This is a genomic window from Marichromatium bheemlicum, assembly GCF_012276755.1.
GTDB classification, from domain to species: Bacteria; Pseudomonadota; Gammaproteobacteria; order Chromatiales; family Chromatiaceae; genus Marichromatium; species Marichromatium bheemlicum.
This window is the reverse complement of sequence record NZ_JAAXKX010000006.1, coordinates 1-171956: the sequence shown is the minus strand read 5'-3', so window position 1 is coordinate 171956 and position 171956 is coordinate 1. Positions and strand designations below refer to the sequence as shown.

Genomic DNA, 171956 nt, shown 5'->3' with positions numbered 1-171956 from the left:
TCCCCCCTTTTTCAAAGGGGGGGATCTCACATCCCTCTGCAGAGGGGGGGGATCTTGCATCCCTCTTCAAAGGGGGGGATCTCACATCTCTCTTCAATGGGGGGCACGTCTCTCTTTTTGACGGGTCTCACGCTGTGGGGAGCGCCGTAGGTTGGGTTGCCAACGGCAACCCAACATTCTGCGCCAGCGCTTGATGATTGAAATGAACCGCCCTCGGGGAACCGGGGGCGGTTTTTTGGTAACGAGCCGCCTTCGAGAAACCGGGGCGGTTTTTTGGTAACGAGCCGCCTTCGGGAAACCGGGGCGGTTTTTTCGGTGTTGACGCGGCTTTTTTCAAAGGGGGGCGGCGGTGTTGGTTGGGTTGCCGAAAGGTGCTCTCGTATTTGCGGGCCATCTGGTTGGTGCGGTGCGGCGCGAGGGGGTGGCGGGGGAGCGGTGGGGTGTTGGCGGGGGGCGTCCGGGTCTGCTGGGGTGGGGCGAGGGTGGTTGGCGGGTTGGGGTTTTCGTTGCGTGTGTGGCGCGTAAGGTGATGATTGGGAAGCGATTTCTTCCGTGTCTGACCCTTCGGCAAAACGGGACTTCGTCACAGCTGGAAAAAAACTTTGGGTAACGTGCCCCTACGGATCGACAGGCGCCCGAGGAGATGTCAGAATAAGGACGAAAAACTATTTGTATGCCCTTATAAGGTAATATGGGCATCAATCGCGTTTCCGAATTAGAAGGGACGCAAAGGAAGCGGACCTCCGTGTTCCTCGTTTTCCGGCTCTGGTCATAGATGCACCGGACCGGGAGATGTGGCTCGTTGGTTGGTCGCCAGGTCGTCTTGCCAAGTGCCTCGGTACCGGATCCCTCAATAGGCCGGGGATTGGCAGGCGGTCATCTGGATGCCGCCAGCTACATATGCATATGTCTTTTGAATCGTAAGAGAGGACCTCGATGGCACTTCAAGGTTTTGACCAGGCTTTCTACCTCGGCGCAAAGCTCCAGCAGCTGCAGGCGAACAAGGCCACCGCAGAGCAGTGGGCCGACAAGACGGCTGATGACCTCCTGAGCACGCTGAAGGCTGCCGGCATGACCCCTGAGCAGCACTACAGCCAGTACGGTTACGCCGAGGGTCTTGGCCCCAACAAGTTCTTCAACCCCAACGAGTATGCCCTGTTCAAGGGGAAGCAGTTGGTGGCCAACAATCCTGACCTCTATAAGGATGCTGACGCTGCTGCCAAGGCCTTCGTAGAAAAGTGGCCGGGCAACCTCTACGACCACTACCTGCAGTACGGCGCTCAGGAAGGCATCAACCCCTCCAACGCCTTCGACAACGACGCCTACTTCGAGGCCAAGCTGGCCGCGCTGCAGGCCGCCGGTCAGAAGATCACCCTCGACGAGCTGAAGGATGCCTTCGCCGACGCGGGTCTGACCCCGGTCTCGCACTTCATGCTCTACGGCGCCAAGGAAAAGCTGCAGGCCCCGGTCGTGCCGGCTGAAGAGCAGGTCGATCCCAACGTCACCCCCGGTACCGACTTCGCGCTGACCGGTGATGTCGACATCCTGCTGCCCGTCGGCGCCGCGCTGCCCGAGGGCAAGACCGAGGAAGACGTCCAGCGCACCACCAACGCCGATGACAACATCGACGCTGTGTCCTCCGCGCTGTCCTCCGCCCGCACCCTGAACGCCGACGACAACATCGACGGTGGCGAGGGTAACGACCTGCTCAAGGTCGACATGCAGTCGAACTTCGCTGGCTTCAGCAAGGACGGCGGCGTCAAGAACATCGACACCATCGAGCTGGTCAACAAGGGTGCGATCGATCGCTCCTTCGACGCCACCGGTGTCGAGGGCGACGTGCACTATGCCGTGACCGCCGAGGACGGCACCGTCAACCTGAAGGATCTCGGCAGCCTCGCCGGTGGCATCAGCCTCTCGGGTCAGAGCGATGGCACCTTCAAGGCGGCCTTCGTCGCCGATGCCGTCAAGGGCACCGAAGACACCCTGGCCCTGGGCCTGAAGGACGTCGGCACCGTCCAGACCGACACCGTGAAGGAGGCCGCCGTGGCGGTCGACGTCAAGGGTGTCGAGAAGGCTGCGCTCTCCGTCGAGGGTGACAACGTCGTCAATCTGTCGAACGTCAGCGCCACCGAGTACACCGTCGCCGGCACCGGCAACCTCCAGGTCAACGCGCTGGCCAGCAAGCTGTCCTCCTTCGACGCCACCAACCTCCAGGGCGATGTGGACCTCACGGTTGATGCCAACAGCGCGCTGAAGAATGCTACCCTGCAGGGCGGCAGCGGCGACGACACCCTGACCCTCTCGGGCGCCGGCACCGTGCAGTATGCCGTCGGCGGTTTCGAGACCCTGGCGCTCGCCAACACCGGTAAGCTGACCTTCTCGGCGGCCGAGTCCAACGGCATCCAGAACGTCCAGGCGACTGGAGACATGGGCGCTGAGGCTAGCTTCGCTGGCCTGGGCAATGCCGATATGACCCTGGGCATCGAAGGTGGCGCAGACGCTGTCACCCTCGACAACAGCGGGTCCACCACCGTCAATGTGGCCGATGAGGCCGCAACCGCCGACAAGCCGCCGGTGCCGGTCGATGCCGGCGTGACGCTCACCAACAGCGCCGCGCTGACCCTCAACGTCGCGGAGCACGTTGTCTACGACGGCACCATCAATGCCGCCAAGGCCGAGAGCGTCAACATCGCCGCTGCGGGGGGCTTCGGTTCCGCCACTGACCAGGCCGGCATCATCCAGGCCGGCAGCGCCACCGAGCTGACCATCGGCAAGATCGGTGCAGACTCGACCCTCATCCTGCAGGCCGGCAAGGCCCAGCAGTTGACCCTGAACGCCGATGCGGATCTGGACCTTGACCAGTTCACAAATGCATCGGGCAACGCAGTCAGTTCCGACCTCAGCGGTCTGCAGGCCCTGAACGCCACCGTCAATGGCGGCAAGCTGACCATGGGCGCCCTCAAGGCCATCAACGCCATCACCCTCGAGGGCAATGGCGAGGCCAAGCTGGGTGACCTGGGCTCCGGGAGCCAGGCCGACTACGGCATCACCGTCACCGCCGGGGCGCTGTCGGATACCGATGGGAGTGGCTCCGCCCTCGAGATCGGCACCATCACCACCAAGGGCACCGACATCTCGGTCGATGCCGCCAAGGTGCTGGGTGATGTGGATCTGGGTGCCATCAATGCTAACGGTGGCGACGTGACCCTGTCCTTCGCCGGAACCAATGGCGATGTCACGCTTAACGGCGTGACCGGTGAGACCGTCGAGATCAACGCCGACGGTGCGCTGGGTAAGCTGACCACGGGGGATGTTGTGGCTACGACTGCAAACATCACCGGTGCTGGCCTCGATGTAAACGACATTACGGTGACGGCCAGCAAGGCTGCGACCGTGGTGGGTGGTATTGCAGACGATAAGATCACCGTCAAAGCCGTAGCAGATGCCAAGGCAGACGCGACGCTGACTGGTGGTGTGGGTGCGGATACCTTCACCATCAAGGCTGTGAGCGGTGGGGATGATGGCACTTTGGTTGCCACCATTACCGACTTCGAGCTTAGTACCGATAAGGTCGCTGGGGTCACTGCGGCAAACCTTGAGGCCATTGCGAGCTGGGAGGCTGCTGATGCAGCGACATTCCTGTCCGCCGCCTTCGGTGGGACCGTCGCTGCGGATGACATTACTCTGGTTAATCTTGCGAACACCGGAACCGCACAGAATGCCATCGTCTACAACGGCGACACCTATCTGGTAGCTGAGGATGGGACCACTGGGTTTGGTGGTACTGATGTCATCGTCAAGCTGGCCGGTGTCGAGGCAAGCACTGCCACAGAGGTGTTTGGCGCCTAACCCACGCACCCAGCCAACTGACCACGGCACGATGCCGAGCTGAACGGCAAGGACGCCACGCGGTCACGCGGCTGATCGATGGGTTGATCGATCTTGATGGCGCACCATCCTCTCCATGGGCAAGGGTTCGAGATGGAGGGGGTGGGGCGACTGCGGCAGTGCTGCGGGTCGCCGGCCCCGTCGCTGGACGGATGGTGTGTGCGCCGCCTTGGTCACCCCTGGGGTCGATGGGTTCGAGCCCGGGTGGGCGGGGCAAAGACGGCAGGACGCCGGCCGGTCGTGACACCCCTCGATGTTGCAAGGTCGAATGGCCAGGATCATGACACCGCGTGTTTCGCCACACGGTCGATGGGTCGCACCCAGTCTGGGTTGGCTCGTATGACCTTGCACCTCTTGCGTGAAATCACTAACGCCCTCGGGAAACCGGGGGCGTTTTTGTTTGTGTGGACAAAGACAGGGATGCGATTCGGGACGAATCAGCGGGCGGTGGCCGCCCGTCGATGGACTGAACCCGCGTGACACGCCGAGCGCGGGTCGGCACCGTTGCGAGCGCCGCGTCGGCGGCGTTGGGTGTCGGTCAGCCCTTGTCCGTCAGGCCAATGGCAGCGGCGACACCGCCCGCTGTCGTCATCAATGCAATGAGAGAGTCGTTCGATGGCAATGCAAGGTTTCGACCAGGCCTTTTACCTCAAGGCAAAGCTCCAGCAACTGCAGGCCCAAGCGGCCACTGCGGCCGACTGGGCCGACAAGACGGCTGATGACCTCATCAGCGCGCTGCAGTCGGCCGGTCTGACCCCTGAGCAGCACTACAGCCAGTTTGGTTACGCCGAGGGCCTGGCGCCCAATGCGTACTTCGACCCCAAGGAATACATCCTGGCCAAGGGCGTGCAGTTGGTTGCCACCCATCCCGACCTCTATGCCGATGCCGCTGCCGCCGCCGTGGCCTTCGAGCAGCAGTGGTCGGGCAACGTCTACGAGCACTATCTGCAGTACGGCTTCCGGGAGGGCGTGAACCCCTCCAACGCCTTCGACAACGACGCCTACCTCGCCGCCAAGCTGGCCGCGCTGCAGGCCGCCGGTCGGGAGATCACCCTCGACGAGCTGAAGGACGCCTTCGCCGACGCGGGTCTGACCCCGATTACGCACTTCATGCGCTACGGTGCCAAGGAACAGCTGCAGGCCCCGGCCGTGCCGGCTGAAGAGCAGGTCGATCCGAGCATCGATCCGACCAACCCCGGCCTTGAGTTGTCGCTGACCACCGAGGCCGACACCCTCCTCGCCGCCGCTGCCGCGCTGCCCGAGGGCAAGACCGAGGCGGACGTACAGCGCGCCTCTGATGCCAACGACATCATCGATGCCGTGGCCTCGGCGCTGTCCTCCGCCCGCACCCTGAATGCCGACGATCGCATCGACGGCGGCGCCGGTAACGACCTGCTCAAGGTCGACGTGCAGGGCGATTTTGGCGGCTTTGAGGGCAACGGCGGTGTGGTCAACGTCGAGACCATCGAGCTGACCAACACCGGCGAGATCGCGCGCACCGTCTCGGCCAAGGGCATCGAGGGCGCCGAGACCTTCGCGCTCAACGGTGCGGTGAACCTCGCCGAGCTGGGCTCGACCGAGGCCGCCGTCAACCTCTCCGGGCGCGATGCCGGTAGCGCTGAGATCCAGTACGCCGCCAAGGTCACCGACGGCAAGGCCGACGCCCTGGCCCTGGGCCTGAACGACATCGGCACCGCCGAGGTGAAGGACGCGGCCGGCGAGGTGACCACCGCCGAGGCCGCCGTGGCGCTGGTGGCCGATGGTATCGAGGTGGTCGACATCACCGCCACCGGCACCAACGTGGTGTTGCTGGAGACGGCCGATGCCGAGCAGGTGAACGTCGAGGGGACGGGCTCGGTGAAGATCGTCGCGCATCAGGGAGCGGTGAGCGGTGCGGTCAAGAGCGTCGATGCCTCGGGGTTGCAGGGTGTGCTCGATGTGAACCTGCGGGATGCCGCCGGGGTGACCTCGGTGCTCGCCGGCGCGGGTGACGACATCATCCGCGCCACCCCCGGAGACCTGGCCGTCAACGCCGAGATCAACGGCGGTGAGGGGGCCGATACCTTGTCGCTGAGCGGTCGGTTCGGTGTGAGCCAATACCAGATGGCGGGGGTCGAGACGGTTGAGCTGAATGCCGCCGGTTCGAGCGGAATGAAGGCCGCGCCCGGTGGGTTGAGTGACGTGAGCACCTTCTCCGGCGCCGAGTCCACCGGCATCGAACAGGTGGTCGTCAAGGGCGCGGGTAACGCCGTGAAGTTCGTCAACCTGGGCATGGCCGATCTGGGCGTGACCCTCGACCAGGCAGCCAGCGGTGAGGTCGCCTTCGACCACGCCGGTGCCACCACCTTGAGCGTGAGCGGCGGGACCGAGCAGGCCGAGACCATCAATACGGTCAACACCGTCTTGACCGAGAGCGCCGACGTGACGCTGGTGGTCGAGGCGTTCAACACGCTGGGTGACGGCCTTGGTGGCAAGCTCGTCGCCACCAAGGCCGAAGGCTTGACCGCCGAGATCGCCGGGGCGCTGAACAACACCATCGAGCTGGTCGCGGCGACCTCGGCCGTCTTTAACCAGACCAATACCGACCAGGCCTCGACCGTCGCGCTGGATGCCGCCAAGTTGAACGATCTGCGAATCGATGCCGATGGCGCGTTCACCCTGGCCAAGGGCAGTGATCTTTCCGCAGTCGAGAGTCTGACGATCGATGCCGGTCAGGCATTCGCTGCCGCTGGGGGCGAGAGTGAAGGCGCATGGGCCGTTGACTTCGGCAGCGTTGCCGCCGTCGACCTCTCCGGTGCTGGCGCCGAGTCCAAGATCACCCTCAGTAACCTGGGCGGTGCGGTCGACTATGACATCACCGTCAACGCCGAAGGGCTGATCGGCGGGCTGACGCTCGGTGACATCGGCACCGGTGCCGGTCACACCATCGACGTCAACATGGCGGGTGTGCTGGGCGACGTGACGATCGGCGATGTCGCTGTTACGGCGGCCGATTCGGCAGCAACCGGCGCCATCGTCATCGACGCCAATGGCACCTACGGCGACATCACCCTCGACGCCTTGAGTGCTAAGACGGTGACGGTTGATGCCTCGGGGGCGATGGGGGCGGTTAATGTTGGTTCGATCTCGGGGAACAACAAAGGATCGACCGACGGCATCTCCGGCGAGGTCGTCACCTTCACCGGCTCCGAGCTGATGGCAAACACCGTTTACGTCACCGCCTCCGAGCAGGCGACCGTTAGCGGTGGTCTCGGTAACGACACCTTCATGCTAGTCGCCAACAATGCCGCAGGCACCCTGGCTGAGTTCACGGTGTCCGGTGGTCTCGGGAACGACAACTTCCTGATTGACCACAGCGAGTCGATGTCGGGCAGTGCCATTGTGACCATCACCGACTTCAATGCGGGTGATACCACCAACATTGACAAGGGTACGCTGAGCGTCTTCACGAAAGAGAGTAGTGCTGACGCTGGTGCCGCCGCCGCTGTCCTCGAGGCCGCCGGTATCGTGGCCGATGCCGTCGCCGCAACGAGTGGCGTCGAGTTTGTGGGTGATGCAAACACCTTCTTCACCTTCGATGGCAATACCTATGCGATGGTGACTGCTAATAAGAGTGACGATGTCAAGTTTGATGACACCAACATCCTCGTCCAGCTAGTCGGCGTGCACTCCGCCGATGCCCTGGGCGGCGCCTTCAAAGAAAGCGCCGGAGGTGAGCAGCCAGAAACTTAATGTGATATTAGCCCCGTAGGTTGGGTTGCCGTTGTTTGGCAACCCAACGATGCGATGTCGCTCGATGAATAACGCGATCGCCATCGGAGCAGCCCGTAGGTTGGGTTGCCGTTGTTTGGCAACCCAACGATGCGATGTCGCTCGATGAATAACGCGATCGCCATCGGAGCAGCCCCGTAGGTTGGGTTGCCGTTGTTTGGCAACCCAACGATGCGATGCCGCTCGATGAATAACGCGATCGCCATCGGAGCAGCCCGTAGGTTGGGTTGCCGTTGTTCGGCAACCCAACAATGCGATGTCGCCAGATGAATGAACCGACCGCCGCCGGATCACCGGCGGCGGTTTTTTCATGTGTCGGCGTCAAGAGCCCCCTTTGAAAAAGGGGGTTGGGGGATTGAATCCAAACCAACCGGGCGATGCCGCGCGATGAATGAACCGACCGCCACCGGATCACCGGCGGCGGTTTTTTCATGTGTCGGCGTCAAGAGCCCCCTTTGAAAAAGGGGGTTGGGGGATTGAATCCAAACCGACCGAGCGATGCCGCGTGATGAATACGATGACCGTCAATGGGTCACCACCGCCGGATCATCGACGGCGGTGGTGTTGGGTTACCCGTCCATGGGCGGTGCCGGGTTGTCGATGAGATGGCGGAACGGGTAACCCAACGATGCGATGCCGCTCGATGAATAACGCGATCGCCATCGGAGCAGCCCCGTAGGTTGGGTTGCCGTTGTTCGGCAACCCAACGATGCGATATCGCCAGATGAATGAACCGACCGCCGCCGAATCACCGGCGGCGGTTTTTTCACGTACCGACGTCAAAAGCCCCTTTGAAAAAGGGGGTTGGGGGATTTGATCCCAACCGACCAAGCGATGCCGCGTGATGAACACGCTGACCGCCGCCGGATCATCGACGGCGGTTGTGTTGGGTTACCCGTCCATGGGCGGTGCCGGGTTTTTGATTAGATGGCGGAACGGGTAACCCAACCTACGAGCGCCGTCGGTTGGGTTGCCGTTGTTCGGCAACCCAACAATGCGATATCGCTAGATGAATGAACCGACCGCCACCGGATCACCGGCGGCGGTTTTTTCATGTGTCGGCGTCAAGAGCCCCCTTTGGAAAAGGGGGTTGGGGGATTGAATCCCAACCAACCGGGCGATGCCGCGCGATGAATACGCTGACGCCGTCGGATCACATCGCCGGATCATCGGCGGCTTGTGTTGGGTTACCCGTCCATGGACGGTGCCGGGTTGTCGATGAGATGGCGGAACGGGTAACCCAACCTACGAGCGCCGTCGATTGGGTTGCCGTTGTTCGGCAACCCAACAATGTGACATCGCCAGATGAATGAACCGACCGCCACCGGATCACCGGCGGCGGTTTTTTCACGTATCGGCGTCAAAAGCCCCCTTTGAAAAAGGGGGTTGGGGGATTGAATCCTAACCGACCGGGCGATTCCGATTGGTTAATACGCTGACCGCCGCCACATCATCGACGGCGATGGTGTTGGGTTACCCGTCCATGGGCGGTGCCGGGTTGTCGATGAGATGGCGGAACGGGTAACCCAACCTACGACCCCCGTAGGTTGGGTTGCCGTTGTTCGGCAACCCAACGATGCGATGCCGCTCGATGAATAACGCGATCGCCATCGGAGCAGCCCGTAGGTTGGGTTGCCGTTGTTCGGCAACCCAACAATGCGACATCGCCAGATGAATGAAACGACCGCCACCGGATCACCGGCGGCGGTTTTTTCATGTGTCGGCGTCAAGAGCCCCCTTTGGAAAAGGGGGTTGGGGGATTGAATCCCAACCGACCGGGCGATGCCGCGCGATGAATACGCTGACGCCGTCGGATCACATCGCCGGATCATCGGCGGCTTGTGTTGGGTTACCCGTCCATGGGCGGTGCCGGGTTGTCGATGAGATGGCGGAACGGGTAACCCAACCTACGGTGGCACTTTTTCTGTGATGGGTTACGCAAATCTGACGCGGGCACGGAAAGTTGCTGCGGGCGGCCTACGGCTGGGCTAGACTCATGCGCGTATAAGCGAATTTTTATCGCTTATAAAGAATGTTTGGTTTGTTGCTGGATGGCTGGCCGCGTGGTTCTAGGCGGTCTCTCGGCGCCCCGTGGGGCGCGTGCTGGCAGCGATGGATGGTTTGGCTCGACAGGAGATGTCGTTTCATGGATAGCACCTGGTGGCGCTGGCCGGCGCGGTCGTCATCTCGCCGGGTGCGTGGCGCACGGAGCGCCTCCCTCCTTTCTCTGACCCCACTGCGGGTCGTCTCAACCCCTGTGTGCTGCGATCTCGGTGTGGGCCTCTGCTGGTCTCGCCGGATGCGGTGGCGTGTGTCTCGTTGCGCCGCGGCGGGCGTTGGCCCGTTGCGGTGGGCGCTGGCGCGGGGTGTCTTTGGATCTTCAAGAATAAGGATCTCGCATGACTGCTCCTAACTGGTTCGATGCGTCTTACTACCTGTCCAACAAGCTCGCGCAGCTGCGGCATCACGACCCCTTCGATATCTATAAGGATTTGTCGGTGGAGTATCTGGAGGGGTTGATGGGCAGGGCGGGGATGACGCCTTATCAGCACTTCCTGCGTTACGGCATGGATGAGGAGGTGAACCCGAACGCCTACTTCAACGCCGAGGAGTACTTCGAGGCCAAGGTCGAGCAGCTCAATCGCGACGGGATCAATGGGCACACCGATTGGACGGTCGAGGCGGCCAAGGTGTACTTCACGCTGGCCGACATCTCCGCCTGGGAGCACTACACCCGCTACGGTGCCGCGGAGTCGATCAACCCGTCGAACGCCTTCGACGAGACCGCCTACCTCAAGGCCAAGGCGGAGCATCTCAACAAACATCAGGTCGGCGGTCACAGCGACTGGGACAGCGCGGCCGTGGCGGAGGCCTTCGCCAAGGTGGGGCTGAACCCCGTGGAGCACTACCTGCTCCACGGTCAGTTCGAGGGACTGAGTGTCCAACGGGTTGCCGCCAGCAGTCAGGTGGAACCGGATCCGGTGATGCCCTCGGTGCGTGAGAGCGAGGGCGCGGTGATCGATGGTCGGATCAAGGGCGCGACCGTGTTTGCCGACATCGACGGTGACGGTGTGCGCGATCCGAACGAACCGTTCGTGAAGACCGACGCCGAGGGCAACTTCTCGGCGACCTTCAGCGGCGCGGCGGCATATGCCACGCTGGTGGCCACGGGGGGGACCGATATCGCGACCAATCTGCCCTTCGCGGGTGCGTTCTCGGCACCGGCGGGGGCGACGGTGGTGACCCCGTTGACCACCTTGGTGCAGTCGCTGGTCGCCACCGGCCGCTCGGCGGCGAGTGCCGAGCAGAGCCTGAAGAAGGCGTTCGGCCTGCCCGATGACCTGGACCTGAAGACCTTCGATGCCACCAACATCGACAGCAATGCCAGCAGTGCCACGCAGGCAGCGGCGGTGAAGGTTTATGCCGCCGCAGCCCAGGTCGCGAATCTGATGGCGCAGGTCAGCAGTGCGCTCGATGGTGCGGCTGGAGTCAAACCGCAAGCGGCCTTCCAGGCCGTGGCCAATGCCATCGCCAGCCGGGCCGATGCCGCCGCCGCCAGCGGTCAGTCGCTCGACCTGGCCGCCAAGGACAACATTCAGGACATCCTGCTCGAATCCGCCGGTGCCAGTGGCAGCAAGGCCCAGGCCGCGATCGCCAAGCACGCCGCCGATGCCGCCGAGGTCATGGCCGGCACCAACGCGCGCGTGGCCGAAGTGGCCAAGGGCAATGACGCCAATGCCGTGCTCAAGGACATCGCCAAGGTTCAGCACGTCGCCCAGGGCGAGGCCGCCAAGTCTCTCAAGGACGGCGTCAGCGGCGGCGACCTCAGCGGTGCAAAGGATCGCTTCCAGGGCGACAAGCTCGACCAAGCCATCGACGATGCCGACGACGCCATCGGCGACGTCAACATCGGCGACGACGACAAACCGGACCAGCCTGCTACTGGTGGTGGCAATACCGGTGGCGATGACACACCGGAACCGACCTTCACCGCCACCGTGACTGATGGTGTGCTCAGCTTTGGGGGGACGGCGACGGGTGATATCCGCTTTTCTAAAATGCAAGGAGATAATGTCGTCTTTGTGCGCGACAGCTACAACAAACCTTACTATTCAGACCCTGTTGATATTGCTAAGGTTGAAGCGATCATTGTTTCTGATGACTTTTATTCTTATGATTTGCCGATCGCAAAAGATAAGTCTATTGATTTTAGGATGAGTGATGGGGGGGTGTACTTGGAGTTGCCCTTTAATAGTTATGAGGGGCAGGCGCTTGTTCAAGTTGGGAAAGGAAGTCAACGTATTGATCTGGGGTATCAGACTGTAGACGAGGAAGCGAAACCTCCAGTTGGTCATGTCGACGATATTACAGGGCCTGATCGTGGTTTTGTGTTCTATGGTTCTGTTGACTTTGATGGCGATAACGATGGTTTTGAGCTGGCAGAAGTCAACACGGATTTCAATGTTGATAACCTGGGCTCGGCAGAGATTGTTACGAGTTTTGGCTTAGAGGATGCGTTTGGTATCCCGTCTATTTATGACTGGTCGACTGGTGAGGCTGTTCTGAAGGGTGAGTATGGGTCGATTGATGGTCAGTACACCAAATTGATTGAAGAGCCTTTTGGCGGTGGGGATGGTGATCAAACTCAGGTTTTCACAATTTCGCTTGGTGATAATAGCACTATTGATTCAACGGCAGCATTGGTCGATGCTGGGCGGGTTTTGGGTGAACTGAAAGCTGCTGGGATTGTTGACGAGAGTGGGGAGGTAAAAGATTGTTTAGCGTCGCTCAAAAAAGGGGTTGATAGTGATGACGATGGCAAAGAATTAGACGGTGGCGCCGGTGTCTTTGAGATTGTTCACTCTGTCCATGATACTGCAATCATGCAGCGTGCTTTGTATGAGTGGCAAGATAAAGATAATTTAGGGGTTGTTGACGAAGATGAGTTGAGTTTGCTTGCTGTGGCGACAAACAGCTCTGATTTCGCTGAATTTAGTTACTCGAAAGCAGAAGGTGAAAGTGCAGCGGTTTTGACAGCTTCTCTTGGAGATCAAGGAGGATTCTTTGGTTCGCCTATTTCTAAAGGCGGTATAGAAGGTGGCGGTGTAGGTCATGAATATCAGGTGCACATCTATGTTGGTAGCGGTTTTCACCAAATAGATCTTGTAGATGAGGCGCATAAAGGAGACCCTGCTTCTGGTTATGCTCCTTATATAGAAGGCGCAAACCGTGATTTTGTCTTCTATACTCCTGAAGCCGTACCAGCTGGTGTTGATAATCTGGGCTTCGAGCTGGCCGAGGCCAATACTGATTTTGGTCCCGGTAACATTGGTTCTGCTGAAATTATCACGAACTTTGGGAGTGAGGATGCCTTTGGCGTTCGCAGTAACTATCACTTTGATGAAGGAGATTGGAAGCCGAAGAGTCAAAGTGATGACTCGCGAACCTCGATCGATGGACAGTATGCTGTTGATCTAACCAGCGCGAGCACTGATAGCCTCGAAGGTTGGCAGATTGCTAAAGCGCAGGTCTTCAAGATCAACCTTGAAGAAAGCCATATCACGAGTTCGGCAGAGTTGGTGGACACAGGCAAGGTGATCAAAGAGCTTGTCGCTGCTGGCGTGGTCGATCAGTATGGCAAGATCCTCGATAAGTGGGAGGTGCTCAAGACCGGGGCGGACGGGTCGGATGCTGACGGCGATCCCGACGGCGGTTCCGGTGTCTTCGAGATCCTGTTCGATAACGATGGAGAGGCTTGTCGAGCGCTGTACGAATGGCAGGATGGAGATGGAACCGCTTCCGATGCCGTCGGCACTATCGAGAGTGGAGAGTTGAGCCTGCTGGCTGTTGCAACCAGTGCTCAAAACCTGGAGTGGTTCTCCTGACACCAGCCAGTTGGGTCGCCATTGATTGGCAACCCACGATAGCCCCGTAGGTTGGGTTGCCGTTGTTCGGCAACCCAACGATGCGGTGCCGTTCGATGAATAACGCGATCGCCATCGGAGCAGCCCCGCAGGTTGGGTTGCCGTTGTTTGGCAACCCAACAATGCGACATCGCCAGATGAATGAACCGACCGCTGCCGGATTACCTGCGGCGGTTTTTTCATGTGTCGGCGTCAAGAGCCCCCTTTGGAAAAGGGGGTTGGGGGATTGAATCCCAACCGACCAAGCGATGCCGATTGATGAACACGCTGACCACCGCCGCATCATCGACGGCGGTTGTGTTGGGTTACCCGTCCATGGGCGGTGCCGGGTTGTCGATGAGACGGCGGAACGGGTAACCCAACCTACGAGCTGACAGCAGCCAGTTGGGTCGTCGCCATTGATTGGAAACCCACGATAGCCCCGTAGGTTGGGTTGCCGTTGTTCGGCAACCCAACAATGCGACATCGCCAGATGAATGAACCGACCGCCGCCGGATCACCGGCGGCGGTTTTTTCATGTGTCGGCGTCAAGAGCCCCCTTTGGAAAAGGGGGTTGGGGGATTTAATCCAAACCAACCGGGCGATGCCGCGCGATGAATACGCTGACCACCGCCGCATCATCGACGGTGGTTGTGTTGGGTTACCCGTCCATGGGCGGTGCCGGGTTGTCGATGAGATGGCGGAACGGGTAACCCAACCTACGAGCGCCGTAGGTTGGGTTGCCGTTGTTTGGCAACCCAACGATGCGATGTCGCTCGATGAATGAAACGACCGCCATCGGATTACCTGTGGCGGTTTTTTCATGTGTCGGCGTAAAGAGCCCCCTTTGAAAAAGGGGGTTGGGGGATTTAATCTCAACCGACCGAGCGATGCCGCGTGATGAATACGCTGACCACCGCCGCATCATCGACGGCGGTTGTGTTGGGTTACCCGTCCATCGACGGCATCGGGTTGTTGACGCGGTGGCGGACGGGTAACCCAACCTACTCGTGGCCGATGCCGTCGGGTAGTTGGATCGTGGCGCTTCCCCAGTCCGCAGGTAAGGTGCCTTGGCGGATGTATCGGTGGATGCTGCTGTATGGCCAGTCGGTTGCTCGGTGTACGTAGTGGTGATGGACCGGGTTGAAGTGAATGTAGTCGACGTGATGGCGGAAGTCTTGGTCATCCCTGATGCGATGCTCCCAGAATCGTCGCTGCCAAATCGCTTGCTCTTGTTTGTGCAGTCGGCTGGATATGGCGGTTGGTCGCTGTTCGGGGGGAATGGTTGCGGTGAACGCGCGTTTGATATTGCGCCATCGTGTTGAGTAATTTGTATCCGTGTCCGGCAAAGTCCATATCGCGTGGAGGTGGTCGGGCATGATTACTATGGCGTCGATGATGAATGGATGTCGTGCCATTTCCGCCCGTACCGCATGGCGTAATGCTTTGACCGCCGCAGCTTGAGCAAACCAGGGTGTTCGTTGAAATGTGATGACGGTGAAGAAGTAGGTCGCGCCTTGGGTGTAATCGCGTCGATAGCGCATGGGCGGTTCCGTGCGTGGTTGGGGATGCTTGGAGATGTTGGGTTGACTGCGTCAGCCCAACCTACGGGGCTGCCGGATCATCGACGGCGGTTGTGTTGGGTTACCCGTCCATGGGCGGTGCCGGGTTGTCGATGAGATGGCGGAACGGGTAACCCAACCTACGAGCTGCGTCAGCCCAACCTACGGGCGGAAGGTGGCGGGGCCTCGGGATGTTGGGTTGACTGCGTCAGCCCAACCTACGGGGCTGCCGGATCATCGGCGGCGGTTGTGTTGGGTTACCCGTCCATGGGCGGTGCCGGGTTGTCGATGAGATGGCGGAACGGGTAACCCAACCTACGAGCTGCGTCAGCCCAACCTACGGGGCGGAAGACGGCGGGGCCTCGGGGTGTTGGGTTGACTGCGTCAGCCCAACCTACGGGGCTACGGGGCGACATTCGGGGGGAACCTCAGGATCTCATGTCGTGGGGTCAGGGTGAGCCCACCCTGGGGTCAGCACGGTACGCACCCTGGGGTCAGGGTGGCCCCTAAACGGGCGAGTCGAATGGGCGAATGATCTCTCCCCTGTGGCCCCTCGGGACGAGACGCTAAACGGGCGAGGATGATGCGGTGGAGACGGGATGCGCCGGGGGGTGGCGAGGGTCTGGGCCGAGGCTCGACAAGCCGGGCGGGGCGAGGGTAGGATGGCCACCGTCGCGGGGGTGTTGGAGCACCTGACCGCGTAAAGCCCCGACTGAACCGAGTCGAGCGCACCAGTGGCCGGCGGTATTCTAGCAAAGTCCCCGAGGGGCTGGCGTGTGCCGTGCTGCCCGTTCGCGATCCCTCTCAATCCAGTCGGTGGTCTCCGTTTTCACGTGTTGGAGATTGCCGAATGTCCCTTCAGTTCGCCACCTCGCCGGTGGAGATCCTGGCCTGGCAGCGTCGTGTGCTGTCCGAGCCGAGGCTGAGCCATACCGCCAGCCGCATCGCTACCAGTCTGTCGCTCTTCATCAATTCGCGCTCCGGTGTCGCCTGGCCGTCGCTGCGCACGCTCGCGCGGGTGTCGAATACCTCCTACAGCTCGGTCAAGCGCGCCATTCGCCGTATGGTGGAGCTGCAGTTGTTGCAGGTCGAGCGGGGCAATGCCCGTCGGGTGAATCGTTATCGGGCGATCTTGCCCAGTGAGGCGTCGGGCTCGGCGCCGCGCCCCGAGGTCGAGCCCCGCCCCGAGCCCGATGCCACGCCGGCGGTGGCGCGGCCGGTTGATGATGCGACCATCGCGCGCGTTGTCGCCCATCTCAACCGCGCCGCGAGCGCCTGTTTCCCGGACGCGCCGGGGACTGCGACCTATCGCATCCTGCGCCGCGCGCTGCATCGACACAGCCCCGAGGTGTTGTGCGCGGTGGTCGATCTGAAGGCGGCGCAATGGGGCCAGACCGAACAGGCGCGCTATCTGCGCCCTGCCACCTTGTTCACCCCGGCCAAGCTCGAGGGCTATCTCTCCGAGCTGCACCAGCGCGGTCGCCCGGGTGCTCGTCCGCCAGCACTCGATCCGCCCGAGGCGTCGGTGTGTGAGGCGCATGGCCGTTCGCGTCCGGCGTCTGCCGGGATGGTGTTGCGTCATCTTGCGGCGATGCGCTCCATCCTCGAGTAATCCTGCGTTCATTCGCGCTCGTTGCATGGCGCGCTCGGGTGTCGGGAGGCGTGTCTATTACGCGAATTGCGCGTCGAGCGGTCGCGGTTGATTCGCGTGCAGCGCATCCGTTCCTCGAGTGCCCGGTGCCATGGCTGAATTGAACACGATTTGTTGAATCACGCTGCTGTTTCGGTATGGTGTGGCCCTGGCCTTATCTTGTCGCCTGGGGCGGCTCCAACAGGGATCGAGCAGCGTGATGACCGATTGGACCTCCGGCTATGTCGCCGATATCGATTACACCCATGGTTACTACCCCGAGCTGAATCCGTTGCGGATGCGGCTGGCGTTGTTGCATGCGGGGTTGCGCCCGCCCGCTGTCGATACCGCCTGTGAGCTGGGGTTCGGCCAGGGGTTGAGCGTGAATCTGCACGCGGCGGCGACGCTGACGCGGTGGTTCGGGACCGACTTCAACCCGGCGCAGGCGGCCTTTGCCCAGGAGCTGGCCGAGGGCGCCGATGCCGGGGCGCGGCTGTTCGACGAGGCCTTTGCTGAGTTCTGTCGCCGCGATGATCTGCCCGACTTCGATTTCATCGGTTTGCACGGGATCTGGAGCTGGATCTCGGACGAGAACCGCGCCTGTCTGGTCGATTTCCTGCGCCGCAAGCTGAAGGTCGGCGGGGTGCTCTATGTCAGCTATAACACTCAGCCTGGCTGGGGGGCGATGGTGCCGATGCGCGATCTGTTGGTCGATCACGCCGAGGTGCTGGGGGCCGACGGTTCGGGGATCGTCAACCGTATCGATGGTGCGCTGGCCTTTGCCGCGCGCTTGCTGGAGGCCGAGCCGGCCTATGCTCGCGCCAATCCGCAGATCGCCGATCGTTTGGCGCGAATGCGCGAACAAGACCGGCATTATCTGGCCCATGAGTATTTCAACCGTGACTGGCAGCCGATGCGTTTTGCGGCGATGGCCGAGTGGTTGAACGGGGCCAAGCTCGGCTATGCCTGTTCGGCGCACCCCTTGGATGCGATCGATGCGCTCAATCTCACCGCGACGCAACAGCAGTTGTTGGCCGAGATCCCGGACAGCGTGTTTCGGCAGACGGCGCGGGATTTCTGCGTCAATCAGCAGTTCCGGCGCGACTACTGGGTCAAGGGCGCGCGCCGGCTCGATCCGCTCGAACAGTTGGAGTTGTTGCGCGCCCAGCAGGTGGTGTTGGTGCAGCCGCGCGAGGCGGTGGCGCTGCAGGTGCGTGGCAGTCTCGGTGAGGCGCAGTTGCAGGAGGCGCTGTATGCGCCGGTGCTCGACATCCTCGGCGATCATCAACCGCGCACCCTGGGGCAGCTCGAACAGCAGTGGGGCGATGCGCGTCCGGGCTTTGCCCAGTTGCTCGAGGTGGTGATGGTGTTGGCCGGGCAGGGGGCGGTGATGGCGGCGCAGGACCCGCGTGGCAGCGGCAAGATCCGTCAGCGCACCGATCGGCTCAATACGCAGTTGCTGCGTCGGGCACGCTCGGGCAGCGCCATCAATTATCTCGCCAGCCCGGTGACCGGGGGCGGCATCCTGGTGCCGCGTTTTCAGCAATTGTTCCTGCTGGCGCGGCGTCACGGTCATCGCCAGCCGGCGCAGTGGGCGCAGTTCGCCTGGTCGCTGCTGTCGAGCCAGGGGCAGCGGATCCTCCGTGACGGGCAGGCGCTGGAGTCGGCCGAGGAGAATCTCTCCGAGCTGACGGCGCAGGCCGAGCGTTTCGCCGAGCGTCAGTTGGCCGTGTGCGAGGCGCTGCAACTGACCTGAGCGCGGGCGCCGAATCCGATGGGCGGTGCTCTCCATGGTGTTCCGAGGGTTTTGTTTGGCGCGAGATGGCTACATTCGGCTTGAGTGGGGCAGGGCGCAGGTCATCTTTCCACTCCAGCGACGAAGCCTTTATTCATGGTCAGCACAGTCACTTCCTCGACGGATTGGCGTCATCAGGCGGTCCCCGGACTGGGATACGATGGCGTGGTCAAGGTCACCGCCGGCGCCTATTACGGCACCGGCACCCTGTTGGCCGACGGGCGGGCGGTGCTCACCGCCGCGCACCTGTTCGACCCCGGTGTCGAGACGGCGCAGGTCACCTTCGAGACCAGCGCCGGGGTGCAGACGCGCGCGGCCAGCCAGGTCACCCTGCATCCGGCCTACGATGCGTTCAATGGCAATCATGATCTGGCGCTGGTCTGGCTCGACCGCCCGGCGCCGGTTGCGGCCGAGCGTTATGCCCTGTATCGCGACACCGATGAGCTGGGGCAGGCGTTCACCCTGGTCGGGTTCGGGTTGCCCGGCAGCGGGGCGACGGGGATCGTCGACGGTGGGGCGATCCGGCGCCTGGCGGTCAATACCTTCGATACCGGCGGCGAGGCGTTGACGGCGGAGCTGGGCCTGTTTCTCGGTTGGACGCCGGCGCCGGGTTCGCAGCTGTTGGCCGATTTCGACGATGGCTCGGCGCGGCGCGATGCCATCGGTCAGTTGCTCGATGTCGCCCATGCCGGGGTTGGCGAGCAGGAAGGGCTGATCTCGTTCGGGGATAGCGGTGGTCCGGCGTTCATCGATGGGCGGGTGGCCGGGGTGGCGAGCTATACGGCGAGTCTGGCCACTGGGTTCGCCCAGCCGGATGTCGACACCCTGGCCAACAGCAGTTTCGGCGAGATCGCCGCCTGGCAGCGGGTGAGCCACTACCAGCAGTGGATCGACCAGAGCCTGCGCCTGCGGTATCCGGCGGCACCGGAGACCACGGGCGCGGTACAGGAGGCGGTGGCGGAGGGCGACGACGGTACTGGGTACGCCTATTTCTTGCTGGAATTCAGTGGCTTGCGGCCATCTCCGGGGAGCTGGGTCGCGGTCGATTACGCCACCCGTGACGGCACGGCGGTCGCTGGTGAGGACTATCTGGCGGTGCGCGATACCCTGGTGCTGTATCCGGGCGAGGATCAGGCGGTGATCGCCGTTGAGGTGATCGGCGATGTGCGCCCGGAGGCCGACGAGCACTTTTTCTTGGATGTGTTCAGTCCCTCCGGAGGGGGCTTCGAGGGCGGTGTCACCCGGCTGAGCGCCTCGCGGACCATCGTCGACGACGACTGGTTGGGTTGAGCGGGTCGAGCCCGGCACTGGGCCTCGGCCTGCATGGTCGGTGCTTTCCGGGGTATGATGAGCCCTCGATTCCTGGTGCCCGTGCGCCGGGACGGAGCGCATGTCGATGACCTTCGGGGTGCGGTCTCGCCGCCCCCGCCGTGCCGCCCCCGCCCGCTCGTGCACGCCGTGCTTCAAACCCACCCCACCGTTCAGCCGAGGTCGAACCATGCCCAAGCTCGTTGCCCTGTCACGTGAGCGCCACGCTGGCCAGCGCTGGAAGCGCTATGACTCCTATGCCTTTGCCGGTGCGTCGGCGCTGGTCGACGTGGTGGCCGCAGAGCTACCGAAGGCGGTGTTGAGTCTGCCGCTGGCCTTCGTGCGTCAGGGCGACGCCTTCACCCTGAATGCGGTGCTAGGGCTGGCGCCCGGGCGTAATCTCTGCGTGACCCGTGAGGGGCGCTGGGTCGGCGGTGGTTATGTGCCGGCGGCGCTGCGTGGTTATCCCTTCCGGCTGGCGCATGTCGAGGGCGATCAGCTGGTGCTGTGCATCGATGAGGACAGCGGTCTGCTCACCGAGGGTGAGGAGGGCGAGGCGCTGTTCGACGAGGCGGGCGAACCGGCGGCGGCGATCACCAAGGTGCTCGAATTCCTGCAGCAGGTCGAGGCCAACCGTCAGGTTACCGTCCGCGCCTGTGCCGCGCTGGCCGAGGCGGGCTTGATCGTGCCCTGGGCGATCAAGCTGCAGGGCGAGGAGGGCGAGCGCGAGATCGAGGGGTTGTTCCGCGTCGACGAGGCCGCGCTCAACCAGCTCGACGCCGAGACCCTGGGCGGGCTGCGCGCCAGCGGCGCGCTGTCGATGGCCTATTGTCAGTTGTTGTCGATGCAGCATCTGCATCGCCTCGGTCAGCTCGCCAAGGCCCATGCCCAGCGTGACGAGGCCGCGGCCAAGCAGGCGCGGGCGATGCTCGACCAGCCCGAGGAGGAGGGCTTCGAGTTCGACTGGGATGCATTGACGCGCTGATCCGCCCGGGCGGGGCGCCCGACGGCCTCATCGACGCTGAATCGGCGCGCTCGCGCGAACACGGATGAGGCCCGCCCTATGCTAAAATTGCTCGCCGATCAATCGAGGAATCCCCATGGCCCAATTGCAGCCCGCAAAGACCCTCAAGGAAGCAATGGCGATCTGCCGCGGCTCCTTTTACGGCGCCGGTTTCTTCAGCCTGTTCATCAACCTGCTGATGCTGGTCCCGCCACTGTACATGCTGCAGATCTACGATCGGGTACTGGCCTCGTCGAGCGTCTCGACGCTGATGGCGCTGACCGTGTTGGTGGCCTTCCTGATGCTCACCATGGGGTTGCTCGAATGGGTACGCTCCTTGGTGTTGATCCGCGTCGGTGCCCGACTCGACGGGGTGCTCAGCCAGCGGGTGTTCGATGCCACCATGGATCTCGCCGCCCGCCAGCCCGGCCAGGGTAGCGCCCAGCCGATCAATGATCTCGGCGGCTTCCGCCAGTTCATGACCGGCAACGGGCTGTTCGGCTTCTTCGATGCCCCCTGGATCCCGGTCTACATGGTGGTCATCTTCATGTTCCACCCGCTGCTCGGCGCGATCGCGCTCGGTGGTGCGCTGATCCTCACCGCACTGGCCTTCCTCAACGAGTTCCGCACCCGCAAGCCGCTGATGGCCGCCTCCGGTCAGGCGATCCGCGAGCAGCACGTGCTCAACGCCAAGCTGCGCAACGTCGAGGTGATCGAGGCACTGGGCATGCGCCCGCAGATCCAGCAGCGCTGGCACGACCATCATGCCCAGACCATCGGCTGGCAGGCGCGCGCGAGCGAGGAGGCCGCGGTGCTGATGGCCTCGAGCAAGTCCTTCCGCATGTTCCTGCAGTCGTTGATCCTCGGCGCCGGCGCCTGGCTGGCGATCCAGCAGTCGATCACCCCCGGTGTGATGATCGCCGCCTCGATCATGATGGGCCGCGCCCTGGCCCCGGTCGATCAGATGATCGGTGCCTGGAAGGGCTTTGTGAACGCCCGTGCCAGCTATGGCCGGCTGCAGAAGCTGCTTGCCGAGATCCCGGTGGGCACGCGTCATATCAGCCTGCCGGCGCCGACCGGCGCGCTCCAGCTCGAGGGCGTGGTGGCCGCGCCTCCGGGGGCACGCAAGCCGGTGCTGCGTGGGATCTCGCTGGAGATCGCCGCCGGCGACGTGGTCGGCATGATCGGGCCCTCGGCGGCGGGTAAGTCGACCCTGGCGCGGGTGATGCTTGGCATCTGGCCGCTGGCCTCGGGTGCGGTGCGGCTCGACGGTGCCGATCTGGCGCTCTACAACCGCGACGAACTCGGCCCGCACATCGGTTATCTGCCGCAGGACGTGGAGCTGTTCGACGGCACCGTGGCCGAGAACATCGCCCGCTTCGGCGAGATCGAGGACACCGAGGTGGTGGCCGCGGCGCAACGCGCCGGGGTGCACGAGTTGATCGCGCAGTTGCCCAACGGCTACGACACCCGGCTCGGTGGCGGTGGCGTGATGCTCTCGGGCGGTCAGCGCCAGCGCGTCGGTCTTGCGCGCGCGCTCTACAAGAACCCCAAGCTGGTGATCCTCGACGAGCCCAACTCCAACCTCGATGATCGCGGCGAGGCGGCCCTGCTCGAGGCGATCGAGAACCTGCGTGCCACCCAGGCCACGGTGGTGCTGATCTCGCATCGACCGAGCATCCTCAAGGCCGTCGACAAGGTGCTGGTGATCAAGGACGGCCGCGTCGAGGCCTATGGCCCGCGTCAGGAGGTGCTCTCGCGCGTGCTCAAGCCGCGTTCGGTACAGCCCACGCCGGTGGACGCTGCCAGCAGCGCCACCGCCTGACCCCAGGGCCGGCGCCTCCGCGCCGGCCCTGTTGCGTTCCCCCTCCAATCCCTTCAATGACAGGTGACCTGACGTGTCGCAAGCATCCGATTCGACGACCCCGGCTCCCCAGGCCAGCATCCAGGACCAGCGTGTGCGCTGGTTCGGCATCGCCGTCATCCTGGTGATGTTCGGCGGTTTCGGCAGCTGGTCGGCGATGGCGATGCTCGACAGCGCCGCGGTCGCGCCCGGGGTGGTGACGGTGGAGTCCTACCGCCAGGCGGTACAGCACCTCGAGGGCGGTATCGTCAGCGAGTTGCTGGTGCGCGAGGGTGACCTGGTCGAGGCCGGTGATCTGCTGGTGCGACTCGACGACACCCAGTTCTCCTCCCAGCTCGAAGCGGTGCGCAGCGAACTCGGCGCCCTGCTCGCGCTCGAGGCGCGGTTGCAGGCCGAGCGCGATCGCAACGACGAGATCGCCTTCCCCGAGGAGCTGATCGAGCAGGCCGAACACGATCCCCGGCTACAGGGGTTCATGGAGACCCAGCATCAGGTCTTCGTTGCCCGTCGCGCCGACCTCGACGGGCGGGTCGGGGTGATGGAGCAGCGCATCGAGCAGCTGCGCGAACAGGTCAAGGGCTTTATCGAGCAGGAGGAGAAGTTCGAGAAGCGCATGGTGCTCTACGAGGACGAACTCGAGGGGCTGCGCGGGCTCTACGAGGACGGCATGGGCGACAAGGTGCGGATGCTCGCGCTCGAACGTGATCAGGCCGAGGTCGAGGGGGATCTCGCGGCGGTGCGCTCGCAGCGCGCCAGCGCCACGCTGCAGATCGACGAGACCCAGCTGCAGATCGATCAGGCGTGGCGTGAGTTCCTGCGTGATGTGGTCACCGAGCTGAGTTCGGCGCAGGAGCGGCTGTTCGACGCCCAGCAGCGCCACCGCGCGCTCGCTGACCGGGTGCGCCGCACCCAGGTGCGCGCGCCGGTCTCGGGCAAGGTGGTGGGGCTACAGGTGCACACCGTCGGCGCGGTGATCTCCCCCGGCGAGCGGGTGATGGACATCGTCCCCGACAACGACCTGCTGGTGATCGACGCCCAGGTCTCGCCACAGGACATCGACAAGGTGTTCCCGGGGCTGGAGGCGCAGGTGCGCTTTACCGCGTTCAACTTCCGCACCACCCCGACCCTCACCGGTCAGGTCGTCACCATCTCGGGTGACCGGCTGATCGACGAGCAGAACGGTCATCCCTACTTCCTTGCCCGTATCGAGATCCCCGAGGATCAGAGCCAGCGTCTCGGTGACCTCAAGCTGCTGCCGGGCATGCCCGCCGAGGCGATGATCGTCACCGGTGAGCGTACCTTCCTCGATTACTTGCTGCGCCCGCTCAAAGATGCCCTGGCGCGTTCGATGCGAGAGGAATGACCCGCCCGGCGGGGGCGAGCGCTGGCCGCGGTGCCGGTGCTCGACCCCGTCTCGAGCATCCCCGTGTCCGCGACAGGATAAGGCCCGCTCGGGCCGTTGTTCCTGCCTTTTGAGTATCGCCATCCCCTTGTGAAGGCCAGCATCACGGTGCGCTCGACTCGGGGCTGCTCGCAATCGCTGTATGGCCATGCCGACTGGTGTGGCAGTCGTTTTTTCATCCTCGCCGAGGGTGTGTGGTCAAGGTCTGGGGCCGATCGCTGGCGTCGAGGTATGACCTCGTTCGCCGGTGCTGACCACCGCCGGCATTGTGCCGCCTCGAAATCCGTGTGCTCGTTGCGTTGGACGATGCCATGACACCTGCCCGGATTCCCGCCAACAGATAAAAACGGTGGTGCCCTGACCGATAGGTTTCGATAAGATCAGAATCTCTTGCTTTAAGGGTGAAGACGATGTATCTGACATGTCCGCAGTGTCACTCCAACCATGTGACAAAAATGGATTCAATCGGCTGCACAACCTGCCAAGGGAACGATTTTTCAGGAAATCCTATCGGTCAGCGCTCTACCCGCTTCGATTCGAGCACTCAAAGAATGGATGCAGAAACGTCCGGAGCTATTTAGTAAGCGGTTTTGAAATCTCAGGAAGTTGACAAGTTAGGTGCTTTATTTGGGATGAAAATAAAATTTTATGCAGTAAAAGATGTGGGTTTTAATTTTAATTTTTTTGCGATTTTGCTGTACTTCTTGTTAAGTGCGGTGAAGATGAGGGGGTATTTGTTTGAGGGGAGGTTTTGGGCTGAGGAAGGACGCTTTTTTTACAGTGAAATTGTAAATAAAGATTGGGTTGGTGGCGTTTTTTACATCTTTAATGGTCACCTTGAAATAGTGACCAATGCTATTGTTTTTGTCTCGACTTTATTTGATTTGAAATATGCGCCTTTGGTTACAACCTATTTATCACTGCTTGTTCAGTTCATTCCTGTTTATTTGATAATTAAATATAGATCTGAGCTTTCGATTTCTCGGTTTGGGGTAATTATTGTAATTTTTGTTGCTGCAGGTTTGCCGCAAGCTGCAGAGGTTTGGGCGAATTCTATCAATTTGCACTTTCATTTTAGTTTGATTGTTGCTTTGATTGCAGCAATTGGTGTTGCCAATGGTCCGTCTAAGTGGGTTTCTAGAATTCTTTTGGGTGTGTCTGGGTTAAGTGGAATTCCGGCTAACTTTCTTTTTCCTGTATTTGCTGTTTTAGCTTTTAAAAATAAAGAAAAAGAAAGATGGGTGCAGTTTTTTATTTTGTTGTTTACGGCCGTCCTGCAGGTTTTTTTACTGGTTTTTAACGGTTATCAGAGTGAGGGTCGGGAATATTTTTCTGCGCCTCAGGTTTTTTTGTTAGCTCCGGTTGTACAACTGGTGGCTTTGCCTCTTTTTGGCTCTTATATCGGTGGTTATTTGGCTGATATTTTGCGAGAGCCATCATATTTGTCTGTTAGTTATTTTGTTTTTTTGTTTGTCCTTTCGCTGCCTTTGGTTTATTTGATTTTGAAATCGATTAGAGGTGCGCTTAGCTCGATTGGTGTTATTGTTTTTTCGGCTTTTATTTTGGTGTTTTTGAGTATTTTTACATCGCTTGGGGATAAGTCTATGTTAATATCCGGTACGTTTGGGTGGAGATATTTTTATGTGCCTAATATTTTGCTTTTGATTGCTTTCTTATCTTTGAGTAGAGCTTATGATAAGCTGGCTCTGGTTTTTGTTTTTTTTGTTTTTATTAACTCGGTCGGTAGTGTTGGGCATTTTATTGGTGGCCCTAGTTGGAGTGCTAACTTTTGTTCGTCTTGTGATGGAAATAAATCCATATATAATATATGGCCCCATGGCTTTACCATGGATTTGAGTTCTCAGTCAAAGGTTCCTGTAAACGTTTCGAGTCCAAGCGAGTTGTGAGGCTTTTTTAAATTCAAAATAAAGCGACCTTGGCGGTAAAGGTAACTATCAAGTTAAGCGAATAGTCAAATGGGTGAAAATTTTTTGGTCTTCTTTTTCCACAAATATCCTTTGTCTAAATGGTTCAAGAAAGAAATGTCGCTCTTGGTATCTCCGTATCCGAATTTTTCTACTGGAGAATACTCTTTTTGCCACTCTTTTAATCTCCTCAGTTTTTCTTCTCCATAGCAGTTTTTTCCTTGAATTTTTCCTGATGCAATGCCATTGATGTCAATGCTTAAAGAAGTGCAAATGACATCGGAAAAACCTTCTTGCTTCGCCCAGGCGTTCAGGTATGCATCTAAAGATGCACTAACCAGCACGCAGTCATGGCCCTGCTGCTGGTGCCATCGCAGGCGCTCCATACCCTCGGGACGCAGCATCTTGGGAATAACCTCTTCGCTGAAGTGTTGACCTCGTTCGAAGAGGTCAGCGATGTGGTATCCGGCCAAGTACTGCTTAAGCACGAGCTGCTTGGCGATGTCGTTACGTAGCAACTTGGAGAAGTAGGAGGCGATCACAGGACTGACCAAGGCTAGCTTGGTGTAATAGGCCGGCGTGCCCACAACGAATTTGAGAAACGGCATCAACGTATCCCCCGTCGTCAGCGTGCCGTCGAAGTCGAAGAATGCTGCGGGGCGGGTGCTGCTGGCGTGATTCTGGCTCATAGCGACATTCGCTTGAAGATGGTCTCGGGGATATACTTGATCACCAGCATGATTCCCCACCAGAACCACGGCAGGTAGACTTCACTCTTGCCGTTCTGCATAGCAGTAATAATCCCCTGGGCAATTTTCTCTGGCTTGGCCCACAGTGGTCCGCCCTTTTTGAGTTCGGCGGTCATGGGGGTATCCACGAATCCAGGTTTGATCGTCACTACGTTGACGTTGGCTTTGGCTAACCGGTTGCGCAGTCCCTGTAGGAATATGGAGACCATGCCCTTGGCAGCACCATAGACGTAATTGCTTTGCCTACCTCGGTCGCCGGCCACAGAGCTGATGACGGCGATCACGCCATACTGCTGTTGTTCGAGACGATTGGCAAGCAGGGTCAGGAGACTGATCACACTTAGGGCATTGGTCTCGATCTCTTGGCGGGTCAGGCTGAAATCCGCCTGGCAAGCCCGCTGGTCCGGCAGGGTGCCGTGAGCGATGAGTACGCCGTCGATACCGCCGAGCCGGTGTTCGGCGAGATCAATCAGGCGGTCATGTTGTTGGGTGTCGGTCAGGTCGGCGACGCTGCCGTCGATGCACTGGGTGTCGCCGGCTCGTATCTTGAGGTCATCGATCAGGGCTGTCAGTTTGTCAGGATTGCGGCCTATGCAGTAAAGCGAGGCGCCTTGAGCAACCAGCTGTCGAGCGGTCTGCTCGGCAATGGCTGAGGTTGCCCCGAAGAGGATGACACGCTTGATGGAGTTCATGAGGTTACACGCTGCCAGAATCGGGAAGAAAAACCGGGATCAATGAACTTTTTGAAGGTTTCCCATTGGGGGTAGCCGGACTGGAATAGGCTCGCCGGCATGCGAGCGTCTTTGCCTGGGTAGAGGGCGCCACCGGCCTCACGCACGATAGCATCTAACTCCTCGAAAAGGTGCCGGGTTTTATCACCTCGGTTAGGAAAATCGAGGGCTAGAGTGGTGCCTGGGCGTGGGAACGACAGCATGCCGAGCGAAGGCTTGCGCCCAAAGGTCTTAAGCACGGCGAGAAACGAGCCTTCCCCGAGTCTAGCGATAGTCTCGAGTAATGCTGCGGTGGCAGCTTCGGCTTCGCGGGGCGGAATCACACACTGGTATTGATAGAAGCCTCGCCGTCCGTAGATGCGGTTCCAGTGTTGAATGGCATCAAGCGGATAGAAGTACGGCACATAGTGGGTCAATGCGCCTTGTGGCTTCACCGGCTGTCGATAGTAGAGGGTATTGAAGGCGCGCAGACTGAAGCCGTTGACTAGAGAGAACGGAGGGGTAGCGGGGATCCGCTTGCTACGCTCCTTGAATTGTGGGAGTTCGGTCTGCGCCGCCGCATGCTGGCCGGCTAGTAGAATTCCCCGGCCTTGTGCCTTGCCTTGGGCTAGGCAGTCGATCCAGGCTACGGTGTAGGGCCAGTGTGCCTCGGCATAACGATTGAGCGACCAGAACTCATCTAAGTTGGTGAAGCGCTGCGACTCGACCCACATCCAGGGGTTCTGTATGGGCATCAGCTGTAGCTCAGCCCAGCGAATCAAGCCGGTTAAACCCAGTCCGCCGACAGTCGCTGCAAACCAACCATTGTTGTCCTCCGGGCGGCACTCAAGGATAGTACCATCGCTGCGCCACAGTTCCAGAGCACGGATATGATGCCCGAAGCTGCCCACGGCATGGTGATTCTTGCCGTGCACGTCGTTGGCAATGGCGCCACCCACGGTGGCCAGGCGTGTCCCCGGCGTACAGGGCAGGAACCAGCCCCGGGGCACGACCAAGGCGAGGATTTCGGCCAGGGTTACGCCTGCCTCACAGCGTAGTACGCCACGCAGGGGGTCGAACCCGATAAAGCGATCGAGCCCTCGGGTGAGCACTAGGGTGCCCTGCTCGGTCAGGCACACGTCACCGTAGCTGCGTCCATTGCCGTGGGCTAGTAACGGTCGCGGTAGATCATCAGGGATGCTGGCTGTGCGCTGGGTCAGTGTATGGGTCGCGTCGGCGGTCACGCGGGGAAGACGATTCCAGGAATGCGGAGTACTCATGCAGCTTCCTTTGCTGAGGTGTCTTCATGCCGACTGCTGAGCAAGGCTATCAGTCCAATGACCACGGCAAACCATAGCGTAGCCAAGCGGATAAATACCGTTGCTGCGATGGCGGAAGGCGCGTCCATGCCCTTGAGCATTAACAACGAGATCATCACCGCTTCTGCGCCGCCCAAGCCGCCCGGCAGAAAGCTCAACGCCCCAGCTAACATCGACAGTGCATAGACAAAGATGGCAAAAGACAGCGAAATGTCCGCTCCCAGCCAGCCTAGCATCCAGTAAAAGGCCATTGCCTCGGCTCCCCAGGCGATTATGCTGATGGCCGTAGCCATGACCAGCAGGCCTGGACGGTGGCAGTGTCGAGCGCATATCAGCATCTCACTCACGTGAGTCAATAACCCCATCAGCTTACCACGTCGGGTTGATGCACTGTGATGCAGTCTGTCGAGCAGCGTCTGACTCGACAGACAAACCAGCACAACTCCGATGCCTGCTACACCCGCGAGCACGAGCCCATGGGCCTCGGGGTATTGCGCGAGTCCCACGAGGGTAAGTAGTACAATGGCGGTGAGATCAGAGAGGCGTTCGCTGATGAATGCAGCGAAGGTTGTCGGGAATGGAACTCCGTGTTTTTTGAGCAAAAAGCCTCGAAAAGCCTCGCCCGCCTTCCCGGGCGTTGTGGTCAGAGCAAAACCGCTGAGATAGATCCGCAAACTCGGCGACCAAGGCACACGGCGGCCTAGCTGTAACAGATAAAGCTGCCACCGAGCAAAGCGTAGGCTGTAATTCGCCAGGGACATCGTCAACGTAATCAGAGTGCCTAGCAAACCGATTTGAACGAAGGCTGCTACGACCTCATGCCAGCCGCCCCACAGCGAAAACGCGAGATAGCTAGCAGTCGCTACGACGATCGAGAAGATCAACGCCCGCAGGCGCCAACCTTCAAGGTAGTGTGTCGTCGAAGTCATGTGAGCAGCCATAGGGTCACACCTACCCAAGCGGCTACCGTTACCAGCAGGTGACGGTCCTGCGCTAAGTCTTTCGCAGTATCGTTGCCCTTGGAGTGCCGGTGCAGCAGAAATAGATAGCGAAATATGCCGTAAACCACAAAGGGAAGCGTGAAGATGAGGTTTTCACTGCCGTGGATTGCCACCGTCTTTGGTGAGACGGTGTAAAGAGCATAGGCGATGATTGTGCAGGCTGCAGTTACCGCGATGAATTGTTCAAGCATTGCGGGGTTGTAATCGTCCAGCACGCGCCGCGTAAGGCCATTTTTAGCCTCTTCATTAACCTCTAGCATCAATAGCTCGGCACGGCGCTTGGCGAAGCCAAGGAAAAGTGTGATCATCAGTCCGCAAAGCAGCAACCAGGTGGATGGCTCGATCCCTAGGCCTACCGTTCCGGCCAGGATACGCAACATGAATCCGGCGGATATCAAGAATACGTCAAGTATGACAACCCGCTTCAGGTGTAAAGAGTAAAAAATGTTGATGACAAAATAGCTCGCCACAAACAAGCTCACCCAGCTGCTGACCAGCAAAGATAATAATAGTGATCCAGCTAAAAGGCTGGTCATTAACAATTTTGCAGTGTTAATAGAAATGGCTCCGCTAGGCAGCGGTCGGCGACATTTCACTGGGTGAGCTCGATCCGACTCAATGTCCATGATGTCGTTAAGCACATAGACTGCACTAGCCATGAAGCAGAAGGCTAGGAAAGCCACTAGCGCTTGGCTGAGGGTCGCGAGATCCCATTGGTGGGCGAACAGAGGTCCTAGGAGTACAAAACCGTTTTTAATATACTGGTGGGGCCGGGCCAGTTTTAAGACCGCAATCATATAGCAAGAGATTCCTGGGGTAGATGAAGTTTTGGCTAGATGTCACGTCCCGTGTGATCATATTCCCTGCCGAAGCTGTCCTTTGTTCCGAGCCCGCGAGGTGCTTGAGCTTTTGATTCACGAAGCCACCGCCCGCGCAACAGCCCACAGCCCGGGGGCTTGGTCGTCAATGGACATCCGTCTGCACAAGAATGCCCGCACCACCCCGGCGATTCGTCGTGAGCTGCAGGCCTCGACGTTGCCGACCAAGGTTCTGGCCGCACAGTGCACCTCTCGCCCCTAGCGGTGCGCAAGTGGCGTCGACGTCTGAGAAAGACGGCGCGGGTGTTGGGTTGCCCACCCATCAACGGCATCGCTTTGGCGCCGGGCAGTGCATCGGTGGGCAACCCAACCTACGGCGCTGCCCGTAGGTTGGGCTGCCGCATAGCGGCAACCCAACATCTGCCTCAAGGCCCCAGGGCTGACGTCGACGTCTGAGAAAGACGGTGCGGGTGTTGGGTTGCCCACCCATCAACGGCATCGCTCTGGCGCCGGGCAGCGCATCGGTGGGCAGCCCAACCGACGCCGCCGCCCGTAGGTTGGGCTGCCGCGTAGCGGCAACCCAACATCTGCCTCAAGGCCCCAGGGCTGACGTCGACGTCTGAGAAAGACGGTGCGGGTGTTGGGTTGCCCACCCATCAACGGCATCGCTCTGGCGCCGGGCAGCGCATCGGTGGGCAGCCCAACCGACGACGCTGCCCGTAGGTTGGGCTGCCGCATAGCGGCAACCCAACATCTGCCTCAAGGCCCCAGGGCTGGCGTCGACGTCTGAGAAAGACGGTGCGGGTGTTGGGTTGCCCACCCATCAACGGCATCGCTCTGGCGCCGGGCAGCGCATCGGTGGGCAACCCAACCGACGACGCTACCCGCGTAGGTTGGGCTGCCGCATAGCGGCAACCCAACATCTGCATCAAGGCCCCAGGATGGCATCTTCTCAATCGTCGAGGTCGTCGAGCCTGATCTCGATATAGGCCTCGTCGCGCAGTTGACGCAGCCATAGCTCGATCGCCTCCTCGGCCTTGCGCTGCTGCAGTGCCTCGCGGGCCTTGATGCGCATCGCGCCCTCGGCCGAGTCCTGGGTGCGACGCTCCAGGACCTGCACCAGGTGCCAGCCGAAGGGGCTCTGGAAGGGGGCGCTGAGCTGGTTCGGGCCGAGGCCGTTCATCACCTCCTCGAAGGCCGGTACGGTGTCGCCGGGATTGACCCAGCCGAGGTCGCCGCCGCGCAGCGCCGAGCCGGTGTCGTCGGAGTTGGCGCGGGCAAGCAGGGCGAAGTCGTCGCCGCCGAGGATGCGTTGGCGCAGTACCCCGAGGCGGCGCTTGGCATCGGCGTCGGAGACCAGTTCGTTGGTGCGGATGAGGATGTGGCGCACATGGGTCTGCTGCAGATTGCCCGGCTTGGCGCCCTCGATCGCGGTGAGCTTGATGATGTGATAGCCGCTGGAGCTACGGATCGGGTCGCTGATCTCGCCCTCGTTGAGGGTCAGCGCCAGGTCGGCGACCAGGGTCGGGGTGGCGCCGATCTCGAACCAGCCGAGGTCGCCGCCCTGGAGCGCGTTGCGCCCGTCGGAATCGCGTGCCGCGAGTGCCGCGAAGTCGGCGCCGCCGCGTAGCTTGACCACCAGTTGCTTGGCCTTGCGCTCGGCGCGTGCGACCTGTTCGGCGTCGGGCTGTTCGGGCAGGGCGATGAGGATGTGCTGGAGCCGGACCCGTTCACGGTCGATCAACAGGCTGGCCTCGCGTTCGAGGAAGCGATCGATCTCCTGATCGGTGATGCGGATCTTGCTCACCACCTCTTGGCGTTGCAGGCGGCTGGTGAGGATCTGGGCGCGGGTGTCCTCGCGGAAGTCGGCGAAGTCGATGCCGCCGGCCTCGAGCGTGGCCTGCAGCTCGGGCAGGGTAAGACCGTTGCGCGCGGCGATGTCGCTGAGTGCCTCGATCAGGGTGGCCTCGTCGACCTCGATACCGAGATCGCGGGCGCGCTGGCGTTGCAGCCGCTTGAGGATCAGGCGGTCGAGCACCTGTTTCTCGAGCTGCGGTCGCGGCGGGGCGGCGGTACCGGCGCGCTGCATCTGCGGCAGGATCAGCTCGATCTCGCGTTCGAGTTCGCTCTGGACGATGACGTCGTCGTTGACGACGGCGACGATGGCATCGAGTGCCTCGACGGTGGCGGTGACGGGCGTCGCGCCGAGCGCGAGCGCCAGGGCGAGCGCGAGGCCGCCGAGCAGGCCGGCCCAGGGGGCGGGCCGGTTAGTCCGTGTGGTACCCATAGATTCCTCGTTCCAGGAGCTTGTCGATCGGGTTGCCGAATGAACCGAGACCGGCAAGCTCCAGTTGCAACATGACGCTGGTGCTGCCATCGCGCTCGTAGCTGGTCTTCAGGTGTTGTCCGAGTAGGCGCAGGCGCCAGCAGCAGCGCCCGTACTCGATGCCGGCGAAGGCCTCGACGGTCTCGTCGTTGAGCATCGAGTAGAGCCAGCGCCCGACCAGCCGGGTGTGGTCGCCGAGCGGGAGCTGGAAGGAGAGGTCGGCGTCCTCGTAGCGTTCGGATCCGCTCTGGTTGCCGAGGTTGTAGCGATAGCTCAGGTTGACCAGGCGGTTGGGCTCGGGGGCGTAGCGCAGTTGCAGCACCCGCTTCTCCCACGCGTCCTCGGTCTCGTTGGGGTTCCACTGCACGCTCGCGCGCGCGCTCCAGTCGTGGCTGAGCCGGGCGGCGAATTCGCCGGCGACCGATGAGCTGATGTCGTCCTCGGCCTCGCCGCCGTCGAGCTGCACCCGGCGCGAGTCGAAGTAGTAGATCTGACCGACACTGGCGCGGAATAGCTCGCGCCCGCTGTCGTCGGCGATGGTGCGTGAGGTCAGGCCGAGGGTGAGTCGGTTCTCGTCGCCGATGCGGTCGTAGCCGGTGAAGCGGTTGGGACGGAACAGGCTGGCGAAGCTGAAGTCGAGCGCGGTGGTATCGAAGCGCGGGGTGTCGGACTGGTCCTCGTAGCCGGTGAGCACGTAGTAGAGACGCGGCTCCAGGGTCTGGAGCGCGGTGTTGCCGAACCAGTTGGTCTCGCGCTCGAAGACCAGCTTGCCGTCGAGGTCGAAGCTGGGGATGAGGTGCGAGGGGCGTTCGGGCAGGCCGTGCTGCTGGTCCTGCAGCTCGTAGCCGGTGTAGTAGACCCGGGCCTGGGGGATGAGGTGGCCGAAGCTGCGTCGCAGCGGGATGCGCGCCGAGGGGATGGCTATCAGGCGACTGCCGTGGACTGCGGTGTTGTGGTCGAAGTAGTCGTACTGGCCCTGGAAGCGGTACTCGAACAGGTTGCCCGCGCGCTGTGGGTCGAGGTTGAGGGCGATGTGCGGGAGTTGGCCGTAGGGGCGATCCTCGGGGGCAATGCTGGTGTCGACGGTCTGGAACTGCTGCAGTCGGACGAGGGTCTGCCAGCCGTCGCCGGCATAGCTGAAGTCGGCGCGCTGCGAGAGGTTGCGCAGGCTGGTGGCATCGAGCCGGTTGCCGAAGTCGGAGAGGTACTGGTCGTCGGAGACCGAGGCGTAGTCGATCGATGACGCCCAGCCGTTGTAGTAGCCGTGCTGGCGCAGGCGCAGCGCGCCGCGGACCCCCTCCTCGGGGTTCTTGCGGTCCTCGGGGAGCAGCTCGGCGTTGACCTCGAACTGTTGGCGCGCGGAGAGATAGCGGAACTCGCCGCCGAGCATCAGTCCGCGGGTACTCATGTAGCGCGGCATCAGGGTCGCGTCCATGTTGGGCGCGATGTTCCAGTAGTAGGGGAGGGTGATGTCGGTGCCGGTCTCGCTCGATGAGCCGAACAAGGGGATCAGCAGTCCGCTGCGCCGCCGATCGTCGATCGGGAAGCGCAGATAGGGGGTGTAGAGCACCGGTACGTCGGCCACCCGCAGCCGGGCGTTGCGCGCCACCCCGATGCCGCTGTCGCGGTCGAGTTCGAGGCTGGAGGCGCGGATCGACCAGTCGCGATTGCCGGGGGCGCAGGTGGTGTAGACGATGTCCTCGTAGCGGCTGCGCGCGGGGTCGAGTAGCGTGGCGTGGGTAGCGCTACCACGCAGGTTGGCACTGCCGGAGAGCCGATAGCGGGCGCGCTCGATCTCGCCGGCCTGGGTGTCGAGGTTGTAGTCGGCACGATCACCCTGGATGCGTAGCCCGCGATAGTCGATGAAGACGCTGCCGCTGGCATTGGTCTGGCCGCTGGCGCGATCGTAGGTGGCGCGGTCGGCCTCGAGGCGCTGGCCCGGACGGCTGATCTCGACGGTGCCGCGCAGCTCGATGCGCTCGCCGCTGCGATCGTAGTCGACCCGATCGGCGACGATGTCGACGGGGATGTCCGCGTTCTCGGCGCCGAGGTTGCTGGCACCGGCGCCGCTGCGCGGGCCACAGTGATCCCACGCCAGCCCCTGGTGCAGATAGTCCTCGCTGGCGCGCACGCTACCGGCCTCGGGCGCTGGTTCCTCGGGCTCGACCGGGAGGCTGTCATCGGGGGCGAGCGGGGTGAGCGCGACCAGGTCGGGGAGGCGGATGGCCGAGAGCATGGCGCGCAGCGTGGCGAAGGCGCCGCCGTCGCTGGATTCGGGCTCCGGGCAGTCCTGGGTGCAGTTCGCCGAGCCCGGCGCGGAGACGGCGAGCAGGGTCGCCAGCAGTGAGGCGCGCACGCCCTGTTTGAAGTCGACCATGGTCGCCATGCGTCTGACGGGCTGGTTGATGAGCGGGTGGACGGATCGGGTTGGAGGCTGCAACCATGTCATATCTGGGCCATACCATCAATCGCGATCGTGCCCGCGCGCCCGGCGTCGCGGGCGCTGTCGGTGTTGCGTCGGCCGGTGATGGGCTCGATCATGATGTCCCCGTTTCCATCGACACGCATCGGAGTCTCCTCTTGGTCGATCGTGATGCTGCGCTCCTGCGCTGGCTCGAACAGGTGCTTGAGGGCGCCTCCTTTCGTCTGACCCCGGCCTCGGCCGACGCCAGTTTCAGGCGCTATCTGCGGGTCCATCTCGCCGATCGCACCCTGATCGCCATGGATGCCCCGCCCGAGCACGAGGACTGTGGCCGCTTCGTGCGCCTGGCGCGGCGTCTGCGTGAGGCCGGGCTGCATGCGCCGGGGGTGCACGCCGCCGCGATCGAGCAGGGCTTCCTGTTGCTCGATGACCTCGGTACCCAGCCCTATCTGCAGGTGCTCGACGCCGCCAATGTCGCCTCGCTCTACGATGACGCCATGAGCGCGCTGCTGACGTTGCAGACGGCGGTGGCGACCGACGATCTGCCGCGTTACGACGCCGCCTTCCTCGGGCGCGAGCTGGGGCTGTTTCGCGACTGGTTCCTCGGGCGTCATCTCGGGCGTGAGCCCGATGCGGCGACCACGGCGCTGCTCGATGCCCTCGATCGGGTGCTGATCGACAGCGCGCTCGAACAGCCCCAGGTCTGCGTGCATCGCGACTATCACTCGCGCAACCTGATGTGGGTGGTCGCCGACAACCCCGGCATCCTCGATTTCCAGGACGCGGTGCTGGGGCCGCTGACCTATGACCTGGTGTCGCTGCTGCGCGATGCCTACATCAGCTGGCCGGAGGCGCGTGTCGAGGGCTGGGCGCTCGACTTCCGTCGGCGCGCGCTGGCGTGCGGCATCCTCCCGGCGCAGAGTCGCGGTGGGCGCGATCCGGCGCAGTTCCTGCGCTGGTTCGATCTGATGGGGGTGCAGCGTCACCTCAAGGTGTGCGGGATCTTCGCCCGGCTCGCGCTGCGCGATGGCAAGCGGCAGTATCTCGACGACCTGCCTCGGGTGCTCGACGCGCTGCGCACGGTGGCCGCGCGTTACCCCGAGCTGGCGGGGCTGGCGCGGTTGCTCGACGGGCTCTGAGCCGCGCCGGGCACGGGCCCGGCGCGCTGGCCGCTCAGTCGTCCGCGCGCTCGCGGGCGATGGCGCGGTGGCCGATGTCACGACGGCAGAAGCAGTCGTCCCAGCAGATCTGGTCGACCCCGGCATAGGCGGCGGCCTGGGCTGTCGAGACGTCCTTGCCGATGGCGGTGACGCAGAGCACACGCCCACCGTTGGTGAGCACCTGCTCGCCCTCGCGTTTGGTCCCGGCGTGGAAGACCTTGGCGCCGGTGGCTGCGGCGGCCTCCAGCCCGAGGATCTCCTTGCCCTTCTCGTAGCCGTCCGGGTAGCCGCCGGCGGCCATTACCACGCCGAGCGCGGGGTTGGGGTTCCAGGCGGCCTCGATCTGATCGAGTCGGCCCTCGATCGCGGCCTGGCACAGCGCGATCAGGTCGGAGTCGAGACGCATCAGCAGCGGCTGGGTCTCGGGGTCGCCGAGACGGCAGTTGAACTCCAGCACCTTGGGGGTGCCGGTCTCGTCGATCATCAGCCCGGCGTAGAGGAAGCCGGTGTAGGGCGTGCCCTCGGCGGCGAGCCCGGCGACGGTCGGCTCCATCACCTCGCGCATGACGCGGGCGTGGATCTCGGGGGTGACGATCGGCGCCGGCGAGTAGGCGCCCATGCCGCCGGTGTTGGGGCCGCGGTCGCCGTCGTCGCGTGCCTTGTGGTCCTGCGAGGTGGCGAAGGGGAGGATGTGTTCGCCGTCGACCATGGCGATGAAGCTCGCCTCCTCGCCGCGCAAGAACTCCTCGATCACCACCCGCGCCCCGGCGCGACCGAAGCGCCCGGCGTCGAGCATGTCGCGCACCGCGGCCTCGGCGGTGGCCAGGTCCTCGGCGAGGATCACGCCCTTGCCGGCGGCCAGGCCGTCGGCCTTGACCACGATCGGTGCGCCGATCTCGCGCAGATAGGCGAGCGCCGGCTCGATCTCGGTGAACACGCCGTAGGCGGCGGTGGGGATCTGGTGACGGGCGAGGAAGTCCTTGGTGAAGGCCTTGGAGCCCTCCAGTTGGGCGGCGTCGCGGCGCGGGCCGAAGCAGGCCAGCCCGGCCTCGGCGAAGGCGTCGACCACACCGGCGACCAGCGGGGCCTCGGGGCCGACGATGGTCAGGCCGATCTGCTGCTCGCGGGCGAAGGCGACCAGTGCAGCGATGTCCTCGGCATCGATCGGCACGTTCTCGAGCTTGGGCTCGAGCGCGGTGCCGCCGTTGCCGGGGGCGACATAGACGCGCTCGGCGAGCGGGGACTGGGCGGCCTTCCAGGCCAGCGCGTGTTCGCGCCCGCCGCCGCCGATGATGAGGATGTTCATGGGGTTGCTCCATGACGCGGCCGCCGGCCGCGTGATTGGCTGTGGGGTTGGGTTCGGTACGCGGTTTAGCCGATCGAGATCAGCCCGCGCCGGCTCGACTGGATGAAGCGCACGATGTGTTCGGTCTCGGCGCCGGGGTAGTCCTGCTCGGCCCGCACCAGCGCCTCGGCCAGACGCAGCCCGGAGCGGAACACCAGGCGGTAGACCGCCTTGATGCGACTGCGCTGGGACTGGTCGAAGCCGCCACGACGCAGCCCGACCACGTTGAGCCCGATGAAGTGGGCGCGGTGGCCGTCGGCGAGCGCGAACGGCGGTACGTCCTGCGACACCCCGGTGACCCCGGCGATCATCGCGTAGGCACCGATGCGGGCGAACTGGTGGACCGCCACCTGGCCGGAGATGAAGCAGTGATCCTCGACCTCGACATGACCGGCGAGGGTGGCACCGTTGGCGAGGATGTTGTGGTCGCCGACCTGGGCGTCGTGCCCGGCGTGGGAGAAGGCCATCCAGAAGTTGTGATCGCCGATGCGGGTGCCGTGCTCGGACTTGACCCCGCAGCTGATGTTGACCCCTTCCTTGAAGTGGTTGTGGTCACCGATCACCAGCGGCTTGGCCCGCTCCGGGGTGAAGCTCAGGTCCTGCGGCTCGGCGCCGAGGGTGACGCCGTGACAGACCCGGTTGTGCGCGCCCATGCGGGTGTTGCCGTAGATGCGTGCGCAGCTCTCGATGCGGCACTCGGGACCGATCACGGCGCCGGACTCGACGATCGAGTAAGGGCCGATGGTGACGCTGGGGTCGATCTCGGCCCCGTCCTCGATGATGGCGGTGGGGTGGATGCGCATGGTTCGAATCCGCTGCTCCGATGCAGATGGAACCGCAAAGGCGCAAAGGACGCCAAGGCTCTTCTCCGGGAGCGGCCTGTTGCCGCCCCCGGTGTCGGGATGCGCCCAGGGCCTCCCTCAAGATCGCTTTGCGTGCTTCGCGTCTTTGCGGTTCAGATTGATGCGCCGGCCTAGTGGCGGAAGTGGCGCATCCCGGTGAACACCATGGCCATGCCGTGCTCGTTGGCGGCGGCGATGGTCTCCTCGTCGCGCACCGAGCCGCCGGGCTGGATGACGGCGGTGATGCCGGCCTCGGCGGCCTGGTCGATGCCGTCGCGGAAGGGGAAGAAGGCATCGGAGGCCATCACCGAGCCGGCGACCTGGAGACCGGCGTGCTCGGCCTTGATCGCGGCGATGCGCGCGGAGTTGACGCGGCTCATCTGACCGGCGCCGACGCCGATGGTCATGCCGTCGCGACCGTAGACGATGGCGTTGGACTTGACGAACTTGGCCACCCGCCAGGCGAACAGCAGGTCGGTGAGTTGCTGTTCGCTGGGCTCGCGGGTGGTGACGGTGCGCAGCTCGTTGCGCAGCGCGAGGTCGGCGTCCTGCACCAGCAGCCCTCCGTTGACGCGCTTGTAGTCGAGCCGGGCGCCGGGCTGTGCCGGCCACTCACCACAGGCGAGCAGACGCACGTTCTTCTTGGCGGCGACGGCCACCGCGGCCTCGGCGTCGACGCTGGGGGCGATGATGACCTCGACGAACTGGCGCTCGACGATCAGTTTCGCGGTCTCGACGTCGAGCGCGCGGTTGAAGGCGATGATGCCGCCGAAGGCCGACTCGGGGTCGGTCGAGAAGGCGCGCTCGTAGGCCTCGCGGATGGTTGCGCCGATGGCCACGCCACAGGGGTTGGCGTGCTTGACGATGACGCAGGCCGGGGCCTCGTCGAACTGCTTGACGCACTCGAGCGCGGCGTCGGTGTCGGCGATGTTGTTGTAGGAAAGCGCCTTGCCCTGGAGCTGGTGGGCGGTGCTGATGCCGGCCTCGGGCTGCTGGTGCTCGACGTAGAAGGCGGCGTTCTGGTGCGGATTCTCGCCGTAGCGCATCGACTGGTGACGCACCAGTTGCAGCGACAGGGTGCGGGGCAGGGCCGCCGGGGCTGCCTCGCCTTCGCTCTGGGCCTCGGCACGGGCACCGAGATAGTTGGCGATGGCGCCGTCGTAGCGGGCGGTGTGCTCGAAGGCCTTGGCGGCGAGATCGAAGCGGGTGGTGTCGCTCACCCCACCGTGCTCGGTCAGCTCGCGGGTGATGCGGCTGTAGTCGCCGGCATCGACCACCACGGTGACGTTGGCGTGATTCTTGGCCGCCGCGCGCAGCAGGGTCGGGCCGCCGATATCGATGTTCTCGATCGCGGTCGGCAGGTCGCAGTCGGGACGGGCCACGGTCTGCTCGAAGGGATAGAGGTTGACCACCACCAGATCGATCGGCTTGATCCCGTTCTCGCGCATCACCCGGTCGTCGGTGCCGCGACGTCCGAGGATGCCGCCGTGGATGGTCGGGTGCAGGGTCTTGACACGCCCGGCCATCATCTCGGGGAAGCCGGTGTAGTCGGAGACCTCGGTGACGGCGATGTTCTGCTCGGTGAGCAGTCGTGCGGTGCCGCCGGTGGAGAGGATTTCGACGCCCCTGGCCGCCAGCTCCCGGGCGAAGTCGACCAGGCCGGTCTTGTCGGAAACGCTGATCAAGGCGCGATTGATGGGTTGCATCTGGTGTAGGTCCGGATCGGTTGGTTGGTACTGGATGGATGCTGATCGATTCCGCGGGTGGAATCAATCGACCGGCGCCGCGTACGGCGCCAGTGGGGTGCGCGCGATCAACGCTCGCGCTCGACCCCGTAGTCGTTCAGCCGTTTGCGCAGGGTGGTGCGGGTCATGCCGAGCATGCGCGATGCCTGGCTGAGGTTGCCGCCGGTGTGCTGGAGCACGGTCTCGAACAGAGGGCGTTCGACCTCCTCCATCACCAGGGCATAGAGGTCGTGCACGTCGTGATCGCCCATGTTGTCGAGATAGGCGCGCAGCGCGAGACGTACACACTTGCTCAGTGGATCGGTATGGCTGGCGTCCGTCACCCGAAGCCCCGTCGAGGTCGGTTCCGATGCGTTGCCTGCAGCCTCTGTCTTCATGCTGCCTGTGTCTCCGTGTCGGGGCATTGATCGAAGAACGCGAGGACCTGCGCGAGCTGTTGCGCTGGTGTCTCGGTCCGATTGATCTGGTCTCTAAAGCGAGCCGCACCGGGGAGGTGGCGGCTGTACCATGCGATGTGCTTGCGCGCGATGCGCACCCCGCCGTGGTCGCCATAGAACTGGTAGAGCTGCTCGAGGTGCTCGCGCAGGAGATCCCTGATCCAGGCACGAGGGGGCGGGGTCGGGGCGGGCGTGTCGCCCGTGGCCAGTGCGGTGGCGATGTCGCGGAAGATCCAGGGGCGCCCCTGGGCCGCGCGCCCGATCATGATAGCATCGGCGCCGGTGTAGTCCAGAACCGCCCGTGCGCTGTGCGCGTCCCGGATGTCGCCATTGGCGATCAGCGTGATCGGCACCTGCTCGCGGATGGCGCGGATGGTGTCGTACTCGGCCGGGGCGCCATAGCCGCAGGCGCGGGTGCGCCCGTGCACGGTGAGTGCGGCGATGCCGCTGTCGTGCGCGATGCGGGCGATGCGCGGTGCGTTACGCGCCTCCGGCGCCCAGCCGGTGCGGATCTTGAGCGTGACCGGTACCTCGACCGCCGCCACCACCGCCTCGAGAATGGCCGCCACCAGCGACTCGTCGCGCAGCAGCGCCGAGCCGGCGGCGACCTTGCAGACCTTCTTCGCCGGACAACCCATGTTGATGTCGATGATGTCGGCGCCGTGGGCGACGTTGATCCGTGCCGCCTCGGCCATGGCCGCGGGGTCGGCGCCGAGGATCTGCGCCGAGACCGGGCCGTGCTCGTCGCCGAAGTCGAGCCGGCACACCGACTTGCGCGTGCCCCACAGCGCGGTGTTGGCCGAGATCATCTCCGAGACCGCCAGCCCCGCGCCGAGGCGGCGACAGAGGGTGCGGAAGGGGCGGTCGGTGATGCCGGCCATGGGCGCCAGCACCAGGTTGTTCTCCAGGCGGTGGGGGCCGATCTGGAAGGGGCGGATGGTCATGGCGCGGTCGCTCGGCGGCCGCTGATCCGCACCCAGTCCTCGCGCTGACAGGTGGGATCGAGTGCGATCGCCCCGGCGTAGGCGGCGCGTACCGTCTCGGCCTGCTCGGCGAGGACGCCGGAGAGCACCAATTCGCCACCGTCGCGAACCGCTGCGATCAGCCGCGGGGCCAGCTCGACCAGCGGGCCGGCGAGGATGTTGGCGAGCACCGTATCGACCTGGCCCTCGGGCTGCTCGTCGGGCAGATAGCACTCGATGCGCTCGGCCACGCCGTTGGCCGCGGCGTTGTCGCGGGTGGCCTCGAGTGCCTGGGTGTCGTGGTCGACGGCGATGGCGCGCGCCGCGCCGAGTTTGAGTGCGGCGATGGCGAGGATGCCCGAGCCACAGCCGTAGTCGAGCACCGTCTTGCCGGCGAGGTCGGCGCCGTCGAGCCACTCCAGACAGAGCGCGGTGGTGGCGTGGTGTCCGGTGCCGAAGGCCAGTCCGGGATCGAGGGCGATGATGACTGCGTCATCGGTCTCGGGCGATTGGCCGTGGGGACAGACCCACAGCCGCTGGCCGAAGCGGGTGGGTTTGAAGGTGTCGAGCCAGACCCGTTCCCAGACCTGATCCTCGAGCCGCTCGACGCTCGGCGCATGCGCCAGGCGGGTGCCGAGGTCGCGGCAGAGTGCGGCGACCAGTGCGCTGCTGGCGGCATCGTCCTCGAACAGAGCGGTGGTGGTCACCTCCGACCACAGCGGGGTCTCGCCGGGACCGGGCTCGAGTTGGGGGTCGTCGCCGGCGTCGCCGAAGGTCACCGACAGGGCGCCGGCCTCCTCCAGCTCGATGGCGAGCCGTTCGGCCTGTTCGCGGGGGGCGTCGAATCTGAGCTGCAGCCAGGGCATGGGGCGCGCGTCCTCTGAAACAAACCTGAAATCATAGCATCCGCACGCGCCGGCGGGGTCGATTGCCTCGTCGCGTGCTGGGCCTCAGCCCGTCGTCCTGTACCGGCCCCGAGGGACGTGCGTAACCGTCGTTTGCGGTTCGTTTCTCGCCTTCACTATCATCAGCCGCCTTTCTCTTCTCCCGCGTCGCCCCGGCTGTCCGCGTTCCGTGCTCGGGCGCGTGGGTTCCCTGTCATCGAGTAACGAGTTCATGAAAGATCGATCCCCCCGTGGCAGCAGTGCTGCCGCCTGCACCCCGGCGCAGATCGCCGCCTCCACGCTGAGTCGCTATCGCGACCTCGTCGACGACTGGGATGCCTTCGTCGCTGCCCTGGGGCGCCCGTTGGCACCCTGTATCTGGGCCAACCCGACGCGGATCTCGGTCGCCGAACTGGTGGCGCTGCTCGCCGAGGAGGGGATTGCGGCCGAGCCGTTGACCGCGCTCCCGGGGGCGCTGCGTCTCGCCCCCGAGGCCCGTACCGGGCAGCACTGGTGGTACTGTGCGGGGTTGGCGCATGCCCAGGAGTTGGTCTCGCAGCTACCGGTGCGACTGCTCGATCTTGCGCCGGGGCAGCGGGTGCTCGACATGTGTGCGGCGCCAGGGGGCAAGACCGCACAGATCGCCTTCGCCCTCGGCAATCGCGGCACCCTGATCGCCAATGATCTCTCCACCCATCGGATCAAGGCGTTGCAGGGCAATCTCGATCGTCTCGGCGTGGTCAACGTCAGCACCACCTGCAAGGACGCTTCGAATTGGCCGCTGCGTGGTGGGCAGTTCGACCGCATCCTGCTCGACGCCCCTTGTTCGAGCGAGGGGACGCTCAGGCGCAACCCCTCGCTGCTCGGCAGACTCGGGCCGGAGAACGCCGCGCGGCTCGCGCCCAAGCAGCGCTTGCTGCTGGAGAAGGCGGTGCACCTGTTGCGCCCCGGCGGACGCCTGGTGTACTCGACCTGCACCTTCGCCCCGGAGGAGAATGAGTTGGTGCTCGACGCGGTGCTCGCCGCCGCGGGCGAGGGGCTGCGGCTGTTGCCGGCGGCGCTACCCGGTATCCGTTGCGCGCCTGGGCTCACCGAGTGGCAGGGGCAGGCGCTCGATCCGCGCCTCGCCGGTTGCATGCGCATCTGGCCTCACCACAACGACAGCGGTGGGTTCTTCATCGCGGTGCTGGAGAAGCCGGCCGATGTCGCCGAGCGCCATCGCGCGGCGCCGCCGGCACCGCCGGTCGATGGCGCCGAGGAGATCGCACCCTGGCTGGAGGGTGTGGCGTCGCGCTACGGCCTGCCCGAGGACATCTGGTCGCGTTATCGGGTGCACCGCCAGACCAAGCGTGGGCTGCACCTGAGCGCCGCCGATCACTGCCCGCCGCGGGCACCGCGCCCCGAGGCCAGTGGCCTCTTCTTCCACCGCACCAATGTGCGTCCGCCCAAGCCGACCACTGCCGGGGCGCTGGTGCTCGGGCGTGAGGCGAGCGCCCATCGCCTCGACCTCGACGCCGAACAGCGCGACCGTTATCTGCGTCGCGAGACCTTCACGCCACACCCCGAGCAGCTTGCCGCTGGCGCCTATGGCCAGGTGGTGGCGAGCTATCGCGGGCACGTGTTGGGGATGGCGGTGGTACATCGCTCCGGGGTGGTCGAGAGCCTGTTCCCGAGCCGCTGGAGCGGCTGTACCGCGACATCGGGCGGTCAGCCCGCAGCGGCTAGCCCTCAACCGCCAGCGGGCGCGTCATCGTCGCATCATTAGAGAGAATGAACCGCCAAGACGCGAAGGGCGCGAAGGGATTGCAGGGATGAAGGGGGCGAACGGTGCGCGCTTTTCGGCCTCTAGTTTCAGCCGCAGTCGCCTTTGAGCTGGTCGCTCTAAAGCCTTAGGACGTAGGTTGGGTTGCCGACGGCAACCCAACGCCGCGTCGTCGTCGATGTTGGGTTGCCCGTCCTGGGGTGACGTTATGTCGCCGGGGTGGAGCGGGCAACCCAACCTACGGGTTGGCCGCTGATTCGAACCACGAAGGCGCGAAGGGAGGGGAAGGGGGCGAGCGGTGCGCGCGCTTTTCGGTCTCCAGTTTCAGCTGCAGCTGCCTTTGAGCTGGTCGCCCCAAATCCTTAGCGAGCTTCGCGTCTTTGTGGTTCATGCATCGAAGCGCTGCGATCGCGCTCCGATGTTGGGTTAACCGTCGACGAGCGCCGCAGATTCTTCGGTGGCATGGTGGGCGGACGGTTAACCCAACCTACGAGGCTATGCTGGCCGCTTACATCAGGCTGTCCTTGTTCTGCGCCTTCTGTTGCGCGTCCTTGCGGGTGATCACGCCGCGCTGGACCAGTTCCTTGAGGTTCTGGTCCAGGGTCTGCATGCCGTGGGCCTGGCCGGTCTGGATCGCCGAGTACATCTGCGCGACCTTGGCCTCGCGGATGAGGTTACGGATCGCCGGGGTGCCGATCATGATCTCGTGCGCCGCCACCCGGCCGCCGCCGATCTTCTTGAGCAGGGTCTGGGCGATGACTGCGCGTAGCGACTCCGAGAGCATCGCGCGCACCATCTCCTTCTCGGCGGCGGGGAAGACGTCGATGATGCGGTCGATGGTCTTGGCCGCCGAGGTGGTGTGGAGGGTGCCGAATACTAGGTGGCCGGTCTCGGCGGCGGTGAGCGCCAGGCGAATGGTCTCGAGGTCGCGCAGCTCGCCGACAAGGATGATGTCCGGGTCCTGACGCAGCGCCGAGCGCAGCGCCTCGCTGAAGCCGAGGGTGTCGCGATGGACCTCGCGCTGGTTGAGCAGACACTTCTTGCTGGTGTGGACGAACTCGATCGGGTCCTCGATGGTGAGGATGTGGGCGTACTCGTTGTCGTTGAGATGGTCGATCATCGCCGCCAGCGTGGTCGACTTACCCGAACCGGTAGGGCCGGTCACCAGCACCAGGCCGCGCGGGACGTTGACGATCTCCTTGAAGATCGGTGGGGCGTTGAGGTCCTCGAGCGAGAGCACCTTGGAGGGGATGGTGCGGAATACCGCGCCGGCGCCGCGCTTCTGGTTGAAGGCGTTGACACGGAAGCGCGCCACGCCGGGGATCTCGAAGGAGAAGTCGGTCTCGAGGAACTCCTCGTAATCCTTGCGCTGCTTGTCGTTCATGATGTCGTAGACAAGCGAGTGCACGGCGCGGTGGTCGAGCGCCGGGACGTTGATCCGGCGCATGTCGCCATCGACCCGGATCATCGGTGGCAGACCGGCCGAGAGATGAAGGTCGGAGGCTTTGTTCTTGACGCTGAAGGCGAGGAGTTCGGCGATATCCACGGCGGCGGTCTCCGTCCGGTTGGCGGTGGTGCCCGAGGCTCGATGACGCCACCGCTATGAGCGGTGGCGCCGGCCCGGGTGGGGGTCAGTCCTGTTCGACGCGTTCGAAGACGACGCGGCCGCCGAGCAGGGTCCAGCTCACGCGTCCGTGCATCTCGGTGCCGATGAAGGGGGTGTTGCAGGCGCGTCCGACCAGCGACTCGGGGGTCAGTGTCCAGCGCGCCTCGGGATCGAGGACACAGACATCGGCGATGTCGCCGATGCCGAGTCGACCGTAGGGCTGGTCGATGATCGCGGCCGGTCCCTGGGTGAGGCGGGCGATCATCTCGGTCAGCCCGACCACGCCCTCGTCGACCAGCCGTAGCGCCAGTGGCAGCAAGGTCTCGAGCGCGGCGATGCCGGGATCGGTGTCGGGGAAGGGGGCGAGCTTGGCGTCGGCGTCGTGCGGCTGGTGATCGGAGCAGACGGCGTCGAGATCCCCCTGGGCCACGGCCCCGCGTAGCGCCTCGCGATCGGCCTGGGTGCGCAGTGGCGGCAGCAGGTGGCAGTTGGCGTCGAGTCCGGCGAGGTCGTCCTCGGTGAGGAACAGCTGGTGGATGCTGACGTCGCCGCTGGCGCGCACGCCGCGACGTCGCGCCTCGGCCAGCAGGGTCACGGCGCGCGCCGTCGACAGGCCGCGGAAGTGGATGCGCGCGCCGGTCTGCTCGGCCAGCGCCAGGCCGCGGGCGATGGCCAGGGTCTCGGCCGCCTCGGGGATCCCCGGCAGGCCGAGCCGGGCGCTGATGCGGCCCTCGTGGGCGCAGCCGCCCTCGCTGAGTTCGGGGTCGAGCGGGTGCATGAACACCGGCATCCCGAAGGAGGCGGCGTATTCGAGCGCGCGGCGCTGTACATGGGTGTTGCGGATCGGGCGCTCGGCCTCGCCGAGCGCCGGGCAGCCGGCGCGCTTGAGCGCGGCCATCTCGGCCAGGGTCTCGCCCTTGAGCCCACGGGTCAGCGCGCCGATCGGCAGCACCCGAGCATAACCGTTGCGAGTGGCCGTCTGCTGGATGAGCTGCGCCACCGCCGGGGTGTCGATCACCGGATGGGTGTCGGGCGGGCAGCACAGGGTGGTGATACCGGCGGCCGCGGCGGCGCGGGTCTCGCTGGCGATGGTCGCCTTGTGCTCGTGACCGGGTTCGCGTAGCCGCGCCGAGAGGTCGACCAGACCGGGCACCACCAGCCTGCCGCTGGCATCGAGGGTGCGGTCGGGCTGGAAGCCGGAGGGTGCGGCGCCGATGGCCGCGATCCGGCCCTCGGCGATGTGCAGGTCGCTGTGGCTGTCGATGCCGGAGGCCGGGTCGATCAGCCGGCCGTTGCGAATGGTGATCTTGGGACTACTGGCCATCGGTGGCTCCGGCGATCTGGGAATGCTGCAGGTTCTGGGTGCCGAGACACATCGACATCACCGCCATGCGCACGGCGATGCCGTTGCTGACCTGCTCGAGGATCACCGAGCGCTCGCCGTCGGCGACCTGGGAGTCCATCTCGACCCCGCGATTGATCGGGCCGGGGTGCATCACCATCGCCTCGGGGTGGGCGACGGCGAGGCGCTCCTCGGTCAGGCCGTAGAGCTGGAAGTACTCGTGCTCGCTCGGTAGCAGGGCGCTGCTCATGCGCTCGCGCTGTAGCCGCAGCATGATCACCACATCGACATCGCGTAGCCCCTCGCGCAGGTCGTAATAGACCTTGACCCCGAGCGCCTCCTCGGCCTGGGCCGGGATCAGGGTGCGCGGACCGATCACCCGCACCTCGGGGACGCCGAGGGTGTGCAGGGCGAGGATCTGCGAGCGCGCCACTCGCGAGTGCAGGATGTCGCCGATGATCGCTACCCGCAGCTGACCGAAGTCGGGCTTGTGGCGATGGATGGTGAGCATGTCGAGCATCGCCTGGGTGGGGTGCGAGTGGCGCCCGTCACCGGCGTTGACCACGCTGACGTGGGGGGCGGCATGATCGGCGATGAAGTGTGCCGCGCCGCTGGTGGCGTGCCGCACCACGAACATGTCGACGTGCATCGCCTCGAGGTTGCGCAAGGTGTCGAGCAGGGTCTCGCCCTTGGCGGTCGAGGAGGTGGAGATGTTGAGGTTGAGCACGTCGGCCGAGAGCCGCTTGGCGGCCAGCTCGAAGGTGGTGCGGGTACGGGTGCTGGTCTCGAAGAAGAGGTTGGCGATGACCTTGCCGCGACACAGCGGCACCTTCTTCACCGCCTGGTCGGAGACACCGAGGAAGCCGCTGGCGCGGTCGATGATCTCGTGCAGTAGCGTGGCGTCGAGCCCGTCGAGGGTGAGGAAGTGCTTGAGCTTGCCGTTGGCGTCGAGCTGTGGGGTCAGTGCGCTCATGCCGAGGCCCCCTGATCGTGCTTGTCGGGGGTGTGGCCGAGCAGCATCACCAGTGGCTCGGGGCCGCTGAGCTTGATCTGGGTGCCGGGGTCGAGCTGGGCGCGCAGACCGACGACGTCGGCGGCGATCGGCAGCTCACGCTCGGCCTCGCGCTCGGCGAGGGTGGCGAGGGTGACCGAGGCCGGGCGACCGTAGTCGAACAGCACGTTGAGCGCGGCGCGGATGGTGCGTCCGCTCTGCAGCACGTCGTCGACCAGGATCAGGTGACGGTCGTCGACCCCCACCGGCAGGTAGGAGGGATGGACCTGGGGGTGGAGCCCGATGCGGGTGAAGTCGTCGCGATAGAAGGAGATGTCGAGATGACCGAGCGGGGCCTCGAGTCCGAGACGGGCGTGCAGCCGGTCGGCGACCCAGACGCCGCCGGTGTGGATGCCGATCATCAGCGCATCGTCGATCGCGCGCCGTTCGAGCAGGGCCGAGAGATCGTCGGCCATGCGCGCGATGGCCTCATCGATCTGTGCGGCGTCCTTCCAGATGTTGGTGTTGCTCACAGAGCCAGGTTTCCAGGATGAGGGCCGCCGCGAATGCATCGACGGCGTCCGGCGTTGTCGATTTGGCTGTTGCGGGTCCTTCGGCGATCAGCCGTTGGGCCTCGAGCGAGGTCAGACGCTCGTCGATCAGGTGGACCTCGAGCCCGAAGCGGCCGTTGAGCTGGCGGGCGAAGCGGTGCACCCGTCCCGACCAGTCGACCTCGGTGTCGTCCATGTTGAAGGGGAGGCCGACGACCAGCGCCTCTGGCTGCCATTCACGGATCAGTGCCTCGATGCCCGGCCAGTCGGGTTTGTCCTGGCGGTTGCGCAGGGTGGTCAGTGGGTTCGCCGAGCCGGTCACCGTCTGGCCGACGGCGATGCCGATCTTGCGGGTTCCGAAGTCGAAGCCGAGCAGGGTTGCCATGCGTCGTCCAGGTGGTACGTCACGCGCTCAGGCGTGACCGGCCTCGCCACTGAGCAGGTTGAGGTCGACCCCGAGCAGTTGCGCCGCGGCCAACCAGCGTTCGCCGGTATCGAGGTGGAAGATGATGTCGTCGCTCGCCGGGCCGTTGAGCCAGGCGTTGGCGCTCATCTCCTGTTCGAGTTGGCCGCCGCCCCAGCCGGCGTAGCCGAGTGCTACCAGACTGTGCTCCGGTCCGTCACCGTGGGCGATGGCCTCAAGCACGTCACGCGAGGTGGTGAGGCTGATCTCCTCGGTGATGCCGAGGGTCGAGTCGTAGCTCGGCCCGGCGGTGTGTAGCACGAAGCCGCGATCGGTCTGCACCGGCCCGCCCTGATAGACCGGGGTCGCCTGCAGCTCGGCGTCATCGGTGGGGATCTCGAGCTGCGCGAGCAGCTCGCCGAGGGTCACCTCCAGTGGGCGGTTGATGACGATGCCCATCGCGCCCTGTTCCGTGTGCTCGCAGACATAGGTCACGGTACGCGCGAAGTTTGGGTCCTGAAGACCCGGCATCGCGATCAGGAAGTGATTGGTCAGTGAGGAGCTGTAGGCCATGGTCCCTAGTATCCGGTGCGGCGCAACCCGAGGCAAGTGCGAGGATGCGCCGCTCGGCGCTGGCTTGACCAAAGGGGTACGGTTAATGAGGTCGTTCGCTGATGTTAATCGTACCCCTTGGGTTTATACGAATACCGCCTGCTGTCCGAATCAGTGCTCCCAGCCGAGGGTGTCGCCGCGCATGAACTGCCAGTTGCGGATGATGTCGAGCACGTCGGTCTCGGCGGCGATGTCCGGCGGGAAGGGCGCGAAGGGCGCGGCCAACTCGACGATGCGTACCGCCGCTTGATCGAGCAAGTCGTAACCCGATGAGCGGACCACCCGCACCTGGGCGAGGCTGCCGTCGGCGCGGATCGAGACGTGCAGCAGGAGGCTGCCGTAGATGCGTTGTTCTTTGGCCGCCTGCGGATAATTGATGTTGCCGATGCGCTCGACCTTGCGGGTCCAGGCGGCGAGATAGCTGGCGTAGCGGATCTCGCGGGTGCTCGCGCTCACCGCGCGGCGGCGCAGATTGCTCGAGGAGTCGTCCTCCCCGGGGCTGGGCGCGGCGGCGAGGCGTGCGACGGTGTGGTCGCGGCTGGCGAGGATCTGCGCGGCATCGACGACCGGCGGCTGCGGGGTGGCCTGGACCTCGGGGCGGCGCGGCGCGTCGCCCTCCAGGGTCAAGGCGGTGAGCGGCGAGCCGGTGGGCGGCGTGGACGTCGTCGCCAGCCCCGGTGGTTGTTCGCTCGGGGCGAGGGCCAGCGGGGCGCCCGTGGCCGGGGGCGTGTCGGTCTCGCCCTCGAGGGTGTGGGCGGCATCGCCGTGGATGGTCTCACCCTGGCGGTTGTGGAGTGCCCCGGGGGCGTCGGGTGAGACCCGGTCGGTGTTCTCCGGGGCCTGTACCAGCAGGACCTCGAGCGCCGAGTCGGGGAGTGGCTGGCGCGGGTGTGGCGTCGGCCAGATGTCGAACACCACCAGCACCACCAGGTGCAGCACGGCGGCGACGGCCAGGGCGACCGTCAGCCCCCGGCCATCGCCCTTGGGCGAGGGGGGGGAGAGCAGTTCCGGTGGCAGTGGATCCAGGGTCGGGGTCGGACGGTCGATCATGGGGCGGTGGCTGCGGCCTCGGTGGTAATCGGGTTGACGCGGTGGATCCTGGCGCCGGGGTCGACCCGTTCGAGTCGGTCCCACAGCGCCTGGGTGACATGGACCTCGCCGGCGCGGTCGATCAGCAACGCCGTGGTCACCCCCATCGCGCGGGCGACCTCGAGCCAGTGCTCGGGGCCGGCGACGAATAGTGCGTGGGCGGCGACGGTGGCGCTGGCCAGGTCGGGCTGGAGCACGGTGACGGTGCGGCTGGCGCGCGCCGGTCGGCCAGTGCGCGGATCGAGCACATCATGATAGACCTCGCCCTGGTGGATGAAGTCGCGCTGGTGATCGGCCACGCTGCCCAGCGCCTCGTCGCGGCCTAGGGTGACGATGGCCAGTACCCCGGAGCCTCCGGCGCGCAGGATCGGTACCCGCCAGGGCTGGCCGCCTCGATCGCCGCTGGCGCGCCAGGTGCCGCCGCGTTGGATCAGGGCGTTGACGATGCCCAGCTCGCGCAGCCGCGCGATCGCCAGGTCGATGGCCAGCGCCGGCGCCAGGCGACCGAAGTCGAGCTGGATACTGGGGTTGGTGGCGCGGATCTCGAGTCCGTCACGGCGCAGCTGCGCCATGGTCGGTGCCTGTGTCAGCAGGGCGTCGAGCTGTGCCTGAGTCGGTGGGGTGGCGCGTGGCGGGGTGCGGTCGAAGCCCCAGCGCGCGACCAGTTCACCGAGGGCGGGATTGTAGAGTCCCTGGCTGCGCGCGGCGAGTCGCTGGCCGGTGCGCAGTAGTGGCAGGACCGAGGGCGGGATGGTGGCCGGCTCGCCGCTGGGGAGGCGCTGATTGAGTTCGGCCAGTGCGCCCGCTCTCCAGGGGTCCCAGGCGCGGGCGCGGAAGGTGATGTCCTCGCTGAGTTCGTCGCGGGCGCGGCGCGCCAGCTCGGGGTCGACCCCGACCAGGGTGAGGTCGAGCGGCTCGCCGAAAGCTTGTAGCCGAGTGGTGTTTACCGGTGTCGTCTCGCGGCAGCCAGCGAGTGCGAGCAGCGCGAGCAGCGCGAGCAGCGCGAGCAGGATGGGGCGGGTGGGCGACGGGCGGCACGGAGACGGCATGGGGGTACTCCTCGGGTTACGGCGATCCGCTGCTGCCGACCCCGAGGGCACGCGCCCGGATCAGTCGTGGGCGTCGAGTCGGGCGGCGATGCGATCCATCAGGGCACCGGCGATGTCGAGGCCGTAGGCGGCGTCGAGTTCGCGGATGCAGGTCGGGCTGGTGACATTGACCTCAGTGAGATGGTCGCCGATCACGTCCAGCCCTGCGAACAGGATGCCACGGGCGCGGAGTTCGGGGCCGACCTGTTCGGCGATCCAGCGCTCACGCGCGCGCAACGGTCGGGCCTCGGCCCTGGCGCCGGCGGCGAGGTTGCCGCGGCTCTCGCCGGGGGCGGGGATGCGTGCCAGGCAATAGGGCACCGGCTCACCGTCGATCATCAACACCCGTTTGTCGCCGTCGCGGATCTCTGGCAGATAGCGCTGTGCCATGCAATAGCGCCGACCGCGCTGGGTCAGGGTCTCGATGATGACCCCGAGGTTGGGGTCGGCGGTGGCGACCCGGAACACCGAGGCCCCGCCCATGCCATCGAGCGGCTTGAGCACGATCTCGCCGTGCTCGGCGAGGAAGGCGCGGATGTCGGCGGCGCTGGCGGTCACCAGGGTCGGTGGGGTGCACTGTGGGAAGCGTGCGGTGAACAGCTTCTCGTTGGCGTCGCGCAGGCTGCGTGGGTCGTTGACCACTAGGCAGCCGGCGGCCTGGGCGTGTTCGAGCAGATAGGTCGAGAACACGTACTCCATGTCGAACGGGGGGTCCTTGCGCATCAGCAGCGCATCGAGCGCGCCGAGTGGGCGGACCTCGGGGTCGCCTAAGGTGTACCAGTCGGCGGGGTCGTCGCGGACCTGTAGCGGTCGCATCCGTCCGAGCGCGCGATCGCCCTCGAGGGCGAGGTCGCCGAGTTCCATGTACCACAGCCGCCAACCGCGCCGCTGCGCCGCCAGCAGCATGGCGAGGCTGCTGTCTTTCTTGGTGTTGATGGACCCGATTGGGTCCATCACCATGCCGATGTCGATGCTCATGTTCGGCAGTTTACTGCAGCGACCAGCGACCAGCTACCAGCGACCAGTGGGATTGAGCCGCGAAGTCGCGACGGGCGCAAAGCAAGGGATCAAGCGGTTGGCGGGGCAGACGCTCCATCGTGGATGGATACGGTCATAAGTTTCGGTTAACCGCTCCGCCTGCCTGATGGTGATCTCAATCCGTCAGCAGGTGTTGGCGCTGGTGTTGGTTTGCTAAAAGGCGGCAATCCAATCGACGTGTCCGGAGTCGGTCGTTTGGTTCGCACCCTCGGCGTCTCTCGGGGCGACCTCCTGACCGCTGGCGACGACGCGCGCGGCACTGCTAGACTTGCCCGGTCGATGGTGGATCGCGCGCGCCATCGACAGCGTACCCGCCGGCGTGTCCCCCCGCGCCCCTGTCCGATGCCGCGAATGTGACAGTCTCCGACCCCGTCGCAGCTGCGGGGCTGAGGTGCGGGGTGTGCCCTGAGGGTATACGCTTCAATCGTGCCGACTCGAGAGGGCGTCAGCGTGACGGATCCTTCGGACCATGCCGATCTGATCGGTGCCAAGATCCTGGTGATCGATGACAGCAAGACCATCCGCAAGACCGCGGAGACCCTGCTGGCCAAGGCCGGTTGTGAGGTCATGGTCGCCGCCGACGGCTTCGAGGCGTTGGGCAAGATCGTCGCCTTCAAGCCCGACCTGGTGTTCGTCGACATCATGATGCCGCGTCTCGACGGCTATCACACCTGCGCCCTGATCAAGGGCAACGCCACGCTTCGCCACACCCCGGTGGTGATGCTCTCGAGCAAGGACGGACTGTTCGATCGCGCCAAGGGTCGCCTGGTTGGCGCCCAACTCTATCTCTCCAAGCCGTTCACCGGAGAGGAACTACTGGCAGCGGTGCGCGACAACCTCGGTCGTGCCCCAGAACGGAGCCCAGCGGGCTCGTGAGCGCAGCCATGAGACGCATCTTTCGCAAGACGGATTCGACCACGGACGACGCCACCCAGCCGCCTGTCGCCGGGGCCAGGGTGTTGGTGGTCGACGATTCCCCGACCGAGACCCGGATCTTCGTCAAGGTGCTCACCCAGGCGGGCTACCAGGTCGAGACCGCGACCAACGGCGAGGAGGCGATCGCCATCGCGCGGCGATCACACCCGGACCTGATCCTAATGGACGTGATTATGCCGGTGCTCAACGGCTTCCAGGCCACACGGATGTTGCGGCGCGATGAGGTCACCGCCGACATCCCGGTAATCATGGTGACCACCAAGGATCAGCAGACCGACCGGACCTGGGGGCTGCGTCAGGGCGCGGTCGATTATCTGGTCAAGCCGGTCGATGCCGACACCCTGCTGTCGCGGGTGCGCGCGGTACTGGAGGGCTGAGGGCATGGCAGAGACGCCGACCACCGGGGCCGAACTACAGGCCCTGATCCGTCAGCTCGACGCTAGCTGTCGGGCGCAACGTACCGCCCTCCCGCACGATGCGCCGCCGCCGGACAGCTGGGCGGCGGTCCTGTTCCGGGTGCGAGACCTGAAGTTTCTGACCCCTTTGGAGCAGATCGCCGAGGTGCTGGAGGTGCCGGTCGAGATCACCCGCGTGCCGGGGACCCATCCCTGGTTCCTCGGGGTCGCCAATAACCGTGGCACCCTGTTGCCGATCAGTGATCTGGCGGTGTTGACCCAGGGGGGGCAGTCCGGCGCGCATCATGCTCCACCGGGGCGTCGCCGGGCCCGTGACCGGGTGCTGGTGGTGCGCCAGGGTGAGTCACCCTGTGGCTTGGTGGTGTCGGAGACGCTGGGGATGCGCCACGTCCGGCACGATGCCCGCAGCCCGACCCTGCCCGAGGGACTGGGGGCGAGCGCGCGCTATGTCGAGAGGGCCTATCAGGTCGATGACGAGGCGGTGGCCGTGCTCCGCCTGGAGCGGCTGCTGGCCGACCCTTTGTTCAATGCCGCGCTCGGTTGATACCGGGCACGGTCTAACCCCTTCATCCATTCATCGCAGTGTCCGCCACGGCGTTGTGCGGGCATGATCCATATCTCCGGGAGTTCGGTAGCAGATGGCCAAACCAGAGACGCTCAACCCACGCCAGCGGCGCCAGGGTGGCTCGCGACAGATCACCCTGTTGCTGGTGTTGTTGGCACTGGTGTTTGCGGTGCTGGCGCTGCTCGGTTCCCTCCGCCTCGCGCAGGTCGACGCGGCCAACCGAGGGCAGTCCACCGCGGCGAGCACGGCGGCGACCACGGTCGCGCAGCTCGGTCGTGACGCCGCTGCGCTGTTGCAGGGCGATGCGGCCGCGGCGTCACGGTTGCGCCAGGCCCGCGACCGGCTGCGTGCCGCGCTCGGCGGTGAGGAGGGGGCGTTGCGCCCGGACGTCGCTGGCCTGGAACAGCCATGGCGCTCGGCTCGTGACGGCTGGACCGCGTTGCGGGTCGAACTCGAACACATCCTCGGTGCTGGTGAGGCCCCATTGAGCGCCCGCCAGGCGATCCGCGAGACCCGCGCGCTGGTGGTCCGCGCCGAGGCCGCGCTCGAACGCGCCGCTGAGCGTGTGGCGGTGAGTGAGGTGTCTGCGGCCGCGGCGTTGCGCCTGGGGCGCCAGGCGGCGCGGCTGGCGCGGATCGATGCCCTGCTCGATACCCTGCCCGCTGGCGAGGAGACGACACAGCGGGTGAGCGCGGCGTTAGCGGGTGAGCGCGAGGCGCTCGGCACGGCGCTCGCCGAGCTTGCCACGGAGGCCGCCGCCCCGCAGCCACGTGGCGCGCTCGAGGATGCGCTACGGGTGAGCGCGGCCCTCGACGGGGCCCTCGCCGAGGCCCTCGAGCAGGGGGCGGCGGCGAGTGCCGCCTTCGATGCCGCGACCCGCCTGAGTAGCGCCGCCGAAGGTCTCGAGAGTGCGCTCGCCGCGCTCGCTACGGCCTATCGAGCCGCGCCGCTGCGCTTCCCCCTCGGCGGTCTCGAGATCGGCCTCGTCCTGGTGTTGGCGAGCGTTGGCGCGGTGTTGCTCAGCCTGGCGCTGCTCGCCTATCTCGCGGTGCGCGAGGCACACCGGCGCGAGGAGCTGTCGAAGGCGCAGAGTGCGCGTGACGAGCAGGCGATCCAACGGCTGCTCGACGAGATCGGTAACCTGGCCGACGGTGACCTCACCGTCGAGGCCTCGGTCACCGAGGACAAGACCGGGGCCATCGCCGATGCCATCAACTACGCCGTCGAGGCGCTGCGGGGTCTGGTGACCACCATCAACGAGACCGCCAAGCGCGTGAGCACCTCGGCCCAGGACAGCCGCACCATCTCGGCGCGCCTGGCCGATGCCAGCACCGCCCAGTCGCAGCAGATCACCCAGGCCTCCAACGCAGTGCAGATGCTCACCCAACAGATTGACGAGGTGGCGGGCCATGCCGGGGAGTCGGCCGAGGTCGCCTCGCGCTCGGTCGAGGTCGCCGGTCGCGGTGCGCAGACGGTGCGCGACACCATCCAGGGGATGGACGCCATCCGCGACCAGATCCAGGAGACGGCCAAGCGCATCAAGCGTCTCGGCGAGAGCTCGCAGGAGATCGGCGAGATCGTCGAGCTGATCGACGACATCGCCGATCAGACCAACATCCTCGCGCTCAACGCCGCGATGCAGGCGGCGATGGCCGGCGAGGCCGGACGTGGTTTCGCGGTGGTGGCCGATGAGGTGCAGCGTCTGGCCGAGCGCTCGCGCAACGCCACCAAGCAGATCGAGGTGTTGGTGCGCACCATCCAGGCCGATACCAACGAGGCGGTCAGCTCGATGGAGGCGAGTACCTCGGGCGTGGTCGAGGGCGCCAACCTCGCCGAGAACGCCGGCGATGCGCTGCGCGAGATCGAGAATGTCTCGGCCTACATCGCCGACCTCACCAAGCGTATTGCCGACTCGGCCCAGCGCCAGTCGCGCCAGTCCGCAGAGATCAACGACACGGTGCAGGCGATCCGTGCGCTTACCGAGGAGAACAACGACGGGACCCGGCGGGTGGCCTCTTCGGTCGAGCAGCTGGCCAACCTCGCCATCGAGCTGCAGCGCTCGGTGGCCGGATTCCGGCTGCCCTGAGACGGGCGGTCGCGGACGAGAGACAACACCCGGGGCGGGTGCGGCGGCGCCTTCGTTCACCCCCTCGCGCAGCGGCAGGAGCGGCGCTCCCATGGCAGAGAAGACGATCATCGGTGGTTTGAACTGGGTCAAGGGTGAGATCGACACCGCCCTGCGCCCGGTCCGGGACCTGGCGATCCTCCAGGCAGCGTCGGCGACCCCGCAGGACGTCACCGAGGCCGGTGAGGCGTTGGCACAGGTGCGGGGGGTCTTGCTCGCGTTACAACTGCCCGCCCCGGCGCGCCTGACCGAGGAGCTGACACGTCTCACCGCCGGGCTCGGCGGTGGCGAGCTGGCCGAGCTGCAGCCCGGGGCGCGGGCCCTGACCACTGCGCTGGTGGCGCTCGGCGAGCATCTCGATCGGCTCGACGCCGGGTACGATGATTCTCCGCTGGCGCTGTTGCCGGCGATCAATGAGGTCCGCGCGGTGATCGATGCCGCGCCGTTAACCGAGGTCGAGCTGCTCGCGCTCACCGCGCTCAGCGGGGCCGCCGGCCAGCTGCAGCGCTCCCCCGAGGCGCTCGAGGCGCTGGCCGAGGCGTTGCGTCAGGTGCGGCCACAGTTCCACCGTCATCTGGTCGAGTGGTATCGCGGCGGCGCCGAGGGGCGGGGGCTGGTACAGCTCGGACGTCTCTTCCATCACCTCTACGGTTATCTCGGCGAGGGCCCCCTGGCCGACGTCTTCCGGCTCGCCGAGCACCTGACCGAGGCGTTGCGCCAGGGCTGGCTCGAGGCCAGTGCCGAGCAGCGCTCGCTGCTCGGTCATCTCGACTGGATCCTCAAGCCGCTGGTGCAGCGTCCGCCGCAGTGGCCGGAGGAGGCGGTGGTGGGGCTGATCGAGCGCTTGCTGACGGCGCTGGCGCCACTCGAGGCGACCTCGCTGCCGGGGTTGGACGTGGTGCGCGCGCGCTATGGCGCGCGTCCCGGTGGTGCCACTGGCGCCGCCGACGAGGCCCTGGCCACGGCCGCTCGTGAGGTCTTGGAGGCCCTGCCCGAACTCGAGGGCCGGCTCGAACGCCTGGCCCAGCCCGGGGTCGCCGATACCGGTGAGCTGGCACTGTTGGAAAGTGGGCTGCGCCGGCTCGCCGAGCGGCTCGCGGTCGCCGGAGGCACCGAGCTGGAGGCCAAGTTGCGGCGTCTCGCCGGTGAGTTGGGCGCCGCCGTCGACGGTGCCGAGGGTGGGGGGGCGCTCGAGACCCTGGCCACCGAGCTGCTCGGCCTCAAGTCGCAGTTACGCGCCTGCGCCGAGCGCCGCGCCGGGGCCGCCAGTGGCGAGCTGCCGGGGATCGATCTCGGTGAGCTGGCCAGCCTCACCCTGCGCGAGGCCGGCTACGAGTTGGTGCAGGTCAAGGAGGCGATCGGCGCCTGCCATCTCGATCGCGCCAATCTCGCCCCCTTAGCGCCGGTGCCCGGCGCGCTGGAGAACGTGGCGGGTGCACTGCGCATCCTTGATGAACAGGCCGCCGCCGATCTCGCCGGCGCGGTCGCCGTGCTGATGCGTGGCCTGGATGGCGATCAGGCGCCGATGCCGAGCGAGGGGGAATTCGAGCACCTGGCCGATACCATCGCCGCGCTCGAGCTCTACATCGCTCATCTGCAGGACGGCCAGCCGTTCGGGGCCAACCTGATCGAACAGGCCCGCGCCTCGCTCGCTGCCCTGCAGCAGGCCCGTGGGTCGTCGCTGCAGCCCGAGCCCGGTCCGGCTGCAGCGACGGCGGCGCCCTCGACGGCAGCCGCCCTCGCCCCCGAGGAAGGCACCATCGCTGCGGAATTCCTGGATATCTTTCTCGAAGAGGCCGCCGAGGAGGTGGATGCGGCGCGTGCCCAGTTCGCGCGTTGGTCGGAGGCCCCCGAGGACTGGGAGGCCTTGACCACGCTCAGGCGCAGCTTCCACACCCTCAAGGGCAGTGGCCGGCTGGTCGGGGCGCGACAGGTGGCAGAGGTCGCGCAGGCCAATGAGATCCTGCTCAATCGCGTGCTCGAACGCAGTGTGGCGGTCACGCCGCCGCTGTTGGCGCATATTGCCACGGTGCTCGAACGCCTCCCCGAGCTGGTTGCCGCCGAGGCCGAGGGGCGCGCCTTTGCGATCGCGCCGCTGATCACCCCCGCCGAGCAGTTGCTCGCGCCACCGGCGCCGGGAGCGGCCTCGGTGACCGAGACGCCCGACGCGGCGGCGCAGGATGCGGTGTCGTCGGTCTTTGCCGACGAGACATCGCTGGACCCGGAGAGCGTGCCGCTGCCGAGCCTGGGCACGGACGATGATGCGGCGGAGGCCGGGGGTGAGGCGGGCGCCGAATTTGAGCTGCCGGAGCTGGAGCTGCCCGCGCTCGACCTCGCTGAACTGGAGCTGGCGCCGCCGGCCCCGGCGGCGGTGGCCGATGAGGTCGTGGTGTCGGCCGCCGCTGCGGCGCCCCTGCCCGATCCCGCGCTTGCCACGATCGATGCCGGTAGCCTGCTCGGCGAGGATGAGGAGCTGCTCGATATCTTCCGTGCCGAGGCTGCGGAACACCTGCAGCAGATCGCTGACGCGCTGGCCGCGGCGCGCGCGGTCGACGAACCACTCCTGCGCGCGCTCCACACCCTGACCGGCAGCGCGCGCATGGCCGGGATCGATAGCATCGCGGCGCTCACACGGGTGCTCGAGCACCGTCTCACCCAGGAACAGGGCCGGTCACCCGATGCCGAGGCGCGCGGCTGGCTCGAACGGGCCTGCGACCAGATCGCCGCGCGGGTCGCCGAACTCCCTGGCGGCGGCCCGGCGGGGGCGACGCTGCAGGCACTGACCGCAGAGGTGGAGATGGCGTTGCCGCCGGTCATCACCCCGTCGTCCGCCGAGACCCGCGCGTTCGTCCCTGACCCGACCCCGTTGCCGGATCCGCTGGTCGCCTCCACGCCACTGCCCGAGGCAGGCGCGGCGGTGGGCTCGGTCCCAGGGGAGGAGGCCGCTCTCTCGTCGGCACCGTCCGGGATGGCGACAGAGGCCATGGCGGGGGCGGAGGCGTCGCGAGCCGAGCGTGATGATCTGCCGCCCCCCTCGACACCGGCCGCGGCGGCGGAGACGACCGCATCGACCACGGGTGCGCCCGTGCCCCCGCCCGCACTTGACGACGCTGCGCCGTCGGGCGCCGCCCCCACGGCCTTGACGGCACCAGGCCCTGAACCCACCCTGTTGCCAGAGCCAGAGCCAGAGCGCTCTGGTAGCAGCGGTGTGGCCGAGGCGGTCGCGGCGGATAGCGTCGCGGCGCCCGACCCCGAGCTTGCGACCCTGTTCCTGGAAGACGCGCGCGAGCTGCTCGACAAGCTCGATGCCGAGTTCCAGGCCTGGCTGCTCGCACCCCAGCAGCACGACCGGCTCGATGGCATCAACCGTCTACTCCATACCCTCAAGGGCAGCGCCCGACTCACCGGGTTGACGGTGATCGGGGATCTCAGTCATGCCCTCGAGACCCGGCTCAAGGCGGTCCACGACGACCCGCGCGTCATCACCGATGCCACCCTGGAGCTGGCGCAGCGCGCCGTCGATGCCCTTGCCGGTCAGGTCGAGGCGCTCGAGCGCGGTGCTGCGCTGCCGCGGCTGTCGGCCCTGGTGGCCGCGCTCGAGGACACCGAGGCGGAGTCGGCCACCACCACGGCCTCGGCCCCGCTCGCCGAGCTGCGCCCGCTTGCGTCCACGCCCGTGCCCGCCTCCGCGCCCCCGGCGTCTGCCCCGCCCCCGGAGGCGGCCGCTCAGGTGCGGGTGCGTGCCGACCTGCTCGATCAGCTCGTCGACGATGCCAGCGAGATCAGCATTTACCGTGCCCGGCTCAGTCAGCGCAATGCCCAGTTCGGTTTCAGTCTCGGCGAACTCGAGCAGACGGTGACCCGGTTACGTAGCCAGCTGCGCACCCTGGAGATGGAGACCCAACGTCAGCTGCTCGGTCACGGCGAGGAGCCGTCGGCAGTCGAACGCGGCGGTGAGCAGGGGTTCGACCGGCTCGAGTTCGATCGCTTCTCCAACCTGCATCAGCTCTCCGGGGGGCTGGCCGAGACCCTCGACGACCTCACCAGCGTCAAGGAGCTGCTCGGCGGTTATCAGCGCGAGGTCGCCGACCTGTTGACCCAGCAGGCGCGGCTCGCCGACGACCTCCAGCACGGTCTGTTGCGCACCCGTCTGGTGCCCTTCGTGCAGGTGGTGCCGCGGCTGCATCGGCTGGTGCGCCAGACCGCCGAGGGGTTGGGTAAGTCGGCGCGGTTGGAGGTGGTCGGCCCCGAGGTGGCGCTCGATCGCGCGGTGCTCGATCGTCTGGTGGCGCCGCTCGAACACCTGCTGCGCAACGCCGTCGATCACGGTCTGGAGGCCCCCGAGGCGCGCCTCGCGGCGGGCAAGCCGGAGATCGGCACGCTGGTGCTGGCGCTACGCCGCGAGGGTAACGACGCCCTGATCAGCCTCAGTGATGACGGCAAGGGGTTGGACCTCGCGGCGATCCGGGCCAAGGCGATCGAGCGCGAGATGCTCTCGCCCGAGGCCGAGATCCCCGACGAGGCGCTGCTGCAGTTCGTGCTCGAACCGGGCTTCACCACCCGTCGCGAGGTCACCCAGGTCTCCGGGCGCGGCGTCGGGCTCGATGTCGTCGCCTCCGAGATCAAGGCCGCCAACGGCGGTATCGATCTGCGTTCACGGCCGGGGCAGGGGGCGACCTTCATCATCCGCCTGCCGTTGACCCTGGCGATGATCGAGGCCTTCCTGGTCAAGGTCGGCGAGAACGTCTACGCGGTGCCGCACAGTAGTGTCGAGGCGGTGGCGCGAATCGATCGCGAGGCGCTGATGGCCATCCTGGACGGCCGTCGACGGACCTTCGAGCATCTCGGTCAGGATTATCAGGTGGTCTATCTCGGCGGTGTGCTCGAGCCGGGACAGGAGCCCGAACTCGGCGAGCGGCGGCGGTTGCCGTTGCTGTTGGCGCGACTCGGTGAGCAACGGGTGGCGCTGCAGGTCGACAGCCTGATCGAGAGTCAGCGCATCCTGGTTAAGCCGCTGGGAGCGCAGCTGGCCGATGTGCGCTGGTTGAGCGGTGGTACCGTGCTCCCCGATGGCCGGGTGGCGCTGATCCTCGATGCCCTGGCGTTGCTGCGTTCCAAGGCGCTGCGGGACTATCGCCCGAGTGCTGGTGGTCAGGCCCGTGGCGAGGCGCCGGTGTGTGTGATGGTGGTTGATGATTCGTTGACGGTGCGACGGGTCACCAGTCGCTTGCTGCGGCGCGAGCGGATGGAGGTGATCACCGCCAAGGACGGGGTCGAGGCGCTGACCTTGCTCGATGCGCGCCTGCCCGACCTGCTGTTGCTCGACATCGAGATGCCGCGGATGGATGGTTTCGAGTTGACCCGCCATATCCGCCGCTCGGAGCGTCTGCGCGCGCTGCCGATCATCATGATCACCTCGCGCACCGGGGAGAAGCATCGCAAGCACGCCCTCGAACTCGGTGTCGATCGTTATCTCGGCAAGCCTTACCAGGAGTCGCGGCTGCTCGAGGAGATCGCCGCGGTGCTGGCGGAGCGAGAGGCATGATCCAGCTGCACGCCGCGCTCGACCGGGAGGAGGTCCGGGTGATGTTGCTGCCGACCCGGGGGCGCGATCTGTTGGTCCCGGCCAGTGCGGTGGCCGAGATCGTCTCGGCCGATGCGGTACAGCCGCGCTCGGGTGCCCCCGAGTGGCTGCTCGGTGAGCTGCAGTGGCGTGGTCGGCGGGTGCCTGCGGTGGCCTTCACTCCGTCCCCGGCGGGGCAGGGACGGGGACGCGCGCATGCGCGGGTGGTGGTCTGCTTCATGCCCGAGGGCAACCCGGCGTTACCCTTTGTCGCCCTTTACAGCCGAGGCATGCCGCGGCTCGAGCGTGCCGCTAGCGCTAACCTGGTCGCCGAGCAGGATCCACACCCCTTTGCCCTGACCGCGCTCGCGCTCGGCGAGCGGCATGCCTGGCTGCCCGACTTCGCCGCGCTCGAACGCGCCCTGCTCGCCGTGGTTGGGCAGGGCTGAACGGCGCCGCGCCCGCGCGCCGCACCGATCCCGGCGTCGTTGCCGCCGTGCGTCTCGGTTCGGTGGTGCCGGCGCCATGTTGCGATCCAAGGAGTTGGTCCTATGTCCGCCGTTGTGCCCAGGTTCGAGCAGATGCTCGCGGCGCTCATCTCGACCCCGTCGGTGAGCTGTGTCAATCCGGTCCTCGATCAGAGCAACCGGCCCTTGGTGGCGCTGCTCGCCGAGTGGGCCGAGGCCGCGGGCTTCAGGGTGGAGGTGATGACGATCCCCGGTCATCCCGACAAGGCCAACCTGATGGCGACCCTGGGGCAGGGGGACGACGGGTTGGTGCTCGCCGGCCACACCGATACCGTCCCCTTCGATGAGTCGCACTGGAGCCACGACCCGCTGCGTTTGACCGAGGTCGACGGGCGTTACTATGGGCTCGGTATCGCCGACATGAAGGCCTTCTTCGCGTTGGCACTGGAGGCCGCCCGCGGGCTGCGTGCGGCCGAGCTGCGCGCCCCCCTGATCCTGCTGGCCACCGCCGACGAGGAGTCGGCGATGAACGGCGCGCGAGCGCTGGTCGCCGCCGGCCGCCGGCCCGGTCGCCACGCGCTGATCGGTGAGCCCACCGGGCTGCGTCCGGTACGTCTGCACAAGGGGGTGATGAACGAATCGCTGCGGCTGGTCGGGCGCAGCGGCCATGCCAGCGATCCGGCGCTCGGTAACAGTGCGCTCGAGGGGATGCACGAGGTGATCGGTGCGGTGCTCGCCTGGCGTGAGGGGTTGCGCCAGGGGCATCGTCATCCGGCCTTCGCGATCCCGTACCCCACGGTGAATCTCGGTCACATCCATGGGGGCGATAACCCCAACCGCATCTGCGGCGAGTGCGAGCTGCAGCTCGATCTGCGGTTGCTGCCGGGGATGTCGGCCGAGCGGGTGCGCGCGGCGTTGTGCGAACAGGTCGCCGAGATCGCGGACCGACGCGGGCTGAGGTGGGCGGTTGAGCCCCTGTTCGAGGCGATCCCACCGGCCGAGACCGCTGCCGAGGCGGCCATCGTGCGGGCCTGCGAGCGACTTACTGGGCGTGCGGCCGAGGCGGTCAACTTCGGCACCGAGGCGCCTTTTCTCAATCAGTTGGGGATGGAGACGGTGGTGCTGGGACCGGGCGACATCGCCCAGGCCCATCAGCCCGATGAATTCCTCGCGCTGGAACGCATCCCGCCGACCCTGGCGCTGCTGCGTGGGTTGATCGGTGAGTTCTGCGTGAAGTGAGGCCGGCCCCGTGTCGCTGGGGCACGGCGAGAGGCCCCGCGCCGTCGGCGCGGGGTGGTCGTGCTCAGTCGGTGAGGCGCTGGCGGGCGCGGGCGATGGCGGCGCGCACCTGGTTCGGCGCGGTGCCGCCGAGGTGGTCGCGGGCGGCGACTGAGCCGTCGAGGGTGAGTACTGCGTAGACGTCGTCGGTGATCGCCTCGGAGAACTGGCGCAGCGACTCGAGCGGCAGCTCGGCGAGATCGCGACCCTCGCGCACGCCGAGCGCGACGGCCTTGCCGACGATCTCGTGGGCGTCGCGGAAGGGGATGCCCTTGCGTACCAGGTAGTCGGCGAGGTCGGTGGCGGTGCTGAAGCCCTGGCGCGCGGCCTCGCGCATGCGTTGATGGTTACAGGTGACGTGCCCCATCATGTCGGCATACACTTTCAGTGAACCCTTGAGGTTGTCGACGATGTCGAATAGCGGCTCCTTGTCCTCCTGGTTGTCCTTGTTGTAGGCCAGGGGTTGGGCCTTCATCAGGGTCAGAAGGCCGATGAGGTGACCGAAGATACGACCGCTCTTGCCACGCACCAACTCGGGGACGTCCGGGTTCTTCTTCTGCGGCATGATCGAGGAGCCGGTGCAGAAGCTGTCGGAGAGTTCGACGAAGCCGAACTGTGCCGAGGACCACAGGATCAGTTCCTCGGAGAAGCGCGACAGGTGCATCATCAGGATCGCTGCGTCGGCGCTGAATTCGATGGCGAAGTCGCGATCGGAGACGGCGTCGAGCGAGTTCTCGGCGGGGCGATCGAAGTCGAGCAGCTCGGCGGTATAGGCCCGATCGATGGGGTAGGTGGTGCCGGCGAGCGCGGCGGCACCGAGCGGCATCACGTTGAGTCGACGGCGGCAGTCGAGGAGTCGGTCGTGATCGCGATCGAGCATCTCGAACCAGGCCATCATGTGATGACCGAAGGTGATCGGCTGGGCGACCTGCAGGTGGGTGAAGCCGGGCAGCACGGCGTCGGCCTCACGTTCAGCGAGGTCGAGCAGCGCTTGCTGCAGGCGGCGGATCTCGCCGGCGAGGGTGTCGATCTCCTCGCGTAGCCACAGACGCACGTCGGTGGCCACCTGGTCGTTGCGCGAGCGCCCGGTGTGGAGCTTCTTGCCGGCGTCGCCGATCGCCTGGGTGAGTGCCGACTCGACGTTCATGTGGACGTCCTCGAGCGGGATCGACCATTCGAACTCGCCGGCCTCGATGCGGGCGCGCACCTGCTCGAGTCCGTCGACGATGGCGTCGCGCTCGGCCTCGGTGAGGATGCCCTGACGGGCGAGCATGGTGGCGTGGGCGATCGAGCCCTGGATGTCGTAGCGATAGAGCCGACGGTCGAAGTCGACCGAGGCGGTGAAGGCCTCGACGAAGGCATCGGTGGGGGCGTTGAAGCGCCCGGCCCAGGGTTTGGCGGATTGATTGGTGTCGTGCATGCTCACGTAATCCGGGGGTTGAGAATCCATTGATTCTACACGTTGTCCGCGCCCTGCAGGCAGTGTGCACCGCGCCCCCTGGACACCCCGGAGCGGGGATCGGGGGCGTGTCCGGTACATGCGACTTGAGCCGGTGGCGATGACGGCACATCCTTGTAGGTGTCAGTGTGGCGGCGCGCCCGGCGGGCCGGGACCGCGCGCACAGGGAACGAGGTCGGCAAGATGGGGTTGATAGCGCCGCTTGTCAGACCTATTGGAATGCGAATGCGCACGGTGCGATGCCCGTGCTCTGGGAGGGGCGGTGATCCCTGGCCCTCCGGCAGACGCTGTAATCCATCCATGGATAGGGGTGAATCAGCATGAAGATCCTGGTCGTCGACCATGAGACCTCGGCACGCGAGCGGCTGCGGCAGTTGCTCGCCGAGACCGAAGGGGACCACGAACTGGCTGGAGAGGCCTGCAACGGGCTCGAGGCGATCGAACGCTGCCGTAGCCAGCCGATCGACCTGGTGCTGCTCGATCTGCAGATCCCCGGCATGGACGGTCTGCAAACCGCGGCGCGGTTGGCTCGCCTGGAGCGGCCGCCGCGGGTGGTGTTGATGACCCCGGAGCCGGCCCGTGGGGGCGAGTTGTTGGCCCCGCCGGCGGTCCTCGAACGGCTCGACAAGCCGGTTGAGGGCGAACGCCTGGAGGCGGTGCTGCGTCGTAGTCAGCACCTGGCCTGGGGGCGTCAGGCGGCCAACCGCCCGATCTGGCCGGGCGAGAACGGCGGGCGACGCACCGAGATCAGCGCCCCCTATCGCGGCAGCGTGGTGCGGGTGGCGGTGCGTGACGTGGTCTATCTGCAGGCCGAGCACAAGTACGTCACCGTCTATCACGCCAATGGCCAGTTGCTGGTCGACGAGTCGTTGCGCTCCTTCGAGCGCGAGTTCCCCGATCTCTTCCTGCGTATCCATCGTAACGCGCTGGTTGCGCGCAATCGACTCGAGGGGCTGGAGAAGCAGACCGATGGTTCCACCGTGGCGCGCTTGCACGGGCGCCCCGAGCGACTGACGGTCAGTCGACGTCACCTGGCGCAGATCCGCCGCTGGTTGCGTGCCGCGTCCTGATCCCTCTCCACAAGCCCGGGGCTGATCCCGGGCTTGGGTTTTGCCTTGCCACCCTCAGGCTGCGGACATGTCCAGCCTAACCGAGACCCTTGCCCTGATCGCCGCGCTCGGCATCGCCGTGCAGTGGCTCGGCTGGCGTGCGCGGGTGCCGACCATCGTCTTGCTGCTCGGCTGCGGGTTGTTGCTGGGGCCGGTGTTCGGGTTGATCCGGCCGAGCGTCTCGCTGGGGCCGGCCTACCCGGCGCTGGTCGAACTCGGGGTCGCGGCGATCCTGTTCGAGGGCGGGCTCAGCCTGCGCTGGCACGAGCTGCGTCAGACCGGTGCCGGGGTGTGGCGTCTGGCCACCCTCGGGGTCGCGCTCAGCCTCGCGCTGGGGATGCTGGCCGCGTATCTGCTCGGCGGTTTGTCGTGGCCGGTGGCGTTGGTGTTCGCCGCCATCGCCGTGGTCACCGGACCGACGGTGATCCTGCCGCTGTTGCGTCAGGCGCGATTGCGTCGTCGCCCGGCCTCGCTGCTGAAGTGGGAGGGCATCGTCAACGACCCGATCGGGGCGCTGCTGGCGGTGGTGCTGTTCGAGGCGGTGGTCTCGCCCGGTTCGCCCGAGCTTGGCCACACCCTCGCCGAGCTGTTGTTGGGGCTACTCGGTGCGGCGGCCTTCGGGGCGGTGGCCGGCTGGTCGCTGGGGCGGCTCTATCTCGCCGGTCAGGTGCCGGAGTATCTCAAGGGGGCCTTGGCGCTCGGGGTGGCGCTCGGGGTGTTTGCGCTGGCCAACCTCGTCTTCGCCGAGTCCGGGCTGGTGGCGGCGACGGTGATGGGGGTGGTGCTCGGCAACATGGGGCTGCCGAGCATCGGCGAGGTGCGTCGTTTCAAGGAATCGGTGGCGGTGTTGTTGGTCTCGGGCATCTTCCTGCTGCTCTCGGCCGACCTCGATCCCGAGATCCTGGGGGCGCTCGACTGGCGCAGCGCCCTGCTGATCATCGCCATGGTGCTGGTGGTCAGGCCGCTGGCGGTGTTGCTCGCCACCCTCGGCTCCGGGTTGGAGTGGCGCGAGCGGGTGTTGGTCGGTTGGGTCGCGCCTCGCGGGATCGTCGCCGCGGCAGTCGCTGGGGTGCTGGGGCCGGGGCTGGTGGCGCGCGGCTTTGCCGATGGTGCCCTGCTGCTGCCGCTGGTGTTCGTGTTGATCCTGGTCACCGTGGTGGTGCACGGCTTCTCGCTCGGCTGGTTGGCGCGACGGTTGGGGTTGAGTGCTGCGGCGCGCGAGGGGCTGCTGATCTGCGGCGCCAGCCCCTGGAGCACCGCACTGGCCGCGACCCTGCATGCCCAGCAGGTGCCAGTGCGGCTCGCCGATCGTTCCTGGCACCGGCTGCGTCGGGCGCGCCAGGCCGGGATACCGGTCTATTACGGTGAGCTGCTCTCCGAGCACGCCGAGGGCGAGTTGGAGTTGACCGACTTCGGCAGTCTGCTGGCGATCAGTGGTAATGATGCCTATGACTCGCTGGTCTGTGCCCAGTACGCCCCGGCCTTCGAACGGCGCCGGGTCTATCAGTTTCCGGCCGAGCCCGGGCACGCGCAGCGTCGTCCCGGCGCCAGTTGGCGGGGACAACCCTTCCTGGCCGAGGGGGTGCAGTTCGAGGATCTGCAACGCGAGTGGTATCGTGGCTGGACCTTCCAGGTGACCCGACTCGGCGAGGGCTTCGATCTCGCGGCGCTGCGCCGCAGCCTGCCCGAGGGGGCGCGTCTGATCCTGCTGATCGATGCCGCCGAGGGGGTGCGTCTGGCGAGCGCCGACACCCCCTTCAAGGCCGCCGTGGGACAGCGGGTGCTGTGGTTCGGTCCCAAGGGCGAACGGCTCCGGGGACATGACGAGCGGGGGTAGAATGCTTGCATCTAATTGAATTCTCGTGCTAGCATTCCGCTTCTTTATGTACTCAAACGCTCGACGACTTCGTAGAGATCTTCGCCATGTCCAAGGTATGCCAGGTAACCGGTAAGCGTCCCATTACCGGCAACAATGTCTCGCACGCTCACAACAAGACCAAGCGTCGCTTCCTCCCCAATCTGCACGTTCATCGTTTCTGGATCGAGAGCGAGAACCGCTGGGTGCGTTTGCGTGTCTCGGCTAAGGGCATGCGGATCATCGACAAGAAGGGCATCGACACTGTGCTCGGCGATATCCGCGCACGTGGCGAGCGCGTCTAACCGGAGAACCTATCATGGCCAAGGCAGCACGCGAAAAGATCCGCCTCAACTCGAGCGCAGGGACTGGTCACTTCTACACCACGACCAAGAACAAGCGTAACCAGCCGGGCAAGATGGAGATCAAGAAGTTCGATCCCGTCGCCCGTCAGCACGTGATGTACAAGGAAGGCAAGATCAAATAAATCGCGCCCCGCGCGCGGAGTGATCCCGCCTCCAAGTCGACCACAGACCCTGGTCGCGATCTCGGCGCCCAGCGTTCGAGCATCGAAAAAGCCCGCATGCTGCGGGCTTTTTTCGTTTGGGCGCAACCTCAATCGGCATCGATAAGATAGGACGCCGTTGCCGGGGGGCCGGGCAGCGCCGAGTCCGTGGTGGGGTGCCAGCCGAGCCAACCCTCGATCTGCTCGGCCAGGGCCAGGTCGAGCTCGGTGACTCCACCGGCCGAGTGGGTGCTGAGTCGAACTTGCAGGCGATCGTAGCCGAGTTCCAACTCGGGGTGGTGCCAGGCGCGTTCGGCGAGGTGACCGACGGCATTGGCCGCCAGCAAGGTCGCCTGCCAGCCGGCGGTGCGGTAGTCGCGGCGCAGCTCGCCGTGCTGGTGGCGCCAACGCGGCAGCGTCTCGTTCAAGCGGCGGTCGATCTCCTGCTGCGGTAGCGGGCGAGGGGTCTCCATGGTCACTCCTGCTGGGCTGCGGGTGGTTGTTCCATGTCCTGAGGGTGGGGTGGATGGGGGGAGTCGCCAAGCCGCCCCGCCGACCGGCCCCGCGAGTCCTAAACCACGAGAACCGATCCTCGATGTCTGATCGTGACCACGCCGCTGTAGTGATCCGCGAACTCCACTATGCCGAGGACAGTACGGCGCGTTTCGCGCCGCTGTTACGGCGGCATTGGCCGGTGTGGCTCGATAGCGGGCGCCCCTACAGTGATCAGGGACGCTACGACATCCTCAGCGCCGATCCGAGGCAGGTGCTGGTGACCCGGGGTGGAGAGACCGCGCTGATCGATGCCGCCGGGCGGCGGCGCTGCTCCGAGGCCGATCCCTTCGTCCTACTCGCCGAGGTGTTGGGGCCGCGTCGCCCGGCCCCGGCCGAACTCCCCTTCGCCGGTGGCGCCATCGGCTTCTTCGGCTATGATCTCGGGCGCCGGCTGCACGGGTTGCCCGAGCGCGTGCGCGAGCCGGGCGCGCCGCCTGATCTCGCCGTCGGGTTCTATGACTGGGGCGTGGTGGTCGATCATCACACCCGTCGTGCCTGGTTGTTCGCCCCCGACCAGGCCGCGCTCGAACGGCGTGCCCAGTTGCTCGAGACCCCGGCGCCGCAGCTGCCACCCTATCGCACTCACGGGGCGGTACGCCCCGACTGGTCGCATGCCACCTATGTCGAGGCGATCGCGCGCATCCATGCCTATCTGCATGCCGGCGACTGCTATCAGGTCAACCTCGCGCAGCGCTTCTCGGTGCCTGCCAGCGGTCATCCCTGGCACGCCTATCGATTGCTGCGTGCGCTCAATGCCGCGCCCTTCTCGGCCTACCTGCAGGGGCCCGACTGGCAGGTGTTGAGTTCCTCGCCGGAGCGCTTCCTGGAGGTGCGCGAGGGGTGTGTCGAGACCAAGCCGATCAAGGGCACCCGTCCGCGCGATCCCGATCCGGCGCGCGATCGTGCCCTGGCCGAGGCGCTGCGACTCAGTCCCAAGGATCGCGCCGAGAACCTGATGATCGTCGACCTGCTGCGCAACGACCTGGGGCGGGTGTGCGACTACGGCAGCGTGCACGTGCCGCAGCTGTTCGCGATCGAGCACTATGCCCGCGTGCATCATCTGGTGAGCACGGTCAGCGGTCGGCTCGCGCCCGGGCGCTCCGCCGTGGAGCTGTTGCGCGCGGCCTTCCCCGGCGGCTCGATCACCGGCGCCCCCAAGCGCCGGGCGATGGCGGTGATCGACGAGCTCGAGCCGGCGCCGCGCGGCCCCTATTGCGGTGCCATCGGCTATCTCGGCCATGATGGTGCGATGGATACCAACATCGCCATCCGCACCCTGGTGCATGCCGCGGGCCAGACGCGATTGTGGGCCGGTGGCGGCATCGTCGTCGATTCCGAGGCCGAGGCCGAGTATCGCGAGACCCTCGACAAGGCCGCCCCGCTGCTCGAGCTGCTCGAACGCTTGCGCGCCGGCACCGGGTGACGTCGCCGCCGCTGCGGTCGGTGTGATGCTGGACGTGTGCGCGCACTGCTCTATCATCGGCCCCCGATGGGGCCGTCGTCGCGGCGTCGATGGTCGATGGCGGTCCTCTCTCGCATCCACTCCCAGCACGAGGCGCACACTGATGTCCGACCGACCCGATACCCAGGCCGTGAAGTCCTATCTGCTGACCCTGCAGGATCGTATCTGCGAGGCGTTGCGTGACACCGACGGTGGTGCCGATTTCCGCGAGGACCTGTGGGAACGCCCCGCAGGCGGCGGTGGGCGTACCCGGGTGATGCAGGACGGGATGTTGTTCGAACAGGGCGGGATCAACTTCTCGCACGTGCGCGGCGAGACCCTGCCGGCGGCGGCCAGCGCCTCGCGCCCGGAACTGGCCGGGCGCAGTTACGAGGCGATGGGGGTGTCGCTGGTGGTCCATCCGCAGAATCCCTATGTGCCCTCATCGCACCTCAACGTCCGTTTCTTCCTCGCCGAGCACCCCAAGGACGAGCCGGTGTGGTGGTTCGGCGGCGGCTTCGACCTCACCCCCTATTACGGTTTCACCGAGGACGCGGTGCACTGGCACCGCAATGCCCAGGCCGCCTGTGCGCCCTTCGGCGAGGATCTCTATCCGCGCTACAAACGTTGGTGCGATGAGTACTTCTTCCTGCCGCATCGCAACGAGCCGCGCGGTATCGGCGGGATCTTCTTCGATGACTTCGACCAGGGTGGTTTCGACAACAGCTTCGCCTTTATGTGTAGCGTCGGCGATCACTATCTCAGCGGCTACCTGCCGATCGTCGAGCGGCGCTGGGCGCATGTCTACGGCGAGCGCGAACGTGATTTCCAGTGTTATCGACGGGGGCGTTACGTCGAGTTCAACCTGGTGTGCGACCGCGGCACCCTGTTCGGGTTGCAATCGGGCGGGCGCACCGAGTCGATCCTGGTCTCACTGCCGCCGGCGGTGCGCTGGCGCTACGATTTCAGCCCCGAGCCAGGCAGCCCCGAGGCCGAACTCTACAGTCGTTTTCTCGAGCCGCGCGACTGGTTGACCGAGGCCGCTTGAATCGCGCGCTTGCTGCCGTCGCCACTGGAGCCGCGCCGGCGGCTGAGCTATGTTATCGGGCTGAAGCGCCGGGATGGGCCCGGGCGCCCAAGATTCGTCCCCCCGAGGTTTGATGTCGATGTCACCCCTTGATACTTCGCGTGCCGCTTTCCCTGTCACCCGCATGCGCCGGATGCGTCGCGACGACTTCTCGCGCCGGATGATGCGTGAGACCACCCTGACCCCGGACGACCTGATCTATCCGGTGTTCGTGCTGGAGGGCAAGGGTGAGCGCGAGGCGGTCGAATCGATGCCCGGGGTCGAGCGCCTGAGCGTCGACCTGCTGGTCGAGGAGGCGCGCGAGGTCCATCGCCTGGGGATCCCGGCGATGGCCTTGTTCCCGGTCACCCCGGACTCGGTCAAGTCGCTCGACGCGCGCGAGGCCTACAACCCCGACGGTCTGGCGCAGCGTGCGGTGCGCGCGATCAAGGACGCGGTGCCCGAGCTCGGCATCATGACCGACGTCGCCCTCGATCCCTTCACCACCCACGGGCAGGACGGCCTGATCGACGACCAGGGCTACGTGATGAACGAGCCCACCGTCGAGGTGCTGGTGCGTCAAGCCGTCTCCCACGCCGCAGCCGGTGCCGACATCGTCGCCCCCTCCGACATGATGGACGGGCGCATCGGCTCGGTGCGCGCCGCGCTCGAGCAGGACGGTCACATCCACACCCGCATCATGGCCTACTCGGCGAAGTACGCCTCGAGCTACTACGGCCCCTTCCGTGACGCGGTCGGCTCCTCGGCCAACCTCGGCGCGGGCAACAAGTACACCTATCAGATGGACCCGGCCAACTCCGACGAGGCGTTACACGAGGTCGGTCTCGATCTGGCCGAAGGCGCCGACATGGTGATGGTCAAGCCCGGGATGCCCTATCTCGACATCGTGCGTCGGGTCAAGGATCAGTTCGGTGCGCCGACCTTCGTCTATCACGTCAGCGGCGAGTACGCGATGCTCAAGGCCGCGAGCATGAACGGCTGGCTCGACGAGCGCGCGGTCGTGCTCGAGGCGATGGTGTCGATGAAGCGCGCCGGTGCCGACGGCATCCTTACCTACTACTCCAAGGACATCGCCCGCTGGCTCGGGGCCTGATCCACTACGGGTGCGTGGTCGTGATCGCGCATCCGCCGTTTCCCGGTCGGCCGCAGTCGCTGCGGCCGGTCTTGATACCGCCGTCTGCAGACCCGTCCCGGGAGACCGGGGCGGGTCGCTTGCGGATGTGTCTCACCGCGCCAGCTAGGTCCTCCCGAGATGCCTCATCGTTATGCCGTCATCGGCAACCCGATCGCCCACAGCCAGTCGCCGGTCATCCATGCTGCCTTCGCCGAGCAGTGCGGCGAGGTGATCGACTATGGCCGGATCCTCGGTGATCGGCACGATTTCGCCGCTGATGTCCAACGCTTCTTCGCCCAGGGCGGGCTCGGCCTGAACGTCACCCTGCCGTTCAAGGAGCAGGCCTGGGCGTTGGTCGACGAGCGTAGCGAGCGCGCGGAGGTCGCCGGCGCGGTCAATACCCTGATCGTGCTCCCCGATGGCCGGCTGCGCGGCGACAACACCGACGGCATCGGGCTGGTGCGCGATCTCGCCGACAATCACGGTTTCACCTTCGCCGGCGCCCGGGTGCTGCTGCTCGGCGCTGGTGGCGCGGCGCGCGGGGTGCTGGTGCCGCTGCTTGGTAGCGGGCTGCGCGAGCTGGTGATCGCCAACCGCACCGCAGAGCGCGCCCATACCCTGGCGGTGCTGGGGAGCGGTTCGAGCACAGTGCCGGTTGCCGCCTGCGGGTTCGAGGGGCTGATCGGCGAGCGCTTCGACCTGGTGATCAATGCCACCTCCGCTGGGCTCTCGGGCGCGGTGCCGCCGATCCCTGCCGACCTGCTCGCCCCTGGCGGCTGGACCTACGACATGCTCTACGGCGCCGAACCGACTGCCTTCTGTCGCTGGGGGCAGGCGCACGGTGCGGCACGTAGTCTCGACGGACTGGGCATGTTGGTCGAGCAGGCCGCCGAGTCCTTCCGGCTGTGGCGCGGGGTACGCCCACGCACCGCTGAGGTCATCGCCATGCTGCGCGCGGCCGACTGAACGCATCTCGAACCCCCATCACGCAGGAGCGGGTCATGGAGTCGAACCACATCCCCGGGCGGCGCGAGCGCCAACTGTTGCGTAGCCAGGACAATCCGCTCTTCGGCTGGCCGCCGGTGCCGCTCGACCCAACCGCGCTGGAGGCGGCGCGTGCCGCCGACCGGGCGGCGCTCGAGCGCTTTCGCGAGCGCTTCGCGCAACAGCTCGAACGTGCCGTCAAGCTCGGTGAGCACGGTGAGGGGAGCGAGGTGATGGCGCTCAAGGAGACACTCGAGCAGCTCTACGAGGAGAGCTTCGGCCTGCCCGCGGCACTCGAGCGCGAGCGCGAGGCGCTCGCCGGGCTGATCGAGACGATCGCCCGCAGCCTTGCCCAGGCCACCTGCGACGACCCCGAGGCGAGTGCCGCGTTGGCCGAGTTCGAGCGTGCCCGCGCCGCCCATTTCGCGCTGCTGCGCCACCCCCTGGTCGGCGACCTACTCGATCCCGAGGGCCCGATCGGTCCGGCTGAGCTACTGCCGACCCTGCTCAGCGTGCCCGCCGAGGAGTTCAGTGCCGCGCTCACCCTGTTCGATACGCTGCAGCGCCGCACCCTAGCGCGCGACGGCGAGGCGTTGCTCGCGAGTGTCGAGGGTGAGGGCGTCGACTGTGCCGAGGCGCGTCGTCGGCTCGCCATGCTCGTTGCCACGCCCAGCTAAACGCCCCGGTCGCGGGCGAGGTCTTCCGGGCGCGTGGAATCCCTCCAGCGCCCATCTTTGCGATGACAACGACTGAGACTGCTTCATGACCAAGATCATCCCCGCTGCCGAGGCCCTGCAGCGCCTGCGTGACGGCAACCGTCGCTTTGCCGCCGAGTTGTGTGCCTCCAACAATGCCATCACCCATGCCGACTTCGCCGGCCTGATCGCCGGCCAGAACCCCTTTGCCATCGTCCTCGGTTGTTCGGACTCGCGGGTGCCGGCCGAGTTGATCTTCGATCAGGGCTTCGGCGACCTGTTCGTGATCCGGGTGGCGGGCAACATCGTCGCCCCTTCGCAGGTCGGTAGCGTCGAGTTCGCCGCCTCGCGCTACAACACCCGCCTGGTGGTAGTGCTCGGTCATTCCTGCTGCGGTGCGGTCAGCGCCACCCTGGAGACCATGCTCGACGGCGCCGACAGTGAGTCGCGCAACGTCGCCGCCATCGTCGACCGGGTCAAGCCCTCGGTCGAGAGTCTGCTCGAGACCGAGTTGCGCGACGATCGTGAGGCGCTGCGTCATGCTGCCATCCGCGCCAATGTCCGTGCCTCGGTCGATCACCTGCGTCACGGCTCGGCGATCCTCGAATCGCTGATCGAGCGCGAGGGGCTGATGGTGGTCGGTGCCGAGTACTCGCTCGAGACCGGGCTGGTCGACTTCTTCGACGGTGTGCCCGAGGACTGGGATCAGGTGTGATCCGGTCGCGCCTGGGTCCAGGCCGGGCTCAGGCGCGCGAGCGGGTGCTGGCCGTAGAAGGCGCGTAGCTGCGCGTAGACCGCCGGATAGGCCTCCATCAGCAACGCCGGAGAGTCGAAAAAGTATTCGCTCGTCACCGCGAAGAACTCCGCTGGCGACTCGCTGGCATAGGGATCGATCGCGGTCTCCTCGTCGGCGTCGACCCGGGCGCAGAGGTCTGCGTAGGCGGCGGCGAGATCACGCTGCCAGTCGCTGCTTGACATCCCCGGGTGCAGCGGTGGACAACCGTTGGGCGCACCGGCGCGCATGTCGAGCTTGTGGGCCAGCTCGTGGATGACGACGTTGTAGCCCTCGCTGTCGCCCCCGGCGGCGACATCGGCCCAGGACAGGATCACCGGACCCTGCTCCCACGACTCTCCGCTCTTGGCCTCCTGTTCGATCCATACCACGCCGTCGTCACCCATCACCTCACGCTCGGGGACGAACTCCTCGGGATAGACGATCACCGCGTACCACCCCCGATACCATTCGATCCCCAGCTCCAGCACCGGCAGCGCCGCTTGTAGCGCGATGCGGAGTCGGTCGGCTGCGCCGAGTTCGACGCCCTGGGCGCACTCGATGCGCTTGGTGCGGAGGAATTCGAGCGCCAAGGTCTCCAGCCGCGCGGCCGTCTCCGGGCTGAACCCGGCGAGCAGCGGCAGCGCCTCCCAGGCCGCCGTCCAGTCGTGTGTCGAGAACATTCGACTCACGCGCTCGATACGGCGCGTGCGCCACCACCGACTCAGCGCGCCCATGCGCACCGTCCGTCCGCTGCCTGATCCATCGAGGGGCTCCTGTGAAGGCGGGGGAAAGGGGGACATTGAAACCGATCGGGGTCGCAGGGCAAAGGGGGGCGACCAGTCGCCAGGAATTTTGAACCGCAAAGGCCCAAAGGGCGCGAAGAGGGGGGAGAGCTACCAGCTACCAGCTACCAGCGGCCAGTCGCCAGTCGCCAGTCGCCAGTCGCCAGGAATTTTGAACCGCAAAGGCTCAAAGGGCGCGAAGGGGGGAGGAGAGCTACCAGCCGCCAGCCGTGGGGCGAAGGGTGGTGCGATGACGCTCGCTGGCGGCTGAAGGCTGGCCGCTGGCGACGCTCCGGCTTGATGTCGCTCGCGACTCCACGCACTATTGGGGCATCCTGGGGTTGCAGGCCATTCGGCAGGGAGATCCATGCAACGGACGCCATCGCTCCTGGTCACCATTGCGCTCTCGCTGGTGCTGCTGGTGCCGGTCGCCTGGCTACTGGTCGAGCGCTGGCCATCATCGGTGCCTGAGTCCTCGCTGGCAGCCGCCCCGCAGGGCGGTGACTTCACCCTGAACGCCGCCGGTGGGCCTCTGAGTCTGACGCAGTTGCGCGGCAAGGTGGTGCTGATCTACTTCGGCTACACCTGGTGCCCGGACATCTGTCCGACCAATCTCGCCATCATCGCCCATGCCCTCGGCAAGCTGACCCCGGAGGTTCGCGAGCGCGTCCAGGTGCTTTTCATCAGTGTCGATCCTGAGCGCGACGACCCCGAGCGGCTGCGTCAGTACACCGCCTACTTCCATCCCGGGATCATCGGCCTGACCGGCACCCCTGAGCAGCTCGCCGAGGTCGCCGCGCGCTATGGCGCGGCCTACCGGCGGGTCGAGCAGCCGGACTCGGCGCTCGGTTACCTGATCGATCACTCGGCCTCGACCGCGCTGGTCGATCCCGAGGGGCGGTTGGTGGGGTTGCTCGCTCACGCCACCCCGGCCGAACAGATCGTCGCGCGTATTCGCGGGCTGCTCGGTCTCGCGCCGGCTGATTCCGCTCCTTCTCACCCGGAGGCGTCATCATGAGGAAGACACTGCTGGTCGTCTTGCTGCTCTGCGGTTTGGTGCCGGCCAGGGCGACACCATCCGGTGGTGTCGTGGTCGCAGACGCCTATGTGCGCGCCGTGCCGCCGGGTCAGCCCAACAGTGCCGCCTTCATGGTGTTGGACAATCGTGGCGGGGAGCCGCGCGCCCTGGTCGCGGCGACCAGTCCGGTGGCCGAGGTCGTCGAGCTACACACCCACGACGAGGCGGGGGGGATGATGCGGATGCGGCGGATCGAGCGCATCGAGCTACCCGCCGGCGAGTCGGTAAGGCTCGCGCCCGGTGGCCTTCATGTGATGCTGATCGGGTTGCGTCAACCACTCTCCGGCGAGGTGCCGGTGACGCTCGAACTCGAGCTCGACGATGGCACCCGGATCGAGGTCGAGGCCCCGGTACGTGCCCCCGCTGCGGGTGTGCGACATCACGCGCACTGAGTCACGTCATCGCCTCGTGAGCACGCCGTTCGCGGGCCGTCTCGGGATCTTTACGGCGGCCGATTTGTCTGTGCAGAGACATGTCGGGAAACGGCGTGCAATTTGACCCATCTGTCGAAATTCTGATATATATCGCGGGATTTTCTCCTCCTTCTTCTCGAGGCCCGCCGTCAGCGGACGCGACGCGGCCATGAACCACGAACACTGGGCATTTGCAATGATGAAGACTTGGCTGATTTCGGTTTCGGCGGCGGCGGTATTGATGAGCGGTGCGGCTTCGGCTGCGGGCGGATTCGAACTGGGCGACCCCAAGGCGGGTGAGGCCAAGGCTAATGCGATCTGTCAGGCGTGTCACGCCGCCGACGGTAACAGCATCGTGCCGCTGTGGCCCAAGCTCGCGGGGCAGCACCCCGAATACGCCTACAAGCAGATGATGCAGTTCAAGAACGGCGAGCGCTATAACGTGCAGATGACCCCGATGGCGATGCCCCTGACCGAGCAGGAGGTGCGCGACGTCGTCACCTATTACTCGCAGCAGGTGCAGACCGGTGGTGTCGCCGACCGTGAGCTGGCCGCCCTGGGTCAGAAGATCTATCGTGCCGGCAACCCCAAGAGCGGCGTGCCCGCCTGCAGCGGCTGTCACGGTCCGGCCGGCATGGGCCAGGCGCTCTCCAAGTTCCCGCGTCTGGCTGGTCAGCATGCCGACTACGTCAAGCAGACCCTCGAGCACTTCCGCCAGGGCGAGCGTGCCAACGATCCCAACGGCATGATGCGTGGTGTGACCGCGCGCATGACCGATCAGGAGATCGCCGCCGTGGCCCAGTACATCCAGGGGCTGCGCAACGACTGATTGCGGGCGCCTCTCCCGCGCACGCGCAAGGGCAGCCTCGGCTGCCCTTTTTCTTTTGGATCCAGGCGCTTGGCCGACTCCAGGGCCTGTGCTAGGGTCTGTCCACCGACGACACCCGAACGAGCCGAGCATGCGGCAACTGCATCTGCTGAGCTACAACGTCCAGGCGGGCATCTACTCGCGTCGGTACAGCGACTATGTCACCAACAGCTGGAAGCACCTGCTGCCGCATTCCGAACGGTTGATCAACCTCACCCGCATCGCCCAGCTGCTGCAGCGCTTCGATGTGGTCGGGTTACAGGAGGTCGATGCCGGCAGTCTGCGCAGTGCCTATGTCGACCAGATCCAGTATCTCGCTCGTCAAGGCGCCTTCCCGCACTGGTACCGACAGGTCAACCGTAATCTCGCGCCCTTTGCCCAGCACAGCAACGGCCTGCTCAGCCGGCTGCGACCGCAACAGGTGTGCGAGCACCGCCTGCCCGGACTGCCCGGGCGTGGGGTGATGGTGGCCGAATTTCCGCTCGATGACGGTGGCTGTCTGGCCGTCGGTATCGTCCATCTCGCCCTCGGCTGGCGGGCGCGGCGGCGTCAGTTCGGCTATCTGTTCGAGCTTGCCCGCGAGTATCCCTACCTGGTGCTGATGGGCGACTTCAACTGCGGTTGTACCTCCAATGGGCTGCGGGCGATGGTGGTGAGTTCGGGGATGCAGGGGCTCGACTGCGAGCGCAAGACCTTCCCGAGCTGGCGTCCGCGCCACAACCTCGATCACATCCTGGTCTCCGCCCCACTGCGGGTGATCACCGCCGAGGTGATCGACTACGCCCTCTCCGATCACCTGCCGCTGAGCACCACCATCGAGTTGCCCGAGGGGCTGAGTCTGGTCGACCCCGGCATCCCGCGCCGCGTCGCCAACCCGCTGCGCTAATGGGCCTCGGCCCCCTGCAGGTGGCGTCCGACCGCGATCCAGCTCCCTACCAGCCCCAACGCGACCCCGGTGACCACTACCGCCAGGGTGCCGCCGAGCCCTAGCCCGGCGAGACGGAACTCGCCGCCGTAGAGCGCGGCCAGGCGCGATACCGAGCCCTGTAGCGTCGTTGCCGAGAGGGTCACCAGGAGGGTGGCGCAGAGTCCGCCGAGCAATCCGTACCAGGCCCCGGCGTAGAGGAAGGGGCGGCGGATGAAGGCGGCGGTGGCGCCGACCAGCTCCATGATCTCGATCTCGCCGCGCCGGTTGAGGATCTCCAGGCGGATGGTGTTGCCGACGATCAGCAGTACCCCGAGCCCGAGCAGGGCGCCGAGCAGCAGGGTGGCGGTCTCGGCGAGGGCGAGGATTGCCTGCAGGCGCTCGATCCACAGGGTGTCCATGCGCGCGAAGTCGGCCTCGGGCAGCGCCAGCGCCTGTTGTTCGAGCGCGCGTAGCTGCTCGGGCGTGGCGTGGTCGGGGCCTGGATAGAGTGCCAGGACCGCAGGCAGCGGGTTGTCGTCGAGCGCCTCGAGCGCACCCTCGAAACCGCCGAGTTCTTTGAACTCGGCGAGCGCCTGCTCGCGCTCGATCAGCTCGACACGGGCCAGCTCGGGGCGGGCACGCAGGCGCTCGGCCAGGGCCCGCGCCGTGTCGCTGTCGACCTCATGACGGAGGAACAGCGAGATCGCCGCGGTCTGGTCCCAGCGCCCGGTCATCGTGCGCAGGTTGTCGGTGCCGACATAGAGCGTGGCCGGGAGCGCCAGCGAGATGCCGATCACCGCCACTGTCATCGTCGTCGGCAACGGCATGCCGAACAGCCGACGCAGTGATTCGCGGGCGCTGCGCAGATGGTGGGCGAGCCAGATCAGCAGCAGCTCGGAGGGGCGGGCACTGGGGCGGCGCACGCGCGACATCTTCACCATCCCCCGGAGTCGTTGACCAGCCGGCCGTCGGCCAGGGTCATGATGCGATAGGGCATACGCGCCACCAGGCTGAGGTCGTGTGTGGCGATCAACAGGGTCACGCCGACGTACTGGAAGCGCTCGAACAGTTCGAAGATCTCGCGCGAGAGCTCGGGGTCGAGGTTGCCGGTGGGCTCGTCGGCGAGTAGCAGCGGTGGCCGCGCGACCACCGCGCGGGCGATACCGACGCGCTGTTGCTCGCCGCCGGAGAGCGCCACCGGGGTGGCACGCTCGCGCTTGAGTAGGCCGACGTGATCGAGCGCGGCGCGGACCCGTCGACCGATCTCGCGATGGCCGTAGCCCATTACCTGCAGCGGCAGGGCAACGTTGTCGAACACGCTGCGATCAGCGAGCAGGCGGTGATCCTGGAAGATCATCCCGACCTGGCGGCGGTGCAGCGGGATCTGGCGCCGGGGCAGGGCGCCGAGGTCGCGCCCGTCGACCACCACGCGCCCACGGCTGGGGCGTTCGAGCAGCCCGATGAGCCGTAGCAGGGTGCTTTTGCCCGCGCCCGAGTGGCCGGTGAGGAAGGCCATCTCGCCGGCGGCGAGCGCGAAGCTGATGTCGCTGAGCGCCTCGCCGCGCTCGGGGTAGCGCTTATGGACGTGGTCGAACTCGATCATCGCGCGGGGCTCTCCGGGCACGACCCCGGTGTCGTGGCCGGGGTCACGGTTGGGCGGCTGGGGCGCGCCTCCATCGGCGCTCAGCCGAGCAGGGCGTCGACGAACTCGTCGGCGTCGAAGTAGCGCAGGTCCTCGATCGTCTCGCCGACCCCGATGAAGCGGATCGGCACTTGCAGCCGCTCGGCGATCGCGAACACGATCCCACCCTTGGCGGTGCCGTCGAGCTTGGTGAGGGTGATGCCGGTCAGCCCCACCGCGCGATGGAAGTGCTCGGCCTGGGCGAGGGCGTTCTGCCCGGTGGTGGCGTCGACCACCAGCATCACCTCGTGCGGTGCCTCGGGGTCGATCTTCTTCATCACCCGCGCCACCTTGCTGAGTTCGTCCATCAGGTTGCTCTTGGTGTGCAGCCGCCCGGCGGTGTCGGCGATCAGCACATCGGTGCCGCGCGCGGTCGCCGCCTGCAGCGCGTCGTAGATCACCGAGGCCGAGTCGGCTCCGGTGTGCTGGGCGATCACCGGGATGCGGTTGCGCTCACCCCAGGTCTGGAGTTGCTCGACGGCGGCGGCGCGGAAGGTGTCGCCGGCGGCGAGCATCACGCTGTTGCCCTCTTCCTGTAGCCGCTTGGCGAGCTTGCCGATGGTGGTGGTCTTGCCGGCGCCGTTGATGCCGACCATCAGCAACACCTGGGGTTTGCCCTCGGTGGGCTGGGCGACCGGGCCCTCGGCGCGTTCGAGGATGGCACGCAGCTCGGCCTTGAGGGCGTCGACCAGGGCCTGGGGATCGGCGAGGGCGTTGCGCCGCACCTGCTCGGTGAGATCGCCGATGATCCGGGTGGTCGCCTCGATGCCGACATCGGCGGTGATCAGCAGGGTCTCGAGTTCCTCGAGCAGCTCGTCGTCGATCCGCTTGCGCCCGAGCAGCAGCTCACCGATGCCGCCGCCGAGCTTGACCCGGGTGCGGCTGAGCCGCTCGCGCAGCCGGCCGAACAGCTTGCCGCCGTTCTCCGCCTCGGGTTCGGGAGTCTCCTCGGGGAGGTCGGGCAGCTCGAAGGCGACGGGCGCCTCAGCGCGCCGCTCGAGCGCGCGTGGCACGAAGGTGCGTTGCGGCGGCGCGGGCGGCGCCTCGGGTTCGGGCGTCGGTTCGGCGATCGGCGCGGCTGGTGCAGGGGCCGCGCGCTCGACCTCTGCGATCGGCGCCTGCTCGGACGCCTCGGTCTTGTCCTTGCCGCCGCCGAACAGACGTCCGAACAGTGGCTTGCGCGACGATTGTTCCTGCGCCTCGGTCGCGGGCGCGTCGTTGGATGCGGTCTTGTGCTTCTTTCCGAAACCAAACATATCGACGGGGGTTCTCGTGTTGATGGGGGCGGTGCGCGCAGGCGCCGAGCGGGGCGGTCGCAACCGCCTCGGGGATGGCGCAATGCTAACAGATCGGTGGCTTATAGCCGCCAGCCTTCAGCCACCAGCCACCAGCCACCAGCCACCAGCCACCAGCCACCAGCCACCAGTTGCCAGTTGCCAGTTGCCAGCCACCAGCCGCCAGCCACCAGTCGCCAGTCGCCAGCCGCCAGTCGTCAGCCGCCAGCCACCAGTCGCCAGCCGCCAGTCGTCAGTCGTCAGCCACCAGTCGCCAGTCGCCAGCCGCCAGTCGTCAGTCGTCAGTCGTCAGCCACCAGCCACCAGTCATCAGTCGCCAGTCGTCAGCCACCAGTTGCCAGTTGCCAGCCGCCAGCGGGTGCGGACTGCGGGTGGTGGCGCGGGGCCGTCAGGATTGCATGGGCGGCGAAGGGTACGTGGCGGTGAACCGCAATGGCGCAACGGTCGAGAAAGCCACCAGCCTGATCGGCTTGGCAAGGCGCAGCATGCCGGTGAGCCGGGGGCGATGGGGTGCGTGACCGGGACCGGCTCGGTGCCGATCATTGGCGTCGGCGCACGGTCACGCATCCCATCCTACGTCTCGCCCCCTGCGTGTCCTTCGCGTCTTTGTGGTTGGATCTCTCGCTGGCCGCTGGCATTGCGCTTCGATGCTGCTCGGAACTCGGAGAGGGGTTAAGGTGACCATATCTATCGCCTTTGTCTTCCCGATTGCGGAGTGTCCATGTCACGACGATTCATCGCGACCCTGGTCTGCCTGCTGCCGCTGGCGGCGGGCGCGGGCCAGACGGTTTACGAACACCAGCTCGACAACGGGTTGAAGGTTCTGGTCAAGCCCGATCATCGCGCCCCGGTGCTCACCAGCCAGGTGTGGTATCGGGTCGGGTCGAGCTACGAGTACGGTGGTATCACCGGTATCTCGCACCTGCTCGAGCACATGATGTTCAAGGGCACCGAGCGACTCGCCCCGGGCGAGTTCTCGCGCATCATCGCCGCCAACGGTGGTGAGGAGAACGCCTTCACCAGCCGCGACTACACCGCCTATTTCCAGAACCTCGCCAGCGATCGGCTGGAGATCGCCTTCGAGCTCGAGGCCGAGCGCATGCGCAACCTGGCGCTCGACCCGGAGGAGTTCGCCAAGGAGCTGGAGGTGGTGAAGGAGGAGCGGCGGATGCGCACCGACGACGACCCGCAGTCGCTCACCTACGAGCGCTTCAACGCCACCGCCTACGACGCCTCGCCCTACGGCATCCCGGTGATCGGCTGGCCGGGCGATCTGGAGGAGGTCCGGGTCGAGGACCTGCGTGACTGGTACCGGCAGTGGTATGCGCCCAACAACGCCACCCTGGTGGTCGCCGGCGATGTCGACCCCGAGCAGGTCTTCGCCCTCGCCGAGCGTCACTTCGGGCCGCTGCAGGCCGAGCCGATCGCCACCCCGAAGCGCCGTCCCGAGCCCGAACAGCTCGGCGAGAAGCGGCTGCGGGTCAAGGCCCCGGCGCAGGAGCCCTATCTGCTGATGGGCTACAAGGCCCCGGCGGTGATCGATGCCGAGACCGCGTGGGAGCCCTATGCGCTCGAGGTGCTGGCCTCGGTGCTCGACGGCGGCAAGAGCGCGCGCCTCGAGCGCGAGCTGGTGCGCGGGCGCGAGGTGGCCGCCTCGGTCGGCGCCGGTTACAGCGCCTTCGGGCGGCTGCCCGGGCTGTTCCTGTTCGAGGGTGTCCCCGCCCAGGGGCATGCCATCGATGAGCTTGAGCAGGCGCTGCGCGACGAGATCGCGCGGCTGCAGGACGCGCCGGTCGACCCCGCCGAACTCGAGCGGGTGCGCAATCAGCTCATCGCCGATAAGGTCTATGAGAAGGACTCGCTGTTCTATCAGGGCATGCTGCTCGGTCAACTCGAGACCGTCGGGCTCGGCTGGGAGCTGGCCGATCGCTATGTCGATGCGCTCGCCGCGGTGACCCCGGAGCAGATCCAGGCGGTCGCGCGCAAGTATCTGGTGGCCGACCGGCTCACCGTTGCCGTGCTCGACCCGCAACCGCTCGACCCCGCCGCCGCCCCCGCCATGTCCCATCGAGGAGCCGCCCATGTCCGCTGATCGCTTCCGCCCGCGCCTCTGGCTCGGCGCCCTGCTGCTGTGCGTCGCCGGGCTCGTCCAGGCCACCCCCGAGATCCAGACCTGGGAGACCGACAACGGCGCCCGGGTGCTGTTCGTCGCCGCCCCTGGGTTGCCGATGGTCGATCTGCGCCTGGCCTTCGATGCCGGCAGTGCGCGCGACGGTGCGCGTCCCGGGCTGGCCTCGCTGACCGCGGCGATGCTCGCCCAGGGCGCCGGTGAGTGGGACGCCGATACCATCGCCACCCGTCTCGAGGGTGTTGGTGCCGAGTTCGGTCGCGGGGTCGATCGCGACATCTTCTCGGTGTCGCTGCGCAGCCTGACCCGCGAGCCGGCGCTCGATACCGCCCTCGACACCCTCGCCACCCTGCTCGCCGCGCCGCGCTTCCCCGCGACCGCTCTCGAGCGGGTGCGTGAGAATCGTCTGGTGGCGCTGCGCCAGCAGCAGGAGTCACCGCGTACCCAGGCCAGCCGCGCCTTCTATCGGGCGATCTATGGTGATCACCCCTATGCCGAGGACCCGTCCGGCACCGCCGAGGGGGTGAGCGCGATCACCCGCGACGATCTGGTCGCCTTCCACCAGCGCTATCTGGTCGGTGCCAACGCGGTGGTGGCGATCGTCGGCGCGCTCGATCGCGCCGGCGCCGAGCAGCTCGCCGAGCGCGTGGTCGGCGCCCTGCCGCGCGGCGCGGCGGCCCCGGCGCTGCCCGAGGTGGCGGCACTCGCGCAGGGCATGCAACAGCGCATCGCCTTCCCGTCGAGTCAGACGGCGGTGCTCGCCGGTCAGCCGGGGATGCGCCGCGGTGATCCCGACTACTTCGCGCTCTACGTCGGCAACCACATCCTCGGTGGTAGCGGGCTGGTCTCGCAACTGATGCACGAGGTGCGCGAGCAGCGCGGACTGTCCTACAGCGTCTATAGCTATTTCCTGCCGCTGGCTCAGTCCGGTCCTTTCCTGATGGGGCTGCAGACCCGCAACGATCAGGCCGAGCAGGCGATCACGGTGATGCGCGAGACCCTCAAACGCTTCATCGCTGCGGGGCCGACCGAGGCCGAACTCGATGCCGCCAAGCGCAACATCACCGGCGGCTTCCCGCTGCGCATCGACAGCAACGGCGACATCGTCCAGTACTTGGCGATGATCGGCTTCTACGACCTGCCGCTCGATCATCTCGCGCGCTTTACCGAGCGTGTCGAGGCGGTCGACGCCGCGCAGATCCGCGATGCCTTCGCGCGCCGGGTCGATCCCGAGCGGATGGCGCTGGTCGAGGTCGGCGGTGGCGCCGGGCAGACGGCACGGGCCGATGAAGCCGAGTAGGTCGGGGCAGCATCAGCTGCGTATCGTCGGCGGCCGCCATCGCGGTCGCCGGCTGCCGGTGATCGATCAGCCGGGGCTGCGCCCGACCGCCGATCGGGTGCGCGAGACCCTGTTCAACTGGGTGGCGCCGACGATCGCCGGGGCACGCTGTCTCGACCTCTTCGCCGGCAGCGGCGCGCTCGGGCTCGAGGCCTGCTCGCGCGGCGCCGGCGAGGTGGTGATGATCGAGCGCGCCGCGGCGGCGGCGCGCCAGCTCCAGGCCAATGTCCGCACCCTCGGTGAGTCGTCGGTCGAGGTGATCCGTGCCGATGCGCTGGAGTGGCTCGCCGCCACCCCGGCGCGTCCCTTCGACCTGATCTTCCTCGATCCGCCCTTCGCCGAGGACTTGCTCGCCCCGGCGCTGACACGGCTGGTCGAGGACGGCTGGGTGGCGTCGGGCGGGCGCGTCTATGTCGAGCGCGGGCGTCAGGAAGGGCTGCCGGAGGCACCGCCAGGCTGGGTGTTGGTGCGCGATAAGTGTGCCGGTCAGGTCCGTTACGGGCTGCTCGCCGAGGAGGACGAGTGACGCCGTTTTCGACGCGGTCGCCAGTCGTCAGGAATTTGAACCGCAAAGGCCCAAAGGACGCGAAGGAGAGATGCGCTTTCAGCGATCAGGCTTCAGCCGCCAGCCCCCAGCAGTCAGCCGCCAATCGCCAGTCGCCAGTCGCCAGGAATTTGAACCGCAAAGATACCGTCTTGCCTGTCAATCGACGATCGTGCAACACCAGCCTCCAGCCCGTAGGTTGGGTTGCCCATACACCACCGATCGACCAATCCTCGGGACTCTAGGACGGGCAACCCAACATCGCCACTGGAGGCTGGATGCTGATCGCTGGAAGCTGATTTGAACCGCAAAGGCCCAAAGGGCGCGAAGGAAGGATGCGCTTTCAGCGATCAGGCTTCAGCTACCAGCCGCCAAGGGGCAGCTGACGGTCTCGGGTGGGGTGCGCGGGCGGGGGGCGCGTGGTATTGATGAGCGATCGTTCTTCTTCACGGTCGCCCCGTCATGTTGCCCCTCGATACCGCGCTGCTGTTCTTCGCCGCCGCCACCGCCCTGGCGCTCGCGCCGGGGCCTGACAACATCTTCGTGCTCACCCAGTCGGCCCTGCATGGTCGGCTGGCAGGGCTCTTCGTCACCTTGGGGTTGTGTACCGGGGTGCTGTTCCATACCGCTGCAGTGGCGCTCGGCGTGGCCGCGCTGTTCGCCGCCTCGGCGCTCGCCTTCACCGTGCTCAAGGTGCTCGGTGCACTCTATCTGCTCTATCTCGCCTGGCAGGCGTTGCGTGCCGGGGCCAGCGCGCTCGACGGTGGCGGCGCGATTGCGCCGCGCCCCGCGCAGCTCTATGCCCGTGGCGTGCTGATGAGCACCACCAACCCCAAGGTGGCGATCTTCTTCCTCGCCTTCCTGCCCCAGTTCGCCGATCCCGCGCGCGGCTCGCTGACCCTGCAGCTGTTGCTGCTCGGGGCGCTGTTCATGCTCTCGGCGCTGCTGGTGTTCTCGGCCATTGCTTGGTCTTCCGGCACCCTCGGCGCCCGCCTGCGTCGCTCGCCCCGCGCCCAGGTGCTGCTCAACCGGCTGGCCGGCGCTGTCTTCGCCGGCCTCGCCCTCAAACTCGCCACTGCCTCGCGCTGAGAGGGACGCTGGGGAGCTTGAACCGCAAAGGCGCGAAGGACGCGAATAAAATCAATAAGATACAGCGGTATAGGTTGCTTGGCGCGGTCTGCAATCAGCCGCCGGCGGGCAGTAGACGTCGCAACGATACCCGCTGATCAAAGTCCTTTGCGCCCTTCGCGCCTTTGCGGTTCAGTCTTCTGAGAACCGAGCATTAGAACTCCAACCCCTTGACCTTGCTGCGGAAGTCTCGGGTGACGGCCTCGAGGTCCTGGTCGCTGGTGATGACCCTGGGGGTGAGGATCACCACCAGCTCGGTGCGATTGGCCTTCTTGCGACGCTCGCCGAACAGGGCCCCGGCGATCGGCAGGTCGTAGAGCCCCGGCAGACCCTGCTTGCCGTCCTCGCGCTGGTCCTGGATCAGCCCGCCGAGTACCACCGCCTGGTTGGAGCGTACCGCCACCGAGCTGGTGATGTTACGGGTCTGGAAGGTGGGCGAATCGAGGTTCGAACTCTCGGTGGTGGCCACGGTGCTGACCTCCTGTTCGATCTCCATCTGCACCATGCCGCCGGGGGTGACGCGCGGTCTCACCGACAGCATCACCCCGGTGTCGCGATACTCGATGTTGTTGACGATACGCTCGGTGGTCGAGGTGCTCTGTTGCTGGGCGGTGGCCACCGGCACCTGCTGGCCGACCTGCATCCGTGCCGTTTGGTTGTCGAGCACCATCACCGTGGGGGAAGAGAGCACGTTGACGAGGTTGTGCCCGGCCAGTGCACTGAGGGTGGCACGGATGGTGTCGGGGCGTGAGATCACCGACCAGGTGAAGCCGGGGAAGGTCGCGCCGATACCCGAGTCCTTGGCGCCGTCGAGGGTGCCGTCGAGCCGGAAGTTGCTGCGCTGGTCGGCGGTGGCGAGACCGAAGAAGTCCCACTGCACCCCGTACTCGAGGTTGCCGGTGAGGGTGACCTCGACGATGGTCGCCTCGACCAGCACCTGCAGTGGGACGATGTCGAGCTGCTTGAGCGCATCGAGGATCTTCTGATAGTCGCGGGCACTGGCCTTGATGAGCAGTGAGTTGTTGACCGTGTCGGCGACGATGCCGACCCCGGTGTCGAGACGGTGGGCCCGGGCGCGGGGGGCACCGTCCTCGATGCTGGCGCCGGCCTCGTCGAGGCTGGCGCGTTGCAGCCCCGGCGCCACCGCGCCGAGGGCGCCTCGGCCGTCGTCCTGGTGGCGCCCGAACAGTGCCGCCAGGGTCTCGGCGAGCGCCTCGGCGTCGCCATGACGGACGCGATAGACGAACAGCCGCTCGGCCGACTCGCCCGAGGCCTCGGCCATGTCCAGGCGCTTGATCCAGTCGCGCGCGCGCTCGACGTAGCCTTGCTGTGGCGAGACCACTAGCAGCGCGTTGGCGCTCTCGATCGGGACGAAGCGGAGCACCCCGGCGAGGGCACCGCCCTCCTCGGCGTCGAGCAGGGCGGTGAGCTGTTCGACCACCGCCTCGGCCTTGGCGAACTCGAGCATGAAGAAGCCGACCGAGAGTCCGGCCATCCAGTCGACGTCGAATACCCGGATGGTGTCGAGCAGGTTGCTCATCTCCGGGCCGGTACCGGCGATCACCACCAGGTTTCGCTGGGTGTCGAGACGCAGGATGCTGCCCTCAGGGGCGAGCGGTTCGAGGATGCGCCCCATCTCCGCGGCGCCGATATAGCGCAGCGGCACCACCTGGACGCTGTAGCCGGCCGGCAGTGCGCGGCTCGATTCGCCGAGCTGGGGCACGACCTGGCCCTGCAGCGCGTTGGTCAGCGGCAGGATCTGGTAGCCGCCGCCGCGCTCGACCAGGGCCGCGCCGTTCATCCTGAGCATGGTCTCGAGGGTCGGCAGCAGGTGCTCGCGTCGCAGCGCCTGGGCCTGCAGCGAGACCTCGCCCTGTACCGCAGGGTGGAGCACGTAGTCACGTTGCAGGACCTCGCCGAGGATCACCCGTACCACCTCGCGGAGATCGGTGCGCTCGAAATTGAGGGTGACCTCGCCTGGGGCGGTGTCGACCTCGGGCCGAGCGAGCGGTTGGACCATGGTGGCGTTGCCGGGGTCGATGAAGTCGCGGGTGCGGGTGCCACGGTTGCCGAGGGCGATGGTGGTGGCGGTGGTGCCGCCGCGATCCTCGGTCGCCCCCGGGGTGTGGTCGAGGACATGTCCGCTCGGTGCCCCGAGCCTGAGCGTGGGATCCCAGTCGGCGTGCTCGCAGCCGCCGAGGACGATGAATGCCGTGAGCGTCAGCAACAGGCGGACGAGGGGGCGTGGGCTGGGGTCTGTGTCCATGTGACCTCGGGTTCGGGCTAGCCCGCGGGTGATCAGGGGCGTGGTGTCGGGTCCGGGGCAGGGGGGATGAGTGGCGTTGCCGAGGGTGCGCCGGGCCGGGTGAAGTCGCGCAATGGTAGTCGATCGATCTGGCCCTGTCGCTCGAGCAGGATGTGGTCGGGATGGATTGCCGCGACCGTCCAGTCGGCCATCTGGTCGCCGACCTCGATGCGTTGCCCGGAGCGCCCGGCCTCGGCGACCCGGACCCAGGCGACACGCTGCTCGGGGGTGATCAGAACCGAGGTCAGGGTCAGGCGTTCGAGCGCCGGGGCGGCACGCGCCGTGTTCGGGTCGGGTGTCGTTGGCGGAGGCGCCGGACGCCGGTCGGGGCGAAACAGGGGGCGTTCCAGTACGGCGTCATAGTGGGCGCGCGGTGGCGGTGGCGGTGGCGCGTCGATCGGTGGCTGCGGTGGTGCGGGGGGAGGTGCTGCCAGATCGGGAAGGGGCGTCTGCCAGTGCCGCCATTGCCAGACCTGCAGGGCGCCGAGCAGGGCCACCGTGCTGAGCGCGAACCGGCGTTTCATGTCGACTGCCCGCCGCGTACGAAGCCGAAGACATCCAGTTGCAGGACCAGCGATCCGGCGCTGTCGGGCGTGCCTGAGGCGATCTGGTGGCGTTCCGGGCGTACCGCCGAGTGCGCGGCGAGTTGTTCGACGAAGAGCAGCGGTCGCGCCTGGTCGATGCGATAGAGGATCTCGAACAGGGTCGTGGTGGTGCCCTGGATCTGGGCGCGGACATGGAGTCGCGCCGGTGCTTCGGGATCGGATTGGGTAACCGGGAGGAGTTGGATGCTGATCAGACGACCGTCGGCGGCGGCGATGATCTGCTGCAAGCGGCGCTGTAATTCGGCGCCGGCGAGCGTCTCGCTGGGGGCCTGGATATAGAGTCCGGCGACTCCAGGGGCGGTGCCGATCCGTGCGAGTTCGACCTGTATCTGCGGGTGTTCGGCGGCGATGCGCCGATAGCGCTGGAGTCGTTCCTCGGCGCTGGCGATGCGCGCATCGAGCGCGGAGAGTTCCAGCCACCAGGGCCGTAGCGTCAGCGCGAGCAGGGCGAAGAGCACGCTGGCCACGCCGCCCCACAACAGCATGCAGGCGCGGTGTCTGCTCATGGTGTCGGCTCCGTGACGTGTAACTGGAAGGCGAGGTTGAAGCGCTCGCCGCCGTCGCGGTCGATCTGCACCACCGGGGCGAGGAAGCGCACCGACTCGATCCCAGGGGTGTGTTCGAGTAGACCGATCAGTGCCGTGGCACTGGCCGACTCACCCACCAATTCGACCCGTTGGCCATCGAATTCGAGGCGCTGTATCCAGGTGTCGTCCGGGAGTCTGGTGCTGAGTTTGCGCAGTAGCTCGAGGGCCTGGGGATGACGCTGGCGCTGTGCGAGCACGGCGAGGTTGCCCTGGCGGGCCTGTTCGAGGGCCTGGCGGGCGCGGTCGGTGGCGAGCGCCTGGGTGCGGGCCTGGTCGAGCGCCTGCTGGAGGCGGGCGAGATGGTGGTGGCGTTGCCACAAGGGTGTCGCCAGTGCCGCGATCAGCAGTGTCAGCGCAAGCAGTCCGAGCCAGCCGTCGAACCCGGGCCAGGGTGGGGGCCGTCGCGTACGTCGCTGGGGTGGGAGTAGGTTGGCGCGGTGCCAGGCCCCGGCCCAGTCGATGCGCTCGACCGTCGCCCCGGCCTGCGCCAGTCGCGCGAGCCAGGCCTCGGTGGGCGCGCGCGGACAGAGCACCAGCTCGATACGGAGGCGTGGGGCGTGCTTGGGCGTCGGCTGCAGCCGGATGGCGTAGAAGAGTTGGTCGGCGGGGAAGGGCGAGAGGCGGTCGAGTTCGTGATAGAGCACTTCGGCCAGACGTGGCTTGACCTGGACCGGGAGCGAGATGCTACGACGCAGGATCGCCGCCTTCGGCAGTCGCAGGGTGGTACGGCGTCGGTACTCGGCGAGTGCCGCCGGGAGCGGGTCGTCGGCATCGAGTGCGAGCACCCCGACCGGCTCGTGGCCGTTGCCGCGCAACCGTGTCAGCCGGGCTCGGGAGTCATCGGGCTCGACCAGTAACCGGCGATCGTGATCGATGATCGCTTGGCGCAAGCGTATCGGCAGGCAGGTGGCGAAACGTGTGCGTATCGGTTGCAGGCGCGCCTCGAGGGCTTCCACCCAGGGGGCGGCGGTGCGCTGCTCGGGCGCGGGGGTGTCGGTCGCTGCCATGGTCGGTGACGGTCCTGGTCGGGCTGGCGGTCGCGGCCGGTCCAGTGTAGATCGATCGCGCTGGCGCCGACCAGTACCGCCCTAAGTCATTCTGGGGTGTTGACAATGATTGCGAAGGTGGTGTGCGCGTGATATCCTCGCGCGTTTATTGAGTTTTCCATCGCCCGAGCCGGGCCAGAAGGGTCAGCCATGAAAGAAGGAATCCACCCGGAATACGCCGAAGTCAAGGTGGTCTGCAGCTGCGGGAACGAATTCTCCACCCGCTCCACCCTGGGCAACGATGTCATGCAGGTTGAAGTCTGCTCCGCATGCCATCCTTTCTATACCGGTAAGCAGAAGGTGATCGACACCGGTGGTCGCGTCGACAAGTTCCGTCGTCGCTACGCGCGCTGAGTTCGCGCCCCCGCGTCGTCCCCGCCCCACCGCGCCGCGTCTGACCACGCTGGCGCGGCGCCTTCCTGCCCCGCCCCGGACGCCCTGCGCCTGAGGTCGCGGTGCATCCCGCACCGTTCCTCTCCTCCCCTCTCGCTACAGCCGGTCCTGCTTGCGGCGGTCCCGTGTCGTGGTCTGCATCTGCATTCGTGCCGAGCGCGTTGCGGGCGCGTGAGCGCGTGGGTGTGCGGGTTGCCCGATCTGTTTGACTCGGGGGCCGGGCGCGAACATGATTGTTCGCTACGATCGCCCGAGTGGCGCCTTGATCAACGTTGTTTGTTGGAGACCAGCAGTGACCGATCCCGAGAGTTTTGCCCATCACGACGCGGACCTGAACAAGCAGGCACTCGCCTACCATGCCGAGCCGCGGCCCGGCAAGATCGGGATCGATGTCACCAAGTCCGCGAGCACCCAGCACGAACTCTCGCTGGCCTACACCCCGGGCGTGGCCGAGCCGGTGCGTCACATCCATGCCGACCCCGAGAACGCCTACCGCTACACCAACAAGGGCAACCTGGTGGCGGTGATCACCGACGGCACCGCCGTGCTCGGCCTGGGCAAGGTCGGCGGGCTGGCCAGCAAGCCGGTGATGGAAGGTAAGTCGGTGCTGTTCAAGCGCTTTGCCGACATCGACTGCTTCGATATCGAGGTCGACGCCCGTCACCCCCAGGCCTTCATCGAGACCGTGGTGCGCATCGCCCCGACCTTCGGCGGCATCAACCTCGAGGACATCGCCGCGCCGCACTGCTTCGAGATCGAGCAGGCGCTGGTCGAGCAGCTCGACATCCCGGTGTTCCACGACGACCAGCACGGTACCGCGATCATCATCGCCGCCGGTCTGCTCAACGCCCTCGAACTGCAGGGCAAGTCGCTCGCCGAGGCACGCATCGTGGTGCTCGGCGCCGGTGCCGCCGGGATCGCGGCGATCCGTCTGCTGCTCGCCCTCGGCGCCCACCGTGACAACATCTTCGCCATCGACCGCCAGGGCGTGATCCATGTCGGTCGTCAAGACCTCAACCCCTACAAGTTCGGTATCGCCGCCGACACCGAGCGTCGCACCCTGGCCGATGCCATGAACGGTGCCGATGCCTTCATCGGTGTCTCGGGCCCGGACCTGGTCACCGCCGACATGCTCGCCTCGATGGCGCCGCGCCCGGTGGTCTTTGCGCTCTCCAACCCGGTGCCCGAGGTCCGTCCGGCACTCGCCCGCGAGGTGCGCGACGACCTGATCATGGCCACCGGTCGCTCCGACTACCCGAACCAGATCAATAACGTCCTCGGCTTCCCCTTCATCTTCCGTGGCGCGCTCGATGTGCGCGCCTCGAAGATCAACGAGAACATGCAGATCGCCGCCGTCGAGGCGTTGCGCGCCATCGCCCATGAGCCGGTGCCGGCCGAGGTGCTGGCCGCCTACGATGGTCTGGAGTCGTTGCAATTCGGTCCGGATTACATCATTCCTAAGCCCTTCGATCCGCGTCTGCGTGAGCGGGTGTCGGCCGCAGTGGCCCGCGCTGCCATCGAGAGTGGTGTCGCGCGCGCGCCCTATCCGGCGCACTATCCCGACTGACCTCGCAGCGGGCGCGATCTCCGTCCCATCCATCCACTGAGCGGCGCGCCCGCCCCGAGAGGAGGCCCGCCGCTCACCGACGGGAGACAAGCGACGTGAACAAGATCAGCATCGTTGGCGGGGCCGGCCATGTCGGCGAGACCACAGCGCAGATCCTGGCCGAACAGGAGCTGTGCCGAGAGGTGGCGTTGCTGGACGTGAACGAGGGTATGAGCGAGGGTGTGGCGCTCGACATCGTTCAGACCTCGCCCTTTTTCAAGTTCGACAGCCGGGTGATCGGTGGTGACGACCCGAGCATCATCGCCGGTTCCGATCTGGTGGTGATCACCGCCGGGCAACCCCGCAAGCCGGGGATGTCGCGTTCGGACGTGCTCGCGGCCAATGTGCGGGTGATCGACGCGGTCACCGACGAGATCATGACCCACGCCCCGGATGCGATGATCCTGGTCGTCTCCAACCCGGTCGATACCCTCACCTATCGCGTCGCCCAGCGTACCGGCTGGGGACGGCATCGGGTGTTTGGCCAGGCCGGGGTACTCGACGCGGCGCGGATGGCCGGATTCATCGCCCAGGAGACCGGCTTCTCGGTGCGCGACATCACCACCATGGTGCTCGGTGGTCACGGCGACACCATGGTGCCGGTGGCGCGCTTCTGCACCATCAACGGCATCCCCCTCTCCCAATTCCTGCCCGAGGAACGCATTGCCGCGATCATGGAGCGCACCCGCAAGGGCGGCGCCGAGATCCTGGCGCTGCGCAAGAACTCCAGCGCCTACGACGGTCCTGCCGCCGCGGTGGCGACCATGATCGATGCCATCGTCCACAATCGCCGTCGGTTGTTGCCCTGCGTGGCCATCCTCGATGGCGAATACGGTGAGCGCGACCTCTCCATGGGCGTGCCTTGCGTGCTCGGCTGGGGCGGCGTGGAGCAGGTCGTCGAACTCGACCTCGAACCGACCGAACGCGCCGACTTCGATCGCTCGGTGGCCTCGGTGCGCGCCGATATCGAGCGCCTGCGCGAGATCCGCTGACAGACCCCAGGGCCGCGCGCCGCGCGGCCCCCGTGTTTTCGACCCGACCATTTGCGGCCGTCCTGGCGGAGCGATGCCGAGGCCGGCCCGAGCGCGGGCCTGCCCTCTCGGGCGAGTCGTGAATCCACCCAACCATCCACCGGCCCCGCGACCAGGCGTCCCGGGACCGCTCAGGAGCGAGCCTATGGCGAACGATACCGTCACCATTCACAACAACGCGACCGGGGAGGAGTTCGAGTTCCCGTTGCGTCGTGGCACCGTGGGTCCGGCCGCGGCCGACATCTCCTCGCTCTACAAGGAGGCCGGCATCTTCACCTATGACCCCGGCTTCATGTCCACGGCCTCCTGCAACAGCGCCATCACCTATATCGACGGCGAGCAGGGCATCCTGCGTTATCGCGGCTATCCGATCGAGCAGCTCGCCACCAAGGCGAGCTTCCTCGAGGTCGCCTATCTGCTGCTCTATGGCGAGCTGCCCAAGGAGCAAGAGCTCGACGACTTCGAGCGGGTGATCACCCGTCACACCATGCTCAACGAGAACCTTAAGGACTTCTTCCAGGGGTTCCATCACGATGCCCATCCGATGGCCATCCTGGTCGGCGTGGTGGGCTCGCTCTCGGCCTTCTATCACGACTCGCTGAGCGTCCACGACGAGCGTCATCGCGAGATCTCCGCGCACCGGCTGATCGCCAAGGTGCCGACCATCGCCGCCGCCGCCTACAAGCACAGCATCGGCGAGCCAATCATGTATCCGCGCAATGACCTGCGCTACTGCGCCAACTTCCTGCGGATGATGTTCGCCACCCCGTGCGACGACTACGAGCCCGAGCTGATTGCGGAGAAGGCGCTCAACCTGCTGTTCATCCTCCACGCCGATCACGAGCAGAACGCCAGCACCTCGACCGTACGCCTGGCCGGCAGCTCCGGGGCCAATCCCTTCGCCTGCGTCGCCGCCGGCATCGCCTCGCTGTGGGGGCCGGCCCACGGCGGCGCCAACGAGGCGGTACTCGACATGCTAGTCGAGATCGGCGACGTCAAGGAGGTCCGGCGCTTCATGGAAAAGGCCAAGGATAAGGACGACCCCTTCCGCCTGATGGGCTTTGGCCACCGCGTCTACAAGAACTACGACCCGCGTGCCAAGATCATCCGCGAGGTCTGCCACCAGGTGCTCGAAGAGGTCGCCGACGTCAACAACCCGCTGTTCGAGTTGGCGATGGAACTCGAGGAGATCGCCCTCAACGACGATTACTTCGTCGAGCGCAAGCTCTACCCCAACGTCGACTTCTACTCCGGCATCATCTATCGCGCACTCGGCATCCCGCGCAACATGTTCACGGTGATGTTCGCGGTGGCGCGCACCGTCGGCTGGGTGTCGCACTGGATGGAGATGATGTCCGACCCCAACAACCGCATCGGTCGTCCGCGGCAGATCTACTGCGGTCCAGACCAGCGCGACTATCTGCCGATCTCGCAGCGCTGAGCCACGGTCGTGGCGCGCCCCACCCGCCGTGGGATTGGGGCGCGTGCCGATTCCGCCCTACAATACCCCCCGATCCATCAACCCGAGCCCAAGCGGCAGCAAGCACATCATGTCCGACACCGAGCGTTTCGCAGATCTCCTTCAACAGTTCGATCAGGCCAATCCCCAGTCCGTCAAGGGCGAGCCCAAGGTGGGCGACCCGGTGACCGGGACCCTGATCGCGATCGACGGCGAGTACGGTCTCGTCGACCTCGGCGCCAAGTCGGAGGGGCGTATCGAGCTGGCCGCCCATCGCGATGCCGAGGGGCAACTCAAGCTCGCGATCGGGGACCGCATCGAGAGCAAGGTCAGCGGCAAGGATCCCGAGACCGGGATGCTGCTGCTCGGTGCCCAGCACGGCCAGCGCTCCCACGGTCTCGACGAGGTCGAGCGCGCCTACCAACTGGGCCAGCCGGTGCAGGGTCAGGTCAGTGGCGCGATCAAGGGTGGACTGGAGGTGTTGGTCGCCGGGTTGCGCGGCTTCTGTCCCGCCTCCCAGGTCGATGTCCGTTTCATTGAGGACCTCTCCGAGTTCGTCGGTCAGCGTCTCGACTTCCGCGTCACCAAGCTCGAGGGCGGGCGGCGACCCAACCTGGTGCTGTCGCGGCGTGCGGTACTCGAGGAGGCGCAGCGCATCCAGGCCGAGGAGACCCGCGCCAAGCTCGTCGAGGGTGCGGTGCTCAGCGGTACCGTCACCTCGCTCAAGGACTATGGCGCCTTCGTCGATCTCGGCGGGATCGAGGGCATGATCCACGTCAGTGAGCTGGCCTACGGTCACATCAAGCACCCCAACGAGGTGCTCACCCAGGGGCAGGTGGTCGAGGTCGCGGTGCTGCGCATCGAGCCGGCCACCGAGAAGCGGCGCGAGCGCATCGCGCTGTCGATCCGCGCGCTCGCGCGTGATCCCTGGCTGGAGGTTGCCGATCGCCACCCCGCCGGCAGCCGGGTCAGCGGCAAGATCTCGCGGCTGCAGCCCTTCGGTGCCTTCGTCGCCATCGCCCCCGGGGTCGACGGCCTGATCCACATCAGCGAGCTTGGTGCCGGGCGTCGGATCAACGACCCGAGCGAGGTGGTCAAGGTCGGCGACACCGTCGAGGCGACGGTGATCGCGGTCGATCGCGAGCGCAAGCGTATCAAGCTCTCGCTCGACGCCGAGCGTGCCGCCGAGGCGGTGGTCGACGCCAGCGCCTATGCGCCCAAGGCCCGTAAGGGGCAGGGCGAGGAGAAGGCCATCGGCAGCTTCGGCGAGCTGCTCAAGGCGCAGTTGCAGAAGGACTGAGGTCCATGGGCGGGCGCCGTCTGGCGTCCGCCCGCGCACACAACACAACGAGAAGAGAGGGACCCATGCAACGTCGTGACTTCATCAAGGGGGTGGGCGTCGGTTCACTGGCGCTCGGCGCGGCCGCGGCCGGGACGGCGCACGCCAAGGCCGAGTACCGCTGGAAGATGGTCACCACCTGGCCGAAGAACTTCCCCGGGCTCGGTACCGGCGCCAACAAGCTCGCCGAGCTGATCGGCGAGATGAGCGGCGGGCGCATCGCGGTGCGCGTCTACGGCGCCGGCGAGCTGGTCCCCGCCTTCGAGGTGTTCGATGCCGTCTCGCGCGGCACCGCCGAGCTGGGGCACGGCTCGGCCTACTACTGGAAGGGTAAGAGCGAGGCCGCGCAGTTCTTCTCCACCGTCCCCTTCGGCATGACCGCACAGGAGATGAACGCCTGGATCTACTACGGCGGCGGGCTCGAGCTGTGGCGCGAACTCTATGCCCAGTTCGGTCTGGTGCCGGCGCCGGCGGGTAACTCCGGGGTGCAGATGGCCGGCTGGTTCAACAAGGAGATCAATTCGGTCGACGACCTCAAGGGGCTGAAGATGCGCATCCCCGGTCTCGGCGGCGAGGTGCTGGCGCGCGCCGGCGGCACCCCGGTCAATCTCCCCGGCGGCGAGCTGTTTACCGCACTGCAGAACGGTACCATCGACGCCACCGAGTGGGTCGGACCCTACAACGACCTCGCCTTCGGGCTCTACAAGGCCGCGCGCTACTACTACTACCCCGGCTGGCACGAGCCGGGCACCATCATGGAGGCGATGGTCAACCGCGAGGCGCTGGAGTCGCTGCCCAAGGACCTGCAGGCGATCGTGATGAATGCCTTCAAGGTGATCAACCAGGACATGCTCGCCGAATACACCGCGCGCAACCCGATCGCCCTGCAGACCTTGGTCGATGAACACGCTGTCGAGCTGCGCCGCCTGCCCGATGACGTCATCACCAGGCTGCGCGGTCTGGCCGACGAGGTGGTCGCCGAGATCGCCGAGCGCGATGCCTTCTCGGCCAAGGTCTACACCTCCTACCGCAAGTTCCTCGCCCAGGCCCGCGAGTGGAGTGCGATCTCCGAGCAGACCTACCTGCGCGCGCGCGACCAGGTGTGACCGGGCGTGCCGCCGGGGCTGGGGGCGGCGCGCCGCCCCTCGGGCTCTACATCCACCTGCCCTGGTGCGTGCGCAAGTGCCCCTACTGCGACTTCAACTCCCACCCGGTCGCCGGGGCCGCGCTCGCGGCCTATGTCGAGCACCTGCTCGCCGATCTCGACCGTGCGCTCACCCTCGCCGAGGCGCGCCGTCCGGTGGCCTCGATCTTCATCGGTGGCGGCACCCCTAGCCTGCTCCCGGGGTCGGCGGTGGCCCGCCTGCTCGACGGCGTGCGCGCGCGCCTGACGCTCGCCCCCGATGCCGAGATCAGTCTCGAGGCCAACCCCGGCACCGCCGAGGCGCGGCGCTTCGCCGCCTATCGCGAGGCCGGGGTCAACCGGCTCTCGATCGGGGTACAGAGCCTGGAGGCCGAGCGGCTCGTCGCGCTCGGGCGCATCCACTCCCCGGAGGAGGCGCGCGCGGCGGTGGCGATGGCGCGCGCGGCGGGTTTCGACAACCTCAACCTCGACCTGATGTTCGGCCTCCCCGGACAGACCCCGGCGCTCGCGCGCGCCGACCTCGAGGCGGCGCTCACGCTCGAGCCCGAGCACCTCTCCTACTACCAGCTCAGTCTCGAACCCGGTAGCGCCTTCCACGCCAACCCGCCGCCGCTTCCCGACCCCGACCTGGTGGCCGACATCGCCGCCGCCGGCCAGGCCCGGCTCGCCGCCGCCGGGCTGGCGCGCTACGAGGTCTCGGCCTATGCACGCGCGGGGCGGCGCTGTCGTCACAACCTCAACTACTGGCGCTTCGGCGACTATCTCGGCATCGGCGCCGGTGCCCACGCCAAGCTCTCGCGCTGGCGCGACGGACGGGTCGAGCGGGTGTGGCGTGAGGCGCGCCTGGCCGACCCCGGGGCCTACCTGGGGGGCGTGCCCGAGGCGCTGGTCGCGGAGCGACGGGTGCTCGATGCCGACGACCTGGTGGTCGAGTTCGCACTCAACGCGCTGCGGCTGGTCGAGGGCTTTGCGCCGGCGGATTTCGTCCGCGCCACCGGGCTGCCGGCGAGGCGGCTGGCTGCCCCGCTCGATCGCGCGCGCGCGCTGGGTCTGATCGAGTCGGACCCGGCGCGGGTGGTGCCGAGCGCGCGTGGGCGCGACTTCCTCGATGATCTGGTCGGGCTGTTCGTCTCCGACTAGGCGTGGGCTCGATCAGGGCAGTAGGGTCGAGCCCGGTAGCAGGGTCTCGAACAGCTCCACCACCTCCAGGTTGATCGCCTCGGGCATGCTGTCGAGCGCCGAGTCGACCAGTCCGAGGGCCCGCGCCTGCTCATGCAGCAGGGCCGGGTCCGGGGCGCGCTGTTCGAGCAGACAGTCGCGCAACTCGCGGCTGATGGAGGCCGCTGCGCCGAGGATGGCGGCATCGCGTGTCCGTTCGGCGGTGCTGGCCTGTTCCGGGTGGAGACGGCAGGCGATCGGCTCGCGGATCGACTCGGGGAAGTGCCAGTGCTTGAGCAGGGTGGCGCTGACGGCGTCGGCATCGAAGCCGAACTCGGCGTGCTCGGCCGCAGTCAGTGCCATGCCGGTGGTGTCGACCCGCTCGAGTACCCGCAGATAGCGCTCGGGACAACGCGCGAAGAATACCAATTGGCCCAGCCCGTGTAGCAGCCCGATGATGAACAGCCGTTCGCCGTTGTGTTGGCCGCTGCGTTGGGCGAGATAGCGGGCGGCGATCGCGCAGGCGACGGAACGGAGCCAGAAGCGTTCCATGTTGACCCGTTCCGGTGGCAGGCCCTCGAACATCTCCACCGCGCAAGTGGCGAACACCAGGTCGCGCAGTGCGCGGTAGCCGATCAGCCCGATTGCTTGCCCGACCGTCTCGATCGCTTGTACCTGGGCGCGCCCGGCGCTGTTGACTAGGCGTAGCAGCCGTGCCGAGAGCGCGGGATCGCAGCGTAGCACCTCGGCGAGATCGGCAGGGGTGGTCTCGGGATCGTTGATCAACTGGTTGAGGCGCAGTGCGACCTCGGGCATCGAGAACAGGGTGTCGATATCGCGGACCAGGGTATCAGGATGCATGTGACTCGGCTCCGGCGGCGGTGACGGATGCGCGCCACCGGCGCGGCGCCGGGTGCGCGTGCACTGCTCTGGCCCCAGGTCCTGCACAGCCCGGGGCGAGCGCTGTCGTTGCCTCGGGTGCGTGGTGGAGCCGTCGGCCCAAACATACTGGATGCGCCGGGGCTGTGGTAGGGGCGGTGGTCGGTGTCAGCCGCCGGCGAGGCGGCGGTAGAGCGCGAGATACTGGTCCATGATCACCGCGCGCCCGAACTCGCGCTCGACCCGCTCGCGCCCGCGCGCCACCAGCGCAGCGCGCAGCGTCTCGTCGCCGAGGGTCTCGCGGATGCCGGTGGCGAGCGCCGCGGCGTCGGCGCAGGGCACGCACCAGGCGTCCTCGCCGTGACGGGTCAGCTCGCGCGCGCCGCGGAACTCGGCGGTGACCAGCGGGCGCCCCCAGCTCCAGGCCTCGAGGATGACATTGCCCAGGGTCTCGGCCTCGAGCGAGGGGAAGACCACCAGATCGGCCAGTTGCAGATAGGGTCGGGGATCGCGCTGCCAGCCGGCCCAGACGATGCGTTGCTCCTCGCCGAGCTGGCGCGCCTGGGCGTGCAGCGGTTCGGCCAGCGGGCCGTCGCCGACCATCACCAGACGCAGTGGTCGTCCGGCGATGCGCTCGGGCAGTGCCGCGAGCGCTGCGAGCAGATGGGCCTGCCCCTTGACCGGGACGAAGCGCCCGAGCGTGACCAGCACCCAGGCGTCATCGGGGATGGCGTGACGCGTGCGCAGCGCCGCGACCGTGTCGGGTGCGACCGGCACCGCCGGATCGGCGAAGTTGTAGATGTGATGGACGCGGTCGGCGGGCAGCCCCTGGCGCACCATCCAGTCGCACAGCCCGCGGGTGTTGCCGATCCAGCCGTGGGCGTGGCGATAGGGCGAGAGCTTGTAGTAGCCGCCGAGCCGGGCGAGATGGATGGGGCCGCCGCGCGACGAGAGTCGCGTCAGCCGGGTGGCGCGTCCCATGTAGGTCTGCACGATCTCGGGACGGCGCTGCGCGATCAGCCGCGAGACGGCACGGCGCGAATAGGGGTCCCAGGTGGTGAGGAAGGGCAGGCGGTGACAGGCCAGGGCGCCGAGCGGGTGGCCGTCGAGCGCGCTGTCGCGGCGAATCGCCAGCTCGGCCGGCGCACCGCGCTCGGCGAGCGCCTCGGCGAAGCGGATGAACCAACGCTCGGCGCCACCGAGCGCCTTGCTGGCGACGATCTGCAGACTACTGGGGTCGGACATGCGGAATTCCTGGGGTCGAATCGGCTCGGACCGCGAGCGCAAGGCAAGGATTGAACCGCGAAAGATTGAACCGCGAAAGGTTGAACCGCAAAGGCGCGAAGGACGCGAAGGGATCGAAAGAGCGCCTTTGCTCGGTGTTCAGCACGTCTTCATGCCTGATCGCGGTCTTTGCGGGGCGGTGGTTGTTCGGTAAAGACGCCGAGCCCAGCGGCGATCCCGCCGCGTGCTCGTCGTCTCCTCTCAGCCTTCATGGCCTGCGGCACTGGCGACTGGCGACTGGAGGCTGGGGGCCGGTCGCTGTCGGCGCTCGCGCCTGCCCCTGAGCCTTGCCGTGACGCTTGATCCAGGCGCCGAGTCCATGAAGCCGCGCATCCCTTTGCGCACTTCGCGCCTTTGCGGTTGTCATCTTTGCGGTTGTCATCTTCACGGTCGCCGGGCTTTTCGGGCACGTTTGATACAGGCGCGAAGTGCACAAAGACGCTCATTCCTTTGTGTTCTTCGCGTCTTGGCGGTTGTGATTCCTCGCGCGCTCGGCGAGCAGTTCGCGGTAGACGGCGAGGTTGCCCTCGACCATGCCGTCGATGGAGAAGTCGCGGCGCATCAGCGCCTGACCGCCGGCGCCGAGCGCACGGCGACGCGCCGGGTCGGCGAGCAGGGCGCTGATCGCCGTAGCCAGCGCCTCGGCGTCGCCCGGCTCGACCAGCACCCCGTTCTCGCCGTCGCGCACCGCCTCGGGGATGCCGCCGGCGCGGCTGGCGACGATCGGCACCCCGGCGCTGGCCGCCTGCAGGAGTGACACCCCCAACCCCTCCATCAGCGCCGGGTGCACCACCAGGTCGAGACAGGGGAGGATCTCGGCGAGGTCGTCGCGGAAGCCGCACAGATGGACCCGGCCCTGCAGCCCCAGCGCGTCGATACGCTCGGCCAGCGCCGCCGCCTCCGGTCCCTGACCGAAGCAACAGAGGTGCAGCCGGGGGTGGCGCGCGATCAGCGCGGGCAGGGTCTTGAGCAGGATCGCGTGGCCCTTGCGTCGGATCAGCTGGGCGATCACCCCGACCATCAGCGCGTCGGCGGGCAACCCGAGCCGCGCGGTGATCAGCGCCCGCGCGCAGGGTCCGGCGTAGGGCGCGGGGTCGATCGCGCTGCGCACCACGCGCAGCTTGTCGGTGGCCAGCCCCTCGTCGCGCAGCACCCGGGCGATGCCCTCGGAGATGGCCACCACGCGGTCGTGCAGCCGGTACTTGAGCGCCACCAGCCAGCGCGGCTCGGGGTTGTCGACGCGACGGGTATGGATCACCGGTACCCCGCGCAGCCGCGCGGCGATGCCGCCCATGACGTCGGCGCCGATGCGGCTGTGCAGGTGCACCAGATCGGGCCGGGCGTGGGCGATCAAGCGCGCCAGCCGCGCGGCCATCAGCAGGTCGGCGTCGCCGTGCATCGGCATGTCGTGGACCTCGGCCACCGGGGCCGCGGCCCGGGCTAGGTCGCAGCCGCGCGGACAGGCGAGCAGGTTGTGATGACCGCGCGCGTGCAGCCCGTGCAGCAGGTGCAGCACCTGGAAGGCGCCGCCGTAGAGATGCCGCCCGCCCTCGACGTGGAGGATGCGCAATGTCCGCTCAGGGTTCGGCTCAGTCATCGGCGAGCAGCTCGCGAGCGGCCTCGACCACCGCCTCGACGGTGATCTCGCGCATGCAGTCGAAGCGTCCCTCACAGCTCGGGTGGCGCTTGCACGGCGAGCAGGGGCGCGGGTGATAGAGCACCCGGGCGTTGTCGCGGGTGGTGTCGAGATAGGGACAGGTCGAGCCGAACAGCAGCAGGCTCGGGGTGTTCATGGCGATGCCGATGTGGCCGAGTCCGGTGTCGACCGCCACCGCGAGCGCCGCGCGGTCGATCAGTGCGGCGGCCTCGGTGAGGCTGGTGGCGCCGGCGAGATCGAGCAGCGGTGTCTTGCAGCGCGCGACGATCCGTGCCGCGGCCTCACGGTCGCCGGGGCCGCCGAGCAGTACCGGGGTGAGCCCCAGCTCCTGGTGCAGCCGTTCGGCGAGGTCCGCCCAGCGCGACTCGATCCAGTGCTTCTGTGGTCGGGTGGTGAAGGGGCTGAGTGCGACCAGCCGCGCCCCGGCCCCGGCCGGCGCGACCAGCTCGGCGACGCGCGCGCGCTCGGCCTCGCCGTGGTGTACCGCCATCACGAAGGGCTCGACGGCGAGATCGAGGGTCCGGGCCAGGTGCAGGTACTCGGAGCCGATGCGCTTGTACGGCCCGTCGCGCGCCACGGTGCGGGTCATCAGCCACTGGCTGCCCTCGCGCGAGCCCAGACCGATGCGCTCGGGCGCGCCGCTGAACCAGGTCAGCAGCCCGCTCTTGAGTAGCCCTTGGAGGTCGATGGCGCGGTCGAAGCGGCGCGCGCGCAACTCGGCGCGCATCGTGCGTAGCTCGCGCGCGAGCGTACCCAAGCGCCGTTCGCGCGCGAGCCTGCGCCAGCGGTTGATCGGGCAGGGGATCACCTCGTCGAGGTCGGGGTGCTGGGCGAGCAGCGGCGCGCACTCGGGCTGGACCAGCCAGGCGATGTGGGCACGTGGATGGCTGCGGCGCAGCGCCGCGATCAGCGGCGAGGCGAAGACCACGTCGCCGATGGCCGAGAGGCGCACCAGCAAGATGCGCGGGGCGTTGGGATCGGGGCTTGGAGACATGTCGGTTGATCGGGTTCGGCGCAACGATGGTGTCCGGCCGGGGCGACCGGCGGGGTTGCTGATGGCCGTTATGATCCCAGAAATCGCCGGGCGCCGCGCGGCTGTCCGGACCCCACCGGTTTTCGCCATAATGATGTCCATCCCGCCGGCCTCGCGTCGGCCCACCGCCAGCCCCCGGACCCCGAGCATGACCCCAGCGACCCCCAGCCAGCCGAGCCCCCGCCCCGTGTGTCTCTTCATCCCCAGCTTCGGCGACGGCGGGGTGGAGCGGATGATGGTCAACATCGCCCGCGGGATCGCCGGGCACGGCCATCCGGTCGACTTTGTGGTCAACGACGCTGGGGCGCCCTTCGTCGACACCCTGCCACCCGAGGTGCGGGTACATGTGCTCGCGGCGAGCGGGCTGCGTGCGCGCACCGGTTTCCTCGCCGAGCTGGTCGCGCGCACCCGCCCGGCGGCGGTGCTCACCGCCAAGACCCGCGACGACCGGGTCGCACTCGCGGTCAAGCGTCGGCTCGGCGGCGACACCCGCTATGTGCTGCGTCCCGGCACCGCGATGAGCGAGCGCTGGCGCGCCCGCGGCAAGGGCTGGCTGTGGCGTTGGCGCGAGACGCGCCGGTTGCGTGCGCTCTATCATCGCGCCGACGCGGTGGTGGCGGTCTCCGACGGCGTGGCCGAGGACATCGTCGCCATCACCGGCATCCCGCGCGAGCGGGTGCGGGTGATCCGCAACCCCAACATCACCCCGGAGCTGGCGGGGCTGGCCGCGGCCGAGGTCGATCACCCGTGGTTCCTGCCCGGCGCCGAGCCGGTGATCATGGGGGTCGGTGGGCTGCGCACCCAGAAGGACTTCGAGACCCTGATCCGGGCCTTCGCCCGGGTGCGCGAGGCTCGTCCCTGTCGATTGCTGATCCTCGGCGAGGGGCGCCAGCGCGAGCGTTTGTTGCGTCTGGCCGCCGAGCTGGGGGTGGCGGAGGCGGTGGCGCTGCCCGGGTTCGAGTCCAACCCCTATCGCTTCCTCGCCCGCGCCGCGCTGTTCGCGCTGTCCTCGCGTTGGGAGGGTTCGCCCAACGTGCTCACCGAGGCGCTCGCCCTCGGCACCCCGGTGGTCGCCACCGACTGTCGCAGCGGCCCGCGCGAGATCACCCGTGGCGGCGAGTACGGCCCACTGGTCGCCGTCGGCGACGTCGCGGCCCTGGCTGCGGCGATCGGGCGCACCCTCGACCGCCCGCTGCCCGCCGAGCGGTTGCGCGAGGCGGTCGCCGAGTACCGGCTGGAGACCAGCGCCGGGCGCTACCTGGAGGTCTTCGGGCTGCGCTGAGGCGGGCTCAGTCCGTCGCTCCTCGCCAGTCGCGACCGCTGCCGACGCCGGACTCGGCATCGGCGCGCGCCGCTGTCGCGCTGGTGCCGCGACCGTGGTGGCCGCAGTGCTCGCACTCGAGCAGATGGAAGCGCTCGGCGAGCCGATAGTGGGCGAGGTGGGGCTGGCCGCACTGCGGACAGGTCTCGGTGCCGATCCGGCTGCGTGCCTTGTGCGCCTGCTCGGCGTCGCGGATGAGCTGGTGCAGCGCCGCCTTGGAGCGACGACAGGCCTGGGCCTTGGGGCCCTGGCTGAGTTGTTCGAGGATCAGCGACTCCGGGGTCGCGCAGCCGCGGATGCCGTAATCAGCGGGGGCAGGGTGGTGCGTCTGCGGGGTGTCGTCGCGTGGTTCCTTGGGGGGCGTCATGGTGGCTCCTGGCGGGTCGATGTGGGGTGGATGATCGGGGTGCGCGCGCTCGCTGGCAAGTCGCGACCGCTCGTCCCGTCGGTGTGTTCCGGCGCTCGGTCGTGCCGTTGCTGTGCTTAACTGTCCGGACATCGATGGTGTTCCGACCGCAACCGCAGGAGCCCGAGTATGAGCAAGCGCATCACGACCGTCGTCGCGGCCTGTCTGGCCGCCGGCATCGGCCTGCCCCAGGGCGGTGAGGCCTGTACCCGCACCCTCTATGTCGGCGACGACGAGACGGTGATCACCGGGCGCAACATGGACTGGATGCAGTCGATGGAGACCGCGCTCTGGGTGTTCCCGCGCGGCATGGCGCGCGATGGCCGGGCCGGGCCGGACTCGCCGAGCTGGGTGTCGAAGTACGGCAGCCTGGTGGTCTCGTCCTACGATTTGGCGAGCAGTGACGGCATGAACGAGAAGGGGCTGGTGGCCAACTTGCTCTATCTGGCCGAGTCCGACTACGGCGAGGACGCCGCGTTGCCGCCGCTCTCGATCGCGCTCTGGGCGCAGTACGTGCTCGATAACTATGCCACCGTCGCCGAGGCGGTGCAGGGGCTGACCGAGCAGCCGCTGCGGGTGGTCGCCAAGGATCTGCCCAACGGCAAGCCCGCCGCGCTCCATCTCTCGCTCTCCGACCCCAGTGGCGATTCGGCGATCCTCGAGTACCTCGACGGCGAGCTGGTTGTCCATCACGGCCCCGAGTACCGGGTGATGACCAACTCGCCGCCCTATGCCGAGCAGTTGGCGATCGATACCTATTGGCAGGGGGTCGGTGGTATGGCCTTCCTGCCCGGCACGGTGCGCGCCGCTGATCGCTATGCGCGCGCCTCCTTCCTGCTCGATGCGGTGCCCAAGGCACTCGACAACGACTATCTCGACGCCGTGCCCAATCGTACCTATGCCAACCAGGCCGTCGCCCAGGTGCTCTCGGTGCAGCGCGCCGTCTCGGTGCCGTTGGGCATCAGCGTCGCGCAGCAGCCCAACCTCGCCTCGACCCTGTGGTCGGTGGCCGCCGACCAGAAAAATCGGGTCTATTACTTCTCCTCGGCGACCACGCCCAACACCTTCTGGGTCGCGCTCGACGATCTCGACTTCTCGCCCGGGGCAGAGGTCAAGACCCTGCCGGTCGATGGCGGCTATGTCTATGCCGGCAACGCCGCCGCGCGCTTCACCGTCGCCGAGCCCTTCACCTTCATGGACGCCTCCGGCAGCGACTGAGCCGGTGCGCCGGGGCCGAGCGTGCCCCGGCGTGCGCCCTCAGTGGGTGAAGTTGGGCGCGGGCGGCGCCGGGTCGTGCGCGCGCACCCCCTCGAAGTGGGCGACGGCCTTGGCGAGATCGGCGAGCAGCTGTTCGGCGAGGTCGGTGCTGAAGCCCTCGCGTACCACCACGCGCAGCACCGCGACCGACTCGGCGTGCTCGGGCATGGTGTAGGCGGGTATCTGCCAGCCGCTCTCGCGCAGCTTGTGGGAGATGTCGAAGACGCTGTAGTCGGTGATCTCGTCGCGCAGCTTGAAGGCGAACACCGGGATGGTGCTGGCGTCGCTGACCAGTTCGAAGGGGCCGAGGTCGGCGACGCCGTGCGCCAGGGCCGTGGCCACCTCGCGCAGCGCCGTCATCACCTGGGTGTAGCCGGCGCGCCCCAGGCGCAGGAAGTTGTAGTACTGGCCCACCACCTGGTTGCCGGGGCGGGAGAAGTTGAGGGTGAAGGTCGGCATGTCGCCGCCGAGATAGTTGACCCGGAAGATCAGCGCCTCGGGTAGGTCCTCATGGCCGCGCCACACCACCCAACCGACGCCGGGGTAGACCAGGCCGTACTTGTGTCCGGAGACATTGATCGATTTGACCAGCGGCAGGCGGAAGTCCCACACCAGCTCGGGGTCGAGGAAAGGGGCGACGAAGCCGCCGCTGGCGGCGTCGACGTGCATCGGGATCTCCCAGCCGGTGGTGGCGTTCTGCGCCGCCAGCGCAGCATGGATGGCCTCGATCGGCTCGTACTCCCCGGTGAAGGTGGTGCCGAGGATGGCGACCACGCCGATGGTGCGGGCGTTGGTGCGAGCGATCACCTCCTCCGGGGTGATGACATAGCGCCCCTTCTCCATCGGGATGTAGTGTGGCTCGACGTCCCAGTAACGGCAGAACTTCTCCCACACCACCTGGACGTTGGCACCGAGGATCAGGTTGGGGCGATGGGTGTCCTCGCCGCGGGCGCGGCGTCGTGCCCGCCAGCGCCACTTCAGCGCCATCCCGGCGAGCATCACCGCCTCGCTCGAACCGATCGCCGAGGCGCCGACCCCTTGCTCGGGGGCGTGGAAGAGATCGGAGACGATGTTGACGCAACGCGCCTCGATCTCGGCGGTGCGCGGGTATTCGTCCTTGTCGATCAGGTTCTTGTCGAAGCACTCGGCCATCAGCCGGTCGGCCTGGGGCTCCATCCAGGTGGTGACGAAGGTGGCCAGATTGAGTCGGGCGTTGCCGTCGAGCATCAGCTCGTCGTGGATCAGGTCATGAGCCGTCTCGGGGGCCATCTCGTGCTCCGGCAGGCGGTATCGCGGCACCGCCTCCAGCATGCGTCGCCGCGCATAGGCCGGTGCGAGCAGTGCGTCGCGCTCCTCCGGGCTGATCGACTCGATCTTTCGCGTCACCATCGGCAATCCCTCCATCGCGACCGCCCCGGGGTTCGGGGCGCTAGGCCAAGCGTAGTCAATGGTGCGCGGGTCGACCGTCGGTGTGCGTCCGGATCGGGCAAAGGGGCCGCAGTCGACTGAATCCGTTGTGGAAAGTTTGCCTTCCGCCGCCGCCCCGGCCATACTGCCGCCGCCCCTGAGTTGCAGCGTGGCGTCAGCGACGCTCAGCGTTGCACGTCACCCTCTTCCAACCTCGAAACGAGTCCATCCGCCGTGCCCATCGAGCTATTCTGGCTGCTCCTGCCGTGGAGCCTCGCGTTCATCTTTCTCGGTCGGTTGCGCGCCTGCCCGCCGCTGACGCGCCCGGTCGGTGGGGTCAAGGTGTCGGTGATCATCCCGGCGCGCAACGAGCAGTCGCGGTTGCCGCCGCTGCTCGCCTCGCTGCGTGAACAGGACCACGACGACTACGAGGTCATCGTCGTCGACGACAACTCCACCGACGCGACCGCGGCGCTGGCACGTGCCGCCGGGGCGAGGACCTTGAGTCTCGGCGAGTTGCCGCACGGCTGGCTCGGCAAGCCGCATGCCTGCTGGGTCGGGGCGCAGGCGGCGAGCGGCGACCTGCTGGTCTTCCTTGACGCTGACACCGAACTCGAACCCGCCGGACTGCGGCGCATCGCCGCCACCCATGCCGCGCGTGGCGGGCTGGTCTCGGTGCAGCCCTATCACCGCATGGTCGCGGCCTACGAGCGGCTGTCGTCGATCTTCTTCGTCATCATGATGGCGAGCATCCGCTCCTTCACCCTGGCCGGCGACGCGCTGCGCGCCAACGGCAGCTTCGGCCCCTGCATGGTGTGCTCGCGCGCGGACTACTTCCGCACCGGCGGGCATCGTCTGGTGCGCGCCGAGATCGTCGACGACGTAGCGCTGGCGCGCGAGATGGCGCGACGCGGTGTGCCGACCTCGAACTTCATCGGCACCGGCACCATCGCCTTTCGCATGTACCCCGACGGGGTGCGCGATCTTGCTGACGGTTGGACCAAGAACCTCGCGCGCGGGGCGATGACCACCGGCCCGCTGATGCTGCTGATGACCACCTATTGGATCTATGGCGCGGTGGCCGCCGTCGACGCCTCGCTGGGCTGGGCGAGCCAGGGGCTGTCGGCCTGGGTGGTCGCGGGGCTGATCGCCTACGCCGCCTATGTCGCGCAGCTGTGGTGGCTGTTGCGCCGGCTCGGCAACTTCGGGCTGGCCACCGCGCTCACCTATCCGGTCTCACTGGCCTTCTTCGTCGCGGTCTTCTTCCGCTCGCTCTACCGCACCCTGGTGTGCAACAGCGTGCGCTGGAAGGGGCGCTCGATCGCGGTGCGCACGCCGGGCTAGGAGCGCGATCGCGCGCAGCAGCCGCGCGCGGTTGTAGCGTTGCACCAGGATGCAGGGGGCGTTGACCAGTGCGCCGTAGACCAGCATCACCACGCCGACCGGCCAGGGGGTCCAGGCGAAGAAGCTCAACGCCATCGCCCAGGTCAGCCAGTGCGAGACCTCGGCGCGCGTGGTCTCGCGCACGAAGCGGTGTAGATAGGCAAGATCCTGACCTCGCAGGTTGCGCTTGGAGAAGCCGCCGGCATAGAAGGCCCCGGCCTCGGGCAGATGATCCTTCCACGCCTGGATGCCGAGCCGCTGATAGAGCCGACCGTCCCGCTCCCAGCGATAGCTACGACCGAGCAGCGGCAGCCCGGCGAGCAGGCGCTCGGGCAGGCGGTGCGCCAGATAGCCCGCGGCGAAGTGGATCGACAGCCAGGTTAGGGCATAGAGCGCGACGGTCGTCAGCACGGCAGAGGAGTCTCGGAATGATGTGGAGGGGCGGCATCTTAGGGAGGCTGCGCCGTCGAGACCAGTCTTGAACAAAGGGGCTGTAGCCCCCACAACAGCGATCTGTTCTGGTTTCTTCCTGGTTCGGTGATGTCGGCCTCATCGTTCGCTTGACTCACCGATCCCTGTCTTTCATTCCATGAGGGGTCGAACATGAAGGGTCGCATCCTCTTCCTGACCATCATCGGCGGGCTGTGGGTATTGCCGGCCACCGCCGACTGGACCGATGCGCGCTGCGAGATCTACCCCAAGGGGGAGGATCATGCCGAGCAGACGCTCCCCTGCACCTTCAGCCAGCGCCAGGGCTATGTGACCATCACCCGCGAGGACGGCGTGGTGCACGAGCTGGCGCCGAGCGGTGAGGCGGTGGGCAACTTCCGCGATCAGGCGGGCCGCCCGGTCTATCGCCAGAGCGGGCTCGGCGATCAGGGGCTGATCTTCCGTTTCCCCGACGAGAGCCTGTATGTCTACTGGGATCGCGGCCCGACGGCGGCCGCCGCGGACAACCCGACCTGGCCCTTCTCCACCGCCGATTACGACGCCACCACGCTGCTGCGCTGTCGCGCCCTCACCGCCGAGGCGTTCGGCCAATGCCCGGCCGGCATCCTGCGTATGGACGACGGCCAGGCCTCGATCGTGGTGCAGAGTCCCGCCGGTGAGCAGTTCACCATCAACTTCATGACCGGCTACGTCAACGCCACCAACCGTAGCGCCGAGGCCTCGCGCGATGGCGATACCTGGACCGTCGTCATCGACGGCCAGGAGGTCTATGAGGTGCCACTCGCCGCGATCGAGGGAGGCTGAGGCGATGAGATATCCGACCATTCTGCTGATCGCGCTACTGTGCGGCGCCAGTCCCCTGGCGCTGGCCGAGTCCTCGCCCCTGGCGGGGACGACCTGGGCGCTGGTCGAGATCCAGTCGATGGACGATCAGGTCTATGTCCCCGAGGAGGGCGCTGAGTACAGTCTCGAGCTGCGCGATGACGGCATGGTGGCCATTCGCGCCGATTGCCAGCTCGGCACCGGCACCTGGGCGTCGGACGCGCCCGGTCAGCTGCGCTTCGGCGCCATCGCGACGACCCGGGCGCTGTGCCCGCCAGGCTCCCTGTCCGAGCGCTATCTGGCGCAGTTCCAATGGGTGCGGAGCTATGTCATCGAGGACGAACACCTCTTCCTCGCCACCATGGCCGACGGCTCCATTATCGAGCTGGCGCCGGTCGCGACCTCGGTGCCGGTCGCGACCCTCTTCGGCGAGGCGCTGCGCGACGTCGATGCCACGCAGCTCCAGGAGATCATCCTCGGGCGCCTGTTCGAGCACTATGCCGACGAGCAGGGCATCGTTGCCGAGCCCGACGAGATCGCCGCCCTGCTCGAACGGCTGCGCGCCGGTCGGGCGGCTGCGGGACTGGACGCCGAGACCGCGTTGAGTCCGGAGGAGCGTGAACAACTGGCGGTCATGCAGCGCGACATGGCCCGCGCCCTGATCCGTCACTGGAAGATCAACCGTGCACTCCACCAAGAGTACGGCGGGCGCATCATCTATCAACAGCTCGGCCCGGAACCGCTCGATGCCTATCGCGCCTTCCTCGACGCACAACAGGCCGCAGGCGCCTTCAGTATCCACGACCCCGCTCTGTCAGAGGCGTTCTGGCGCTACTTCACCGATGAGTCGATCCACGACTTCATGGCCCCGGGCAGCGACGACGAGACGCAGGCGTTCGCCGTCCCGCCCTGGGAGCGTTGATCCGGTGTGCGCTGATCGGTGAAGGCTCGGTAAGGTGTGACAGGGCGTCGTGATGTCCACCAGAACGGTGCCGAGCCCTTGTGCGGTCTCAGATACGCAGCACCTCGGGCGGGTGCTTGGCCGGCCTCAGGCCGCTAGCCCCCGCTCCGGCCCGAACAGCGCCCTGGCCCGCCCGACACCCCGCAGATAACGACACTCCCGCCGCGCGGCGAGCGCCGTCAGCCGCTCTGGCGCACCGATCGCGGCACCGAACCCCTTGAGCAGGAAACCCGCGTGCTCGACGAAGCGCTCGGGGGCGATGCCGAGTCGGGTGAGGATGTCGGGCAGCTCCGCCGGGATCGACCCGCGCTTGCGCGGATGCAGGGCGCGGCCGAGCGAGTCGACCAGGGTCAGATAGCCGTCGAAGGTGAAGGGGATCGACGCGGGGACTTCGGCGGGGTTGCCGAAGGGCAGTAGTGGGGCAGGGGGGAGGCGGTCGAGGACGGTCTCCCAGAGGTGAGTGCTGCGAGCGTCTGGTGAGCTGTCGGCGTGGTCGGTCTCGGGCGCTGCGGCGGTGCACGCCGTTGGCGGGCCCTCGACAACCTCAGGTGTCGATCGCTCTATGACAGCGAACGACCGTCCTGCCGTGTCACCTTCGTCCGCGCGCAAGTCGGCAATCCGCGCCGCAATCCCGGTATGCGCACTCTCCTCCGGCGTCTCCGCGATCCCCGCCCGAATCGGGTTGAGATCGACATAGGCCATCACCGCCAACAACGCCGTCTCATCGAGGATCGCCTGCGAACGGAACCGTCCCTCCCAGAACCGGCCGCGTACCCCGTCCTCCCGACCTTTCTTACCACGGCCGGTGGCGATCATGAACATGATCGCCACCGGCATGGACCTGTTGGTCTCCCTGTGAATAACACCTTTAACGTCTTATAAAAAGAACGATATAAATATTTAAAATCCTCTCAGAGAACGCTAGCATGGATATGGCAGAAATGAAAAACCGGTTTTCTAGCCACTGAAAACCATCCAGACACGCGCCTGAGGCTTCATCATGAAATCCATCCGTGTCGAGCGCGCCCTCAAAAAGCTGGGCGCCGACATCCGCGATGCACGACGGCGCCGGCGCATCAGCACCGAGCTGATGGCCGAGCGCATGGGCGTTTCGCGCGGAACACTCAACCGCCTCGAAGCTGGCAATCCAAACGTCGCAATCAGCGCCTGGGCCTCGGCCCTGATGATTCTCGGTAAGCTTGATGCGCTCGCGGAGCTGATCGACCGGACGAAAGACCCGCTCGGGCTGGATCTCCTCGAGGAGCAGTTGCCGCAGCGCATTCGCGGAGGCCGGGTGCGGTGAGCACGTCCCTGGTTGTCACTTTGGATTGGCTGGGTGAGCGTCGGACGGTCGGCCAGCTCGATGTCTTCACCAGCCAGCGGGGAACCGAGCGCTATCAGTTCACCTATGATCGAGACTGGTGCCGGACGGGCTTCGCCATCGATCCCGACTTGGATCTCTTGCCAGGGATGCCCTTTCAGGCGAGCAAGCTGTGGGGCGCCTTCCAGGACATCGCCCCCGATCGCTGGGGGCGACTCGTCCAGGATCGGGTTCTCGACCGCTACCTGAACGAAAGCGATTACCTCCTGGGGGTCTCCGATCACATGCGGATGGGTGCCTTGCGATTGAGTCTCGCGGAGACTCCTGGAGAATTTCTGGCCCTAACCACAGACGTTCCAAAGCTGGTCCATCTACGAGCCCTGGAAGCCGCGATCGAGCGCCTGGAGCAAGGCGTACAGACCGATACCGACCTCGCGCTCCTCGCCCAGCCGGGCTCATCCCTCGGCGGCGCCCATCCCAAGGCGGCGATCGAGGACAAGGGCAAGCTCTATATCGCCAAATTTCAATCCCGGCTCGATACCGAGCGGGTAGGGGCCTGGGAGGCGACTGTGCTGGATCTCGCGGGAGCAGCGGGCCTGCGCGTGGCGAAGCATCGATTGCTCAACGCGAACGGTGAGCGACCTGTGCTGTTGGTGGAACGGTTTGATCGACAACAAGGAGGAAGGGTTCCGTTCGCCTCGGCCATGACCCTGGCCGCGCGAGACGAGCAGAGTGCGGACGCGGCAAGCTATCTGGAGCTGGCTGATGTCATCAAGGCGACCTCGGCCCAACCCAAGCTCGATCAGGTTGAACTGTGGCGACGCATGACCTTCAACGCTCTGTGCGGCAACACCGACGATCATCTGCGTAATCACGGCTTCCTACGCGAGCCCCAAGGCTGGCGGCTCTCACCGGCTTATGACCTCAACCCCGACCGCCATGCCCTCGACCGGCGCCGCCATGCCCTATCCTTCGATGGCGAGCAACGGCGACCTTCCCTTCAGTTGTGCCTTGATCTGGCGGACTACTTCGGGGTGGACGAGACCATCCAAGCGCATGCCTTGGGTGCTCTGGGCAAGGCCCTAACGTCTTGGCAAGATCTGGCCAAACATAACGGGCTACGGGGAGAGGAGATCAAACGGATGAGCGGAGCCTTTGAGCATGCGGATACTGAGCGGCTCCAGGCACTGACGGTCGTGAGCCGCCAGAAGCGCTCACGCGGGTGCTAGTGAGGGGGTGTGGAAAGGTCCTGAGGTTCCCCTGTTTTTTCGCCCCTCAAGGGGTTGGTCTCATGCGACCGTCTGGTCGCGGCGCTGTTTTGCCTCCCACTGTTGCATGAACTCGACGGGTGAGCGATAGCCGAGCGTCGAGTGCAGTCGCTTGCGGTTGTAGAAGACCTCGATGTACTCGAAGGCCGTCGCGCGCATCGCCTCGCGGGTCGGGAAGCGCTCGCCGAAGACGCGCTCGTGCTTGAAGCTGTTGAACCAGCTCTCGGTCGGGGCGTTGTCCCAGCAGTTGCCGCGCCGGCTCATCGAGCAACGCATGGCGTAGCGACGCAGGCGTTGCTGGAAGGCGTGGCTGGCGTACTGGCTGCCTCGGTCGGAGTGGTGCAGCAGTCCCGGTGGCGGCCGGCGCCGTGCATAGGCCATGTCGAGGGCACTGATGACCAGCTCGGCATCCATGCGTGCGCGCATTGACCAGCCGACGACCTCGCACCCCATCCTCCCGGTTCGCCGCCCGCGCGATCAACTCGTTCAACACCCGCATGAACCATGAGAGATCCGCCAACCGCGCCCGATAGGTCGCAACCAACCCCGCGACCAGATCCAACTCCGCCGCCGTCATCCCCGCCCGCGTCGCAGGCAACAAGAACCGCTCCACCACCTCCGGTCCCCGAAACAGACACCGCCAGCGCCGCAACACCTCGGCATCCGACCACCCCGCTGCCCGATCCGCATCCACCCGCACCACCAGATGCACGTGATTGCTCATCACCGCATAGGCCGCGACATCGATCGCGAACACCCCCGCGAGCTGGCGCAACCGCAGCTCCACCCAGCCGCGCCGATGCTCGAAGCTCCGCCCCGTCAACCGATCGAAGCCGCACAGATACGCCCGCCGCACGCAACGCGTGACGACGTGATACCAGGGCGTATCGGACAAGGAGACGAGCGAGGCGCGGGGACGGGTCATGGGGCATCTCCGCTGGAGGTGTTGGGAGAAGCGTAGGAGAGGGCCTTGGGAGCGTCAACGGTAAGTGGGTGTCCCTTTCAACGGTAAGTGGGTGTCCCTTTAATCCTGTTCGTCTCCCAGATCGATCGTGCTCAACTCGGCGGCGGCCCAACTCATCTCACGTGTTCTGCTCTGCTGATGACGACAAGGCGCTCAGGATCGCTGGTGGCGGGAGATATGTGTAAGGATATGCCTTTAACGCGCCCGCCTAAGGAGATGGGCTATATGACTTGAACTAACTTGTCAACTATTGGTGTGAAATTTTCTATGGATTTTTTTGCTCTAGTGATGTGTTCGCCTGTTAATCCGTCTTTTGCCTTGCAGTCAAATACCGGCTTCCTGGCATTTAGAGAGTATGGTATTAAGCTGTGAAGGTTTGGTATTTTTCCAATATTCCAAAAGTCCGTACCCCAGTCATGTACTTGGCCAAGTGGTTGTAGTTTGTTTATTATGTTGTCTCTGACCGCTTTTTCGACCTGATCTCCAAATATAGACCATCCTTTAGTCATCCCTGATTCTGTTTTTCTTACATTATGCTGCTGCATGACATAACCTAAAAAAATCGGCTTTCCGTCAGGTAGTTTTATTGAATTTCCTGTGTAGGAATTCTTGCATTGTTCCCATTCTTTATTCCAAAGGACAAGTTTTGAACCTAAGTTTTGTGTGCCCCTAATTGAAAAAAGATCAGGAGACATTGGCACTATAAAGTAATTGCTTGCTGCAAGAGCTGAGCGGTTTAAAGCTCCTAGATTTGGGCCTAGGTCAAGCATTGCTATATCGGCCTTTACCTTTTCTGCTGCCCAAAGAACAAGTCTGTATATGGCCGACTGGACACGCAAATCTCCAGCGCTTCCACCTTTTGCGCTAGTCCATGAATTACCTAAGGTGTCTTCGAAGTTGCTAAGTAGAACATCCCCAGGAATTAGATAGAGGTTGGGGTAGTTGCTATTGATCAACGATGGCCGGCGTTTTTTTATGTCGCCGAGCCTTTCGTAAACCGGCTCAAGGGCATTCCATATACTGTTTCCGCGATCTTTCTTCCAGCTTTTCTCAAGGTCAGAGTCAAACATTGAATAAGCAGAGAGGTTGCACTGGCTGTCAAGGTCAACTAGGAGAACGGTTTTTTTTCTTCTCTCAAGTAAGTGGGCAATATGGTACATATAGGTGGTTTTTCCTACTCCACCCTTATTGTTAAATATAGAGACTATTTTCATTTTTCACCTTGATTTTGTGGTAGCGCTCTGACCGATAAGGATTTGATTGAGCTTTTACATATCCTCCGCGCGTCGCTCCATCCCCCCCAAATACCCCCCAACCGCCCGCTCAATCTCAAACCGCCCCGCCGCCTCCCGCAACACCGCCTTCGGCAACGGATCATCCAGCGTCGCCTTGATCGATTCGGCCAGTGCTGCATCGTCGCCGACCGGGACCAGGGGGCCGTAGCGGCCGTCCTGGAGGATCTCGCGCGGGCCGCTGGGGCAATCGGTGGAGACCACCGGGGTGCCGACGGCCAGCGCCTCGACGGGGACGAAGGGCAGGCCCTCCCAGCGCGAGGAGAAGGCGAGCAGGGCGGCGTGGGCCATGTAGGCGTAGGGCTCGGGGACGAAGCCGGGGAGGGCGAAGTCGGCGCCGACGCCGAGGTCGTCGGCGAGGCGCAGCAGGCGCTCGCGGGCGCTGCCGCGACCGAGGATCATCAGTCGGCAGGGGCGCTCGGCGCGCACCCGGGCGAAGGCGCGCAGCAGGGTGGCGAAGTCCTTGCGGCTGCACAGCTCGCCGACGCTGAGGATGAGCGGCGGGGCGTCGTCGGCGAACCAGGGGTGATCGGGACGTGGCTGTTGCTCGGTGAACAGCCGCGCCGGGACGATCGGCGAGTCGACCGGGTGGATGCGCTCACGCGGCAGGCCGGTGTAGCGGGCCATGTCGTCGGCGGCGCCGACGCTCGGCACCAGCACGCGATCGGCGAAGCGGTAGAGCCAGCCCATCGAGTGACGTTGCACCCAGCGGTCGAGCGGCCCGCGCGAGGCGAGATCGACCGAGATGGTGATCCCCGAGCGCAGCACCAATCGGGTCGGGGTGCGTGCCAGTGCGCGCGCGGCGAGTGCCAGACGGTTGACCTTGTCCTTGTCGGAGAGCAGCACGTCGGGACGCTCGCGGCGCAGATAGCGCACCAGCGCGGGCAGGGTGGCGAGGGTGTGGCGGGTGCCGAGGTCGATGATGCGCAGCCCCGGCGGCTGATCGGTGAGTTCGGGGCCGTGGCCGCGCACCTTGAGCAGGTCGACGCGGTGGCCGCGGCGGGCGATCGCCGGCAGCAGGTGACGGGCGAGCCGGTCGACGCCGCTGTGTCCCGAGGTGGAGAGGAAGCAGGCGATGTGTGCGGGCTCGGTCATGCGGCGCGGGTCTCGGTGGCCGGATGACGATCGGGCGCCATCCGTGGTGCTCGGGCGTCCGCCAGCGGCGCGCGGCGGACGCGGTCCTGTGGGGTCATTCTGCGCCAGCGCGCGCGGCTTGGCCAGCGGCGCGTGGCGCGGACTCAGTCGCTCGCGATCCAGTCGAGCGGGTCCTCGTGCGGGGCGGGCGTGAGCCCCGGCCGCTCGATGAACAGACGGTGCCAGATCGCGAACTGCAGCAGCCCGAACAGCTCGCGCCCGCCGCCGTGCCCGGCGCGGCGCGCGGCAACCAGCGCGGGCAGGGCCTCGGGGCGGAACCAGGTGCGGATGCCGTCGTTGCGCGCCAGCAGCTCGCCGACCCGGGCGGCGCGCTCGCCTCCGAGCCAGTCGCCGACCGGGACGTGGAAGCCGCGCTTGGGCGCGCTCAGGTGCCCCGGCGGCAGCAGCGGCTCGGCCCAGCGCTTGAGCAGCCACTTGCCGTTGCCGTCGCGGGTCTTGAGCGTGTCGGGTAGCGCCAGCCCGAACTCGACCAGACGGTGGTCGAGGAAGGGCACCCGGCCCTCGACGCCGAAGCCCATCAGCATGCGGTCGGTCTTCACCAGCAGGTTGTCGGGCAGCGCGGTCACCAGGTCGGTGTACTGACGTCGCTGCAGGTCGGACCAGTCGCCGGGGGTGGCCTGCCAGGCGGCGACGAAGGGGGCGCGATCGGGCGGCTCGACGGTCGCGAGCGCCGCACCGTACAGCGCCCGTTGCCAGCGTCCGGCCCACTGTCCCCGGGTGCGGAAGCCGCCGCTGCCGGGACGCAGCAGCCCCTTGCCCCAGCGCTCCAGCCGCGGCGGGCGGTAGCGGCCATAACCGCCGAACACCTCGTCGCCGCCCTCGCCGGAGAACACCACCTTGAGTTCGGCGCTGGCCTGCTCGGCGAGGATCGAGGTCGGCAGACAGGCATAGTCGCGCATCAGTTCGTCGGCGGCCCAGATGCTGTGGGGGATGCGACCGAAGACCTGATCCAGCTCCAGCTCCAGACGGTGATGCTCGAAGCCGAAGTGCGCCGCGACCCGCTCGGCGGCATCGAGTTCGTCGGCCATGCGGGTGCCGCGATAGCCGACCGAGAAGCTGTGGATGCGCCCGGCGCCGTGGCGGTGGAGCAGGGCGGCGAGCACCGCCGAGTCGACCCCGCCGGAGAGGAACAGGCCGAAGGGCACGTCGGCGCGCATGTGCTCGCGCATCGCCGCGTCGAGCCGCTCGCCGAGCTCGTAGCTGGCGTACTCGGGGCCGATGTCGCGCGGGGCGACGCGCCGCGCCGACCAGTAGCGGTGATGGGTGAGGTTGAGCTCGGGGTCGATCACCAGTGCCTCGCCCGGCGGGACGCGGCGCACGCCCTCGATCAGGGTGTCCTCGCCGGCGGCGAACTGGTGATGCAGGAACTGGCGCAGTGCCGGGGCCGAGACCCGCGGCGACTCGGGCAGCAGCGCGAGCAGCGCCTTGAGCTCGGAGGCGAACACCACCCGGTCGGGCAGCCGGGCGTAGAACAGCGGTTTGATGCCGAGCCGGTCGCGGGCGAGGATCAGCCGCTCGCGCCGACGGTCGTGTAGCGCGAAGGCGTACATGCCGCGCAGCCGTTCGAGCGCGTCGAGTCCGTGCACCGCGTAGGCGTGGAGGATGGTCTCGGAGTCCGAGCCGGTGCGCGCCACCCGCCCGGCGGCGCCGAGCGCGGCGTTGAGCTCGCGATAGTTGTAGACCTCGCCGTTGGCCACTAGCGCCAGCCCGTCGGCGGGCGCGAGCAGCGGCTGGTGCCCGGTCTCCAGCCCGATGATCGACAGCCGCGATTGCGCCAGCCCCACCGCGCCCTCGCGATAGAGCCCGCTGTCGTCCGGGCCGCGGTGTCCGAGCCGCTCGATCATGCGCTCGAGCGTGCCGGGCGCGGGCTCGATCCCGGCGCGCAGGATGAAACCGGCGATCCCGCACATCAGCGCGACCCCGTCTCGGTTGGATGCTGTCTGGCCATAGGTCCTCGCCCCCTCATGTCTCGACGCACCGCGCTGGTGCGACCGCTCCCCATGATACGAGGCGCCGGCCGGTTGTCGAGGGGTGAGGCGGGCGGTGGTCAGCCGCCAGAAGATGTGAACCGCAAAGTCGCGAAGGGCGCGAAGGGTTCGTGTGGTTGGCGTTCAGCCGTTTGATAAATGGGTGTCCCTTTTTAGAGTCATTATCGAGCGCGAGGGGCTGGGCCGCCGTAAAAATGTGCGGCTGTAGTACTAAGAAGCGGTAGGTTGGGCTGCTGCTGCGCGGCAACCCAACATCTTCGTCAAGGTCTCATGGCTGACGTCGATGCCCGCGAGAGGTCCACTACAGTGTTGGGTTGCCCACCGATCAAAGGCCACCGTGCGATTGCTGGGGCAGCGCATCGGTGGGCAGCCCAACCTACAGCGCTGGCGGTTTGAACCCGCCTCCCCGCTATCCGATCAGGCCGCAGTGGCGATGCGCGAGTGCATCAGGCTGTCGTGGTCGGGCTCGCCGGGCAGGCGGTTGCTGTCGCGCGCGTACTCGATGTGGTTAGCGAGTTGGTCGAAGACGCGCTCGAAGTGGCCGACCACCTCGGGGTCGAACTGGTCGCCGGCGTGGCGGACGATCTCCTCGGCGGCGAGGTCGGCAGGCATGCCACGACGATAGGGGCGCTCCGAGGTCATGGCGTCGAAGGCGTCGGCCACGGCGATGATGCGTGATTCGAGCGGGATCTGCTCACCGCGCAGCCGGTTGGGGTAGCCACGTCCATCGATGCGTTCGTGATGGTGGAGGACGATGCGCGCGACCTCGCGGAAGGTCGGCAGGCGCTGGAGGATGTCGAAGCCGATGCGCGGGTGGAGCTGAATCTGCAGCTTCTCGACCTCGGTGAGTCGACCGGGCTTGTTGAGGATGCCGTCGGGCACGCCGACCTTGCCGATGTCGTGCAGATGGGCGGCGATGTGCAGTCGCTGGTGGATGGTGACGGGTAGCGACATCTGCTCGGAGAGCAGTTCGGAGTAGAGCGCCACCCGGAAGGAATGCTCGGAGGTGTAGGGGTCACGGGCGTTGAGGGTGCTGATCACGACGTCGACGACGTCATGGATACGAACGAGTTCGGGGATCATCGGGGTCCTGGACGACGGTGGACGGCGGGGCGGTGGCCCCGCCGTAGGGCTTAGGCGGCAGGGCGCGCCGTGGCGGGTTGGACCTCGACGAGATCGGCGATGGCTCGGGCGAAGGCATCGACGCTGGAGCGTTCGAGCAGTACACAGGGCTTGGCCATGCGTTTGCAGAAGCGCTTGGTGCGCTGATAGGCGTCGTGGCTGCAGTTGTCGGCGGGACAGATGACCGCATCGGCCTTGGCCAGCAGGGATTCGAGGCGCTGACGATTGTCCTCCAGTCCGCCGTCGTGACGAATCAGCTCACCGTTGCAGCGTGTCACCAGCGTGCGATAGCGGCTGGCCATCGAGCTGAGGCCGCCGACACAGAGGATGCAGCGACCGTCGAGATCCGGGGCCGGGTCTCCCTCGGCGGCGCAATCACCACAGCCGTGTTGCCGTTCGAGGTGTGCGAGTCGTTGTTCGAGCTGGCGCACGCGGTGCTCGCGCTGGGTCAGCCGCTCGGCCAGGGCATCACGGTGTGCCCGCTCGCGTTCGAGCTGTGCCTCCAGGGTGGCGACCCGGGCGCTGGCCTGCTCGGCCCGGCGCCGCTCTTCGTCGAGGTTGGCAATCAGGTCCTGATCGCGCAATGCCGTGAGTTCGTCCTCGGCGCGTTCGAGGGCGCGCTCCAGCCCTTGGCGTTGTTCGAGGGTCTGTTCGAGGTGCTCGATACGGGTCTCGCGCTCGCCGAGGCTGCGGTTGAGCCGACGCTCGCGCTCGGCGGCGTCGCGCTGGGCGCGGTCGAGCTGGGCGCGGGCCTCGCGCAGCGCGCGCAGATCGGCGCCCAGTCCGGCACCGATCTGGTGCGAGAGCATGTGCACGTCCTCGTAGGCACGCACGCAGAGCATGGCGTCGGCATGGGGGTGGGTCATCAGTGCCCAGAAGGCCCCGGGGATCTCGCCCTCGGCGCGGGCCTGCTCCCAGAGCACGGCGACCTGTTCGCTGTCCTTGGCCCGGGCGAAGCGTTTGATCATCCGCGCGTGCTTGCGTTCGAGCGCCTTGTGGGTGGCCTGGGAGAGCGGTCCGCGCTGCTCGGCGGCGGCGACACAGCGCACATGGATGTCGAAGTCGCTGGCGTGTGCGTGCTGGCGCACCCCGCTCTTGCGCGCGATCTCGCGCAGCTCGTCGACGTGCAGGCAGGTGCCGATCACCGGACAGTGGAACTTGTGCGCAAGGTCCCACAGCTTACGTCGTCGGCTGGAGGCGCGTTGTCCTGACGCGGGGGGCACGATCGGTGTCGCGATGGTGGCGGAGGAGAGGGAGGGTCGAGGCTCGCACATGCCGGACTCCTTCGGCGTGAGGTGGTTCGAGATGGAGTCAATAATAATTCTCATTAACGAGAAAGCAAGGGGTTTCAGCTGACAGCGACCAGCCATCAGCCACCAGTTGCCAGCCATCAGATGCCGGAGAGGGTAAACCGCAAAGAACGCGAAAGGGGACATGCGAGCGGTTTCCAGGCGTCGTCTGGCGAGGGGGCGTCCTCCGCATTGTCCTCCCTTTCCTGGGAACGACAGGCAGCAGTAAAGCCTCTCGTGCCCTGCGCCAGTCGTTGAGGTCAACACTCACTGGTGGCTGGTCGCTGGTGACTGTCCCCTCCCATCGTTAACAGGCAGCCTCCAGTGTCGGTTTGCGGTCAACCTTGGCGATACGAGACGAGCCTGCTCCTCTCGCTGGCGGCTGACGGCAGAAAGCCTGTCTTCTCTTCGCGTTCTTCGCGGCTTTGCGGTTCACCCTCTCTGGCGACTGAAAGCTGACCGCTATCCCTGACCATTGATATCTCGCATTTGAGAATAGTTATCGTTAATTTACCTTGATCGGCCCCTTTCTAGCTAGATGCCCCGCCTAAAGGAGGCCCGATCATGTCCATCCCCAGTCCCCGGACGTTGGCGCTGTTGTGCGCGCTCGGCGTCGTCCCGGTCCAGGCACAGGAGCCGGCCCAGATGCTGGCAGACGACCACCACGCCACCATGCACGAGGTCGAACTGCTCTCGCTGCCCCACACGCAGCTGCCGGTCGCGATCCTGGAGCTGCCGCCGGCGCAGCGCGCCCGGGTCCAACAAGAGCTGTTGACGGTCTATCCGCCGCAGATCCTGCCGCGGGTCGAGCGTGCCCTGGTTCTCGAGCGGCAGTTGCGTGCGGCGGTGCTCGAAGATGGCGCGACGGTCGCGGAGCTTGCTTCTGAACTTGACGAGCTGGCGCGGCTCGAACGCGAGATCACCGAGCTGCGGATCGAGGCGCTGGTGCGATTGCGTGCACTCACCAACGCCGAGCAGTTCGCCCGCTTGGTGGGCGGCGAGGCGGCGGGGGATCGACGATGAGCCGAGTCCATGGTTCGTTGGCGCTGGGGATCTGTGGTGCCTTGGGGGCCGCCTCGGCGCTGGCCGAGCCGGTCGTCGAGCTGGGGCCGATCAGCGTCACCGCCACCCGCTCGCAGACCTCCCTCGAGCGGGTGCCGACGGCGGTGCAGGTGCTCGATCGCGACACCATCGAGCGTCACGACGCCAGTCGGCTCGGCGACGTGTTACCGCTGGCCCAGGGGGTCCATCTGCAGCGCAAGGGGACCCGCGAGACGGTCTCGATCCGCGGTTTCTCCAACGAGCAGACGCTGATCCTGATCGACGGTCGCCGGGTCGCCGCCGAGCCCTCGCAGAAACACGAACTCGATCGCATCCCCTTGGCCGATATCGAGCGCGTCGAGATCGTGCGCGGTCCGGGCAGTACCCTCTACGGCGCCGACGCGCTTGGCGGGGTGATCAACGTCATCACCCGCGACCCCACCGCGCCCCGGCTCGACTGGCGCGCCCGCTGTACCGGCTATGAACTCGACGACGGCTCGCGCTGTGAGGGTGATGTCTATGGGGTGATCACCCCGCTGCCCGGGCTAGGGGTGTCGCTCACGGGGACGACGATCGATCAGGGCGAGGTCGCCCTCGACGACGGCGAGACCCAGATCGAGCGTGAGCGCTTCAACCGCTTCGCCCTCGGTGTCGACTGGCGTCTCGCCCCGGACTGGCGGCTGGTGGCCGATCTCGCCTATCTGCAGAGCGACAGCGCCTACAGCACCCTGGCCGGCAAGGGCGGGCTGCAGCGCACCGATGAAGACGACACCCGCACCGATCTCGCGCTCGCGCTCGAGTACGACGACGGCGAGCGCGACGGGCGGCTGCGTGTCTATCGCTCCGAACTCGACAAGGATCGCGAGCTCAGTGATGAGTCCAGCGGCCGGCTGATCGACTTCGACGAGGTCGCGGTGGTGCGTACGGTGGTCGAGGGGCAGTTCGGCTGGCGTCCCTGGGACGACCACCATCTCACCCTCGGCGCCGAGTACCGCCAGGAGGCCTTCGAGGGCAACACCATCGACAGCGGCGAGGGGGTCTACGAGGTCGAGCGCGATGGCATCCTCACCCTCGGCTCGGAATCGACCATCGATGACTCGGCCTTCTATCTGCAGGACCAGTGGCAGGTCTCGTCGCGCCTGGAGCTGGTGCTCGGCGGCCGCTACGACGCCTCGGACCAGTTCGACGACCGCGCCACCGGCAGCCTCGGCGCCGTCTACAGGCTGTTCGACGGCGCTGAGCGCGGGCTGCGGCTGCGCGCCCAGCTCGGCCAGGGCTATCGGGTGCCGACGGTGCGCGATCTCTATGTCGATGTCGCCAAGCCGAGGTTCACCCGGCTCGGCAACCCCGACCTGGAGCCCGAGCAGTCGACCAGCCTGGATCTCGGGGTCGAGGGACACTGGGGCGCCTGGCAGGCGAGCCTGGGGGTCTTCCGCAACTGGGTCGACGACCTGATCGACGTGCACACCATCGCTCGTCGCGCCGACGGCAAGCCGATCTATCAGTACGCCAACATCGGTACGGCACGGCTGCAGGGCGTCGAGACCGCGCTCGACTGGCGCCCGAGCGCCGATCTCGGGGTCGGGTTGCAGTACAGCTATCTCGATGCCAACGACACCGAGGCCGATGCCCGCCTCCAGGACCGGCCGCGCCACCGTCTGGTCGCCACCCTCGACTACGACTATCGCCCCTGGGACCTGGGGGTGAGCCTGGTCGGCGACTACAGCCTCGGGGTGCTTGACTCGGTCTCCGGGCGCGAGAAGGGCACCGGGGTGTGGAACCTCGACCTGTCGCGTCCGCTGGTCGCCGGGCTCGACCTGCGCCTCGGCGTCGACAACCTGTTCGACGTGCGCGACGACGACCTGCTGCTGGTCGGACGTGCCGTCTATCTCGGGGTCGAGGGGCGGTTCTGAGCGCCGCGACTCACCGCTCGACGTGCTCGGGCTCCGGCCCGAGCAGTTCGAGCCGTCCACGTGGCGCGGCGCGCAGTCGGTAGCGGGCGCCACGATGGATGATCAGCAGCTCGCGATCGTGAGCGAGTAACTCCGCGCTGTAAACGCTCAGGGGTTGGCGCTGGCGACGCCGCTCGCCGACAGATGGTGGCTGCATGATAGGAGACTCCTGTTCTCGGGTATTGCAGTTGCTGGATTCTTGTACAATAATGATAACCGTTATCATTTAATTGTGAAGTCCGGCCATCCGCGCCCTCGCGTGTGCCCCGGGCCTCAGGAGGTCTCTGCATGCGTCTTCACCTCTCACTCCTGCCCCCGATCGCTGTCATCGCCGCCGTGCTTTGCCTGATGTTGTTACCCGAGCACGGCGCCACCGGCGCGCCGGCGGCTGGCGGCGAGGTCGTCGCCCAGGTGCAGTCATGAGCGCGTCAGCGCGCGCGACCGGGCCTGCGGCCGCCTCGCGTCAGCTTGCTAACCTGATCGGTGGCTGTTGGCGTATCCCCTGGTCGGGGGCGGCGTTCACCGTGGGGAGCGTGCGAGTGGCGCGTTCCTCGGGGTTGGACGTGACTGCGGCGATCGCCGCCGCCGGGGTCGCCGCCCCAGTCTGGGAGGAGCGCGGTCGCGGTGCCCGCGTGGCGCGGCTCGAGCGGGCCGGGGCGTTGATCGAGCAGCGGCGTTTCGAGCACGGGTTCGGTACATATCATTCGGGCGACGAGCCGCAGGCCACACTGTGGCGTGCGCCCCGTCGCCTGATCGATGCGGCCTGGCAACGGGTACAGCATGTCGATCAGCGCGCCGAATCGCGTGCTGGGGTCGCGGTCGATGCCCGGGGTGTGCGTTGGTTGGCGGTGCCGGTGAATGCCGAACCACTGCCTGAGCTGGCGCGCGCGCTGCACGTCCTGCGGCGCGGCGAGACCCTGGTGGTGGCGCTGCTGTTCGATGACCGTCATCCGCAAGGGGTCGCGGTCGCCGCGCTCTGGTGCGCGCTGGCGCGCTGTTTACCGCCCGGGGTGTTGAATGTGCTCTGTGGCCTGGGGTTGGAGCTGGGGGTGTCGCTGGTCGAGGCCAGTGGGCGGGTGGCGCGTGTGCGTCCCGCTCAGCGACCCGCGGCGCCGCTGCAGCCCTGGCCAGGGCGGTCGACTGGCCCCCTGGCCGTGGTGTCGTGATTCAGGGCGCGCGCAGCAGCCGTGAGGAGTTGGCGAGGATGCCGAGGGTGTGGGTGACGTGGATCAGCCCCCCCATCGCCGGGCTGAGGATGCCGGCGGCGCCGAGCGCGATGCCGGCGATGTCGGTGCCGACGGCGAGATAGTAGTTCTGGTCGGCGACACGCAGGGTCTGGCGACTGAGTGCGCGCAGCTCGGCGAGGTTGCCCATGGCGCTGTCGGCCAGGGCGATATCGGCGACCTCGATGGCTACCTCCGAGCCGCCGCTGCCCATGGCGATGCCGATGTCGGCCTCGGCCAGCGCCAGGGCGTCGTTGACCCCGTCGCCGACCATCACCACCGGGCCGTGCTCGGCGCGCAGCGCCCGCACCACCTCGGCCTTGTCCTCGGGCAGGCGTCCGCCATAGCAGCTGTCGAGCTCCAGTTCGTCGGCCAAGGCTGCGGCCACCTGAGGTTCGTCGCCGGAGATCAGCGCGATATGGCCGACGCCGTCGGCGCGCAGTCGCGCCAGGGTCTCGTGGACTTCGGGGCGGAGCTGATGGCGGATGCCGATCACCCCCAGCGCCTTACCGTCGAGGGCGACGTGCACGGCGGTCAGGCCGGACTCGATCAATCGCTGAGCCGCGTCCTTGTAGCGGCGTAGCGAGACCTTGCCGGTGGCCATCATCCGCGCGTTGCCGACCAACACGCGATGCTCGCCGATGTGCGCCTCCAGCCCGTGGCCGAGCAGGTGTTCGCTGATGCCGTGGGTCTCGGGTTCGATACCGAGGGTCTGGGCGTGGCGCACGATGGCATGGGCGAGTGCGTGCGGGTTGTGGTGCTCGGCCGAGGCCGCCCAATAGAGCAGGGTGTCCTCGTCCTCGCCGATCACGACGGCCACCTCCGGGGTCTCGGTGGTGAGGGTGCCGGTCTTGTCGAAGCAGACGCAGGGCGCGGTACCGACGCGTTCGAGATGGATCCCTCCCTTGATCAACATCTGTCGCCGGGTGGCGCTGTGCAGCGCCGCGCTCACCGCGGTGGCGGCGGCGAGCACGGTCGAACAGGGACAGGACATCACCAGCATCACGGTGAAGGCGCGCTCGACGCTACGGGTGAGCACCAGGGTGGCGAGGGTCGACAGGGTGCCGAGTCGCAACAGCCGCGCGGCCAGTTCGTCGGCGCGCTGTTGGACTGGTGCCTTCTGGTCGAGCGAGGCGTCGACCAGTGCGGCCATCCGGGCCAGATAGGTCGCCTCGCCGACGCGTTCGGCGCGGATGCGGATGGCGCCGCGTTCGACATAGCTGCCGGCGAAGACCTCGGCGCCGATCTGTCTGAACACCGGCTCCGAGCGGCCGCTGATGCTTGCCTCGTTGAGCTCGGCCTCGCCGTGCTCGATGACCCCGTCGATCGGGATCTTCTCGCCGGTGCGCACCACCACCCGGTCGCCCTCGCGCAGCTCGGCGACCGCGACCTGCAGCTCCTGACCCTCGACCCACACCCAGGCGTCCTTGACCGAGAGCGCGAGCATTCGGCGGATCGCGCGGCGCGATCGGTTGGCGACGAAACCCTCGAGCAGCTCGCCGCCGCGCAGCACCAGGATGATCTCGAAGGCGGTGAGTGCCTCGCCCATGAGGATGCCGAGCACCAACGAGAAGGCGAGGAACTGATGGAGGGTGAAGCGGCGCTCGACGAAGGTCTCGTGCCAGGCATCGCGCAGCAGCGGGATGGCCCCGGCCAGGGCGATCAGCCCGGTGGGGCTGAGCGGGTTCTGGGCGACCGGGCGCTTGAGCAGGTGCTCGCGGATCAGCACGTAGCCGAGATAGCCGGCGAGCAGCACCAGCGAGAGGATGCGTCCCAGCGTCGGCGTCTGGTCTTGCGCGCTGCGTTGACAGCTGCGACAGCGCCCGTCGGCAAGCTCACAGGTCAGACGGCTGGGGTCGATCGGGCGGGCGATGATCGCCTCGAGTTCGGCGCGGATCCCGGCCGCATCGAGTTGGGTGTGGCGATAGCACACCACCAGGGAGGCGCAGCCGGGGTTGCAGACAGCCTGCTCGATACCGTTGACCGCCCCGAGTTCATGCTCGATCCAGTCCGCGAGTGGACGGTTGCGGACCAGTGCGGGGACGCGTAGACGCAGGCGTCCCGGGATCTGGTGGCGGATCTGGATCATCGACAACGACTCCCGCACCGGCCTTGGTGCACTGCTGAGTAATGGCGTGAATGAGAATGGTTGCGCTTATCGATCAATGATGCATTGCGATCGCGCAAGCCATCCATTCGCGATTCTCAGACAGCGCCCAACGCGGGACGGATCTGCTCGATCCAGTGCGCCAGCCGGGCCTCGGTCAGTTCCGGCTGGTTGTCCTCGTCGAGGACCAGGCCGCAGAAGCGACCGTCGCCGAGATCGGCCTTGGACGCCTCGTAGTCGTAGCCGGTGGTCGGCCAGTAGCCGATCAGGCGCGCGCCGCGTGCCTGGAGTTCGGCATGAAACATCCCCAGGGCGTCGACGAAGACGTCCGGGTAACCCATCTGGTCGCCGAGGCCGAAGAGTGCCACTGGACGGTCGCCGAACTCGACTGCGTCGAGTTGGTCGAGGAAGCGCTCGAGCGCGTAGGGGGCATCACCGTAGCCGACCGTAGGGGTGCCGAAGATCAGGGCGTGGTGGGCATTGACCACGGTGGCGTCGGTCTCGTCGAGCGGGTGGAGTGCCAAGGTCTCGGGGGAGAAGTGATGGCGCTGGATGCGCTCGGCGATGATCTCGGTGGTGCCGGTGTCGGTGGCGAAGAAGAGTCCGATCTGCTGCATTGCAGGATCTCCGTACGAGGTGGGTGGGGTGCTCCCCGAGGCGGGTGCGGAGTGGGGACGGTCAGAGTCCCAGCACCCAGGTCACCAGGGTCTCGATGTCGGCATCACTGACGTGGGCGTTGGGTGGCATCGGCATGTCGCCCCAGACGCCCACGCCGCCCTGCTTGACCTTGGCGACGAGCTTGACCTTGGCATCGGGTTGGTCGCGGTACTTGGCGGCGACCTCGCGGTAGGCCGGGCCGATGATCTTGTTGTCGACCTGATGACAGACCATGCAACCGCTCTGTTGGGCCAGCTCCGGGCTGGCGTTGACGAGCGGGGTGATGAGGAGCAGGGCGAGCACGAGGCCGTGACGAAGTGATGGGGGCTGACTACTCATGGTGCGGTCCTTCGGGAGACGTCGATGGAGATGGACCCGGCAGGCCGTCCTGGCCGCGGAGGTCTCGGACAGGTCGGTGCCGGGCCCTGTTGCTCGATGACCGAGGATAGGCAGATCCGGTTATTTATGCAAATGCTAATCGATATCATTTGATGGTCTGCCGGGTCGGGCGAGCACGCCGTGGGTTCAGCGCAGCGCGAAGTCGATCGGGACCTGAACCTTGAGGCGATCGCGGGCGATCTCGGCAGGTGGACGAGGCATCGGACTGGCGCGCTTGAGCAGTGCGCTGACCTCGGCGTCGAGCAACGGATGTCCGGAGCTGGCGACGATGCGGTGCGAGATCAGCCGTCCTCCACGATCGATGGTGAAGGCGACCTCGACCCGACCCTGTTGGCGTAACCGGCGCGCCTGGCGTGGATAGCGCTTGTGACGGTCGAGCCAGTGGGCGAGCTTGCCGTAATAGTTGGCCTGCGCCGCGCCCGAGCCGCCACCACCACCGCCACCGCCGCCGCCCTTGCCACTGCCGCTGGCGCTGCCCTGACCGGAGCCGGTGCCGCCGGGGGCGCGATTGATCGCTTGGTCGTCGCGCACGGCCTCGGTGCGTGGCCGGGGCGGTGCGGTGTGGGGCTTGGGTTGTGGCTTGGGCTCGACCGGCTTGGGCTTGGGCTTGGGCTTGGGCTTGGGCTTCGGTTTGGGTTTGGGTTTGGGTGGCTCGAGTTCGCGCACCGGTACCAGCTCGGGCTGGGCGAGCGGAGTCAACGGGGGCGGTGCTGGTGCAGCGGCCAGCGGTGCGGCGGCGGCCGGTTCGCCGAGCGGGCCGGGGGCCGCGCCAAGGGCGATCGCGTAGGGGGTTGCGGTCACGGCAACGGGGGGACTCGGCCGGGTCAGCGCCATCAGCAAGGAGCCGTGCAGGAGTAGCGCTAGCGCCAGCGCGATCATCCAGTGTCGGGAGCGGATGTCCATCAGCGCGCCTGGGTCGCCAGTAAGGTGATGTGTTCGATGCCCAGCTCACGTAGCAGCGTCAGTGTCTCCTGGAGCTGTCCGGCGCTGAGCCGGGCGTCGGCCTTGATCCGTAGTGTTCCGGTGGGGACGGCCTCACGCCAGGCGGCGAGGCGCCGTTGCAACTGCGGCGGCGACAGTGCGTTGCCGTCGAGTGCGAGTCTGCCGTCGGTGGCGATCAACAGGGTGCGTTGCTCGGGCTGGGGGGGCTGTGCCTCGGGGGCCTCGCTGGAGCGTGGTGGCTCGATCTCGATCGGGTCGCTGGGGGCGATGTGGCCGGCGAGCATGAAGAAGATCAGCATCAGGAAGATGACGTTGATCAGCGGGATCAACTGGTCGTCACTGCTCGGGCGCGGCTGGGGGCGGGTGAATCTCATTGCAGTCGGACCTCCGGGGCGCCGGCGCTGACCAGGTGGTCGATGGTGGAGACGATGGTCTGCAGCTCGACCTCGGGGGCGGACTGGATCACCACTACCAGTTCGGGGTCGCGCTCGAGCGCGCGCTCGACGCGCTGTTCGAGCTGCGCCGGGGTGAGCGACTCCCCGCTGAGGTCGATCCGGGCATCGGCGTGCAGACGCAGCAACATCGCCGCACGGGCCTCGCCCGATACCGCCGCGCCGACCTTGGCGCCGCGCGCGTCGAGCGCGAGCGCGCGCCATTGATCGAAGTGCGAGGCGAGCATGAAGAACAGCAGCAGGATGAATACCACGTCGATCAGTGGGGTCAATGAGATCGGGTGGCGCCGGCCCCGGCGAGCGACATCAAGACGCATAGCCGACCTGGGCGGTGACCAGTGCCGGGGGCGCGCTAGGGGCCGCGGGCTCGTCGGGGGTGCGGGCCGTGGCCTGCTCGGGGATCACCGCCTCGTCTGCGGTGCCGGTGAGATCGCGGGTGAACACCCGGGTGACCGCGTCCTCCATGCGGTGGCCGCAGCGCTCGACGCGGCGTTCCAGCCAGCTGTGCGCGAGCACGACCGGGATCGCCAGGCTGAGACCGGCGGCGGTGGTCAACAACGCCTGCCAGATCCCACCGGAAAGGATCGCGGGATCGACCTGACTGCCGGCCTGCTCGAGCTGTCGGAAGGCCTCGATCATACCGAGTACGGTGCCGAGCAGACCGAGCAGCGGGCTGAGTGCGGCGATGATCTCGAGCGCGCGCAGATGGCTGCGCAGCTGTTCGAGCTGGAGGGTGGCGACACGGGCGATTTCCTCGCGCAGCAGCGCCAGGTCGAGATTGGGGTGGCGCAGCCCGACCAGCGCTAGGTGGACCACTCGCGAGACCGGTTGGGGACGCTCCTCGAGTCGGCGCAGCGCGCCATGGATGTCACGCTGGTGCCACAGCAGCAGTGCCTCGTCGATCGGGGCGTGGCCGTCGATGTGTAGTCGTGCGAACTGCCACAGCTTGACCAGCACGATGGCGGCGGCCACCACCGAGAGCAGGGCGAGGAGCGCGAGTACCGGGCCGCCGACATCGGTGAAGATGCTCAGCCGTTCCTGCAGTCCTCCGAGCAGGGTCTCCCAGGGGGTGGCGATGGTGGCCGTACTGGCGGCAGGGTCGGTTGCGAGCGTGGGGTCGAGCACGCCCGTGGGATCGGCCGCAGGTGTCGCCTCGAGCAGGGGGGCGGCGCTGCCCGCCGGCTCCAGCGGCGCCGCCGTGCCGGGTTCCAAGGGGATGGGCGTCCCTGTGGTGGGGGTCGGTTGCTCGGTGGCTGGGGTGGCGGGTGAGGTCATGGTATCCAGTTCCTGCGCGCGAGGCGCTCACTTGATCAGTTGCGTGGAGAGGCGCGAGCGGGGCGCGATGCGTTGCAGACAGTCGCTGCGCGCGCCGGTGTCGTCGGCGCAGACGGTGACGTCGTTGATGAGCAGGCGCCCGAGCTGATCGCAGCGGGTGTCGGCGACTTCGAACAGCTTGACGCTGGTCTTGCCGGCGGTGAGTGGCGCGGCCTCGAGGGCGAGGCGCTGTTGGATCAGGCCCTGATCGTCGAACAGCACCAACTCCAGCTGCAGGCTGGTGAAGTCGGTGGCGGTGCGGTTGCCGAAGACCAGGTAGGTCACGCAGGCGTCGGCGCGCTGTTCGAGCTTGTTGAGCTCAACCTCCAAGGCGCCCTCGGGTGGCGTGGTCGCCTGGGTCGGGGCGCAGAATAGGGTGGCAACGAGCGCGATCGCGCTCGGGATCCGGGGGCTCTGGGTCATGATATGGACTCGGGGGCTGGCATTCCTTGCGATCAAGATTCGTTCTCATTATCACTATAAACCAGGCCTCGGGCAGGGGCAACGCATCGTCAGGCGCCTGCCGGGTGCGCCAGGGGAGGGTGAGGTGGTGTGGATGCCGGGCGCGCCGATGGCGGGATGGCTGAGGAGGGGGGTGGGGCGTGGGGCCGCAGGTCCGGTCCTGTCGGAGCGGCGTCGGGCCCACGCCCCCGTCGTCCCGAGGCCGGCGGGTTGTGTGTTCAGCCTCGGGGTTGCGTGGTCGCGGTCTTGGGGGGCGGTGCTTGTCCGTCGTGCCTAGCGGTGACGGAGCGGGGTCAGCGGGCGGAGGTCCTTCGGCCCGTCCACCACCAGTAGAGTGCGGCGAGTAGGCCGATCCAGGCCGCCGCGAGCCAGCCGATGGTGCCGTCGTAGTGACCGGCGAGGAAGGCCAGGGGGGCGTTCGGGTCGCCATCGGTGAGCTGGCGGGTCACCTGGATCACGGGTACCCAGCCGGCGTGTAGACCGATGCACCAGCCGATGTGGCCGCTGCGCTCGCGCACCAGGGCGAGGAACACCCCAACCATGAACAGCGCGACCATGGAGTCGAGGTGCTGCCATTGGAAGAGGTCGATGAAGACATGGCTGAACATGTACCACAGCCCGGCGGCATCGAGCGCCATCCCTGGCGGCAGTTCGCCTGGCTTCATGAAGTGCAGCACCGCGTAGAGCCCGGCGCTCCACAGCACTGCCGACCGCACCCCGTTGTCGCGCCGGATGGCCGAGTAGAGTGCGCCGCGGAAGAAGGCCTCCTCCAGCAGCCCGATCAGCATCCCGCCGATCAGCGCCTGCAGTGCACGTGAGGCGAGCGCCGCCCAACCCGGCGGGGTGGGGTCGGGGACACGGATGCCGAGCGCGAGCAGCGTCAGTGCCAGCGCCAGCAGGATGGCGACGCCGATGACCCAGCCCTGCCAGACGGTACGGCGGAACTGCGTCGCCGGGTAGGCGAAGCCGAGCGCGGTGCGGGTATTCAGCCGCAACGCGAGTAGCAGCGGCCACAGTCCGAGCAGGATGAACACCTGCGCCAGTCGGCCCATCACCCGCTGTGCCTCGTAGTCGATCCAGCCGGTCTGCATCAGCGGGCCGGTGAGCAGCGCGGCGAGGGCGAGACAGATGAAGAGATAGAGGAAGAACAGCGAGGTGGCGCGCATGTTAGGCTTCGATGGCTGAGACGTCGGGCCATTGTCGGCAAAACCCGACGACTCCGCAAAGTCGTGCCGACCACCGAACGGATCCAACAGATGACCCCAGATCGACCCGCCTCCCCCGAACTCGTCTTGGTCGCTGCAGTGGCCGACAACGACGTGATCGGTCGCGACAACGCGCTGCCCTGGCACCTGCCCGCGGATCTTGCCCACTTCAAGGCGCTCACCCTCGACCGTCCCATCGTCATGGGACGGCGCACCTGGGAGTCACTGCCCGGGCTGTTGCCGCGCCGTCGTCATCTGGTACTCACACACGACCGGCACTATCGCGCCGAGGGCGCCGAGCTGGTGGATTCGCTCGATGCGGCGATCATTGCCGCCGGGGCGGTCGAGCAGCTGATGATCGTCGGCGGTGCCCGGGTCTATGCCGAAGCCTTGGCGCGCGCCGGTCGTATCCAGCTCACCCGGGTGCATGCCGAGGTCGCCGGCGATGCCCGTTTCCCGGCGCTCGATCCCGCGCAGTGGCGTGAGGTGGCGCGCCACGAGCACCCGGCCGATGCGCGCAACCGCTATGCGCTGAGCTTCATCGAACTCGAGCGGGTGTCCGGCTAGGCGTCCGTCCCCGGGCGCAGGTAGCCACGACAGTCGAGTTGGATCGGCGCTGAGGGGCCTGTTGCGTCAAGCCGCACTGCGGTCAGCGCGCCACCCCACAGACAGCCGCTGTCGAGTGCCCAGGTGTTGTCGCCGGCGCGATAGCCGAGCGTCGACCAGTGACCAAAGAGGATACGGCTGGCGGCGCTGCGCCGTCCCGGTACCTGGAACCAGGGCAACAGCCCCGGCGACTGGGCGCCGAGTGCGCCCTTTTCCTTGAGCGCCAGGGTGCCGTCGGTGCTGCAGTAGCGCAGCCGGGTGAAGGCGTTGGTGATGAAGCGCCAGCGCTCGACGCCGCGCAGCCCGGGCTGCCAGCGCGCCGGCTGGTTGCCGTACATGGCGTGGAGGAAGTCGCGGTATCCGGGGCCGCGTAGCACCGCTTCGAGTTCGGCGGCGTGGGTCGCCGCTTCGGTCAGGTCCCACTGTGGCGGCAACCCGGCATGGACCATGGCGTAGCCGAGCCCGGTGTCGTGATGGAGCAGCGGGCGGTGGCGCAGCCAGTCGAGCAGTTCGTCGCGATCCGGTGCGGCGAGCACTGCATCGAGCGTACTCTTGCCGGCGTGTTTGTGGTTGCCGGCAGCGAGCGCGAGCAGGTGCAGGTCGTGGTTGCCGAGCACGGTCACCGCGCTGGTGCCGAGCCCGCGCACGAAGCGCAGCACCGCCAGTGAGTCCGGGCCGCGGTTGACCAGGTCTCCGGCGAACCACAGGTGGTCGCGCGCCGGATCGAACGCCAGGCGCTCGAGCAGCGACATCAGCTCGGCGTGGCAGCCCTGGACGTCACCGATGGCGTAGGTCGGCATCGTCAGTGCAGGGTGGTGATCGAGGCCAGCGAGAAGGCCGGGATCGGCGCCTCGAAGCGGGTGCCGGCCGCGTCGATCATGCCGTAACTGCCGTGCATGCAACCGAGTGGGGTGGGGAGCACGGTGCCGCTGGTGTATTCATAGCGCTCGCCGGGTTCGAGCCGCGGTTGCTCACCGACCACGCCTTGGCCTCGGACCTCCTGGGCATTGCCGTCGGCATCGGTGATGACCCAGTGGCGGTCGAGCAGCTGCGCCGCCTCGTCGCCCTGGTTCTCGATCACGATGGTATAGGCGAACACATAGTGCCCCTCATCGGGCGACGAGCGCTCGGGTAGATAGCGGCTGTTGGCTGAAATTTTGATCGCGGGGTGGGGCACTGGGATCTCCCTAGCAGACAAGCCCGGGCCGAGTACGTGATAATACCGGTGCGGGCGCATGGAGCAATCCGGCTTGATTTGGGTTGCCGATTACCATTCCAATAATTTCATGATCTTCTAAACTTTTACTTACAGTTTACTGGAAATGATTCCCGGTATGTCCCTCAAACCCAAACGCCGCCGCCGGAAGCCCGATCTGTTCTCGATCCTCCTGGTCACCGTCACGGTCGGGATGTCCGTGACGCTCGCATACCAGGTCAACCTCTATCACGGTTCGGGTGAGCTGCCGCTCGCCAAGCAGACGCCGCCAGCCAATAGCGTCGGCGGCTGACCGGGGCCTCTCGAGGGACGCCCCGGTGAGCCGGCCATCCGACCCCTTCCAGCCAGGTCTCGTTCGATGTCCCCTTCCTCCCAGTCCGCAAAGCTTCGTGTCGCCGTCATCGGCGTCGGTTATCTGGGGCGCTTCCACGCCCTGATCTATTCCCGCCACCCCGATGTCGAGCTGGTTGGTGTGGTCGATACCGATCCGGCGCGCGCGCGCGCCATCGCCGAGGAGGCCGGCTGCGCCGTGTTCGCCGATGCCGCGGCGCTGATCGCCCACGGGGTCGACGCGGTCAGCGTGGTGGTGCCGACTACCGCCCACCTCGAGGCCGCCGCGCCCTTCCTCTCCCGCGGCATCCATGTGCTGTTGGAGAAACCGATTGCCACCACCGCCGAGCAGGGGCGCGAGCTGGTGCGCCTGGCCGACGACAACGGCGCGACCCTGCAGATCGGTCATGTCGAGCGCTTCAACGCCGGGGTGATGGCGCTCGCCCAGCGCATCGAGGCGCCGCGCTATATCGAGGCGCAGCGCATGGGCGGGTTCGTCGAGCGCGCCACCGATGTCGACGTGGTCTCCGACCTGATGATCCACGACATCGACATCATCCTCGCGCTGATCGGTGCCGAGATCAGTCACATCTCGGCGGTCGGTACCTCGGTGCTCACCGAGCACGTCGACATCGCCAACGCCCGTCTCGAGTTCACCAACGGCGCGGTGGCCAACGTCGTCGCCAGCCGCGTCTCGGAGCGCACCACGCGTCGCATCCGGGTGTTCCAGCCGCGCCGCTATCTCGCCCTCGACTTCATCGCCCAGACCATCGACATCGCCGCGCCGCACCAGGTCGAGGGCGAGCCGCGCCCGCGCATCGAGCGCGAACGGGTGCAGGTTGAGGCGGTCAAGCCGCTCGACTGCGAGATTGCCGCCTTCGTCGCGACCGTGCGTGGTGGCGCGGCACCGTTGGTCGACGGGCGCACCGGGCTCAAGGCGCTCGAGGTCGCACTCGAGGTGCGTGCCCACATCGGCGCCTGAGGCGCCTCTCCCGGCGCCTCGAATCAGCTGCCGCGTACCAACGCGCAGTCGCCAGCGGGGCGGCCGGGTTGCATGATCGGCGGTTGACGGGGGCGATCCCTTCACCGGCCCCGGTGATCTCGATCGCCGGGGGCTCCGGCCTGGTTGCGTGGGGCAGCTCAGTCGGGGTTGGCGTGTGCCTGTTCGGCCATGCGTTGGGCCAGCGCCAGTGCCTGTTCGAGGCTACCGAGGTCGGCGCGGTCGGTCCCGGCGAGTTCGAGCGCGGTGCCGTGGTCGACCGAGGTGCGGATGATCGGCAGCCCCAGGGTGACGTTGACCGCACGGCCGAAGCCCTGGTGCTTGAGCACCGGTAACCCCTGGTCGTGATACATCGCCAGCACCGCGTCGCTGGTGGCCAGTCGTCCGGGAACGAAGGCGGTGTCAGCCGGTAGCGGCCCGATCAACTCCATCCCCGAGTCGCGCAGGCGCGCCAACGCCGGCTCGATGACCTCGATCTCCTCGCGTCCCAGATAACCGCCCTCGCCGGCGTGCGGGTTGAGTCCGCACACCAGGATGCGCGGGCGGGTGATGCCGAAGCGCTCGCGTAGGTCGCGCCCGAGCAGCTCCAGGGTCAGCTCGACGCGCTCGCGGGTGATCGCCGCCGGGACCGCGGCGAGCGGCAGGTGGGTGGTGACCAGCGCGACGCGTAGCTCGTCGGTGGCGAGCATCATCACCGGGTGGGCACGGCAGCGCTCGGCGAGGAACTCGGTGTGTCCGGTGAAGGGGAGTCCGGCGTCGTTGATCACGCCCTTGTGCACCGGACCTGTGACCAGGGCGTCGAAACCGCCGTCGCGACAGCCGTCGCAGGCCCAGGCCAGGGTCTCGAGGACATAATCGGCGTTGGCCGGGTCGAGCTGGCCGGGGATGACCGGCGCGCGCAGCGTCACCGGCAGCACGCGGATGGTGCCGGGCTGGTTGGGGCTGGGTGGCTGGTCGGGGTCGAAGGGCAGGGTCTCGAGTTCGAGACCGAGGGCACGGGCGCGGGCGCGCAGCAGGTGGGGATCGGCGACCGCCACCAGCTCGGCGTGCTGCGGGGCCTGGGCGAGTCGGGCCACCAGGTCGGGGCCGATGCCTGCGGGTTCGCCGGGGGTGATCGCCAGTCGTCGCGGTGCTTGCATGCTGTCTTTGGGGCCTTTTCTTGCTGAGTGGGCCACCCGGGATGGCGGCTTTCTTCATGCAGTGTACCCCGATCCAGCGGCTATCGGGATGGGGGGTGGGCGCACCGCCTGAGGCGGTTGGGAGATGACGGCGAGATGACGGTTCAATCGCTTTTCAGGGCATTATCTGCTATAACCGGCGCGGTTTTACACCCCCCAACGACCGATGGACTGAGGAGTTCAGATGTCAGCTAATGCGTTGATTCCTTTATTGTTCGGGGCGGGTGGCCTATGGGTTGCCTACTCCATCTACAAGCTGGTCCTGCAGTACCCCGAGGGCGAAGACAAGATCAAGAAGATTGCCGATGAGATCCATCTCGGCGCCATGGTCTTCATGCGTCGCGAGCTGGTCATGCTCGCCGTCTTCTGTGCCGTGGTATTGGTGCTGCTCTATTTCTTCCTCGGCTGGAAGACCGCGCTGGCCTTCATGATCGGCGCCGGTGCCTCGGCTGCCGCTGGCTATCTGGGTATGTTCTCGGCCACCAAGTCGAATGTGCGTACCACTGCCGCGGCCCACAAGGATGGTGCAGCCTCTGCATTGACCGTGGCCTTCTTCGGTGGTTCCGTGATGGGACTGCTGGTCGCCTCGCTCGGTCTGCTCGGTCTGGGCCTTCTCTATCTGCTCTTCGGTGGTGATCCGGAGAGCTCGCACGCCATCCACGGCTTCGGTGTCGGTGCCTCCTCGGTGGCGCTCTTCTATCGTGTCGGTGGCGGCATCTTCACCAAGAGCGCCGACGTCGGCGCCGATCTGGTCGGCAAGGTCGAAGCCGGTATCCCCGAGGACGATCCCCGCAACCCCGGCGTGATTGCTGATAACGTCGGTGACAACGTCGGCGATGTGGCCGGCATGGGCTCGGACATCTTCGAGTCGTACTGCGGCGCGCAGATCGCCACCATCGCCATCGCCGCGACCCTGACCGCGGCTTCGCTCGACGCGCTGGGCAGCCAGTCCTCGCTGATGTTCCTGCCGCTGGCGTTGGCCTCGGTCGGTCTGCTGTGCTCGATCGCCGGTATCTTCCTGGTCAAGCAGGTCTCGGCGAAGCAGCCGGCCACCGCGCTGCGCATCGGCACCACCGCCTCGAGTCTGCTGTTCATGGCCGCCTCCTTCCTGTTGGTGATGATGATGGATGTCTCCAACGGCATCTGGTGGTCGGTACTCGCCGGCGCCGCCGGAGGCATGGTGATCGGTCTGGTTACCGAGTACTACACCTCGTCCAAGCCGGTGCGGCGTATCGCCGAGTCGGGTGAGACCGGTACCGCCACGGTGATGATCTCGGGTCTGGCCGTGGGTATGCAGTCGGTGGTCATCCCGGTGCTGACCATCGCGCTGATCATCTTCGTCTCCAGCCATCTCGCCGGTCTCTACGGCGTCGGTATCGCCGCCGTGGGCATGCTCGCCACCGTCGGTATCACCATGGCGATCGACGCCTATGGTCCGGTCGCCGACAACGCCGGTGGTATCGCCGAGATGGGTGGTCTGGGCGCCGAGACCCGGGGTATCACCGACTCGCTCGACGAGCTGGGCAACACCACCGCGGCCATCGGCAAGGGCTTCGCCATCGGTGCTGCGGCACTCGCGGCGCTGACCATCATCGCCGCCTACATCGCCACGCTGCACCACCACCTGCCCGACTTCGAGCTCAGCCTCGGTGATCCCACGGTGCTGATGGGCATGCTGATCGGCGGTGCAGTGCCCTTCCTGATCGCCTCGATCACCATGACCGCCGTGGGTGACGCGGCCTTCGAGATGATCAACGAGATCCGTCGCCAGTTCCGCGAGATCCCCGGCCTGCTCCAGGGCGAGGCCAAGCCCGATACCGCGCGCTGTGTCGACATCGCCACCACCGCGGCGCTGAAGAAGATGATCATCCCCGGGGTGATCGCCGTGGCCGCGCCGGCACTGGTCGGTTTCGGTATCGGTCCCGAGGCGCTCGGTGGCATGCTCGGCGGTGCCCTGCTCAGCGGCGTGCTGCTGGCGCTGACCATGGCCAACTCCGGTGGTGCCTGGGACAACGCCAAGAAGTACGTCGAGAAGGGCAACCTCGGCGGTAAGGGCTCGGCCGTGCACGCGGCCACCGTGGTCGGTGACACCGTCGGCGACCCCTTCAAGGACACCTCGGGTCCGTCGATGAACATCCTCATCAACGTGATGGCGATCGTCAGTCTGACCATCGCGCCGCTGCTCGGCTGAGGAGATAACCGCGGGGCCGCGTGCCCCGCCGGCGGCAGGGAGGCCGCATCGCATCGATCAACGCCCCGCGCTGCGGGGCGTTGGCGTTTCTGCGGGCGATCTGAATCATCGAATATTTTCTATGGGTTCCATAGTAATTATCACTTTGAATCAATAAGTATTGAGGTTTCTCATACCAGGGATGCAACCAGTTGGTATGAGGCATGCAAATACTCAACGAGATTCGTTTCGACAACCTGCGCGGTGATCTCTTCGGCGGGGTCACCGCCGCGATCATCGCCCTGCCGATGGCGCTCGCCTTCGGTGTCGCCACTGGTGCCGGCCCTGCCGCCGGGCTCTATGGCGCGGTGTTGGTCGGTCTGTTCGCGGCCCTGTTCGGCGCCACCCCCACCCTGATCTCCGAGCCCACCGGCCCGATGACGGTGGTGATGACCGCGGTCATCGCCAACCTGATCGCCCTCGATCCCGAGCAGGGCATGGCGATGGCCTTCACCGTGGTGATGCTTGCCGGGGTGTTCCAGATCCTCTTCGGCCTGCTGCGGTTGGGTAAGTACGTCACCCTGATGCCCTATACCGTGGTCTCCGGGTTCATGACCGGGATCGGCCTGATCCTGATCGTGCTGCAGATCGGGCCCTTTCTCGGTCAGGCGGCCCCGGGCGGTGGCGTGCTCGGTACCCTCGGCGAGCTGCCGGCGCTGATCGCCGGGATCGAGCCGGCCGAGACCCTGCTCGCGCTCGGTACCTTGGCGCTGATCCTGTTCTTCCCCAAGCGCTGGCGCCGGGTGCTGCCGCCGCAGTTGCTGGCCCTGGTGCTCGGCACCCTGGCCTCGCTGTGGTTGCTCGGTGACAGCGAGATCCGCCGCATCGGTGAGATCCCCAGCGGACTGCCGGAGCTGCAGTTGCCGGTGTTCAGTGCTGAGCAGTGGCAGCGGATGCTCACCGACGCCCTGGTACTCGCCGCGCTCGGCAGCATCGACGCCCTGCTCACCTCGGTGATCGCCGAGAGCATGACCCGCAAGCCGTGCAGCGCCGACAAGGAGCTGGTCGGGCAGGGGCTCGGCAACCTCGCCTCCGGGCTGTGCGGCGGTATCCCCGGTGCCGGCGCCACCATGGGCACCGTGGTCAACATCCAGACCGGGGCGCGCAGCGCGCTCTCGGGGATCGCCCGTGCGCTGATCTTGCTGGTGGTGGTGCTCTGGGCCGGTGGGCTGACCGCACAGATCCCGCTCGCGGTGCTTGCCGGGATCGCGATGAAGGTCGGGCTCGATATCGTCGACTGGTCCTTCCTCGGTCGCGCCCATCGGGTCTCGTTCAAGGCCGCCGCGATCATGTACGCGGTGATCGGACTGACGGTGTTCGTCGATCTGGTGACTGCGGTGGCGCTGGGGATGTTCGTTGCCAACCTGCTCACCATCGATCGGCTCAGTCGCTTGCAGAGCCGCGCGGTGCAGACGATCCAGCACCCCGATGATCCCGCTGGCACGATCCGTCTCAGCGACGACGAGCAAGCGCTGCTCGAGCGCGGCGGTGGACGGGTACTGTTGTTCACCCTCGGCGGCCCGCTGATCTTCGGTCTGGCCAAGGCGATCTCGCGCCAGCACGCGGTGCTTGAGGATCATGACGTGTTGATCCTCGATGTCGCCGAGGTGCCGTTGCTCGGGGTGTCCTCGTCGCTGGCGTTGGAGCGGTTGGTGCTCGAGGACCTCGAACAGGGGCGGGCGGTGATCCTCTCCGGGGCACGTGGCGAGGTGCGCGAGCGCTTCGATCAGCTCGGGGTGAGCCAGCGCCTGCCTGCTGCACACCTGGTGGCCGATCGTACCCAGGCGCTGGCGCTCGCCGAGCGTCTACTCGGCGCCGACGGCGCGGCATGAGACGGCAGGGGCATTGGCCATCGACAGCAATCGATGGTCGGTGCCCCTGATTCAAATTACCGAGTCTTTTGGTTGGGTACCATCTTGGGGGCAAGCGGCCCGTCCCGGACCGCGCCAAGCGAGGTCCTGCCATGTCGCTCCCATCCGCCGCCACACCCCCCGACCACCGCTCCGCCGAGATCCGCATGCTCGCGGGGCTCGGTGCCTGCCTGCACCCCGCCTGCGTGATCCGGATCGAGTACGCCAGCGCCCCCGATCCACGTCGTCCCTGCTGGTCGCCCTGGGGAGCGGCGCGCGTTCACGACGGTGACCTCGAGGCCCTGTTCGGGGCGATCGATGCCTGTCGCGCCCGCCATCCCGATCAGCAGATCCGACTCCGGGTCGACGACCTGCGCTGGCACAGCGCGCTCGCCCTGGTGGTCTATCGCCCGCGCCCCCGCATCCCCGCCTGACTCCACCGCGCCCGCCCGCTCCGGACCGCTCGTCGGTCCGTGCCCAACGGTCTTGCTGGGCGTTGGCTGAGGGCGCTGCCGCGCGCGCCTATCGGCGCTATTCAATGCCCGGTATCGTCGATGAATTCATCGACTTAGGTCTATCGATAGCATTCTGTATATCGATTGGTATTGGTTGCTCTATCTATCTATCGTGGCGCCCGAACGCGGCCGAATTCATTGAATGGAGTAAATCATGAGCACCAAGACCTACGACGCGGGCGTCAAGGATTACGCGCTCACCTATTGGACCCCGGACTATGTCCCGCTCGACTCCGATCTACTGGCCTGTTTCAAGGTGACGGCGCAGGCCAATGTCCCGCGCGAGGAGGCCGCTGCTGCGGTCGCCGCCGAGTCCTCGACTGGTACCTGGACGACGGTGTGGTCGGACCTGCTCACCGATCTCGACTATTACAAGGGCCGCGCCTATCGCATCGAGGACGTCCCTGGCGACAACGAGAGCTTCTACGCCTTCGTCGCCTACCCCATCGACCTGTTCGAGGAGGGCTCGATCGTCAACGTGCTCACCTCGCTGGTCGGCAACGTCTTCGGCTTCAAGGCGGTGCGCCATCTGCGTCTCGAGGACATCCGCTTCCCACTGCACTACGTCAAGACCTGTGGCGGTCCGCCCAACGGCATCCAGGTCGAGCGCGATCGCATGGACAAGTACGGTCGCCCCTTCCTCGGCGCTACCGTCAAGCCCAAGCTCGGACTCTCGGCGAAGAATTACGGCCGTGCCGTCTATGAGATGCTGCGCGGCGGGCTCGACTTCACCAAGGACGACGAGAACGTCAACTCCCAGCCCTTCATGCGCTGGCAGAATCGCTTCGAGTTCGTCATGGAGGCGGTGCGCAAGGCCCAGGAGGAGACCGGCGAGCGCAAGGGGCACTATCTCAATGTTACCGCGCCGACCTGCGAGGAGATGTTTAAGCGCGCCGAGTTCGCCAAGGAGCTGGGTGCACCGATCATCATGCACGACTTCCTCACCGGCGGTTTCACCGCCAACACCAGCCTCGCCAACTGGTGTCGCGACAACGGCATGCTGCTGCACATCCACCGCGCCATGCACGCGGTGATCGACCGTCATCCCAAGCACGGTATCCACTTCCGCGTGCTCGCCAAGTGCCTGCGTCTCTCCGGTGGCGACCACCTTCACACCGGCACCGTGGTCGGCAAGCTCGAGGGCGACCGGCGCTCGACGCTCGGCTTCGTCGATGCCATCCGCGAGTCCTTCGTCCCCGAGGATCGCTCGCGCGGGCTGTTCTTCGATCAGGACTGGGGCGGCATGCCTGGGCTGCTGGCGGTGGCTTCGGGCGGGATCCACGTCTGGCACATCCCGGCGTTGGTTGCGATCTTCGGTGACGACGCGGTGTTCCAGTTCGGTGGCGGTACCCAAGGCCATCCCTGGGGCAACGCCGCCGGTGCGGCGGCCAACCGGGTGGCCACCGAGGCCTGCATCAAGGCGCGCAACGAGGGCGTCGAGGTCGAGCAGCACGCCCGCGAGATCCTCACCGAGGCGGCCCGACACAGCCCCGAGCTGGCTGCGGCGATGGAGACCTGGAAGGAGATCAAGTTCGAGTTCGACACCGTCGACAAGCTCGACGCGGCCTGAACCCGCTAGCCCAACCGACAACGCGGAGTGCATCACACCATGAGCGACCATCTGATCATCGGCGATCACGCCACCGTCGGCCGTCACGAGACCTTCTCCTACCTGCCGCCGCTCAGCCGCGAGGAGATCGTCGAACAGATCCTCTTCATCCTCGACAACGGCTGGAACGCCTCGATCGAGCACGAGCACCCCAGCCGCGCCTTCGAGTACTACTGGCCGATGTGGAAGCTGCCCTTCTTCGGCGTCGACGACCCCGAGCTGCTGCTCACCGAGATCGAGGCCTGTCGGCGCAGCTATCCCGACCACCATGTCCGTCTGGTCGGCTACGACACCTTCGCCCAGACCAAGGGGCACGCCTTCCTGGTGCATCGCGCGTCCTGAACCGCGCCCGCCGCGATCGCGGCGAGGCGCCCATCCGCGAGCGAGGAGCGACATGGCAGAGCCAACACGCGAAAACAGCTTGAATGGGCGTGCCGCGGCGATCGCGCGTCGTCGCGCCCAGGCCAAGGGTGGCAAGCGCGCTACCCCTGAGGTGTCACCGGCCGCGCCAGCGGTCACGCCAGCGGCCGGTGCGCCACGCCCGCCCAAGGGCGAGCGTGGCGCGCTGCCCGTCGGGCGGCGCGAGGCGATGGCACGACGTCAGCGTATCGCCGAGTCGGGCGGTCGCGCGTTGCCGGCGCCGCGCGTGCGCACGGCGCCGGCCGAGACCCGTAGCGATGGCCGGATGCGGCGCCGCGCTCAGCATGTGACACCCGCATCCGGGGACGAGGCCTCGATGGGGGAGGAGCAGAACGCGCACGCCCCGTCCACGCCACCGCGCCGTGTCGCGCGTCCCACCCCGTCGCGGCGGGCGCGGGCGCGCGGCGCGAGCGTGACCAGGGAGGCGCGTCCGACCGGGCGCGTGCTGGCGATGGCCAGGCGCGCGGCGGTGGCCGGTCGCGGCAAGGCGGGGCTGGAGGCGATCGGCGGGCGCTCGCGCGACGCCGCCGCCACCACCCTGATGCGTCGTGCCGGGGCCAGCTCGCGCGAGATCGCCCGGCGGGTGCGTGAGCAGCGCTGCGAGCACGGCAAGGGCGGCGAGTCCTGTCCGCGCCCGAGCGGTCGCCTGCGGCGTCAGGGTGGGGCGCGGGCCAATGACGGGCCGCGTGGCGAGGTCAGCGAGACGGCACGTGGCCTGGCCGTCAGCGGTACCCGGCTCGGCCGTGCCCGGCACACCACGGGCGACGAGGCCGGGGCCTGTCGCACCGTCACCGGGACCGAGTACCTCGGCGCCGAGCTGTTCCAGGAGTTCTGCGGCCAGCGCTCCGAACCGCCAGCCCCCATGCCGGTCGCCAGCACCCCGGCGGGGCAGCGGGTCACCGGCGTCCGGGTGGGCCGGGGCGAGCGGGTCACCGGCGACGAGCGCGGCGCCGGGCGTAGTCTCACCGGCACCCCCTATACCGAACCCGGTGCCGAGGGTGCGCCGCCCAAGGTCGCGCATGACACCACGCTCGCCCAGCGTCCGATCACCGGGACCTTGCTGGGACGCGGCGCGCGCACCACGGGTGACGAGGCCGGTGCCTGCCGACGCATCACCGGCGACGAATATCTCGGCAGCGGACACTTCCGCCAGCACTGCGAGCAGGTGCCGGCGCCCGAGGGTGGCGCCAAGGTTGGCGTCACCCCGACCTGGCGCGGTCAGCGCCTCAGCGGCACCCAGGTCGGTAGCGCAGCGCGCGTCACCGGCGATGCCGCCGGGCGCTGTGAGACGGTCACCGGCAGCGACTATCTCGGTCCCCTGCACTATCAGCAGCACTGCGCGCCCGAGGCGCTGACGGCGCAGGCCGCGCGGCGTCCCGAATCGCGTCCCGGCGGCGCCGATCTCAGCGGCACCCAGCCCGGTATCGCCGGGCCGAGCACCGGCCAACGGCGTGGGCGCTGTCAGTCGATCACCGGGACCCCCTATGTCGGTGAATCGGCCCTGGCGGCGGTCTGTGATACGGCGGTGCGCGCGCCGACCGAGGACGATGCGCCGGTCGAGTTCGGCGACGACTTCCCGCAGCCGCTCGGCGGTGGTCACTGGCAGGGCATGGTGTTCTCGCGCCCCGAGGGCGCCGCGCGCGCCACGCCTCGGGTGACCGGTGCCAGCGGTGGCGGCTCGGCGCGGATCACCGGCCCTTTCGGTCTGAGCAGCGGGGTGGTGACCGGTACCGAGGAGTTCCGGGCGCGCCGCCCGAGCGGCGCCGAACAGCCGGCCCCGGGGCTGATCCCCGCTCCGGTGGCGACACCCGAGGCAGCGGTGCGCGCCCGTGTCACCGGTGAGGGGCGCGATGGCGGTGCCCGTATCACCGGCGACGACTGGGGGCGTGGCGAGCATGTCACCGGCACCGAGGGTAGCTCGGCGAGCGTGCGCAATCCGACCCGCCGCGGTGGGGTGATGGGGCCCTTCGCCGGTGCCCGGGCGCTGCGCGGTCAGCGCCAGTCTGAGCAGGCCCCGCCGCTGCAGGTCACCGGTGCCAGTGGTGGCAGTGAGCGCGGTGCCCTGGTGACCGTCTCCGGCGGGGCACGGGGCTGAGGTGGCGACCATGGTGGCGATCCGCACCACACCTCGGGGCCAGCGCGGCGCGCGGCGACGCACTCCGCTGTGGCGTGCCGCTCCGGTGCACCCGCCGCTGGCGGCAAGCGTGTCGTCGCCAGTCGTCACCGTCGCGGTGGACGGGCCGGCCCCGGTCATGGTCGGTGCGACGTCGTCACCGGACCAGGACAACCGCCGGTTGGGCGATTATGCGCGACGGGTGCAGCACGCGTTCGAGGCCATCGAGCCAACGCTGCGGCGAATCGCCGCGCTGTCCCAGGACGCCGACTTCGTGCGCCGTGCCCAGCACGAGGCGCACGCCCGGCTCGGCTTCGAGCTGCCGGTCTCGGTGCTCGAGCGCGCCTGGATCGGCGGGCTCGACATGCGCGCGCTCTTCGCCTACGCCAGCTTCGCCACGGTGCGTGCGCTCAGCGACGACTATTTCCTCAACGACCCCTTGGGCATGGGCGGGCGTGCCGCCGCCTTCGAGCGCTTTCTCCTCGAGTGCGGCTTCCATGCGATGAACCTGACCCCCTGTTCCGACGGTCGGCTGGCCCACGTCATCGGCTACGTGCTGCGCCTGCCGATGGGGGTGGTGCGGCGTAAGGCCCACGCCGGGGCGCTGTTCGACGTCGAGGAGGCGGTGCGTCGCTGGACCGAGACCGAGTTGCGTCGTCACCGCGAGGGCCTGCCCAACACCGCCGATGCGCCCACCCGCTATCTCAAGGTGGCCGTCTACCACCACAGCAGCCGTGATCCCGCGCACCAGGGCTGTGCCGCGCACGGTAGCGACGATGCGCGCGCCGCCGCCGCCGGGTTGGCACAGCTGCGTGCCTTCCGCGAGGCGATCGAGAACAGCTATTGCTGCGGCGCCTCGATCGACATCCTGCTGATCGGTGTCGACACTGACACCGACCGCATCCGCATCCATCTGCCCGATGCCGCCGGCGAGCCGGCACTCGAGCGTTACCTCGACAGCGGATCGCTCCACGCCGAGATCCGGGGGCTGGGGACGCAGGCCGTGCGCGATCACATCCGCGCGGCGGTGAGTGCCGCCGGCGGCGCCAATCCGCCGACGGCGGGCATGCAGCGTCTGGTCGCGCGGTTGATCGAGCACAACCTGGAGCAGCTCGACTACGTCCGCGCCGAGCACGGCGGCCAGTATCCCGACGCCGGGCACCAGGAGCGCTTCATCGGCGTCGGCGGCGACCTCGCCGAGGTACAGCTGCGCAATCTCACCTTCTTCGCCTTCATGCGCACCCTGGAGGAGGGCGCCGCCGACCTCGACATCGGCGTCGACATCTTCCGCCGGCTCAACCTCGCGCGCGGCTTGCCGATCCCGGTGGTGGTGCGCTTCGACTATCCGGGGCGGGTCCCCGGGGCGCGGGCGCGTGCGGTGGAGCGCTGCACGCGGGTGGCCGAGGCGATCGCGCGGCGTTATCCCGAGCTGGCCGCGCAGGGGCTGCTGCACACCTGGTCGACGGTGCGCGACAGCGATCACGGTGGCCGCATCGAGGGGGTCGGCGGTTCGTTGAGCGAGTGGGAGGGACTATGAAGATCTGCCAGGTCGAGCGCCCGCTGGTCGCCACCAACCGCATCCCCGGCCTCGAACACCGCCATCTCCAGGTGGTACGCGAGGGCAAGAGCCAGCTGGTGGCGGTCGATGCGGTCGGCTGTACCCCGGGCGACTGGGTGATCTGTGTCGGTAGCTCGGCGGCGCGTGAGGCGGCCGGCCACAAGGACTATCCGAGTGACCTGACCATCGTCGGCATCATCGACTACTGGGAGGAGGGCTGAGCATGGAGATCATGCAGGTGGAGCGTGCGCTGGTCTGCAGTCGGCGGATCCCCGGGTTGGAATCGGTGTCGCTGCGGGTGTTGCGCGGCGCGCGCGGCACCCGCGCGGTGGCCGTCGACACCCTGGGCGCGCGCCCAGGCAATTGGGTGTTCACCATCTCCGGCTCGGCGGCGCGCCACGCCGTGGGCAAGTCGATCCTCACCGATCTGAGCATCGGCGGGATCATCGATCACTGGGAGACGGACGCGGCGCGTCCCGATCCACGTTCGTAGCGTTCATGTTGAGACAGAGGAGTCAGAGACCATGGCCGACGAGTATTACGGGATCGCCCTGGGGATGATCGAGACGCGCGGGCTGGTGCCCGCGATCGAGGCGGCCGACGCCATGACCAAGGCCGCCGAGGTGCGGTTGATCGGTCGCGAGTTCGTCGGTGGCGGCTATGTCACGGTGCTGGTGCGCGGCGAGACCGGTGCGGTCAACGCCGCGGTGCGCGCCGGGGCCGACGCCTGCGAACGGGTCGGCGACGGGCTGGTGGCGGCGCACATTATCGCCCGCCCGCACCGCGAGGTCGAGCCGGTGCTGCCGACGGGCCGGCCCGAGGCGTAGTCGGTCGCCTGAGGCATTGAGTAACCAGCAAACGAGGAGTCGACAACCATGGCCAGTGAAACCTTCGGGATTGCCCTGGGGATGATCGAGACGCGCGGGCTGGTGCCCGCGATCGAGGCGGCCGACGCCATGACCAAGGCCGCCGAGGTGCGGTTGATCGGTCGCGAGTTCGTCGGTGGCGGCTATGTCACGGTACTGGTGCGCGGCGAGACCGGTGCGGTCAACGCTGCGGTGCGCGCCGGGGCCGACGCCTGCGAACGGGTCGGTGACGGACTGGTGGCGGCGCACATCATCGCCCGCCCGCACCGCGAGGTCGAGCCGGTGCTGCCGGAACGCCCCAGCGCCGGCGACCGCTGAGCACGGGCGGTCGCGCCCCGGCCGCCGTGGCGGCGGCGCGACCACCGGGAGGAGTGATGCGATGAGGCTGGACCCGCGTGTGCTCGGTTATCTCGGCCGGGCGTTGAGCCATGAGTACGGGGCGGTGCAGCAGTATCTCACCCATGCCGGGTTGGCCGCGGCCTGGGGGCTGGAGACTGGGGCGGCGCGGCTGCGTGAGGAGGCGCGCGAGGAGCTCGATCATGCCGAGCGGTTGACCGCGCGGCTGCTCGATCTCGGCGCCATGCCCGGGGCCTCGCGGCTGCGTCCGGTGCGGGCCGGGACATCGTTGCAGGCGCTGCTCGAGGCCGATCGTGTGCTCGAGGCCGAGGCGCTGGCGCTCTATCGCGAGGCCGCCGAACACAGCGCCCGTGTCGGCGATACCGTCAGCGCCGAGCTGTTCGCGGCGCTGTACGAGGAAGAGCGGGCGCACGCCCGTGTGCTTGCCGAGTGGATCGACGAACTGCGTGCCGCCCCGGCGGCTGGAGACATCGAGACATGAACCAGACCGATTGGCGTGAACGCAGCCGCCCGGCGCGGCTCGAACGGCGACTGAACTTCACCGACTACGACCATACCCGCGATTTCCTCGAGGACATGGCCGGGCTCAGCGAACGGCTCGGGTATTATCCCGACATCAGTTTTGGTCGGACCCATGTCAGCATCACCATCCGTGCCGAGGACGGTGCCGAGCAGATCGATGCGCGCCGCCGCGCGCTCGCCGGCGAGATCGATATGCTGTTCGCGCATGCAGAGGAGGGGCGTTGATGAGTACCGAGACACCCGTACCCGAGGGGAGTGCGCCGCCGGTCGATCCACCGGCCGCGAATCCGCCTCCCCACAAGCCTCGGCGCAAGCGCCCGCGTTCGCCCCGCACCGGGTCACCGGCGCCGGCGCCGCAGCTGCCGCGCCGACGGGTCTGGCCCGACTGAACCGGGGTGGCGCCGCGACGCGCGACCCGGCATCCATCCGTCAGCGCAGTCACCGGGGGCCCCATGTTCGATCCCATGCTCAACCTCGTCCGTCACGTCAGCCTGCGACAGTTGCAGGTGTTCGAGGCCATCGCCCGGCTCAAGAGCTTCACTAAGGCCGCCGACGAGCTCTATCTCACCCAGCCGACGGTCTCGACCCAGATCAAGCGATTGAGTGATGCCATCGGGTTGCCGCTGTTCGAGCAGATCGGGCGTCAGGTCCATCTCACCGAGGCCGGTCGCGAGTTGGAGATCGCGGTCAAGGAGATCTTCGGCACCCTCGACCGCTTCGAGATGAAGGCCGCCGACCTCAAGGGACTCAAGCGCGGCTATCTGCGTCTGTGTGTGATCACCACCGCCAAGTACTTCGCCCCCGAGGTGCTCGGGCGCTTCTGCCAGCAGCACGCCGGGGTCGATGTCTCGCTCAAGGTCACCAATCGCGATCGGGTGATCGAACGGCTGCTCGCCAACAAGGATGACCTCTACATCCTCGGTCAGCCGCCGGAGCGTGAGATCGACATGGTCTCCCGGGTGTTTGCGCCCAATCCGCTCTATCTCGTCGCCCATCGTGATCATCCGTTGGCGCATGCGCGCGCCATCCCGCTGGCGCGGGTTGCCGAGGAGCACCTGATCATGCGTGAGCCCGGGTCGGGGATCCGCGACGTGGTGCTGCAGACCTTCGAGTGTGCCGGGCTGCGGCCACACGTGCGCATGGAGCTGGGGAGCAACGAGGCGATCAAGCACGCCATCTACGGCAAGCTCGGGTTGTCGGTGTTGTCGCTGCATACCCTGACCCAAGAGAGCGCGCGCTCGCAGCTCGCGTTGCTCGATGTCGAGGGATTCCCGTTGCAGCGCCATTGGCACGTGGCCCATGCCAAGGGCAAGGAGTTGTCGGTGGTGGCTCGGGCCTTCCTCGACTTCCTCGACGCCGAGAGCGCGCAGCTCACCCGCCAGCTCGACAAGGCGCGGGTGCGCTTGACCCGCTGGGACGCTGCCGACCCGGCAGCCTAGTGTCCCCGCTCGTGGTGGTTTTCAGCGCGGCGGGGTGCTGAGCCGTTCGAGCAGCACGAAGTCGATCGCGCCGCGCGCGGGCTGTCCCTGGGCGCGTTCGAAGGCGCGGATCGCCGCGCGTGTGCGCGGCCCGATCAGCCCGTCGATCGGGCCCGGGTCGAACCCGTGTGCCACCAGCCAGCGTTGCACCCGTCGCACCAGCGCGTTGCTCAACTCGGGGGCGTCGAGGTCGGTGCCGTCGCTGCCACAACGGGGGAGTGCGAGCACGTCCTCGCCCGCCGGGGCGTCGGGTGCGGCGAGCAGGAAGGGCCGTGCCGGATCGCAGACGACGCGGGGCGTTGGTGTGACGCTCGGCGCGGGCCCGACCTCGGGTGTGGGTTCGACCTCGGGTGTGGGTTCGACCTCGGGTGCGGGTTCGACCTCGGGTGCGGGTTCGACCTCGGGTGCGGGTTCGACCTCGGGCGCGGGTTCGACCTCGGGTGCGGGCTCGACCTCGGGTGTGGGTTCGACCTTGGGCGCGGGCTCGACCTCGGGTGCGGGCTCGACCTCGGGTGTGGGTTCGACCTCGGGCGCGGGCCCGACCTCGGGTGCGGGCTCGACCTCGGGTGTGGGTTCGACCTTGGGCGCGGGCTCGACCTCGGGTGCGGGCTCGACCTCGGGTGTGGGTTCGACCTCGGGTGCGGGTTCGACCTCGGGTGCGGGTTCGACCTCGGGTGCGGGTTCGACCTCGGGTGCGGGTTCGACCTCGGGTGCGGGTTCGACCTCGGGTGCGGGTTCGACCAGGGGGGCGGACTCCTCTGTTGTTGCCATGGTCTCGGCCGGTGTGCGCCACAGTGTGCCGATCAACAGCAGCAGCAGGGTCAACCACAGCGCCCCGGCCACCGGCCAGCGGCGTAACCCGTGTTCGCCGTCGGCGACCGACGGTCCCAGGGTGAGCCGCTCGCCGAGGCGCGTGATGAGGGGGTGGATCATCCCGAGCCAGGTCGTTGCCAAGCGTTGCCAGGCGTTACTGGCGTGACGCCACAGGGGGGTCAACAGCGCCAGTAAGTCGCCGGGCGGGACGCGTCCGGCAAGCCTGCGCAGGGGGTCGGGCCAGCGCCATACGAGCGCTGCCACGACCACCCCGGCGCCGACCAGACCCGCGTCCTTGAGCTGGGGTGTGGCGGGCGCGAGCAGCGGGAATAGCACCACCAGCGCGACCAGCCCGCCCCAGCTCGCCAACGCCCCGCGTTGGGCCGGGTGGGGGTGGGGGGTGAGGCCGACGACCAGCCATAGCAATCGCGCCATCAGCAGGGTGGTCACCACCACCGAACTGCTGACCACGGTGAGGATCCACGGCCAGCGCGCGTGCTCGAGCAGCGGGGCCACGGCCGCCTTGGCCGCCGCCCCGCTGGTCAACGGCGCGCCGGCCATCGCCAGCGCCAGCACTGCTATGCCGGCGAGGACCAGTGGCTGTGCCGGGGCCCCTGCCTTGCGCAGCCCTACCCCGAGGAAGAGCCCCCCTTTGACCAGGGCATGATGGACGACATAGAGCGTCAGCGCGCCGACCCCGACCTCGGCCAGCGTCGGATCGGTGAGCATCAGCCCGAGCAGTACCGCCATCAGCCCCATCTTGGCGATGCTCGAATAGGCCAGTACCGTCTTCGCCTCGGTCTGCATCAGCCCGACCGGCAGGGCCAGCGCCAGGGTCAGCAGCCCGAGACCGGTCAGCAGTTCTCCCCAACCGGGCAGGGCGATCACGCCCACCGGCAGATAACGCAGCCAGCCGAGCAGCGCGACCTTGATCATGGTCGCGCTCAACACCGCGCTGGCCGCCGCCGGTGCCGCCGGATGGGCGAGCGGCAGCCACGGGTGTAGCGGCACCAGCCCGGCCTTGACCGCCAGCCCGGCGAGCAACAGCCCGATCGCCCAGGGGCCCAGCTCGACGAGTTCGGCCGGCCCCGGGGTGAGCGTGCCGCTGGTCGCGGCGATCAGCACCAGGGCCGCGAACAGGGTGACCTCGCCGATCAACGCCATCGTCAGATAGACGCGCCCGGCGCGACGGGCGCGTGCATCACCATCGTGGACCACCAACCCATAGGCGGCCAGCCCCATGATCGCAAAGCCGACATAAAAACTCGCCAGATCCTGACCGACGATCAGCCACAGGTTGCCGGCCATGGCCAGCAGAAAGAGTGCGCGGAAGCGCCCGGCTCGCGGACCGAGGCCGGCGCTGCCGGCATGGATCCCAGCGACCAGCCACAGTAGCGCGGTAAACAGTAGATAGGTGTGCCCGAGGCGATCGAGTCCGAGTTCGCTGCCGAGCAGCAGCCACGGCAGCTCGAGGCGGGTGCCGAGCGCGACTAGTAGCGTTGCCCCGAGCGCCGGCAGGGGGCCGAGCGCGACCAGCCAGCGTCCGTGACGCGTGCTGGAGGCGAGGGGGGCCAGTAGTAGCGGCCAGACCCAGGCGGCGAGCAGCAGCCAGGCGCTCATCGGTCATACTCCCGGCGGGCGATCAGCTCGGCCCACTCCAGTGGGCTGAAGGGGGCGGCGGCGAGCAGTCCGGCGAGCACACAGAGTGCTGCGGTCACCAAGGGTGGCCACAGCAGTGCGGCGCGGGTCTCGAGTCGGCGCCGCGAGATGTGTTCCTGAGGCCATTGCTCGGGCGGCGCTCGGAACCAGGCGCGATAGAGGATCGGCAGGAAGTAGGCGGCGTTCAGCAGACCACTGGCGGCGAGCACCACCAGCACCCAGCCGGCACCGCCGTCGATCGCGCCGAGTCCGAGATACCACTTGCTGACGAAGCCGGCCAGCGGCGGGATACCGATCATCCCCAGCGCCCCGGCGCTGAAGGCCAGCGTGGTCCAGGGCATGCGTCGTCCGACCCCGTCCATCTGACTGACGCGGTGGACGCCGAGGGTCTCGGCATAGTTGCCGGCGCAGAAGAACAGGGTGATCTTCATGATCCCTTGGTGGACCAGATGGACCAGCCCGCCAACGGTGGCGATCGGGCCGAAGATCGAGGTACCGAGGGCGATGTAGGAGACCTGGCTGACGGTGGAATAGGCCAGCCGGGCCTTGAGGCCGTCCTGGACCAGGGCGCGCAGCGAGCCGTAGACGATCGTGATCGAGGCCAGTAGCCCGAGCAGTCCGAGCAGCCCGAGTGAGGCGCTGAGGCCGACGCCATAGACGTCATAGACCACCCGGACGATGCCGAAGGCGCCGGCCTTGACCACGGCCACCGCGTGCAGCAGCGCGCTCACCGGTGCCGGGGCCACCATCGACTGCGGCAACCAGCCGTGCAGTGGTACCAGTGCGGCCTTGACCCCGAGCCCGGCGAGCAGCAGCACGAAGATTACCTGGAACTGGCCGTGCAGAGCCGTCGGCAGTGCGCCGAGGATCCCGCCCTGGACGAAGTCGAGCGGCCCGGCGAGGGTCTGTAGCCAGACTGCGCCGAGCAGCAACAGGGCGCCGCCGCTGAGGGTGTAGTAGAGATAGATGCGCGCGCCGCGGGTCGCCTCCGGGGTGCCGCGATGGGCGACCAGCGGATAGGTCGCGAGGGTGAGGATCTCGTAGCAGATCACGAAGGTGAGCAGGTTGCCCGCCAGGGCGATGCCGACGGTGGCCGAGACGCAGAGGCTGAAGAAGCCGAAGAAGCGGCTGCGGTTGGGGGTGCGTTCGAGATAGCCGATGGCATAGATGGTGGTCACCAACCACAGCACCGTGGAGAGGGTGACGAAGAGCACCGAGAGGGCGTCGGCGGCGAATACCAGGTCGAGGCCCGGGGCGAGGTTGATGCGGCTCTCGTAGTCGTGCTCGTGATAGACCCCCCAGATCATTACCCCGACCAGTACCAGCTTGGTGAGGGCGCCGGCCATGTTGAGCGTGGTGCGCAGCAGGTGGCTGTCCTCGCGCACCAGGAAGATCACCGCCCCGGGCACCAGCGAGGAGCACACGATCAGCATCGGCAGCAGGGTGTCGAGCGCGCTGCTCATCGCTCCACCTCCACCGCTTCGAGCAGCCCCCACAGACCACCGGCGGCCAGTCCCAGGCCGACCACGGCGATTACCGCCAGTACCAGCCCTGGTAGTTCGGCTCGACCCTGGTTGACGAAGCGTTGTGGGGTGGGCTCGAGGTTGAAGGCGCGCGCCAGCACCCGGAACACATAGGCGGCGGCGAGCAGGGTGCCGGCGAGCAGTGGCGCGATCCACCACCATTGGCCCTGGGCGATGGCCGCCTCGAGCAGTAGCCACTTGCCGATGAAGCTACCGCTCGGCGGCAACCCGATCAGCGCCACCCCGGCCAGCCCCAGGGTGAAGGTGGTTGCTGGTAGTCGTTGTGCGGTGCCGCCGAGATCACTGATACGGTCGTGCCCGGCATGCTGTTGCACCTGACCGGCGGCGAGGAAGAAGGCGGCCTTGGCGAAGCCGTGGGTGAGCGCCATCAGCAACAGGGCGCCGATCAGGGTGGTGCGCTCGGACCCCGGGGCGAGTCCCTGGAGCAGTGGCACGAAGATGAACAGATAGCCGATCTGGGCGACCGTGGAGTGGGCTGCGAGCAGTTTCAGTCGTTCGGCGCGCAACGCCCGCCACGACCCCCACACCACTCCGCAGGCGCCGAGTAGGCCGAGCAGGGTGGCGCCGGCCGGGGCGGTGACGGTGGCAAAGGGGCCGAGCCAGAGCAGCAGGATCAGCCAGGCGGCGACCTTGCCGACCAGGGCCGAGAGTGCAGCGCTGACGGGTGCCGGGGCGTTGGCATGGGTCGGCGGTAGCCAGAAGTGCAGCGGGAATAGCGCGGCCTTGAATGCCAGTCCCAGGGTCAACAGCGCCAGCGCGGTGGCCTCGGCCGCCCCGGCGGTGAGCTGTGTGGCGAGCAGCCCGAGGTCGAGCTGGCCATAGGCGGTATAGATCAGCGCCACCCCGAGCAGATAGGTCATCGAGCCGAGTAGGCCGACGAGCAGGTAGCGCAGGCTGGCCGAGAGCGCCGCACGTGAGCCGCCGAGCGCGGCGAGCGCGGCACCGGCGAGCCCGAGTAGTTCCAGCCCGACGTAGATATTGAACAGGTCGGCGGCGAGCAGCAGGGCGTTGAGCGCGGCCCACAGCAGTAGCCACAGTGGCCAGAAGTGCCCCAGCTGGATGCGATCGCGGAAATAATCACCGGCGTGCACACTGATGGCCAGCGCCACCAGCGCGGTCATCGCCAGCAGCAGGGTGTTCGCGCCGCCGGCCTCCAAGCCGATGCCGAGCGGCGCGGACCAACCACCGAGGTCCACGCGTAGCGCCCCCTGGGTCCAGACGGCGACGACCAGCCAGGCGACGACGGCGCTGCTCGCCAGCGCCGCGATGAGTCCGAGGGTGCGAGCGCGGCGCGGGGCGAGCGTCGTGGCCAGCGCGCCGAGCAGTGGCAGGCTGACGGCGAGTGGCAGGCTAGCACTCATCCTCGGGCGGCCCTCCTGCGTCCTCGAGACGACGGCTGAATACCAGTGCCAGGGCGGTGGCGCTCACCGCGACCACGATCCCGGTAAGTACCAGGGCGTGTGGGACCGGATCGGGTGGCTCGGTGCCGCGTTCGGCGATCGCGATCAACAGGTGGAAGACACCGCTGCCCATGATGTTGATCGCGATCAGCTTGCGCAGCAGTGGCGCATGGACCAGGAACGACCAGAGTCCCAGAACGAAGAGCACCACGCCGGCGCTGCCATAGAGTGCCTGCAGGGGGATCACCGTGTACCTCCGGGGGGACGGCCGCCGACATAGGCCGCGGCCAGGGTGGCGCCGATGGCGAGGGTGGCGGCGCTCTCGATGACGAGGATGAGCCACTTGGCCCATGCCGAGGGGTAGTCGAGGAAGTCGCGCCCGAGCCCGAGCAGGACCAGACCGACGATCACGAAGGCGCCGACGCCGAGGCTGGCCAGCAGCCGTTGCCAGGGTTCGGCGGGCAGACCGGCATGGGGATCGCCGCCGAGGCGCAGCACCACCCCGGCGGCACCGAGCAGGGCGCCGCCCTGGAAGGCACCGCCGGGGACCTGACCGCCGGCCCACAGCAGATAGCCGCCGGCGAGCACCAGCAGCGGGACCACCCAGGCGATCATCGCTCGCAACGCGGCGCCGGCGCGTTGATAGGCCGGGGTCGGCGGGCCGAGCGACCAGATTCCGAGCAGCGCGGCGAGCAGCACCGCCAGTTCGAGCAGGGTGTCATAGGCGCGGTAGTCGAGCAGTACCGCGGTGACCGGGTTGCCCACCCCGGTCAGTGGTCGTGCGGCGAGCGCCGCCTTGGCCAGTGCCGACTCAGGACGGGTGGCGAGTAGCGGCAGGAAGACCCACAACAGCGCGGCGCCGAGCACCGCCGCCAGCAGGGCGATGAGCAGCCGCAGCCTGCCGTTCACCGCTGCGCCTCGTCGTCTTCACGGCGGCGTGCCGCCCGCCGGGCGGCGGCGAGCATCAGCGCGCCGCCCAGACCGGCGCCGATGGCCGCCTCGGCGAGGGCTACGTCGGGCGCACGTAGCCGTGCCCAGATCAGTGCCAACCACAACCCGAAGGCGATGAACAGCATCACCGCCCGCCGCGGTTCGGCGCTGTTGAGGGCAGCGACGGCCAGGGTCAGCAAGGTGGCGATCAGTACCAGATCGAACAGCAGCAGGGTCATTTCAGGTCCTCCCCGTCACCACGCAGCGCGCGCTTGGCCACCAGGTGGGCGCCGGTGGCGCCGGCGAGCAGCACCAACAGCCAGATCAATACCAGCTTGAGTCCCTGCCAGGGCGAGTCGACCCAAGGCAGCAGCCCGATGATCACCAACCCGAGCCCGAGGTTGTCGGCCTTGGTCAGGGCGTGGAGCCGACTGAAGAGGTCGGGTAGACGCAGCAGCCCGATGCTGCCGGCGGCGAAGAAGCCGCAGCCGAGCAGGATGGTGAGCGTCGAGAAGGCCAGCGCGAGACTCATTACGGTGGCCCCTGCAGGCGGCGACGGGTGAGAGCGGCGGCGGCCACCGCCGCGAGCAGCGCAAAGATCAGCGCGACATCGAGCAGTGCCGGTAGCCCGAGCGCGATGGCGAGTAGCAACAGCACGCCGATGCCGTTGGTGCCGAGCAGCTGCACGCCCATCATCCGGTCGGCTGCACTGGGGCCGCGCAGCACCTGGATCAGCCCCAGCGACATGCTGGCCAGCAGGGCCAATGCAGCGATCAGGGCAAGTGTCTTCATGGGCTGGCCTCGTGTGCGAACAGCGCGGCGATGCGGCGCTCCAACTCGACGAGCTCGGGGCGGACATCACTGCTGATATCGAGGGCATGGACCCGTACCCACTGGCGACGGATATCGGCGCCCAGGGTGCCGGGTAGCAGGCTGATGGTGTCGAGGAACAGCACCCGCGCGGCCGGGTCGGTGAGCTGGGTGCGGTAGTCGACGAAGCCGGGGTCGATCCGCAACTGGGGGCTGAGGACCCGCAGGGCGACGTCGAGACCGCCCCGCAGCGACTGCCCGAGGAAGTAGGGCAGGAAGCGCAGCAGCGCCAGTAGCCGGGGGCGCCGGCGCGCGGGGGAGGAGAGGCTGAGACTGAGGTAGGTGGCCAAGAGCACGGTGGGGATGCCGATGACCCAGGATGCGGGATCGGTTCCAGCCAGGATCGACCAGAGCAGCACGAACAGTGCTCCACGGGCGATGATGGCTGTCGAACGACGATGCACGATCGGCGATATCCCTGTGCGTTGGCAGATGCGTCTGGCCGGCGTCCACGCCGGCAGTTTTTCTAGTGACCGGCGCGATGTCACCGAGTTCCCACTCGGTGACATCGCGCCTGGCGATCAGACCTTGAACCGGCCGACGCGCTCCTGCTGACCGGCGGCGAGTTCGGCCAGCTCACCAGAGGCGTGCTTGATCTGGGTGGCGCCTGCGCTCACCCCCTCGATCGCCTGGGTGGTGTTGATCAGGTTGCGATCGACCTCCTGGGAGACGGCGGCCTGCTCCTCGGCGGCGCTGGCGATCTGGCTGTTCATGTCCTTGATGGTGCTCACCGAGCGGGTGATCTGCTCGAGCGAGCTGCCGGCCTCGCCGGCCATGGCGACACTCTCCTGGGCCTGGGTGCGGCTCTCCTCCATCGCCGCTACCGCCTGGCTGGTGCCCGACTGCAGCCGCTCGATCATCTGCTGGATCTCGGTGGTCGAGGCCTGGGTGCGGCTGGCCAGGGTGCGCACCTCGTCGGCGACCACCGCGAAGCCGCGCCCCTGCTCGCCGGCGCGTGCTGCCTCGATCGCGGCGTTGAGTGCGAGCAGGTTGGTCTGGTCGGCGATGGCGCGGATCACGTCGAGCACCTTGCCGATCTCGGCCGAGTCCTCGGAGAGTCGGGCGATGACCTCGGTGGCGCCCTCGACGCGCTGCGAGAGCACCTCGATCGAGGCGATCGAGCTGGCCACCACCTGGCTGCCGGCGGCGGCCTCCTGGTCGGTCTGTTGGGTCGCCGCAGCCGCCTCGGTGGCGTTGCGGGCGACCTCGGCGACGGTGGCGGTCATCTCGTTCATCGCCGTGGCCACCTGCTCGAGTTCGGCCTGTTGCATGCGCACCTGGTCGTCGGTCTGCTGGCTGGTGGCCGAGAGCTGCTCGGCCGCGGCGGCCAGGCGCTCGCTGCCGCCGGCGATCTCGGCGATGAGGTCGCGCAGCTTGCCCTGGAACAGGTTGAAGGCGGCGGCCAGCTCGGCGAGTTCATCCTTGCCGTGGATCTCGATGGTACGGGTGAGGTCGCCCTCGCCCTCGGCGACGTCGCGCATCATCCCGGTGAGCCTTTGGATGCGGCGCACGATGGCTCGGGTGACCAGCAGCATCAGTACGATGCCGACGATGATACTCACCACCGAGACCAGGATCATCACCAATGCCGACTGACGCGCGGCGGCGGCGGCGTGGTCGGCGGCGGCGGTGATCGCCTCCAGCGGGACCGCCACACCGATGCCCCAGGGGCGATCATTGACGCCGAGCTGGATCGGGGTGAAGGCGAGCACCTCGGTGTCGTTCTCGATCAGTAGCGGCTCGCCACGCTGCAGGGTGGTGACGATGCGCGTGGCATCGTCGGTGAGATCGGCGAGCGGCTTGCCGACCATGTCGGGGCGGCGGCTCGAGCCGATGATGGTGCCGTCGTTGGCCACCAGCGCGACCTTGGCGCGTCCACCATAGAGCCCGGCGGCGGTCTCCTCGGCGAGTTGCTGGAAGTGGCTGAGTTCGATGTCGACGCCGACGATGCCGCGGAAGTCGTTGCCCTGCAGTACCGGGACCACCATCGAGGTGATCAGGCGCTCCTCGCCTTGTACGGGGTAGAGATAGGGGTCGATGACCTGCTCCTGGCGGGTGCGTCGGGGGATCAGGTAGAAGTCACCCTTGCCCTCGATCTCGTAGTCCACCTGGGCCTCGACCTTGGGGGTCCCGGCGGCATCGATGCTCCAGTAGGGGATGAAGCGACCGCTGGCGTCGTGGTTGGCAGTGTTGGCGTAACGTGCGTCGGCGCCGTCGAAGGCGTCGGGCTCCCAGGCGGTGTAGACGCCGAGGTAGTCGGGGTGCTCGAGGAGGACCGCGCGCAGCATCTGGTTGACGTCGTCGCGCGAGAAGAAGGCCATCTCGTCGAGCCACAGCGAGGAGACCACCACCCAGTCCCACTCCGGGATCTGGCGCGCGAAGGCGAGCTTGGTGCGGGGCGTGGACTCGCCCTCGGGGGTCCAGTCGTAATGGATGTGGCCGGCACCGTCCTCGGCGACCTGCTCGTCGATGGCGACGAACAGGTTCTTGCCGGCGTCCATCGCGGTGTTGTAGCTCGGGTCGTCGAGCACCCGCCCCTCGAGTTCACGCTCGACGGGGTCGAAGACCATGCGTGGATAGGGTTGGGTCCGGTCCTGGATCCACAGATAGCTGCTGTCCTCGGTGTGCATGCGCCGGATCGCGGCGATGGCCAACTGCTGGGCCTCGGCACGACCGAGTTCGCCGCGTTGCTCGGCGGCGACATAGTCGGCGACGCTCGCGCGCGCCATGGCGGTGATCGCCTCGAGTTCGCGGTAGCGCTCGCTCAAGCGTTTCCAGTCCGCCGTGGTCATGGCGTCGGCATCCTTGCGTGCCGCCACCCCGAGCGCCTGGGCGAGGGTGCGAGCGACGCTCAGTGGCTCCTCGGTGTCGGCCTCGATAGTGGCGGCCTGTTCCTTGGTGGCGTTGATGATCAGCTCACGTGCCGTTTCGAGTGCCGCGATGCGCTGCTCCTCGGCCATGGTGTTCATCTGTGACAGGGCATAGACGGTGATCCCGAATCCGAGCACCACCAATATCGAGCCTGACCATAGCGCGATCTTGAAACCGATCGAGTGCCTGTTTAACAACCTCATGCGTCTACCCCTGTGCTTGTCTGTACCGGATCGGCACGGGGGTGGTGTGTGCGAATGCCCGTGCCTCTGATTGTTGCGTGCTCAGACCGTCGTGCACATCGTGTGATCGGCGAGGTGAGGCTCCGTGCGGCTCGCCCCGGTAGGTCCCGGTGTAACGGCTTTTGCTGCACCGTTATTGGGGGTGATCGGTGGCAGATCCAATGGCGCGGCTGGGGTCGGGGATGGACGGAGACGTTTCTGCCGAGCCGGTCATGGTGTACCCCGACCGACGGTGCGTCGCGATGGGGCGCTGTCCAGCGGCTCATGACGGGGTTCGGGAGGTCTGTCCCGGCGTGGTGTCGAGGGGGCTCGATTGCCGGATCATCGATGATGCGCATGCTGCCGGCACCGGCGGCGTTGCTATGATTGAAGCGTCGCTGAGGGGCCGTTCATGCACGACCCGACGACGGGCGATGTCGCTGGCGCCGCAACGGATCGGCGCTGTTCGTGTCCGTCCGAGGCATGGTGCGGGTGAACGATGACCTGGCATGGGGCGAGGCCGGTGGTTGGTGCCGGTGCCGGTGCCGGTGGCGGCGGGATCTTCTCAACAGGCCGCGATGGCCATGTCTCTCATTCTCTGGTCCGATGGGATATCGTGGCGAGTCATCTCCCTGTCCCGGGCCCGTTAGCAGGAAGTTAGCCGATGAAACTGATCGATAATGCCAGGGTGAGCACCAAGCTCGCGATCCTGGCGCTGATCCCCATCCTCGCCATGGTGGTGTTGACCTGGAGCGCCACGACCCTGTTGCAGCGGGTCAATGCCGGTATTGACCGGATCTATCAGGATCGGGTCGTGCCGATGAAGGGGCTCAAACTCATCGCCGACGACTATGCCGTGTCCGTCATCGATGCGGTCAACAAGGCCAATGCCGGGCGTCTCACCGCGGAGCAGGCGCTTGCCAGCATCCGCGCCGCGCGTGCCGAGATCGAGACGAGTTGGACGCGTTATCTGCAGACCGATCTCAATGCCGAGGAGCAACGCCTAGTCGATGAGGCACGCGCGCTGTTCGCCAGCGCCGACCAGGCGCTTGGCGGGCTCGAGCGCGAGCTGGCCGGGTTGCGCGGCATGGTCGCCGGTCGGCTCGACGCCTTCGATGGCCCGCTCTACGAGCGCATCGATCCGATCAGCGCCAAGATCACCGAGCTGGTGGAGCTGCAGCTACAGGTCGCTGGCGCCGAGCGCGAGGCGGCCAACGCTCTCTATGAGCGGTCGCGGTTACTATTCATCGCCTTGGGGCTGTTGACCACCCTGGTGCTGGTAGCGCTCGGGTGGATCACCTATCGCTCGATCACCTCGCAGCTCGGCCGTCTACGCGACACCATGGTGCACATTGCCGAGCACGCCGATCTCTCGGTGGCCATCGATCTCGATACCGATAACGAGATCGGTCAGATCGCCCATGCCTTCGGGCGCATGCTCGCACGCTTCCGTGAGTTGGTCGAGCGTATCGGTGGCTCGGCGATCAGCCTGTCCTCGGCGGCTACGCAGATGTCGGGCAACCTGCTCGAGGCCCGCGAGGGCGCGACCCAGCAGAACGTCGAGTCCGAGCACGTCGCCACCGCGATGCAGGAGATGACCGCCTCGGCCGAGGAGGTCGCGCGCAACACCGCCAGCGCCGCCGACTCGGCCCAGGGGGCCAAGTCGCTCTCCGATCAGGGGCGCGCCCAGGCGCAGGAGACGGTGATGGCGATCACCGGCCTGGCCGAACGTATCGAGACCGCCGCCGGGGTGCTGCACTCGCTGGAGGTCGATGCCCAGGACATCGGCAAGGTGCTCGATGTCATCCAGAGCATCACCGAGCAGACCAACCTGCTCGCGCTCAACGCCGCCATCGAGGCGGCGCGTGCCGGCGAGGCCGGGCGCGGTTTCGCGGTGGTCGCCGGCGAGGTGCGCACCCTGGCCAGCCGAACCCAGTCCTCGGCGCGCGAGATCGAGGCGATGGTGGGGCGGTTGCAGCAGAGTTCGCGACAGGCCGCCCACGAGATGGGGCAGAGCCAGGAGGCGGCGACGCTGTCGGTCGACCGGGTGGAACGTGCCGGCGACGCCCTCGAGGCGATCACCGGTGCCGTCGACGGCATCTCGGAGATGATGAACCGCATTGCCACCGCCGCCGAGGAGCAGACCGCAGTGGCCAATGAGATCAACCAGGGGGTGGTGAAGATCAGCGACGCCAACCACCGCGCCAGCGAGAACATGAACGAGCTCGAGCACGCCGGCCAACAACTCGAGCGCCTTGCCGCCGAGCTGCAGGCGCAGGCGACCCAGTTCAGGACCTGAGCGAGGCTCGGCGGCGGGCAGGAGTCGGTCGATGGAGGTGTTCATCGGTAACCTGCCGGGGAGCGCGACCCTGGAGGCCTTGCGCGCCTGTATCGGCGGGGTCGGGTTACGCGCCGACTTGCACCGTTATGACGGCGAGGACCGCTGGCGACGCGGCTATCACTTCTTCGTCGCCCGCACCGCCTCGCGCGTCGAGGGCGAGGCGCTGATCGCGCGATTGCGTGGACTGCGTCTAGAGGGACAGGCCCTGGTGGTGCGTGAGTATCGGCCCCGCGCCACCACACCTGATGCGGCCTGGGGTGGCGCGGAGCGGCGCATCAACCCCTGGTGAGCCTCAGGTCAGGGCTCGTAACGCCGCCTGCAGTGGCGCGAGCAGGGCGTTGCGATCGAGTCCCGGGTTGCTGATCGCGCGTGAGGCCAGGCCGTCGAACAGCGCCATGATGATCTCGGTGGCGGCGGCCTCGTCGCCGCTGGGGGCGCCGCGGGCGCTCACCAGCAAGCGGCGTAGGCGCTCGCGCTTGGCAGCATCGGCCGTCTGTACGATCGCCGCCACCCGTGGGTTGCGCGCCGCCTCGGCGAGGATCTCGAGTTCCAGCGCGGCATAGTCGAGGTCGGTGCGCTCGTTGACGCCGATGTCGACACGCTCCTGCATCGCCTGGTGCACGTCGTCGGCGTGCTCGAACTGCTGCACCATGGTCAGCGACTGCTCGAGCTTGCGCTCGACCAGGGCGGCGATGATCGCCTCCTTGTTCTCGAAGAAGTGATAGATGTGCCCGGAGCTCATCTCCGCGGCCTTCGAGATCTTGGCGATGCTGGCGCCGTGGAAGCCCTCGCGGGCGAAGCAGGCGGCGGCGGCATCGAGGATCTGTCTGCGTCTGGCCTCGCAGCGCGGCTCCGGCGTCGCCGATGATTGCGACATCGTCCTCTCCTCCCCTCTGTGCATGTCTGGTGTCGGAAGCGCCCGGGCGCATTCTACGCTTGACGCCGCTCGGGGCGCTGATTAGATTGATCATTCATTCTAGAATGAACGTTCAATCCACTTCCCCCTGAGGTTGCCATGACACTCGACGGTCGCCGTTCGGTCCCGGCGCTGCTGTGCGCTTTCGCGCTCGTCCTCGCCCTGGCCGGGTGTGAATCCTCCGATACCCCCGGCACCGCCAGTGCCGCCGGTGCTCCCCCCGAGGTCGGGGTGGTGACGCTCGCCGCGCGGCCCACTACCTTGACCACCGAACTGCCGGGGCGTACCAGCCCTTATCGCATCGCCGAGGTCCGCCCCCAGGTCGGTGGCATCATCGAGGCCCGATTGTTCGAGGAAGGCGGCTATGTCAGTGCCGGTGAGGTGCTCTACCAGCTCGACGCCGAGCTGTATCAAGCCGCCTATGACAGCGCCGAGGCGGCGCTCGCCCGTTCGCGCGCCGCTCGTGAGCGCGCCCGGCTCAAGGCCACGCGTTATGCCGACCTGCTGACCGCCAACGCCGTCAGCCAGGAAGATCACGACGATGCCCAGGCCGCGCTCAAGGAGGCGGTCGCCACCGTGGCAGTCGACGAGGCGGCGCTCGCTACGGCTCGTATCAACCTCGCCTATACCCGGGTGACCTCGCCAATCGAGGGGCGGGTTGGACGATCGGTGGTGACCCAGGGGGCGCTGGTGACCGCCAACCAGTCGCTGGCGCTGGTCACGGTGCGCCAGCTCGATCCGATCTATGTCGACATCACCCAGTCCAGTGCCCAGCTGCTGGGGTTGCGCCAGGCGCTCGACGACGGCCGGCTGTCTCGTGCCGCCGACGCCCAGCCGCAGGTGCGGCTGATCCTCGAGGACGGCTCGACCTATCCGCTCGTCGGGCGGCTCGCCTTCTCCGAGGTGACGGTTGATCCGAGCACCGGCGCGGTGACCATGCGCGCGACCTTCCCCAACCCCGATCACCTGTTGCTGCCCGGGATGTTCGTGCGTGCCCTGGTCGAGGAGGGGGTGCGCGAGCAGGCGATCCTGGTGCCGCAGCAAGGGGTGCGTTACGACCGCCGCGGTCAACCCACGGCGCTGGTGGTCGATGGTGACGATCGTGTCGCCCAGCGCGAGCTGGTCATCGATCGTGCCATCGACGGGCAGTGGCTGGTCGATGCCGGGCTCGAGGACGGCGATCGGGTGATCGTCGAGGGCTCGCAGAAGGTCCGTCCGGGGGCGCAGGTGCGCACCGTCGAGGTCGATCCACTCGCCGCTACCAACGACTGAGCGGTTCGCCCGCCGCCGGTGGCGCCATGATGCGCCACCGCCCCGCGCTTGCGCGCATTCGTCCATCTCCGGAGCAGAGGTCCGCCTGTCATGGCTCGTTTCTTCATCGATCGCCCGGTGTTCGCCTGGGTCATCGCCATCGTCATCATGCTCGCCGGCGTGCTCTCGATCCTGGCACTGCCGGTGTCGCAGTATCCCAATATCGCACCGCCGGCGATCACCATCACCGCGACCTATCCGGGGGCCTCGGCGCGCACCCTGGAGGATTCGGTCACCCAGGTCATCGAGCAGCAGATGAACGGGCTCGACGGGTTGCGCTATATGTCGGCAACCAGTGAGTCGACCGGTGTCGCCTCGCTGACCCTGACCTTCGCCAATGGCACCGACCCCGACATCGCCCAGATGCAGGTGCAGAACAAGCTGCAGCTGGCGCTGCCGATGCTGCCGCAATCGGTGCAGCAGCAAGGCATCCGGGTGGCCAAGTCGGTGCGCAACTTCCTCATGGTGGTGGCCTTCGTCTCGCGCGATGGCCAGCTCGATCGCACCGATCTCGGCGACTACATCGCCAGTCGCGTCAAGGATCCGCTCAGCCGGGTCGAGGGGGTGGGCGAGGTCACCGCCTTCGGCTCGCAGTATGCGATGCGCATCTGGCTCGACCCCAATCGGCTCAATCAGTATGGGCTGAGTCCCGCCGACGTGGCGCGCGCGGTCCGCGCCGAGAACGCGCAGATCTCGGCCGGTGAGCTTGGCTCGGTGCCGGCGCTGCCGGGGCAGCGCATCAGCGCCACCATCAACGTCCAGGACCGCTTGAGCACCCCCGAGGCGTTCGGTGCCATCCGCCTGCGCACCACCAGCGACGGGGCCACCGTCTATCTGCGTGATGTCGCCCGTATCGAACTCGCCGGCGAGACCTACGGCAAGCTCGCCCACCACAATGGTCAGCCGGCCTCGGGCCTGGGTATCCGTCTGGCCACCGGGGCCAACGCGCTGGAGACGGCCGACGCGGTCAAGCGCAAGCTCGAGCAGCTCTCGGCCTTCTTCCCCGAGGGGATGGAGGCGGTCTTCCCTTACGACACCACGCCCTTCGTGAGCATCTCCATCCACGAGGTGGTCAAGACCCTGCTCGAGGCGGTGCTGTTGGTGTTCGTGGTGATGTATCTGTTCCTGCAGAACCTGCGCGCCACCCTGATCCCGGCGATCGCGGTGCCGGTGGTATTGCTCGGGACCTTCGGGGTGCTCGCTGCCTTCGGCTATTCGATCAACACCCTGACCCTGTTTGCCATGGTGCTGGCCATCGGCCTCCTGGTCGACGATGCCATCGTGGTGGTGGAGAACGTCGAGCGGGTGATGCGCGAGGAGGGGCTGGGGCCGCGCGAGGCCACCCGGCGCTCGATGGATCAGATCACCGGCGCGCTGATCGGTATCGCCCTGGTGCTCTCGGCGGTGTTCGTGCCGATGGCCTTCTTCGGTGGCTCGACCGGGGTGATCTACCGTCAGTTCTCGGTGACCATCGTCTCCTCGATGCTGCTCTCGGTGCTGGTGGCCCTGACCCTCAGCCCGGCGCTCACCGCAGCCCTGCTCAAACCGGTCGAGCATGCCCCGAATCGCGGCTTCTTCGGCTGGTTCAACCGCAACTTCGAGCGCAGTGTCGGCACCTATACCCGCAGCGTCGGTGGCATCGTGCGGCGGCGCTGGTTGTTCGTCGGCGTCTATCTGGCGCTGGTCGGTGTGCTCGCGATGTTGCATGCACGGATGCCCACCGCCTTCCTCCCCGACGAGGACCAGGGGATCCTCGCGGTGCAGGTGATGTTGCCGGCGGGGGCCAGTCAGGAGCGGACCCTGGAGGTGATCCGTGAGGTCGAGCAGTACTTCCTCGAGGACGAGCAGGAGACCGTCGAGCAGCTGATCACCATCGCCGGTTTCAGCTTCGCCGGGCAGGGCCAGAACATGGGCATCGGCTTCGTCCAGCTCAAGGACTGGGATCTGCGTACCGATCCGCAGCAGCACGTCAAGGCGGTGGCGGCACGGGCGATGCAGCGCTTCGCGCGGATCCGCGACGCGCGGGTCTTCGCCTTTGTGCCACCGCCGGTGGTGGAGCTGGGTAACGCCACCGGTTGGGATCTGCAGCTGCAGGACCAGGGCGAGCTTGGCCATGATGCGCTGATGGCCGCGCGTGGCCAGTTGTTGGCAATGGCCGCCGAGCACCCGGCATTGATGGCGGTACGCCCCAACGGGCGGATGGATGAGTCGCAATACCAGGTCGAGGTCGATCGCATCAAGGCCGGGGCGCTCGGGCTGTCGCTGGCCGACATCAACGACACCCTGTCGAGCGCCTGGGGCAGTGCTTATATCGACGATTTCGTCCACGCCGGGCGGGTGAAGAAGGTCTACATGCAGGCCGATGCCGAGTTCCGCATGCAGCCCGAGGACCTCGATGCCTGGTACGTGCGCAACGAGCATGGCGAGATGGTCCCCTTCTCGGCCTTTGCCTCGGGGCACTGGACCCATGGTTCACCGCGCCTGGAGCGCTACAACGGGCTGCCCTCGGCCGAGGTGCTCGGTCAGCCTGCGCCCGGGGTCAGCTCGGGCGAGGCGATGGCGGTGGTGGAATCGCTGGTCGATCGATTGCCGACCGGGATCGGCATGGAGTGGACCGGGATCTCCTTCGAGGAGCGGGCCGCCGGCGCTCAGGCCCCGATGCTCTATGCGCTCTCGGCGCTGGTGGTGTTCCTCGCCCTGGCCGCACTCTACGAGAGCTGGTCGGTGCCCTTCGCGGTGATGCTGGCGGTGCCGCTCGGGGTGCTCGGTGCGGTGATCGCCGCCAGCGGGCGCGGGCTACCGAGCGATATCTATTTCCAGGTCGGCCTGCTTGCCACCATCGGCCTGGCGGCGAAGAACGCCATCCTCATCGTCGAGTTTGCCCGTACCCTGCAGGAACAGGGCAAGAGCGCGATCGAGGCGGCGATCGAGGCGGCGCGCATGCGTATCCGCCCGATCGTGATGACCTCGCTGGCGTTCGGCTTCGGGGTGTTGCCGCTGGCGCTGAGCAGCGGCGCCGGTTCGGGCAGCCAGCACGCCATCGGTACCGGTGTGCTCGGTGGTGTGGTCGCCAGTACCCTGCTCGGGGTGCTGTTCGTGCCGCTGTTCTTCGTGCTGGTGCGGGGACGGATGAACGGGCGCGGGGGGGGGCGCGCCTGAGTGCCGGCCGGGGGGGTTAAACCCCAGCCCGGCCCCCCC

The 171956-nt window shown here is 67.0% G+C and carries 147 protein-coding genes and 3 pseudogenes; 78 read left to right on the top strand and 72 right to left on the bottom strand.

The genetic code is table 11. The features are described from left to right. The first annotated feature begins 936 nt into the window (after window positions 1-936). The 4 genes from HF203_RS06650 to HF203_RS06635 all read left to right on the top strand — a co-directional run bounded on the left by HF203_RS06650 (window position 937) and on the right by HF203_RS06635 (window position 14352). A complete protein-coding gene (locus HF203_RS06650) occupies window positions 937-3852 on the top strand; it encodes a beta strand repeat-containing protein (RefSeq protein WP_168667882.1) in 2916 nt (971 codons plus the stop codon). Between the two features lie 939 nt (window positions 3853-4791). After that, window positions 4792-7623 carry a beta strand repeat-containing protein gene (locus HF203_RS06645; protein WP_168667880.1) on the top strand — a complete coding sequence of 944 codons (2832 nt, stop codon included), beginning with the start codon at window positions 4792-4794 and terminating at the stop codon, window positions 7621-7623. Between the two features lie 2438 nt (window positions 7624-10061). After that, window positions 10062-13547 carry a hypothetical protein gene (locus HF203_RS06640; protein WP_168667878.1) on the top strand — a complete coding sequence of 1162 codons (3486 nt, stop codon included), beginning with the start codon at window positions 10062-10064 and terminating at the stop codon, window positions 13545-13547. A gap of 511 nt (window positions 13548-14058) precedes the next feature. Beyond that, entirely contained in the window at window positions 14059-14352 is a 294-nt protein-coding gene (locus tag HF203_RS06635) for a hypothetical protein (RefSeq protein WP_168667876.1), read from the top strand. A gap of 217 nt (window positions 14353-14569) precedes the next feature. Here HF203_RS06635 and HF203_RS06630 read toward each other — a convergent pair whose 3' ends face one another. Next, window positions 14570-15109, bottom strand: coding sequence for an REP-associated tyrosine transposase (locus HF203_RS06630; RefSeq protein ID WP_168667873.1), 540 nt, complete (start codon window positions 15107-15109; stop codon window positions 14570-14572). 868 nt (window positions 15110-15977) lie between these two features. Between HF203_RS06630 and HF203_RS06625 the strand changes: the two genes are divergently transcribed. The 7 genes from HF203_RS06625 to HF203_RS06595 all read left to right on the top strand — a co-directional run bounded on the left by HF203_RS06625 (window position 15978) and on the right by HF203_RS06595 (window position 26036). After that, window positions 15978-16739, top strand: a complete 762-nt coding sequence (locus HF203_RS06625) for a conserved phage C-terminal domain-containing protein (protein ID WP_168667871.1) — start codon at window positions 15978-15980, stop codon at window positions 16737-16739. Window positions 16740-16977: 238 nt separating this feature from the next. Continuing rightward, window positions 16978-18513, top strand: a complete 1536-nt coding sequence (locus HF203_RS06620; protein ID WP_168667869.1) for a methyltransferase regulatory domain-containing protein — start codon at window positions 16978-16980, stop codon at window positions 18511-18513. A gap of 135 nt (window positions 18514-18648) precedes the next feature. After that, window positions 18649-19842, top strand: a complete 1194-nt coding sequence (locus HF203_RS06615; protein ID WP_168667867.1) for a Calx-beta domain-containing protein — start codon at window positions 18649-18651, stop codon at window positions 19840-19842. A 208-nt stretch (window positions 19843-20050) separates the two neighbouring features. Further along, the gene (locus tag HF203_RS06610; protein ID WP_168667865.1) at window positions 20051-20845 is read left to right on the top strand and encodes a SapC family protein; all 795 of its coding nucleotides are present in this window, start codon (window positions 20051-20053) and stop codon (window positions 20843-20845) included. Window positions 20846-20960: 115 nt separating this feature from the next. Next, window positions 20961-22688 carry a type I secretion system permease/ATPase gene (locus HF203_RS06605; RefSeq protein WP_168667863.1) on the top strand — a complete coding sequence of 576 codons (1728 nt, stop codon included), beginning with the start codon at window positions 20961-20963 and terminating at the stop codon, window positions 22686-22688. A 73-nt stretch (window positions 22689-22761) separates the two neighbouring features. Beyond that, on the top strand, window positions 22762-24090 hold the full coding sequence (locus HF203_RS06600; RefSeq protein WP_168667861.1) for an HlyD family type I secretion periplasmic adaptor subunit: 1329 nt from the start codon (window positions 22762-22764) through the stop codon (window positions 24088-24090). A gap of 629 nt (window positions 24091-24719) precedes the next feature. Continuing rightward, complete coding sequence (locus tag HF203_RS06595; RefSeq protein WP_168667859.1) at window positions 24720-26036, top strand: hypothetical protein; 1317 nt, start codon at window positions 24720-24722, stop codon at window positions 26034-26036. Window positions 26037-26101: 65 nt separating this feature from the next. Here HF203_RS06595 and HF203_RS06590 read toward each other — a convergent pair whose 3' ends face one another. From HF203_RS06590 to HF203_RS06570, 5 genes are read right to left on the bottom strand one after another with little or no spacing between them, the layout of a single operon-like run. Beyond that, window positions 26102-26743 carry an HAD-IB family hydrolase gene (locus HF203_RS06590; RefSeq protein ID WP_168667857.1) on the bottom strand — a complete coding sequence of 214 codons (642 nt, stop codon included), beginning with the start codon at window positions 26741-26743 and terminating at the stop codon, window positions 26102-26104. Then, on the bottom strand, window positions 26740-27495 hold the full coding sequence (locus tag HF203_RS06585; RefSeq protein WP_168667855.1) for an SDR family oxidoreductase: 756 nt from the start codon (window positions 27493-27495) through the stop codon (window positions 26740-26742). Before HF203_RS06585 ends, HF203_RS06590 begins: the two co-directional genes overlap by 4 nt. Continuing rightward, window positions 27492-28793 carry an FAD-binding oxidoreductase gene (locus HF203_RS06580; RefSeq protein ID WP_168667853.1) on the bottom strand — a complete coding sequence of 434 codons (1302 nt, stop codon included), beginning with the start codon at window positions 28791-28793 and terminating at the stop codon, window positions 27492-27494. Before HF203_RS06580 ends, HF203_RS06585 begins: the two co-directional genes overlap by 4 nt. Further along, complete coding sequence (locus tag HF203_RS06575) at window positions 28790-29773, bottom strand: lysylphosphatidylglycerol synthase transmembrane domain-containing protein (protein WP_246221672.1); 984 nt, start codon at window positions 29771-29773, stop codon at window positions 28790-28792. Before HF203_RS06575 ends, HF203_RS06580 begins: the two co-directional genes overlap by 4 nt. Then, window positions 29758-30630, bottom strand: coding sequence for a decaprenyl-phosphate phosphoribosyltransferase (locus HF203_RS06570; protein ID WP_168667851.1), 873 nt, complete (start codon window positions 30628-30630; stop codon window positions 29758-29760). Before HF203_RS06570 ends, HF203_RS06575 begins: the two co-directional genes overlap by 16 nt. A gap of 169 nt (window positions 30631-30799) precedes the next feature. Here HF203_RS06570 and HF203_RS06565 point away from each other — a divergent pair. Then, window positions 30800-30936 (top strand): annotated as a pseudogene (locus HF203_RS06565) (IS481 family transposase); the annotation flags it as partial. 667 nt (window positions 30937-31603) lie between these two features. On the opposite strand, the gene HF203_RS06560 reads toward HF203_RS06565, so the two are convergent. Genes HF203_RS06560 through HF203_RS16255 form a run of 3 tightly spaced genes read right to left on the bottom strand, consistent with a single transcriptional unit; the run spans window position 31604 to window position 35545 of the window. After that, complete coding sequence (locus tag HF203_RS06560) at window positions 31604-32938, bottom strand: peptidylprolyl isomerase (protein ID WP_168667849.1); 1335 nt, start codon at window positions 32936-32938, stop codon at window positions 31604-31606. Beyond that, complete coding sequence (locus tag HF203_RS06555; protein WP_168667847.1) at window positions 32919-35363, bottom strand: LPS-assembly protein LptD; 2445 nt, start codon at window positions 35361-35363, stop codon at window positions 32919-32921. The genes HF203_RS06560 and HF203_RS06555 overlap by 20 nt, the downstream gene beginning before the upstream one ends. Before the next feature lie 59 nt (window positions 35364-35422). Continuing rightward, the gene (locus HF203_RS16255; protein WP_281349797.1) at window positions 35423-35545 is read right to left on the bottom strand and encodes a hypothetical protein; all 123 of its coding nucleotides are present in this window, start codon (window positions 35543-35545) and stop codon (window positions 35423-35425) included. A 12-nt stretch (window positions 35546-35557) separates the two neighbouring features. On the opposite strand from HF203_RS16255, the gene HF203_RS06550 reads away from it, so the two are divergent. After that, window positions 35558-36538, top strand: a complete 981-nt coding sequence (locus tag HF203_RS06550) for an aminoglycoside phosphotransferase family protein (RefSeq protein WP_168667845.1) — start codon at window positions 35558-35560, stop codon at window positions 36536-36538. A gap of 34 nt (window positions 36539-36572) precedes the next feature. Here the strand turns inward: HF203_RS06550 and purD are convergent, their stop codons facing one another. The 6 genes from purD to prmA form a co-directional block, all read right to left on the bottom strand. Next, window positions 36573-37865: a phosphoribosylamine--glycine ligase gene (gene purD, locus HF203_RS06545; protein ID WP_168667843.1), complete on the bottom strand. Its 1293-nt coding sequence runs from the start codon at window positions 37863-37865 to the stop codon at window positions 36573-36575. A gap of 65 nt (window positions 37866-37930) precedes the next feature. Further along, window positions 37931-38707, bottom strand: coding sequence for an acyl-ACP--UDP-N-acetylglucosamine O-acyltransferase (lpxA, locus tag HF203_RS06540; RefSeq protein ID WP_168667841.1), 777 nt, complete (start codon window positions 38705-38707; stop codon window positions 37931-37933). A gap of 170 nt (window positions 38708-38877) precedes the next feature. Beyond that, a complete protein-coding gene (gene purH / locus HF203_RS06535) occupies window positions 38878-40452 on the bottom strand; it encodes a bifunctional phosphoribosylaminoimidazolecarboxamide formyltransferase/IMP cyclohydrolase (protein WP_168667839.1) in 1575 nt (524 codons plus the stop codon). A 107-nt stretch (window positions 40453-40559) separates the two neighbouring features. Then, window positions 40560-40868, bottom strand: coding sequence for a helix-turn-helix domain-containing protein (locus HF203_RS06530; protein WP_168667837.1), 309 nt, complete (start codon window positions 40866-40868; stop codon window positions 40560-40562). Further along, complete coding sequence (gene dusB / locus HF203_RS06525) at window positions 40865-41872, bottom strand: tRNA dihydrouridine synthase DusB (RefSeq protein WP_168667835.1); 1008 nt, start codon at window positions 41870-41872, stop codon at window positions 40865-40867. Before dusB ends, HF203_RS06530 begins: the two co-directional genes overlap by 4 nt. Further along, window positions 41869-42756, bottom strand: a complete 888-nt coding sequence (gene prmA / locus HF203_RS06520) for a 50S ribosomal protein L11 methyltransferase (RefSeq protein ID WP_168667833.1) — start codon at window positions 42754-42756, stop codon at window positions 41869-41871. The genes dusB and prmA overlap by 4 nt, the downstream gene beginning before the upstream one ends. A gap of 250 nt (window positions 42757-43006) precedes the next feature. On the opposite strand from prmA, the gene HF203_RS06515 reads away from it, so the two are divergent. Beyond that, window positions 43007-44539 (top strand): RsmB/NOP family class I SAM-dependent RNA methyltransferase, encoded by a 1533-nt coding sequence (locus HF203_RS06515; protein ID WP_168667831.1) that lies wholly within the window; start codon window positions 43007-43009, stop codon window positions 44537-44539. A gap of 505 nt (window positions 44540-45044) precedes the next feature. Here HF203_RS06515 and HF203_RS06510 read toward each other — a convergent pair. The 9 genes from HF203_RS06510 to gshB all read right to left on the bottom strand — a co-directional run bounded on the left by HF203_RS06510 (window position 45045) and on the right by gshB (window position 53196). After that, on the bottom strand, window positions 45045-46082 hold the full coding sequence (locus HF203_RS06510; protein ID WP_168667829.1) for a PilT/PilU family type 4a pilus ATPase: 1038 nt from the start codon (window positions 46080-46082) through the stop codon (window positions 45045-45047). A gap of 85 nt (window positions 46083-46167) precedes the next feature. Continuing rightward, window positions 46168-47466 carry a dihydroorotase gene (locus HF203_RS06505; protein ID WP_168667827.1) on the bottom strand — a complete coding sequence of 433 codons (1299 nt, stop codon included), beginning with the start codon at window positions 47464-47466 and terminating at the stop codon, window positions 46168-46170. Continuing rightward, window positions 47456-48457 carry an aspartate carbamoyltransferase catalytic subunit gene (locus tag HF203_RS06500; protein ID WP_168667825.1) on the bottom strand — a complete coding sequence of 334 codons (1002 nt, stop codon included), beginning with the start codon at window positions 48455-48457 and terminating at the stop codon, window positions 47456-47458. The genes HF203_RS06505 and HF203_RS06500 overlap by 11 nt, the downstream gene beginning before the upstream one ends. Next, window positions 48454-49008 carry a bifunctional pyr operon transcriptional regulator/uracil phosphoribosyltransferase PyrR gene (gene pyrR / locus HF203_RS06495; RefSeq protein ID WP_168667823.1) on the bottom strand — a complete coding sequence of 185 codons (555 nt, stop codon included), beginning with the start codon at window positions 49006-49008 and terminating at the stop codon, window positions 48454-48456. The genes HF203_RS06500 and pyrR overlap by 4 nt, the downstream gene beginning before the upstream one ends. After that, a complete protein-coding gene (gene ruvX, locus HF203_RS06490) occupies window positions 48965-49411 on the bottom strand; it encodes a Holliday junction resolvase RuvX (protein WP_168667821.1) in 447 nt (148 codons plus the stop codon). The genes pyrR and ruvX overlap by 44 nt, the downstream gene beginning before the upstream one ends. A 27-nt stretch (window positions 49412-49438) precedes the next feature. Then, window positions 49439-50002 (bottom strand): YqgE/AlgH family protein, encoded by a 564-nt coding sequence (locus HF203_RS06485; RefSeq protein WP_168667819.1) that lies wholly within the window; start codon window positions 50000-50002, stop codon window positions 49439-49441. Between the two features lie 150 nt (window positions 50003-50152). Further along, on the bottom strand, window positions 50153-51091 hold the full coding sequence (locus HF203_RS16095) for a TonB family protein (RefSeq protein ID WP_210424666.1): 939 nt from the start codon (window positions 51089-51091) through the stop codon (window positions 50153-50155). Continuing rightward, window positions 51088-52179 (bottom strand): FAD:protein FMN transferase, encoded by a 1092-nt coding sequence (locus HF203_RS06475; protein WP_168667817.1) that lies wholly within the window; start codon window positions 52177-52179, stop codon window positions 51088-51090. The genes HF203_RS16095 and HF203_RS06475 overlap by 4 nt, the downstream gene beginning before the upstream one ends. Window positions 52180-52239: 60 nt before the next feature. Beyond that, window positions 52240-53196 (bottom strand): glutathione synthase, encoded by a 957-nt coding sequence (gshB, locus tag HF203_RS06470; RefSeq protein ID WP_168667815.1) that lies wholly within the window; start codon window positions 53194-53196, stop codon window positions 52240-52242. Between the two features lie 510 nt (window positions 53197-53706). Here gshB and HF203_RS06465 point away from each other — a divergent pair. The 7 genes from HF203_RS06465 to argE all read left to right on the top strand — a co-directional run bounded on the left by HF203_RS06465 (window position 53707) and on the right by argE (window position 64567). Next, complete coding sequence (locus tag HF203_RS06465) at window positions 53707-54132, top strand: response regulator (protein WP_168667813.1); 426 nt, start codon at window positions 53707-53709, stop codon at window positions 54130-54132. Between the two features lie 8 nt (window positions 54133-54140). Then, entirely contained in the window at window positions 54141-54569 is a 429-nt protein-coding gene (locus HF203_RS06460) for a response regulator (protein ID WP_168667812.1), read from the top strand. Between the two features lie 4 nt (window positions 54570-54573). Next, window positions 54574-55152 carry a chemotaxis protein CheW gene (locus tag HF203_RS06455; RefSeq protein ID WP_168667810.1) on the top strand — a complete coding sequence of 193 codons (579 nt, stop codon included), beginning with the start codon at window positions 54574-54576 and terminating at the stop codon, window positions 55150-55152. Between the two features lie 94 nt (window positions 55153-55246). Continuing rightward, a complete protein-coding gene (locus HF203_RS06450) occupies window positions 55247-57259 on the top strand; it encodes a methyl-accepting chemotaxis protein (protein WP_168667808.1) in 2013 nt (670 codons plus the stop codon). 91 nt (window positions 57260-57350) lie between these two features. Beyond that, the gene (locus HF203_RS06445) at window positions 57351-62843 is read left to right on the top strand and encodes a hybrid sensor histidine kinase/response regulator (RefSeq protein ID WP_168667806.1); all 5493 of its coding nucleotides are present in this window, start codon (window positions 57351-57353) and stop codon (window positions 62841-62843) included. Beyond that, on the top strand, window positions 62840-63310 hold the full coding sequence (locus HF203_RS06440; RefSeq protein ID WP_168667804.1) for a chemotaxis protein CheW: 471 nt from the start codon (window positions 62840-62842) through the stop codon (window positions 63308-63310). Before HF203_RS06445 ends, HF203_RS06440 begins: the two co-directional genes overlap by 4 nt. Window positions 63311-63412: 102 nt before the next feature. Beyond that, entirely contained in the window at window positions 63413-64567 is a 1155-nt protein-coding gene (gene argE, locus HF203_RS06435) for an acetylornithine deacetylase (protein ID WP_168667802.1), read from the top strand. A gap of 64 nt (window positions 64568-64631) precedes the next feature. Here argE and argH read toward each other — a convergent pair whose 3' ends face one another. Beyond that, a complete protein-coding gene (argH, locus tag HF203_RS06430; protein ID WP_168667800.1) occupies window positions 64632-66026 on the bottom strand; it encodes an argininosuccinate lyase in 1395 nt (464 codons plus the stop codon). A gap of 359 nt (window positions 66027-66385) precedes the next feature. On the opposite strand from argH, the gene HF203_RS06425 reads away from it, so the two are divergent. The 4 genes from HF203_RS06425 to rpmG all read left to right on the top strand — a co-directional run bounded on the left by HF203_RS06425 (window position 66386) and on the right by rpmG (window position 69516). Next, a complete protein-coding gene (locus HF203_RS06425) occupies window positions 66386-67135 on the top strand; it encodes a LytR/AlgR family response regulator transcription factor (RefSeq protein WP_168667798.1) in 750 nt (249 codons plus the stop codon). A gap of 67 nt (window positions 67136-67202) precedes the next feature. Continuing rightward, window positions 67203-69011, top strand: coding sequence for a cation:proton antiporter (locus HF203_RS06420; RefSeq protein WP_168667796.1), 1809 nt, complete (start codon window positions 67203-67205; stop codon window positions 69009-69011). Window positions 69012-69097: 86 nt separating this feature from the next. Next, entirely contained in the window at window positions 69098-69334 is a 237-nt protein-coding gene (gene rpmB / locus HF203_RS06415; RefSeq protein WP_168667794.1) for a 50S ribosomal protein L28, read from the top strand. 14 nt (window positions 69335-69348) lie between these two features. Further along, window positions 69349-69516 (top strand): 50S ribosomal protein L33, encoded by a 168-nt coding sequence (rpmG, locus tag HF203_RS06410; protein WP_012969431.1) that lies wholly within the window; start codon window positions 69349-69351, stop codon window positions 69514-69516. Between the two features lie 128 nt (window positions 69517-69644). Here the strand turns inward: rpmG and HF203_RS06405 are convergent, their stop codons facing one another. Further along, entirely contained in the window at window positions 69645-70007 is a 363-nt protein-coding gene (locus HF203_RS06405) for a 4a-hydroxytetrahydrobiopterin dehydratase (RefSeq protein ID WP_168667792.1), read from the bottom strand. Between the two features lie 122 nt (window positions 70008-70129). Between HF203_RS06405 and pabB the strand changes: the two genes are divergently transcribed. From pabB to HF203_RS06375, 6 genes are all read left to right on the top strand, one after another. Further along, the gene (gene pabB, locus HF203_RS06400) at window positions 70130-71512 is read left to right on the top strand and encodes an aminodeoxychorismate synthase component I (RefSeq protein WP_168667790.1); all 1383 of its coding nucleotides are present in this window, start codon (window positions 70130-70132) and stop codon (window positions 71510-71512) included. Window positions 71513-71654: 142 nt separating this feature from the next. Then, window positions 71655-72578: an oxygen-dependent coproporphyrinogen oxidase gene (gene hemF / locus HF203_RS06395; RefSeq protein ID WP_168667788.1), complete on the top strand. Its 924-nt coding sequence runs from the start codon at window positions 71655-71657 to the stop codon at window positions 72576-72578. Window positions 72579-72696: 118 nt separating this feature from the next. Continuing rightward, window positions 72697-73710: a porphobilinogen synthase gene (gene hemB / locus HF203_RS06390; protein ID WP_168667786.1), complete on the top strand. Its 1014-nt coding sequence runs from the start codon at window positions 72697-72699 to the stop codon at window positions 73708-73710. Between the two features lie 159 nt (window positions 73711-73869). Further along, entirely contained in the window at window positions 73870-74697 is an 828-nt protein-coding gene (aroE, locus tag HF203_RS06385) for a shikimate dehydrogenase (RefSeq protein ID WP_168667784.1), read from the top strand. Between the two features lie 35 nt (window positions 74698-74732). Beyond that, window positions 74733-75392, top strand: a complete 660-nt coding sequence (locus HF203_RS06380) for a hypothetical protein (protein WP_168667782.1) — start codon at window positions 74733-74735, stop codon at window positions 75390-75392. Between the two features lie 85 nt (window positions 75393-75477). Beyond that, window positions 75478-76125, top strand: a complete 648-nt coding sequence (locus tag HF203_RS06375; protein WP_168667780.1) for a carbonic anhydrase — start codon at window positions 75478-75480, stop codon at window positions 76123-76125. Here the strand turns inward: HF203_RS06375 and HF203_RS06370 are convergent. Then, on the bottom strand, window positions 76116-76919 hold the full coding sequence (locus tag HF203_RS06370; RefSeq protein ID WP_168667778.1) for a M90 family metallopeptidase: 804 nt from the start codon (window positions 76917-76919) through the stop codon (window positions 76116-76118). The two genes, HF203_RS06375 and HF203_RS06370, sit on opposite strands and share 10 nt — an antisense overlap. Before the next feature lie 415 nt (window positions 76920-77334). Here HF203_RS06370 and HF203_RS06365 point away from each other — a divergent pair, with 415 nt between their 5' ends. From HF203_RS06365 to HF203_RS06350, 4 genes are all read left to right on the top strand, one after another. After that, the gene (locus HF203_RS06365) at window positions 77335-77985 is read left to right on the top strand and encodes an SCO family protein (protein WP_168667776.1); all 651 of its coding nucleotides are present in this window, start codon (window positions 77335-77337) and stop codon (window positions 77983-77985) included. Next, window positions 77982-78437 (top strand): copper chaperone PCu(A)C, encoded by a 456-nt coding sequence (locus HF203_RS06360; protein WP_168667774.1) that lies wholly within the window; start codon window positions 77982-77984, stop codon window positions 78435-78437. Before HF203_RS06365 ends, HF203_RS06360 begins: the two co-directional genes overlap by 4 nt. 217 nt (window positions 78438-78654) lie before the next feature. Beyond that, window positions 78655-79287, top strand: a complete 633-nt coding sequence (locus HF203_RS06355; protein WP_168667772.1) for a c-type cytochrome — start codon at window positions 78655-78657, stop codon at window positions 79285-79287. 130 nt (window positions 79288-79417) lie between these two features. Continuing rightward, window positions 79418-80212, top strand: coding sequence for an endonuclease/exonuclease/phosphatase family protein (locus tag HF203_RS06350; protein WP_168667770.1), 795 nt, complete (start codon window positions 79418-79420; stop codon window positions 80210-80212). Here HF203_RS06350 and ftsX read toward each other — a convergent pair. The 3 genes from ftsX to ftsY all read right to left on the bottom strand — a co-directional run bounded on the left by ftsX (window position 80209) and on the right by ftsY (window position 83170). Beyond that, entirely contained in the window at window positions 80209-81174 is a 966-nt protein-coding gene (gene ftsX / locus HF203_RS06345) for a permease-like cell division protein FtsX (RefSeq protein WP_246221671.1), read from the bottom strand. The two genes, HF203_RS06350 and ftsX, sit on opposite strands and share 4 nt — an antisense overlap. Continuing rightward, window positions 81168-81836: a cell division ATP-binding protein FtsE gene (gene ftsE / locus HF203_RS06340; protein ID WP_168667768.1), complete on the bottom strand. Its 669-nt coding sequence runs from the start codon at window positions 81834-81836 to the stop codon at window positions 81168-81170. Before ftsE ends, ftsX begins: the two co-directional genes overlap by 7 nt. Window positions 81837-81916: 80 nt before the next feature. Further along, window positions 81917-83170, bottom strand: coding sequence for a signal recognition particle-docking protein FtsY (gene ftsY, locus HF203_RS06335; RefSeq protein WP_210424665.1), 1254 nt, complete (start codon window positions 83168-83170; stop codon window positions 81917-81919). Window positions 83171-83930: 760 nt separating this feature from the next. On the opposite strand from ftsY, the gene HF203_RS06330 reads away from it, so the two are divergent. The 4 genes from HF203_RS06330 (at window position 83931) to HF203_RS06315 (ending at window position 88309) form a co-directional block, all read left to right on the top strand. Then, complete coding sequence (locus HF203_RS06330; RefSeq protein WP_168667766.1) at window positions 83931-85301, top strand: M16 family metallopeptidase; 1371 nt, start codon at window positions 83931-83933, stop codon at window positions 85299-85301. After that, window positions 85291-86637 (top strand): M16 family metallopeptidase, encoded by a 1347-nt coding sequence (locus HF203_RS06325; protein WP_168667764.1) that lies wholly within the window; start codon window positions 85291-85293, stop codon window positions 86635-86637. Before HF203_RS06330 ends, HF203_RS06325 begins: the two co-directional genes overlap by 11 nt. Next, window positions 86624-87202 carry a 16S rRNA (guanine(966)-N(2))-methyltransferase RsmD gene (gene rsmD / locus HF203_RS06320; protein ID WP_168667761.1) on the top strand — a complete coding sequence of 193 codons (579 nt, stop codon included), beginning with the start codon at window positions 86624-86626 and terminating at the stop codon, window positions 87200-87202. Before HF203_RS06325 ends, rsmD begins: the two co-directional genes overlap by 14 nt. A 480-nt stretch (window positions 87203-87682) precedes the next feature. Continuing rightward, window positions 87683-88309 (top strand): LysE family translocator, encoded by a 627-nt coding sequence (locus tag HF203_RS06315; protein ID WP_168667760.1) that lies wholly within the window; start codon window positions 87683-87685, stop codon window positions 88307-88309. A gap of 193 nt (window positions 88310-88502) precedes the next feature. Here the strand turns inward: HF203_RS06315 and gspD are convergent, their stop codons facing one another. Genes gspD through HF203_RS06295 form a run of 4 tightly spaced genes read right to left on the bottom strand, consistent with a single transcriptional unit; the run spans window position 88503 to window position 92852 of the window. Next, window positions 88503-90614, bottom strand: a complete 2112-nt coding sequence (gene gspD / locus HF203_RS06310; protein WP_168667758.1) for a type II secretion system secretin GspD — start codon at window positions 90612-90614, stop codon at window positions 88503-88505. Between the two features lie 32 nt (window positions 90615-90646). Then, window positions 90647-91177 carry a type II secretion system protein N gene (locus tag HF203_RS06305; protein WP_168667756.1) on the bottom strand — a complete coding sequence of 177 codons (531 nt, stop codon included), beginning with the start codon at window positions 91175-91177 and terminating at the stop codon, window positions 90647-90649. After that, window positions 91174-91764, bottom strand: a complete 591-nt coding sequence (gspM, locus tag HF203_RS06300) for a type II secretion system protein GspM (RefSeq protein ID WP_168667755.1) — start codon at window positions 91762-91764, stop codon at window positions 91174-91176. Before gspM ends, HF203_RS06305 begins: the two co-directional genes overlap by 4 nt. After that, the gene (locus HF203_RS06295) at window positions 91761-92852 is read right to left on the bottom strand and encodes a PilN domain-containing protein (protein ID WP_168667753.1); all 1092 of its coding nucleotides are present in this window, start codon (window positions 92850-92852) and stop codon (window positions 91761-91763) included. Before HF203_RS06295 ends, gspM begins: the two co-directional genes overlap by 4 nt. Window positions 92853-93041: 189 nt before the next feature. Between HF203_RS06295 and rpmE the strand changes: the two genes are divergently transcribed. The 7 genes from rpmE to hemW all read left to right on the top strand — a co-directional run bounded on the left by rpmE (window position 93042) and on the right by hemW (window position 101003). Next, window positions 93042-93245, top strand: coding sequence for a 50S ribosomal protein L31 (rpmE, locus tag HF203_RS06290; RefSeq protein ID WP_168667751.1), 204 nt, complete (start codon window positions 93042-93044; stop codon window positions 93243-93245). 331 nt (window positions 93246-93576) lie between these two features. Then, window positions 93577-94851, top strand: a complete 1275-nt coding sequence (locus tag HF203_RS06285) for a malic enzyme-like NAD(P)-binding protein (protein WP_343043889.1) — start codon at window positions 93577-93579, stop codon at window positions 94849-94851. A gap of 95 nt (window positions 94852-94946) precedes the next feature. Then, the gene (mdh, locus tag HF203_RS06280; RefSeq protein WP_168667749.1) at window positions 94947-95882 is read left to right on the top strand and encodes a malate dehydrogenase; all 936 of its coding nucleotides are present in this window, start codon (window positions 94947-94949) and stop codon (window positions 95880-95882) included. A 184-nt stretch (window positions 95883-96066) separates the two neighbouring features. Further along, window positions 96067-97362 carry a citrate synthase gene (locus HF203_RS06275; RefSeq protein WP_168667747.1) on the top strand — a complete coding sequence of 432 codons (1296 nt, stop codon included), beginning with the start codon at window positions 96067-96069 and terminating at the stop codon, window positions 97360-97362. A gap of 109 nt (window positions 97363-97471) precedes the next feature. Continuing rightward, on the top strand, window positions 97472-98680 hold the full coding sequence (locus HF203_RS06270) for a 30S ribosomal protein S1 (protein WP_168667740.1): 1209 nt from the start codon (window positions 97472-97474) through the stop codon (window positions 98678-98680). Window positions 98681-98745: 65 nt separating this feature from the next. After that, complete coding sequence (locus HF203_RS06265) at window positions 98746-99825, top strand: TRAP transporter substrate-binding protein (protein WP_168667738.1); 1080 nt, start codon at window positions 98746-98748, stop codon at window positions 99823-99825. After that, complete coding sequence (hemW, locus tag HF203_RS06260) at window positions 99822-101003, top strand: radical SAM family heme chaperone HemW (RefSeq protein WP_168667736.1); 1182 nt, start codon at window positions 99822-99824, stop codon at window positions 101001-101003. Before HF203_RS06265 ends, hemW begins: the two co-directional genes overlap by 4 nt. 12 nt (window positions 101004-101015) lie before the next feature. Here hemW and HF203_RS06255 read toward each other — a convergent pair whose 3' ends face one another. The 4 genes from HF203_RS06255 to waaF form a co-directional block, all read right to left on the bottom strand. After that, on the bottom strand, window positions 101016-101882 hold the full coding sequence (locus HF203_RS06255; protein ID WP_168667734.1) for an HDOD domain-containing protein: 867 nt from the start codon (window positions 101880-101882) through the stop codon (window positions 101016-101018). 186 nt (window positions 101883-102068) lie between these two features. After that, window positions 102069-103145 carry a glycosyltransferase gene (locus HF203_RS06250; protein WP_168667732.1) on the bottom strand — a complete coding sequence of 359 codons (1077 nt, stop codon included), beginning with the start codon at window positions 103143-103145 and terminating at the stop codon, window positions 102069-102071. A gap of 481 nt (window positions 103146-103626) precedes the next feature. Continuing rightward, complete coding sequence (locus tag HF203_RS06245; RefSeq protein ID WP_168667886.1) at window positions 103627-104754, bottom strand: glycosyltransferase; 1128 nt, start codon at window positions 104752-104754, stop codon at window positions 103627-103629. 19 nt (window positions 104755-104773) lie between these two features. Next, the gene (gene waaF, locus HF203_RS06240) at window positions 104774-105835 is read right to left on the bottom strand and encodes a lipopolysaccharide heptosyltransferase II (RefSeq protein WP_168667730.1); all 1062 of its coding nucleotides are present in this window, start codon (window positions 105833-105835) and stop codon (window positions 104774-104776) included. Between the two features lie 187 nt (window positions 105836-106022). Between waaF and HF203_RS06235 the strand changes: the two genes are divergently transcribed. Next, window positions 106023-107156 (top strand): glycosyltransferase, encoded by a 1134-nt coding sequence (locus HF203_RS06235; protein ID WP_168667727.1) that lies wholly within the window; start codon window positions 106023-106025, stop codon window positions 107154-107156. Between the two features lie 7 nt (window positions 107157-107163). Here the strand turns inward: HF203_RS06235 and HF203_RS06230 are convergent, their stop codons facing one another. Further along, window positions 107164-107562 (bottom strand): hypothetical protein, encoded by a 399-nt coding sequence (locus HF203_RS06230; protein ID WP_168667725.1) that lies wholly within the window; start codon window positions 107560-107562, stop codon window positions 107164-107166. A gap of 168 nt (window positions 107563-107730) precedes the next feature. On the opposite strand from HF203_RS06230, the gene HF203_RS06225 reads away from it, so the two are divergent. Then, window positions 107731-108819: a linear amide C-N hydrolase gene (locus tag HF203_RS06225; RefSeq protein WP_168667723.1), complete on the top strand. Its 1089-nt coding sequence runs from the start codon at window positions 107731-107733 to the stop codon at window positions 108817-108819. A gap of 39 nt (window positions 108820-108858) precedes the next feature. Here the strand turns inward: HF203_RS06225 and gad are convergent, their stop codons facing one another. Continuing rightward, window positions 108859-110247 carry a glutamate decarboxylase gene (gene gad, locus HF203_RS06220; RefSeq protein ID WP_168667721.1) on the bottom strand — a complete coding sequence of 463 codons (1389 nt, stop codon included), beginning with the start codon at window positions 110245-110247 and terminating at the stop codon, window positions 108859-108861. A gap of 252 nt (window positions 110248-110499) precedes the next feature. On the opposite strand from gad, the gene HF203_RS06215 reads away from it, so the two are divergent. Further along, on the top strand, window positions 110500-111609 hold the full coding sequence (locus HF203_RS06215) for a glycosyltransferase (protein ID WP_168667719.1): 1110 nt from the start codon (window positions 110500-110502) through the stop codon (window positions 111607-111609). On the opposite strand, the gene HF203_RS06210 is transcribed toward HF203_RS06215, so the two are convergent. After that, a complete protein-coding gene (locus tag HF203_RS06210) occupies window positions 111502-112059 on the bottom strand; it encodes a glycosyl-4,4'-diaponeurosporenoate acyltransferase CrtO family protein (RefSeq protein ID WP_210424663.1) in 558 nt (185 codons plus the stop codon). The genes HF203_RS06215 and HF203_RS06210 overlap by 108 nt on opposite strands. 192 nt (window positions 112060-112251) lie before the next feature. On the opposite strand from HF203_RS06210, the gene HF203_RS06205 reads away from it, so the two are divergent. Both HF203_RS06205 and HF203_RS06200 read left to right on the top strand, forming a co-directional pair. Beyond that, window positions 112252-112902, top strand: coding sequence for a hypothetical protein (locus HF203_RS06205; protein WP_168667717.1), 651 nt, complete (start codon window positions 112252-112254; stop codon window positions 112900-112902). A 4-nt stretch (window positions 112903-112906) separates the two neighbouring features. Then, the gene (locus tag HF203_RS06200; RefSeq protein WP_168667716.1) at window positions 112907-113842 is read left to right on the top strand and encodes an META domain-containing protein; all 936 of its coding nucleotides are present in this window, start codon (window positions 112907-112909) and stop codon (window positions 113840-113842) included. Window positions 113843-113968: 126 nt separating this feature from the next. On the opposite strand, the pseudogene HF203_RS06195 reads toward HF203_RS06200, so the two are convergent. Further along, window positions 113969-114667, bottom strand: a pseudogene (locus HF203_RS06195) (transposase); the annotation flags it as partial. A gap of 214 nt (window positions 114668-114881) precedes the next feature. Between HF203_RS06195 and HF203_RS06190 the strand changes: the two are divergent. Then, the gene (locus tag HF203_RS06190; RefSeq protein WP_005221553.1) at window positions 114882-115184 is read left to right on the top strand and encodes a helix-turn-helix domain-containing protein; all 303 of its coding nucleotides are present in this window, start codon (window positions 114882-114884) and stop codon (window positions 115182-115184) included. Further along, complete coding sequence (locus HF203_RS06185; RefSeq protein ID WP_168667714.1) at window positions 115181-116431, top strand: HipA domain-containing protein; 1251 nt, start codon at window positions 115181-115183, stop codon at window positions 116429-116431. The genes HF203_RS06190 and HF203_RS06185 overlap by 4 nt, the downstream gene beginning before the upstream one ends. Window positions 116432-116491: 60 nt before the next feature. Here HF203_RS06185 and HF203_RS06180 read toward each other — a convergent pair. The 6 genes and pseudogenes from HF203_RS06180 to HF203_RS06155 form a co-directional block, all read right to left on the bottom strand. Then, window positions 116492-116914, bottom strand: a pseudogene (locus HF203_RS06180) (IS3 family transposase); the annotation flags it as partial. A gap of 741 nt (window positions 116915-117655) precedes the next feature. Then, on the bottom strand, window positions 117656-118648 hold the full coding sequence (locus HF203_RS06175; protein ID WP_168667712.1) for a ParA family protein: 993 nt from the start codon (window positions 118646-118648) through the stop codon (window positions 117656-117658). Window positions 118649-118702: 54 nt separating this feature from the next. Next, window positions 118703-119821: a glycosyltransferase gene (locus HF203_RS06170; RefSeq protein WP_168667711.1), complete on the bottom strand. Its 1119-nt coding sequence runs from the start codon at window positions 119819-119821 to the stop codon at window positions 118703-118705. Window positions 119822-119964: 143 nt separating this feature from the next. After that, on the bottom strand, window positions 119965-121791 hold the full coding sequence (gene asnB, locus HF203_RS06165) for an asparagine synthase (glutamine-hydrolyzing) (protein ID WP_168667710.1): 1827 nt from the start codon (window positions 121789-121791) through the stop codon (window positions 119965-119967). 495 nt (window positions 121792-122286) lie between these two features. Continuing rightward, complete coding sequence (locus tag HF203_RS06160) at window positions 122287-122952, bottom strand: HD-GYP domain-containing protein (protein ID WP_168667709.1); 666 nt, start codon at window positions 122950-122952, stop codon at window positions 122287-122289. A gap of 50 nt (window positions 122953-123002) precedes the next feature. Then, window positions 123003-124265 carry a DUF2325 domain-containing protein gene (locus HF203_RS06155; RefSeq protein ID WP_168667707.1) on the bottom strand — a complete coding sequence of 421 codons (1263 nt, stop codon included), beginning with the start codon at window positions 124263-124265 and terminating at the stop codon, window positions 123003-123005. 579 nt (window positions 124266-124844) lie between these two features. Here HF203_RS06155 and HF203_RS06150 point away from each other — a divergent pair. Both HF203_RS06150 and HF203_RS06145 read left to right on the top strand, forming a co-directional pair. Further along, window positions 124845-125303 (top strand): hypothetical protein, encoded by a 459-nt coding sequence (locus HF203_RS06150; protein ID WP_168667705.1) that lies wholly within the window; start codon window positions 124845-124847, stop codon window positions 125301-125303. After that, window positions 125300-127234 (top strand): TonB-dependent receptor plug domain-containing protein, encoded by a 1935-nt coding sequence (locus HF203_RS06145; RefSeq protein ID WP_168667703.1) that lies wholly within the window; start codon window positions 125300-125302, stop codon window positions 127232-127234. The genes HF203_RS06150 and HF203_RS06145 overlap by 4 nt, the downstream gene beginning before the upstream one ends. 10 nt (window positions 127235-127244) lie before the next feature. Here the strand turns inward: HF203_RS06145 and hemP are convergent, their stop codons facing one another. Next, window positions 127245-127430, bottom strand: a complete 186-nt coding sequence (hemP, locus tag HF203_RS06140; protein WP_168667701.1) for a hemin uptake protein HemP — start codon at window positions 127428-127430, stop codon at window positions 127245-127247. A 131-nt stretch (window positions 127431-127561) separates the two neighbouring features. On the opposite strand from hemP, the gene HF203_RS16250 reads away from it, so the two are divergent. Together HF203_RS16250 and HF203_RS06135 are read left to right on the top strand one after the other, a co-directional pair. Further along, window positions 127562-127696: a hypothetical protein gene (locus HF203_RS16250; RefSeq protein ID WP_281349795.1), complete on the top strand. Its 135-nt coding sequence runs from the start codon at window positions 127562-127564 to the stop codon at window positions 127694-127696. Further along, window positions 127693-128439 carry an aldehyde dehydrogenase family protein gene (locus HF203_RS06135; RefSeq protein ID WP_168667700.1) on the top strand — a complete coding sequence of 249 codons (747 nt, stop codon included), beginning with the start codon at window positions 127693-127695 and terminating at the stop codon, window positions 128437-128439. Before HF203_RS16250 ends, HF203_RS06135 begins: the two co-directional genes overlap by 4 nt. Window position 128440: 1 nt before the next feature. Here HF203_RS06135 and HF203_RS06130 read toward each other — a convergent pair whose 3' ends face one another. The 9 genes from HF203_RS06130 to HF203_RS06090 form a co-directional block, all read right to left on the bottom strand. Beyond that, entirely contained in the window at window positions 128441-130585 is a 2145-nt protein-coding gene (locus HF203_RS06130) for a heavy metal translocating P-type ATPase (RefSeq protein ID WP_168667698.1), read from the bottom strand. Between the two features lie 116 nt (window positions 130586-130701). Next, complete coding sequence (locus HF203_RS06125) at window positions 130702-131220, bottom strand: flavodoxin (protein WP_168667696.1); 519 nt, start codon at window positions 131218-131220, stop codon at window positions 130702-130704. Between the two features lie 61 nt (window positions 131221-131281). Beyond that, a complete protein-coding gene (locus HF203_RS06120) occupies window positions 131282-131599 on the bottom strand; it encodes a c-type cytochrome (protein WP_168667695.1) in 318 nt (105 codons plus the stop codon). Window positions 131600-131785: 186 nt separating this feature from the next. Beyond that, entirely contained in the window at window positions 131786-132562 is a 777-nt protein-coding gene (locus tag HF203_RS06115; protein WP_168667694.1) for an energy transducer TonB, read from the bottom strand. After that, window positions 132562-132975 carry an ExbD/TolR family protein gene (locus HF203_RS06110; RefSeq protein WP_168667693.1) on the bottom strand — a complete coding sequence of 138 codons (414 nt, stop codon included), beginning with the start codon at window positions 132973-132975 and terminating at the stop codon, window positions 132562-132564. The genes HF203_RS06115 and HF203_RS06110 overlap by 1 nt, the downstream gene beginning before the upstream one ends. Then, complete coding sequence (locus tag HF203_RS06105) at window positions 132972-133325, bottom strand: ExbD/TolR family protein (protein WP_246221670.1); 354 nt, start codon at window positions 133323-133325, stop codon at window positions 132972-132974. Before HF203_RS06105 ends, HF203_RS06110 begins: the two co-directional genes overlap by 4 nt. A 34-nt stretch (window positions 133326-133359) precedes the next feature. After that, window positions 133360-134109 carry a MotA/TolQ/ExbB proton channel family protein gene (locus tag HF203_RS06100; protein WP_425483203.1) on the bottom strand — a complete coding sequence of 250 codons (750 nt, stop codon included), beginning with the start codon at window positions 134107-134109 and terminating at the stop codon, window positions 133360-133362. 246 nt (window positions 134110-134355) lie between these two features. Next, on the bottom strand, window positions 134356-134790 hold the full coding sequence (locus tag HF203_RS06095) for a Tat pathway signal sequence domain protein (RefSeq protein WP_168667690.1): 435 nt from the start codon (window positions 134788-134790) through the stop codon (window positions 134356-134358). Window positions 134791-135122: 332 nt separating this feature from the next. Beyond that, on the bottom strand, window positions 135123-135995 hold the full coding sequence (locus HF203_RS06090) for a CPBP family intramembrane glutamic endopeptidase (protein WP_168667689.1): 873 nt from the start codon (window positions 135993-135995) through the stop codon (window positions 135123-135125). Window positions 135996-136085: 90 nt separating this feature from the next. Between HF203_RS06090 and HF203_RS06085 the strand changes: the two genes are divergently transcribed. Continuing rightward, window positions 136086-136601, top strand: coding sequence for a dihydrofolate reductase (locus HF203_RS06085; RefSeq protein WP_168667688.1), 516 nt, complete (start codon window positions 136086-136088; stop codon window positions 136599-136601). Here HF203_RS06085 and HF203_RS06080 read toward each other — a convergent pair. Further along, window positions 136598-137440 (bottom strand): symmetrical bis(5'-nucleosyl)-tetraphosphatase, encoded by an 843-nt coding sequence (locus tag HF203_RS06080; RefSeq protein ID WP_168667686.1) that lies wholly within the window; start codon window positions 137438-137440, stop codon window positions 136598-136600. The two genes, HF203_RS06085 and HF203_RS06080, sit on opposite strands and share 4 nt — an antisense overlap. A gap of 2 nt (window positions 137441-137442) precedes the next feature. Further along, window positions 137443-137817, bottom strand: coding sequence for a Co2+/Mg2+ efflux protein ApaG (gene apaG, locus HF203_RS06075; RefSeq protein WP_168667684.1), 375 nt, complete (start codon window positions 137815-137817; stop codon window positions 137443-137445). A 157-nt stretch (window positions 137818-137974) separates the two neighbouring features. Between apaG and HF203_RS06070 the strand changes: the two genes are divergently transcribed. Together HF203_RS06070 and HF203_RS06065 are read left to right on the top strand one after the other, a co-directional pair. Next, on the top strand, window positions 137975-138148 hold the full coding sequence (locus HF203_RS06070) for a hypothetical protein (RefSeq protein WP_246221668.1): 174 nt from the start codon (window positions 137975-137977) through the stop codon (window positions 138146-138148). Between the two features lie 66 nt (window positions 138149-138214). Further along, window positions 138215-139168 carry a Gfo/Idh/MocA family protein gene (locus HF203_RS06065; RefSeq protein ID WP_168667680.1) on the top strand — a complete coding sequence of 318 codons (954 nt, stop codon included), beginning with the start codon at window positions 138215-138217 and terminating at the stop codon, window positions 139166-139168. A gap of 158 nt (window positions 139169-139326) precedes the next feature. Here HF203_RS06065 and pdxA read toward each other — a convergent pair whose 3' ends face one another. Further along, the gene (gene pdxA, locus HF203_RS06060) at window positions 139327-140325 is read right to left on the bottom strand and encodes a 4-hydroxythreonine-4-phosphate dehydrogenase PdxA (protein ID WP_168667678.1); all 999 of its coding nucleotides are present in this window, start codon (window positions 140323-140325) and stop codon (window positions 139327-139329) included. A 223-nt stretch (window positions 140326-140548) separates the two neighbouring features. On the opposite strand from pdxA, the gene HF203_RS06055 reads away from it, so the two are divergent. The 14 genes from HF203_RS06055 to HF203_RS05990 all read left to right on the top strand — a co-directional run bounded on the left by HF203_RS06055 (window position 140549) and on the right by HF203_RS05990 (window position 153843). Continuing rightward, on the top strand, window positions 140549-142555 hold the full coding sequence (locus tag HF203_RS06055) for a sodium-translocating pyrophosphatase (protein WP_168667676.1): 2007 nt from the start codon (window positions 140549-140551) through the stop codon (window positions 142553-142555). A 203-nt stretch (window positions 142556-142758) separates the two neighbouring features. Then, entirely contained in the window at window positions 142759-144426 is a 1668-nt protein-coding gene (locus HF203_RS06050) for a SulP family inorganic anion transporter (protein ID WP_168667674.1), read from the top strand. A gap of 131 nt (window positions 144427-144557) precedes the next feature. Next, window positions 144558-144878 (top strand): RuBisCO small subunit-like domain-containing protein, encoded by a 321-nt coding sequence (locus HF203_RS06045; RefSeq protein ID WP_168667672.1) that lies wholly within the window; start codon window positions 144558-144560, stop codon window positions 144876-144878. Window positions 144879-145113: 235 nt separating this feature from the next. After that, window positions 145114-146529 (top strand): form I ribulose bisphosphate carboxylase large subunit, encoded by a 1416-nt coding sequence (locus HF203_RS06040; protein ID WP_168667670.1) that lies wholly within the window; start codon window positions 145114-145116, stop codon window positions 146527-146529. A 39-nt stretch (window positions 146530-146568) separates the two neighbouring features. After that, complete coding sequence (locus tag HF203_RS06035; protein WP_168667668.1) at window positions 146569-146910, top strand: ribulose bisphosphate carboxylase small subunit; 342 nt, start codon at window positions 146569-146571, stop codon at window positions 146908-146910. Window positions 146911-146962: 52 nt separating this feature from the next. Beyond that, window positions 146963-149083 carry an alpha-carboxysome scaffolding protein CsoS2 gene (locus HF203_RS06030; protein ID WP_168667666.1) on the top strand — a complete coding sequence of 707 codons (2121 nt, stop codon included), beginning with the start codon at window positions 146963-146965 and terminating at the stop codon, window positions 149081-149083. A 10-nt stretch (window positions 149084-149093) separates the two neighbouring features. Further along, a complete protein-coding gene (locus HF203_RS06025) occupies window positions 149094-150638 on the top strand; it encodes a carboxysome shell carbonic anhydrase (RefSeq protein WP_168667664.1) in 1545 nt (514 codons plus the stop codon). After that, on the top strand, window positions 150635-150880 hold the full coding sequence (gene csoS4, locus HF203_RS06020) for an alpha-carboxysome shell vertex protein CsoS4 (protein ID WP_168667662.1): 246 nt from the start codon (window positions 150635-150637) through the stop codon (window positions 150878-150880). Before HF203_RS06025 ends, csoS4 begins: the two co-directional genes overlap by 4 nt. Before the next feature lie 2 nt (window positions 150881-150882). Continuing rightward, window positions 150883-151152, top strand: a complete 270-nt coding sequence (locus HF203_RS06015) for a carboxysome peptide B (protein WP_168667660.1) — start codon at window positions 150883-150885, stop codon at window positions 151150-151152. 31 nt (window positions 151153-151183) lie between these two features. After that, on the top strand, window positions 151184-151486 hold the full coding sequence (gene csoS1 / locus HF203_RS06010; RefSeq protein ID WP_168667658.1) for an alpha-carboxysome major shell protein CsoS1: 303 nt from the start codon (window positions 151184-151186) through the stop codon (window positions 151484-151486). Between the two features lie 48 nt (window positions 151487-151534). After that, a complete protein-coding gene (gene csoS1 / locus HF203_RS06005) occupies window positions 151535-151843 on the top strand; it encodes an alpha-carboxysome major shell protein CsoS1 (protein ID WP_168667656.1) in 309 nt (102 codons plus the stop codon). Window positions 151844-151904: 61 nt separating this feature from the next. After that, window positions 151905-152363 carry a ferritin-like domain-containing protein gene (locus tag HF203_RS06000; RefSeq protein ID WP_168667654.1) on the top strand — a complete coding sequence of 153 codons (459 nt, stop codon included), beginning with the start codon at window positions 151905-151907 and terminating at the stop codon, window positions 152361-152363. Beyond that, a complete protein-coding gene (locus HF203_RS05995; protein WP_168667652.1) occupies window positions 152360-152629 on the top strand; it encodes a 4a-hydroxytetrahydrobiopterin dehydratase in 270 nt (89 codons plus the stop codon). The genes HF203_RS06000 and HF203_RS05995 overlap by 4 nt, the downstream gene beginning before the upstream one ends. Window positions 152630-152856: 227 nt before the next feature. Then, entirely contained in the window at window positions 152857-153843 is a 987-nt protein-coding gene (locus HF203_RS05990) for a LysR family transcriptional regulator (RefSeq protein ID WP_168667650.1), read from the top strand. Between the two features lie 21 nt (window positions 153844-153864). Here HF203_RS05990 and HF203_RS05975 read toward each other — a convergent pair whose 3' ends face one another. The 10 genes from HF203_RS05975 to HF203_RS05930 all read right to left on the bottom strand — a co-directional run bounded on the left by HF203_RS05975 (window position 153865) and on the right by HF203_RS05930 (window position 164109). Then, a complete protein-coding gene (locus tag HF203_RS05975) occupies window positions 153865-156315 on the bottom strand; it encodes a proton-conducting transporter transmembrane domain-containing protein (protein ID WP_210424662.1) in 2451 nt (816 codons plus the stop codon). Then, on the bottom strand, window positions 156312-157817 hold the full coding sequence (locus tag HF203_RS05970) for a complex I subunit 5 family protein (RefSeq protein ID WP_168667648.1): 1506 nt from the start codon (window positions 157815-157817) through the stop codon (window positions 156312-156314). Before HF203_RS05970 ends, HF203_RS05975 begins: the two co-directional genes overlap by 4 nt. After that, entirely contained in the window at window positions 157814-159259 is a 1446-nt protein-coding gene (locus HF203_RS05965) for a complex I subunit 5 family protein (protein ID WP_168667646.1), read from the bottom strand. Before HF203_RS05965 ends, HF203_RS05970 begins: the two co-directional genes overlap by 4 nt. Next, window positions 159249-159536 carry an NADH-quinone oxidoreductase subunit K gene (locus HF203_RS05960; RefSeq protein WP_246221676.1) on the bottom strand — a complete coding sequence of 96 codons (288 nt, stop codon included), beginning with the start codon at window positions 159534-159536 and terminating at the stop codon, window positions 159249-159251. The genes HF203_RS05965 and HF203_RS05960 overlap by 11 nt, the downstream gene beginning before the upstream one ends. A 5-nt stretch (window positions 159537-159541) precedes the next feature. Beyond that, entirely contained in the window at window positions 159542-160207 is a 666-nt protein-coding gene (locus tag HF203_RS05955; RefSeq protein ID WP_168667642.1) for an MnhB domain-containing protein, read from the bottom strand. Beyond that, complete coding sequence (locus HF203_RS05950; RefSeq protein WP_168667640.1) at window positions 160204-160467, bottom strand: Na(+)/H(+) antiporter subunit B; 264 nt, start codon at window positions 160465-160467, stop codon at window positions 160204-160206. Before HF203_RS05950 ends, HF203_RS05955 begins: the two co-directional genes overlap by 4 nt. Beyond that, window positions 160464-160760 (bottom strand): monovalent cation/H(+) antiporter subunit G, encoded by a 297-nt coding sequence (locus tag HF203_RS05945; RefSeq protein WP_168667638.1) that lies wholly within the window; start codon window positions 160758-160760, stop codon window positions 160464-160466. Before HF203_RS05945 ends, HF203_RS05950 begins: the two co-directional genes overlap by 4 nt. Continuing rightward, the gene (locus tag HF203_RS05940; RefSeq protein WP_168667636.1) at window positions 160760-161020 is read right to left on the bottom strand and encodes an MrpF/PhaF family protein; all 261 of its coding nucleotides are present in this window, start codon (window positions 161018-161020) and stop codon (window positions 160760-160762) included. The genes HF203_RS05945 and HF203_RS05940 overlap by 1 nt, the downstream gene beginning before the upstream one ends. Beyond that, window positions 161017-161502: a Na+/H+ antiporter subunit E gene (locus tag HF203_RS05935; protein WP_168667634.1), complete on the bottom strand. Its 486-nt coding sequence runs from the start codon at window positions 161500-161502 to the stop codon at window positions 161017-161019. The genes HF203_RS05940 and HF203_RS05935 overlap by 4 nt, the downstream gene beginning before the upstream one ends. Window positions 161503-161619: 117 nt before the next feature. Further along, on the bottom strand, window positions 161620-164109 hold the full coding sequence (locus HF203_RS05930; RefSeq protein ID WP_343043886.1) for a methyl-accepting chemotaxis protein: 2490 nt from the start codon (window positions 164107-164109) through the stop codon (window positions 161620-161622). Between the two features lie 745 nt (window positions 164110-164854). On the opposite strand from HF203_RS05930, the gene HF203_RS05925 reads away from it, so the two are divergent. Both HF203_RS05925 and HF203_RS05920 read left to right on the top strand, forming a co-directional pair. Beyond that, complete coding sequence (locus HF203_RS05925; protein ID WP_168667630.1) at window positions 164855-166489, top strand: methyl-accepting chemotaxis protein; 1635 nt, start codon at window positions 164855-164857, stop codon at window positions 166487-166489. A gap of 31 nt (window positions 166490-166520) precedes the next feature. Beyond that, a complete protein-coding gene (locus tag HF203_RS05920; RefSeq protein WP_168667628.1) occupies window positions 166521-166820 on the top strand; it encodes an RNA-binding protein in 300 nt (99 codons plus the stop codon). Window positions 166821-166823: 3 nt separating this feature from the next. Here HF203_RS05920 and HF203_RS05915 read toward each other — a convergent pair whose 3' ends face one another. Continuing rightward, window positions 166824-167408, bottom strand: coding sequence for a TetR/AcrR family transcriptional regulator (locus HF203_RS05915; RefSeq protein WP_168667626.1), 585 nt, complete (start codon window positions 167406-167408; stop codon window positions 166824-166826). 138 nt (window positions 167409-167546) lie between these two features. On the opposite strand from HF203_RS05915, the gene HF203_RS05910 reads away from it, so the two are divergent. Further along, window positions 167547-168719: an efflux RND transporter periplasmic adaptor subunit gene (locus HF203_RS05910; RefSeq protein ID WP_168667624.1), complete on the top strand. Its 1173-nt coding sequence runs from the start codon at window positions 167547-167549 to the stop codon at window positions 168717-168719. A 90-nt stretch (window positions 168720-168809) separates the two neighbouring features. After that, a complete protein-coding gene (locus HF203_RS05905) occupies window positions 168810-171917 on the top strand; it encodes an efflux RND transporter permease subunit (protein WP_168667622.1) in 3108 nt (1035 codons plus the stop codon). Window positions 171918-171956: the final 39 nt, after the last annotated feature.

Coding starts and splice junctions, on each gene's coding strand:
- rpmE (WP_168667751.1), top strand. CDS start 93,042: ATGAAAGAAGGAATCCACCCGGAATACGCCGAAGTCAAGGTGGTCTGC.
- hemB (WP_168667786.1), top strand. CDS start 72,697: ATGTCACCCCTTGATACTTCGCGTGCCGCTTTCCCTGTCACCCGCATG.
- HF203_RS06315 (WP_168667760.1), top strand. CDS start 87,683: ATGTTGCCCCTCGATACCGCGCTGCTGTTCTTCGCCGCCGCCACCGCC.
- HF203_RS05910 (WP_168667624.1), top strand. CDS start 167,547: ATGACACTCGACGGTCGCCGTTCGGTCCCGGCGCTGCTGTGCGCTTTC.
- HF203_RS06085 (WP_168667688.1), top strand. CDS start 136,086: ATGACCCCAGATCGACCCGCCTCCCCCGAACTCGTCTTGGTCGCTGCA.
- HF203_RS06635 (WP_168667876.1), top strand. CDS start 14,059: ATGAATGAACCGACCGCCGCCGGATCACCGGCGGCGGTTTTTTCATGT.
- HF203_RS06200 (WP_168667716.1), top strand. CDS start 112,907: ATGAGATATCCGACCATTCTGCTGATCGCGCTACTGTGCGGCGCCAGT.
- HF203_RS06650 (WP_168667882.1), top strand. CDS start 937: ATGGCACTTCAAGGTTTTGACCAGGCTTTCTACCTCGGCGCAAAGCTC.
- gspM (WP_168667755.1), bottom strand. CDS start 91,764: ATGAGCAGACACCGCGCCTGCATGCTGTTGTGGGGCGGCGTGGCCAGC.
- HF203_RS06235 (WP_168667727.1), top strand. CDS start 106,023: ATGACCCCAGCGACCCCCAGCCAGCCGAGCCCCCGCCCCGTGTGTCTC.
- HF203_RS06065 (WP_168667680.1), top strand. CDS start 138,215: ATGTCCCCTTCCTCCCAGTCCGCAAAGCTTCGTGTCGCCGTCATCGGC.
- HF203_RS06175 (WP_168667712.1), bottom strand. CDS start 118,648: ATGAAAATAGTCTCTATATTTAACAATAAGGGTGGAGTAGGAAAAACC.
- HF203_RS06155 (WP_168667707.1), bottom strand. CDS start 124,265: ATGTGCGAGCCTCGACCCTCCCTCTCCTCCGCCACCATCGCGACACCG.
- HF203_RS06095 (WP_168667690.1), bottom strand. CDS start 134,790: ATGACCCAGAGCCCCCGGATCCCGAGCGCGATCGCGCTCGTTGCCACC.
- HF203_RS05940 (WP_168667636.1), bottom strand. CDS start 161,020: ATGAAGACACTTGCCCTGATCGCTGCATTGGCCCTGCTGGCCAGCATG.
- purH (WP_168667839.1), bottom strand. CDS start 40,452: ATGCAACCCATCAATCGCGCCTTGATCAGCGTTTCCGACAAGACCGGC.
- HF203_RS05915 (WP_168667626.1), bottom strand. CDS start 167,408: ATGTCGCAATCATCGGCGACGCCGGAGCCGCGCTGCGAGGCCAGACGC.
- HF203_RS16250 (WP_281349795.1), top strand. CDS start 127,562: ATGCGTCTTCACCTCTCACTCCTGCCCCCGATCGCTGTCATCGCCGCC.
- HF203_RS06560 (WP_168667849.1), bottom strand. CDS start 32,938: ATGGGTACCACACGGACTAACCGGCCCGCCCCCTGGGCCGGCCTGCTC.
- HF203_RS05995 (WP_168667652.1), top strand. CDS start 152,360: ATGAACCAGACCGATTGGCGTGAACGCAGCCGCCCGGCGCGGCTCGAA.
- HF203_RS06230 (WP_168667725.1), bottom strand. CDS start 107,562: ATGACGCCCCCCAAGGAACCACGCGACGACACCCCGCAGACGCACCAC.
- HF203_RS06425 (WP_168667798.1), top strand. CDS start 66,386: ATGAAGATCCTGGTCGTCGACCATGAGACCTCGGCACGCGAGCGGCTG.
- argE (WP_168667802.1), top strand. CDS start 63,413: ATGTCCGCCGTTGTGCCCAGGTTCGAGCAGATGCTCGCGGCGCTCATC.
- HF203_RS06070 (WP_246221668.1), top strand. CDS start 137,975: ATGTCCCTCAAACCCAAACGCCGCCGCCGGAAGCCCGATCTGTTCTCG.
- HF203_RS06585 (WP_168667855.1), bottom strand. CDS start 27,495: ATGAACTCCATCAAGCGTGTCATCCTCTTCGGGGCAACCTCAGCCATT.
- HF203_RS06170 (WP_168667711.1), bottom strand. CDS start 119,821: ATGACCGAGCCCGCACACATCGCCTGCTTCCTCTCCACCTCGGGACAC.
- aroE (WP_168667784.1), top strand. CDS start 73,870: ATGCCTCATCGTTATGCCGTCATCGGCAACCCGATCGCCCACAGCCAG.
- HF203_RS06120 (WP_168667695.1), bottom strand. CDS start 131,599: ATGAGTAGTCAGCCCCCATCACTTCGTCACGGCCTCGTGCTCGCCCTG.
- HF203_RS06090 (WP_168667689.1), bottom strand. CDS start 135,995: ATGCGCGCCACCTCGCTGTTCTTCCTCTATCTCTTCATCTGTCTCGCC.
- HF203_RS06405 (WP_168667792.1), bottom strand. CDS start 70,007: ATGGAGACCCCTCGCCCGCTACCGCAGCAGGAGATCGACCGCCGCTTG.
- HF203_RS06035 (WP_168667668.1), top strand. CDS start 146,569: ATGAGCGACCATCTGATCATCGGCGATCACGCCACCGTCGGCCGTCAC.
- HF203_RS06450 (WP_168667808.1), top strand. CDS start 55,247: ATGGCCAAACCAGAGACGCTCAACCCACGCCAGCGGCGCCAGGGTGGC.
- HF203_RS06455 (WP_168667810.1), top strand. CDS start 54,574: ATGGCAGAGACGCCGACCACCGGGGCCGAACTACAGGCCCTGATCCGT.
- purD (WP_168667843.1), bottom strand. CDS start 37,865: ATGAACATCCTCATCATCGGCGGCGGCGGGCGCGAACACGCGCTGGCC.
- HF203_RS06040 (WP_168667670.1), top strand. CDS start 145,114: ATGAGCACCAAGACCTACGACGCGGGCGTCAAGGATTACGCGCTCACC.
- HF203_RS05975 (WP_210424662.1), bottom strand. CDS start 156,315: ATGAGCGCCTGGCTGCTGCTCGCCGCCTGGGTCTGGCCGCTACTACTG.
- HF203_RS06380 (WP_168667782.1), top strand. CDS start 74,733: ATGGAGTCGAACCACATCCCCGGGCGGCGCGAGCGCCAACTGTTGCGT.
- hemP (WP_168667701.1), bottom strand. CDS start 127,430: ATGCAGCCACCATCTGTCGGCGAGCGGCGTCGCCAGCGCCAACCCCTG.
- HF203_RS05920 (WP_168667628.1), top strand. CDS start 166,521: ATGGAGGTGTTCATCGGTAACCTGCCGGGGAGCGCGACCCTGGAGGCC.
- HF203_RS06570 (WP_168667851.1), bottom strand. CDS start 30,630: ATGATTGCGGTCTTAAAACTGGCCCGGCCCCACCAGTATATTAAAAAC.
- HF203_RS06150 (WP_168667705.1), top strand. CDS start 124,845: ATGTCCATCCCCAGTCCCCGGACGTTGGCGCTGTTGTGCGCGCTCGGC.
- asnB (WP_168667710.1), bottom strand. CDS start 121,791: ATGTGCGGGATCGCCGGTTTCATCCTGCGCGCCGGGATCGAGCCCGCG.
- hemF (WP_168667788.1), top strand. CDS start 71,655: ATGTCCGACCGACCCGATACCCAGGCCGTGAAGTCCTATCTGCTGACC.
- HF203_RS06355 (WP_168667772.1), top strand. CDS start 78,655: ATGATGAAGACTTGGCTGATTTCGGTTTCGGCGGCGGCGGTATTGATG.
- HF203_RS06295 (WP_168667753.1), bottom strand. CDS start 92,852: ATGGCAGCGACCGACACCCCCGCGCCCGAGCAGCGCACCGCCGCCCCC.
- HF203_RS06350 (WP_168667770.1), top strand. CDS start 79,418: ATGCGGCAACTGCATCTGCTGAGCTACAACGTCCAGGCGGGCATCTAC.
- HF203_RS05965 (WP_168667646.1), bottom strand. CDS start 159,259: ATGAGTGCTAGCCTGCCACTCGCCGTCAGCCTGCCACTGCTCGGCGCG.
- HF203_RS06325 (WP_168667764.1), top strand. CDS start 85,291: ATGTCCGCTGATCGCTTCCGCCCGCGCCTCTGGCTCGGCGCCCTGCTG.
- HF203_RS06555 (WP_168667847.1), bottom strand. CDS start 35,363: ATGGCGACCATGGTCGACTTCAAACAGGGCGTGCGCGCCTCACTGCTG.
- HF203_RS05950 (WP_168667640.1), bottom strand. CDS start 160,467: ATGACCCTGCTGCTGTTCGATCTGGTACTGATCGCCACCTTGCTGACC.
- HF203_RS06125 (WP_168667696.1), bottom strand. CDS start 131,220: ATGCAGCAGATCGGACTCTTCTTCGCCACCGACACCGGCACCACCGAG.
- HF203_RS06485 (WP_168667819.1), bottom strand. CDS start 50,002: ATGGCCTACAGCTCCTCACTGACCAATCACTTCCTGATCGCGATGCCG.
- HF203_RS06505 (WP_168667827.1), bottom strand. CDS start 47,466: ATGGCCAGTAGTCCCAAGATCACCATTCGCAACGGCCGGCTGATCGAC.
- HF203_RS06605 (WP_168667863.1), top strand. CDS start 20,961: ATGGCCCAATTGCAGCCCGCAAAGACCCTCAAGGAAGCAATGGCGATC.
- prmA (WP_168667833.1), bottom strand. CDS start 42,756: ATGCCCTGGCTGCAGCTCAGATTCGACGCCCCCCGCGAACAGGCCGAA.
- gspD (WP_168667758.1), bottom strand. CDS start 90,614: ATGGACACAGACCCCAGCCCACGCCCCCTCGTCCGCCTGTTGCTGACG.
- rpmB (WP_168667794.1), top strand. CDS start 69,098: ATGTCCAAGGTATGCCAGGTAACCGGTAAGCGTCCCATTACCGGCAAC.
- HF203_RS06530 (WP_168667837.1), bottom strand. CDS start 40,868: ATGAAGACAGAGGCTGCAGGCAACGCATCGGAACCGACCTCGACGGGG.
- HF203_RS06205 (WP_168667717.1), top strand. CDS start 112,252: ATGAAGGGTCGCATCCTCTTCCTGACCATCATCGGCGGGCTGTGGGTA.
- HF203_RS06420 (WP_168667796.1), top strand. CDS start 67,203: ATGTCCAGCCTAACCGAGACCCTTGCCCTGATCGCCGCGCTCGGCATC.
- HF203_RS06045 (WP_168667672.1), top strand. CDS start 144,558: ATGTCGCTCCCATCCGCCGCCACACCCCCCGACCACCGCTCCGCCGAG.
- pdxA (WP_168667678.1), bottom strand. CDS start 140,325: ATGCAAGCACCGCGACGACTGGCGATCACCCCCGGCGAACCCGCAGGC.
- HF203_RS06615 (WP_168667867.1), top strand. CDS start 18,649: ATGGTCAGCACAGTCACTTCCTCGACGGATTGGCGTCATCAGGCGGTC.
- dusB (WP_168667835.1), bottom strand. CDS start 41,872: ATGACCATCCGCCCCTTCCAGATCGGCCCCCACCGCCTGGAGAACAAC.
- HF203_RS06265 (WP_168667738.1), top strand. CDS start 98,746: ATGCAACGTCGTGACTTCATCAAGGGGGTGGGCGTCGGTTCACTGGCG.
- gshB (WP_168667815.1), bottom strand. CDS start 53,196: ATGAGCATCGACATCGGCATGGTGATGGACCCAATCGGGTCCATCAAC.
- HF203_RS06160 (WP_168667709.1), bottom strand. CDS start 122,952: ATGATCCCCGAACTCGTTCGTATCCATGACGTCGTCGACGTCGTGATC.
- waaF (WP_168667730.1), bottom strand. CDS start 105,835: ATGTCTCCAAGCCCCGATCCCAACGCCCCGCGCATCTTGCTGGTGCGC.
- HF203_RS06190 (WP_005221553.1), top strand. CDS start 114,882: ATGAAATCCATCCGTGTCGAGCGCGCCCTCAAAAAGCTGGGCGCCGAC.
- gad (WP_168667721.1), bottom strand. CDS start 110,247: ATGGTGACGCGAAAGATCGAGTCGATCAGCCCGGAGGAGCGCGACGCA.
- HF203_RS06360 (WP_168667774.1), top strand. CDS start 77,982: ATGAGGAAGACACTGCTGGTCGTCTTGCTGCTCTGCGGTTTGGTGCCG.
- HF203_RS06025 (WP_168667664.1), top strand. CDS start 149,094: ATGGTGGCGATCCGCACCACACCTCGGGGCCAGCGCGGCGCGCGGCGA.
- HF203_RS16255 (WP_281349797.1), bottom strand. CDS start 35,545: ATGCGTGTCGATGGAAACGGGGACATCATGATCGAGCCCATCACCGGC.
- HF203_RS06305 (WP_168667756.1), bottom strand. CDS start 91,177: ATGAAACGCCGGTTCGCGCTCAGCACGGTGGCCCTGCTCGGCGCCCTG.
- HF203_RS06440 (WP_168667804.1), top strand. CDS start 62,840: ATGATCCAGCTGCACGCCGCGCTCGACCGGGAGGAGGTCCGGGTGATG.
- rpmG (WP_012969431.1), top strand. CDS start 69,349: ATGGCCAAGGCAGCACGCGAAAAGATCCGCCTCAACTCGAGCGCAGGG.
- HF203_RS06630 (WP_168667873.1), bottom strand. CDS start 15,109: ATGCGCTATCGACGCGATTACACCCAAGGCGCGACCTACTTCTTCACC.
- HF203_RS05990 (WP_168667650.1), top strand. CDS start 152,857: ATGTTCGATCCCATGCTCAACCTCGTCCGTCACGTCAGCCTGCGACAG.
- HF203_RS06270 (WP_168667740.1), top strand. CDS start 97,472: ATGTCCGACACCGAGCGTTTCGCAGATCTCCTTCAACAGTTCGATCAG.
- HF203_RS06460 (WP_168667812.1), top strand. CDS start 54,141: ATGAGACGCATCTTTCGCAAGACGGATTCGACCACGGACGACGCCACC.
- HF203_RS06580 (WP_168667853.1), bottom strand. CDS start 28,793: ATGAGTACTCCGCATTCCTGGAATCGTCTTCCCCGCGTGACCGCCGAC.
- HF203_RS06275 (WP_168667747.1), top strand. CDS start 96,067: ATGGCGAACGATACCGTCACCATTCACAACAACGCGACCGGGGAGGAG.
- HF203_RS06610 (WP_168667865.1), top strand. CDS start 20,051: ATGCCCAAGCTCGTTGCCCTGTCACGTGAGCGCCACGCTGGCCAGCGC.
- HF203_RS06225 (WP_168667723.1), top strand. CDS start 107,731: ATGAGCAAGCGCATCACGACCGTCGTCGCGGCCTGTCTGGCCGCCGGC.
- lpxA (WP_168667841.1), bottom strand. CDS start 38,707: ATGCGCATCCACCCCACCGCCATCATCGAGGACGGGGCCGAGATCGAC.
- HF203_RS06110 (WP_168667693.1), bottom strand. CDS start 132,975: ATGAGATTCACCCGCCCCCAGCCGCGCCCGAGCAGTGACGACCAGTTG.
- HF203_RS06030 (WP_168667666.1), top strand. CDS start 146,963: ATGGCAGAGCCAACACGCGAAAACAGCTTGAATGGGCGTGCCGCGGCG.
- HF203_RS06375 (WP_168667780.1), top strand. CDS start 75,478: ATGACCAAGATCATCCCCGCTGCCGAGGCCCTGCAGCGCCTGCGTGAC.
- ftsY (WP_210424665.1), bottom strand. CDS start 83,170: ATGTTTGGTTTCGGAAAGAAGCACAAGACCGCATCCAACGACGCGCCC.
- HF203_RS06625 (WP_168667871.1), top strand. CDS start 15,978: ATGTCCCTTCAGTTCGCCACCTCGCCGGTGGAGATCCTGGCCTGGCAG.
- HF203_RS06130 (WP_168667698.1), bottom strand. CDS start 130,585: ATGATCCAGATCCGCCACCAGATCCCGGGACGCCTGCGTCTACGCGTC.
- ftsX (WP_246221671.1), bottom strand. CDS start 81,174: ATGGTGAAGATGTCGCGCGTGCGCCGCCCCAGTGCCCGCCCCTCCGAG.
- csoS4 (WP_168667662.1), top strand. CDS start 150,635: ATGAAGATCTGCCAGGTCGAGCGCCCGCTGGTCGCCACCAACCGCATC.
- HF203_RS06475 (WP_168667817.1), bottom strand. CDS start 52,179: ATGCCGTCTCCGTGCCGCCCGTCGCCCACCCGCCCCATCCTGCTCGCG.
- HF203_RS06055 (WP_168667676.1), top strand. CDS start 140,549: ATGTCAGCTAATGCGTTGATTCCTTTATTGTTCGGGGCGGGTGGCCTA.
- ruvX (WP_168667821.1), bottom strand. CDS start 49,411: ATGGCAACCCTGCTCGGCTTCGACTTCGGAACCCGCAAGATCGGCATC.
- csoS1 (WP_168667658.1), top strand. CDS start 151,184: ATGGCCGACGAGTATTACGGGATCGCCCTGGGGATGATCGAGACGCGC.
- HF203_RS06135 (WP_168667700.1), top strand. CDS start 127,693: ATGAGCGCGTCAGCGCGCGCGACCGGGCCTGCGGCCGCCTCGCGTCAG.
- HF203_RS06500 (WP_168667825.1), bottom strand. CDS start 48,457: ATGAGCGCACTGACCCCACAGCTCGACGCCAACGGCAAGCTCAAGCAC.
- HF203_RS06445 (WP_168667806.1), top strand. CDS start 57,351: ATGGCAGAGAAGACGATCATCGGTGGTTTGAACTGGGTCAAGGGTGAG.
- HF203_RS06515 (WP_168667831.1), top strand. CDS start 43,007: ATGAAAGATCGATCCCCCCGTGGCAGCAGTGCTGCCGCCTGCACCCCG.
- HF203_RS06590 (WP_168667857.1), bottom strand. CDS start 26,743: ATGAGCCAGAATCACGCCAGCAGCACCCGCCCCGCAGCATTCTTCGAC.
- HF203_RS06575 (WP_246221672.1), bottom strand. CDS start 29,773: ATGGCTGCTCACATGACTTCGACGACACACTACCTTGAAGGTTGGCGC.
- HF203_RS05970 (WP_168667648.1), bottom strand. CDS start 157,817: ATGAGCAGCGCGCTCGACACCCTGCTGCCGATGCTGATCGTGTGCTCC.
- HF203_RS06250 (WP_168667732.1), bottom strand. CDS start 103,145: ATGTCCGACCCCAGTAGTCTGCAGATCGTCGCCAGCAAGGCGCTCGGT.
- HF203_RS06050 (WP_168667674.1), top strand. CDS start 142,759: ATGCAAATACTCAACGAGATTCGTTTCGACAACCTGCGCGGTGATCTC.
- csoS1 (WP_168667656.1), top strand. CDS start 151,535: ATGGCCAGTGAAACCTTCGGGATTGCCCTGGGGATGATCGAGACGCGC.
- HF203_RS06620 (WP_168667869.1), top strand. CDS start 16,978: ATGACCGATTGGACCTCCGGCTATGTCGCCGATATCGATTACACCCAT.
- HF203_RS06255 (WP_168667734.1), bottom strand. CDS start 101,882: ATGCATCCTGATACCCTGGTCCGCGATATCGACACCCTGTTCTCGATG.
- HF203_RS05925 (WP_168667630.1), top strand. CDS start 164,855: ATGAAACTGATCGATAATGCCAGGGTGAGCACCAAGCTCGCGATCCTG.
- HF203_RS05945 (WP_168667638.1), bottom strand. CDS start 160,760: ATGAGTCTCGCGCTGGCCTTCTCGACGCTCACCATCCTGCTCGGCTGC.
- HF203_RS06640 (WP_168667878.1), top strand. CDS start 10,062: ATGACTGCTCCTAACTGGTTCGATGCGTCTTACTACCTGTCCAACAAG.
- HF203_RS06365 (WP_168667776.1), top strand. CDS start 77,335: ATGCAACGGACGCCATCGCTCCTGGTCACCATTGCGCTCTCGCTGGTG.
- ftsE (WP_168667768.1), bottom strand. CDS start 81,836: ATGATCGAGTTCGACCACGTCCATAAGCGCTACCCCGAGCGCGGCGAG.
- HF203_RS16095 (WP_210424666.1), bottom strand. CDS start 51,091: ATGATCGACCGTCCGACCCCGACCCTGGATCCACTGCCACCGGAACTG.
- HF203_RS06000 (WP_168667654.1), top strand. CDS start 151,905: ATGAGGCTGGACCCGCGTGTGCTCGGTTATCTCGGCCGGGCGTTGAGC.
- pabB (WP_168667790.1), top strand. CDS start 70,130: ATGTCTGATCGTGACCACGCCGCTGTAGTGATCCGCGAACTCCACTAT.
- argH (WP_168667800.1), bottom strand. CDS start 66,026: ATGCACGACACCAATCAATCCGCCAAACCCTGGGCCGGGCGCTTCAAC.
- HF203_RS06145 (WP_168667703.1), top strand. CDS start 125,300: ATGAGCCGAGTCCATGGTTCGTTGGCGCTGGGGATCTGTGGTGCCTTG.
- HF203_RS06080 (WP_168667686.1), bottom strand. CDS start 137,440: ATGCCGACCTACGCCATCGGTGACGTCCAGGGCTGCCACGCCGAGCTG.
- HF203_RS06330 (WP_168667766.1), top strand. CDS start 83,931: ATGTCACGACGATTCATCGCGACCCTGGTCTGCCTGCTGCCGCTGGCG.
- rsmD (WP_168667761.1), top strand. CDS start 86,624: ATGAAGCCGAGTAGGTCGGGGCAGCATCAGCTGCGTATCGTCGGCGGC.
- HF203_RS06370 (WP_168667778.1), bottom strand. CDS start 76,919: ATGGGCGCGCTGAGTCGGTGGTGGCGCACGCGCCGTATCGAGCGCGTG.
- HF203_RS06015 (WP_168667660.1), top strand. CDS start 150,883: ATGGAGATCATGCAGGTGGAGCGTGCGCTGGTCTGCAGTCGGCGGATC.
- HF203_RS06115 (WP_168667694.1), bottom strand. CDS start 132,562: ATGGACATCCGCTCCCGACACTGGATGATCGCGCTGGCGCTAGCGCTA.
- HF203_RS05905 (WP_168667622.1), top strand. CDS start 168,810: ATGGCTCGTTTCTTCATCGATCGCCCGGTGTTCGCCTGGGTCATCGCC.